This is a genomic window from Borreliella bissettiae DN127 (assembly GCF_000222305.1).
In the GTDB taxonomy this organism is placed as follows: Bacteria; Spirochaetota; Spirochaetia; order Borreliales; family Borreliaceae; genus Borreliella; species Borreliella carolinensis.
In genome coordinates this window covers 1-230,686 of record NC_015921.1, presented here as the reverse complement: position 1 = coordinate 230,686, position 230,686 = coordinate 1, and the positions used below count along the sequence as shown (strand labels likewise).

At 28.4% G+C, this 230,686-nt stretch carries 217 protein-coding genes, 5 tRNA genes, 1 other RNA gene and 1 pseudogene (1 of these 224 cut by a window edge); 137 read left to right on the top strand and 87 right to left on the bottom strand.

Annotated elements, in window-relative coordinates; all coding sequences use genetic code 11:
• Positions 1–354, bottom strand: the 5' portion of a protein-coding gene (locus BBIDN127_RS01110; protein ID WP_014023477.1) for a hypothetical protein. Its footprint begins 348 nt before the window's first position; only the first 354 of its 702 coding nucleotides appear in the window; the start codon lies at positions 352–354; the stop codon falls past the left edge of the window.
• A 129-nt stretch (positions 355–483) separates the two neighbouring features.
• Here BBIDN127_RS01110 and serS point away from each other — a divergent pair, with 129 nt between their 5' ends.
• A complete protein-coding gene (gene serS, locus BBIDN127_RS01105) occupies positions 484–1,761 on the top strand; it encodes a serine--tRNA ligase (protein ID WP_014023476.1) in 1,278 nt (425 codons plus the stop codon).
• On the opposite strand, the gene dusA is transcribed toward serS, so the two are convergent.
• Entirely contained in the window at positions 1,751–2,758 is a 1,008-nt protein-coding gene (dusA, locus tag BBIDN127_RS01100; protein WP_044054935.1) for a tRNA dihydrouridine(20/20a) synthase DusA, read from the bottom strand. The genes serS and dusA overlap by 11 nt on opposite strands.
• Positions 2,759–2,826: 68 nt before the next feature.
• Between dusA and BBIDN127_RS01095 the strand changes: the two genes are divergently transcribed.
• Genes BBIDN127_RS01095 through BBIDN127_RS01075 form a run of 5 tightly spaced genes read left to right on the top strand, consistent with a single transcriptional unit; the run spans position 2,827 to position 7,676 of the window.
• Complete coding sequence (locus BBIDN127_RS01095) at positions 2,827–3,108, top strand: hypothetical protein (protein WP_014023474.1); 282 nt, start codon at positions 2,827–2,829, stop codon at positions 3,106–3,108.
• A gap of 10 nt (positions 3,109–3,118) precedes the next feature.
• Positions 3,119–3,826, top strand: coding sequence for a 6-phosphogluconolactonase (pgl, locus tag BBIDN127_RS01090; RefSeq protein ID WP_014023473.1), 708 nt, complete (start codon positions 3,119–3,121; stop codon positions 3,824–3,826).
• On the top strand, positions 3,813–5,030 hold the full coding sequence (locus BBIDN127_RS01085) for a flagellar motor switch protein FliG (protein ID WP_014023472.1): 1,218 nt from the start codon (positions 3,813–3,815) through the stop codon (positions 5,028–5,030). The genes pgl and BBIDN127_RS01085 overlap by 14 nt, the downstream gene beginning before the upstream one ends.
• Positions 5,030–6,814, top strand: coding sequence for an alanine--tRNA ligase (locus tag BBIDN127_RS01080; protein WP_014023471.1), 1,785 nt, complete (start codon positions 5,030–5,032; stop codon positions 6,812–6,814). Before BBIDN127_RS01085 ends, BBIDN127_RS01080 begins: the two co-directional genes overlap by 1 nt.
• Positions 6,815–6,854: 40 nt before the next feature.
• On the top strand, positions 6,855–7,676 hold the full coding sequence (locus BBIDN127_RS01075; protein WP_014023470.1) for a ZIP family metal transporter: 822 nt from the start codon (positions 6,855–6,857) through the stop codon (positions 7,674–7,676).
• A gap of 2 nt (positions 7,677–7,678) precedes the next feature.
• Here BBIDN127_RS01075 and pstB read toward each other — a convergent pair whose 3' ends face one another.
• The 4 genes from pstB to BBIDN127_RS01055 all read right to left on the bottom strand — a co-directional run bounded on the left by pstB (position 7,679) and on the right by BBIDN127_RS01055 (position 11,843).
• A complete protein-coding gene (gene pstB, locus BBIDN127_RS01070; protein WP_014023469.1) occupies positions 7,679–8,461 on the bottom strand; it encodes a phosphate ABC transporter ATP-binding protein PstB in 783 nt (260 codons plus the stop codon).
• Positions 8,462–9,901, bottom strand: a complete 1,440-nt coding sequence (gene pstA / locus BBIDN127_RS01065) for a phosphate ABC transporter permease PstA (protein WP_014023468.1) — start codon at positions 9,899–9,901, stop codon at positions 8,462–8,464.
• Positions 9,902–10,005: 104 nt separating this feature from the next.
• Entirely contained in the window at positions 10,006–10,914 is a 909-nt protein-coding gene (pstC, locus tag BBIDN127_RS01060) for a phosphate ABC transporter permease subunit PstC (protein ID WP_014023467.1), read from the bottom strand.
• A gap of 89 nt (positions 10,915–11,003) precedes the next feature.
• Positions 11,004–11,843, bottom strand: a complete 840-nt coding sequence (locus tag BBIDN127_RS01055; RefSeq protein WP_014023466.1) for an extracellular solute-binding protein — start codon at positions 11,841–11,843, stop codon at positions 11,004–11,006.
• 165 nt (positions 11,844–12,008) lie between these two features.
• Between BBIDN127_RS01055 and efp the strand changes: the two genes are divergently transcribed.
• Both efp and BBIDN127_RS01045 read left to right on the top strand, forming a co-directional pair.
• Positions 12,009–12,587, top strand: coding sequence for an elongation factor P (efp, locus tag BBIDN127_RS01050; RefSeq protein WP_014023465.1), 579 nt, complete (start codon positions 12,009–12,011; stop codon positions 12,585–12,587).
• Positions 12,565–13,218 carry a hypothetical protein gene (locus BBIDN127_RS01045; RefSeq protein ID WP_014023464.1) on the top strand — a complete coding sequence of 218 codons (654 nt, stop codon included), beginning with the start codon at positions 12,565–12,567 and terminating at the stop codon, positions 13,216–13,218. Before efp ends, BBIDN127_RS01045 begins: the two co-directional genes overlap by 23 nt.
• A 10-nt stretch (positions 13,219–13,228) precedes the next feature.
• Here BBIDN127_RS01045 and BBIDN127_RS01040 read toward each other — a convergent pair.
• The 7 genes from BBIDN127_RS01040 to BBIDN127_RS01010 form a co-directional block, all read right to left on the bottom strand.
• Positions 13,229–13,302 (bottom strand) — tRNA-Ile (locus tag BBIDN127_RS01040).
• Positions 13,303–13,329: 27 nt separating this feature from the next.
• Positions 13,330–14,364 carry a hypothetical protein gene (locus BBIDN127_RS01035; protein WP_014023463.1) on the bottom strand — a complete coding sequence of 345 codons (1,035 nt, stop codon included), beginning with the start codon at positions 14,362–14,364 and terminating at the stop codon, positions 13,330–13,332.
• A gap of 18 nt (positions 14,365–14,382) precedes the next feature.
• Positions 14,383–16,218, bottom strand: coding sequence for a DNA mismatch repair endonuclease MutL (gene mutL / locus BBIDN127_RS01030; RefSeq protein WP_014023462.1), 1,836 nt, complete (start codon positions 16,216–16,218; stop codon positions 14,383–14,385).
• Positions 16,219–16,224: 6 nt separating this feature from the next.
• Positions 16,225–19,098: a tetratricopeptide repeat protein gene (locus BBIDN127_RS01025; RefSeq protein WP_014023461.1), complete on the bottom strand. Its 2,874-nt coding sequence runs from the start codon at positions 19,096–19,098 to the stop codon at positions 16,225–16,227.
• Positions 19,091–19,858 (bottom strand): tetratricopeptide repeat protein, encoded by a 768-nt coding sequence (locus tag BBIDN127_RS01020; RefSeq protein WP_014023460.1) that lies wholly within the window; start codon positions 19,856–19,858, stop codon positions 19,091–19,093. The genes BBIDN127_RS01025 and BBIDN127_RS01020 overlap by 8 nt, the downstream gene beginning before the upstream one ends.
• Before the next feature lie 26 nt (positions 19,859–19,884).
• Positions 19,885–21,630 carry a BB_0208 family protein gene (locus tag BBIDN127_RS01015; RefSeq protein WP_014023459.1) on the bottom strand — a complete coding sequence of 582 codons (1,746 nt, stop codon included), beginning with the start codon at positions 21,628–21,630 and terminating at the stop codon, positions 19,885–19,887.
• Positions 21,617–22,453 (bottom strand): UTP--glucose-1-phosphate uridylyltransferase, encoded by an 837-nt coding sequence (locus tag BBIDN127_RS01010; protein WP_014023458.1) that lies wholly within the window; start codon positions 22,451–22,453, stop codon positions 21,617–21,619. The genes BBIDN127_RS01015 and BBIDN127_RS01010 overlap by 14 nt, the downstream gene beginning before the upstream one ends.
• Before the next feature lie 52 nt (positions 22,454–22,505).
• On the opposite strand from BBIDN127_RS01010, the gene rsmD reads away from it, so the two are divergent.
• Positions 22,506–23,075 carry a 16S rRNA (guanine(966)-N(2))-methyltransferase RsmD gene (gene rsmD / locus BBIDN127_RS01005; RefSeq protein WP_044054933.1) on the top strand — a complete coding sequence of 190 codons (570 nt, stop codon included), beginning with the start codon at positions 22,506–22,508 and terminating at the stop codon, positions 23,073–23,075.
• A 3-nt stretch (positions 23,076–23,078) separates the two neighbouring features.
• On the opposite strand, the gene BBIDN127_RS01000 is transcribed toward rsmD, so the two are convergent.
• The 7 genes and pseudogenes from BBIDN127_RS01000 to BBIDN127_RS00970 all read right to left on the bottom strand — a co-directional run bounded on the left by BBIDN127_RS01000 (position 23,079) and on the right by BBIDN127_RS00970 (position 28,385).
• Positions 23,079–24,629 carry an HD-GYP domain-containing protein gene (locus tag BBIDN127_RS01000; protein ID WP_014023456.1) on the bottom strand — a complete coding sequence of 517 codons (1,551 nt, stop codon included), beginning with the start codon at positions 24,627–24,629 and terminating at the stop codon, positions 23,079–23,081.
• Positions 24,630–24,658: 29 nt separating this feature from the next.
• Positions 24,659–24,731: transfer RNA gene (locus BBIDN127_RS00995), tRNA-Phe, on the bottom strand.
• Positions 24,732–24,753: 22 nt separating this feature from the next.
• Positions 24,754–24,826: transfer RNA gene (locus BBIDN127_RS00990), tRNA-Phe, on the bottom strand.
• 207 nt (positions 24,827–25,033) lie between these two features.
• Positions 25,034–26,005, bottom strand: coding sequence for a protease modulator HflC (hflC, locus tag BBIDN127_RS00985; protein ID WP_014023455.1), 972 nt, complete (start codon positions 26,003–26,005; stop codon positions 25,034–25,036).
• Positions 26,006–26,941: an FtsH protease activity modulator HflK gene (hflK, locus tag BBIDN127_RS00980; protein WP_014023454.1), complete on the bottom strand. Its 936-nt coding sequence runs from the start codon at positions 26,939–26,941 to the stop codon at positions 26,006–26,008. It abuts the gene before it with no gap.
• 48 nt (positions 26,942–26,989) lie between these two features.
• A pseudogene (locus tag BBIDN127_RS00975) lies at positions 26,990–28,228 on the bottom strand (hemolysin family protein).
• A gap of 84 nt (positions 28,229–28,312) precedes the next feature.
• Positions 28,313–28,385, bottom strand: a tRNA-Cys gene (locus BBIDN127_RS00970).
• Between the two features lie 114 nt (positions 28,386–28,499).
• Here BBIDN127_RS00970 and BBIDN127_RS00965 point away from each other — a divergent pair.
• Together BBIDN127_RS00965 and BBIDN127_RS00960 are read left to right on the top strand one after the other, a co-directional pair.
• Positions 28,500–30,026 carry a UDP-N-acetylmuramoyl-L-alanyl-D-glutamate--2,6-diaminopimelate ligase gene (locus tag BBIDN127_RS00965; protein ID WP_014023452.1) on the top strand — a complete coding sequence of 509 codons (1,527 nt, stop codon included), beginning with the start codon at positions 28,500–28,502 and terminating at the stop codon, positions 30,024–30,026.
• Position 30,027: 1 nt separating this feature from the next.
• A complete protein-coding gene (locus BBIDN127_RS00960; RefSeq protein ID WP_014023451.1) occupies positions 30,028–31,113 on the top strand; it encodes a D-alanine--D-alanine ligase in 1,086 nt (361 codons plus the stop codon).
• A gap of 6 nt (positions 31,114–31,119) precedes the next feature.
• On the opposite strand, the gene BBIDN127_RS00955 is transcribed toward BBIDN127_RS00960, so the two are convergent.
• The 4 genes from BBIDN127_RS00955 to prfA are packed head-to-tail and all read right to left on the bottom strand — an operon-like array spanning position 31,120 to position 37,270.
• Complete coding sequence (locus BBIDN127_RS00955) at positions 31,120–33,384, bottom strand: hypothetical protein (protein WP_044054932.1); 2,265 nt, start codon at positions 33,382–33,384, stop codon at positions 31,120–31,122.
• Complete coding sequence (gene spoT / locus BBIDN127_RS00950) at positions 33,374–35,377, bottom strand: guanosine-3',5'-bis(diphosphate) 3'-pyrophosphohydrolase (protein ID WP_014023449.1); 2,004 nt, start codon at positions 35,375–35,377, stop codon at positions 33,374–33,376. Before spoT ends, BBIDN127_RS00955 begins: the two co-directional genes overlap by 11 nt.
• A complete protein-coding gene (prmC, locus tag BBIDN127_RS00945; protein ID WP_014023448.1) occupies positions 35,334–36,194 on the bottom strand; it encodes a peptide chain release factor N(5)-glutamine methyltransferase in 861 nt (286 codons plus the stop codon). The genes spoT and prmC overlap by 44 nt, the downstream gene beginning before the upstream one ends.
• A gap of 2 nt (positions 36,195–36,196) precedes the next feature.
• On the bottom strand, positions 36,197–37,270 hold the full coding sequence (gene prfA, locus BBIDN127_RS00940; RefSeq protein ID WP_014023447.1) for a peptide chain release factor 1: 1,074 nt from the start codon (positions 37,268–37,270) through the stop codon (positions 36,197–36,199).
• A gap of 336 nt (positions 37,271–37,606) precedes the next feature.
• On the opposite strand from prfA, the gene BBIDN127_RS00935 reads away from it, so the two are divergent.
• Positions 37,607–38,746 carry a tetratricopeptide repeat protein gene (locus BBIDN127_RS00935; protein WP_014023446.1) on the top strand — a complete coding sequence of 380 codons (1,140 nt, stop codon included), beginning with the start codon at positions 37,607–37,609 and terminating at the stop codon, positions 38,744–38,746.
• The gene (locus tag BBIDN127_RS00930; RefSeq protein WP_044054931.1) at positions 38,743–39,552 is read left to right on the top strand and encodes a TatD family hydrolase; all 810 of its coding nucleotides are present in this window, start codon (positions 38,743–38,745) and stop codon (positions 39,550–39,552) included. Before BBIDN127_RS00935 ends, BBIDN127_RS00930 begins: the two co-directional genes overlap by 4 nt.
• 12 nt (positions 39,553–39,564) lie before the next feature.
• On the opposite strand, the gene BBIDN127_RS00925 is transcribed toward BBIDN127_RS00930, so the two are convergent.
• Both BBIDN127_RS00925 and BBIDN127_RS00920 read right to left on the bottom strand, forming a co-directional pair.
• Complete coding sequence (locus BBIDN127_RS00925) at positions 39,565–40,305, bottom strand: hypothetical protein (protein WP_014023444.1); 741 nt, start codon at positions 40,303–40,305, stop codon at positions 39,565–39,567.
• A 1-nt stretch (position 40,306) separates the two neighbouring features.
• Positions 40,307–40,960: a hypothetical protein gene (locus BBIDN127_RS00920; RefSeq protein ID WP_014023443.1), complete on the bottom strand. Its 654-nt coding sequence runs from the start codon at positions 40,958–40,960 to the stop codon at positions 40,307–40,309.
• A gap of 204 nt (positions 40,961–41,164) precedes the next feature.
• Between BBIDN127_RS00920 and infC the strand changes: the two genes are divergently transcribed.
• The 6 genes from infC to tsaB all read left to right on the top strand — a co-directional run bounded on the left by infC (position 41,165) and on the right by tsaB (position 43,846).
• Positions 41,165–41,725 carry a translation initiation factor IF-3 gene (gene infC / locus BBIDN127_RS00915; protein ID WP_002556788.1) on the top strand — a complete coding sequence of 187 codons (561 nt, stop codon included), beginning with the start codon at positions 41,165–41,167 and terminating at the stop codon, positions 41,723–41,725.
• A 22-nt stretch (positions 41,726–41,747) separates the two neighbouring features.
• Entirely contained in the window at positions 41,748–41,948 is a 201-nt protein-coding gene (rpmI, locus tag BBIDN127_RS00910; protein WP_014023442.1) for a 50S ribosomal protein L35, read from the top strand.
• Between the two features lie 20 nt (positions 41,949–41,968).
• Entirely contained in the window at positions 41,969–42,316 is a 348-nt protein-coding gene (gene rplT, locus BBIDN127_RS00905; protein ID WP_014023441.1) for a 50S ribosomal protein L20, read from the top strand.
• Between the two features lie 213 nt (positions 42,317–42,529).
• Positions 42,530–42,790 carry a hypothetical protein gene (locus BBIDN127_RS00900; protein WP_014023440.1) on the top strand — a complete coding sequence of 87 codons (261 nt, stop codon included), beginning with the start codon at positions 42,530–42,532 and terminating at the stop codon, positions 42,788–42,790.
• Complete coding sequence (gene tsaE / locus BBIDN127_RS00895; RefSeq protein WP_014023439.1) at positions 42,787–43,200, top strand: tRNA (adenosine(37)-N6)-threonylcarbamoyltransferase complex ATPase subunit type 1 TsaE; 414 nt, start codon at positions 42,787–42,789, stop codon at positions 43,198–43,200. Before BBIDN127_RS00900 ends, tsaE begins: the two co-directional genes overlap by 4 nt.
• Positions 43,193–43,846: a tRNA (adenosine(37)-N6)-threonylcarbamoyltransferase complex dimerization subunit type 1 TsaB gene (gene tsaB / locus BBIDN127_RS00890; protein WP_014023438.1), complete on the top strand. Its 654-nt coding sequence runs from the start codon at positions 43,193–43,195 to the stop codon at positions 43,844–43,846. The genes tsaE and tsaB overlap by 8 nt, the downstream gene beginning before the upstream one ends.
• Here the strand turns inward: tsaB and csrA are convergent.
• Genes csrA through BBIDN127_RS00865 form a run of 5 tightly spaced genes read right to left on the bottom strand, consistent with a single transcriptional unit; the run spans position 43,830 to position 48,138 of the window.
• Positions 43,830–44,075, bottom strand: a complete 246-nt coding sequence (csrA, locus tag BBIDN127_RS00885) for a carbon storage regulator CsrA (RefSeq protein WP_014023437.1) — start codon at positions 44,073–44,075, stop codon at positions 43,830–43,832. The two genes, tsaB and csrA, sit on opposite strands and share 17 nt — an antisense overlap.
• Positions 44,076–44,077: 2 nt before the next feature.
• The gene (fliW, locus tag BBIDN127_RS00880) at positions 44,078–44,470 is read right to left on the bottom strand and encodes a flagellar assembly protein FliW (RefSeq protein WP_014023436.1); all 393 of its coding nucleotides are present in this window, start codon (positions 44,468–44,470) and stop codon (positions 44,078–44,080) included.
• 1 nt (position 44,471) lies between these two features.
• Positions 44,472–45,746 carry a flagellar hook-associated protein 3 gene (locus BBIDN127_RS00875; RefSeq protein ID WP_014023435.1) on the bottom strand — a complete coding sequence of 425 codons (1,275 nt, stop codon included), beginning with the start codon at positions 45,744–45,746 and terminating at the stop codon, positions 44,472–44,474.
• A gap of 2 nt (positions 45,747–45,748) precedes the next feature.
• On the bottom strand, positions 45,749–47,632 hold the full coding sequence (gene flgK / locus BBIDN127_RS00870; RefSeq protein WP_014023434.1) for a flagellar hook-associated protein FlgK: 1,884 nt from the start codon (positions 47,630–47,632) through the stop codon (positions 45,749–45,751).
• Between the two features lie 11 nt (positions 47,633–47,643).
• Entirely contained in the window at positions 47,644–48,138 is a 495-nt protein-coding gene (locus BBIDN127_RS00865; RefSeq protein WP_014023433.1) for a hypothetical protein, read from the bottom strand.
• Positions 48,139–48,221: 83 nt separating this feature from the next.
• Between BBIDN127_RS00865 and mnmE the strand changes: the two genes are divergently transcribed.
• Genes mnmE through BBIDN127_RS00815 form a run of 10 tightly spaced genes read left to right on the top strand, consistent with a single transcriptional unit; the run spans position 48,222 to position 59,492 of the window.
• Complete coding sequence (gene mnmE, locus BBIDN127_RS00860; protein ID WP_014023432.1) at positions 48,222–49,616, top strand: tRNA uridine-5-carboxymethylaminomethyl(34) synthesis GTPase MnmE; 1,395 nt, start codon at positions 48,222–48,224, stop codon at positions 49,614–49,616.
• Positions 49,617–49,618: 2 nt separating this feature from the next.
• Complete coding sequence (gene mnmG, locus BBIDN127_RS00855; RefSeq protein WP_014023431.1) at positions 49,619–51,484, top strand: tRNA uridine-5-carboxymethylaminomethyl(34) synthesis enzyme MnmG; 1,866 nt, start codon at positions 49,619–49,621, stop codon at positions 51,482–51,484.
• Positions 51,481–52,107 carry a 16S rRNA (guanine(527)-N(7))-methyltransferase RsmG gene (rsmG, locus tag BBIDN127_RS00850; protein ID WP_014023430.1) on the top strand — a complete coding sequence of 209 codons (627 nt, stop codon included), beginning with the start codon at positions 51,481–51,483 and terminating at the stop codon, positions 52,105–52,107. Before mnmG ends, rsmG begins: the two co-directional genes overlap by 4 nt.
• 56 nt (positions 52,108–52,163) lie before the next feature.
• Positions 52,164–53,156: an AAA family ATPase gene (locus BBIDN127_RS00845; RefSeq protein WP_044054930.1), complete on the top strand. Its 993-nt coding sequence runs from the start codon at positions 52,164–52,166 to the stop codon at positions 53,154–53,156.
• Positions 53,157–53,170: 14 nt separating this feature from the next.
• Positions 53,171–54,046, top strand: coding sequence for a DUF58 domain-containing protein (locus tag BBIDN127_RS00840; protein WP_014023428.1), 876 nt, complete (start codon positions 53,171–53,173; stop codon positions 54,044–54,046).
• 3 nt (positions 54,047–54,049) lie between these two features.
• The gene (locus BBIDN127_RS00835) at positions 54,050–54,955 is read left to right on the top strand and encodes a hypothetical protein (RefSeq protein WP_014023427.1); all 906 of its coding nucleotides are present in this window, start codon (positions 54,050–54,052) and stop codon (positions 54,953–54,955) included.
• Positions 54,942–55,943, top strand: coding sequence for a vWA domain-containing protein (locus tag BBIDN127_RS00830; RefSeq protein ID WP_014023426.1), 1,002 nt, complete (start codon positions 54,942–54,944; stop codon positions 55,941–55,943). The genes BBIDN127_RS00835 and BBIDN127_RS00830 overlap by 14 nt, the downstream gene beginning before the upstream one ends.
• On the top strand, positions 55,940–56,926 hold the full coding sequence (locus tag BBIDN127_RS00825) for a vWA domain-containing protein (protein WP_014023425.1): 987 nt from the start codon (positions 55,940–55,942) through the stop codon (positions 56,924–56,926). Before BBIDN127_RS00830 ends, BBIDN127_RS00825 begins: the two co-directional genes overlap by 4 nt.
• Positions 56,908–57,495, top strand: a complete 588-nt coding sequence (locus BBIDN127_RS00820; protein WP_044054929.1) for a tetratricopeptide repeat protein — start codon at positions 56,908–56,910, stop codon at positions 57,493–57,495. The genes BBIDN127_RS00825 and BBIDN127_RS00820 overlap by 19 nt, the downstream gene beginning before the upstream one ends.
• On the top strand, positions 57,489–59,492 hold the full coding sequence (locus BBIDN127_RS00815) for an SH3 domain-containing protein (RefSeq protein WP_014023423.1): 2,004 nt from the start codon (positions 57,489–57,491) through the stop codon (positions 59,490–59,492). Before BBIDN127_RS00820 ends, BBIDN127_RS00815 begins: the two co-directional genes overlap by 7 nt.
• 49 nt (positions 59,493–59,541) lie before the next feature.
• Here the strand turns inward: BBIDN127_RS00815 and infA are convergent, their stop codons facing one another.
• Positions 59,542–59,763, bottom strand: coding sequence for a translation initiation factor IF-1 (gene infA, locus BBIDN127_RS00810; RefSeq protein ID WP_006433515.1), 222 nt, complete (start codon positions 59,761–59,763; stop codon positions 59,542–59,544).
• A gap of 165 nt (positions 59,764–59,928) precedes the next feature.
• On the opposite strand from infA, the gene BBIDN127_RS00805 reads away from it, so the two are divergent.
• The gene (locus tag BBIDN127_RS00805; protein ID WP_014023422.1) at positions 59,929–60,306 is read left to right on the top strand and encodes a TraR/DksA family transcriptional regulator; all 378 of its coding nucleotides are present in this window, start codon (positions 59,929–59,931) and stop codon (positions 60,304–60,306) included.
• Positions 60,307–60,315: 9 nt separating this feature from the next.
• Here the strand turns inward: BBIDN127_RS00805 and BBIDN127_RS00800 are convergent, their stop codons facing one another.
• Positions 60,316–61,485: an OmpA family protein gene (locus tag BBIDN127_RS00800; protein ID WP_014023421.1), complete on the bottom strand. Its 1,170-nt coding sequence runs from the start codon at positions 61,483–61,485 to the stop codon at positions 60,316–60,318.
• A 140-nt stretch (positions 61,486–61,625) separates the two neighbouring features.
• Here BBIDN127_RS00800 and malQ point away from each other — a divergent pair, with 140 nt between their 5' ends.
• From malQ to BBIDN127_RS00780, 4 genes are all read left to right on the top strand, one after another.
• A complete protein-coding gene (gene malQ / locus BBIDN127_RS00795; RefSeq protein WP_014023420.1) occupies positions 61,626–63,146 on the top strand; it encodes a 4-alpha-glucanotransferase in 1,521 nt (506 codons plus the stop codon).
• A gap of 119 nt (positions 63,147–63,265) precedes the next feature.
• Entirely contained in the window at positions 63,266–65,110 is a 1,845-nt protein-coding gene (locus tag BBIDN127_RS00790; RefSeq protein WP_014023419.1) for a putative glycoside hydrolase, read from the top strand.
• Between the two features lie 27 nt (positions 65,111–65,137).
• Complete coding sequence (locus BBIDN127_RS00785; RefSeq protein ID WP_014023418.1) at positions 65,138–66,124, top strand: calcium/sodium antiporter; 987 nt, start codon at positions 65,138–65,140, stop codon at positions 66,122–66,124.
• Positions 66,125–66,203: 79 nt separating this feature from the next.
• Positions 66,204–67,952, top strand: coding sequence for a hypothetical protein (locus BBIDN127_RS00780; protein WP_014023417.1), 1,749 nt, complete (start codon positions 66,204–66,206; stop codon positions 67,950–67,952).
• 26 nt (positions 67,953–67,978) lie between these two features.
• Here BBIDN127_RS00780 and BBIDN127_RS07410 read toward each other — a convergent pair whose 3' ends face one another.
• Positions 67,979–68,146 (bottom strand): hypothetical protein, encoded by a 168-nt coding sequence (locus BBIDN127_RS07410; protein WP_002657037.1) that lies wholly within the window; start codon positions 68,144–68,146, stop codon positions 67,979–67,981.
• A gap of 76 nt (positions 68,147–68,222) precedes the next feature.
• Between BBIDN127_RS07410 and BBIDN127_RS00775 the strand changes: the two genes are divergently transcribed.
• A complete protein-coding gene (locus BBIDN127_RS00775; protein ID WP_014023416.1) occupies positions 68,223–69,824 on the top strand; it encodes a hypothetical protein in 1,602 nt (533 codons plus the stop codon).
• Here the strand turns inward: BBIDN127_RS00775 and alr are convergent.
• From alr to BBIDN127_RS00745, 6 genes are all read right to left on the bottom strand, one after another.
• Entirely contained in the window at positions 69,816–70,934 is a 1,119-nt protein-coding gene (alr, locus tag BBIDN127_RS00770) for an alanine racemase (RefSeq protein ID WP_094248954.1), read from the bottom strand. The two genes, BBIDN127_RS00775 and alr, sit on opposite strands and share 9 nt — an antisense overlap.
• Before the next feature lie 47 nt (positions 70,935–70,981).
• Positions 70,982–71,656, bottom strand: a complete 675-nt coding sequence (locus tag BBIDN127_RS00765; protein ID WP_014023414.1) for a S2/P23 family protein — start codon at positions 71,654–71,656, stop codon at positions 70,982–70,984.
• Positions 71,657–71,679: 23 nt separating this feature from the next.
• Positions 71,680–72,471, bottom strand: coding sequence for a S2/P23 family protein (locus tag BBIDN127_RS00760; protein ID WP_014023413.1), 792 nt, complete (start codon positions 72,469–72,471; stop codon positions 71,680–71,682).
• 158 nt (positions 72,472–72,629) lie between these two features.
• A complete protein-coding gene (locus BBIDN127_RS00755) occupies positions 72,630–73,046 on the bottom strand; it encodes a hypothetical protein (RefSeq protein WP_044054927.1) in 417 nt (138 codons plus the stop codon).
• 3 nt (positions 73,047–73,049) lie between these two features.
• The gene (locus tag BBIDN127_RS00750) at positions 73,050–73,478 is read right to left on the bottom strand and encodes a hypothetical protein (RefSeq protein WP_014023411.1); all 429 of its coding nucleotides are present in this window, start codon (positions 73,476–73,478) and stop codon (positions 73,050–73,052) included.
• Between the two features lie 28 nt (positions 73,479–73,506).
• On the bottom strand, positions 73,507–74,643 hold the full coding sequence (locus BBIDN127_RS00745; RefSeq protein WP_014023410.1) for an LIC_12708 family protein: 1,137 nt from the start codon (positions 74,641–74,643) through the stop codon (positions 73,507–73,509).
• A 61-nt stretch (positions 74,644–74,704) separates the two neighbouring features.
• Here BBIDN127_RS00745 and secA point away from each other — a divergent pair, with 61 nt between their 5' ends.
• Together secA and BBIDN127_RS00735 are read left to right on the top strand one after the other, a co-directional pair.
• Positions 74,705–77,404 carry a preprotein translocase subunit SecA gene (gene secA, locus BBIDN127_RS00740; RefSeq protein ID WP_014023409.1) on the top strand — a complete coding sequence of 900 codons (2,700 nt, stop codon included), beginning with the start codon at positions 74,705–74,707 and terminating at the stop codon, positions 77,402–77,404.
• Between the two features lie 15 nt (positions 77,405–77,419).
• Complete coding sequence (locus tag BBIDN127_RS00735) at positions 77,420–78,031, top strand: superoxide dismutase (RefSeq protein ID WP_014023408.1); 612 nt, start codon at positions 77,420–77,422, stop codon at positions 78,029–78,031.
• Between the two features lie 62 nt (positions 78,032–78,093).
• On the opposite strand, the gene nagB is transcribed toward BBIDN127_RS00735, so the two are convergent.
• Both nagB and nagA read right to left on the bottom strand, forming a co-directional pair.
• Positions 78,094–78,900, bottom strand: a complete 807-nt coding sequence (gene nagB / locus BBIDN127_RS00730) for a glucosamine-6-phosphate deaminase (RefSeq protein WP_014023407.1) — start codon at positions 78,898–78,900, stop codon at positions 78,094–78,096.
• A 26-nt stretch (positions 78,901–78,926) separates the two neighbouring features.
• Positions 78,927–80,132 (bottom strand): N-acetylglucosamine-6-phosphate deacetylase, encoded by a 1,206-nt coding sequence (nagA, locus tag BBIDN127_RS00725; protein ID WP_014023406.1) that lies wholly within the window; start codon positions 80,130–80,132, stop codon positions 78,927–78,929.
• A 176-nt stretch (positions 80,133–80,308) separates the two neighbouring features.
• Here nagA and fliD point away from each other — a divergent pair, with 176 nt between their 5' ends.
• The 5 genes from fliD (at position 80,309) to BBIDN127_RS00700 (ending at position 86,573) form a co-directional block, all read left to right on the top strand.
• Positions 80,309–82,306, top strand: coding sequence for a flagellar filament capping protein FliD (gene fliD / locus BBIDN127_RS00720; protein WP_044054926.1), 1,998 nt, complete (start codon positions 80,309–80,311; stop codon positions 82,304–82,306).
• 126 nt (positions 82,307–82,432) lie between these two features.
• Positions 82,433–83,443: a flagellin FlaB gene (gene flaB, locus BBIDN127_RS00715; protein WP_014023403.1), complete on the top strand. Its 1,011-nt coding sequence runs from the start codon at positions 82,433–82,435 to the stop codon at positions 83,441–83,443.
• A gap of 160 nt (positions 83,444–83,603) precedes the next feature.
• Positions 83,604–84,722, top strand: coding sequence for an ATP-binding cassette domain-containing protein (locus BBIDN127_RS00710; protein WP_014023402.1), 1,119 nt, complete (start codon positions 83,604–83,606; stop codon positions 84,720–84,722).
• A 6-nt stretch (positions 84,723–84,728) separates the two neighbouring features.
• Positions 84,729–85,628 carry an ABC transporter permease gene (locus BBIDN127_RS00705; RefSeq protein ID WP_014023401.1) on the top strand — a complete coding sequence of 300 codons (900 nt, stop codon included), beginning with the start codon at positions 84,729–84,731 and terminating at the stop codon, positions 85,626–85,628.
• 69 nt (positions 85,629–85,697) lie between these two features.
• The gene (locus BBIDN127_RS00700; protein WP_014023400.1) at positions 85,698–86,573 is read left to right on the top strand and encodes a glycine betaine ABC transporter substrate-binding protein; all 876 of its coding nucleotides are present in this window, start codon (positions 85,698–85,700) and stop codon (positions 86,571–86,573) included.
• On the opposite strand, the gene yidD is transcribed toward BBIDN127_RS00700, so the two are convergent.
• Complete coding sequence (gene yidD / locus BBIDN127_RS07975; protein WP_081462127.1) at positions 86,562–86,852, bottom strand: membrane protein insertion efficiency factor YidD; 291 nt, start codon at positions 86,850–86,852, stop codon at positions 86,562–86,564. The genes BBIDN127_RS00700 and yidD overlap by 12 nt on opposite strands.
• Positions 86,853–86,979: 127 nt before the next feature.
• Between yidD and BBIDN127_RS00690 the strand changes: the two genes are divergently transcribed.
• The 5 genes from BBIDN127_RS00690 to BBIDN127_RS00670 all read left to right on the top strand — a co-directional run bounded on the left by BBIDN127_RS00690 (position 86,980) and on the right by BBIDN127_RS00670 (position 95,016).
• A complete protein-coding gene (locus BBIDN127_RS00690; protein WP_044054925.1) occupies positions 86,980–88,215 on the top strand; it encodes a TolC family protein in 1,236 nt (411 codons plus the stop codon).
• Between the two features lie 11 nt (positions 88,216–88,226).
• Positions 88,227–89,174, top strand: coding sequence for an efflux RND transporter periplasmic adaptor subunit (locus tag BBIDN127_RS00685; protein WP_014023397.1), 948 nt, complete (start codon positions 88,227–88,229; stop codon positions 89,172–89,174).
• A gap of 18 nt (positions 89,175–89,192) precedes the next feature.
• Entirely contained in the window at positions 89,193–92,405 is a 3,213-nt protein-coding gene (locus BBIDN127_RS00680) for an efflux RND transporter permease subunit (protein ID WP_044054924.1), read from the top strand.
• A gap of 1 nt (position 92,406) precedes the next feature.
• A complete protein-coding gene (locus tag BBIDN127_RS00675) occupies positions 92,407–92,715 on the top strand; it encodes a PG0541 family transporter-associated protein (RefSeq protein ID WP_014023395.1) in 309 nt (102 codons plus the stop codon).
• A gap of 408 nt (positions 92,716–93,123) precedes the next feature.
• Entirely contained in the window at positions 93,124–95,016 is a 1,893-nt protein-coding gene (locus BBIDN127_RS00670; RefSeq protein ID WP_014023394.1) for an AMP-binding protein, read from the top strand.
• Positions 95,017–95,025: 9 nt separating this feature from the next.
• Here the strand turns inward: BBIDN127_RS00670 and BBIDN127_RS00665 are convergent, their stop codons facing one another.
• On the bottom strand, positions 95,026–96,915 hold the full coding sequence (locus BBIDN127_RS00665) for a penicillin-binding protein (RefSeq protein ID WP_014023393.1): 1,890 nt from the start codon (positions 96,913–96,915) through the stop codon (positions 95,026–95,028).
• Positions 96,916–97,047: 132 nt separating this feature from the next.
• Between BBIDN127_RS00665 and hisS the strand changes: the two genes are divergently transcribed.
• Positions 97,048–98,418: a histidine--tRNA ligase gene (hisS, locus tag BBIDN127_RS00660; RefSeq protein ID WP_014023392.1), complete on the top strand. Its 1,371-nt coding sequence runs from the start codon at positions 97,048–97,050 to the stop codon at positions 98,416–98,418.
• A gap of 45 nt (positions 98,419–98,463) precedes the next feature.
• On the opposite strand, the gene BBIDN127_RS00655 is transcribed toward hisS, so the two are convergent.
• Positions 98,464–99,591 carry a tetratricopeptide repeat protein gene (locus BBIDN127_RS00655; protein WP_014023391.1) on the bottom strand — a complete coding sequence of 376 codons (1,128 nt, stop codon included), beginning with the start codon at positions 99,589–99,591 and terminating at the stop codon, positions 98,464–98,466.
• Positions 99,592–99,777: 186 nt separating this feature from the next.
• Between BBIDN127_RS00655 and BBIDN127_RS00650 the strand changes: the two genes are divergently transcribed.
• The 16 genes from BBIDN127_RS00650 (at position 99,778) to rseP (ending at position 115,390) form a co-directional block, all read left to right on the top strand.
• Entirely contained in the window at positions 99,778–100,722 is a 945-nt protein-coding gene (locus BBIDN127_RS00650) for a tetratricopeptide repeat protein (RefSeq protein ID WP_044054923.1), read from the top strand.
• A 37-nt stretch (positions 100,723–100,759) separates the two neighbouring features.
• Positions 100,760–103,465 (top strand): transcription elongation factor GreA, encoded by a 2,706-nt coding sequence (gene greA, locus BBIDN127_RS00645; protein ID WP_014023389.1) that lies wholly within the window; start codon positions 100,760–100,762, stop codon positions 103,463–103,465.
• 13 nt (positions 103,466–103,478) lie between these two features.
• Positions 103,479–104,576, top strand: coding sequence for a recombinase RecA (recA, locus tag BBIDN127_RS00640; RefSeq protein ID WP_014023388.1), 1,098 nt, complete (start codon positions 103,479–103,481; stop codon positions 104,574–104,576).
• A 14-nt stretch (positions 104,577–104,590) separates the two neighbouring features.
• Positions 104,591–105,358 carry a hypothetical protein gene (locus tag BBIDN127_RS00635; RefSeq protein WP_014023387.1) on the top strand — a complete coding sequence of 256 codons (768 nt, stop codon included), beginning with the start codon at positions 104,591–104,593 and terminating at the stop codon, positions 105,356–105,358.
• A complete protein-coding gene (locus BBIDN127_RS00630) occupies positions 105,345–106,094 on the top strand; it encodes a pseudouridine synthase (protein WP_014023386.1) in 750 nt (249 codons plus the stop codon). Before BBIDN127_RS00635 ends, BBIDN127_RS00630 begins: the two co-directional genes overlap by 14 nt.
• Complete coding sequence (gene cmk, locus BBIDN127_RS00625) at positions 106,078–106,743, top strand: (d)CMP kinase (protein ID WP_014023385.1); 666 nt, start codon at positions 106,078–106,080, stop codon at positions 106,741–106,743. Before BBIDN127_RS00630 ends, cmk begins: the two co-directional genes overlap by 17 nt.
• Before the next feature lie 2 nt (positions 106,744–106,745).
• Positions 106,746–108,401 (top strand): 30S ribosomal protein S1, encoded by a 1,656-nt coding sequence (locus BBIDN127_RS00620; protein ID WP_014023384.1) that lies wholly within the window; start codon positions 106,746–106,748, stop codon positions 108,399–108,401.
• Positions 108,401–109,012, top strand: coding sequence for a tetratricopeptide repeat protein (locus BBIDN127_RS00615; RefSeq protein WP_014023383.1), 612 nt, complete (start codon positions 108,401–108,403; stop codon positions 109,010–109,012). Before BBIDN127_RS00620 ends, BBIDN127_RS00615 begins: the two co-directional genes overlap by 1 nt.
• Before the next feature lie 57 nt (positions 109,013–109,069).
• A complete protein-coding gene (locus tag BBIDN127_RS00610) occupies positions 109,070–109,792 on the top strand; it encodes a hypothetical protein (protein ID WP_014023382.1) in 723 nt (240 codons plus the stop codon).
• Positions 109,793–109,810: 18 nt separating this feature from the next.
• Entirely contained in the window at positions 109,811–110,089 is a 279-nt protein-coding gene (locus tag BBIDN127_RS00605) for a hypothetical protein (RefSeq protein WP_014023381.1), read from the top strand.
• A gap of 215 nt (positions 110,090–110,304) precedes the next feature.
• A complete protein-coding gene (gene rpsB, locus BBIDN127_RS00600) occupies positions 110,305–111,087 on the top strand; it encodes a 30S ribosomal protein S2 (protein WP_044054922.1) in 783 nt (260 codons plus the stop codon).
• 3 nt (positions 111,088–111,090) lie between these two features.
• The gene (tsf, locus tag BBIDN127_RS00595) at positions 111,091–111,930 is read left to right on the top strand and encodes a translation elongation factor Ts (RefSeq protein ID WP_014023379.1); all 840 of its coding nucleotides are present in this window, start codon (positions 111,091–111,093) and stop codon (positions 111,928–111,930) included.
• Between the two features lie 37 nt (positions 111,931–111,967).
• Entirely contained in the window at positions 111,968–112,522 is a 555-nt protein-coding gene (gene frr, locus BBIDN127_RS00590) for a ribosome recycling factor (RefSeq protein WP_014023378.1), read from the top strand.
• 4 nt (positions 112,523–112,526) lie between these two features.
• Complete coding sequence (gene uppS, locus BBIDN127_RS00585; RefSeq protein WP_014023377.1) at positions 112,527–113,219, top strand: polyprenyl diphosphate synthase; 693 nt, start codon at positions 112,527–112,529, stop codon at positions 113,217–113,219.
• Positions 113,209–114,072 carry a phosphatidate cytidylyltransferase gene (locus BBIDN127_RS00580; RefSeq protein ID WP_014023376.1) on the top strand — a complete coding sequence of 288 codons (864 nt, stop codon included), beginning with the start codon at positions 113,209–113,211 and terminating at the stop codon, positions 114,070–114,072. The genes uppS and BBIDN127_RS00580 overlap by 11 nt, the downstream gene beginning before the upstream one ends.
• Positions 114,073–114,091: 19 nt before the next feature.
• The gene (rseP, locus tag BBIDN127_RS00575; protein ID WP_014023375.1) at positions 114,092–115,390 is read left to right on the top strand and encodes an RIP metalloprotease RseP; all 1,299 of its coding nucleotides are present in this window, start codon (positions 114,092–114,094) and stop codon (positions 115,388–115,390) included.
• Between the two features lie 8 nt (positions 115,391–115,398).
• Here rseP and trhA read toward each other — a convergent pair whose 3' ends face one another.
• On the bottom strand, positions 115,399–116,100 hold the full coding sequence (trhA, locus tag BBIDN127_RS00570; RefSeq protein WP_014023374.1) for a PAQR family membrane homeostasis protein TrhA: 702 nt from the start codon (positions 116,098–116,100) through the stop codon (positions 115,399–115,401).
• 202 nt (positions 116,101–116,302) lie between these two features.
• Between trhA and BBIDN127_RS00565 the strand changes: the two genes are divergently transcribed.
• The 6 genes from BBIDN127_RS00565 to dnaB all read left to right on the top strand — a co-directional run bounded on the left by BBIDN127_RS00565 (position 116,303) and on the right by dnaB (position 121,233).
• The gene (locus BBIDN127_RS00565) at positions 116,303–117,997 is read left to right on the top strand and encodes a PTS transporter subunit EIIC (RefSeq protein ID WP_014023373.1); all 1,695 of its coding nucleotides are present in this window, start codon (positions 116,303–116,305) and stop codon (positions 117,995–117,997) included.
• 138 nt (positions 117,998–118,135) lie between these two features.
• Positions 118,136–118,555 (top strand): 30S ribosomal protein S6, encoded by a 420-nt coding sequence (gene rpsF, locus BBIDN127_RS00560; protein ID WP_014023372.1) that lies wholly within the window; start codon positions 118,136–118,138, stop codon positions 118,553–118,555.
• Between the two features lie 14 nt (positions 118,556–118,569).
• Positions 118,570–119,019 carry a single-stranded DNA-binding protein gene (locus BBIDN127_RS00555; RefSeq protein WP_014023371.1) on the top strand — a complete coding sequence of 150 codons (450 nt, stop codon included), beginning with the start codon at positions 118,570–118,572 and terminating at the stop codon, positions 119,017–119,019.
• Between the two features lie 14 nt (positions 119,020–119,033).
• Positions 119,034–119,324 (top strand): 30S ribosomal protein S18, encoded by a 291-nt coding sequence (rpsR, locus tag BBIDN127_RS00550; protein WP_014023370.1) that lies wholly within the window; start codon positions 119,034–119,036, stop codon positions 119,322–119,324.
• A 16-nt stretch (positions 119,325–119,340) separates the two neighbouring features.
• On the top strand, positions 119,341–119,841 hold the full coding sequence (gene rplI / locus BBIDN127_RS00545) for a 50S ribosomal protein L9 (protein WP_014023369.1): 501 nt from the start codon (positions 119,341–119,343) through the stop codon (positions 119,839–119,841).
• 24 nt (positions 119,842–119,865) lie between these two features.
• Positions 119,866–121,233, top strand: a complete 1,368-nt coding sequence (gene dnaB, locus BBIDN127_RS00540; protein WP_014023368.1) for a replicative DNA helicase — start codon at positions 119,866–119,868, stop codon at positions 121,231–121,233.
• Between the two features lie 3 nt (positions 121,234–121,236).
• Here the strand turns inward: dnaB and BBIDN127_RS00535 are convergent, their stop codons facing one another.
• The gene (locus tag BBIDN127_RS00535; RefSeq protein ID WP_014023367.1) at positions 121,237–122,601 is read right to left on the bottom strand and encodes a hypothetical protein; all 1,365 of its coding nucleotides are present in this window, start codon (positions 122,599–122,601) and stop codon (positions 121,237–121,239) included.
• 137 nt (positions 122,602–122,738) lie between these two features.
• Between BBIDN127_RS00535 and BBIDN127_RS00530 the strand changes: the two genes are divergently transcribed.
• From BBIDN127_RS00530 to BBIDN127_RS00500, 7 genes are all read left to right on the top strand, one after another.
• Complete coding sequence (locus BBIDN127_RS00530; protein WP_014023366.1) at positions 122,739–123,935, top strand: acetyl-CoA C-acyltransferase; 1,197 nt, start codon at positions 122,739–122,741, stop codon at positions 123,933–123,935.
• Positions 123,936–124,014: 79 nt separating this feature from the next.
• Positions 124,015–125,025 carry a peptidylprolyl isomerase gene (locus tag BBIDN127_RS00525; protein ID WP_014023365.1) on the top strand — a complete coding sequence of 337 codons (1,011 nt, stop codon included), beginning with the start codon at positions 124,015–124,017 and terminating at the stop codon, positions 125,023–125,025.
• A gap of 37 nt (positions 125,026–125,062) precedes the next feature.
• Positions 125,063–125,491, top strand: a complete 429-nt coding sequence (gene nusB, locus BBIDN127_RS00520) for a transcription antitermination factor NusB (RefSeq protein WP_014023364.1) — start codon at positions 125,063–125,065, stop codon at positions 125,489–125,491.
• Positions 125,478–127,145: a tetratricopeptide repeat protein gene (locus BBIDN127_RS00515; RefSeq protein ID WP_014023363.1), complete on the top strand. Its 1,668-nt coding sequence runs from the start codon at positions 125,478–125,480 to the stop codon at positions 127,143–127,145. The genes nusB and BBIDN127_RS00515 overlap by 14 nt, the downstream gene beginning before the upstream one ends.
• The gene (gene map / locus BBIDN127_RS00510) at positions 127,138–127,893 is read left to right on the top strand and encodes a type I methionyl aminopeptidase (RefSeq protein WP_014023362.1); all 756 of its coding nucleotides are present in this window, start codon (positions 127,138–127,140) and stop codon (positions 127,891–127,893) included. The genes BBIDN127_RS00515 and map overlap by 8 nt, the downstream gene beginning before the upstream one ends.
• 66 nt (positions 127,894–127,959) lie before the next feature.
• On the top strand, positions 127,960–129,384 hold the full coding sequence (gene htrA / locus BBIDN127_RS00505) for a DegQ family serine endoprotease HtrA (protein WP_014023361.1): 1,425 nt from the start codon (positions 127,960–127,962) through the stop codon (positions 129,382–129,384).
• A 140-nt stretch (positions 129,385–129,524) separates the two neighbouring features.
• Positions 129,525–130,118 (top strand): phosphoribosyltransferase, encoded by a 594-nt coding sequence (locus tag BBIDN127_RS00500; RefSeq protein WP_014023360.1) that lies wholly within the window; start codon positions 129,525–129,527, stop codon positions 130,116–130,118.
• Here the strand turns inward: BBIDN127_RS00500 and BBIDN127_RS00495 are convergent.
• The gene (locus BBIDN127_RS00495; RefSeq protein WP_014023359.1) at positions 130,115–130,588 is read right to left on the bottom strand and encodes a hypothetical protein; all 474 of its coding nucleotides are present in this window, start codon (positions 130,586–130,588) and stop codon (positions 130,115–130,117) included. The two genes, BBIDN127_RS00500 and BBIDN127_RS00495, sit on opposite strands and share 4 nt — an antisense overlap.
• 22 nt (positions 130,589–130,610) lie before the next feature.
• Entirely contained in the window at positions 130,611–131,999 is a 1,389-nt protein-coding gene (asnS, locus tag BBIDN127_RS00490; protein ID WP_014023358.1) for an asparagine--tRNA ligase, read from the bottom strand.
• Between the two features lie 163 nt (positions 132,000–132,162).
• Here asnS and murI point away from each other — a divergent pair, with 163 nt between their 5' ends.
• From murI to BBIDN127_RS00420, 14 genes are all read left to right on the top strand, one after another.
• On the top strand, positions 132,163–132,945 hold the full coding sequence (gene murI, locus BBIDN127_RS00485; RefSeq protein WP_014023357.1) for a glutamate racemase: 783 nt from the start codon (positions 132,163–132,165) through the stop codon (positions 132,943–132,945).
• Positions 132,942–133,865, top strand: a complete 924-nt coding sequence (gene rsgA / locus BBIDN127_RS00480; RefSeq protein ID WP_014023356.1) for a ribosome small subunit-dependent GTPase A — start codon at positions 132,942–132,944, stop codon at positions 133,863–133,865. Before murI ends, rsgA begins: the two co-directional genes overlap by 4 nt.
• Positions 133,855–136,197, top strand: coding sequence for an endonuclease MutS2 (locus BBIDN127_RS00475; RefSeq protein ID WP_014023355.1), 2,343 nt, complete (start codon positions 133,855–133,857; stop codon positions 136,195–136,197). The genes rsgA and BBIDN127_RS00475 overlap by 11 nt, the downstream gene beginning before the upstream one ends.
• 5 nt (positions 136,198–136,202) lie before the next feature.
• Positions 136,203–136,589, top strand: a complete 387-nt coding sequence (locus tag BBIDN127_RS00470) for a hypothetical protein (RefSeq protein ID WP_014023354.1) — start codon at positions 136,203–136,205, stop codon at positions 136,587–136,589.
• Between the two features lie 186 nt (positions 136,590–136,775).
• Entirely contained in the window at positions 136,776–137,375 is a 600-nt protein-coding gene (locus BBIDN127_RS00465) for a V-type ATP synthase subunit E (protein ID WP_014023353.1), read from the top strand.
• A gap of 9 nt (positions 137,376–137,384) precedes the next feature.
• Positions 137,385–137,930 (top strand): hypothetical protein, encoded by a 546-nt coding sequence (locus tag BBIDN127_RS00460; protein WP_014023352.1) that lies wholly within the window; start codon positions 137,385–137,387, stop codon positions 137,928–137,930.
• 13 nt (positions 137,931–137,943) lie between these two features.
• Positions 137,944–139,671 carry a V-type ATP synthase subunit A gene (locus BBIDN127_RS00455; protein ID WP_014023351.1) on the top strand — a complete coding sequence of 576 codons (1,728 nt, stop codon included), beginning with the start codon at positions 137,944–137,946 and terminating at the stop codon, positions 139,669–139,671.
• A 20-nt stretch (positions 139,672–139,691) separates the two neighbouring features.
• Positions 139,692–140,996, top strand: coding sequence for a V-type ATP synthase subunit B (locus tag BBIDN127_RS00450; protein WP_014023350.1), 1,305 nt, complete (start codon positions 139,692–139,694; stop codon positions 140,994–140,996).
• 2 nt (positions 140,997–140,998) lie between these two features.
• Entirely contained in the window at positions 140,999–141,607 is a 609-nt protein-coding gene (locus BBIDN127_RS00445) for a V-type ATP synthase subunit D (protein WP_014023349.1), read from the top strand.
• Positions 141,604–143,430, top strand: a complete 1,827-nt coding sequence (locus tag BBIDN127_RS00440; protein WP_014023348.1) for a V-type ATP synthase subunit I — start codon at positions 141,604–141,606, stop codon at positions 143,428–143,430. The genes BBIDN127_RS00445 and BBIDN127_RS00440 overlap by 4 nt, the downstream gene beginning before the upstream one ends.
• A gap of 16 nt (positions 143,431–143,446) precedes the next feature.
• Entirely contained in the window at positions 143,447–143,881 is a 435-nt protein-coding gene (locus BBIDN127_RS00435; RefSeq protein ID WP_004790144.1) for an ATP synthase subunit K, read from the top strand.
• A gap of 71 nt (positions 143,882–143,952) precedes the next feature.
• Positions 143,953–144,933 carry a hypothetical protein gene (locus tag BBIDN127_RS00430; RefSeq protein ID WP_014023347.1) on the top strand — a complete coding sequence of 327 codons (981 nt, stop codon included), beginning with the start codon at positions 143,953–143,955 and terminating at the stop codon, positions 144,931–144,933.
• 31 nt (positions 144,934–144,964) lie between these two features.
• Positions 144,965–146,764 carry a translation elongation factor 4 gene (lepA, locus tag BBIDN127_RS00425; RefSeq protein ID WP_081462126.1) on the top strand — a complete coding sequence of 600 codons (1,800 nt, stop codon included), beginning with the start codon at positions 144,965–144,967 and terminating at the stop codon, positions 146,762–146,764.
• A gap of 121 nt (positions 146,765–146,885) precedes the next feature.
• Positions 146,886–147,836, top strand: coding sequence for an L-lactate dehydrogenase (locus tag BBIDN127_RS00420; RefSeq protein ID WP_014023345.1), 951 nt, complete (start codon positions 146,886–146,888; stop codon positions 147,834–147,836).
• Between the two features lie 28 nt (positions 147,837–147,864).
• Here the strand turns inward: BBIDN127_RS00420 and BBIDN127_RS00415 are convergent, their stop codons facing one another.
• The 3 genes from BBIDN127_RS00415 to BBIDN127_RS00405 form a co-directional block, all read right to left on the bottom strand.
• The gene (locus tag BBIDN127_RS00415) at positions 147,865–149,397 is read right to left on the bottom strand and encodes a YifB family Mg chelatase-like AAA ATPase (RefSeq protein ID WP_014023344.1); all 1,533 of its coding nucleotides are present in this window, start codon (positions 149,395–149,397) and stop codon (positions 147,865–147,867) included.
• Positions 149,394–149,819 (bottom strand): iron-sulfur cluster assembly scaffold protein, encoded by a 426-nt coding sequence (locus BBIDN127_RS00410; protein WP_014023343.1) that lies wholly within the window; start codon positions 149,817–149,819, stop codon positions 149,394–149,396. Before BBIDN127_RS00410 ends, BBIDN127_RS00415 begins: the two co-directional genes overlap by 4 nt.
• Positions 149,820–149,937: 118 nt before the next feature.
• On the bottom strand, positions 149,938–151,206 hold the full coding sequence (locus tag BBIDN127_RS00405; RefSeq protein WP_014023342.1) for a cysteine desulfurase: 1,269 nt from the start codon (positions 151,204–151,206) through the stop codon (positions 149,938–149,940).
• A gap of 183 nt (positions 151,207–151,389) precedes the next feature.
• Between BBIDN127_RS00405 and BBIDN127_RS00400 the strand changes: the two genes are divergently transcribed.
• Both BBIDN127_RS00400 and BBIDN127_RS00395 read left to right on the top strand, forming a co-directional pair.
• Positions 151,390–151,710, top strand: coding sequence for a hypothetical protein (locus BBIDN127_RS00400; RefSeq protein WP_014023341.1), 321 nt, complete (start codon positions 151,390–151,392; stop codon positions 151,708–151,710).
• The gene (locus tag BBIDN127_RS00395; protein ID WP_044054921.1) at positions 151,703–152,998 is read left to right on the top strand and encodes a hypothetical protein; all 1,296 of its coding nucleotides are present in this window, start codon (positions 151,703–151,705) and stop codon (positions 152,996–152,998) included. Before BBIDN127_RS00400 ends, BBIDN127_RS00395 begins: the two co-directional genes overlap by 8 nt.
• 10 nt (positions 152,999–153,008) lie before the next feature.
• Here the strand turns inward: BBIDN127_RS00395 and BBIDN127_RS00390 are convergent, their stop codons facing one another.
• The 13 genes from BBIDN127_RS00390 to BBIDN127_RS00330 form a co-directional block, all read right to left on the bottom strand.
• Entirely contained in the window at positions 153,009–154,259 is a 1,251-nt protein-coding gene (locus BBIDN127_RS00390) for an ABC transporter permease (protein ID WP_014023339.1), read from the bottom strand.
• The gene (locus tag BBIDN127_RS00385; protein WP_014023338.1) at positions 154,256–154,936 is read right to left on the bottom strand and encodes an ABC transporter ATP-binding protein; all 681 of its coding nucleotides are present in this window, start codon (positions 154,934–154,936) and stop codon (positions 154,256–154,258) included. Before BBIDN127_RS00385 ends, BBIDN127_RS00390 begins: the two co-directional genes overlap by 4 nt.
• Before the next feature lie 4 nt (positions 154,937–154,940).
• Positions 154,941–156,191 carry an ABC transporter permease gene (locus BBIDN127_RS00380; protein ID WP_044054920.1) on the bottom strand — a complete coding sequence of 417 codons (1,251 nt, stop codon included), beginning with the start codon at positions 156,189–156,191 and terminating at the stop codon, positions 154,941–154,943.
• On the bottom strand, positions 156,192–157,220 hold the full coding sequence (locus BBIDN127_RS00375) for a hypothetical protein (protein ID WP_014023335.1): 1,029 nt from the start codon (positions 157,218–157,220) through the stop codon (positions 156,192–156,194).
• Complete coding sequence (ftsY, locus tag BBIDN127_RS00370; RefSeq protein WP_014023334.1) at positions 157,217–158,062, bottom strand: signal recognition particle-docking protein FtsY; 846 nt, start codon at positions 158,060–158,062, stop codon at positions 157,217–157,219. The genes BBIDN127_RS00375 and ftsY overlap by 4 nt, the downstream gene beginning before the upstream one ends.
• A 36-nt stretch (positions 158,063–158,098) precedes the next feature.
• Positions 158,099–159,508, bottom strand: coding sequence for a hypothetical protein (locus BBIDN127_RS00365; RefSeq protein WP_014023333.1), 1,410 nt, complete (start codon positions 159,506–159,508; stop codon positions 158,099–158,101).
• Positions 159,490–160,567, bottom strand: a protein-coding gene (gene prfB / locus BBIDN127_RS00360; RefSeq protein ID WP_144031424.1) for a peptide chain release factor 2 whose coding sequence is annotated in 2 segments (ribosomal slippage) — positions 159,490–160,509 and positions 160,511–160,567 — 1,077 coding nt in all. Because the reading frame shifts where the segments join, the coding sequence is not laid out codon by codon here. Before prfB ends, BBIDN127_RS00365 begins: the two co-directional genes overlap by 19 nt.
• A gap of 15 nt (positions 160,568–160,582) precedes the next feature.
• Positions 160,583–161,143 (bottom strand): hypothetical protein, encoded by a 561-nt coding sequence (locus BBIDN127_RS00355; protein ID WP_014023331.1) that lies wholly within the window; start codon positions 161,141–161,143, stop codon positions 160,583–160,585.
• A complete protein-coding gene (locus BBIDN127_RS00350; protein WP_014023330.1) occupies positions 161,140–163,458 on the bottom strand; it encodes an RnfABCDGE type electron transport complex subunit D in 2,319 nt (772 codons plus the stop codon). Before BBIDN127_RS00350 ends, BBIDN127_RS00355 begins: the two co-directional genes overlap by 4 nt.
• A gap of 7 nt (positions 163,459–163,465) precedes the next feature.
• Positions 163,466–164,938, bottom strand: coding sequence for a hypothetical protein (locus BBIDN127_RS00345; RefSeq protein ID WP_014023329.1), 1,473 nt, complete (start codon positions 164,936–164,938; stop codon positions 163,466–163,468).
• Between the two features lie 15 nt (positions 164,939–164,953).
• The gene (locus BBIDN127_RS00340; RefSeq protein ID WP_014023328.1) at positions 164,954–165,415 is read right to left on the bottom strand and encodes a divergent PAP2 family protein; all 462 of its coding nucleotides are present in this window, start codon (positions 165,413–165,415) and stop codon (positions 164,954–164,956) included.
• A 14-nt stretch (positions 165,416–165,429) separates the two neighbouring features.
• On the bottom strand, positions 165,430–166,668 hold the full coding sequence (locus BBIDN127_RS00335) for an aminopeptidase (protein WP_014023327.1): 1,239 nt from the start codon (positions 166,666–166,668) through the stop codon (positions 165,430–165,432).
• A 9-nt stretch (positions 166,669–166,677) separates the two neighbouring features.
• Entirely contained in the window at positions 166,678–167,559 is an 882-nt protein-coding gene (locus BBIDN127_RS00330; RefSeq protein WP_014023326.1) for a Cof-type HAD-IIB family hydrolase, read from the bottom strand.
• A 113-nt stretch (positions 167,560–167,672) separates the two neighbouring features.
• Between BBIDN127_RS00330 and BBIDN127_RS00325 the strand changes: the two genes are divergently transcribed.
• The 5 genes from BBIDN127_RS00325 to BBIDN127_RS00305 all read left to right on the top strand — a co-directional run bounded on the left by BBIDN127_RS00325 (position 167,673) and on the right by BBIDN127_RS00305 (position 172,674).
• Entirely contained in the window at positions 167,673–169,451 is a 1,779-nt protein-coding gene (locus tag BBIDN127_RS00325; protein WP_014023325.1) for an aminopeptidase P family protein, read from the top strand.
• A complete protein-coding gene (locus BBIDN127_RS00320; protein ID WP_044054918.1) occupies positions 169,448–170,137 on the top strand; it encodes a hypothetical protein in 690 nt (229 codons plus the stop codon). Before BBIDN127_RS00325 ends, BBIDN127_RS00320 begins: the two co-directional genes overlap by 4 nt.
• 33 nt (positions 170,138–170,170) lie before the next feature.
• A complete protein-coding gene (gene def, locus BBIDN127_RS00315) occupies positions 170,171–170,668 on the top strand; it encodes a peptide deformylase (RefSeq protein WP_014023323.1) in 498 nt (165 codons plus the stop codon).
• On the top strand, positions 170,665–171,603 hold the full coding sequence (gene fmt / locus BBIDN127_RS00310; RefSeq protein ID WP_014023322.1) for a methionyl-tRNA formyltransferase: 939 nt from the start codon (positions 170,665–170,667) through the stop codon (positions 171,601–171,603). The genes def and fmt overlap by 4 nt, the downstream gene beginning before the upstream one ends.
• A gap of 63 nt (positions 171,604–171,666) precedes the next feature.
• Positions 171,667–172,674, top strand: coding sequence for a PASTA domain-containing protein (locus BBIDN127_RS00305; RefSeq protein WP_044054917.1), 1,008 nt, complete (start codon positions 171,667–171,669; stop codon positions 172,672–172,674).
• Positions 172,675–172,723: 49 nt separating this feature from the next.
• Here BBIDN127_RS00305 and BBIDN127_RS00300 read toward each other — a convergent pair whose 3' ends face one another.
• Positions 172,724–173,440, bottom strand: a complete 717-nt coding sequence (locus BBIDN127_RS00300) for a 16S rRNA (uracil(1498)-N(3))-methyltransferase (RefSeq protein WP_014023320.1) — start codon at positions 173,438–173,440, stop codon at positions 172,724–172,726.
• 73 nt (positions 173,441–173,513) lie between these two features.
• Between BBIDN127_RS00300 and trxA the strand changes: the two genes are divergently transcribed.
• From trxA to secG, 8 genes are all read left to right on the top strand, one after another.
• Complete coding sequence (gene trxA / locus BBIDN127_RS00295) at positions 173,514–173,867, top strand: thioredoxin (RefSeq protein ID WP_014023319.1); 354 nt, start codon at positions 173,514–173,516, stop codon at positions 173,865–173,867.
• Between the two features lie 88 nt (positions 173,868–173,955).
• Positions 173,956–174,423, top strand: coding sequence for an rRNA maturation RNase YbeY (gene ybeY, locus BBIDN127_RS00290; RefSeq protein WP_014023318.1), 468 nt, complete (start codon positions 173,956–173,958; stop codon positions 174,421–174,423).
• Complete coding sequence (locus tag BBIDN127_RS00285) at positions 174,424–175,203, top strand: hemolysin family protein (RefSeq protein WP_014023317.1); 780 nt, start codon at positions 174,424–174,426, stop codon at positions 175,201–175,203.
• Positions 175,200–177,170 carry a tetratricopeptide repeat protein gene (locus BBIDN127_RS00280; RefSeq protein ID WP_014023316.1) on the top strand — a complete coding sequence of 657 codons (1,971 nt, stop codon included), beginning with the start codon at positions 175,200–175,202 and terminating at the stop codon, positions 177,168–177,170. Before BBIDN127_RS00285 ends, BBIDN127_RS00280 begins: the two co-directional genes overlap by 4 nt.
• A 72-nt stretch (positions 177,171–177,242) precedes the next feature.
• Positions 177,243–178,250, top strand: coding sequence for a type I glyceraldehyde-3-phosphate dehydrogenase (gene gap, locus BBIDN127_RS00275; RefSeq protein WP_014023315.1), 1,008 nt, complete (start codon positions 177,243–177,245; stop codon positions 178,248–178,250).
• A 19-nt stretch (positions 178,251–178,269) separates the two neighbouring features.
• Complete coding sequence (locus tag BBIDN127_RS00270) at positions 178,270–179,451, top strand: phosphoglycerate kinase (RefSeq protein ID WP_014023314.1); 1,182 nt, start codon at positions 178,270–178,272, stop codon at positions 179,449–179,451.
• Between the two features lies 1 nt (position 179,452).
• Complete coding sequence (tpiA, locus tag BBIDN127_RS00265; protein ID WP_014023313.1) at positions 179,453–180,214, top strand: triose-phosphate isomerase; 762 nt, start codon at positions 179,453–179,455, stop codon at positions 180,212–180,214.
• Positions 180,215–180,229: 15 nt separating this feature from the next.
• Positions 180,230–180,589: a preprotein translocase subunit SecG gene (secG, locus tag BBIDN127_RS00260; protein ID WP_014023312.1), complete on the top strand. Its 360-nt coding sequence runs from the start codon at positions 180,230–180,232 to the stop codon at positions 180,587–180,589.
• Positions 180,590–180,672: 83 nt separating this feature from the next.
• Here the strand turns inward: secG and ung are convergent, their stop codons facing one another.
• Positions 180,673–181,344, bottom strand: coding sequence for a uracil-DNA glycosylase (ung, locus tag BBIDN127_RS00255; RefSeq protein WP_014023311.1), 672 nt, complete (start codon positions 181,342–181,344; stop codon positions 180,673–180,675).
• Positions 181,345–181,425: 81 nt separating this feature from the next.
• On the opposite strand from ung, the gene BBIDN127_RS00250 reads away from it, so the two are divergent.
• On the top strand, positions 181,426–182,082 hold the full coding sequence (locus tag BBIDN127_RS00250; protein WP_014023310.1) for a TrmH family RNA methyltransferase: 657 nt from the start codon (positions 181,426–181,428) through the stop codon (positions 182,080–182,082).
• Here BBIDN127_RS00250 and BBIDN127_RS00245 read toward each other — a convergent pair.
• Together BBIDN127_RS00245 and BBIDN127_RS00240 are read right to left on the bottom strand one after the other, a co-directional pair.
• On the bottom strand, positions 182,079–182,768 hold the full coding sequence (locus tag BBIDN127_RS00245) for a queuosine precursor transporter (protein ID WP_044054991.1): 690 nt from the start codon (positions 182,766–182,768) through the stop codon (positions 182,079–182,081). The two genes, BBIDN127_RS00250 and BBIDN127_RS00245, sit on opposite strands and share 4 nt — an antisense overlap.
• A 40-nt stretch (positions 182,769–182,808) precedes the next feature.
• The gene (locus tag BBIDN127_RS00240) at positions 182,809–183,480 is read right to left on the bottom strand and encodes a queuosine precursor transporter (protein ID WP_014023308.1); all 672 of its coding nucleotides are present in this window, start codon (positions 183,478–183,480) and stop codon (positions 182,809–182,811) included.
• A 115-nt stretch (positions 183,481–183,595) separates the two neighbouring features.
• Between BBIDN127_RS00240 and ssrA the strand changes: the two genes are divergently transcribed.
• Positions 183,596–183,957, top strand: a transfer-messenger RNA (tmRNA) gene (gene ssrA, locus BBIDN127_RS07195).
• An 86-nt stretch (positions 183,958–184,043) separates the two neighbouring features.
• On the opposite strand, the gene BBIDN127_RS00235 is transcribed toward ssrA, so the two are convergent.
• Positions 184,044–184,115: transfer RNA gene (locus BBIDN127_RS00235), tRNA-Gly, on the bottom strand.
• Positions 184,116–184,265: 150 nt separating this feature from the next.
• On the opposite strand from BBIDN127_RS00235, the gene bpuR reads away from it, so the two are divergent.
• Positions 184,266–184,634, top strand: coding sequence for a transcriptional regulator BpuR (gene bpuR / locus BBIDN127_RS00230; RefSeq protein WP_014023306.1), 369 nt, complete (start codon positions 184,266–184,268; stop codon positions 184,632–184,634).
• A 20-nt stretch (positions 184,635–184,654) separates the two neighbouring features.
• On the opposite strand, the gene BBIDN127_RS00225 is transcribed toward bpuR, so the two are convergent.
• Positions 184,655–185,200: a ribonuclease HII gene (locus BBIDN127_RS00225; RefSeq protein ID WP_014023305.1), complete on the bottom strand. Its 546-nt coding sequence runs from the start codon at positions 185,198–185,200 to the stop codon at positions 184,655–184,657.
• Positions 185,201–185,291: 91 nt separating this feature from the next.
• Here BBIDN127_RS00225 and BBIDN127_RS00220 point away from each other — a divergent pair, with 91 nt between their 5' ends.
• The 4 genes from BBIDN127_RS00220 to phoU are packed head-to-tail and all read left to right on the top strand — an operon-like array spanning position 185,292 to position 189,882.
• The gene (locus BBIDN127_RS00220) at positions 185,292–187,739 is read left to right on the top strand and encodes a chromosome segregation SMC family protein (protein ID WP_014023304.1); all 2,448 of its coding nucleotides are present in this window, start codon (positions 185,292–185,294) and stop codon (positions 187,737–187,739) included.
• A 25-nt stretch (positions 187,740–187,764) separates the two neighbouring features.
• Positions 187,765–188,166 (top strand): hypothetical protein, encoded by a 402-nt coding sequence (locus BBIDN127_RS00215; RefSeq protein ID WP_014023303.1) that lies wholly within the window; start codon positions 187,765–187,767, stop codon positions 188,164–188,166.
• Positions 188,163–189,200, top strand: coding sequence for a hypothetical protein (locus BBIDN127_RS00210; RefSeq protein WP_014023302.1), 1,038 nt, complete (start codon positions 188,163–188,165; stop codon positions 189,198–189,200). The genes BBIDN127_RS00215 and BBIDN127_RS00210 overlap by 4 nt, the downstream gene beginning before the upstream one ends.
• A 10-nt stretch (positions 189,201–189,210) precedes the next feature.
• The gene (gene phoU / locus BBIDN127_RS00205) at positions 189,211–189,882 is read left to right on the top strand and encodes a phosphate signaling complex protein PhoU (RefSeq protein WP_014023301.1); all 672 of its coding nucleotides are present in this window, start codon (positions 189,211–189,213) and stop codon (positions 189,880–189,882) included.
• Between the two features lie 84 nt (positions 189,883–189,966).
• Here phoU and BBIDN127_RS00200 read toward each other — a convergent pair whose 3' ends face one another.
• Positions 189,967–190,818, bottom strand: coding sequence for a protein-glutamate O-methyltransferase (locus BBIDN127_RS00200; RefSeq protein WP_094248952.1), 852 nt, complete (start codon positions 190,816–190,818; stop codon positions 189,967–189,969).
• A gap of 192 nt (positions 190,819–191,010) precedes the next feature.
• Between BBIDN127_RS00200 and BBIDN127_RS00195 the strand changes: the two genes are divergently transcribed.
• The 6 genes from BBIDN127_RS00195 to BBIDN127_RS00170 all read left to right on the top strand — a co-directional run bounded on the left by BBIDN127_RS00195 (position 191,011) and on the right by BBIDN127_RS00170 (position 199,128).
• The gene (locus tag BBIDN127_RS00195) at positions 191,011–192,513 is read left to right on the top strand and encodes a peptidylprolyl isomerase (protein WP_014023299.1); all 1,503 of its coding nucleotides are present in this window, start codon (positions 191,011–191,013) and stop codon (positions 192,511–192,513) included.
• A 12-nt stretch (positions 192,514–192,525) separates the two neighbouring features.
• Positions 192,526–194,055: a pallilysin-related adhesin gene (locus BBIDN127_RS00190; protein ID WP_014023298.1), complete on the top strand. Its 1,530-nt coding sequence runs from the start codon at positions 192,526–192,528 to the stop codon at positions 194,053–194,055.
• A gap of 8 nt (positions 194,056–194,063) precedes the next feature.
• Entirely contained in the window at positions 194,064–194,813 is a 750-nt protein-coding gene (locus BBIDN127_RS00185) for a 1-acyl-sn-glycerol-3-phosphate acyltransferase (RefSeq protein ID WP_014023297.1), read from the top strand.
• Positions 194,814–194,840: 27 nt separating this feature from the next.
• Complete coding sequence (locus BBIDN127_RS00180) at positions 194,841–196,640, top strand: DNA topoisomerase IV subunit B (protein WP_014023296.1); 1,800 nt, start codon at positions 194,841–194,843, stop codon at positions 196,638–196,640.
• The gene (locus BBIDN127_RS00175; RefSeq protein ID WP_014023295.1) at positions 196,640–198,520 is read left to right on the top strand and encodes a DNA topoisomerase IV subunit A; all 1,881 of its coding nucleotides are present in this window, start codon (positions 196,640–196,642) and stop codon (positions 198,518–198,520) included. The genes BBIDN127_RS00180 and BBIDN127_RS00175 overlap by 1 nt, the downstream gene beginning before the upstream one ends.
• Positions 198,521–198,588: 68 nt before the next feature.
• Complete coding sequence (locus BBIDN127_RS00170) at positions 198,589–199,128, top strand: P13 family porin (protein ID WP_014023294.1); 540 nt, start codon at positions 198,589–198,591, stop codon at positions 199,126–199,128.
• Between the two features lie 68 nt (positions 199,129–199,196).
• Here the strand turns inward: BBIDN127_RS00170 and smpB are convergent, their stop codons facing one another.
• Both smpB and BBIDN127_RS00160 read right to left on the bottom strand, forming a co-directional pair.
• Positions 199,197–199,649: an SsrA-binding protein SmpB gene (smpB, locus tag BBIDN127_RS00165; RefSeq protein WP_014023293.1), complete on the bottom strand. Its 453-nt coding sequence runs from the start codon at positions 199,647–199,649 to the stop codon at positions 199,197–199,199.
• Positions 199,650–199,662: 13 nt separating this feature from the next.
• Entirely contained in the window at positions 199,663–201,135 is a 1,473-nt protein-coding gene (locus tag BBIDN127_RS00160; RefSeq protein WP_014023292.1) for an SUMF1/EgtB/PvdO family nonheme iron enzyme, read from the bottom strand.
• A gap of 70 nt (positions 201,136–201,205) precedes the next feature.
• Here BBIDN127_RS00160 and lepB (BBIDN127_RS00155) point away from each other — a divergent pair, with 70 nt between their 5' ends.
• The 3 genes from lepB (BBIDN127_RS00155) to BBIDN127_RS00145 are packed head-to-tail and all read left to right on the top strand — an operon-like array spanning position 201,206 to position 203,244.
• Positions 201,206–202,186, top strand: coding sequence for a signal peptidase I (gene lepB / locus BBIDN127_RS00155; RefSeq protein ID WP_014023291.1), 981 nt, complete (start codon positions 201,206–201,208; stop codon positions 202,184–202,186).
• A 1-nt stretch (position 202,187) separates the two neighbouring features.
• Positions 202,188–202,823, top strand: coding sequence for a signal peptidase I (lepB, locus tag BBIDN127_RS00150; protein WP_014023290.1), 636 nt, complete (start codon positions 202,188–202,190; stop codon positions 202,821–202,823).
• Positions 202,813–203,244, top strand: coding sequence for a DUF188 domain-containing protein (locus BBIDN127_RS00145; protein WP_014023289.1), 432 nt, complete (start codon positions 202,813–202,815; stop codon positions 203,242–203,244). Before lepB (BBIDN127_RS00150) ends, BBIDN127_RS00145 begins: the two co-directional genes overlap by 11 nt.
• Here the strand turns inward: BBIDN127_RS00145 and bamB are convergent.
• Positions 203,230–204,279, bottom strand: coding sequence for an outer membrane protein assembly factor BamB (gene bamB, locus BBIDN127_RS00140; RefSeq protein WP_014023288.1), 1,050 nt, complete (start codon positions 204,277–204,279; stop codon positions 203,230–203,232). The genes BBIDN127_RS00145 and bamB overlap by 15 nt on opposite strands.
• A gap of 7 nt (positions 204,280–204,286) precedes the next feature.
• The gene (locus tag BBIDN127_RS00135) at positions 204,287–204,925 is read right to left on the bottom strand and encodes a BB0027 family outer member beta-barrel protein (protein ID WP_014023287.1); all 639 of its coding nucleotides are present in this window, start codon (positions 204,923–204,925) and stop codon (positions 204,287–204,289) included.
• A gap of 149 nt (positions 204,926–205,074) precedes the next feature.
• Between BBIDN127_RS00135 and BBIDN127_RS00130 the strand changes: the two genes are divergently transcribed.
• Entirely contained in the window at positions 205,075–205,980 is a 906-nt protein-coding gene (locus BBIDN127_RS00130) for a bifunctional 5,10-methylenetetrahydrofolate dehydrogenase/5,10-methenyltetrahydrofolate cyclohydrolase (protein ID WP_014023286.1), read from the top strand.
• A complete protein-coding gene (locus BBIDN127_RS00125) occupies positions 205,981–206,712 on the top strand; it encodes a YebC/PmpR family DNA-binding transcriptional regulator (protein ID WP_014023285.1) in 732 nt (243 codons plus the stop codon).
• 6 nt (positions 206,713–206,718) lie between these two features.
• Here BBIDN127_RS00125 and BBIDN127_RS00120 read toward each other — a convergent pair whose 3' ends face one another.
• Complete coding sequence (locus tag BBIDN127_RS00120) at positions 206,719–207,861, bottom strand: PQQ-dependent sugar dehydrogenase (RefSeq protein ID WP_014023284.1); 1,143 nt, start codon at positions 207,859–207,861, stop codon at positions 206,719–206,721.
• 75 nt (positions 207,862–207,936) lie between these two features.
• Between BBIDN127_RS00120 and ruvA the strand changes: the two genes are divergently transcribed.
• The 6 genes from ruvA (at position 207,937) to BBIDN127_RS00090 (ending at position 213,877) form a co-directional block, all read left to right on the top strand.
• A complete protein-coding gene (gene ruvA / locus BBIDN127_RS00115) occupies positions 207,937–208,530 on the top strand; it encodes a Holliday junction branch migration protein RuvA (protein ID WP_014023283.1) in 594 nt (197 codons plus the stop codon).
• A 44-nt stretch (positions 208,531–208,574) separates the two neighbouring features.
• Positions 208,575–209,618: a Holliday junction branch migration DNA helicase RuvB gene (gene ruvB, locus BBIDN127_RS00110; RefSeq protein ID WP_014023282.1), complete on the top strand. Its 1,044-nt coding sequence runs from the start codon at positions 208,575–208,577 to the stop codon at positions 209,616–209,618.
• Complete coding sequence (gene queA, locus BBIDN127_RS00105; protein WP_014023281.1) at positions 209,593–210,633, top strand: tRNA preQ1(34) S-adenosylmethionine ribosyltransferase-isomerase QueA; 1,041 nt, start codon at positions 209,593–209,595, stop codon at positions 210,631–210,633. The genes ruvB and queA overlap by 26 nt, the downstream gene beginning before the upstream one ends.
• A 71-nt stretch (positions 210,634–210,704) precedes the next feature.
• The gene (locus tag BBIDN127_RS00100; RefSeq protein WP_014023280.1) at positions 210,705–212,372 is read left to right on the top strand and encodes a diphosphate--fructose-6-phosphate 1-phosphotransferase; all 1,668 of its coding nucleotides are present in this window, start codon (positions 210,705–210,707) and stop codon (positions 212,370–212,372) included.
• Between the two features lie 7 nt (positions 212,373–212,379).
• Positions 212,380–212,892 carry a hypothetical protein gene (locus BBIDN127_RS00095; protein ID WP_014023279.1) on the top strand — a complete coding sequence of 171 codons (513 nt, stop codon included), beginning with the start codon at positions 212,380–212,382 and terminating at the stop codon, positions 212,890–212,892.
• A 4-nt stretch (positions 212,893–212,896) separates the two neighbouring features.
• Complete coding sequence (locus BBIDN127_RS00090; protein ID WP_014023278.1) at positions 212,897–213,877, top strand: RluA family pseudouridine synthase; 981 nt, start codon at positions 212,897–212,899, stop codon at positions 213,875–213,877.
• On the opposite strand, the gene BBIDN127_RS00085 is transcribed toward BBIDN127_RS00090, so the two are convergent.
• Positions 213,874–214,839 carry a YitT family protein gene (locus tag BBIDN127_RS00085; RefSeq protein WP_014023277.1) on the bottom strand — a complete coding sequence of 322 codons (966 nt, stop codon included), beginning with the start codon at positions 214,837–214,839 and terminating at the stop codon, positions 213,874–213,876. The genes BBIDN127_RS00090 and BBIDN127_RS00085 overlap by 4 nt on opposite strands.
• Positions 214,840–214,965: 126 nt before the next feature.
• Here BBIDN127_RS00085 and BBIDN127_RS00080 point away from each other — a divergent pair, with 126 nt between their 5' ends.
• Together BBIDN127_RS00080 and udk are read left to right on the top strand one after the other, a co-directional pair.
• The gene (locus tag BBIDN127_RS00080) at positions 214,966–215,340 is read left to right on the top strand and encodes a rhodanese-like domain-containing protein (RefSeq protein WP_044054916.1); all 375 of its coding nucleotides are present in this window, start codon (positions 214,966–214,968) and stop codon (positions 215,338–215,340) included.
• Entirely contained in the window at positions 215,340–215,960 is a 621-nt protein-coding gene (udk, locus tag BBIDN127_RS00075) for a uridine kinase (RefSeq protein WP_014023275.1), read from the top strand. The genes BBIDN127_RS00080 and udk overlap by 1 nt, the downstream gene beginning before the upstream one ends.
• Here the strand turns inward: udk and priA are convergent.
• The 7 genes from priA to cdaA are packed head-to-tail and all read right to left on the bottom strand — an operon-like array spanning position 215,957 to position 222,261.
• A complete protein-coding gene (priA, locus tag BBIDN127_RS00070; protein WP_014023274.1) occupies positions 215,957–217,942 on the bottom strand; it encodes a replication restart helicase PriA in 1,986 nt (661 codons plus the stop codon). The two genes, udk and priA, sit on opposite strands and share 4 nt — an antisense overlap.
• A complete protein-coding gene (locus BBIDN127_RS00065; protein ID WP_014023273.1) occupies positions 217,935–218,534 on the bottom strand; it encodes a uracil-DNA glycosylase family protein in 600 nt (199 codons plus the stop codon). Before BBIDN127_RS00065 ends, priA begins: the two co-directional genes overlap by 8 nt.
• On the bottom strand, positions 218,527–219,267 hold the full coding sequence (truA, locus tag BBIDN127_RS00060; RefSeq protein WP_014023272.1) for a tRNA pseudouridine(38-40) synthase TruA: 741 nt from the start codon (positions 219,265–219,267) through the stop codon (positions 218,527–218,529). The genes BBIDN127_RS00065 and truA overlap by 8 nt, the downstream gene beginning before the upstream one ends.
• On the bottom strand, positions 219,268–220,107 hold the full coding sequence (locus BBIDN127_RS00055; protein WP_014023271.1) for a DUF2225 domain-containing protein: 840 nt from the start codon (positions 220,105–220,107) through the stop codon (positions 219,268–219,270).
• 3 nt (positions 220,108–220,110) lie between these two features.
• A complete protein-coding gene (gene acpS, locus BBIDN127_RS00050) occupies positions 220,111–220,485 on the bottom strand; it encodes a holo-ACP synthase (RefSeq protein WP_014023270.1) in 375 nt (124 codons plus the stop codon).
• Positions 220,482–221,486 carry a CdaR family protein gene (locus BBIDN127_RS00045; protein WP_014023269.1) on the bottom strand — a complete coding sequence of 335 codons (1,005 nt, stop codon included), beginning with the start codon at positions 221,484–221,486 and terminating at the stop codon, positions 220,482–220,484. The genes acpS and BBIDN127_RS00045 overlap by 4 nt, the downstream gene beginning before the upstream one ends.
• Positions 221,487–221,490: 4 nt before the next feature.
• Positions 221,491–222,261: a diadenylate cyclase CdaA gene (gene cdaA / locus BBIDN127_RS00040; RefSeq protein WP_014023268.1), complete on the bottom strand. Its 771-nt coding sequence runs from the start codon at positions 222,259–222,261 to the stop codon at positions 221,491–221,493.
• A 112-nt stretch (positions 222,262–222,373) separates the two neighbouring features.
• Here cdaA and BBIDN127_RS00035 point away from each other — a divergent pair, with 112 nt between their 5' ends.
• From BBIDN127_RS00035 to trpS, 3 genes are read left to right on the top strand one after another with little or no spacing between them, the layout of a single operon-like run.
• Complete coding sequence (locus BBIDN127_RS00035) at positions 222,374–223,231, top strand: HAD family hydrolase (protein ID WP_014023267.1); 858 nt, start codon at positions 222,374–222,376, stop codon at positions 223,229–223,231.
• A 60-nt stretch (positions 223,232–223,291) separates the two neighbouring features.
• Positions 223,292–224,377 carry an AI-2E family transporter gene (locus BBIDN127_RS00030; RefSeq protein ID WP_014023266.1) on the top strand — a complete coding sequence of 362 codons (1,086 nt, stop codon included), beginning with the start codon at positions 223,292–223,294 and terminating at the stop codon, positions 224,375–224,377.
• Positions 224,378–224,379: 2 nt separating this feature from the next.
• Positions 224,380–225,429 carry a tryptophan--tRNA ligase gene (trpS, locus tag BBIDN127_RS00025; RefSeq protein ID WP_014023265.1) on the top strand — a complete coding sequence of 350 codons (1,050 nt, stop codon included), beginning with the start codon at positions 224,380–224,382 and terminating at the stop codon, positions 225,427–225,429.
• A gap of 62 nt (positions 225,430–225,491) precedes the next feature.
• On the opposite strand, the gene BBIDN127_RS00020 is transcribed toward trpS, so the two are convergent.
• Positions 225,492–227,285: a phosphoglucomutase gene (locus tag BBIDN127_RS00020; RefSeq protein WP_014023264.1), complete on the bottom strand. Its 1,794-nt coding sequence runs from the start codon at positions 227,283–227,285 to the stop codon at positions 225,492–225,494.
• Positions 227,286–227,428: 143 nt separating this feature from the next.
• Between BBIDN127_RS00020 and BBIDN127_RS00015 the strand changes: the two genes are divergently transcribed.
• The gene (locus BBIDN127_RS00015; protein ID WP_014023263.1) at positions 227,429–228,895 is read left to right on the top strand and encodes a UTP--glucose-1-phosphate uridylyltransferase; all 1,467 of its coding nucleotides are present in this window, start codon (positions 227,429–227,431) and stop codon (positions 228,893–228,895) included.
• Positions 228,883–229,911 (top strand): glycoside hydrolase family 3 N-terminal domain-containing protein, encoded by a 1,029-nt coding sequence (locus BBIDN127_RS00010; RefSeq protein ID WP_014023262.1) that lies wholly within the window; start codon positions 228,883–228,885, stop codon positions 229,909–229,911. Before BBIDN127_RS00015 ends, BBIDN127_RS00010 begins: the two co-directional genes overlap by 13 nt.
• Positions 229,912–230,031: 120 nt before the next feature.
• Here BBIDN127_RS00010 and BBIDN127_RS00005 read toward each other — a convergent pair whose 3' ends face one another.
• Entirely contained in the window at positions 230,032–230,610 is a 579-nt protein-coding gene (locus BBIDN127_RS00005; RefSeq protein WP_014023261.1) for a hypothetical protein, read from the bottom strand.
• Positions 230,611–230,686 lie beyond the last annotated feature (76 nt).

The window sequence follows — 230,686 nt, the reverse complement described above, 5'->3', positions numbered from 1 at the left end:
AATTTCATAGTCTATTTTTAAGTTGAATTTTTTATTCTCAGGTTTAAGCTCTTTACTAACAATTTCAAGTCTTGCTACAATTTGGCTCACATATTCATTAAGCTCGGTATTTAATTCTTCAAGATTTCCTTTTTCTTTTCCCTCAATTATTAATTTAGGGATTCTAATATTGTATTCATAAAATTGTGATTCTTCTTTTGAGCTCATTGAAGTTATTATTAAAGAATTCATTTTATTGCTATTTAAGCCAATATCTTTAAAATTGATCTTGGTTGATTTTTTTGTACATCCGTTAAAAATCATTAATGTAGATATTAACATAAAAGTTGTTTTTATTGTTCTTAGACTTAGCATGCGATGATTTCTCCCTACAATATTTATTCTAATCCTGTTATAAGATATTATATAATAACCTTGATATGAATTAATATTATTTGTAATTTTGTTTAAAAATTTTACTTAAGATATATCTTAGGAGATAGGATGCTTGATCTGAAATTTATTAGAGATAACCTTGATCTTGTTAAGAGAAGTATTAAAGCAAGAGGCCTTGTTTTAGATATTGATAAGTTAATTTATCTTGATGATAAGAGAAAAAAAATAATTACCAAAATTGGTGAACTTAATGCAAAAAGAAATGAAAATTCTTCTAGAATGCGAGAAAATCCCGATGAGGTTTTAAAAATTTCTTTAATAGAAACCGGGAAGATTTTAAAAAAACAGCTTATTGATCTAGAAGAAGAGCTTGAAAGAGTATCTGTTGATTTTGACCTTGAAAATAAGCGGGTACCTAATATTTTGTCACCTGATGTGCCTATTGGTAGTAGCGAAGAAGATAATTTTGAAATAAAAAAAGTTGGAGTTGTTCCAAAGTTTGATTTTAAGCCAAAAGATCATTTAGAGCTTGGCAGAGATTTAGATCTTCTAGATTTTGACAGAGCACGTGAGATTAGCGGGAGTAAATTTTATTATCTTAAAAATGAAGCAGTTTTTTTAGAAATTGCTCTTATTAATTTCTCTTTAAATAAATTAAGAGAAAAAGGGTTTGATGTTTTTATTACCCCTGATGTTGCAAGAGAGTTTATAGTTGATGGAATTGGTTTTAATCCTCGTGGCAACGAAAGCAATATTTATAAGATTGAAGATACAGATAAATATCTTGTAGGCACTTCTGAAATTACGCTTGGTGGTTACTATTATAACAAAATAATAGATCTCACTTTGCCAATAAGAATGGCGGGGTTTTCGCATTGTTTTCGAAAAGAAGCCGGAGCATATGGGCAGCTTTCAAAAGGTCTTTACAGAGTTCATCAGTTTAGCAAGGTGGAGATGTTTTGTTTTTGCAAAGCAGAAGAATCTGGAGTTATCCATGATGAATTTTTGAGCATTCAAGAGCAAATTTTTACTGAGCTTGAAATTCCTTATAGGGTTTTAAATATTTGTTCTTTTGACCTTGGTTCTCCAGCTTATAAAAAATATGATATTGAGGCTTGGATGCCTGGAAGAGATGGAAAAGGTAGTTATGGGGAGGTTACCTCAACTTCAAATTGTACAGATTATCAGTCAAGAAGGCTTAAGATTAGATATAAAGATCAAGATGGGCAAAGTAAATTTGCACACATGGTAAATGGAACAGCAATAGCTACAACAAGGGTTATTATTTCCATACTTGAAAATTTTCAGGATCAAAAGGGAGGAGTTAGAATTCCTAAAAGTTTGGTTAAGTATACAGGCTTTGATTATATTCCTTTTAAGAATTAGAATTTAGTATTTTTTCTGGCAATGTTTCTATAGCTTTTAGCAATATCTCATGTTTTTTTAAGTTTTTCGGAAATGGTGCTGTTAAATTTTGTCTAAATTTTTTTGCTCCTTCTTTGGAAAATACTATTCCCATAAGATGCTTGAATAATACATTTATTGACAAATAATTTTCGTATTCTTTAATGTATTCTGCCATTTGCATCAATAAGTCTTTTCTTGTGAGAATTTCATCAGTTTCGTTTAAAAATTCTCTTGAGGCGTTTGCAATAAAGTATGGATTTTCAAATGCACTTCTCCCAATCATGACAGAATCAACAAAAGATAAGTGTTTTTTAATTTGCTCTGAGTTGTTGATTCCTCCATTTATTTCAATAAATAAATTTTTATTCTCTTTTTTCAGATTATATACAAATTCATGTCTTAATTTTGGAATATTCCTATTATTTTTAGGAGAAAATCCTTTTAATATTGCAATTCTTGCATGTACAATAAAATTTTTGATACCAAAATCTGAGATTATTTTGACAAAGCTTTTTACCTCAGAATAACTTTCATTTTTGTAATCACTAGGTAAAGGCCTTATACCCAATCTATGTTTAATTGAAATAGGCTTATTTGTATTTTCTTTCATCGTTTTTAAAATTTCACCTACTTGATTAACATTGCTCATTAGACAAGCTCCACAATTTGCATTTTGGATTTTTAGAGATGGGCATCCAACATTAAGATTGTATTCATCAAAATTGAAGTGTTTTTCAAGAATTTGAATAGCTTTAAGGGCATCATTTTTGGAGTTTGTTGCTATTTGAATTGCAATTGGAGAGTCTAAGGGGTTTTGCTTTACAATTTTTTTTACATCACCCATAATTATTGACTTTGCGGAAATCATTGGGGTGTATAATGTAACTTTTTTTGACAAAAGTCTTATTAAATATCTGAAATGCTCGTCTGTGATGTTTACCATTGGGGCTATTGATATTTTCCGATTTATTAACATTACATAATATGTTAGAATAAACGAGCCAATTTAACAATTATTTGTTCTTTTTTAGGGGGAATTGTTATATGCCTAGCGAAACCAAAGATTTATTTTTTTTAATACTTTTCCTGTCATCGTTAGTTATAATTTCTTACAGAATAAAAAAAGTTGGCATTAAAAATAGTAATTATATTGCGGTTAAGGGCATAGGCGGAAAAGAAATCCTTTTGGCATCTTTGATTTTGAATTTAGATTATGATTTGAATATTAATCCGGCTTATGTTCGCATTAAAGCAAATAATTTAAATTTATCCAAGATTAAAACTTTTTTATTAAATATTTATTATTATTTATATTATATGTATTAAGGGAAATTAAATGGAGTTTTTATATTCTGATGAAGAGAATTATTTAAAAGATAGATTTTTTGATTTTTTTAATATGAATGTAGATAAAGATAAATATACAAGTATTGGAATTTGTGGTGGCCGAAGTATAGTTAACTTTTTAAGTGTTTTTCTTGAACAAAATTTTTCTTTTAGAAGAGCACATTTTTTTTTAGTTGATGAACGGTGTGTTCCATTAGATGATGAGAATAGTAATTATAATCTTTTAAATAAGAAATTTTTTTCCAAAATGGTTGATAAAAATTTAATAAGCATTTCCAAATTTCATGCTTTTGTTTATAGCGAAATAGACGAAGCCACAGCTATTCATGATTATAATATTGAATTTAATTCTAGGTTTAATATTTTTGATTTTATTTTGATTTCTGTTGGCGAGGATGGCCACATAGCATCGCTTTTCCCTTCGAGAAAATTGTTGTTCTCAGAAGTAGAAGGTTATCAGTATGAATACAATTCTCCCAAGTTTCCTAGTAAAAGAATAAGCTTAACGCCTAAATCTTTGTTTAGTTCAAAAGCTGTTGTTTTGTTATTTATGGGCGATGGTAAAAAGCGTGCTTTAGAAAATTTTTTAGGCCCTAATAATTCTATTAATGAATGTCCAGCCAGACTTCTCAAAGAGCATCCCAATTTACTAGTTCTTACAAACATTAAAAGAGATGAAAGTTATGCAGGATCCTAGGCTTTCCAAGTATAAAAATGCTAAAAATTTAAGCAAAAAAACTGTTGAAGAAATTGATACTTTGAGTTTAAATAAAAATTTTTCCGATTCAGAGATTCAAGGCTCTATGCTTAGATCTTGGATAAGTCTTATTAAGGGTAATAAAAATAAAGCACCTGTTGAGCCTAAGTCCAACAATATTAATGATTTAAAGCCGGGGTTTATTCGAAAAGAGAGTAAGGTCACAAAGGTTGCAAAATATTTTTTGGCTATTGGGCTTGAAAAATCTGCAAAGATTATGTCTGAGCTTGATGATTCAGACATAATCTTGATTACCAGAGAAATTTCAAAGATTAGTTATATTGCTCCAGAAGAAAAAGAGCATATTATTAAAGAATTTGAAGATTTACTAAGAAATCAAAAAAGGTATGTTAAGGTTGATGATAACTTTGCTTATGAGTTATTAAATAAAACGCTGGGAAAATCTAAGGCAAAATCAATTTATAAAAAAGTTACTGGCAATGATATTTTTATTCCTTTTGATTATTTATCTCAAATTGAGCATGAACAACTTTGGGCATTAATTAAAGATGAGAATATTAAAACACTTGTTATATTATATAATTATTTAAATAAAGATCAAAAAAAGTATGTTTTTTCAATGCTAGAAGAAGAAGATAGAAGAAAATTTGTAAAAGATCTTGTCAAACCAAGGCAATTGAGCATGGAGACAATAGAGGCAATTTCAAATAAGCTTAAGGATAGATTTAAGATGCAGGGTAATCTTAAGACAGATAAACTTGATGGATCTAAGATTCTTGTTGATATTTTAAGCTATATGGATTCTAATGAAGAGAAAAATCTGCTTAATAATATTAATATGAGGGATTTAAATCCTGTTGTGGACAGCGAAATTAGAGAAAAAATATTTGATATCAATGTAATATTGAGAATCATGGACAATGATCTTCATAATATTTTAAGAGAGTTTACAGATAAAGAGATTGCAATTATTATTAAAGATAAAGCTGATGAGATTAGAGATAAAATGCTTTCAAATGTTTCAAAAAGGCGTAAAGAAATTATTTTAGATGAAGAAGCTTTTTTAGGAAAAATAAGTAAAAAAGATTTAAAAACTATGACAACAGTTTTTGTTAATTATATTAAAAATTTAACTTTAAAAGGCGATTTAATAATATATAGAAAAAATGAGGAATTTATTTAATGACACTTAATAAGTTGCGTAAAAAATATATTGATTTTTTTAAATCAAAAAACCATTTTGAAATAATGGGTAAATCATTAGTTCCTGAAAATGATCCTACAGTTCTTTTTAATACAGCCGGCATGCAGCCCCTTATCCCGTATCTTCTTGGAGAAGTGCATCCATCAGGAGATATGCTTGTTAATGTTCAAAAATGCCTAAGAACAGGCGACATTGATGAGGTTGGAGATTTAAGCCATTTAACTTTTTTTGAAATGCTTGGAAATTGGTCTCTTGGGGCTTATTTTAAAGAGTATTCTGTAAAGTGTAGTTTTGAATTTTTGACGTCTTCTGATTATTTAAATATTTCAAAAGATAGTCTTTATGTGAGTGTATTTGAAGGTGATCAAGAGATTCCGCGTGATACAGAGACTGCTAAAGTTTGGGAAAGCTTGGGTATTCCTAAAGATAGAATATATTATCTTTCTAAGGATCATAATTTTTGGGGTCCTGTTGGATCTAAAGGGCCTTGTGGGCCAGATACTGAAATATATGTGGATACTGGAAAGCCCAAGTGTTCTCTTGACTGTAATATTACATGTTCTTGTGGTAAGTATTTTGAAATTTGGAATAATGTTTTTATGCAATACAATAAAGACGAAAATGGTAATTACATAGAATTGGGTCGAAAATGTGTCGATACGGGAATGGGCCTTGAGAGAACAATTGCGTTCTTGCAAGGCAAATCTTCAGTTTATGATACAGATGCATTTATGCCCATAATAAAGAGAATAGAATATATTTCTGGTAAAATTTATGGGCAAAAAGAAGATGATGATAGATGTATTAGAATAATTTCTGATCACGTTAAAGCAGCTTGCTTTATTCTTGCTGATAGTTCTGTTGTTTTTCCATCCAATTTGGGTCAAGGGTATGTTTTAAGAAGACTAATAAGGCGATCTATAAGATATGCAAAGAAGCTTGGAATAAAATCCCATTTTTTAGCTGATCTTGTTGACGCTGTAGAAGCTATTTATAGATCTTTTTATAATGAACTAACAGAAAAAAAAGATTTTATCAAAAAGGAATTGAGCACAGAAGAAGAAAAGTTTTTTAAAACTTTATCTCAAGGAGAGCAAGAATTTATCAAAATAACAAGAAATTTGCCTTCTAAGACTATTCCTGGCGATATTGCTTTTAAACTATATGATACTTATGGTTTTCCATACGAAGTAACAGAAGAACTTGCCATTGAGCATGGTTTTAACATTGATAAGTTGGGTTTTTATGAGCATTTTAAAAAGCATCAAAAGACTTCAAAAAAAGGGGGTGACAAAGTCTTTAAGGGCGGGCTTGCCGATTATACTTATGAGACCACTAAGCTGCATACAGCGACTCATTTGCTGCATAAAGCACTTCAATTGGTACTAGGTGATCATGTTAGACAAAAAGGAAGCAATATTACTGCTGAGCGATTAAGGTTTGATTTTGTTCATTCTGAAAAGATGACAGATGATGAGATAAAAAAAGTTGAAGAGATTGTTAATTTACAGATAAAAAATTCTTTGTCTGTAAAAAAAATTATAATGAAATTAAGTGAGGCTAGGGAAAAAGGCGCTATGGCTCTTTTTGGAGAAAAATATGATAATTTGGTGAGCGTTTATGAGATAGACGGATTTTCACTTGAAGTTTGTGGAGGGCCTCATGTAGAGAATACTAATGAACTTGGCACTTTTAAAATACAAAAAGAACAATCCTCATCTTCAGGTATAAGAAGAATAAAAGCTATTTTGATTGATAAGTAAATTACTTATTATTTGTTGATTTATTTTAATAGGAGACTTTATGATAAAATCAATTTTAGATTATTTATTGACTTTGCATCCTGTATTATTAGGACTTTTGGGTTCTACTTTCACCTGGTTTACTACAGCTTTTGGAGCTGCAGCTGTTTTTTTCTTTAGGAAGGTAGATAATAAAATAATGGACGCTATGCTTGGTTTTTCAGCGGGCATTATGATAGCAGCCAGTTTTTTTTCACTTATTCAGCCTGCTATCGAGAGAGCTGAGGAGCTTGGATACATTACTTGGGTGCCGGCTGTTTTTGGGTTTCTTGTTGGAGCGTTTTTTATATATATTGTAGATGTATTTGTTCCAGATCTTGATAAACTTACTTTTATTGATGAAGACTTAACTAAGCACGGCAAGAAAGATTTTTTACTCTTTACTGCTGTTACTTTACATAATTTCCCAGAAGGATTAGCAGTTGGAGTTGCTTTTGGAGCCCTAGCGTCTAATCCAGATGTTCAAACTTTAGTTGGAGCCATGCTTCTTACGCTTGGTATTGGCATTCAAAATATCCCCGAAGGAGCAGCTATTTCTTTGCCTTTAAGAAGGGGTAATGTTGCTTTAGCAAAATGCTTTAACTATGGCCAAATGTCAGGATTGGTAGAAATTGTGGGAGGGCTTATGGGTGCTTATGCGGTTTATTCTTTTACCCGAATTTTACCCTTTGCTTTGGCTTTCTCTGCAGGAGCCATGATTTATGTATCAATTGAACAACTAATACCTGAAGCTAAGAGAAAAGACATTGACAATAAAGTGCCAAGTATATTTGGTGTTATTGGTTTTACATTAATGATGTTTCTTGATGTTTCATTAGGTTGAAATTATCCAAATTTTCCGCTGATATATTCTTCAGTTTTAGTATTTTTAGGATTGAAGAATAGTTCGTCAGTTGAGCTTTCTTCTTCAATGCATCCATTAAGGAAAAATGCGGTTCTGTCAGATATTCTTCCGGCTTGTTGCATATTGTGAGTTACAATGATTATTGTGTAACTTTCTTTTAAGTTTATTATTAGCTCTTCAATTTTGCCTGTTGATATTGGATCGAGAGCAGAGGTAGGTTCGTCCATTAGTATTACATTTGGTTCTATTGCAAGAGTTCTTGCAATGCAGAGTCTTTGTTGTTGACCCCCTGAGAGACTTAAGGCATTTGTATTAAGTTTGTCTTTGACCTCGTTCCAGAGTGCAGATTTTTTTAGTGATTGTTCTACGATTTCGTCTAGTTTTTTTTTATCTTTTGTTCCGTGAATTTTTGGGCCATAACTTATATTGTCATAGATAGACATTAAAAATGGGTTAGGGGTTTGGAATACCATTCCTATTTTTCTTCTAAGCTCCAAGATATCGAAATTATTTGAATAAATGTTTTTTCCTTCATATATTACATTTCCTTCTATTTTAATGCCCTCAACAAGGTCATTCATTCTGTTGAGAGTTCTTAAGAATGTTGATTTGCCACAGCCGGATGGACCTATTAAAGCAGTAATGCTATTTTTTAGTATTTTAATATTTATTTTGTTTAAAGCCTTAAAATCTGTATAAAATAGATTTAAATTTTCTGTTTCTATTATAACTTCATTTTTTGGTGTATCTTTTTCTTTTATCACTTATTTAATCCTATATAATTTGTTTATTAAAAATTTTGAAGTCAAATTTATTATGAGTACCATTATTACGAGTATTGAAGCTGTTCCAAATCCTTTGTCCAGATGTCCTTCTTGAAATAACATCAGTAAGTGTACAGTTAGTGTTCTTGATGGTTCATTTAAATTTGTTGCAAGCCCCAAGTTTGTTCCCATTGTAAAAAGTAATACGGCCGTTTCTCCCAAAGCTCTTCCTATTGCAAGAACTATTCCTGTTAGTATTCCAGGAATGGCTGCTGGAACCATAACTTTAATTATAGTTTCTGTGTTATTTGCCCCTAAGGCGAATGAAGCATATTTGTATGATTTTGGGATTGTTTTAAATGCTTCTTCGGTTGTTTTAACAATCATTGGCAATATCATTAGAGAGCTTGTAATTGCTCCTGAGAGTATTCCTATTCCAAAAATTGGCACAAAAAAAATCAGTCCAAAAAGTCCAAAAATTATTGCAGGAATTGAGGAAAGGATGTCAACGCTCATAGATAGTATTTTGTAAAATATTTTACTAGAAGTGTATTCGGCAAGCATTATGCCGGTTCCTATTCCAATGCATATTGAAATAACAGTTGTTAGCAGTATTACATAAAAAGTATTTAATATTAAATAAGAAATTCCGCCATATGCACCAGAATCTCTTGGAATAGATAATATGAAATTTAAATTCAAAGGACTGCTTTTATCAAAATAATGCATTTTAATAAAGGGTGCTTTAAGATTTTGAAAATAATGCCAAGGTACAATTGCTAGTGCGCCTTCTGTTTTCTCTATAGTTGATATTATATTTTCTTCTTGATCAAGATTATATTTTATTATTTTTAATTTAATATCCTTTGATATTAAATTAACCCATTTTTCTTTGCCTTTAATGAGTTTTTCAACTTCATCAATACCCAATGTATTGATTATTTCATTTTCATTTTTTGTTAAAGTTTTTTTACCTATTAGGACCGACATAGTTTTTATTTTGAAAGCTTTAATGTTGGGATATAATTTAAAGTCCAAGGATTCGAATTCTTTTTTTGTTAAATAGCTTACAGAGCCTGTTGTGCTATTTATAGTTTGAAGTATTTTTTTTGTAGATGGTTCGATTTTTATGTATCTTTTATTAAATACATTGTTTTTGATTAGTGTTTTTAGAATAGCTTTGTTAGATATGTTGTCAATTGAACTGGCAATAGGTATAATATCAATCCCTTGATCTGAAATGCTTCCCCAGTGTGAAATTTTATTATTATATATGTTGTAAATGTCTTCTATTGAAATTTTGTCTGTATTGATATTTTTATTAACAATAAAAACAATTTGTATTTCTTTGTTGTCTTCTGTTTTAAATGGCACAAAATTTTGAGCTTTGTTTAAAAATAAAGTTTGTTTTTTTTTAAAATAAGATAAAGAGTTGTACAATACATATGCTATTAGAAAAACTAATACAGCTGTTAAAAAATATGCAATAAAATTAATTAAAAAGAAATAGAACTTATTAATTAATTTATTTATTTGAGGTTTGGTCACTTTTTCTTTAACCCTTTATTTGAAGATAGTATAAAATTTTTGAGTAAATTTGTAATTATTGAAAATAGCAATAATACTAAAGCTGTAGAAAATAGAGCTTCTCTATGAACACCTGAGGCGTATCCCATGTCCATAGCAATATTTACGGTTAGCGTTCTAATGGGAGAAAATACGTTTTTTATAAAAAGAGGAGAGCCTCCTCCTACCATTAGTACTGCTACTGTTTCTCCAATAGCTCTTCCTATTGCCAATATTGTTCCTGCTAAAATACCTCGACTAGCCGATGGTATTATTATTTTATATATCGTTTGCCAGTCTGTTGCTGCTAATGCAAGAGATGCAAATTTATATGATTTGGGAACGGCTTTAAGCGATGAATAACAAACGCTAATTATTGTAGGAACTATCATTATGCTTAATATTAGTGATGAGCTTATTAAATTGTATCCCAAATTGTCTTCTCTTTGAAAAATGTTTTTTACTAAAGCTGCAATAAATGTGCTTCCAAAAAATCCGTAAACCACACTGGGGATTCCTGCCAAAAGCTCTATTACTGTTTGTAAAAATTTTCTATAAAATCCTTTCGCTTTTTCAAGTAAATATATTGCAAATCCCAATCCAATTGGTAAAGCAATTACAATAGAAAAAAGTGTAGTTAAAAAGGAATTAATAATGAATGCTAAGATACCATAAGATTTTTGAATATTGCTAGTAGGATCCCAATTTGTGCTAAATAAAAAGTTTAAAATTTTAATTTTGTTATTAATAAATGGCGTTATTCCGGTTTTTAATATGAACAAACCTAAAAACAATATTGATAGAAAGCTTATTACTGCAGATATAAGAATAAAAGATTTGAAAATAATTTCAATTATTTTTCTTTTTGTCTTTAAGCTTAGATGCATTTTTTAAAAGAATCCCTTAAAGCTCATGTCAGTGTTAAATTGTATTATTTGACTTAATATTAAGTCAAGTATTTTTCCCTTTAATTTAATTATGTTTTTATCCCTAAAAAACCTTGTTCTTCAACAATATCTTGTCCGGTTGAGCTTGTCATGAAATCAATAAATTGAGTTACGCTTTTATCTTCGTATTTGTTATTTGTAACTATTATTAAATTTCTCTTAATGGTATATTTATTGTTATTTATTGTTTCTTTTGTAGGATATGTACTATTGACAGAAAGAATATTTAAACCCTTTTCTATTGAATTTTTTGCGTATCCAAGACCTATATATCCTATTGAGTGCGGAGTAAGGCTTGTTTTTTCAATTACCTCTCCATTAGATTTTACAACTATTCCGTCTTGTCTAAATTGAGCTTCTTCGTGAGTTTTAAATATTTTATTAAGAAGTAGATCTTTTATAGATGAATAAGAACCAGAAGAAGAGTCTCGATTAATAAAGTTGATTTTAGCATCAGGGCCTCCTACTTGTTTCCAATTTTGAATTTCTCCGTTTAGTATTTTAGCTAGATTTTCTTCTGTAATATTTGTAATTTTTATTTCAGGGCTTGTAATGAAAATTAAAGCATCATAAGCGAATACAGTTTCTTTTGCTCCCTGTTCAATTTCTTCTTTTGTTAAATCTCTTGATGATATTGCTATTTTGTATATTTTGTTAAATAGTCCGTTTATGCCAACGCTACTTCCTTGTGCATCGTATGTTACTTTAGTATTATTATTTATTTTATTATATCTTAAAATCATTTCGTCTAGTATTGGGCTTACAGTTGTAGATCCCCCAATTGATACAATTTTTTCATTGTCTTGATTTTTACAGTTGTATAATAAACTTGTTGATAGCATAAAAATTAAGATAATAAATTTTTTCATCAAGTAAACTCCTTTGTTTAAGTATATAATATCATTAATTTAAAATAAGTCAATTGTAAATTAACTTTATTGATTAAGTTATAATTGAGGAATAATAGCAAATATTTTAATTTTTTGGTATAAATTACTACTAGATTTGTATGTTAAGTTTTGCGAGGTATTTAAATGGCAGTAGTGAAATCTAGCGAGATTGAAAAAGGTTCTTTTTTGCTTATCAAGGGGGTTCCTCATATTGTTCTTGAGAGAGAATTTTCAAAAACAGGTAGGGGAGGGGCAATAGTAAGGTTAAAGCTTAAAAACTTGAAAAACAAACTTGTCATTAGAGAAACTTTAAAAGGAGCAGATACTGCAGAAGCTATTGAAATTTATGAAGTTAGTGCCCAGTATTTATACAAAGATAAAGACGTTTTGGTTTTTATGGATTTAGAAACTTATGATCAAGTTAGCTTGGATTTAAAAGAAAGTGCTAATTTTCAAGATAAGGTACTTTTTTTGCAGGAGTCGGAAATCTATTCTCTTATAATGTTTGACAATGTGGTTATTGATATTAAGCTGGCTCCAAAGATTGCTTTTGAAGTTGTAGAGGTTGAGGCAGCTGTTAAGGGCGACACTGTAACAAATGCAATGAAAAATATTACTCTTAATACAGGACTTGTAGTAAAAGCTCCACTTTTTATTAACGTTGGAGATAGGATTTTAGTTAATTCTGAAACTAAAGAGTATGCAGAACGGATTAAAAGTTAAATTAATATTGTTTTTTTGTTGTTTTGCTTTTTCTTGTGAAATGAATTATCCGGAAATAAAAGAGCTTGATTATAAGATAAATTATTATTTTACTGAAAATCGTTTAGATTACTCCATGAGTTTTGATTTTGCAATTAAAGTTCTAAATCCAAAAGATGTTTTTAAATTATCAATAGAGAATAAGAACACTAATGAGTTTATTCAAGTGATTAATAATGATTATAGCTCTTTTTTTATTGATTCTAACCTTGGCAAGGATATTCTATATTGTAGGGATTTGAGGTTTAATTTTTTTGATAAAACTTTTGAAGATTTTACTTCATGCGTTCGTCTTTTTGATAAGGGCATGAGGGTGTACAATAAAGAGCTTGTTATTTCTCTGAGAATGTCAAAGTATGATTTAGATGATGTTCACAATTATGTATATAAGTCTAAAGATATGGCAATGTTAAACAAGTTAAGCAATTCTAAAGTATTTTTTGTTAAAACTTATAAAGACAAACTACATCCTATTTCTTCGGTTGCTAAAATTGATTCAATAGATACCCTAGAGATTGATAAAACATTTGATAATTATATAAGCTTTTATTATGTCGAAAAAAATTCAAATCTTTTTTTTAAGGTTAATTGAAAAGATCAAATGGGCCCACCAGGACTTGAACCTGGGACCTACCGATTATGAGTCGGGTGCTCTAACCAACTGAGCTATAGGCCCTTAGCTTTAATTTATTATATTTATTTTTTATTCATTGTCAAGTTCATTTTGAATAGCTTCTATTTTAGAAGTTAATGCATCTAATTTGTTATTAATTTTATTTTTTTCTTTTGCTAGGATTTGCATTTTTTGTTGAATATTTTTTATTTCTTCTTGTTTTGTTGTTTTTATTAAATCATTATTTAAGTTTAATATTTTTTGATTTATTTTTTCTATTTTTTGGATTATTGAGCTGATTGCAGTGTTTTTAGCTGTAATTTTATCTTTTTTTGTAGTTTCAATAAATTCTTCAGCAATTTTTTTTAAAATATTTTCTTTATTTTTTGTAATAGCATTGATTTCGTTTTTTATTTTATTCTTTTTATATATTTTTTCTTTTTTGCTTGTAGATATTATTTCTTTTATTTCTTCTTTTATGTTTTTTATATTTGTTTTGATTTCATTCATTATTTTAAATTCTTTAACAACTACATTGTTTAATTTTTTATTTAATGAAAATTCATTTATTATGCTTTCAAAGTTTTCATAAGGATAATATTTTGTGAATACCCGCTTTTCAAATTCTTTTGATATTTTATATACATTTATCATATGGATGATATTGTTTATTGCTGAGTTGACTTTAAGCATTATTTTTTGTAAATAATTTTTTGTTTTATGTTCACTTGCTAATTCTATTTTTTTATATTTTTCAAGTTTCAATTTAGAAAAATTCATATTGTATTTTGATATTAATTCTAAATTTTGAGGATAAATTTCGATTATTGTTTTAGCAATTTCTTTAAGGTTTTTTTTATATGATTTACTAGTAGATTTATATTCTTTTTTAAGAATATAAATCTTTTTGTTTAAATTTTTTAATATGTTTTCAGTTTCTTCTGATTTGCTTAAATTGCTTTTCATTTGATACAATTCTTTTTCTACTAATTTTAAATTGGGATAGTGGTTTAAATTTTTTAATTCTACTATATTATTATTTTTCAATATTTTTCCAAGTTCAATTAAACTTTTTTCTTTTTCTATCTTTAACAAGTTGATTTCTGATTTGATTTTTTTTATCATGGGAACTCTGATTTTATTTTATGCTCTGGCAACTTTTTTTTCAAGATCAAACTTAGATATTTTGTAATAAATTTTTCGTCCATGAGGACAATGTTTGATTTCTAGTTTAAAAAATTCATTTATTAAAAATTTACTAAATTCAATGCTTAATATGTCATTTGCTTTAACAGCCTTTCTGCAGGCAATAGTTGCATATAAGTCAGATTCAAGAGAATTTATTGTTCTGCTTCTTCTTGATTGAAAAAAGTTAATAAGAGTATTTTCATATTGACTACAAATATTAGGAATAGATTCAAGTTGATATTTTTTAGAGCCTATTTTAGATATTATAATGTCCAATTTTTTGTATTCTTCTATTTCGCTATTTATAATTTCTTCTATGTTTTTATCAACTACTGTGAATTCAATTGGTATTAGAAGCTTTTGAATAGTTTTTTTTGAATTTCTAAGTTTTTCATATATTATTTTTTCGTGAACTGCGTGTTGGTCTATGAAGTAAATTTCATTTATTTTTTCAACGATTAAAAATTCAGAGAATATTTGTCCAATATAGTTAAACTTTATTTCTTCTTTTTCATTTTTATTTGGCAGTTCTTCAAATTCTAAAAAGTTGTCAGAGAAAATGTTTTCAATGTTTTCCTTAAGTGTTGGTCTATTTTGTATAATTGAATTGTACCTTTTAAGGTCAATATTGCCTTGTGGTATGGTTTTGTCTAGTTCTTTTATATTATCTTCTTTTTCTAAATAGTTGTTTTGTGGTATATCATATGTGTTGAATTTATTAAAGTTTTCTGGTTCGTTTATCATTTCTATTAAATGATCATCTTCTGTTAATTGTCTTTTTATTATTATGTCTTGGTAGTTATTTATGTTTTTATCAAAAAAATTATTAATATTGTCAGATATTAGTTTAAATAAAAATGGAAGATTGTAAAATCTTACTTCTTTTTTTTGCGGGTGTACATTAAAGTCAATATATTCAGGGTTTATTTCTAAAAATAGATAACATATTGGAAAGTTGCCAGGAGAAAGTATTCTGCTGTGCCCATTAGTTATTGCCTCTAAGAGATCTTTTTGATCGATAGGTCTTCTATTGACAAATGTTTTAATATGTCTTTTACTTTTTTTAGAAAAGTTATCTGGTGCTAAAAATATTTCTATTTTTATATTGTCATGTTCTTTTTTTAAGACTCTAAATTTATTATTTTCTATTACATTTCCATATACATTTTGAACCCTGTCAATTAACGATTCTTTAAAGTAAATTTTTCTTAGCTTTTGATTTAAATTAATTTCGAAATTGATTTCGGGGTGTGTTATTATTTTTTCTTCTAAAACTTTTAGACACATTTTTGTTTCAATGGGTTCTTGCTTTAAGAATCTTTTCCTCGCTGGGAAGTTGTGAAATATTTTTGTGACATCTACTATTGTTCCGTTTATGGCAGGTTGTTTTTTAAAGCATTTTTCAATTCCATTTTCTATTTCTATTTGATAGCTTTCATTGCTAGTTGTTGAGCTTGTTATTGAAATGTTGGAGCAAATTGCAATACTAGAGAGAGCCTCTCCTCTAAATCCTAGAGTTTCTATTTTTCTTAAATCTTCTTCTGATGATATTTTTGAAGTAGTGTGTGGTAGATAACAGATTTTTAAGTCCTCTTTACTTATTCCGCTTCCATTATCTATTATTAAGATTTTGTGAATTCCTCCCTCTTCAAGAAAAACCTCAATTTTAGTAGCTCCAGAATCTATTGAATTGTCTAGTAATTCTCTTAATATTGAACACGGTCTGTCTATTGATTCTCCTGCTGCTATTTTTTGAACCAAGTATTTATCTAAGAATCTTATTTTGTTCATTGAAATTTATATTCCTATTATTTTTTTAATATTTTCATTTTTTTTGTAATTTGGAAATTTTTTTATAAGTTCTCTTAATGTTTGATCATTGTTATTTTCATTGTATTCTATTATTCCTAGTGCATGTAAGGCTTCTGGATTGTTTGGTTTTAATTTTGTATATTCTCTTAGAAGGTCTTTAGCTCTTGCATTATCATTAATTTCAATTAGGGTGGTTGCAAGATTATATTTTGCTTCAATATCTGAATTGGTTATCGCTTTTTCAAAAATTTCAATTGCTTTTTGATAATTTTTTTCTTTTTTGTAAAGTATTCCCAGATTGTTTAAGGCTAATTTATTATTTTTGTTTATTATCTTTTCAAGAGTTGAGATTGCTTGACTTTTATTTCCCGATTTTTCGTATGCTTTTGCTAGGTTTATATAGGCTGAAGTATTTTCGGGGTTTTTTTCAATTACCAGGTTGTAAAGTGATATAGCATTTTGGTAATTTCCTTTTTTAAGATTTATAGATGCTTTTAAATATAGATATTCACTTTTTTCTGGATTTAAATCGATGGCTTTGTTTATTATTTCAAGAGATTCTTCAAGTTTATTGTTTTCAAATTTTGATATTGACAGGTTGTAAATAGCAATTTCGTTAGGTTTTTTTGCATTGGCATTGAAAAAATTTAAATATTCTTCACTTTGTTTGAAGTTGCCCAAGTTGTTTGAGACTATTCCAGCTTTTAATGCATAATTGGGTTTTTTGTCGAGATTGTAGGCATTTTTAAAGCTTGCAAATGCTTGTTGCATATCGCCATTTTTTTCTTCTGCTATACCTTTTTGGTAGTAGGCAGTGTCATAATTTTTATCAATTTGTATTGCTTTCTCAAAAGATTCTATTGCTTTTTTGTTTTTATTAAGCATCATTAAAGCTATTCCTTTGTTATTATGTGCTTTTTTATGTTTTGGGTCGAGCTTTATTGTTTGATCAAATGATGCTATTGAGTTTTGATACTTTTTAAGCTTGAATCTAATGATTCCGAGTTTATAGTGATCTTCTTGGGTATTTGTGAGTTTGGTAATTTTTTCGTATGCATTTTCTGCTTTTAGCAAATCCCCATTGTTTTCATAAGCTTGAGCTAAAGTTTTAGAGGCATGGGCGTCATTAGGATTGTTTTTTAAGAATTCGTTTAGATCGTTAATTGCTTGTTGACGTGTTTTTTTGTTTTCAAGATCAACGGGTTTTATTGAATAAACCTTAGATTTAAGGTCCTCCAGGTATTGTATTTTATTAGCTTGAGCTAAAGTTTTAGAGGCATGGGTGTCATTAGGATTGTTTTTCAAGAATTCGTTTAGATCGTTAATTGCTTGTTGACGTGTTTTTTTGTTTTCAAGATCAACGGGCTTTATTGAATAAACCTTAGATTTAAGATCCTCCAGGTGTTGTATTTTATTAGCTTGAGCTAAAGTTTTAGAGGCATGGGTGTCATTAGGATTGTTTTTCAAGAATTCGTTTAGATCGTTAATTGCTTGTTGACGTGTTTTTTTGTTTTCAAGATCAACGGGTTTTATTGAATAAACCTTAGATTTAAGGTCCTCCAGGTATTGTATTTTATTAGCTTGAGCTAAAGTTTTAGAGGCATGGGTGTCATTAGGATTGTTTTTCAAGAATTCGTTTAGATCGTTAATTGCTTGTTGACGTGTTTTTTTGTTTTCAAGATCAACGGGTTTTATTGAATAAACCTTAGATTTAAGATCCTCTAAGCGCTGTGGTTTCTTGTTTTCTTTATTTAATTGAAAAATTTCTTTCTTGTAAGGTTCTTTTGGTACATTAATTAGATTTGGTTCAATGTCTTTTTTTATTAAGGTTAATAGTAAATTTGAAGCTTCTTTATTTTTTAAACTTTCAATCAACTCATTTACTTTTTGAAATTTGTTGCTTAGGCCTTTTTTAATTAATTCTTTTAATCTGTTTTTTCCAAGTGTGACTTTGCCAGTATTAATATTGTCTAATATTTCGTAGAGCTCTTTTTTTATTAAGTAATTATATGGCCTATGAATTTTCTCTATTATTGCTTGACTGGGTGGAGGAAGTTCACTTTCTTTTTGGGAGCTTGAAGGATTTTTTTTCAAAGTTGTAGCATTACTATTGTTTGAGTATTTTCTGTTGTCTGGAGTTTTTAAAATATGCTCTGAAGTTTGTTCTTTGGAAGAATTTGTGTTTTGCGTATCATTTTTTATTTTTTGAGAGCTGTTTAAAATATTTTCACTATTTGATTTTTCACTTAAGTTTTTTTTTAGTTTTTCCAAATTAAATAAATTTTTTTGATCATTAACACTTAATTTGGAATTTGGAGATTGTATTGGTTGATCTTCTTCTTTCGGGTTTGTATTTGGGTTTATTTTTTCTGGGATTTTGCTTTTTTTAAATTCAGATATGTCTTCATCTTCAATGCCAATATCATCGTTTCTGTCAGAGTAGTTTTCTGTTATTGTGCTGTCTTTGATGTATCTATTGTTAAATGCTATATCAAAATTTTCGTTTACATTTGTTTTTGTATTGTCTTGGCCTTTGATTTTGTCTAAGATTTGATTTGCAGAGTCTCTTTGTAATTCGTTTGATTCAAAAGGACTGCTGTTGGCAATTTCTGCTAGTGTATTTGTAAGCATTGTAATGTCTTCATTTTTGGGGTATTTATCTTGCAGAAGTTTTGCAACAGAATATGCTTTTTTATAGTTTCGATCTATTACGCTATTTTTAACTTCGTTTAGCATTATTTCTCGATTTTTGTCATTTAATTTGCTTTGATATATATAGTAACCAAAGCCCCCAAATGATAGGATAAGTAAGAAAATTAAAAGCAATAATACCGAAAAATTTGTATGTTTTTTATTCATCTATGTATAACTCCTCTTGCCAATTAAGTTTTTCTAGCTCAATTAAAGAATTTGTTTCTAGGTTATCTTTAAAACTATCTTTAAGTATTTGATTTTTATCTTCTTTCGCGTATACAATATGCTCGGTTCGTCCTTTTAGGCTTTTGTCAAGTTTTTCAAGATTAATTTTTTCATTTCTTAAATAACTTATTAAAAGTAAAATGCTGTCTTTTTTTTCTGTTTTTGACCTAAGGGTAATAAATTGCGAGTAGTCGTGGATAGCCATAGTATAAGAATCCCAAGCCTTTTGGTATTCTTTTTCTTTAGATGTTATTTTGCCTTGTTGAACATAGGCATTAGCTCTGTTTAGTAGTGCGCTGTCATAATTAGGCCTGCTTTTAATGGAATTAGAATAATATTTTATTGCTAAAGGATAGTAACCTTCTCCTCTGTTAAACATTATGTTGCCTAATTCATAATATAGTATGTAATCGATTTCACCCCCTACCGCAATTCCATCAAGCAATGCTCCTTCTGCTTCTGTTAGTTGGTTATTTTCTCTGTACGCTATTGATAAAAAGTAATAGCCTAGTTGTACTTTTGGATATTTTTTAATAGCATCGCTTAGGGTTTCGATTGCTTGAATATAATTTTTGTTTTTCATCTCTTCTTTGCCAATTCTAATTAGTCTTTGAGAATATGCCAGCTTTGAATTAAATATTAAAATTAAAAATACAATAAAGATCTTGCAATTTTTATTTAAAAATAAATAAATCCTCATTCTTTTCCCATTATACTTAATTTAGATTAAATGTCTTTAGATTTCATAAGTTCTTTTTTAAAATTTATTTTTTGCTTCAATTTTGTTTTGAAAAAAGAAATAAATTCTAATAAACTGTTTTTTTCATTAGATTTTATCTTTCTATTGCCTATAAATTCTACCAGATTCTCATAATATATTAAATAGCATATTGCAGGGAATAATTTTTTCTCATTTTCATCTTCCAGTGTTTCAATAAGATCAAATTTTATATTCTTGAGAATAATTTTTAAAATCCTTGATCTTGTTTTTAGTGATTTTATTAAAGTATATGATTTTTGGTAATCTAGTTGGTTGGAATTTATTTTTTGTATTTTTATTATTTTTTTAGGTATTGTAATTTTATTTTCGTCAAGGTAGAGTAGTATGTCAGATATAAATTTGAAATGCTTATTTCCAATATTTGGATAAAAAGATAGAAAATATACAAATATTTGATTTTGTATTTCAAAGGTTTTGGATTTGAAAAATTCTTTCATGAGTTGACAAAAAATTTTTTTATCCTTTTTGTCAGCATAAATATAGAATGCAATCCACCCATAAGTTTCTATATTATGAGAATTTTTTTTGACATAATGCATAATAATTTCTAAAAATGCGCTTTTAATGTATCTTTCTTCAAAGATTGAGCTTTCGTAGGGGTTGAAATTTGTTTTGTCAAAAGATATAAAAAAATCTTCTGTTTGAAATTTTGCAGTTATAATTTCTTTTATTTTTTCTTTTATGTTGATTAATTTGTGTTTTTCAATGTATTCAAGTGCATCTATGAAAGATTCCCAATTGTTAGATATTTTGTCTTTGAAAAACCAAGTTAAATATTTTTTTGTTATTGTTTTTTCAATTACATATAAATAACACTTTAATGTGTCTTGAAAATCCTTTGGAGCGTATTGAGTAAAATCACTGAAAAAGTAATTGAAGTTAATATTTTTATTCGAACCTTTATAAAAAATTTCATTAAGACTTAAAGTTTTTAGTGCGCGCAAGTAGTTTAAAATTTCATTGTATTTTAGTGCTAGAATTTCTTCTTCCAAGTATTTATAATGTTTTATTAAAATTTTAATAAAAATGTTTTTACTCAAACACCCAACCGGCCAATATGTAAGTATTAGCATTCTTTTTAATTTTATTAGTCTACTTTCTTTATTTGTTAAGCTTGATTTAAAAACTTTTTGATTTTCCGGTTTATATTTTAAATTTTTATTTAATATATTTAATATTTTATTTTTATTTTTGTTTCTTACGGCTACCAAAATGTCTATTGTTCGTTCTAGGTTGTCAATGTTAATATTGCTGGAAAAATTTAATATAATTTGTTTGTAAATGTCTTTTTTTTCTTGAGAATAATAAGGGTTATTTTGTATTTCAATCAGTTTTAAAAAGTTGCTAGATTTTAGTTTATATGTTGTTCCTAATTTTTTGGTGTTGAGATTGGCTTCTTTGCTTATTTGAGCGAAATTTTTGCTTCTTACTATTTCTAATATCCATTTTTTAATTATTTCATTTTGAGTTTTTTTGTAGTAGTATTCTTCAAGTGAAGCATTTAATTCATTTTTTTCTTTTTCGTAATCATTGCTAATTTTTATAAGTTCAATTATTTCAGATTTTTCTAATTTGTAAAGCTGGGAAGAAATACTATATTTTAAAACTTTTTCTTCTATGTATTTATTTATATACTTTTTTAATGTGGCAAGGGAATCATAAAATTCTGAATCTTTTTTAATCGTTTTCATTTATTCCTTTTTTTATAATTTCCATTAAATTTTTATCTTTTTGGGCAAAATTTATTATTGCCTCTAAATAACCTTCAAGAGTTCCTATGTCAATTCTTTTTCCTTCAATATTTTTATATAATACTTTTTTTTGATCCATTAGCTTTTTTAAAGCATAAATGTGGTAGTATTCACCTTTTTGGTGTAGTTTGAATCCTTCTTCTAAATGTTCAAAAAACTCATAATTGTACAAAAATCTCCCAATAGATGCTTTATTACTGGGTTCACTTCCAATTTTTGGTTTTTCAACAATGTTTTTTACATGAATTTCGTCTTTGTAGAGTTCTATTACACCATATTTATTTATATTTTCTGGATTTTCAATGATAGATATTATGCTCTTTCCAGTTTTTTCATAAAGATTGATCAATTGTAAGCTTAATGGTGGATTTCCAATGCAAAGATCATCAGGGTAAGCTACAATCACAGGCTCTCTATTTATCCAGGGTTTTGCATAAAGCAGTGCATTTCCTGTGCCTAGCATTTCTTTTTGCCTTATGAAGCTTATGTTAATTTTTTTGGTTTTAATCTTATCTAATTCATCTTTTTTATTTTCTTTTAAAAAAATATTTTCAAGTTCAATTTCTCTGTCAAAATAATCTTCAAGAACTTTTTTTCGTCTTGAACTTATTAATAAAATGTCTTTTATTCCTGAATCGATAAATTCTTGAATAATATAATCTATGGCTGGTTTGTTTAAAATTGGTAGCATTTCTTTTGGAATTGTTTTTGTTATTGGTAAAAATCTTGTACCATACCCAGCCGCCAGAATAATGCCTTTCATATTTCTCTCTCTTGAAATAAGATTATAGCAAAAATTTAATTTTATATATTCATTGTTTTTTAAAATTGTTTTAAAATTTTTATTTATGTATGTAAGTTCGGGTAAATATAAAGGTAGAAAAATTTTGTTTCCCAAGAATGGTTCTGTTCGTCCTGTGATGTCTCTTGTTAGAGAAGCCTTTTTTTCTATTATTTTCAAGGATATTGTTAACTCAAAAATTTTGGATGTTTTTGCAGGGACTGGTATAATGTCTATTGAAGCTCTTAGCAGAGGGGCCAGTCTTGCTCATCTTGTTGAATGTAATAGAAAAATTAAAAATACATTAGTTAAGAATTTTAGTTTTGTTGAGGAATTTTATAAATTCTTTTTTCAAAGTGCAGAGGATTTTTTGGGTAAAAAAGATCTTTTTTATGATTTTATTTATCTTGATCCCCCTTTTAATTATAAAAATAAGGTTAATTTGCTTGAGATTATTTTAAAAGGTAAAATTTTAAATGATAAAGTTAGTATCATTATGCATTATCCTTCTGGTGAAGATTTAAAGATAAATACGTCAAAATTTTCAATTTATAATTTAAAAAGGTATGGGGGATCAAAACTTATTTTTTTGAGAATATTGTAGGATTTATTTTTTCCCATAACTAAAGAGAATGAGTTGAATTTCATTCTTATTTAATTCTGGAATACTGTTTTTTATTACAAAATCGTCCACATTTTTTAACGGATTTTTTTTATAATTTCCGTTTCCATCTTTTATTAAAATTTCTTTGTTCTCAAGGTCCATTATTATTTCTTCTATTTTGTAAGTTTGGGTTTTTTTGTTTATTATAGATAAATTCGGTGTAATGCCCATTTTGTATTCAATAACAGCAGCTTGAAAAAGATTTTCATTATTATTTTTTTTATTTACATCTACTATTTGCCCATAATCAAAAGGCGCAAGTATTGTTAAAAAATTTTCTAGCATGTTAATGTCAAATTTTTTGTTTTTTGTTTGTTCGTTTGGTTCTTTTCTGCTCCAGTAGTATTTTCCACTATTTTCTATTAGGAATTTAACAGCCTCTAAGGGATTAGTGCTTTCTTTTATTATTATTGGATTTACCAATTCGTCGTAAGTATCTACTATGCAAAAAATTCTAACAAGTTCATGGATAAATTTGTTGATTTTTAGCTGTGGATGTCCGGTAGCATCAAGGTAGTCTTTTTGTCCATTGATTATCATTTTTGTAATAGCTGAAATATCTTCCCGCATTCTAAATAAATTTTTAGCAATGTTAATATTTTTTTCCAAGTGTTCTATTTTTAATTTGTGCTGTTCTTTAAAATTTTTGTCTTTAAGGCTTATTTTATTCCCTATATTTTCTAATATTGTTATATGCATTAATCCTATTGAGTGTAGTAGCGATCCAAGTGCGGCTTGTAGTATCATGTCTTCTGCATAAAAAAATTCTGTAAATTCGGTATATTCAGTTTTATCAAGAAAAAATTTTATAGTTGAACGAGGTGCATTTTTCAAAGACCTTATTTTGTTTAAATTTGCAATTGTAATTAGAAAGTAAATTGTTGTATCGACTGAATGTAATAGTATTGAATCACCTTCTGTTTTGACTTTTCCTTTAAAAAATTCATAATCTCTTCTAGCGGAATATAAATATAATTTTTTTAAAGTTTTTTTATCTTTAAGGTTTTCTTTTGTTCTAAGTTTTTGAACATCAAAATAATGATATATTTCTAATAAAATTTTTTGCAAAGATATTATTTTATGCCTTGGAAGTATTTTAAAGCTTCCCTCCAATATTTCTTTCCAATAAATTTGATTAGGCTCAGCCTCCATTAATGTATTTATTTTCATGAGTGGTTTTTTGCTCTTGGTAATAAATATTGGGTCGTCTTCTTTGAAAGGCTTATATACATCTTTTAGATTATCTATTAACTTTTCTCTTAAATAGTTAAGATCATCATTTAAAATTTTTTCATTTATTTTTTTTATCAGGTTTTCATATGATTCATCTTCTTCTTTTTTAATTACAGGAATGTATGGTGTATTTCCTTTAGAAAGTATTTTAATGATTTTTTCATTTACTCTTGTGCCAAGTTTTGATAAGTTTCCTATTCTTGCAAAAATTATGTCTTGTTCGTTTAGATCTTTTATTTGCTTTATTTCTTTAAGTATCACTTTGAGATCCTTTTAATCTTTTAAATAAATGTCGCCGAGGAGAATCGAACTCCTGACACAAGGATTTTCAGTCCTATGCTCTACCAACTGAGCTACAGCGACAATTGCAATTTAAATAAATGTATGCTGCCGAGGAGAATCGAACTCCTGACACAAGGATTTTCAGTCCTATGCTCTACCAACTGAGCTACAGCAGCATTTTTATTCTAGTACCTTAATTTTTTCATAAGTATATATGTTTGTCAACTCTTTTCTTAAATTTTAACTTTTGGATATATTGCTAAAAAAATGATTTATAGCTAGCTTTGGGGTTTTAAAATGAGCAATTCTAAAAATTTAATTTATATAATAACAGAATTTATATTTTACAGGTATTTAAAGAAAAAATTTATACTAATAAACTTTCAATTTCTTTTATGAAGATATTGAAAGAAATCCATATCTGTTGAGAAAATTTTTCTTTTATCTTTTAATACTGCTTTATAGCTTTCCAATGCTTGCCAGAATTTGTAAAATTCAACATTTTTGCCGTATGCATTTGAATAGATTTTTGCAGCTTCTCGATCCCCTTCGGCTTTTATTTTGGCAGCAGTGGCTTTTGCTTCGCTTAATATTTTTAGCTTTTCTTTTTCTATGCTTCCAAGAATTTCTGTTTTTTCAGCCAATCCTATGCTTCTTTGTTCTTCTGCGATTTGTTGTCTTTCTGAAATCATTCTGTTGTTTACAGATTCAATAAGGCTTGGATCATAAGTAACTTTTCTTATTAGTACGTCTACAATTTCAATTCCAATATCTTTAGTATTGTTGTTTGCTATATGAATTATTTCTTTTTCGATTATCTTTCTTCCTTTTGTTATTTTATAAATACCGTTAATTTTTGTTTCTTGTGGGGTGAGCACTCCATTAGACAAACGTTGAATAGGATCATTTGAGCTTCTTATAATTTCAAGCAAAGGATATTTTGCAATAACTCCTCTAACAGCAGGTTCAATTGCTGCGTCAATTCTAATGTAAGCTCTACTCATTGTTTTTATTGTTGTATAAAATTTATTTATGTCTGCAATTTTCCATCTAGCAGTTGTATCAATCCATATCAATTGTTTTTCTTCACCCCCTGTTGGGATTCTTTGGGGTTCTCCATCCCATCTAAGAATGATTTTGGGAAATATTTGTACATTTTCAATTAATGGGATTTTATATTTAAGTCCGGCTAAACTTTCGGTTCTTTGAATTTTTCCAAGTCGAGTGGTTATTGAAATTTCATTTTCTTTCAAAATATACATTGGTTGGAAAATAGACAAAATAGCCAAGCAAACTATTACTGTAAAGGTTATAATTTTTGCAGTAGATAATAAAAGATTTATTATAAATTTCATTTATTTTACCTCTTTAAATGGTAGAAAATTTTTGAAGTTTTTGTCAATTAATTCAATGTTATCTTTGTTTTCAAGTATTTCTTTCATGGTTTCATTGTAAAGTCTTTCTTTTGTAATGTCGGGATTTTTTAAGTAAGCGTCTAGTATGGCATTAAAAATTTCTGTATCTGCTAATGCATTGTTTATTCTGCTTTCTTTGTATCCTCTGGCTTCTTCAATAACCTTTAATGCTTCACCTTTAATTTTGGGAACTATTTGATTAAATTCTTTTTTTCCTTCGTTTATGTATTTATTTTTATCTTGAATGGCAATGTTTACATCTTCAAAGGCCTCGTAAACCTTTCCTTTTGGGGGCAGAGCATTTCTAATTTGTACTTGCACCACGTCAATTCCTAAATTATAATTGTCTATTATTTCATTCATAGAAGATTTTACACCTTCTGTTACTCCCACCCGGTTGTCATTTATTATTTCAAAAATAGTATTATCCCCAATCAATCTATTCATTGATGACTTTGCAATATCTTTAATTGTTGTCTCAGGATCTTCTACTTTAAACTTGAATGAATAAGGATCTCTTATTTTGTATTGTACTAGCCATTCAATGTTTATTATATTTAAATCTCCAGTAATAATCATGCTTTCGTCATTTACATTATCATTTTCTCTAATATCGCTTGGAGATATTAGAAATCCAAATTTAATTTCCTGGACTATTTTTACGGGTACGATAAATTTTTCTTCAATTAATGGAATCTTGACATGTATCCCAGAATCAAGAGTTCTGTTAAGCTTGCCAAGGCGAAGTACAATTGCTTCTTCTGATGGCCCTACTATGAATATGTTTGCAATAACTATTATTGATATTAGTATTAAAGTAATAATAATTATTAAATATTCGTAAGTTTTGTTAAAAATTTTTTTTATGTCAAACATTTGCTTCTCCTAATGTTTTAAATTGCTTTTAGTAAGCGAATTTTGTCACTACTTTTTGGATTTGATAAAAGTTATTGTTTCGATTTTATTATTCTGAATTTCCTTAATAAAATATTATCCATCATTTGTTTTTACGGTTTCGTTTTTTGTTGGTATTTTGTCAAGTAGGTCTATTAAGTATCCCCCAATTGTATTTGTATATTCTTTATGCTTAATAGATATTCCAATTGTCTCTTCAATCTCATCAAAAGTAGTTTCTCCAAGTATTGAGTAAGTATTGTCGTCAATTTGAGTAATCAGGGGCTTTTCCTCTTTAATGTCGTATTCGTCAGATATTGCTCCGAAAATTTTCTCTACAATGTCTTCTATTGTAAGTATTCCTGAAAAACCGCCATACTCGTCTATTACGATTGCCATTATTTTTTGTTTTTTTCTCATAATGTCTAGTATGTCTTTTATTCTTTTGTTTTGTTGTACAAATACAGCAGGCTTAATAAATTGAGAAACGTTTTTATTCATATCTTTTTTATTGACTTCTATGAGGTCTTTAGCTATTAAAATGCCAATTATCTGTTCTCTGCTTTGTCCTTTGTATATGGGAATTCTAGAGTATCCTTCTTCTTTGATCAATTTGATTACATCTTTTAATTTTGATGAGCTTGAGAGTGAAAAAACCTCTGTTCTGTGAGTCATGATCTCAGAAGCCCTTACTTGATCTATGTCTAACATTTTTTGCATAAATATTCTAGAGTCATTTTTTAAAATTCCTAAACTTCCGGCTAAAGAGAGCATATTTTTTATGCTCTCTTTAGTCATTTGATAGCTAGCCTTAACTTTAAAGAGATTTAATATTTTTTTTATTATTTTGTTTATTATATATATTAGTGGAGTAAATATAAAAATTAATGGTGTTAAAAAAAATGAAGTAGATAGGGCAATGATTTCATTGTTTAGAATTGCAATTTGTTTTGGAAGTATTTCTGCAAAAATTAGAACGATTATTGTTATTAGACCTGTTGATATTGCAAGTGCGCTGTTTCCGTATTTTTCAAGTACAAATTTTGTTGTGAGTGTACTTGCTATAATATTTGATATATTGTTGCCGATAAGGATAGTAGTAATTAATTTTGAAGGAGATTGAACCAAATTGTACACCGATATTCCCGATTTTCCTTTTTTTCTTATGTCTTGTATCTGAATTATGCTTAATGAAGTATAAGCTGTTTCAGATGCTGAAAAAATAGCAGATAATATTATAAATAGTAGTATTACGATTAATTCTAGCATATATGTATTATTTTAATTTATCTTTAATAAAAATGCTTTAAGTTATGCCCTTAAGTATAAAAATATTTTTGACTTGACCTTAAAAGGCGCTGACCGGAATCGAACCGGCGAATCAAAGTTTTGCAGACTTCTCCCTTAGCCACTTGGGTACAGCGCCTTGTAACATTGCTTAGTTTATTAAAAAAATAGAAAATTGTAAATATATTTTCTATTGAAGCATAATTTTGAATTTCTTAGCTATTTTTATTAGTTTTATGTAAAATTTTAATGTATGAATAAAAAACTTAATGAAGTTTTATTAAAGTTAGATCAAAATTTAATAAAATGTGTGAAAGGTTCTCTTGATTTAGAAATATCGGGAGTTACTTATAGTTCTAAATTGGTTTTGCCCAGGTTTGTGTTTTTTGCTCTTCCAGGAATTCATTTTGATGGGCATGATTTTATTGAAATCGCAATTCAAAAGGGCAGCAATGTTATTGTGTGTTCACGAGATGTGGATTTTTACAGTCCTAATGTTACTTATATCAAGGTAGATGATTATAACATAAGAAAATTTATGTCTAATTTTTCAAATATTTTTTATGATGAGCCTTCAAAAAAGTTAAAAGTTATTGGAGTTACTGGCACTGACGGGAAAAGTTCTGTTTGTTATTATATATATCTGCTTTTAAAAAAAAAGGGCGTTAAAGTAGGGTTTATATCGACGGTATTTTTTGATGATGGGAGTGGGAGCTTGATTAAAAATCCCTACAGACAATCAACTCCTGAGTCTACAGAAATACATTCATTTTTAAGTAACATGGTTAAAAATGAAGCTCAATATGCAATTCTTGAATCTACTTCTCATGGACTTGACCTTGAAACAGCAAGGCTTATCGATGTTAATTATTTTGCAGTTGTTTTTACCAATATTGGACATGAACATCTTGAATTTCATGGTACAATTCAAAATTATTTGAATGTCAAGCTGGGTCTTTTTCGGTCTGTTAGTGATGCTTCTGGTTTTGGAGTTATTAATTTTGATGACGTTTATTCTTCTGATTTTAAAAATGCTGTTAAGAAATCTTTTACTTATAGCTTAAAAAGTAGTAAGGCAGATTTTTTTGTCAGTTTTATTGATGAGAAAACTAATTCTACCAGGTTTGAATTTTATCACAAGGGGATTAAATATTTTGCTAATGTTAACCTGCTTGGGAGTTTTAATGTTGAGAATGTAATGGCTGCTCTTATTTTGGTTTCTCAAATTTTAAATAGCGATATTCAAGACATTGTTGATAAGCTTATTTGCATTAAAAGTCTTGATGGGCGCATGGATAGTGTTAACTTAGGTCAGAATTTTTCTGTAATAATTGATTATGCTCATACCCCCGGTGCTTTTTCTAAACTTTTTCCTATTTTTAAAAGATTCGCTGCCAATAGATTGATTTCTGTTTTTGGCTCTGCGGGAGAAAGAGATGTTGAAAAAAGATTTTTGCAAGGGCAAATTGCAGATATTTATTCTGATTTAATAGTACTTTGCGATGAAGATCCAAGAGGCGAGAATAGTATGTGTATAATTAAAGACATTGCAAAAGGAATTGTTAATAAAGTTGTAAATCAGGATTTATTTTTTATTCCTGATAGAAAGGGGGCTATTGAAAAAGCAATAAGTCTTGCAAAGGCAGGAGATTTGGTTGTGGCTTTGGGCAAAGGGCATGAAAGTTCAATAATTTATAAAAATAGAGAAGTTTTTTGGAATGAACAAGAGGTAGTTAAAAATGCTATTTTAAGTTTAAAAAAATCAGAAAAGGAGAAGTGATGTGAAGAAAAATCTTATGTTAATATTTGGTGGCGTTTCTTTTGAGCATGAAATTTCTTGCAAATCTGCTTATAGCATTTATTTAGCCCTTTTAGATCTAAATAAATACAATATTTATCCTGTTTATATTGATAAATGTACAGGTGTTTGGTATTTATTAGATTCTGTTTCTAATCCCCCAAAGCCCATCAATATAGATGTTTTACCCATTGTTAGTTTATTGCCAGGACTTGGAATTTTTTCAAATAACAAAAACCTTGAGATTGATGTTGTTTTTCCCGTTGTTCATGGAAGAACCGGTGAGGATGGTGCTATTCAGGGAGTTTTAAAAGTCATGGATATTCCTTGTGTTGGCGCTGGTATTATAGGGAGCGCTATTTCTAGCAATAAGTATTTTTGCAAACTTTTGCTTAAAAGTTTTGATATCCCGGTGGTGCCTTTTATTGGATTTAGACAACACGATTATTTTTTAGATAAAGAGGAAGTAAAAAGAAACATAAAGGAGGTTTTAGGATATCCTGTTATTGTTAAGCCTGCAGTATTGGGATCTTCAATTGGAATAAATGTAGCTTACAGTGAAAATCAGATTGAATCTTTTATTAAAGAGGCTTTAAAGTATGACCTTACCATTGTAATAGAGAAGTTTATTGAGGCTAGAGAGATCGAATGTTCTATTATTGGGAATGAAAAGATGAAAATATTTTCTCCCGGGGAAGTTGTTGTGCAAGATTTTATATTTTATGATTATGATGCTAAATATTCTGTTATGCCCGGAAATTCTATTATTTTTAATATTCCTGCACATCTTGAGACAAATCAGTTGTTAAGCATTAAAGAATATGCATTTCTTGCTTATAAGAATCTAGAACTCAGAGGTATGGCGAGAGTTGATTTTTTTGTTGAAAAAAAAACAGGAACTATTTATCTTAATGAAATAAACACTATTCCAGGATTTACCGATATATCTATGTTTGCTAAAATGTGTAGTCATGAAGGTCTTCAGTTTAAAGACCTAGTGGATAATTTAATCGATTATGCTTTTCAAAGTTACATTAATAGGAAAAAAAGGATTAATTTTGAAGATTAATTTAGATTAATTTAATTTTAAATTTTTTAGATTTTCAATTTCTTTATCGTCTTTTAGTTTGAAGTATTCAAGATTTTTATATTTTTCTGCTTTAGGCAATATTCCTGAATATTTTATTTTGTAAGAGTAATTTATTTTTATATTTTTTACTTCTGTATTGTTAGCTTTATTGTAAATTTTAACTTGATTTTTTTTAATATGAATATTTGCAAATGCTTCATATGCTATATCGTCTTGAGATTTGAGGGTAAATGCAATTGTTGTTTTTTTAGAGTTAATTTTTTTAAGTGAAAAAATAATTTTATTAGCTAATATTTTATAAGGAGTATTGCTTTGATAAATTATTAGTTTAGATGCGTTTTTAAAATGCAGCTCGATTTGATTTGCAAGTTTTTGAGTAACCAAATCGATACTATAAACAGCTCTTTCTGCTATATCTATTTTTTTAAAATCAATATTTATTAACTCATCATCAGCTTCAATGTTAGTTTTTAATGTTTTTTCGTTTGCTTGTAAAGTTAGGTTAAAGTCATTTGAAATTATTTGGATAGGATGTTTATTGCCTTTTGGATATTCAATTTTTATTTTATTTATTTTTTCTGGAAAGCTAACTGTTTGTTCTATTTGTATTGCATGCTCTTTTTTATCAATATTGCTAGATATTATGATTGCGGTTATTAAAAAAAAAGTTGCAAGACCAAGTTTTTCAGCTTTTTTTAAATTTTGTTTAATTTTTGGGAGTTTGGATTTTAAATGTTCTGAGATATTAATAAATATGGTAGAAAAAAGACAAATTGATATTAGATAGCTTAGTGTGAGCGTATTTTTGATTGATGTAGTATTTTGTATTAATGTTATTAATGCAAAATTGATTATCCAAATGATTAATACCATTATTTTTCGAATAATAGTATTTTTATTTGGTTTTATTAACAATAAAATGCTTTTTATGATAATTATTAAGATAAATTCTATTTTAACAAACATTAATATTATTAGTTCAATAATAGAGGTTGATATTGCTAGGTATTTAAGTTGTCTGTAATTTAAATATATTGTGAAATTATATGTAAAAAGAGACAAAAGATTATGTATGAGTAAAGTTGAAAAAAAAGTTATTAGATATTTGGGATTTGTTATGCTGTAAATCGCTGTGTTTTCATAGCCCGAGAATATTTTATTTGTAAGCAATAAAGATAAATAAGCGCTTAAAAATAAAGTAAAAAATAATCTTACTAATTTGTAGTAATTATTTTTTACTTTTTTCATAACTAGTCCAGCTTCTTTAAATTTTCTAATAAATACAATTATAATTAAGTTATAGCAAATGTAGATTAATGCTATTAAAGCAATTTCATTAATTATTATTTTTTTAAAAGGCGTATCAATTACAATATAGTGTATTTCATTGGTATTTTTACTTTTGTACTCACCGATCAATGTTTCTTCAATTGATTTGTAAATTTCAAAAATAGTATTTTTATTTCCAGTTAATATAGGGTTTAAATTATTGTTTATTATTAAAAGGGGTATAGATTCATCACGATATAGATTGTATAAAGTGTTTAATTTTTTTTCAGTTATTTTTGATGTATTAAAATCAAGTTTATTTTTTTCAAAGGTTTTTATAATGGCTTTTAAAAATCCCAAATTTGTTTTTGAATTTGTTATAAAAGATTCATTTTCTAAGTAAATTTTATTTTTTATTTTATTTTCGTTTAACATTAGGTATATTGTATTTGTATTTTTCCCTAAATACTTGTTGCTAAGTAAAATTCTGCTACTAATTATTGTATTTTCTTCTAAAGAATCATCCTCAACAAAAAAAAAATTTATGTTGTTTTCGGGGTTAGTATTTTTAAGTTTATGCAAAAGCTCAATTGCAATTCCAATTGCTAAATTATTTTTTAAATTATTTTGTATTTTAATTGGAACGATTATATTATAAGTATTTATGTTTTTCCCTTTGATTTTAGAATGTATTATTTTTTGTGAATACCCAATAAATCCAATTTCTTGTAAAGAATATTCCATATATTTAACTTCATTTGTATTAAAATATTTTTTTATATAATTAAAAGTATTTATTATTTTTTCTTGTCTTTCATTTAGTTGATGAATTTTTCTAATGTGTGTTTTTATTCTCTTTTCAGCTTCTATGTTTGTAGTTTTATTGCTTAAATTGAATATATTTTTTCCTGTTTTATTTGGCACAATGGTGGAGCCTGTTGAGCCAAGCAATAATAATGATAACAATATATTAATTATCATAATTTTTAATATCTTCTTCTATTTGCATTATTTGTAAGATATTTGGATTTTCTTTTAAAGCAGAAATAATTTTTGTTATATTTTTGGCATTTGATGATACTATTATATTTGTTATTCCATGACCATTGCCGCAGTCTTCTATTTTTTCGCTAATAAGTCTTACGTCGTTGAGTGTGAAAATGTTTTCAAGATAGCTAAATATCCCTTTAAGTTCTTTTAAGAGCAAGATAATGTGATGCACTTTCCGAGTTGGCGTTGCTTCCCACTCAACTTCAATCAATTGGGTTTTTTTATAAGATTTAAGCTTTTGACAATTTTCATTGTGCACTATTATTTCGTCTTTATGTATTATTCCAATAATATCTTCACCTGTTGTTGGGCTGCATTCAGGGTCTATTGCAATTCTTTTTATTTTGGTTTTGGTATAAGCTTTAAACAAGCTAAAAAGCTTTCTTTGCTCTTTATTTGCTCCAACAAGATACGCAATAATATTGTTATCTACAAAAATTGTGTTGTCATTTTTGTTAAGCCACGATCTAATTTTTGATCGAGCTTTTTTTGTTCGTACACTGTTTAGCCATATTACATCTGGTTTTGAATCTTTTGACGTGAATATTTCAACAATTTGTTCGTTTTTAAGTGGTTTTGTGATTGAGCTTATTTTTCCATTTATTTTTGCATAAAGAGCTTGATCTCCAATGTCTGTGTGGATTATGTATGCAAAATCAATTGAATTTGATCCAAAGGGAAGTTCTACTACTTCTCCTTCTGGGGTGTAAACATATATGAATGTATTTAACAACTCTTTGTGTATGTCATTCATTGAATATTGGCTTTTGTTTGCCGATTCTTGTTGCCATTTTTTTATTCGGTTTATAAATGAAAGATCGTCAGCTTTAAGTGTGATTTGTTCTTTGTATATCCAGTGGGCCGCAACCCCATAATTAGCAATTCTGTCCATTTCTTCTGTTCGAATTTGTATTTCAATAAGCTGGTTGTCCTCAGGTATTCTTACAGTAGTGTGTAGTGATTGATAGTTATTTTCTTTTGGACTTGCAATGTAGTCTTTAAGTCTTCCCGGAATTGGTTTCCACACTCGGTGAACAATTTCTAATATTTCATAACATTCTTTTTGTTTTTTGCAAATTATTCTTATTCCTAGAGTATCAAAAATTTGAGTAAGCTTATTTGTTCTTGTTTGCATTTTTCTAAATATTGAGTAAAAGTGTTTTGATCTTACTGTAATTTCTGCTTCAATTCCGCTTTTTTGAAGTTCTTTTTCTATTGATAATTTGCCTTTGTATAATTTTTTTTCTCTTTCTATTTTTGTTTCAGATAAAAAATTTTTTATTTCTTTATAATCTTTAGGATAAAGATGCTTAAATGAAAGATCCTCAAGATATGTTTTAAGAGATGATATTCCAAGGCGTTCTGCTATTGGAACATAAGTTGAAAGGCAATCTTTTGCAATCCTGTCTTGTCTGTTTTTAGGCAAATAAGAGAGTGTTGTCATATTATGAAGCTTGTCTGCCAGTTTTATTATTATTATTCTAATGTCATGTGTCATTGCAAAAAACATTTTTGAGATAGTATTAGCCTCTTTTATGCTTCTTGTTTTATTATGTAAATCATGAATTTTAGTTACGCCGTCGATTAGGCTTAAAATTTCCTCGTCAAATTCTTTTACTATTTCTTCTTTTTCGATGTTTGTATCTTCAAGTACGTCATGCAGCAGTCCAGCAATAGTTGCTTTAAAGTCTAGTTGAAATTTGGCAAGAAATAATGAAACCATTATTGGATGAATAATGTAAGGCTCTCCACTTTCTCTGTATTGACCATAGTGGAGTTGTTCTGCTATTTCTAAAGCTTTGAATATGCTTTTTCGTTCAAATTCATCTTTGTAAGTATTCTCAACAGTTTTTTTAAAAATATTTTTAGCTTTTTCAAGATCATTTATCTTTATCAAGTGTGCAATCTCGTATGCTTGTATCATCCCTTTGTCCTAATATTAGTGCTCTTGCTCTCTTTTCAAGATCGTAAATTGTTTTTAAATGTGAAAATCCTTTTTTGATTGCAAAATCTTTCAAACTTTTTATTTGCCAAGGAGCCGATTCTATTATTATGAGTCCATTTGGACTAAGCTTTTCTTTTGCTTGGCTTAATATTTTTCGAGAAATATTAAGCCCATCTTTCCCGAATCCCAAAAGAGCTTTTGTGGGCTCTTTTATTATTTTATTTTTTATTTCTAATTCTTCTTTGTTTAAATAAGGAGGATTTGTAATAATTATATCAAGCTTTCCCTTTATACATTTTAACAAATTAGAGTGAATTATTTCTACAAATTTTTCAAGTTTGAGCTTTTTTGTATTTTTTTCAACTATTTGTAAAGCTTTTGTTGAAATATCCGAGAGTATTACTTTTTCTTTCATGTAATAGGCGATAGAAAGCCCTATGCACCCACTACCGCAGCATAAGTCTAATATTTTTTTAAATCTATTTTGTTGAATTTGAATTAAGGCTTCTTCAGCTAAACATTCTGTATCAAATCTTGGGATTAATACATGCTTGTTTAGGTCAAATTCAATTCCCATAAATTCTTTTTTTTGAAGTATGTAGTGAATAGGAATACCTTTTTTAATTTTATCTATTTGATCAAAAAAAAGCTTTTGTTCTTTTTTTGTTAAGCTTTTTTTTATATTTGCAATTATTAATTCTTTTCTAGTTTTTAAAATTAATTCAAGTATTAGTAGCGCTTCTATTGTATCTAAATTTTTGCTTTTAGCATAATTTATAACTTCGCTTACATTCATTGCTAGATATTGCTGCTTTTTAATGTTTGTTCTTGAAGTTCTATCATCAAGGGATCAAGAAGTGGGTCAAGTTCTCCTTGCATAAATTCTTCTAATTTATAAAGAGTGATGTTTGCTCTATGATCCGTTATTCTATTTTGAGGAAAATTATAGGTCCTAATTCTTTCAGATCTATCTCCTGAGCCGACTTGTTGTTTTCTGTTGCTTGATCTTTGTTCTTGTTTTTTGGAATCTTCAAATTCATAAAGCCTTGCTCTTAATATTTTCATTGCTTGATCTTTGTTTTTATGTTGACTTCTTTCGTTTTGGCACTGTACAACAATTCCTGTTGGTAGATGTGTTATTCTGACTGCAGAATCAGTTGTGTTGACGTGTTGTCCACCAGCTCCAGACGATCTGTAAACATCAATTCTTAAATCTTTTTCATTGATATCAATTTCAGTTTCTTCAATATTGGGTAGCACCGCTACAGTAGCAGCCGAGGTTTGAAGCCTTCCGCTAGACTCTGTTATTGGGATTCTTTGCACTCTGTGAACACCGCTTTCGTATTTTAATTTTTTAAATACATCTTTTCCTTTAATTTCAAAGATTATTTCTTTAAATCCTCCAAGTTCTGTTTCATTGAAGTTTATGATTTCTGTTTTCCATTTTTTTTTCTCTGAATATTTTATATACATGCTATAAAGATTGTTTGCAAAAAGAGCAGCTTCTTCTCCGCCTGTTCCAGCCCTAATTTCAATTATTATGTTTTTGCTGTCATTTTCATCTTGAGGCAAAAGTAGTATTTTTATTTGCTGTTCAAGATCTTCTTTTTTTTTGTCTAGATCAATTAGTTCTTGTTTTATCAATTCTTTCATTTCTTGCTGATCTTCTTCTTCCAAGATGGTTTTGGTATCATTAATTTGACTTAGTATTTTCTCATATTCAATTTTTTTAGTATTTATTTTTTCTAAATATGTATATTCTTTTATTATCTTTGAATATTTTTTTTGATCTTTAATTAGATTTATATCTTGCAATTTTTCTTCTATCAACTTAATCTTACTTGTTGCTGAATTTAATTTTTCTAAAAGCATTATGATTTCTCCTGAAAGATAGTAATAGTTTATATTAATTTTAGGTTTTTTTGTTAGACTTTTTAATAAGTTTTGCGTTGATGTCTATGTTTATGTTTTATTTTAGTATTTTTTTCAAAACTGCTTTAATGAAATAAATAGAATAATCTTGATTAATAAAAATCAATTATATTTTTTCATGTTTTTTTATATAATGAATGTTATTAAGTTGGATATTAAAGTTAGATTAGGTTTTGTTGTATTTATATATAAATTGAGCTTTACGTATTATTATTTGTGGTGTGTTTGAGGTAGTTAAAGTTATATCTTTGATAAACCGATTTAAAAGGGGTATTTATGTTAAATGAAAAAATTTTGGATGCTTTAGAAGATCTCTCGAATATTTCTGATGATCAGCTTCTTGATGTCACTGAGAAATCAAAAAGAGGATATCAGTTGATCAAAGAAGAAAGGCTTTCTGAAGCAGAAAGTTTATTTTCTGATATCCTTGAAAAGGATAATGAGAATAATTATGCTCTTGTTGGGCTTGGAGACATTGAAAGGAAGAAGAATAATTACGACAAAGCAATAGTTTATTATCAAAAATGTCTTGTAAAGCATCCAAGCAATAATTATGCTCTTTTTGGACTTGGAGATTGTTACAGAAATTTAGATAATTATAAAAAAGCCACAGACATATGGGAAGAATATTTAAAATATGATCCTGAGAATATAACGGTTTTAACAAGAGTTGCGGCTTCTTACAGGAAGCTAAAAAATTTTCAAAAATCTAAGCAAACTTATCTTAAGGTAATGGAATTAATGCCTGAGAATGATTATGCGCTTGTAGGTATTGGCCATTTGTATTATGACTTTAAAGAATATAAAGAGGCTTTAAAGTATTGGCTTAAAATGTATGAATTAAATCAATCCAAAGTTGACGTTAGAGTATTAACTTCAATTGGCAATTGTTATCGCAAGCTAAGGGAATTTACCAGAGGAATTTATTTTTTTAAAAAAGCTTTAGAAATTTCACCTAGCAATTTTTATGCTGTTTTTGGACTTGCTGATTGTTATAGAGGGAATAAGGAGTACAAAGAGGCTTTAAAATATTGGCTTGATATTATTGAAAAAGATCCAAAAAATAATTTGGTTCTTACAAGAGTAGGAGATGCTTATCGCTATTTGAATGATTATGAAAATTCTCAAATTTATTATAAAAAGGCTCTTGATGTTGATTTTGATATGTTTGCCATACTTGGACTTGCTCTTATTCAAAAGGATCAGGGTAAATATGAAGAAGCATTAATAGCCATTAAAAGCTTAATTAAAAATAATCCTAAAAATTCGGCATTGTATGTTAATGCTGCTGAATGTTATGAAGCGTTGGGGCAGATTGAGAATGCCATTGATATTTTGTCAAGCTTTTTACATCTTGGTATGAAAAATATTATTGTTATTGACTACCTTGCAGCTCTTAGGAAAAAAATGGAATGATGGACTCTTTACTTGAAATTGAAAAATCTATTTTTTTTGATAAATTAATAGATACCCATGTTCATTTTTATGAATTAAAGAAAAGATCTTTGGACGTTAATTACATTATTAATGAATGTTTTAAAAACGGCTTTTCTTATTTTCTTGATGTCGGCTTGCATCCTAGTGATTTTAATGATAGAAAAGATCTTTTAAGTCCTTTTTCTAATGTGTTTTTAACGGCGGGTATTCATCCTTTAAATTTAAGTGATCACTTTAAAGATGATATTAAACAGCTTGAAAAAATTTTGATTAATGAAAATGTTGTTGCTGTTGGCGAGATTGGCCTTGATTATTTTAAAGCAGATAACAAGAAATTCCAAATTAAAGTTTTTGAAGAGCAATTATATTTGGCTTATAAATATAAAAAGCCAGTTATTTTGCATATAAGAGATGCCTATGATGATGTCTATAATATTGTAAGGTCTTTAAATTTTTTAAATAGGGGTATATTGCATTGTTATTCAGGAACTTATGAGCATGCTAAAAAATTTATTGATTTGGGATTTAAAGTTTCTTTTTCGGGTAATATAACTTTTAAAAATGCACAATCTTTAAGGATTCTTGTTGGCAAGTTAAATACCAACGATCTTTTAATAGAAACGGATAGTCCTTTTTTAGCTCCAGTACCATTGAGAGGTAAAATTAATTCACCTTTGTTTTTAGGATATGTATGTCTTGAGATTGCAAGGATTAAAAATTGCTCTGTTAATGATGTTGCTATTGCAGTATACAATAGTTTTAAAGATCTTTTATTGTTGCATTAAATTTAATCATTTTTATTGTTTGTAAATGCTAAATTCATATTGGAAGTTATTTTCAATGTCTTTTACTATTTTTATTAAATCAGGCTCTTTAAGAGTGATTATATATCGCAGCTTAATGATTTTTAAGTCTTTTCTTGTATTGCCAATTAATACAAATTTTATATTTTTGAAAAAGGGCGAATTTGATATTTTTTTTAAAATAATATTATTATCCCTTAAGGAGAATAATATTATTGTGTTTATTTGAGGAGTAATAAATGTTTGCATATAGGATATGTTTTTTTCGTTTATTAGGGTAATATTAGCATTTTTTTCTTTGCCCTTTTTTTCCAAGTATTCAAGGTCTTCGCTATTTAGAGATTTGTCTCTAAATATTAATGTTTTTTGCAAGTTTATTGATTTTTCGTTGAGCAGAAAATCAATAGATTTTTTTAGAGAAAATTTTATTTTTGATAGATAAAAAATTTTCTCTTTTAAAATTTCGTTATTTAGTATTTCATTATTTGATTTGTGCGTTAATAGTATTTTTTTTGTTGTTTTAAGCTTGTCTTTTGCAATTTCTAAATTTTTATCATTTATAAATAGTATTTCATTTTTTATGAATGGAGTTTTTTGAATTTCAAAAAAATATTCAGTTGCATCTGAGAAAATTATTGAATAATTAAATTGTTTTTCAGTAATGGAAGATTTTTTGCATCCTTGTGTTGAAATTGCTAAGAGCACCATTATAGCAAGTTTTTTTGGGACAGACATTTTATTTCCTAGTATACTTATTATTGATAGCTATAGATATTAAAACCAATCCAAGTATTATTAGTGCATAGATTCTCATATTGGTTAGAATTAATGTTTTTAAAATTGCAATAAATAATCCTAAAAATATAATAGGAGAAAGAATGATTTTGTATTCTTTTACCGAGTATTTTTGGCAGTTTTTAATTTTCTTTTCAAAGATTGTGGCTGAAAATATTAGCTCTATTGCATTAAGTATTGGCAATTCAATATATTCATAGATTCCAAAAATTTTGCTATTTAGAATTATTATTTCTAAGTTTTTAGAAAAAATTAGTCCAAATGTGAAATATATAAGAGTTGTTAATTTTTTTTTAAATAAAGAATTTTCATTTAGAGTAAAAAAAAATATAAATATTAATAGTGGGAATATATAGTAGTATAAATGTTCTTTGATAAATATTGAAATTCCCAGACTTATTCTTGATGTGTAATCTAATTCAAATGATCTGTATAGAATAAATTCCTGAGTTAAATAAAGGAAAGAAAACATTATTATTGCAAGAAATATTGCTAAAACATGGGCTTGGGTATTTTTTGTTTGACTTTGTCTTAACTTAATATCCATATAAATTTGTAATATTAGCGGTAGACTTATTAATAAAAATAAACTCATTGTAAGTACAATTCTACTTTTAAACGTTTTTTAAATCAATTGATTGATTAAAAACTTGTGTGATTTGGATATTTGTTTTATCAATGTTTTTAATTTTATTACTTTTTGTAAACATTATTCTTAGAATTTACTTTTTAGTGAATGTATAATAGAATTAAGTATTAATATTAATTATTAATTGATTTAGGAGTATATATTTTTTAAATGATAAATAGAAATGCCAATAGAGATAGGGATAGGTCCAGATCAAATGACAAGGAATTGAAAATTAATTACAGAATTAAGGCTCGTGAGGTAAGAGTTATTTTTGAAAATGGGACACAAGAAGTTTTATCGATTGAAGATGCTATTAAAAAAGCAAAGGAAGCTGGACTTGATTTGGTTGAGGTTTCTCCTAATGTATCTCCTCCGGTTTGTAAGATTATTGATTATGGGAAATATAAATTCCATCAAGAAAAGCGTCAAAAAGAGCAAAAGAAGAATCAAAAAGTAATTAAGCTTAAGGAAGTCAGAATGCAGCCCAAAATAGATGCTCATGACCTTGATTTTAAATCAAAAAACATTTTAGGTTTTCTAAAAGATGGAAATAAGGTTAAAGTTACAATAAGATTTAGAGGTCGTGAACTTGCTCACACATATTTAGGATATGGTATCTTGAATAGCATTCTTGAAAAAGTAGGGGATGTGAATTATGTTTTGGAATCTGCGGCTAAAATGGAAGGTAAAACAATGTTTTTGATTGTAGCACCTAAGTTTAAAAAATAAATATTAAATTAAAGGGGATGAAATGGCAAATAAAATGAAAACACGTAAAAGTGCAAAAAAAAGGTATTCTTTTACTGTAAATGGTAAAGTTAAGTATAAAAAACAAAATTTAAGGCATATTTTGACAAAAAAATCTTCTAAGCGCAAGAGAAATTTAAGAAAATCAGGCAATCTTTCTTCTTTTGAAGCTAAAAGAATTAAAACTTTATTACCTTATGGTTAAAATAATTTTAGGAGACAGATATGGCTAGAGCTAAAAACGGAACAGTGCACGTTGCAAGGCGTAAGAGAATTTTAAAAAAAACAAAAGGGTTTTGGGGTACAAAAAAGAGTAATTATAAAAAAGCTAAGGATACCTTAAGAAAGGGTATGATGTATGCTACAAGAGATAGAAAGGTTAGAAAAAGAGATTTTAGACGCTTGTGGATTTCAAGAATTTCGGCTGCTTTAAGTGATACTGGGGTTAATTATTCAAGATTTATTGAGGGTTTATTGAAGTCTAATATAAAAATTAATAGAAAAATTTTGTCTAATTTGGCGATTGAAGATGTTGAAGCTTTTAAAAAAATTGTTTTAGAAATAAGAAGATGAAAAATCAAAACTCCTGGGAGGTTTAATTTTAAGAATTAGAGTTATTTTTTTGCGACATCTCATAAAATTTAGGAATTTGAAGATTTTTAGTCAATGATAGCCAAAAGCAATTCAGAGGTTAAGAATAAAAATTCCGCCTTGAAAAATAGCGCTAAATAAAAATGTTCTTATGTTGGCTTTTTGGGAGTTTAATTTATTTTAAGGATTATTATTGTGCAGCTTATTTCTCTTAATAATATTGAAAAGCAAGAGAGCTTTATACACTATAGAAATGTATATTTTGCTGATGTTGTTTATAAGTATAATGACATCTTGGAAATCAAAAAAGTCAAATTTGTAATTGAGGCTACACCCTTAGGAAAAAAGCATGTAACTATTGATTTTATAGATTTTTTAAATTATCCTGTTTTAAAGCTAATGGTTGCAATTAAAAGGCATGTAATTGATTTGGAGTTTAAAGGTAAGCTTCCTTGATTTTAGAATTTAAATCAGAAAAAAAAATGATAAATTTTTCCAAATCTTTTTTTTATCCTTTACCAATTGGTAAAATATTTGCTTTAAGTGGTGATATGGGATCTGGAAAAACTAGTTTTTTAAAGGGACTTGCGCTTAACCTTGGAATTTCTTATTTTACAAGTCCAACTTATAATATTGTTAATGTTTATGATTTTGTAGATTTTAAATTCTATCATATTGATTTATATCGGGTGTTTTCTTTAGAAGAATTTGAGCTTGTTGGGGGATTAGAAATACTTATGGATCTTGACTCAATTATTGCTATTGAATGGCCACAAATTGCTTTGAGCATTGTTCCAAAAGACAGATTATTTTCTTTAACTTTTAAAATAGTCGATTCAGGCAGGGTTTTAGAATTTAATGATTAATACGCTTGCATTTGAATATTCATATAAAGCATTAATAGTTTATTTTAGAATTAATAATAAAAATTATTCATTGGTTAAACTTAAATCAAATTTTAATTTTAGTGTTCCAAAAATTTTCAATGATTTTATAATTAAAAATAATATAGATCTTAATCAAATTGAATTAATTATAAATTCTTGTGGTCCTGGTTCTTTTACTGGCCTTAGAATTAGTTTAAGTTTTGTCAAAGGTCTTGCTTTGGGTCTTTCTGTTCCTTTTGTCAATATTTCCACATTAGATGTTTTTGCAAATTTAGTTAAAAACAGTCCTAGTGTAATTGTATTAACTTTTACCGCAGGTAAATATTTTCTTGGGCATTATAAAAATTGCGAATTGATGGGGAAGATTTTGTGTTTTTCTAAGGAAGATTTGTTTTCTTATTTGAATCAGATTGATCCAAATTCAGTGCTTATTGGGAACAATCTTGAGAATGTTTCCAAAGAGTCCAATTATAAATTTAAAATCATTGAAAATTTAAGTTCGTTTGGAAAAATTTTGACAGAACTTGGGATAGCTAAATATTTAAAAAATTGCAAAAGTGATGATATTTTGTCAGGACCTCTTTACATAAGACAAAGTGATGCAGAGATTAATTTTCATTCTTGAAATAATGATTGAATAGGCTTTTAATTTTGCTTATATTATGCTTATCTTTTAGTAGTGATTTTTTATTTTCTTCTATAATAAATTCATAAATTTCAGATCTAAATATTTTAATGTTTTCAGGGGCTTTAATTGCTATTTTAACAGTATCCTTTTTTATCTCTAATATTAAAACTTCAATGTCAGAGTTTATTTTAATACTTTCATTTACTTTTCTTGACAATACCAGCATCTTTATTCCTTGAAAACTTTATGGTGCAGTGAGTAATTTTCATTTGTGCAGATAGCTTGTTTTCCAAGTAATTTTTTTTTGTTTATTATGATTGGTGCTTTTAGATTAGCTGTAATGTCTTTATAATCATTGACATGCATATTAATTATACATAGTATAACTTTTTCATCTTCTGCTTTTGCTTTAATATCTGACCAATCTTTTTCCTCGATACTTGGCAAGTATTCGCTTAAAAAATTAAAAGGAGATGTTACCAAAAAACTTACGTCTTTATTGATGGATTGCATGATAGAAAAAGGCTTATACTTAGAGTCTTTTATTATAAATTTTTTAATGTTTTCAAATCCAAGTATTCCTTCTGGAAAATCAAATTCTATACTTTTTTCATCGATCATTTTATTTTATAAAATCCAATAAAGTTGTTTGCATTATTTTAGCAGAGATTCCTATAGATACTTGATAAACTAAGCTTGCCATATTTAAATTAGTTATTGCTTTTGTTACATCAAGATCTGTGTATTGAACCATATCTTCTTTCATATCCGCAGCCTCTTTACTTATTCTTTCGTAGCTTCTATCAAGTCTATTTTCTTTTGCTCCAAGATCCGCAACGGATATAAGTAGTCTTTTTAAGCTCTCGTCAATTTCTGCTAGACTTCTGCTTCCAACAAGCTCTTCTTTGTTATTGTAAAGTGTGTCTCTAAGCTCAATAAGCGCATCGAAAATAGACCTGCTTCTTACCTCTGTGCTGCTAGAAAGGTTGTAAGGAGGCAGTTTGGTATCATTGTTTTTGGTAAGTATTCCAAGTGTTTGTAAAACATTTGAGTCTTTTTCTTCTGTTATCCAAATTTGGTGTGGAGTTGTAGTTTTAATAGACAATGAGTTTAAAACCGGATCAATGCTTGCTTCAACAGGTGCTGAAGATTCATTGATTTTTGCAACAATGTCAAGTGCAGTATCTCCGGCTGTTAGTCCTATCTCAACATTGTCAATATAAATTTTTGCATTTTCTTTTACGGCAAATCCATTAGTATTTATTGATGAGATAATATTTTGGTTTTGTAAGAAAAATATTACATTCCCAGGATAATTATTTGACATATGAATGTCATTGTATACCTCTGTTTTTTTTTCAGCTTGGTTGCCGTTGTATTCTACTTTGATTATTTGAGGGCCTGCGCCGTCTTTGCTTGTTTTGCTTATTTTGTTCTCTCTGGTTACTTTAAACGCTTCGCTATCAATTTTGGTCCCCGAGAATATGCTGTATCCATCAGGCCCCTTAGCGTTTGCTATTGCAACAACATCTTCAAGCAAAGCGTTTACTTCTTTTGATATCATTTTTTTGTCATCTGACTCATAAGTTCCGCTTGCTCCCTGAATTGCAATTTCTTTAGCTCGTGTTAAAATATTTGTAAGAGATTGTAAATATCCTTCTGTATACCTTAGTTTGCCCTTAGAAGTACTAATATTTTTTATGTATACATTAAGCTTAAATATGTCGTTATCTAGCCTTATTGCGTGAGTAACGCCTGTTGGATCGTTTCTTAGTTTTACAATCCTTTTGCCGCCTTTATATAAGTTTTCTAAAATTTTTGTAATTTTAGACTCTTGCTCTGCTGTAGAGGTTTTGAAATTTTCATATGTTAATGGATGACTTACTCTATTTATCATTCTTATACTCCCATTTTATTTATTACTGTGTCTATTAGTTCAACAGAAACAGTGATAAATTTACTTGCTGCAATAAATGCTTGTTGAAATTCGATCATGTTTGCAAGTTCTTCATCTTTGTTTACCCCAGAAATAGACATTCTTAGATCTGTTAAATCTTTTAATATTTGAGATTGGCTTTCTTTTGTGATTTCTGAAACTTGCCCTTTTATTGCTATATTTGATGCTGTATTTGCAAAGTAATCATTTAGTGTTAAATTTTTGCCAATCATAATTTGAGAATTTCCAAAAGAGGAGATTCTCAATGCTGCTTGGTTATCTCCAATAGATATTTCATTCGTTGGATTTTTAATTCCTGATGCTATTTTTGATGGATCTGAGTCTATTATGTCTGCAACTTTTATCCATGCTGCAGGATTTTTTAGAGGTGAGATTGAATAAGTTGATTTGGGTGCTAATTTGTCTGTTGTGTCAATATTTTTGTAATCATAGGCCCCCTCAGGTCCAGATGCATTTAATATTCCCGTATATTTTGTTAGAAATAATCCAGAATCTTCTATGTGTTTAATTTTAAATGTTATGTTTTCATCTTCTTGTTCTTTAACCGCTTTGATTTCAAGTTTACCTTCTGAGTTAATTCTTGCTGTAACTTGTGCGTTGGAATTATTTATTCTATTTATTACATCTTGAACTGTATCTGGAGCATTGTAAGTTATTTCTACAATTTCATTGCTATTTGTAGCCTCAAATTTAAGAGTTCCGTAAAATCCCAATTTTTCTTCTGGAAATATTTCGTTTGTGCTGTTAATTTTGAAAATATGAACGGAATCAAACTGGCCATTTCCGTTAGTATCATATCTGCCTCGATCATCAGTTAGTTTTAGTTCTTGAGAAAAAAAGCCCCTTCCATTTTTTTTGTCCATTCCGTGTCCTGCTTCATGTATTTCGTTAACAATCTCTATAATGTTGGCAGCCATATTATTTAGTTCACCGATTTCATTTTTAATCTCTTCATCTCTTATGTTAAGCAAAGATCCCAACTTTCCTGTTTTAAGGTAAGCTTTGTCATTATTTGCCCATAAAATGTTCCATCTAGTTCTGGTGGGCCCGTTTGTAGCTTCTAGTTTAAATTCATTTGCAATTGAACCTTGTACGAGGTGTCTTCCTTCTGAATGGATTAAAAATTCATTTGGATCTTGTTTGTTTTCAATTGACACACTTATTAAATTGCCTAATTTTTCAACCATTAAGTCTCTTGCATCCATTAAATCATTTGGATTGTCTTTCATTGCTTGGGACTTTGAAATTTGTTTATTAAGATTTGCAATGTTTCTAATGTAATTATTTGCCTCATCTGTTGTAATTTTTATTTCATCGTTTGCCATTATGTAAATTCTTTCAAGCGAATGGAATCTATTTCTTATTCCCTCGCAAAAAGATTTGCCTCTTTCCAGAATTATTTTTCTTTCTGCTAGGCCTTGTGGTTGATTTGCTAGGTCGTGCCAACTTTCCCAAAAATCATTTAATCTTTTTCTTATTGATTGATCCTCAGGTTCGTTATAAACATCTTCTAGCATTGATATAAACTTGTCTTGCGAATCCCAGTATCCTAGTCGGTGTGATTCTTCAATGATTCTTGTGTTAAGTAGTTCATCTTTTACTCTGTCTATAGACTGAACCACGATTCCCTGGCCCAATTGTCCTTGCTTTTTGGCTCTGTTTAATTGTGGAGCATAAAGAGGAATTTCGGTTTTCATTGTTACTCTTTGCCTTGAATATCCAGGTTTTGTAGCATTGGATAGATTGTGTCCAACTGTATTCATAGCATCTTTATGTGCAAATAAACTTCTTTTTCCAATTTCTATTCCTGAAAATGTTGAATCCACTCTAAACTCCTTTAAAGTTTTTTATTTATTAAAACGGAAGCTTCGTTTGAGCGTCCAAGTTTTGGCCCGTAAGGGTTTTTGTAAGTTACATTTTCTACGCTTTCTTGGATATCTTGAAATATTATTGCTAACATGTCAAGGGATGTGTTTACATAGTTTTGTATTATGTAATTTAAATTTTTGATATTCAGTATTCCAATTTTCAATTTGTGCAGATAGTCGTATATTTCTTGTTTGTAAATTGTAGTTAATTTTTCTACAGCTTCATAAGTTGACTTAAAGTTTTCATTTTTGGTGAATTTTTTCCAAATTTCGTCTCTTTTGCTTTCAATTTCTTTAAAACTTTCAAGTAATATTTTTGTTTTGTTTGAGACCTCTTTAAGCCCCATTTCATTTTTATTATCGATATTTTCTTTTATTTTTAAGTATGAATTATATATTTCTTCTACCAAGAGAAGTTCTTTTTTTAAAACTTCTTTTAGTTCAATTTCAAGTTTTGTTTTCATTTTTATAAAATTAATTATAAGCTATTATAAACATATTTACAAATCAATTTTGTCTTTTTTATTGTGTTATAATACATTAAGGTATGAGTAAGTTTTTTGAGAGAGATGATGATATTGTAGCTCTTGCAACTCCTTTTTTAAGTAGTGCTTTATGTGTTATTCGTAGCAGCGGCGCTTCTTCTATATCTAAATTTTCTAAAATCTTTTCAAATCCTTCAGCTCTCAATTCGGCATCTGGGAATACGATTCATTACGGTTATATATTAGATAATGAAAATGATTGCAAGGTAGATGAAGTTGTTGTTTGTTTGTATCGAGCACCAAAGAGCTTTACAGGGCAAGATGCTGTTGAAGTTATGGCGCATGGCTCTGTGATTGGGATTAAAAAGATTATAGATTTGTTTTTAAAAAGTGGGTTTAGAATGGCTGAGCCTGGTGAATTTACTTTACGGGCATTTCTTGCTAAGAAAATTGATCTTACAAAGGCAGAAGCAATTCATGAGATTATTTTTGCCAAGACTAATAAAACTTATTCTCTTGCAGTTAATAAACTTTCTGGTGCTTTGTTTGTTAAGATAGATACAATAAAAAAATGTATTTTAAATTTTCTATCGGCCGTTAGTGTTTATCTTGATTACGAGGTTGATGATCATGAGATTAGCATTCCTTTTAATTTAATTTTAAGTAGCAAAGCCGAACTTAAAAAATTAATTAACTCTTATAAGGTTTATGAAAAAATTGATCGCGGTGTTACTTTGGTTTTAGCAGGCTCTGTTAATGCTGGAAAGTCTTCGTTATTTAATTTGTTTCTCAAAAAAGATAGATCAATTGTCTCTTCATATCCAGGCACTACAAGAGATTATATTGAAGCAAGTTTTGAGCTTGATGGCATTTTATTTAATCTTTTTGATACAGCAGGACTCAGAGATGCTAATAATTTTGTTGAGAGATTAGGAATTGAAAAAAGTAATTCTTTAATAAAGGAAGCTTCTTTAGTGATTTATGTGATCGATGTTAGTTCAAATTTAACAAGAGATGATTTTTCATTTATTGATTCAAATAAATCTAATAGTAAAATATTGTTCGTTTTAAATAAGATAGATTTAAAGATAAATAAATCCATTGAAGAATTTGTTCGCTCAAAGGTTTTAAATTCTTCAAATTTAATAATGATTAGTACTAAAAATTTAGAAGGAATAGATATTCTTTATGACAAAATAAAGGCTTTAATCTCTTACGAGAGGGTGGAGATTGGACTTGATGATATAATAATATCGTCAAGTCGTCAGATGCAACTTTTAGAGAAAGCGTATGCTTTGATTTTAGATTTATTGAGTAAAATTGATCGCCAAGTAAGTTATGATATGTTGGCATTTGATGCTTATGAAATTATCAACTGTTTAGGGGAAATAACAGGAGAAGTTAGCAGTGAAGATGTTCTTGACAATATGTTTAAGAATTTTTGTTTGGGGAAATAAATATGGACTTTGACGCAATTGTTATTGGAGGGGGGCATGCAGGGATTGAAGCCGCTCTTGCTCTTTCAAGATTAAATTTTAAAACTTTAATGATTACTCAAAATTTAGACACAATAGGCAAGCTTTCTTGTAATCCTGCTATTGGTGGGCTTGCTAAGGGCAATATGGTTAGAGAAATTGATGCTCTTGGTGGTGAAATGGGCCGTATTATTGACTTTAGCATGATTCAGTTTAGAGTTTTAAACAAAAGTCGTGGTCCTGCAGTTCAAGCTCCGCGTGCTCAAGCTGATAAATTAATGTACCAAACCAAGGCCAAAGAAACTTTAGAACGTCAAGACAATCTTGATCTTTTCCAAGATACAGTTGTTGATTTTATTCTTAATTCTATGAGAAATGAAATTGAAGGTGTTGTTACAGAGAGAGGCAATAAGTTTAGATCAAGCGTTGTTGTGCTTACAACAGGGACGTTTCTTCGAGGTAAAATATTTATTGGGGAGTATAGAGCTGATATGGGCAGGCTTGCTGAATTTTCTGCTTATGGGCTTGATAAAACTTTGCTAAGCCTTGGATTTGAAATGGGCAGGCTTAAAACTGGTACTCCAGCAAGAATTCATAAAAAAAGTGTGGATTTTTCAAAGACCGAGGTTCAATTTGGAGATTCAGACATTATCCCCTTTTCTTTTTCAAATGGTAAGTTAGACAAATCTCAACTTTCATGTTATGTAACTTATACTAATAAAAAAACTCACGAAATAATTAGCAAGAATATGCATCTGTCACCCCTTTATTCTGGTGAGATTGTGGGAAATGGTCCAAGATATTGTCCTTCTATTGAGGATAAAATAGTAAAATTCAAAGATAGAGATAGGCATCAAATTTTTATTGAGCCTGAAGGGTTTAATACCGAAGAAATGTATCTTAATGGGCTTAGCTCTTCTTTGCCTGAAGATGTTCAGCAAAAATTGATTAACAGTATTGAAGGTCTTGAGCATGCTGTTATTACAAGGCCTGGTTATGCCGTTGAGTATGATTATATAAATCCAATTGAACTTTACCCAAATCTTGAGAGTAAAAGAGTCAAAGGACTTTTTATAGCAGGGCAGACCAACGGTTCTTCAGGATATGAAGAAGCGGCAGCTCAAGGGTTAATGGCTGGAATTAATGCTGCTCTTAAACTTCAAAATAAAAAGCCAATGATTTTAACAAGAACCAGTTCTTATATTGGAGTTCTTATTGACGATCTTGTTACCAAAGGCACTAAAGAACCTTACAGAATGTTTACCTCTAGAGCTGAGCACAGACTTAATTTAAGGCACGATACTAGCGACAAGCGTTTGATTAAGATTGGATATGATCTTGGGCTTGTTGATGAGGAGAGATATTCAAGATATCTTTTTAAAGAAAGGCGAGTTGAAGAGATAAAGGAGCTTTTAAAGCAAAGGCGTCTTAGCTTAAAAGATGTTGTTGATGAACAATTAAAAAAACATGTTAGTAAAGATTTTTACCATATTTTAAAAGATCCTTCTATTAGTTTGGATAATCTTATAAAGATTGATCCAAGTTTAAGTGATTCAAAAGTAATTTTGGAGCAGGTTGAATTAGATGTTAAATATGAAGGTTATATTAATAGACAAAAAGATTTGATTAAAAAACTTGATAATCTAGAATTTGTCAAACTTCCATTTGATTTTAATTATGAGATTATTGAAGGTCTTTCAAGGGAAGCCAGAGAGAAATTTTCCAAGGTTCAGCCAGCTACTCTTGCTCAAGCAAGTCGAATTCCTGGAATAAGAAGTACAGATATTACTGTTTTGTTAATATATTTTTCAAATCCTAAAAATAAGGTAGTTATAAATTTTTCTTTATGATAAGTGATATTGAATTTGCTTTGTCAGAACATAATTTGCAGTTTGTTTACAAAGATCTTGAGAAAATAAATTTATATATAAAGAGAATTTTGCTTTTAAATACAAGATTCAATTTAATTTCAAATAGTAATAGCAATTTTAGCTCTATTCTTAATTTACATGTTATAGATTCTCTTTTGGGATTGCCTACTGTTAAAGAGATTAATCCTTCTGAAATTCTTGACGTTGGAAGCGGTGCTGGATTTCCGGGTATTGTTTTGTCTATTTTTGATACTTCTAGGAAATATTATCTTTTAGAGAGAAGTAAAAAAAAGTCTACTTTTTTGAAAATGATGAAATTAGAACTTGATTTAGAAAATGTAAAAATTTTAGAATATGAAATTGAAAGAGAAAAAAAGAAGTATGAATTTATTACAATTAGAGCTTTTAGAAGTATGAATGAATATGCATTAATTTTAAAGAATCTTTTAAAGAGTGGGGGATTGATTATGGCATATAAGGGTAAATTTGATAGAATTAACCTTGAAGTCAATCAGATTAAAGATTTATTTAGCAAAATAGAAATAAAGTCTTTAAATTCAAAATTAAGAGTAGACAGAAATTTGGTTTTGCTTTACAGATAATATTATTATCGTTTTAGTTCAATTTATATTTTAGAGTTGTTTTGACTAGGAGTATTATGAAGAGTAGTTTTCAGATAGATTCGGAAGTAGAGAATGCGTTACATTTGATAAATAAATTTAGAAGAGAAGTTGCAAGCAGGGTTCTTGGTCAAAAAGAAATGATAGATGCTATTTTAATGGGTCTTTTAACAGATGGGCATGTTTTGCTTGAAGGGGTTCCGGGGCTTGCCAAGACTCTTGCAATTCAAACCGTATCTGATGTTCTTGATCTTGAATTTAAGCGCATACAGTTTACCCCAGATCTTTTACCATCCGACCTTACTGGTAATATGGTTTATAAAAGTGCTACAGGCACTTTTAAGGTTAGAAAAGGTCCAGTGTTTTCAAATGTTATTTTAGCAGATGAGATCAATAGGGCTCCTGCAAAAGTTCAGTCTGCTCTTCTTGAGGCTATGGGAGAAAGACAAGTTACTCTTGGAGACGAAACCCACAGACTCCCAGATCCGTTTTTTGTTCTTGCTACTCAAAATCCAATAGAGCAAGAGGGAACTTATAATTTGCCAGAATCCCAACTTGATAGATTTTTATTAAAAGTTAATGTTCATTATCCATCAGTGCAGGACGAAGTAAGGCTTTTGAAAATATTTTCAGTAGATGGGCGCCTTGAGAATATTAAAGTTGCAAAGGTGATGAATGCTTATTCTTTGGCTGATATTAAGAGAACGGTTGGTAGAGTAAAAGTTGATGATAAAATAATGCTTTATATTGTTACTTTAATCTCAGCATCTCGCGAGAGAGATAAAAAAACTTATCCGTTTGCCAAATATATTGAATTTGGCGCATCTCCCAGGGCTTCTCTTAGTTTATTAAAGTGTGCTCGAGTTAATGCTCTTTATGAGGGGCGAATATTTGTTCTGCCAGAAGATGTCAAAGCCGTTGCCCACAGCGTATTAAGGCACAGAATTACACCATCTTATGAGGCAGAGGTAGAGGAAATGAGCATTGATGATATTATTAGAATGCTTCTTTCTGCTGTAGCGCTTCCTTAGGGAATAATTTTGAAATGATGCAAGATAATGAGATAAGTAGTAGTACTAAAACTAGAATAAAAGCTTTAAAGTTCTTTTCAAGAAAAATGCTTTCAGAGCTTAATTTTGGTGGTTATCGTTCAATTTTTAAAGGTCTTGGTCTTGAATTTCATGAATTTAGGCCGTATGAAGATTCTGATGATGCTAGATTTATTGATTGGAATGTGAGCTCAAAAGCCGATAGCATTTTTTCAAAGGTTTTCAAAGAAGATAGGGGAATGAATCTTCATCTTCTTGTTGATAATTCACTTTCCATGAGCTTGGGAAACAAGGTAAATAAAAAGGATGTTCAAGATTTGTTGGTTTCCATTTTTGCGCATATGGCATTTTTTAATAATGATAAAATAGGAGTTACTTTTTTTTCAAGTGGAACAGACAAGTTTATACCCTCTAGCAAGGGTCATTCGCACTTGGGATTGATATTAAGTGAAACGGTTAATAGAAATCTTAAGCCGGGTAGCAGCTTGGCTTATATTTTTAAAAATACAGCAGAATATTATAAAAAAAGATCTTTAGTTATAATTATTTCTGATTTTAAGGCAAATGCTTATTTTAAATCTTTAAATGTTTTGAGCAAGAGACACAATGTTATTGCTATAAGAATTTCAGATTTTTTTGATGAAAATTTTCCTAAAATTGGGACTTTGATTTGTGAAGATATTGAAACTGGAGAAAATTTTTTAGTTTCAGGGTTTAGCAAATCAACATTAAGTGGTTATAAAAACTATTGGACGCTTGATAAAATAAAATGGAAAAAAGAATGTATTAAAAAAAATATTAATTTTATTGAGATTGATACTAAAGAAGATGTTTTTAAAAAACTTAAAATTCTTCTTAAAAAGGGACAATAGATTTTGAAGAGAGTTATTTCAAATCTTTTTCTTTTTTTAACCCTATCTTTGTATTCTTATGAAATAAAAAATGAAATATTTATGCCAACTCGTTATTATGTGGGTGATTCTGTTGATTTTAAAGTTTCATTAATTTTAAATAATGGTGAAGAGTTTTTTCCTGTAGATTTTAAAGATATTAATATTAAAGATGAATTTGTTGAAGTAAATTCGATTAGTTTTAATGACACAACAAATGAAATAATAGTTAATTTTGTTTCTTTTTATATTGGAAGCAGTTCTCTTCCTTCTATTTATATTGGGGATGTAATTAGTAGTGGCAAGAGAAACAAGATTATTCTAAAGAATATAAAAATTAATACAGATAAACTAGTATCTAATAATTCTGATTTTAAAATTAAAAATATAGAAGGCGTTTTATTTATTCCTGGGACAAGCACCTATTTATTTTTATTTATTCTTGTTTTGTTTTTGATTCCTTATTTGATTATTAAACTTTTAAAACTTTTAAATCGGCTTTTGATTTACTTGATAGTTAAGCACAGACTTAGAAAGCCTTACAAAGTATTGCAGAGGCAGTTTGTTATTTTATCTAAATACGTTAGAGAGGGCGGAGATCAGAGTGCATTTTATAATTTAATAAATTCTTCTTTAAGAGTTTATTTATCTAAGAAAACCGGCTTTGATTTTAATGCGATTACTACAACAGAAATTTCTGTAATTTTGCAAGATCTTAAGGTACCTTATGAGATTCGTTCAATTTTTATTAATACGTTAAGACTTTCTGATTTTAGTAAATTTAGTGGTGTTGATTTAGTATTTGATAGTTTGTCGTTTGTTTTAGAGGATTTAAGAACTGCAGCATCTAATTTTGAAGAATTTAATAGAGGTGCTAATGTTAACATTTAATGAGCCTTTATATTTGTTTTTATTAGTCATTTTTCCTTTAATAATTTATTTTAATCATTTTTTTAAAAATAGAGGGGGCAAGATAAAATTTCCAATATCGCTTTATGGTAATTTTAACTCTTTAAAACTTAAGGACTATAGATTAAATTTTATGTATTTTTTTACTTATTCTTTTTTATATTTAGCTGCAATGGTTATGGTGTTTGCTCTAGCAGGTCCTTCAGTTTCAAAAAAGAAATTGATACATCTTAGTGCTGGTGCTGACATTGTCATTGTTCTTGACATATCGCCTAGTATGGGGGCCGTTGAGTTTTCTTCTAAGAATAGACTTGAGTTTTCAAAAGAATTGATTAGAAGTTTTATTTCTCAACGCGAAAATGATAATATTGGTTTGGTAGCTTTTGCAAAAGATGCTTCAATAGTTGTGCCCATAACAACGGATAGGGAGTTTTTTAATAAAAAGTTAGATGATATTTATATCATGGATCTTGGCAATGGCTCTGCTTTAGGATTGGGCATTTCTATTGCGCTTTCTCATTTAAAGCATTCTGAGGCTCTTAAAAGATCAATAGTGGTTTTAACAGATGGGGTTGTTAATTCAGATGAGATTTATAAAGATCAAGTGATCAATCTTGCTCAAGGTTTAAATGTTAAGATTTATTCTATTGGCATTGGAAGTTCTGAGGAATTTAGTGTTGATTTCAAATTAAGATCTGGAAAATTTTATCAAGGAAGTCTTAAAGAGGTTTATGATCCTAGTATGCTTGTTGAGATTTCAAATAAAACGGGGGGGCTTTTTTATTCGGTTAATGATGATTTTTCTTTTCAATTTGCAATTCAAGATTTTTCAAAAAAGGAAAATTTAGAGAGAAAAATCAAAATAGCTGTGGACAATAAAGATATTTATAAAGAATTTTTAGTTTTAGCGCTTTGCTTATTACTTATTTATTTTATTTTTTCAAAAATTTTCTTAAAAGAGATACTATGAGTATAAATAATTTTAATGCTTTATACTTTTTTTTAATTTTATTGTTTATTTTTTTTGTATGTGTTTTTGATTTTAGACGAAATATTCCATTTTTTAAAACCTTAAGCTTTATGTATGGGGACAATTCCTATATTCAAAATTACTACATTAAAAAAGTTCTCATGTCAATGTTTTTTATTTTTAGCTTGATTTTTTTAATTTTATCCATTTTGGATATTTCTTGGGGACAAAAAGCTGTTGAGGATGAGAGAAGTAAATTGAGAATTTCTTTTATTTTTGATATTTCTCGTAGTATGTTAAGTGTGGATGAAGGTAAAATTATTAATAGGCTTGAGAGCGCTAAAAATATGATTAGTTTGATTTTAAGTAATTTTGAGAATGCAGAATATTCTCTTACTATTTTTAAAGGCAAGTCTATATTGGCTTTACCTTTTTCTAAGGATAAAAATAGTTTAAATAAGATGTTAAATTATATAGATCCTGATTTAATAAGCTCTCCTGGGAGTTTTTTAGGAGATGCTGTTTTTAGTGTAGTCTCCAATGTGCAGGATGACTCTTATTATAATTTTTTAGTTATTTTAACAGATGGTGATGATTGGGGAGAAAATAATTATTATAGGTTTTCTAAATTTGTCAATAATTTAAAGTTGGAAAGTTTTGTGGTTGGGATTGGCGGGAGTAATCCCGTTTTATTTAATCAAAATTTAAGCATTAAAGATAAAAATGGAAATCTTGTTAAAACCGGGTTAAATGAAGAAAATTTACTTCTTCTTGCCTCTTCTCTTAAGGGATCATATTATAACCTGTATTTAAAAGGGATTAACTTTGTTGTCAATGATATAAGAAATGGTATAATAAGAAGAACGTCAAACGACATTATACTTGTTGATGTGTCAAGATATAAAATTTTTTTGGTTATTTCATTGTTGTTTATTTTTATGTATTTATTTGTCAGGATGATAAAGTGGGACGAAACTTTTTAGCGGTTTTATATTCTTGCTTTTTGTGTTTAGGTTTTTTGTCTTGTTCAAATGTCAAGTCTATGTCTTTAATGGCTATTGGCAATTATGAATATGTTAGAGGAAATTATCAAAATGCAATTTCAAATTATTATAATCTTGTAGATGATAAAAAATATTCTGCTTGGGGATATTACAATCTTGGCGTTGTATATTATTCTTTAGGTGAGTATGAAAGTTCTCTTAGAATATTCTCTTATGCAAAGAAGACCGATGATGTTTTTTTAAATTTTAATGTCAATTATAACGAGGGAATAATATACTATAATCAAGGACTTTATCATAAGGCCGAGATGGCTTTTAAGGAAGCTTTAAAGATTAATCCTGGCAGTTATAATGCTAAATATAATCTTGAGCTTGCAATAATAAAAAAACGAACGGTGCGTGATAGTTTGAATTCTTTAAGTGTAGAAAAAAGTAAAAATTTTGTTGAAAGTAATGAAAATTTTTTAAGGTATATTGAAAATCTTGAGAGGGTTGTATGGTTGAGAAAAATAGACGAGAATTTAGTTGTTCCAAAAGAAGATTGGTAATATTTTTTATTTATTTTTTTTCAATCGCAAGACTTTATTCGCTTACGGGTATTGATTTTATTAAAAATATTAAAGTTTTAAAGGGTGATAAATTTATTCAGATTGTAAGGCTTAATAATCCTTTGCAAGATATTGACATAAGTTTGCTAAAAGTTGAAATAAACAAAGAAGTTCAATCCAATTCCAATGTTTTATCAATATCCAGAACAACAGATAATAACTTTTCTTTTATTGAGATTAAAGTTGAATATCTTTTTGAGAGTTTGGGATTTATTAAGATTCCCCCATTAAAAGTAATTTATAAGGGTGATTTTTATCTATCTTCAGAAGTTGAAGTTAGTGTGCTAAGAGCGGATGAAATAAATTCTTTTGGGCTGCCGGTTGATTTATATTGGGATCTTGATAAAAAAGAGGTTTATGAATATCAAAGCATTGGGCTTGTTTTGCGCTCAAATTGGCTTTCAGATAGCAATTCTAATGAAATGTCTGGATTTTTGCCTGCTATTAAGGATGCAATGGTTGAAAAGATGCCTATATTTGGGGATATTAAATATAGAACTTTTCATAATAAAGAAATTTTAGATGTACCTTTTTATAACTTTGTGCTAACTCCTCTTAAGGGTTCAAAAAATGTTTTGATTCCTAGTTTTTCTTTTAATATTGATTCTGGCCTTGTTAGAAATACCCCTGAGCTTTTATTAAAAGTTAAACCGATTCCCGGGGAAGTTAAATCTTTAGCGGTAGGAACGTTTAGAATTGATTATGAGACTCCGAATTATTCGATCATTAAGCAAGATATATTTACTATTTTAATAAAAATTACAGGTCAAGGGAATTTCCCACATTTTTACTTTCCAGAGATTGAAACTTATAATTCTAAAATTCTTAATCAAAAGAAAAATTATAATTTTAAGCCCTCTAAAAGCGGATACAAGGGTAGTATTTCTCAAATTTATACAGTTAAACCTGATACTAAAGGTAGTGTATTTTTAAATATTAGTGATTTTAATTATTTAAATCCCGATAATGATACAGTTTATACCCTTAAAGGGAAAAAATTGAAGTACGAATATTCAGGAGAGTTTAATAATATAAACAAAATACAAAATAATGTAGATTCTGAGTTTAAACTATTATCTTATGTTGATATTTTGAATTACAAAAATAAAACTTTTTTATTTTTTGTTTCATACTATTATTTATTTTTGATTCCAGGATTTTTATTATCTTTAGTCATTTTAATTAACTATAAAAAATTTTTTGTAGCATCAAGTTTTGGACTGGTTATTTTAATATTGGCTGTTGGTATTAGTTTAAATGCTGTAAATGATGGTTTATTGTCAGAGAAAAATATAAATGATTTGATTGAAAACTATAATACTAAAAATTATGATGCTGCGCTTATCAAGATTGATAATATTCTTAAAAAATATCCAAATTATTCAGGACTTTGGTTAAATAGAGCTCTTGTTTTAAGTAAAATGGATAGAGATTTTGATGCTATTTATTCAGCTTATAAGGCATTTTTGGCTGCTCCAAATAATGAAGCTTCTTACAAGGTTATTGATTTGATTGAAGCTAAAAATGGGGTTACAGATAATGTTCGTAACAATAGTTTTATTTTTTCTAATATTTTTTTTATTATTAGCTTATTTTTGATTAATTTTTTAATTGTGTCTATTTCTTATAAATTTTTGGCAAAAAATTTGAAAAAAATAGTTATATTTTTACTTTTTTCTGCGACTTGTTTTACTATATTTGAAACATATTATTTTTATTCTGAGCAACAATCTGAGGTAGGAATAATTAAAGGTGATTTAGTTTCTCTTTATAAAGTTCCTGACAATTTTTCAAGGAGTTGGAGATTTTTAAAAGGAAATGCAAGTGTTTATATTCTTGACAGCAAAGACGATTTTGTTCTTATTGAAACAAGTTATGGGCTTCAAGGCTGGATTCACAAGAATTTTGTTGTGTCCTTAAAAGATGATTTGATTTAAAAAATAAATAATATTTAAAACACTTGAAATTTTTTAAAAGGGTTTAATTTTATTTTTCCCTGTATACTATCCTACCTTTTGTAAGATCATAAGGAGATAGTTCAACTTTTACTTTATCACCAGGAACTATTTTTATGAAATGTTTTCGCATTTTGCCAGATAGATGGGCAAGTACAATGTGCTTGTTTTTAAGCTCTACTCTAAACATGGTATTTGGAAGGGATTCTTTTACAACTCCTTCAGTTTCAATGGCTTCTTCTTTAATATTCAAAGCAACCTCCATAATTTTCTCTAATAGGATAAATTTTACATGATTAAACATATCATTTCAATTATTCTTTTTAAGAATAAAAGCATTATTTTTTGTTTACATTATAAGAAATTGTGTATATAATTACACGAAGTTTTTTAAAAATGTAATTTATAGGGAGGTATCATGCAAAAAGCTATTTCTGAGCATGAGTTTATTGAAGAGATAAAAAAATTTCTCTCGGCTGAAAAAAGAGAGATATTAGATTCTATTAAGTCTGTAGAAAATAGCAAAAAAGAAATAATTAATAATGACATGTATCCAAAGGATGTTGTCGACATTGCTTTTGATAATATGGATGGAAATAATCTTGAAGCGTTGGGTTTTGTTGAAAAGAGGAAGTTAAATTTAATAAATCAAGCTCTTTATAGAATTTCTCAAAATTCTTATGGTAAGTGTTTGGCTTGTGAAAAAGAGATTGCTAGGGAGAGGCTTTTAGCTATTCCTTATGCTTTTTTATGTATTAGTTGTCAGACAAAAAAGGAAAAAAAGAGCAAAAGATGATATACTTTGCTAGTTATTTAATATTGTAATTTCTACTCGCCTATTTTTAGCCTTTAATGGGGAAGATTTAGGATATTTTGGTTTTTTAGATCCCCATCCTTTAAATAGTATTTGATCTTTATCTTTTACTTTCATTTTTATTAAATAATTTCCAATTGCACGAGCTCTTTTTTCAGAGAGCTCGCGCATCTCTTCTTCTAGTCCAAATTGTTCGGTATGTCCTTCTATTAGTATGTTATTTTTTTTAAATTTTTCAAGAAGTTTAGCTATAAGGTCAATTTTTTCATATTCTTTTTGTAGTATTTGAAATGAGTTGGGATAAAATTCAATGTCGAAGCTCAAATTAATTCCTTTATTGTTTTTTTCAATGTCAATAGTTTTTATTTTTTTTTCTCGGATGTAATTTTCAACTTCAGTTTCAATAAGATTATCATTTGGAAGTTCAATTGAAACTACTTTGCCAAGAGAGTTTCCAATCATTTTAAAATGTTGGTTGTTATTTTGATTTATTTCAAATATGTATTTATCGCTGTATTTATATGTATTTCCAATTTCATTATCAAAATAAATTTTTTGGTCTACTTTTTGATAGAAAGAGATGTTTTTTACATTATATTGTGATTCATAATTCGAAAGAATTATGTGGTAATGTTTGCCATTGTATTCTTCTTTGCCCTTATATTCGTAGTTAACATTAAATTTTACAATGAAATCTTTTATGCCTTTGTCTATTTTTGACGCTTCTATATATTCTTCTGCAGGATATGTCCATTTTTCATTTATTTTGATTGGTGTTTTTGGAAATCTTGGAATGCCTCTAACAGAGGGTCTTTTTTGATTTGCTCCTATTATATATTCTCCTTGCTTATTTATGCTGAAAGTTTCTTCAAATTCTTCATTTAATAGGTAAGGTTCATTAATATTTTCTCTTTTTAAGATTCTAAAAAAAGCTTTAATGTTTGCAAATTTTTCTTTTGTGTCTTTTATTTCACTTGAAATCTGAATATTGGTTGTAGAGCTTGAATTATAGTGGCCGTTGAAATATATTTTTTGATTGTCTGTGCCCTCTAATCTAAACTTTGAGCCTTTAATGTATTTAAATTCAAAGATTTCAGAAGAAAAAGCTAAGCTTTGAACTAAAAATAATAGCAACAATGACGTAGTCGCTTTGTTATTCATTAATAGATTTTATCATAAAAGTATTTAATTTCTAAATTTTTCTTAAAATTGCTATTTGATATGTTGTTCTGAGCTGATATTTATTATAATTTATAACACAGTGGGAATTTGTTTAAATTGTTAATTAATAGAGGTTTTATATGAATTATAAAAAAATAAGGATTAATTTAAACTTAAAAAGAAAAAGTGGTATTTTGCTTAACATAAGCTCTTTACCATCTAAATATGGCATTGGAGATTTAGGCAAAGGAGCTTATAAATTTATAGATTTTTTGTTTACATCTTCTCAAAGTTATTGGCAAATGTTTGCTTATTCTCCTATTGATTTTACAAGATCCCCCCCTTATTCAATTTTTTCGGCTTTTGCTGGCAATGTTTATTATATTGATTTAGAAGCCCTTGACAAATTTATAGATTCAGATTTGAGCCTTTTAAAGGAAAATGAGACTAGGTATTCAGATTTAAAAAAATTAAGTTTTAAAGATAAATTTCTAAAAGAAGCCGCTTTAAATTTTATTAATAGAGCTTCGGTTGATGAGGTTAGAAGCTTTGAGAAATTTAAAAAAAAGTCTTCTTATTGGCTTTTAGATTTTGCAAGTTTTGTTGCATTTAAAGAATATTTTTTTAAAGAATCAAAAAATGCTTTTAATGTTCTTTTTGATAGAGGAATTCTTAAAAGAAATGAAAAAGATTTATTTAAATTAAGAAATATTCTTTCAAAAGAGATTAAAGTGCAAGAGGTGTTGCAGTATTTCTTTTTTTCACAGTTTCAAGCTTTAAAGCGTTATGCAAATGATAAGGGGATTGAGCTAGTTATGAACGTACCTTTTTTTATAGCGTATGATTCTGCTGATGTTTGGGCACACCAAAAATATTTTAAGCTAAGATTTGATGCAAGCAAAGATAAGGTTGCAGGAATTTCCCCAGATTATTTTTTAGAACAAGAGCAAGTTTGGGATAGTGCAGCTTATAGCTGGAATGTTTTAAAGAAATTTAAGTATGAATGGTGGGCAAAAAGGATTGGGGGTTTAAGAAAATATGTAGATATAATTAAAATTGATCATTTTAGAGGTTTTGTTTCTACTTGGGAAGTTAGTGCGGGTGAGACTTATGCTTTTAATGGGCTGTGGGTGAAGTCACCAGGGAGAGATTTTTTCAATTTTATTTTAAATGAAATTAAAGATTTAAAAATTTGGGTTGAAGATTTTGAAAATGATCTTGAAGATGTTTCGAGGCTAAGAGATTTTTTTAATTTTCCAGGAATCAAAATAATGAAGCTTGCCTTTGATTTTGATTCAGGCAATCAGAATCTTCCTCATAATTATATTAAAAATTGTATAGTTTACACAGGAATTAGTGATAATGACACAATACGAGAATTTGTTGACTCTTTAGATGATTTGCATAAAAAGTACATTTTTGATTATTTAAATACAAATGAAAATTTTGTTGTTTGGGACATGATAAGAAGTGCTATGGGCAGTGTTTCTGATAACGTAATAGTGCCAATGCAAGATTATATTAGTTTAGGAGATAAATTTAGGGGGAATGTCCCAAAAAGTACTTTAGATAATTGTATTTTTAGATTATTAGAAAGTGATTTAGATACTGCCTTGAGTCAAAATATAAGTTTTATTACAAGGCTTTATGGCAGGGCTTAAGATTTTTAGGAGCAAAGTTGTTATAAAATTTAAGTATTTTTGAATTTAATTGAGATTCAATTGGTCAAATAAAATTCACTATTATTTAATATTTTTTGATTTGCAAGTATCATGTATTAATGTATATGAAAATTTTTATCTATTGGATAGTTATTTTCTTCTTTTTTGTTTTTAAAGTTTTTAGTATATATCCATTAACTGATGAAGAATTTTTTAAAAAATATAGTTTATTTTTTATTCATAAAGGATTTTTAAGTAAAAATGTTAATGGGAAAATAACCAAAGTTAAAGTGAGTGGTATAAATTCTAGGTGGGTTTACCCTTTCCAAAAGCTTGTTCCTAGTCGAATTACCTCTATTTATGAAGATGTTTATTCTTCAAATTCATTTTTGACTACAAGCGACAATCTTTATGTTTCTTATGATTATTCAAAAAATTTTAGAAAATTGGTGGGAATAGATAAATTTAATAGCGATGCGTATATTACATCAAGTGCCTTTTCTCAAGGAGAGTATAAGCGTATTGCTATTGGAACCGCGATTCATGGCATTTATCTTAGTGTTAATGGAGCTGTTAGTTTTAAAAATTTAAATCGTTTAATTCCACAGATTTATTTAGGTGCGGGGTATTACGATATTATTAGTGCTATTGAATTTTCAAAAGAAGAGATAAATAATTTATATGTTTCTTCTGGAGTTTATGGAGATATTTTTTTAATTAGTCAGAAAAGTGGATTTATTAAAAAAATTTCTTTTCCTTTTAAAAAGCAAATAATACGTATTTTAGACTTATCTAGCAAGAATGTAGAAAAAATTTTAGTGAGAACATATGACAATCATTTTTATTCTTATATTAATGGGCAATGGGTATTTATTGGAAAATTATCTTTGCAAGATCAAGATTTTTTTGAAAAATCACAAAGAATGCGGCTTGCTAAAAATAAAGGGTCTATTTATTTGACAGCATATACATTGCGTAATAAGAGGGCAGTTGATGAAAGATTTAAATTTATTAAAGATTCGGGTATGAATGCCGTTGTAATTGATTTTAAAGATGATAATGGTAATTTGACTTATTCTAGCAAGCTTTCTTTGCCCAATAAGTTGAAATCTGTTAAAAACTTTATTGATGTTTCTTATATTCTTAAAAAAGCCAAAGAGCTTGGAATTTATGTTATTGCTAGATGTGTTGTATTTAAAGATGCAAAATTGTATTATTACGATAATTTTAAACATGCTCTTTGGAATAAAAGAACCAACAAACCCTGGGCTCATTTTATTAAAAAAGTTGATTCTAGTGGGTTTGTTAAATATGTGCAAGTAGAGCATTGGGTAGATATTTTTTCTCCGGCTACTTGGGAGTACAATATTTCTATTGCAAAAGAAATTCAATCTTTTGGAGTTGACGAGATACAGTTTGATTATATTAGGTTTCCATCAGATGGGCCTGTGTCTCTTGCAATCTCAAGAATAAATAAGCGCGAAATGCAACCCGTTGATGCTCTTGAATCTTTTTTGATTATGGCAAGAGAACAGCTTTATGTACCTATTTCAGTTGATATTTATGGGTACAATGGCTGGTTTCCTACTAATAGTATTGGGCAAAATATTGCAATGTTATCAGATTATGTTGACGTTATATCTCCTATGTTTTATCCTTCGCATTATACTGATGATTTTTTGCCAAGCTCTTTTTATTATACAAAAAGAGCTTATAGGATTTATAAAGAGGGGAGTGATAGAGCGCTTGCTTTTTCTTTAGGTGGGGTTGTCATTAGGCCTTATGTTCAAGCTTTTTTATTAGGAAAAGAAAGATTGGTGGATGACGAGATTTATTTGAAGTATTTAAAGTTTCAGCTTAAAGGAGTCAAAGAGTCGTTTGGTAGTGGCTTTAGTCTTTGGAATGCATCTAATGTTTATTATATGATTAAAGGCAGCTTAAAAGAATATTTAGATTCTTTTTAATTGTTGTTTCTTACAAAGGAGATTCGTTTGGAACATGTAATTCAATTTTTTTACGTAGGATTTGGGATTTTTTTATTGTATCTTGGTGGTGATTTACTTTTGAAAAGTTCAGTTAGCATTGCTACTTATTTAAAAGTTCCAACACTTTTAATAGGAGTTACAATAGTATCTTTTTCAACAAGCGCCCCAGAGCTTTTTACAAGTTTGGTGGCAGCTTTTAAGGGAAAAAACGAAATTGTTGTTTCTAATGTTATTGGTAGCAATATTATTAATATGTTGCTTGCTCTGCCTTTAGCGGGATTCTTTTTAAATATTAAGGCAGATTTTAAAAGACTTAAGCTTTCTTTTATGTTTCTGTTTTTATTAATGTTTCTTCTTTTGTTGCTTTCATTTGATTTTAGATCTTACTCTTTTTTTGTAACACCTTATAATCGCTTTAGCTCACTTATTATCTTAATTTTGTTTTTATCCTATCTGTTGCTTTTTTATAAAGAAGAAAAAGCACATGCCAACTTGGAAAATTCTTTTCAAGAAGGTGTAAGCAATTTAAATCGGGGTTTAAACTTTATATTTTTTAGTTTGCTAAGTTTTATTATTAGTATGTATTTTCTTTATTTGGGATCGAAATTATTGGTTGATGGAGCCCTTTACATTGCCAACAATGTTTTTAATGTTAGTGAAAAGTTGATTGGAATTATGGTTGTAGCTTTTGGAACAAGTGTTCCCGAGCTTGTTGTATCTCTTTTTGCAATAATTAGAAAAGAAGCAGACATTGCATTTGGTAACATTATTGGTAGTAATATTTTTAATATTGGGTTTATTTTGGCTAGTAGTAGTTTTTTCAGACCCATTTTGTTGCAAGATATTTATCTTTTAGATTTTAGTATAATGGTATTTATAACTTTAGTTTTATTTTTAGTGGTTAAATTTAAAGGGGTTTTTAGCAGGAGCATTTCTTTAATTTTTTTGCTTTTATATCTTTTATATAATTTAATGTTATTTAACTTTTATTGATTATTTGTCTTAATTTTGATTTGTTAATATATTTTTAATGTAATATGCTTTATTATTTAAATGTGATATAAGGAACAATATGAAAAAATTGCCAGAAATTTTTTATATGAGTAGTAAAGAAGTGGATATTTTGATTTCTCAATTAGGAATATCTTCTGATACCCAAAAATTAATTTTGAAAACTATTCTTTCTTATAAAAAGGAAGCTATAGATTATTCTTCTTTTATAGAAGAGCATTCTGTAAGAATAAGAGGTTTAAAAGGAGAGCTTGATTTTTTATTTCGCAAACTTTATGAAGTTAAAAGAGGAATAGTTACTAATAAAATAGCAATCGACGGAGAATTTTTGCCAGACAGCATAATTTTGACCGATGAGGCCAGCTATGATTTTTATTATTATTCTATTGATGATTTATTTTTAAAAACTTATATAGGAATAGAGCTTTTTAGTTCTTTGCTTACTGTTAAGAATGTAGAATCTAGCTTGCTGGTTTTTCAAGATGAATTTATAACTATTTCAGATTCAAATATTAACTATAAATTTTTTGAAACAAAATCACAATTGAAGGAAATATTAGTTTGGAAATCATTGATAATTCCATCGAGCAGGGCTTTATATTTTATTGAGTTTGTTAAAAAAATATTTTTTAATATTGCTTCTAATAATGTTGTAAAAGATGTTTTCGTTAGAATAAAAGGATTAAAGCTTATTGATTATGAGAAAACTTTAGAAGAGGGCAAGAATATTATTGGTGCTATTTCCAAGATTCTCTCTGGCATAATTGAAATCAAGGATGAAGTTCTTGGCAAGAAAGGAATTATTTTCTCAAAAAATTATTTTGTTTTTTTGGAGTTTCTTAATCTTTTTATTAAAAATGAAAAAGACTTAGAAGAGCTTAAGACTATAGAAGCTATTAAAATTGATGAATCTTTAAAAGCAATTGAAAAGACTTTGGAGTTTAAAAAAGGCCCAATTGATACAGAAGAGTTTTCCAGTATTTTAAAAGTTTATTCTGAAGGGCTAAATGATCCTGAAAATTTCTTGTTAGTTGCTAATATGTACTTTTTTGAATCTAAAATTCATGATATTTTACCAAAAATATTTCAAGTAAAAGAAAATTTTTATTTGTACAAACCTTTTGCATATGAGTTTTTTCTAGAAGAATATGAAAAGGTTTTACAATTTCTTAATAGTGAATTGAAGGCTAATATATTTAAAATTCTTAGTTTTGGGGATGATCCTTCGTCTATTTTTACAGAAGAAGGCTTAGAAGAAGTTCTCAATAGATTAGTATCTAAATATATTATGAATGAGTATTGCTTAAAAAATAAAGTCAAGTTTCTTGACCTTATTGTTTCTCATTTTAGAAGAGTTTGCAAAACACAAAGTGTTCAGGTTCATCTTAAAGATTTGATTAAAGTTGAAGCAGCTAAATATTTTAAGAATAGTAATGAATTTTTGCCATTATATAAAATATATAAACTTGATTTGTATTCGATTTTGAATGCTGCTTATAAAGATTTAAGTTTCTTTAAAAGAATTGTTTTGCTTTTGACAGGCAAGCATCAAAGCTATAAAGAGGCTTTGTCCAGATTGGATTTTAGAGCTGGTTTGAATAAAAGCGGGAGTGGTCTTTTTGATCCAAACGAAAGAGTTAAAAGACAGTTGGAAAAAATTAGAAAACAAAGAGAAGAAATAAAAGAGCAGGTTAGAAATTCTTACCCCAAAAAGGGCACAGCACCTAAGCAAACAGCAAATAAGAGCTATACAAAGCAAGAGCAAGATGAAGCTTGGGTCAAATTTAGTGATAGGATACAAAAAAAATAGCGTTTATGAGTAAGTGGATTTATTTGTTAAAATAAATCCCTTGGTTTTCTTGCTGTATTTTTTGAAGTTTGACATTCTGCATAATGCTTTATTTTTCCATTTTCAAATTTTGATTTCATTATGATTTTTCCTCCCCATCGACTTATTAGTTCTTTTGAACCCACTCTTTGAGCGTTTTTAGAAATTTTAGCCATTTTAAAGCTCCTTTTGATAGATTTATTGTATAATAAAATCTATCAAAATAGGGTTGATTTATCAAGGAATTTATTCATGTTATTTATAATATTTTTTATTAGTGCTTCTCTTTTTTCAAAAGAAGTTTATTATAGGTTTGCAGATTATTCTGCTAATTACAGTATAGTGGGCAAATATGAGATTACAAAAGAAGAATCTGAGGAAGAGTACGGATATAAATTTACTTATGATCGCAATAATAATCTTATTTTGGTTGATTATATTGGCAAACTTAGCATTTTAATGCCTTCTTTTTTTAATGCAAGCCAAATTAAAATAGAAAGGTCTAAGCACAGTGAAAGACGCATATTTCTAAATAGGGGACTTGCTTTCAAAAATAATAATAGTGTTTATATTGAACACATAGAATATATGAGTGATGGCAGGATTAAAAATATTTTTAATTATAATAGATCTAATGAAATGGTTAGGGATAAATATGATGTTTCTTATTACCATTTTTTATACGATAATGAGAGAGAGTTTAGTGTTTACAGATTTAATGAATCAGGAATTCAAATCAAAGATTTAAATGGTGTATATTTTACAAAGATTAGCTATGATCATGCTAAATTTGTTAAAACGGTTTTGTATTACGATGAAAATGGTTATATTGTAAGATCAAAAAATGGTACTTGTGGGTTTAGATTAACTTATGATGCTAATCATAATCTTATTAAAGAGGAATATCTTGATAAATCAGTTCATGTTGTTCCAAATCCATTTTCTGTGGCTACTAAAATATATCATTATGATGTTGATGGAAAGGTTATTGAGATTTTAAATTATGATATTAATAACAATTTGACTCCTGATGAAAATAATGTAGCAATTTATCGTTATGAATATTATTTTAAAGATAAAGATTGCTATTACAAAGAATATAATTATGACAATAATAATAATTTAACAGTCAGTCAAAATGGATATGCCATGAAGAAGACTATTTTTTATATCCAAAATAATGAGAAAAGGGTAATAAACTACAGTAATAAGATCAATAAAAACTATAATAGAGATATTCCGACTGTTTATGAGGAAAAGTATGAAATAATGGATAATTTTAAAGGCATTGCTATTTATAGTTATAAATATGATGATAATTTTTATCTAATAGAAAATATTTTTTTTGATAAAAATTTTAATTTAATAGCTGATTTTAAAGGCGTGATGATTTACAGATACTCTTACGACAAAGAAGGATTTTTGATTGCTCAAGAACATTTTGGTGGTGATTTTGTTAATCCAATAGATGATTTTGAAGGAGTTTCAAAGTATAAATTTAGTTACGATTCTAATGGCAATATGATTTCAAAGAAAAATTATTCTAAGGATGGGGTTTTGGTTGCTGATTGTAATTTTGTTTTTGAGTATTTATATGAATATGATAAACAAAATAGGCTTATTTCTCAAAAAAATTTTGGCAGTTTGGGACAATTGCAAGACGATATTCATGGAGTTAGTGTTTATAAATATGAATACAATAAATTTGGCAAAATATCAAAGCAGTCAAATCATGGTCCGGATTTGAGATTAAGAGATGATGTTGGAGGATTTTCAATTTATAAATGGATTTATGATTCTAGAGGTAATTTAATAGATTTTCAAAAATTTGATTCTTTGGGCAATTTAATTTAAGTATTTTTTTTTCTCATATTTGCCTATATTGCATAGTAATTCATAATTACTTCTTTTGGAAAATTTGCTCATTTCATCTATGCTTAATTTTTCTGATACAATTTCTACTTTTGAACCCGTTTTAACTTTTAGGTCTTTAGGAATTTCTACTATTGTTAGATTCATGCAAACTTTTCCTCGTATTTTACATTTTTTATTGTTTATTAAAAAATAAAAATCGTTACTTATATTTTGAGGTATTCCATCAAAATATCCGATTGGAATAATTCCTATTTTTATATCTTCTTTGGCTTGAAATGTGCCTGAATATGAAATTTTTTCACCCTTTTTTACATTTTTGATAAATATTACTTTTGAAAATAAACTTAATACAGGCTTAAAATTTAAAGCAAGTTTTTTGTTTTTTGATGATGGACAATAGCCGTAAAGAATAAGGCCTGGTCTTATCATATTAAATTGTGAACTTAGTTTGTAATCGATAATGTGTCCCGAATTAGAAATATGGACAAATTTGGGATTAATATTTTTTTGTTTTAGTTTTTCTAAAAAAAATAAGAATTGTTCTATTTGTTTTTGTGTGGTTTTAAAGTCTTCTGTTGATGGGAGATGTGAGCAGACCCCTTCTAGTTCTAGAAATTTTGAATTTTGAATATACGTGGCTATTTCAAGGGCGCTATCTATTTTTATTCCATATCTGTTCATTCCAATATCAATTTTTAAGTGAACTTTTAATTTATTTTTTTGCAATGCACATTCTTTTTCTATTAAAAATAGATATTCAAAATCAGCAACAAATGGTACTAACTCAAGTTTAATTAAATTTTTAATTTCTTTTTTATCCACTTTAATGTAAATTAATATTTTTATATTTTTATCAATTTTTTTAAGTGTTTTAGCATCTTCAATATTAGAAAGTCCAAAATAATTTATTTTTTTTGATTTTAAAAATTTAAAGATGTTTATAAGTCCGTGACCATAAGCGTCACCTTTTAAAGTGGCCACTATTTCTTTATTGCCAATTTTATTTTTAATTAAATTTAAGTTATGTTCCAAATTATTCAAATTTATTATTATTGTTTTGTTGCTACTCATTGTTTTATTATTATATATTTATCTCTCTTAGAGAAGTAGAGATCTTTTTTTTATTAATTTATAGTTTATTCTATAATGGGTATTGGGAATTTTGTTATTTGGTTACTTTTAAAATGTAATCTCAATTTTTTTTGAAAATCATTATATATTTTAGGGTTAATTCTAATTTCATATTTTTTAGTTTCTTTATTTATATTATTTTCTACTGTTATCGCTGCTAAAATATAATACCAGTTGTTATCTTTGTAATATTCTGCAATTGTTTTTGAAAGAGATTCAGTTCTTAATGTGCCAAATGAATAAGCGTCTTTTGCAAGTTCTTTTTTTGATTGCTGTTTTCCACTAGTAAGACTACTTAGTCTATTAATAAAATTGCCTTTATCTGGACTTAAAAATTCTAATTTTGTGATTTTGTATTTCTTGGAAGCCTCGTTTGATAGGTCAAATGAAATAATAGCAGAAGATCCGATTTTTGAAAATACATTTATAAATGAATAACTAATTCCAACAAGTTCTTGTATAAGGTCTCCATTTAAATCTACTAATTCCATGTAGGGCTGGCTAATTGCGACATCAACAGATGCAAGTAAAAAACTTTGTTTTAGTTTTTTAATTTCTGTTTTTATATTTTCTTTTACAATATAATTTTCATTTTCGAAGATATTAATTTCGTTTTCAGAAAAAATATTTTTAGCTAGAGAAAGAATTATCACCGTTAAAATAAATTTTTTAATGCTCATAAGATATTTCCTTTTGTTTGTATTTATATGTCTTCAAATAAATCCCCAGCTATGTCTTTTAATATAGAATTTTCTTTTAGTACTTCTTTTAAAAATTCAATAATTAATTTTGAATTAAGGGAAATTTTATAAATTTTAGTTTCTTGAGTAAGTTTATTTTTGACAGTTAAATCTGCAAGCATATAATTCCATTGACCATTTTTATATGTTAATTTAAAAGCATTTTTAATCTCGTCACTCATCAATATTCCAAATGGGTATGCAGTAATATATCCTTCTTCTTGTGAATTTTCAACAGCTAAAAGGGAATTTTTAAGCTCTAGGTTGGAACCAGCTGTTACAAGTTTAATATCTTCGATTTCATATTCTTTATCTCCATTTTTAGTTGTTTCAAAAAGTATTAATAACGATGCGTAATTACTATATTCATCATCCATTTTTATAGGGGATATTATATAAGAATATCCAAATTTGTTTTTAAATTCTGGTATTTCTTTTCCATATTCATCCAAGATTGTCATTGCCTTTGTTTTTATCCAAGTTACGTCATGACTACCATTTATGATTGGTAATTTTTTATTTAAAATTTTACCCGATATTAAATGTAATTTTTCATCGCTTATTGGCTTTCCAGTGCCGCTTTCTTGCTCTACATATACGGATTGTGAATTTTTTAAATGTAATTTTTTATCACGTATTGGTTTGCCAGTACTGCTTTCTTGATATACAGATTGTGGTTTTTTAAAAAAAGCGCAACTAATCATTAACATGGGAAGTATTATTAGTTCCAAATGCTTATATGTTCTAAATATCATTATATCTTCTTCCTTTATACCATTTACGGCCTTTATTGGGCCGGTAATTAAAATTTAAATTAAATCATAGTAATAATATTGAATGATCATGTCAAAGTCAAGTTGCTTTTTAGTAGTTTTGTTGAAAATTGTATCTTTATTTTTAATCTTGCAACATCTTACAACAAGGGTATTTCTGCTGCTAAAAAATGAATTATTCCTATAATGATTGATATAATGCCAATTAACTGCTGATTGCCTTCAAGTATTGATTTGAATTTTCCATATTTTTTATTATTTTGAACCTCTGTTGGTAATTTTTGTTTTAAAAACAAGATAAATCCAATTAAAAATAAACTTATAGCTGGAATCAAATTTCCAATTATTGGCAATTTGTAGGGCCTGATTATTTCAAGGGCACTGGTTATTAAAAATAATAATCCAAAAATGCTTTTTACCTTTTTGTTATCGTTTATTAAATTTACAAAATCTTCAAAAATTTTGAAAAAGCTCATTCTTTCTATTAATATTGGAAATGCAAGTATTATTCCCCCTAAGATGTTAAGCAAAACAGACATGAAGTATATTTGTATCATATTTTATCCCCTAGGTTTTATTCTTTTACTATAAAAGACATTATTATTGCCATTACTCTTTAGTATTATACTTAATAAATTTTCATTTTGATAGATTATATTAGCATATGTTGTAAAGTTTTTACTGCTTATGTAAAACATATTGCTTTCAGTTAATTTGCTGTCTAGATAAATATCTAGCTTGGCTTTTCCTAAGCTTGAAGTTTTTTTTGTTTTTATATTTATTTTTAGTGATAATCTGTCTTTGTCTTGTTTATAGCTTATTATCATTTTGATATTATTTTTAGTGTTTTCGTGATTTTGAATTCTAGGAATTAGAAAAATTTTGAAAAATAAAAGAATTATAACAAAGATTATTCCAATAATGATATGTTTTTTCAATTTTTTTTGGTATTTAATTTCCAGTTGTTGATTGCAATTAATCTTTTTCATTGTATTGACAGATTCAGCCCTCTTATAATTATAATTTTAATAACGCATTTAAATTCCACCAGTAAACACTAACTCCAGTTTTTCCGCCATAAAGTATGCTAAGTATTCCATCTTTAGATAAACTCTCAGAGAGAAATATTAAATTTGAAGGCTCAATTAAAGCTATTTGTTCTTTAATTGAGCCTTTGTCGTCTAATTTCCATATTAAATTGTTAGATAAATTTTTCATGTTAGTAGATGCTATTATTTTGTCTTTTTGTATTTTTATAATGTTGATAAAGCTTTCTTGTTTATCATCTAGTAAGTTTTTAGGAAGAACGATTTTGCTTATAACTTCTAATTCTTTGGTTTTTTTTAAACTCATTTTATAGATATATTGATCTTTAATTTTAATTCCAAGATCGTTTATATTTTCGTTGTCACCAATGTTTTCATAGTAGGTAGTTTTTACGTAAAGAGTTTTTTTGTTAACTTCAAAAAAAACCTTGTCTATTGAAATATTGTATTTTGTCTTTTGATTGTCTATTGTTTCTAGCAGGTTTTTGTTGACGTAAATTTTATAAAGTGGAGAAAATTCTTTATTGTAAGAATATATTATATAGCCTTTGTTATATATTGATATTATTGCAATATTGCCATGCTCATCAACATTAACATCGTAAATTTGTGGGAATGGCATTCCGTTTAAACCTTCTTGCCCCAAAATTTCTACAGACGAGTTTTTGTTTAGTATTAGTATTCTCATGAAGTAGGCAATATTTTCTTTTTGATTGAATTTTGATTTTTTATTATTTAATTTGTCTGCAACAATAATAAAATCGTTTAGCGGGTATATTGCTTGAATTCCTTCAAAATTTATTTTTTTTATTTTTAAATCGGTGTTTGTTTTAAATATTCCATTTTGATATGTCTGTATTAGTTTTCCGTATGAGTTGAAAATCATTAATTTATTTGTTTTTATTTCTGCAATGTAAACTAGCCCATTATATGTTTTTATATCAAATTTTGAATTTGTAAATTTGTTATTCAGAGGCATTATTGCACCAGGAAGTGTTCCAAATGGTATTTTGAATTGTTCTTCTCCCAGTTCGTTTAAAGTTTTAGTATTACATGATATAATTGCAAAAAACAGGCTTAATGTAAGAGCTTTATAGTGTTTTTTCATATTTTTATATTATTATTTAAAATGACTTTAAGTCAATTATTTAGGAGAATTAATACCTACCATGTTAAAAGCAGTACTTGAGACAACTATTGGCTCAAAAAGTAAAAGAGATTTAAAAGATTATCTTCCAACTTTAAGAAATATTAATAAGCTTGAGCGTTGGGCATTATTGTTGGCAGATGAAGATTTTTCAAAGGAGACAGAAAAGCTTAAAGATGAATTAAAATCGGGTAATTCTTTAGATAATATTTTGGAGCGAGCTTTTACTCTGTCTAGAGAAGCTGCTAGAAGGCGCCTTAAAGAAAGGCCTTATGATGTGCAAATCATTGCTGGGCTTGCTCTTCACAAAGGCAAAATAATAGAGATGAAAACGGGAGAAGGAAAAACTCTCTCCTCAGTTCAAGCAGCGTATTTAAATAGTTTGACAGGAGATGGGGTTATTATTGTTACTGTTAATGACTATCTTGCAGAGCGTGATTCCAATTGGATGAAGCCGGTTTTTGATCTTTTGGGTGTTAGCGTGGGGGTTGTTCTATCTAATATGGATTATGAGCTAAGAAAGGCTCAGTATGCCAGAGACATTACTTATGTTACAAATAATGAACTTGGATTTGATTATCTAAGAGATAATATGCGTTATGATCTTAATGAAAAATCTTTAAGAAAGTTTAATTATTGTATTATTGATGAGATTGATTCTATTTTGATCGATGAGGCAAGAACCCCTTTGATTATTTCAGGGCCAACAGAGGGCAACACCAAGGCTTATCTTGAAGTTAATTCTCTTGTATCTTTTTTAAAAGAGTGCTCCAAGGATTCTAAAACCGGTGATTATCCTTTAGAAATAGATGACCTTGATGGTGATTATACTGTTGATGAAAAGGCCAAAAGAATTTCTTTTACTGCTAAAGGACTTAATAATCTTGAACAACTTTTAGTTTCTAAGGGTATTATTAGCGGGTCTATGTATACTGATTCAAATTTTAATTATGTTCATTATATGACTCAAGCTTTAAAAGCTCATTTGCTTTTTTTAAAAAACAGAGAGTATATTGTTGGTGATTCTGGTGTTGAGATTGTAGATGAATTTACCGGGAGAGTTTTAACAGGGCGAAGATATTCTGATGGACTTCATCAAGCTATTGAGGCTAAGGAAGGAGTTAGAGTTGCTAATGAAAATAAAACTATGGCAACTATTACTTTTCAAAATCTATTTAGAATGTTTAATAAAATTTCTGGTATGACAGGTACAGCCGATACAGAAGCTAAGGAATTTCATAAGATATATAATCTTGATGTAGTTGTAGTTCCAACAAATAGATTGTTAGCACGAATAGATGAGAATGATACTATTTATTATACGGAAGAATTTAAATTTAATGCGATTACAGATGAGGTTTATAAAACTTACAAAAAGGGTCAACCGGTTTTAGTAGGAACTGTTTCTATTGAAAAATCTGAGATTTTATCAGCCATGTTTAAAAGCAGGGGGATTAAGCATGAAGTTCTTAATGCAAAAAATCATTCTCGAGAGGCATTTATTATTGCTGAGGCTGGAGCAAAACATGCGGTTACAATAGCAACAAATATGGCTGGTCGTGGTACGGACATTAAACTTGGGGGCAATATTGAACACAGAGTTAGGAAAAAAATTGGAACTAATGTAAGCCTTGAAGAATTTCAAGAGGCTGTTAAAAATGAGAGAGAAAATTACCTAAAAGATTATAATGAGGTTAAAAGTCTTGGTGGGCTTTATGTTATTGGCAGTGAACGTCACGAGTCAAGGCGAATAGACAATCAGCTTCGTGGGCGTAGTGGAAGACAAGGTGATCCTGGGCGATCAAGATTTTATGTGTCGCTTGAGGATGATTTAATGCGTCTTTTTGCTGGGGACAACCTAAGATCATTAATGGGCAAGCTTGGAATGGCAACAGGAGAGCCTATTACGCATTCTCTTTTAACTAAATCTTTGATTAATGCTCAAAAACGAGTAGAAGACAGAAATTTTGAAATTAGAAAGCATTTGTTAGAGTATGACGATGTTATTACAAAGCAAAGAGATTTTATTTATGCTCAGAGAAACTCTATTCTTGAAGATATAGCTATTAAGGATCGTATTCTTGTTGCTTTGGAAGAATATCTTAGTTTTTTAATTGAAGGGACAAAAAGTAGTACAGTATCAAATATTTTTTTAAATGAAGTAAATTCAATTTTTGCTTATATGCTTGAAAGTCTTGGTTCTATTGAAAATATCAATTCTCTTGATTTAAAGGCTAAGTTAATGCAAATAGCAAGGGAAAATTTAGATGAAAAGGAAAATTTGATTGGTAGGGATCTTTTTAATGGATTTTTAAGATATGAATATTTGAAAAATATTGATTTTAAATTTCAAGAACATCTTGCAAATTTAGACTCTTTAAGAGAAGCTGTTTATTTAAGATCTTATGCTAATAAAAATCCAATTACAGAATACAAAGAAGAAGGATTTTCAATATTTAGCGAGCTTATTAAAGACATTAAAGTTTCTACCATAAGGCGTGTTCTTCAGTTAAAATTGGATAGCAATTCTTCCGATTTTAAGTTAACAAAGAAGTCTAGGAATGTTAAATCAATTCATAAAGAACTTTCTGGAATTGTTATTAATGAGAATAAAAGTGTTTCTAATGTTCAGGTGGTTAGAAGTTCTCCTAAAATAGGTAGAAATGAGTCTTGTTATTGTGGAAGTGGAAAGAAATATAAAAATTGTCACGGCAAAAGTTAAAACAGGAGGTTTTTTATGTTTAATCTGCCAGAACTTGGTTATGATTATGATGCTGTTGAGCCTTATATTGATGCCAAAACTATGGAAATTCACCATAGCAAGCACCATAATGGTTTTGTAATGAATTTGAATTCTATTTTGGAAAAAATGGATAAAATTCATTTAACAGATGTGTCAAATATATTAAAAAATATTCATGATTTCCCAGAAGAATTTCAAACTTTAATAAGAAATAATGCTGGGGGTTATTCTAACCATACTTTATATTTTAGAACTTTAAGGCCGGGAAACAAGGATAATCTTTTTGAAAAATTTAAAGACGATATTAATGCAGCTTTTGGAAGCCTAGATGTTCTTAAGGCTAATTTGAAAGATACCGCGATGAAAATTTTTGGAAGTGGTTGGGCATGGTTAGTATTGTGCCCTGATAGAGGGCTTAAAGTGATTTCAATGCCTAATCAGGATAGTCCTTTAATGAAGTCTTATAAACCAATTTTAGGTATTGATGTTTGGGAGCATGCTTATTATCTTAAATATCAAAATAGAAGAATTGAATATGTTGATGCATTTTTAAAGGCTTTAAATTGGGAAGAAGTTTCAAAAATTTACAATGAAGTTGATAATTAGCCCCTATTTTATAAAGATTTTCAATCTTATATTTAGTATTTTACTTTAAAAATTTAATTAGTTTATTTTAAGTCATTATTAAAGTTTTCTCTTTCTATATCATTAAAGTATTCTACTGTTCCGACTTTTAATTCGTAAGTTGCGTTTTTGTCAGATACTATAATTGCGTTTTTATGTAGTTGAAGCGCGCTAATTGTCCACATATGATTAATGCTTTTTTCAATGGCATGTTTTAGTGCTCTTGCTTTGCTGTGGCCGTTTACTATTATTAAAATTTCTTGTGAATCCATGATTGTTCCAACTCCAACAGTTAGCGCACTTTTAGGAACTTTGCTCAGATTGCCCTCAAAAAATCTTGAATTAGCAATGATTGTATCTTGGGTTAAGGTTTTAATTCTTGTTCTTGATGTTAGGGAGGAGCCGGGTTCGTTAAAAGCAATGTGACCATCAGGTCCAATTCCACCTACAAAAAGCATGATTCCCCCGAAAGATTTGATTTTTTTTTCATATTCTTCACATTCTTTTTCAAGATTTAAAGCATTTCCATTTAGTATATTTATGTTTTCTTTTTTAATATCAATGTGAGAAAAAAAATTTTTCCACATAAATGAATGGTAACTTTGAGGATGATTTTTTTCAATTCCTATATATTCATCCATGTTAAAAGTTATGACATTTTGAAATGAAATTTTTTTATCTTTATTTAATTCAATTAAATTCTTATACATGCCAATTGGAGAACTTCCCGTTGGAAGTCCAAGGATAAATGGTTTTTCTTTTGTTGGAGAAAATTCTTTAATTTTTTGTGCTACGTGATTGGCTGCCCATCTTGATATGTCTTCGTATGTAGGTCTGACTATTAATCTCATTTTGATCCCCTTAAAATGGTTTAAAGTTATAGATTGTTAAAAATTATTTTAGATTCTACCATTGTTAACTTTAGATTAAAATCCTTATCTAAGACATTGATGCTTGCATCATATCCGTGACATATTAATCCCTTTTTATCAATATTTAGGATTCTTGTTGGATTGTAGGAGCTTGCTTGAACAGCATCGCTTAAGCTGTATCCGAATTCTACTAAATTTTTAAGACCTTGTATCATTGTGAGTGTTGATCCGGCTATTGTGTTGCTTTTTACGCTATGGAATAATCCATCTTCTGCAATATAAACTTCATCTCCGTTTGCAATTAGTTTTCCACAAGTTTGACAATTTGGAGTAAGTCCGTCAGTTACAAGGACTATTTTACTTATATCTTTAAGCTTTCTAAGCATTAAAACTAATTTTGGATGAATATGGTAGCCATCTGCAATAATTTCGCAAGAAACATCGCCATGTATTAATACTGCTCCTATTGCATTTGGATTTCTGTGGTCAAGTTTTGACATTGCGTTGAAAAAATGGGTTGTGTGAAGTATTCCAACTTGAAATCCCTCTATCATATTTTCATATGTTGCGTTTGTATGTCCTGCTTGAAGGTTTATATTGTTTTCAAGGCAAAATATTGCAAGTTCTCTCATGCCTTTAAGCTCAGGAGCAACAGTCATTGTGCTTATGTGTGTTTTTCTTTTGCCGTTTGATCCCGTAAATACCCCGCCAGCTGCATCTATTAGTTTTTGCATAACTTTAATACTAGGTTCATGAAGATGAGAAACAGGGTGCGCTCCTTTTTTTTCAGGAGAAAAAAAAGGCCCTTCAAGGTGAAGTCCCAAAATTTTAGCTCCTTTTTCTTTACCTATTGCTGCTGTGCAAGCTTTTATTGCTTCAATCATTTCATCTATTGGTCTTGGATAAATAGTTGGCAAAAATCCTACTACACCGTATTGAGCTAAATGTTCTGACATTTTAAGTATTGATTCTGTTGAACATTGATCTGTCCCATAACCGTGAAATCCATGAATATGATTGTCATAAAGACCAGGAGTTATGTAATTGCCTTTTGCGTCAATCATCTGGTACTCTTCCAGATCCATTTTTTTAAGTCTATCAGATGTTACAATATCAAAAATTTTATTGTCTTTAATCAGAACTGCCGAATTATCCAGTTTATCATTTCCAGTTAAAACGGATTTTGAGTTAAATAAGCAAAAATTTGGCATTTTTATGCTCCTTTTAATTTATTTTACTATAAACATTAATTTTTTTTAAAGTTTTTACTTTTTATACTTTTTTATTTTAAATTGTTTGGATGCTTAAAAGTTTATGTTTTTTTATTACATATTGTATTTTATTTTCAATTTTATTAATGATATAATTTACCCCGGAGGGCGTTATTTTGGCATCAGGATTTTTTGTTCCTGGACTTGAGAGTAAATATAATACTAAAGAAATTCGTGAATCCATGCTTAAGTCCGATAAAGCTAAAATTGATACTTCTTTCAAAAAACTTGAATCTTTAGAACAAGAAAAAAGTGCTTGGCAGTTAATTAATAGAAAAATCTCTACTTTAAATTCTCTTGCAAAAGAAATTACATCGCTTAACAGTCCTTTTAATCTAATGTCGGGAAATTCTAGCAATAGCGAGGTTTTAACCTTGTCTACTAGATATGGATCTAAGAATGAGACTCACAAATTAATTGTTGATCAAATAGCATCAGCTGATGTGTTTTTGTCTGCAAATTTTGATCCTAAAAAAGTTACAATTCCAGAAGGAGATTATATATTTTTAGTTGGCAAGAAGGAAATTAATGTAAAAAGCAATGGTAACATTGATTTACTTGTAAGGGATATCAATAACAAGGGAAAGGGTTTTTTATCTGCAAAAATAGTAAAAAGCGATAAAAATGGAAACAGTCGTTTTGTTTTGCAATCCTTAAAGGAAGGCAAAGAAAACAAGCTTGTTATCAAAGGAGAGGGATTGTCTTTTGCTAAGCAAATTGGAATTTTGAGTGAACTTAAAACTAATTTTAATCCCAGTCTTTCAGATATTGCTGTAAATCAATCTAGCAGTAATAATAGACTTGCTTTTGAGAACAATAGTCTTGTTTTAAATCCGCTTTCAGAAGTATCAATTGAAATTCCTGAAGACATTGAAATTACATCTAGGAGTAAAATTAAATTTGAAGTTAAATATTTTGATACAGACCTAGAAGAGCCTGATAGTAAGATTATTTTTAATCCCGGAGGGGCTACATTTAAGGATGCAAAAGTTGACAGTGAAGATAGTGTAGTTGATCTTGGATCTGATTTAAAAACTCCTTTGGAAAAAAAATATATTCAAATGAATATGGTTAAAATAAGTAGCAAGGGAGGTTCTTTAGAGCTTCCTTTAATAAATATTTCAAATGATTTTGAAGAAGTTGAAGTTGATGTTGGAGCTCTTTCCAATCTGGAAGAAATAAATATTGAAAATAAAGCAAATAATAAAGTAATTGTTATTAGTAATATTGAAATTTTTGACCCCAAAAATAGAGATGGTTATTTGCCAATAAATGCTAAAAGTTTTGCTGAGAATGCAAAAATTAAATTTGATGGAGTAGATGTTGAGAGAGATTCAAATTTTATTAATGATTTGGTTCCAAATGTGACATTAAGTTTAAAAAAAGCCTCAAGCGATGTGGTTGAAGCTAAAGTTGAACCCGATTATGAAGGGATTAAGAGGGTTCTTTTGGATTTTATTGGTGCTTATAATGAGGTTCTTGCTGAGATTAATATTGTAAGCTCCAATGAAGATCAACCCAGCAATCAAAAGTCTAATATAGTTGAAGAGCTGACATATCTTAGTGATTCTCAAAAAGAAGAGGCTTATAAAAATTTAGGTATTCTAAGGTCTGAATTTTTATTGAAAAATCTTAAGTCCAGACTAGAGTCAATAATTTTTAAACCTTATGTTACTAGTGATCCTAATTTTTCAATAATTAATCAAATGGGAGTGTTTACTAATTCTATTTCTTCTTCTGGTGGACTTTCTAGATATTTAAGGCTTGATGAGAAAAAGTTTGATGAATCAATTCGTAATAATATTGATAATGTTAGAGAACTTTTTTTATTTGACCTTAATGGGGACAGAGTATATGATAATGGAATTGCTAAAATGCTAGGAGATTGTCTGTCGCCTCTTGTGGCTTCCGGAGGAGTTATTTATAATAAAATAAAAAATTACGACTTGAAAATTTTTAATCAAAAAAATAAAGTTGAAGATTATAAAAAGAAATACGAAGATAGAGAGAGAAAAGTGGAGGGTGATCTTAATACCTTAGATTTTACTGTTAAGCGTATGAAAGATCAGGAAAATACATTAAGAGCTTTTGATTTTAATCAAAGAAATAAATAATAACAATTATTTATAATGCTATTGCTGTCTGTGTTTCTTTTTTTTAAATTTTTGTGCTATTCTTTTTAACAGGCAAAAGGATTTGCCAAAAATAAATAATTAAATTTAATCATGGAGGAATGATATATGATTATAAATCATAATACATCAGCTATTAATGCTTCAAGAAATAATGGTATTAATGCTGCTAATCTTAGCAAAACTCAAGAAAAGCTTTCTAGTGGGTACAGAATTAATCGAGCTTCTGATGATGCTGCTGGTATGGGAGTTTCTGGTAAGATTAATGCTCAAATAAGAGGCTTGTCACAAGCTTCTAGAAACACTTCTAAAGCTATTAATTTTATTCAGACAACAGAAGGAAATTTGAATGAAGTAGAAAAAGTTTTAGTAAGAATGAAAGAATTGGCAGTTCAATCAGGTAACGGCACATATTCAGATGCAGACAGAGGTTCTATACAAATTGAAATAGAGCAACTTACAGACGAAATTAATAGAATTGCTGATCAAGCTCAATATAACCAAATGCACATGTTGTCAAACAAATCTGCTTCTCAAAATGTAAAAACAGCTGAAGAGCTTGGAATGCAGCCTGCAAAAATTAACACACCAGCATCACTTTCAGGGTCTCAGGCTTCTTGGACCTTAAGAGTTCATGTTGGAGCAAACCAAGATGAAGCTATTGCTGTAAATATTTATGCAGCTAATGTCGCAAATCTTTTCTCTGGTGAGGGAGCTCAAACTGCTCAGGCTGCACCTGTTCAAGAAGGTGTTCAGCAAGAAGGAGCTCAACAGCCAGCACCTGCTACAGCGCCTTCTCAGGGTGGAGTTAATTCTCCTGTTAATGTTACAACCACAGTTGATGCTAATACATCACTTGCTAAAATAGAAAATGCTATTAGAATGGTAAGTGATCAAAGAGCAAATTTGGGTGCTTTCCAAAATAGACTTGAATCTATAAAGAATAGTACTGAGTATGCAATTGAAAATCTAAAAGCATCTTATGCTCAAATAAAAGATGCTACAATGACAGATGAGGTTGTGGCAGCTACAACTAATAGCATTTTAACACAATCTGCAATGGCAATGATTGCTCAGGCTAATCAAGTTCCTCAATATGTTTTGTCATTGCTTAGATAAAATTCTAATTTAATTGGTATAATTGGTACAAATTTTTAACAAAAGATCCTTTAAAGGGGTCTTTTGTTTTTTATTTTGGGTCGGCAAAAATTTAATAATTTTAGTATAATTTATAATGATGTGTTATGAAGTATAATGCAGGCTTATTGAGGAGTTTGCTTTGAGTAGGGTTGCTGTTAAAATCAAAGATTGTTATAAAGTATTTTCGTATTATGTTGACAAAAAGCAGATAAGTCAAGCTATAAAAGATTATGAAGATGGCAAAGATAGAATGCAAATCTACAAAGAATCTTCTATTTTTATTGCAAATGCCAATATTAATCTTGATGTTTATGAAAATGAAATTTTAGTTATTATGGGTATGTCTGGTTGTGGCAAGTCTACTTTAGTCAGGTGTTTAAACGGTATCTATAAAATAGATTCAGGATCTATTTTGGTAAATAATATGGAAATGAATGCTATAAATCGCAAAGATCTTTCTAATTTAAGAAAAGATAAATTTGCAATGGTTTTTCAAAACTTTGGACTTTTCCCTCATATGAATGTATTGAGAAACGTTACTTATGGACTTGAAGTTAAACATGTTCCCAGGAAGATCAGAGAAGAGCGTGCTATTGAGGTATTAAATCTTGTGGGGCTTGAGGATTCAAAATACAAGTATATTAATGAACTTTCTGGGGGGATGAAGCAAAGAGTCGGAATAGCAAGAGCATTAGTGGTTAATCCAGATATTCTTTTAATGGATGAGGCTTTTTCGGCACTTGACCCTTTAATTAAAGGAGAAATGCAAGAAGAACTTTTAAGGCTGGTAGCTAAACTTAAAAAAACAGTTGTGTTTATTACTCACGATTTAATTGAAGCTTTTAAATTGGGACATAGAATTGCTTTTATGAGAGATGGAAAAATCATTCAAGTTGGCAAACCTTTAGAAATTTTAGCTAATCCTAGTACAGATTTTATATCTGATTTTATTAAAAATTTACCTGTTTTAAATATTTTAAAAATAAAAGATATTTTAAAAGATGATTTTGATTTAAACTCTGGTAGTGATAATGGTTTAAATGTTATTATCAAATGTCAAGGTGAAAATTTCAGTTTATATGACAAAGTTCTCAATAAAAGGTATGATAACCTTATATCTTTAAATTTAGATTTAAATGATGAGATAAAAAAAATTGTTGAATATTTGAATAAGCAAGATTATTTAATAATAAAAGAAAAAGGAACTATTGTTGGTTATGTTAGTTTAAATGAAATCTCTGATTTATTATCAAGATAGGAATTTATGAATAAAGATTTTTTTATATTAAAAATAGATAATTTTTTTGATTTTTTGGTTGATAATTTTTCAATTTCTGATGGGGTAGGTTTTTCTAAAAGTATAATTTTTTTATATGAAAATTTGAAAAATTTATTTCTTTTTGTTAATCCACTTATTTTTATTTTGACTGTATGTTTGCTAAGTTTTGTTTTCTTAAAAAAGAGATTAATATTTTTAATTTTACCCGGATTCTTTTTTATTTTGTATTTTAATCTTTGGGAAGCTTCAATGGATACAATAGCTATTATATTTGTCTCTGTATTAGTTTCTGTTATTTTGGGAATTCCTATAGGTATTTTGGGGGGATATTTCCCAAAGTTTTATGTTTTTTTAAAACCCATTCTAGATTTAATGCAAGCAATGCCCCCTTTTATTTACTTGATTCCCGCTATTCCTTTTTTTGGAATGGGTACAGCCTCTGCTATTTTTGCTACAATAGTTTTTGCTATGCCTCCTGTTATTAGATATACAAGGCTGGGAATTGTTCAAGTTTCAGATGAAGTAATAGAGGCAGCTAAGTCCTTTGGTAGTAGTAATTTACGCATTCTTTTTCAAGTTCAGCTTCCTCTTTCTCTTCAGAGTATAATTGAGGGTATTAATCAGTCAATAATGATGGCGATATCTATGATAGTAATTGCTGCAATGGTTGGATCTTCTGGTTTGGGCAGGACTGTAATTTACTCTATAGAAAGATTAAATTTTGGTGAGGGTTTAATATCTGGATTAGCAGTTGTTATTATAGCTATTATTTTAGATAGGATTATGCAGTCTATTTTTATTAAATTTAGCTATTTGAATACAGATCATTATAGTGGAAAGAGAGAGAATAAATTTAAAAGATTTTTAGAAATATATAATAAATAAATGGAGATTATTTTATGTCTAAATTGTTTATTGGGTTTTGGGGATTGCTTGATGAAATGGAGATTTTTTATGAATAAACTATTAATTATCTTTTGTATTTTTCTTACTTTTTTGTCTTGTGATGAAAAAAAGAGTTCAAAGAATTTGAAATCGGTAAAAATTGGATATGTGAATTGGGGCGGAGAAACAGCAGCTACAAATGTATTGAAGGTTGTTTTTGAAAAAATGGGTTATAATGCAGAAATATTTTCAGTTACTACATCTATAATGTATCAATACTTAGCATCTGGAAAGGTAGATGGCACGGTATCTTCCTGGGTCCCTACAGCCGATAAATTTTATTACGAAAAGCTGAAAACAAAATTTGTTGATCTTGGTGCAAATTATGAAGGAACCATTCAGGGTTTTGTAGTGCCAAGTTATGTGCCAATTTCTAGTATTAGTGAGCTTAAGGGTAAAGGTGCTAAGTTTAAAAACAAAATGATTGGCATAGATGCTGGTGCGGGAACTCAAATTGTTACAGAACAAACGCTTGATTATTATGGATTAAGTAAAGAATATGAGCTAGTTCCTTCAAGCGAGAGTGTTATGCTTGCAAGTTTAGATTCTTCAATAAAGAGAAACGAGTGGATTTTAGTTCCTTTGTGGAAGCCTCATTGGGCTTTTTCTAGGTATGATATTAAGTTTCTTGATGATCCTGATTTAATTATGGGGGGGGTTGAGAGCGTGCATACCCTTGTTAGGCTTGGTCTTGAAAATGATGATTTTGATGCATATTATGTTTTTGACCATTTTTATTGGAGTGATGATTTAATATTGCCTTTAATGGATAGAAATGATAAAGAGCCAGGCAAAGAGTATCGCAATGCAGTTGAATTTGTTGAAAAAAATAAAGAAGTTGTAAAGACGTGGGTTCCAGAAAAATATAAGACTTTATTTGATTAATCTTTTTTTAAATTCTTTTAAAGATTTTGGAATAGGTGTGTATTTAGGAATAAAATCGTTTCCCCCTTTAAATAATGCGTTACACCTTATTATTCTTAATGTCATTAATATTAAGGCCGTTAAAAAGTTGTATTTTTTAAGGCATTCAATTGAATATTTTGAGCAAGTGGGTTTGTATATGCATTGTAGTCCAAATATTTTAGATAAAGTATTTTGGTAAATTTTTATTAAAAAAATAAGAGTATAATTTAAGATAAATAAAATTTTGAAAATGTTCATACTTAGAATTGTATTATATTATAATAATTAATCAAATGAATTGAAAATATTAATTAAGTTCTATAACTTTAAAGTTTTGATTTTTATTATAAGGGGGTTTCAAATTAAAAAATTTTTTTTAATTTTTATGACCGTCTCTTTTTCTTTTGCTGAAATTATTCAAATATCACCCAAACAAGCTGTAAATATGGCCCTAGAAAATAGCTTGGACTCAGAAAATGCTCTGTATAAAGAAAATATAAAAAAACTTTATAAAAATAATGCGTGGAATGTTTTTGTTCCAAATGTTAACCTTAGCTCTACACTTAGTAGAAATTCTTCTGCTTTGGGTGAACTTGAGAGAGATTATTGGGGCCTTGGGTTTGGGGTTGGAATTAATCTTTCTTTGTCTCCTTCTGTTTTAAAGAGAATGCAGTTGGTTATGTTGGAGTATGAAAGCGCAAAAATAGAAAAAGAAAGCGCTGTTCGCAATATTAAGCTAAATGTTCTTAAGTCTTACAATCAATTGATAGCTTTAAAGGGTACTTTAAAAGTTTTTGAGAGTCAAATACAAAATAGCAAACTTAAATTTGAACAAGCTAGAATTGCTTATAATAATGGGCTAATATCAGAAATAGATTTTCTTGATGCGCAGCTTAAGTATAAAAAATCTCAACCAGATTTGGATGGTCAGATTATTAATTTTGAAAAATCAAAAGAAATTTTCAAATTATTAATAGGATTAGATCCGGATCAAGATTTTGAAATTATTGGAGAGTTGCCAGATGAGACAATAGATTTTTCTTTATTTAATGAAGAATTAAATTTTAATGAATCATTAGAGATTAAGGATTTGAATATACGATTAAAAATGACAGAACAGCTTATTGGTTCGTTTTGGCTGGATACTTATTTGCCAAGTCTTTCTTTGTCATTTTCTTATTCTCCTTATAAATCATTTCATGAAAATTCTAAAGGTTTTTCAACTGGATTTTTAGCATCTTTTAGTTTAAATTATGGGTTAACTGAAATGTTTCCATTTTCAAAGAGTTTTACAAAAATACAAGATAACAACTATCAGCTAAAAATACTACAAAACAATGTTGAAAGTAAAATTAGGAATTTAAAATCTAATATTGTTCAAAAAAGAAAGGATATTAGAAGATATAAAGCGATTCTTGATGCTTCTAAAATTAATGTAGAATTAGCGAATAAAAATTATCAAATGGCATTTAATGCTTTTAATTCCGGGGTCATGGATCTTTCTAAATTGAATGATATTGAGCTTGCTTATAAGCAGAGCGATTTGAAGTTCATTGAAGATAAATTAAATTATGCCAATTCTATACTTGAATATAAAAATTTAATAAATTCATTAGACTAAGAGGTATTTTGATGAATTTGATTTTTAATATTAATTTTTATTTAAAGAAGTATTTTTTAGTTTTATTCTTAGTCTTAGTTGCTTGTTCGGGTAAGAACAAGCTAGGCGACACCAATAAGGAGAAAGAAGATACTTATAGATTTCCAGTAATTGCTATGAAGGTTAAAAGGGGAATCTTGAGTGATTATTTGTCTTTAAATGGAGATGTAGATACAAAAGTTAAAGCAGGCATTTTTCCAGACGCTGTGGGCAAAATAACTTCTTTGGGAATAAAACTTGGAGTTTATGTTCAAAAGGGACAAATAGTTGCAACTCTTGATCCTTCAAGGCCCGGTTCTGTATATTTGAAAAGTCCTGTAAGAGCGCCAATCTCAGGATATATTTTAAATATTACAAAAAAAATTGGTGAAACAGTTAATCCTCAGTCCAACATAGCAGTGGTAGGAAGGATAGATACAAAGCAAATTTTAACTTATGTTTCTGAGAAATACATTTCAAATATTAAAGTTGGAAATGATGCTATTATTGAGGTTGGAGCTTATCCTAATGAAAAGTTTAAGGCCAGGGTTTCAGAAATATCTCCTATTTTAGATTCTAAAAGTCGAACTATCGAAGTATATCTTACGCCTATTGGTAGCAATTTAGATAAACTGATTATTGGTATGTTTTCTAAAATCAAACTTATTACTAAACGTTTTAGAAATGTAATTAAGATTCCAAGAGAGGCTGTTGTTGAGAGAGAGGGCAAGAAATTTGTATTTAAGCTTGATTTAGAGAGTAAAAGTGTTCAAATGTTACCCATTAAGACGCTTTTTGAAATAGATAACATTGTAGCTCTTTCGGGCGAGGTTGAAGAGGGTGATTTAATTGTAGTAGAAGGTATGTCTGCTCTTTCTAATGGAACTCTAATAAATTTGGTAGATACCAAAGAGGGTCTTTCAGCTGAAAGCAATATTTAATTTATTGGGGGATGTGTTATGTTGGTAAAGAGAATAGTTAGCAAGCCAATAACAATGTTGATTTTATTTTCATTGTTAATGATGATAAGTTTATATACTTTTTCAAGATTAAAAGTAGATCTTTTGCCAGGGATTGATATTCCCCAAATAAGTATTCATACTGTTTATCCTGGTGCTTCTCCTAGAGAAGTTGAAGAGAGTGTTTCTAGAGTTCTTGAGAGTGGCTTGAGTTCGGTAAAGAATTTGAAAAATATATATAGTATTTCTTCTAAAGAAAGTAGCACTGTTTCACTTGAATTTTATCATGGAACCGATTTAGATTTAGTTTTAAATGAAATTCGAGATGCTCTTGAATTGGTAAAGTCTTTACTGCCCAGTAAATCACAAACCCCTAGAATTTTTAGGTACAATCTTAAAAATATTCCTGTAATGGAAATTGTTATTAATTCTGTAAGGTCAGTTTCTGAGCTTAAAAGATATGCTGATGAGATCATCAAACCTGGGCTTGAAAGGCTTGATGGAGTTGCAGTTGTTACTGTTAATGGTGGGAGTAAAAAGCGCGTTTTAATTGAAGTTTCTCAAAACAGATTAGAGTCTTATGGGCTTTCTTTGTCAAGAATATCTTCAATTATAGCATCTCAAAATTTGGAACTTTCAGCCGGTAATATATTGGAAAACAACTTAGAATATTTGATTGAAGTTTCTGGAAAATTTAAATCAATTGAAGAGATAGGCAATGTGGTCATAGCTTATAAGATGCCTGACATTTCTTCTGGCATAAATTCATCTCCTATTGAAATAAAACTCAAAGATATTGCTAATATTAAAACCGATTTTGAAGATTTGTCAGAATATGTTGAGTATAATGGATTGCCTTCAATTTCTTTGTCGGTTCAAAAACGTAGTGATGCCAATTCTATTGCTGTTTCTAATGTTGTTATGGGTGAAATAGAAAAATTGAAATTATCTATGCCTAAAGATATGAGATTAGAGATTGCTTCTGATAGTACTAATTTTATTAAAGCGTCCATTTCAACGGTTGTAAATTCAGCCTATTTTGGGGCCATGCTTGCAATATTTGTTATTTTCTTCTTTTTAAGAAGTTTCAGGGCCACAATAATTATTGGAATTTCTATTCCAATAGCAATTGTTTTGACCTTTTGTTTAATGTATTTTGTAAATATTTCCCTTAATATTATGAGTCTTGCAGGCCTTGCGCTTGGGATTGGGATGGTTGTTGACTGTTCAATTGTTGTAATAGACAACATATACAAATATAGGCAAAAAGGAGCAAAGCTTATTTCATCTTCCATTCTTGGAGCCCAAGAGATGATGCTGCCTATTACATCTTCAACTTTTACTTCTATTTGTGTTTTTGGGCCATTTCTTATTTTCAAATCAGAACTTGGAGTATATGGAGATTTTTTTAAAGACTTTTCATTTACGATTGTTATTTCCTTGGGGGTTTCTCTTTTAGTTGCGATTTTTTTGGTTCCTGTTTTAGCAAGCCATTATGTCGGTTTGTACACAAGTTTTCAAAAAAATATTAAGAATGCTTTTATTAGGGAAATCGATGCTTTTTTTGCTAGTATTTATTATTTTTTAGAATTTTTGTATATCAATTTATTAAATATAGTTTTAAATCACAAATTGATTTTTGGGGTAATTGTTTTTTTTAGTTTTATTGGTAGTTTGCTTTTAGGATTATTGCTAGATGTGACAACTTTTGCTAGAGGCAAAGAGAACTCAATTGCTATTAATTTAAATTTTCCCCATAAAACTAATTTGGAATATGCAAAATTTTATTCTAATAGATTTTTAGAAATTGTAAAAAGTGAGGCTAAGGGATATAAAAGCATTATTGCTACTTTACATGCTGATAGAATAACTTTCAATGTATTGTTTCCTCTTAAGGAAGAATCAAGAGAGGAGTTAACCCAAAGCATAGATTACGATGCTATTAAATATAAAATTATGAATCGTATTGGGAATCTTTATCCCGAATTTAATATTGAGCCTTCCAGTGGTGGTGCTCTGGGCGGTGGAGATTCGATTAAAATTAAAATTTCGGCCAATGATTTCGAATATATAAAAGATTATGGAAAAATTTTAGTTTCCATGTTAAAAAAGGAAATTCCTGAACTTGTAAATCCAAGACTTAGTATAAGTGATTTTCAACTCCAAATTGGCGTTGAGATAGACAGAGCTTTAGCTTATAATTATGGCATTGATATGAATACCATTTTAAATGAGTTAAAGGCCAATATTAATGGTGTTGTTGCTGGGCAATATGTAGAGAATGGACTTAATTATGATATTGTTCTTAAGCTTGATAGAATGGATGTTAAAAATTTAAAAGATTTAGAAAAAATATTTATTACAAATTCATCTGGGGTTAAAATTCCTTTTTCATCAATAGCCACCTTTGAAAAAACCAATAAAGCCGAATCTATTTACAGAGAAAATCAAGCTTTAACTGTTTATCTTAATGCAGGTATTTCTCCAGATGATAATTTAACCCAAGTAACTGCAAAGGTTGTAGATTTTATTAATAATAAGGTGCCTCATAAAGAAGGCATAGTGCTTAAGGTTGAGGGGGAATATAATGAATTTTCAAATATTATGAATCAGTTTAAAATAATCATTATGATGGCTATTATTGTTGTGTTTGGCATTATGGCTTCTCAATTTGAATCTTTTTTAAAACCTTTTATTATTATTTTTACAATTCCTTTAACAGCAATAGGGGTTGTGCTTATACATTTTCTTGCAGGAGAAAAACTTTCTATTTTTGCTGCAATTGGTATGCTTATGCTTGTTGGTGTTGTGGTAAATACGGGAATTGTTCTTGTAGACTATACTGGTTTATTGATCAAGAGGGGATTTGGCCTAAGAGAAGCAATTATTGAATCTTGTCGTTCAAGGCTTAGACCAGTTTTAATGTCTTCTTTGACCTCAATAATAGGGCTTATTCCAATGGCATTTTCTAGCGGAAGTGGAAATGAGCTCTTAAAGCCAATTGCATTTACTTTTATTGGCGGAATGACAGCCAGCACATTTCTTACTTTGTTTTTTATTCCCATGCTTTTTGAAATTTTTTCCAACATTGTTTCAAGTTTTAAATCTAAGTTAAAAAGAGTGACGTCCAATGTAGATGTTGAAAAATCATTCAAAATTGATAATTCAGCTAAAAGTAGTTATGATAATTTATTTGAAGAAGATGGAGAATGATATGACTAAATTTTATAGATATAGGATTGAAATAGTTTCTAATTTATCTTTAGAGCTTGATGTTTTTGAATGTATAGAAAAAATAGAGCAAGAGTTGGGAGAACCTATATATTATTCTAAGATAGAAAATGTTTATGGAAAAGGCAAGAAGGGAGAAAAGCATGGTAATGGCGTTTGGCCTGAAGAAAATTTTATTTTGATTATTTATACATCCAATCAATCAATTGTTGATCGATTAAAGGATATTGTAGATGATTTGAATCTTTCTTATCCCACGGAAGGGATTAATTTTTTTGTTTTGAAAAATTAATTCTTAAGGTTAAAATTTTATTTGCTGTTTTGGGTAATAAAGAAGTAGTTAATGATTTTTTGAGGTTTTTAATACAGGCGACTAAATTCATGTTGATAGGTTTGTGGACATTTTATTTCAAATGGATAAATATTATTTTAAAGATTTTGAAAATTATATTTTTTGTATTTATGAAGAAAAAAATAAGGAAATTTCTTAGAAAGAGTGTCAGATTGTTTTAATTTTAGATTTTTAATTATTTTTTTATTAAATAATTTTTTTTAAAAATTTGTTTTGATTTTTTAGGTTTTTATTTTCATTGGCTTTCTGTATGCTTTTTACAGGATAAGTCTTTATAAATAATCTTTATGAATTTATGGTTAATAATGATATAATAAACCATGTTAACTTTGTTAAAAGGAGGATTATATGTCAATAGCAAAGGCATTCTTTGAAGTGGCTGATCAGCAAAAAGATAAAATTGCTCAAATATATAAAGTTAGCAATGGATATGTCCATGTTACTTATGGCGACTTAAAAAACAATGTTTTAAAGCTTGCTTCCTTTTTAAAGTCAATCAATGTTAAGCATCAAGATAAAATATTTATTTGCTCTGAGAATAGAGCCGAGTGGACCGTGATAGATTTTGCAATTTTATCTTTAGGTGTCGTTGATATTCCAAAGGGTTCTGATGTTACTCTTTTTGAAGCTGAAATTATTTTTAACTCCGTTCTTCCAAGTGTAGTTATTTTAGAAAATTTAAATCTTCTTGACATGTTTGTTCAAATTAAATTTACAGCAAAGCCAATATTTATTATTATTGAAAATTTAAGCCAAGAAGATAGGTTGAAATATAATGATTTTGAGATTTATACTTATAACGATTGTATTTTATTGGGAGACAACTTAAGAAAAAATTCAGAAATTATTGAGATTGCAAATAAAGTTGATTCTAATGATATGGCAACAATAATATATACTTCTGGAACAACAGGCCATCCAAAAGGGGTAATGCTCAGCCATGCCAATCTTCTTTATCAGGTTTCTAGTTTTAGTTTAATGGTTGATACGCAAGTGGGACAAATATTTATGTGCATTTTGCCAATTTGGCATTCCTTTCAAAGGTCTTTCTCTTACAATATTTTCCTCAAGGGTATGGTTTGTTTGTTTTCTACCATTGTTCCAAGGGCAATGCTTGATGATATTAAAAATATTAATCCCCATTATATTGCAGCTGTTCCTAGGCTTTGGATTGCAATAAGACAAAATATTTACAAAGAAGTTTCTAAAAAACCGTTTATTTCTAGAATGATTTTTCATTTTTTTGTAAAATCGGCATTTCTTAGTGATATTTGCTATAGGGTGGTAATGGGGCTTTATCCGGACAACGGGTTTAGTTTATTTTTCCCTATAAAGAAAATTTTGGGAATACTTGGATTAATCTGTTTATTCCCTTTTAAAGCTTTGGGAAATATTTTAATTTTTAATAAGATAAATAAAATCTTAGGCAATAATTTTGTTGTTGGGATTACTGGTGGCGGGAGTATGCCGTTGTCTGCTGCTAGATTTTTTAATTCAATTGGCATTGAGCTTGCTAATGCTTATGGATTGACAGAAACTTCACCCGGAGTGGCTTCTAATAAGCATAAAAAAGTGATTATTGGGACTTGTGGTAAAATTTTGCCTGGAACTGTTGCTGAGATTAGAGACGCCGATGGGAATAAACTTAAAAAGCCCGGAAAGGGAATTTTGTTTGTAAAAGGGCCTCAAGTAATGCTTGGATATTACAAGGATAAAGAAGCAACTTGTAGGATTATTGGTCCTGATGGGTTTTTAAACACAGGCGATATTGCAAAATTATCTAAGGATAATGTTGTTCAAATTATTGGTCGAGAAAAAGATACAATTGTTTTGAATAATGGAGAGAATGTTGAGCCTGCTCCAATTGAGATTAAGCTTGAAGAATCAGCATTAATAGAAAAAGCGGTTGTTGTGGGTCAAGATCAAAAATTCTTAGGCGCTCTTATTCTTCCAAATTTTGAAGAAATAAATAAATATTTAGAAAGTGTTGGGCAAAAAATTTTTGATGCTAATAATAGACGTCAAATTATTGCAAATAATATTGTTCTTAAGGCCATAAATGATGAAATAAAAAAATTAATCAATAAAACTAATGGATTTAAGCCTTTTGAGCAGATATTAAAGTTTACTCTTTTAGAAAAACCATTTGAAGTTGGCAAAGAAATGTCGATTAAAATGGACATTAAGCGAAGCTATATTTTAAATTTTTATAAGAATGAAATTAAAAATTTATTTATTTAATTAACCCAATTATTTTAAATACAGTTCAAGCTCTGCTATATCTTCTAATTTTGTATTGGGGGATATACTTTGCTTGTAAACAAATCCCTCCCCATTTATTTTTATTTTCATAGTATTTTCATAGTATTTTAGTATGTCTATTGCCTCTCTTTTGGAAAGGTTGATAAAATTTGGCAAGTATGTTTTATTTGTATAATTAGTTGCAGTTTTAGGAATTTTGATTTTTGATGGCATTTTAATTTTTTTATATGCTGTTGTATTTTGTTGGTGTTCAATAAATTCTATTATTTCTTTTGCCATTGGAGCTGCTATTCTTGTTCCGTATATTATTTTTTTTGGGTATCTGTATACAATATAAATAATATATTTTGGTTGTTCTGTGGGGTATATTGCCAATATAGAGGAAGTATAGTCTTCTTCTGAGTATTTGCCTGTTTTTCTATCAATAGCCTGAGATGTTCCGCTTTTTGCAGAAATGTCAAGATTTTTAATTTTAAGATTTGGAATTCCGCCTTTATTTACAACCTCTCTCATCATTTTTAAAACTTTTTGTGCTGAACTTTTGGATATTACTCTTCTTATTTCTTCTTTATCAAATTCTTTAATATTTTCTCCTTTATCGTTGTTTATTTTTTTTATTATTCTAGGTTTTAACATTATTCCATTATTGCCTAGTATGCTTGCGGCTTGTAATATTTGAACCGCTGACACCCCTATTTCTTGTCCAAATCCAATTGTAGCTTTGCTTCGTCCTGACCATTTTGAATAATGATTTAAAAGTCCTTTTGTTTCTCCGGGGAATGGAAATCCAACTTTTTCTCCAAATCCAAAATCTAAAAGTTTTTTGTAAAAGTATTCATTGCTAACTTTTTCAGTAATGTAAGCTATTCCAACATTTGATGAATAAATTAAAATCCCTGTAGAGTCGATATATTTATAGGGAGGATTTAATGTTTTGATTGTAATTTTTTCTCCCGATGGGAATTGTTTTTGATATATTCCATTGTCTAAAAATTTTTCTTCTAAACTTAATTTTCCACTTTCTAATATTATAGCAACTGTAAAAATTTTATTAATGCTCCCTGGCTCATAGGTTAGAGATGAAGAAAGGTTTTTTCGTATTTCTTCAGGATATTCAGAGTAAAAGTTTGCATCATATTGAGGAAATTGAACCATGGACAATATTTCTCCATTTTGGGAATTCATTACCAAAGTAATTAAACTTTCAGGATTATTTTCTTTAAAGTATTTTTTAGCTATTTTGCTAACACCTTGTTGTATATCCATGTCTATTGTTAAGTATATGTTGTTTGTTTCTAGCTCTTGATTTAAAAATTGTTGTTTGGTTTTATCTTTTCCTAATATGCTATTTAGAGAAAATTCAATACCCTCAAGGCCAAGATTATCTGTTCCTACAAAACCAGTAATGTTACTTGTGGCATGCCTAAAGGGATAAATTCTTGTATAATCAGGGTATAAAGCAATATTGGAAAGTCTACCTTCAGCTTGGATTCTTTTTATTAAATCTGATTCTTCTCTTTTTATTTTTCTTTTTATATATAAAAACCCTTTGTTGGAAGAAAGCTTTTCTTTTAAAATTCTTGAGTCAATTTGGAGTATTGCGCCAAGAGTTTCAGATGTGCTTACAATATTTTCTATTTTTTGAGGATTTGTTCCGATTGAGTAGGACTTTGAAGAGAATGCTATTGGTTTGCCATTTCTATCATAAATTGCCCCTCTTTTGGCAATATCATTTGACTTTAAAGGTATTATGTTGTCTGGGCTGTTATTGAAAGCCATTAGTGTGAAATATTTGTAAATAGTTAGCAAAGTTATGCCAAAGAAGATTGTTAATATTGTTTTTATTCGATACTTGTTGTTAAGTATTCTTTTGGTCATGAATTTTGGACCTCTTAAATTATTTTATGACTATATGAAATAAAAAATTATTCATTTTTTTTTGTATCTATATTATTATATGTTATTATATTCTGAAAAAGTAAATTACTATATAGCAGAGGGTATAATATAATGGATATTAAAACTTTAAAAGGCTTTAAAGATTATTTACCGAAAGATTCTTTGATTCGAATTCATATTGTTAGGCAGATATTTAGTGTTCTTAATTCTTATAATTTTGACTTAATAGATACTCCAGTTCTTGAATATTCAGATTTGCTTTTGAAAAAGGGTGGGGAGGAAACCGAAAAGCAAATTTATAGGTTTAAAGACAATGGAGGCAGAGATGTTTCCATGCGATTTGATTTAACCGTGCCTTTTGCCAGATTTGTTGCTACAAATATTTCTGCTTTAAAATTTCCTTTTAGACGCTCTCAATTTGGAAAAGTTTTCAGAGGAGAGAATTCTCAGAAAGGTAGATACAGAGAGTTTATGCAATTCGATTTTGATATAGTCGGAGAAGATAGTTTTAGGGGTGATGCTGAGATTCTTTCTGTTGTATATTATGGACTTGAAGAGATTTTTTTGAATTTTATCGAAGGCATTAATAAAAAATTTATTATTCATTATTCTCATCTTGGTATATTGAATTCTTTTTTTGAAAAATTAGGACTTAAAGAAAAATCTATTTTTATTTTAAGAAATATTGACAAAATAGACAAAATAGGAATTGACAAGGTTAAAGAAGCGCTGCTTCTTGAGATTGAAAAAGAAGCAGTAGATTCAATCTTAAGTTTAGTGAGCTTGCAAGGTACTTTTAAAGATAAAATACAAGCTTTAAAAAGTATTTTAGGCGATAATGAGTCTGTCAAGAGAGTAGAAGATGTTTTTCGGCATCTTAGTTTGTTAAAAATTCAAGATTCTTTTAACTTAAATCTTAAAATATCGCGTGGGCTTGATTATTATACAGGGATTGTTTTTGAATCTGAGGTGTTTGGCAGCAATATGGGCAGTGTTTGTAGTGGGGGAAGGTATGACAATTTAGTTTCTTCGTTCTCAAACTCTATTCAAAAAATTTCAGGAGTTGGCGGATCTTTTGGTGTTGACAGAATAAAGGATATAATTGATCTTGAAAAGTTTAGTTATATTAAAATATTTGTCACTAAGGCTAGATCTAAAGTTTTGATTGTAAATTTAGACAGTGCTTTGCAAAATTATTATTATGAACTTGCTACTAGGTTTAGAAATCATGATTATTCTAAGGTTAAAAATATTTCTTGTGAAGTCTATTTTAAAAATAAAAATGGTAAAAATATTAAAGAGCAAATAGAATATGCTTTAAGCAAAGAAATAAGATTTTTAATTTTTGTTGGTCAAGAAGAATATAAAGAAAATAAAATGAAAGTAAGAGATTTAACAAAAAAAGAAGAATTGTTGCTTTCTTTTGAAGAATCAATAAATCTTATCAAATGTAATGAAAAGTTACTGTGTACCCCTTTTTAATATTAAATGTTAATTTTTTTTAAAATTTTAGCAAAGATATTAGGATCAATTTGCATTTTTATCTATTTTTCTAATTGTTATTGCATTTAAGGTAAGTTTGTTCTTTTTATATTCTATTTGTCCAAGTATTTCAACATTATCTTTAAAATCAATATCAATATCAAAAGTTGTTTTTGTTGGGATAATTCCTGAGAGTACATTTTTGTTGTATCCTACGTAAAAGTCAAATTGAATTATGTTATCTTTTTTTTCAATATTATTTACTACTCCTTCCCATTTTACATATACGTTTGAATATATTGATGGATCTTTTTTAATATCTTTTAGGTTTAGATGTTCATTAAAGCTAATGAAATCTGGTCTTGAAATAAAACTTGCAAGATTTTTGGCTTTTAGTTTTATTGATTCTGATGCATTTGAATTTAATATTTTATTTATTTCTACTCTTGCAAAATTATCTTTTCCCTTTTTTAAATAAATTTTGATTTTTTCGAAAGAATTTTTAATTTCGTCGCTGGTTAGTATTAATATGAATTGGCCTTCTTCATTTTTTATTTTTTCTTTGTTATTTATTTTAATGTCATCAATGTAAGCAGCAATATTGTTTAAATTTTTGTTTATTTCTGCTTTTAGATTTGCGGATGTTGGTGTTTTTTGTTCATAAAAAATAAAATAGATTGCTAACATTGAAATAAATACAATTCCCCCTATGATAATTATTATGATTAACTTTGTTGAATTTTTATCGGGTATTGCTTTAATTGTTGGGAATAATTTTTCATATAGGTTGTTATTTTTAAAAAAGGCAGAGCCTTTAATGGGATTTTTTCGAATAATTTCAAGAGACAGCTCTGATCTATCTACTTCTTGATTTTCTTCTATCATTTTAAGCCATATCTGAATAGCTTTTTCTTCTTTGCCTTGACTTACTAAAAGTATAGCAATAGCTTGTTTTATATTTGGTTCGCTTGGATTTAGGGTGTAAGCTTTTTTAAGATATGTTTGAGCATTGCCAAGGTTTCCAATGCGAAGATAAGACATTCCTAAGACATAGTGATACAAATAGTAATTTTTGAATAAAAAAATTTCTTTTTCTAGGAGTTTTATTGCCTGTGAATATTTTTTTGAATTATAGTAATAAATAGACTTATTGATAATTTTATTAGGTTCCATATATCTACTAGAATTTGACCCCACAATTTTCTTTTTAATATTATAATATAAGATTTTATTTTAAAAGAATAATAAATGAAATATTGTTATTTTGCCCTAATTTCTTGTTTGACTAAAAATTGATAAATGATATAATTAAATGAAGTGTAACGGGGGTTTGTATATATTGTTTAAAATGGTGGGGATGTGTCATCAGAAAGAATCGTTGAATTGATCAAAGAGATTTATTTAGATTTTAGAAAAGGCAATTTCAAAGAAGCTTTAATAAAATCCGAAGAGGCTCATTCTCTTGATTTTGATAATATTGAAATTCTAACAGCTTTGAAAAGTTCTGTGTATTGGAATGGTCAGGTTGAAAGCCTTGATAGAATAGGGCAAGATTATGAAAAGGCAGAATTTTTAATACGAGAGTGGAATAATTTTGCAGGACGATATTTGAAAAAGATGGGTTGTAATTTTTTGCAAGGTCGCAATTCTATAAAATATTTTGTGTTTCAGACCTGTCTTTATATATATAAAAATATATACAAAATGCATCCAGAAAATTTGGACCTTTTAATAAAAATTGCTAAGTCTTATAAAGGCATGGGAAATTATGAGAGAGCAATTAATGTTTTTTTGCAAATATTAGGGGATTTTAAAGATAACTCAGATGTTGTTGCAGAGCTTGCTGATTCTTATGCGTTGGTTGATGAAATTAAAGAGGCTAAAGTCTTATTCAGAGAGGCTTTTTTTATTAATCCTCAAAAGATAGATATATATTCTCTTGAGTCTGATATGATTTTAAGATTAATAGATCTTATTAAGTCTGACAGAAATATTTCAGATGATCTTATAAAAGAATGGATTCCTGTTTATGGCTCTCTTAATGGTGTTTTTAATATCAAAAGAGAGTTAAGGCCTATAGAGCTTGGACAGCTAAAGCAGTCTGTTTACAGTTTGCGCAATGAACTTAAAGAAAAGTCTTATAGATCAATAAATGAAAGCATATTGCTTCCAAGGCTTATTAATAAATATTTTTGGCTTATTGATCATTATGTAAGGATAAAAGAAGATAGGGCACGTATTGATGAGATTTTGTTATACATAAAAGAAATAGACCTAGGTATTTATCAACAGTATGTAAATTAGTTGCTTGATGCTAAAAAATCGATATTAGGAGAGTTTGATGTCTAATATTACTACCATAGAGAAATTAGATAGTATTTTACAAGAAGATAAGTGGACAAGAATAGTTGTTAATAATTATTCTCTTGCCAAAATAAAAGAATTAGATGATTTAATAGACAATATAATTGATGAAGGCTTAACGGAAGATGTGCTTGATATTTGTGGCAGGCATTTAAAGGATGTTAAAAAAAGCATAGCAGGTCTTTATATTTCTGGAATGCTTATATATAGTAGGCGACCTTTAAATGATATGAACTTGCTTGCCGTTATTGATTTGTTTTCTCAAAATTTAAAATGGGCTCTTGTTGAGCATATATGCAATGAAATGCTTTTAATTTCTGAGAATAAGCACGCTCTTTATACTCTTGCAAAAATATATGCTCAGAACAATGAAAATGACAAGCTTCCAAGTATTTGGACTAGAATTGTTGAAGCAGATATTGATGACACTGTGTTTGTTAGACAGCTTGCTACTTATTATGAAACTATTGATTTGCAAAAATCAATTTTTTATTTTAGAAAAGCTATTTATCGTTTTATTGATAAAAAACAAATGTCAGGAATCAGAGAAGTATGGGCCAGGCTTATTCATTATGTTTCGGACGACTTTGATTCTTTTTTGCTTATTTTACAAAAAATTGAAAAAGATCTTGGGTTTAAAAAGGCTATAGTTCTTTATGAAGATTTATTTGATCATTATTCTTTGACTGATAATGTTGATGAGACAATAGAAATTTTAAAAGGTATTTTAAAGCTTGATAACAAAAATCATAAGGCAAGAGAAAATTTAGTTAAATTTTTAAGAGAAAGATATAAAGATGTTAAAAATATTGAGGATTATCTTATAAAGTCTGATATTGAAAACTTAGATAAAAATTTTGTTGATGTATATTTAGACTTTGAAAAATATTTGTTTTTTGCAAAGGGCAATTTTGTTTATCATCAGACTTGGTCTGTTGGAATAGTAAGGGATGTAAATGATAACGGCATTACGGTTGATTTTGTTTCTAAAAGAGGTCATTTTATTGGGTTTGATATGGCGATGTCGGCTTTGTCTCCTCTTAGCAGAGAAGATATTAGGGTATTAAAGGCTGTAACGCCTAAAGAGGAGCTTGCAGATAGAGTAAAAAAAGATATTGAGTGGGCTATAAAGGTTATTATAAAAAGCTATAAAGCTATTGATTTAAAGGGAATAAAAAAAGAGTTGGTTCCAAGCTTGATGACTCAAAGTTCGTGGAATTCATGGAGCTTGAGGGCAAAGCAAATTTTAAAGGATAATCCCCATTTTGTTATGGACTCTAGCAAGCTTGATTGTTATATATATAATGAGAGATCTTCCAATTTGAATGAAAAAATGTATGATAAATTCAAGATTGAGAAAGATTTTTATAAAAGATACGAGATATTTATAAACTATTGTAATGTTAAAGGAATTGTTAAGGATTTGCATATTGAAGAAGAGATGCTTAATTATTTTTTAATTTATGTTAACAATTTTACAAAGGTTGATCATCATGTTATAAGTTCTTACGTTATTCTTAAATCTTTAGGGAATTTTTCTGAAGAATTATCATCAAAAGTTAATATAGAAAAAAATGTTAATTTAGAGTCTCTTTTAAAGGAGTATTCAAAAGGAATAGTGGATCTTTTTGATTCAATTTTGAATGCAGAAATAAAAAAAGAATTGGTTGTTTTAATTAAAAAAGAACTTAGCAATTGGATTTTATATTACAAAGAACTTTTTCCTCATTCTGTTAATAAGAGATTGGTTGAATCACTTTACAAAGAAGATCCCAGAGAAGTGGAAAAATTATTTAATTATGTTATAAAAAATTATAAGATTTATAAAGATGCTTATATTTGGATTTTGAAGCACTATAAAACTTATTCTATAGAACTTAGTTATTCAGATTCAGATCTTTTATCTAATTTGATTAAAATTTTAACAGATAGTGTTATCAAAATTAATAATAAAAATAATTCTGTTGCAAGTAAAAGAATTTATAAAATGGTAATTAATCTTTTAGTTAAAGATGGATATCTTAAATCGGTTTTAGAAGTTGCAAGAGATGAGGAACTTGCAAAAAGAGTTTATATGACTTGTTTTTATGTAAAAGATTTCCCCCCAAAGGATCTTTTAGAGATTAAATCTATAATAAGGCAATTGTTTGATTCGGTTGAGTTTGAAGATGAAAAGATGCAGCTTGCAGGCGAGAAAATGGAGATTGGATTTTTAACCATATTAAGTTCTTTGAACAAAAAGCAAAAGGAGCTTAAACATTTAAAGGAAGTTGAAATTCCAGAAAATTCAAAAGAAATTGGAAAAGCTCGTGAACTTGGCGATTTAAAAGAAAATGCTGAATATCATTCTGCTAAGGAAAAACAACAGTTTTTGACAAAAAGATTAAACTCCTTAATGTTGGAAATAGAGAATGCAAAAGTTATAGATACTAAGGATCTTCAAAGTTCTGTTGTTGGTTTTGGGACTAAGGTTATCATTTTAAATGAAGCTACAGGTAAAGATGAATCTTATTTAATACTTGGACCTTGGGAATCAAACCCCGATAAAGGCATTATTTCATATAAATCGCCTTTTGGAGAAAATTTACTTGATTCTAAAGAGGGTGATAGTCTTAGTTTTGTTATAAATAATACTGATTTTAGATATTTTGTAAAGAAAATAGAACCCATAAAATTTAGCTAGGAAAAATTCAAGAATGTCAAAGTTAAAGGAAAAAAGGGAAAAAGCTGTTATTGACATAGAAAGAGCAAATAAAGAGGAAGCTGTTGAGCTTGCAAGAGTTCAAATAGAAAAAGCTTTTGGGAAGGGAAGTCTTATTAAGATGGGAGAATCTCCTGTCGGAAAAGGTATAAAGAGTATGTCAAGTGGATCTATTGTATTAGATGAGGCTCTTGGCATTGGTGGGTATCCTAGGGGGCGGGTAATAGAAATTTTTGGCCCCGAGTCGTCTGGTAAAACTACTTTGACTCTTCAAGCGATTGCTGAGGTGCAAAAAGAGGGCGGAATAGCTGCATTTATTGATGCTGAGCATGCTCTTGATCCTGTTTATGCAAAAGCTTTAGGAGTTAATGTTGCAGAACTTTGGCTTAGTCAGCCTGATACCGGAGAGCAGGCCCTTGAGATTGCTGAGCATTTAATCAGAAGTGGTGGTGTTGATTTGATTGTAGTTGATTCTGTAGCTGCTCTAACCCCTAAATTAGAGATAGATGGAGAAATGGGCGATTCTCAGATTGGCCTTCAAGCAAGACTAATGAGCAAGGCTCTTAGAAAGATTACTGGCATACTTTCTAAATCCAACACTTGCATTATGTTTATTAATCAAATAAGAATGAGGATTGGTATTATGTTTGGCAATCCAGAGACCACTACTGGCGGAAATGCTTTAAAGTTTTATGCATCTCTTAGGCTTGAGGTTCGAAAGATAGAACAAGTAACTAGATCAGGCTCAAGTGATGATGTTATTGGCAATAAGATTAGAGTTAAGATTGTGAAGAATAAGGTTGCTCCACCTTTTCGCAAAGTAGAATTGATAATTTATTTTGGGAAAGGTATTTCAAAAGAAGCTGGTATTTTAGATTTGGCTATTAAGCATAATTTAATACAAAAAGCAGGTTCTTGGTATTCATTAGGAGATAATAAGTTGGGACAAGGAAGAGAGAGTGTTATTGATTATCTTAGTAAAGAAGTAGCACTTGCAAATGATTTGGATAAGAGGCTTAGAGAAATAATTTTTAATAATTTTGATCAAAAGGATGATAACCTCATTGAATTTAAAGAAGATGAATCTGAGTAATATGGAAAATTTAAATGTCTGAATTGGATAGTTACTCTATCAGCCTTGATAATTTTACGGGCGGAATAGAGCTTTTTTTTGAATATGTTAGTATGAATAGACATATTCTTAAGACTTTGAGTTTAAATCAAATAATTGAACAATTTATAGTTGTTTCAGGTGACCTTAATATAAGCATTAGAGGATTAATCGATTTTTTTTATCTTGCTAATAATTTGTTTTATTGGAAAACTCAAATTTTATTTCCACTGAAGCCTGAATACAAAGATAAAGCTGATCGCAAAGTTATGCAAAGATTAATATGTTATAGCAAGAATAGAGAAAATAAAAAATTACAATTAAGTGAAACGAAGAATTTTAAATTTTATGACTCAAAAATGATTGAAAAATTTATTTCTGGCGGTAGTGAGAATTCTGTTAAAAATATTAATTTTATTGCTAATGATAATAATAAAAGGAAAAATTTGAAGAGAAAGTCTGACGCATTAAAGAAAAAAGTTATTAATAAAAATTTTTTGTGTGATAAAAAATTTAAACCCCTTTGCAATAAATATGAATTGAAAATTTTTGAAAAAAAGATGAAAATTATTTCTATTTTAAATAAAGAGAGTAGTGTAATTTTTGATTCTCTTTTAGATTTAAATGCCGATAATTATTCTTTTGAGAGATTTTCTTATTTTTTAGTATCTCTTGAGTGCAAAATGCTTAATATTATAAATTTAGGATATTTGAATCATAAATTAGTGTTGTATCGAGGTTGTAAAATTAATGATTGCACTTAAAACCCCCAGAGTTCATGTTTTTTTAGCTGAAAAGGGAGTAGGGTCAAGAAGATTTTGCGAGGAGCTGATAAAAAAGAGGCTTGTAAGAGTTAATAACGCTATTGCTAAGCTTGGAGATAAAGTGGCTTTAGGAGACAGAATAATTTATAAAAAACAGATTTTTGTTTTTAAAGATTTTCAAAGTAATAATAAAATTTATCTAGCTCTTAACAAGCCTAAAAATTACTTATGTTCCAATTTTGATGTTAATGGAAGAAAGTTAGCAATATCTTTGGTTCAACCTTTATTTAAAGAGCGTGTGTTTTCAATCGGTAGGCTTGATTTTAAAAGCTCTGGACTTTTATTATTTACCAATGATGGTAAATTTGCAAATGATATTATTCACCCAAGGCGAAAAGTTGAAAGAGAATATATTATTGAATCAAAAAAAGATATTGATGAAAATTTGCTTATTTCTTTTAAATCGGGTATAAAGGTAAAAAAAGAATTTTTTAAATTAAAATCTTATGAAATTTTAAATAAAAATTCTGCTAGATTGATTTTAGACGAAGGGAAAAATAGAGAAATAAGAAAAGTATTTTTGAGCAAAAATATTTTTTTAAAAAAAATTCATAGAATTAGAATTGGCAATATTAATTTGGATAGTTTAAAGGAAGGTCAAGTAAAAATTGTTCCTTTGTCTAAGATAAATAGTTTAAAATCCAAGCTGGAGAAATTAAATGATAATAGCAATTGATGGGCCTTCAGCATCAGGAAAAAGCTCAATTGCAAGAGAGCTTGGCGTAAGGCTGAACTATAAATTTATCAGTTCTGGGCATCTTTATAGGATAATAACTTTAATTGCTCAAAGATCTCTTATGAGTAGTAGTGATTTTATTAGTGAGGATAGTCTTTTAGATTTGATTCTTGAGAATGATATAAGTTTTAATAATTCCACCTTTTTGCTTAATGGAGAGAATGTTGAAAATCAAATTTTAAATGATAAGATTGATTTTCAAGTTTCTTTTTATTCTTCTTATGTTGGAATAAGAAACATTGTGAATAAAAAATTGAGAGAGGTTGTTAAATTTAGCGATGATAATTATATAATAGAAGGTAGAGATATTACTACTGTAGTTTTTCCAGAATCTGAATTTAAAATATATCTTGATGCTTCTGTTAAAGTTCGAGCTTTGAGGCGATATGAGCAAAGAAATGGGAATGAGACTTTAGAAGAATTAGAGCGCACTCTTAAAAGAAGAGATGATGTTGACAAGAAAAAACAATATGGTAAGTTAAAATTATCAAAAGGGGTTTTTTACCTTGATACAAGCTACAAAGGATTAGACGATGTGTGTAATATTATAATAAAAAAGTTTAATTTGAAAAAAGTAAGAGAGAGGTGAGAATGGAAAATCAAAAAGATTTACAAGAAAATTATTTGAAAGTACTTGAAAGAGTAGAACTTGGAAGTCGTGTTTCTGGGACGGTTGTTAATATTATGAAGGATTATGTTCTAGTAGATATTGGTTATAAATCGGAAGGCTTTATCAAGATTGAAGAATTTGAAAATGTTCCCAAAATTGGTGATAAACTTGAAGCAATCGTTGTAAGAATGGGCGGAGAATTGGGTCTTATTTTAAGTGTTGAAAAGCTTGATTCTTTAAATTTTCAAGATAAAGTATATGAATATATTCAAAATAAAAAAGTAATTAAAGGCAAAGTGTTGGTTGAACTTCCAAATGGTTATAAGATTCAAATTAATGAAAATGTTTCTGGCTTTATGCCTTTTTATTTAAGCTCTAAGTCTAAGGATGAGAAATTAAAAAGAGGTTCTGTTGTTGAATTTTATATCCTTGAAGCAAGCGAAGCGGACGGTTTGAGACTTATTCTTGATAGGCGCACTTTAGAAAAAGAAAGAGATCTCGCTAAAAGAATAGAGCTAGTAAGTTCTTACAATGAAGAAGATATTGTTGATGGTGTTGTTGAGCGTATTACAGAATATGGTGCTATTGTAAAAATTAAAAATTTTGTTACAGGAATTTTGCATAAAAGAAATATTGCCTTTAATCAAGTTGAAAATATTGAAGATTTTGTTAGAGTTGGTGATAAGCTAAAGTTGAAAATTATTAAGATAAACCCACAAACAGGCAAAATGGAATTGTCTCTTAAGGCTTTAAAAGCAAATCCTTGGGATTCTGTGGATGTTAAATATAAAATTGATAGCATTGTAAAAGGGAAAGTTGTAAAAATTTTGCCTTTTGGGGCCGTTATTGAGCTTGACAGCGAATTGTCAGGATTTTTGCATATAAGTAATTTTTCTTGGATAAGAGTAATAAAAAGCCCTCAAGAATTAATAAAACTTGGCCAGATTGTAGAAGTTAAGGTTTTAGAGATAGATAAAGAAAATAAAAAAATATCCCTAGGTATTAAACAGATCAATGAGAATCCCTGGGAGAGATTGACCGAGAAATATCCTATTGGGAGAGTTGTTCAAGGAGTTGTTACTAATATTACAAAAGCGGGCGCTTTTGTAAATATTGAAGAAGGTATAGATGCTTATGTTAGCAAGTTTGATATTTCTTGGCTTGAAGAGATTGATCCTGAAGAATATTTCAAGATAGGTGATTTAGTTAATGGCAAAGTGCTTGAAGTTGACAGACGAAAGAGAAGTGTTAGATTAGGAATTAAACAGCTAGAAGAAAGTCCTTGGGAAGATTTTTCTAAAAGCTATAAAAAAGGCGATGCTATTGAGGTTGAGATTGTAGAGAAAAAATCAAAAGGCTTTCAAGTAAGAGTTTATAATAAAATAATGGGATTTATTAGTAAAATTCAATTGGGGGATACAAAAGAATCTAGTTTAGAAACTTTCGAAAAATTAAATGTTGGAGACAAACTTAAAGTGGTAATAACAAGCATTGACTCTAAAGACAAATCGGTGCTGCTCTCTTACAGGGAGTATGAAAATCAAAGATCAAGAGAAGAGATTTCTTCTTATTTGTTTAAGGGCAATGATGAGGAATCTTATAAGCCATTTGAAAATTTGCTAAAGAGGGATGAATAATGGCTAAAAATAAGCTTTTATTTTTCTTTGTTGCTATTATTTTTGTGTTTGTATCTGTTATTGTTGTTTTTTATAATTCTTTAGGTAAAGATTATGTAAAGAGTGGCGGAGAAATAGTAGAAAATCTTGAAAAAGATTTAAATGATTATTTAAAAGAAAATGATACCAAAGAGAGAGAGAAAATATTTCTTAGGATAAAGGAACTTATTGCAAAAGAAAAAGAAATTTCATCTTATTTTATTTCAAGGTTTTATTTGGCCAGAGCTGTTTATTTCCAAAGCCAAGCACAGTATGATGAGGCTATTAAAGATTTAGATATTGTTATTAAGGCCAAAGGTGTTGAAAGTGAAATTGCTTTTCTTAATAAAGCTGCAGTTTATGAAAAAATGGGATTAAAAGAAGATGCTTTGTTAGTTTATGAAGATCTTATCAATAGTACTAGTTTGAATTTTTTAAAGATAAGAGCTCTTTTGAGTAAGGCAATATTGATTGAAGAAAAAGATAAAGATCTTGCTGTTAAAGTATATGAAGAGATTGTTAAGTTCCCGTATGAAAATAATTTGTATATAAATATAGCAAATAATAAAATTTTAGAACTTAAGCAAAATTAATTTGTATATTTTGGGGGAGGTTTTATAATTTTTGTTATCTTATATTTTGTATTTTGTATGGGGTTTTTTGGGTGTGGTCTTGACAATATTTTAATACTTCCTTCACCAGAAAAGGTTGACAATCGAATTTCAAGAGATTCTGTAGCTTTTTTTTTACCAGCAGGTTATTTTTCCAATCAAGCAGCTGGTAAATTAAGAGGTTTTGATATATATTACAAATTTTACCCGGAAGGTGCCAATTATCACATAAGCAGTTTTCAAAAAAGCGTAGAAAAAGATTTTGAGGCCTTAAAGGGTGTTTTTGACAATGTTAGTGAATTTAATAATAGAGGATTTTATAAAATAAATTTGAGTTCTACTGTTTATTCGGGTAAACCTGTTTTTAAATTAAATAAAGAATGGGTAGATAACAAGTTGCCTTTATATTTTGAAATAAATTTTGGGGAATTAAGAAAGGATGTTCCTGGTGAGGCTTTTATTATTGTGAGAAATGGAATTACTTCTTCATCTGTTATTCTTGAAAAGAAAAACATATATAGGTCCTATATTGACAAAGGAGAATATGTGGGTTTTTCAAAATCTATTAAAAAGTCCAATTTTTCAGACAAAGAAAAAAGGCCAATTGATCTAAAACATATAAATGAGGATTTTTTTACAAAAGATATTGCCCCTAAGTATAATTTGGCAATTTTTGTTATGGGTGTAGGCAGCATTGTTGATGATGCTTATAGCGTTCTTATTAATCTTGGAGATTTGTCAGGATTTAGTTTATCTGATTAGTTATTTTTAAGGGGGAGCATGATAGTATTTTTTTCTCATTTAATTTTAACAAACATTGTTATTTCTTTTTTGGTAAGCTTTTTTGTTATGTTTTTAAACATATTGAATTTTAAGTTTTTAGTAGTTTATTTAATAAGCTTTTTAGGTGGAATTATATTTCTGTTTTTTATTCCTTTTTTCTATTCTGATTATTATGAAAGGCAAATAGATTTTGTTATTTATTTATTTCCTATTTTGGGGTCAGTTATTTTAATAGGTTTGATTAAATTCTCTGAAAGAAATAAGAACGATTTGTAAAAAAATGATTTTTTCAAGAGTTGGATATTAACTTAGCTTTTAATATTTTTTTTATTAATATAATTTGTTGATAATTTTATTAAAGGGAATAGTGTTCATTTTTAATGAGGTGGACTTATTAATTGTATTGTTTTATTATATTCTTATAAAAGAAGGGATAATTTCCGCCGTGTGTTTTCATGGTGAGTAAAAGAGAAGGATAATAGGAGGTTGATTTGGCAATTGTTACGATGAAGAGCCTATTGGAGGCCGGAGTTCATTTTGGTCATCAAGTAAAAAGACTTGATCCTAGAATGAAAAGATTTATTTTTTCCGAGAGAAATGAAATACATATTTTAGATCTTCAAAAGACTTTACAGGGCATTAAAGATTCTTATGAACTTGTTCAAAGGGTAATAAAAGATGGTAAAAAGGTGCTTTTTGTTGGAACCAAAAAGCAAGCTAGCGAGATAATAGAACAAGAAGCAAGAAGAAGTGATATGCCATATGTGAACAATAGATGGCTTGGGGGCATGCTTTCCAATTTTAATACGATTAGAAAATCTGTTCAAAAATTAAAAAAGCTAGAAAAGATGGAAGTTGATGGAACTTTTGATATGATAAGTAAAAAAGAAATTTCACAACTTAATCGTGAAAAATCAAAACTAGCTAAAAATTTAACAGGTATCAAGGATATGGAAACACTTCCTGGTGCCATTTTTATCATTGATCCTAAGCGAGAACAGATAGCTATTAATGAAGCTAGAAAATTAAAAATCCCCATTATTTCTGTGGTTGATACGAATTGTAATCCAGATGTTATTGATTGTCCAATTCCTGGTAATGATGATGCGATTCGTTCTGTTGCTTTGTTTACCAAAATAATATCTGATGCTATTTTAGAAAGTGATAAAGAGGTTGGTATTCAGATAATTGAAAATTTAAATGAAGAAGATTTGATGAAAGAAATTGAAATTAAAAATGACAAAAGTGATTCTATTGAAGAAGGGGGAGAGTAATTTATGAGCATTATTAGTCCTCAAGATGTAAAAAAACTTCGAGAAGAAACCAATGCCGGTTTTGGAGATTGTAAAAAAGCTTTGTCTGCTGCTGGTGGAGACTTTGAATTGGCTAAAAAGAAACTTAGGGAAATGGGAATTGCATCTGCTGAGAAAAGACTTGATCGAGATGCAAAAGAAGGCAGAGTATTCTCATATTCAAATAATATTCATGCTGGGCTTTTACTTGTTTCTTGTGAAACAGACTTTGTTGCTTTAAATCATAATTTTGTTAATTTTGGAAATTCTTTGATTAAGGAATTGGTAGAAAGCGGAAGAGATTCTTTAACTACTTCTCAAGAGTTAGAGCTTAAAAATTTAGCAGCTACAATAAAAGAAAATATTCAGGTTAAAAAAATTTTTATTACCGAAATTCAATCTAATGAATTTGTAAAAATTTATTTGCATGGTGAACAATCCAAGATTGGTGTGTTAGTTAAATTAAAAGTAGATGATTTTTCTAAAACCGAAGATAAAATGTTTCAAAATTTTGCCATGGATTTGACTTTGCATGTGGCCGCTTTTGCTCCTGTTTATTTGAGAAATGATGATGTTTGTCCAAATTATATTAAAGAGCAAGAAGAGATATTTACCAAACAATTAGAATTTAGTGGTAAGCCAGAAAGTATAGTCAAAGGTATAGTTGCAGGAAAAATTAAAAAACATCTTGCTGAGATTTCTCTTCTTGAACAAAGTTTTGTAAAGAATGATAAAATTACTGTAAAGGAAATGCTTGAAGAGATTTCAAAATCAATTTCAAGCAAGATAGAAATAGTTGAGTTTAAGTATTTAAGAATAGGGTAGATAATGTACTGCTTTTTATCGGCAAGGAGTAGTTTATATGGAAGATTATAAGGCTTTTCTAGATGAAAAGATGAGCAAAGTTCTTTTATCACTTGATAATGAATATAAAACGTTAAGAACAGGTAGAATTAGTAGTAATATTTTTGATAAAATTTTTATTCAATACCATGGCCAAAGAACACCTATAACTCAGGTGTCAAGTATTAGAATTCCTGAAGCAAGGCTTGTTGTTATTCAACCTTGGGATAAAAGTATTTTAAATAAAATAGAGCAAGCTATACTTAATTCTGATCTTTCTATGAATCCCTCAAGTGATGGCTCAGTTATTAGAATTAAAGTTCCAACTTTAACTAGTGAAAGGCGGCAAGAGATTGTAAAGCATGCTAAAAAAATAGCAGAAGAGCATAAAATTTCAACTAGAAATATACGACAGGATTTAAACAATAAGGTTAAAAAGCAAGAAAAAGAATCGGAAATTACAGAGGACAGTTTAAAAAGAATTTTAGATGATATTCAGAAATCTACAGATATTTATATTAAAAAGATAGATTCTATTTTAGAATCTAAAATTCAAGAAATAATGGAAGCTTGAATCCATGAATAAAGGTTCTCTTCCAAGTCATGTTGGAATCATTATGGATGGCAATAGAAGGTGGGCTTTAAGTAAAGGATTGCCTTCTTTGGAGGGTTATAAAGAGGGTCTAAAAAGAGCAAAAGAAATAGTTAAGCATTCTTTAAGGATAGGCATTAAGCATTTATCCTTTTATGTATTTTCTACTGAGAATTGGAAAAGGGATGCTTGCGAGATAGAAAAATTGATGTTTTTAATTGCTAACTACTTGAGAGCTGAATTTGATTTTTACAAAAAAAATGGAATAAAAATAATAGTTTCAGGAGATGTTGAGTCTTTAAGCGAGGAAGTAAAAAGTTCTATAAAAGATTCTATTAGCTTTTCTAAAAATTTCAATAACCTTATTTTAAATTTGGCAATCAATTATGGGGGTCGTAATGAAATACTTAGAGCTGTTAAAAAATTTGTTTCAAGTGATTTTGATTTAGATTCTTTAAATGAAAATACTTTTTCCAGTTTTTTGGACAATCCAGAGCTTCCCGATCTTGATCTTTTAATACGTACAGGTGGAAATATTAGAATAAGTAATTTTTTCTTATGGAGGATTGCTTATTCTGAATTGATTTTTTCAAATGTTTTGTGGCCTGAATATTATGACAATAGATATAGTAAGGATTTGGAATATTTCCAATTTAGAAAAAGAAATTTTGGGAGATGATTTATTGAGTAAGATTAATAGATTTGCTTTTTTTGCAAGGTTGGGAACATTTCTATTTTTTGTTCCTTTGATTTTATTTTTAATATTTTTTGATTTTAAAAATTATTTGTTCCTTAATATTTTAATTTTTATATTTAGTGGTTTTGCGGCAAAAGAAGTTAATGATTTATTAAAATTAAAATTCAAATCGTCAGGACTTTCGAGCATATTATCTTTTTTTTTGGGGTTTGTTCCCCCAATTTTAACGTATATTCATTTTAATGTTTTTTATTTAGGTATGAATTTAATATATTACTTGGTTATAGCTTTAGTTTTTAGCAATTGGATTGTTAATTTGGTGTTTATTAAAGAACATGAGATTGGAAATTTTTTGTCTCAAGCATCGTCAATACTTTTTATACTTATATATCCCGGTGCATTAATGTCTTTTACAGTTTCTATTACAACTTTACCTAAGGCGCCATTTTTAATGTTAATACTTTTTGCTATGGTAAGTGGAAATGATACTTTTGCATATCTTTTTGGTTATTTTTTAGGGAAAAACAGTTATCGTCCTACTATTATTAGCCCAAATAAGACATTAATGGGGTTTTTGGGGGGCATTTTGTTTTCTGTGTTTACTGCTATATTTGCAGTGGTTTTTAGATTAATAAATTTAAGCTATGGAGAATCTATTATTTTGGGCATTTTGATTGGAGTTTTTACCATTATTGGCGACTTGTTTGAATCGGGATTAAAACGAAGTGCTGGAGTAAAAGATTCTGGGAAAATTGTTCCTGGTAGAGGTGGGGCTCTTGATTCTATTGACTCTTTTCTTTTGACAGGCCCGATATTTTATTTATACTTATCTTAGTGATTTTTGGAGGGAATTTATGTATATTCTTTTTAGTGTGCTGGCTCTTAGTTTTATAATATTTATTCATGAACTAGGGCACTTTTTATTTGCCAAACTTTTCAAAGTTAAGGTTGAAGTTTTTTCTGTGGGTATAGGCCCCAGCATATTAAAGTTTAAAATTAATAATACTGAGTATAGACTTTCTCCAATTCTTCTAGGAGGATATTGTAAACTTAAGGGATTTGATCACTTAGAAAAGGAACTTAAAGCAAATAAAGAATTAAAAGCAGATAAAGATTCTTTATTTGGAATTTCACATTTTAAAAAAATTTTAATATATTTTGCAGGCCCTTTATTTAATTTGATTTTTTCATTTGTTGTTTTCATTTTCATCAGTATGGCGGGCGTTATATATTTTGATTATTCTTCAAGGGTTAGTGTTTTAAATAAAGATTCTTTTTTAAAAGATAAATTTAGAGACGGTGATGTTATATTAAAGGTTAATAATAAAAAAATCGAATATTTTTCTGATTTAAGAAAAGTTATTCCTGAGGAAAAATCTACAGTTACATTTAATGTTTTAAGGGAAAAAGAAAATATTACTTTTAAAGAGACTGTTGGTTTGCAAGATTTTTTAAAAGAAATTGGCCCTTGGGTTGATCTTGTGATATCAGATGTGGTTTTAAATTCGCCCGCTAAGATTGCGGGAATGAAGTCTGGTGACGAAATAATTAGCATTGATAATATTCTTTTGAAAAATAAAATAGATTTAGATGATCTTCTTAAGAATTTAAATTCGGATGCTGTGGAGATTAAGTTTTCTAGAAATGGAGAGATTTTTTCTTCAAAATTAGTATTTCATGATAAAAATAAGATGATTGGCATATATTTTTCACCACCTTTAAAAAGGATAGTTAAAGTAGAAAATATTTCAAGTGCCATTAAAAATTCTTTTTTTAAGGTTGTAAATGCTTTGCAAGACATTTTGTATTCTATTTTTTTATTAATAACAAATTTTTTAAATACCTCTAAGAGTATATCAGGCCCTGTTGGAATTGTAGGCATTCTCTCTTCATCTTATTCTTTAGGACTATTGTATTGGATCAATAGCATTTCTTTCTTGAGCTTAATTCTTGCTGGCATGAATCTGTTTTTTATTGTAATACCTATTTTTGACGGGGGACAAATTTTTATCAGCTTTGTTGAGCTTTTACGTGGAAAAAGATTTAAGGCAAAAACCATTTATTCTTTTTATAGCTTTGGTATTTTTTTGGGGCTATTTCTTTTTGGCTTGGGTCTTTTTAACGATTTGAAAGATCTTTTTAATATATTTTAATATATTAATTAAAAATTAGAAATATATTTTAGCATAAGCCAAAAGTGAGATGCTGATGCGATTATTATTAATATATGAAATACATCATGCATTTTCATGTTAATTGTTGGATTGAATTTTTTACTTAATGCGTATACTATTCCGCCTATTGTATATACTATTCCACCAAAAACTAGCCAAAAAAATCCTTTTCCATTAAGGGCCTTGTAAATGGGTTTAATTTTAAAAAGGATGATCCACCCCATGATTATAAATATAGATCCATTAAACCATCCAGGGCTATTTGTAAATATTGCTTTAAAAATGATTCCAATTATAGCCATACTCCACACTATACATAAGATTATTATTCCTGATTTGTTTGGTACAAGAATCGCACATGCAGGAGTATATGTTCCTGCTATTAGGATAAATATAGAAATATGATCAAATTTTCTAAATATTTGTTTTATTTTACTTCCTTTTGGAAATATGTGGTAAAGAGTGCTCATTACATATAATAGGGTCATTGAAAATCCGTAAATAAAAAATACAAGTGCATGTAAATCTTTTTTCTTAAGAGTAGATATTGTAACAAGAATTGTTGTTCCAATAATAGACAAGATAATTCCAAAAAGATGCGATATTGAACTAAAAAGTTCATTTTTTGGTATTTTGCTTGTATTAACATCGCTTAACGAGTAATTTTTAAGTTTATTTTCTCTAGACACAACTTCACCTTCGTTTTATCATTTATTTATAAAAAATATATAATACATTACTTTAATTGTAAGTTTTTCACAAGATCAAAATTAAATCTTATTTGATTTATCTAATCTTATTATTAGGCTTGTTTGATAAGTAGGTTTTTTTTTGCAAAAAAAGCTTTATAATAAATAGTGTTTGCTGAAATTAGCATTGGAGAGGCTTAGCATGATTAATTTTATTAAAATAATTAACTTTTCAAGTTTGCAAAAATTTTCTAAAGCACTGAGAGTGCCTATTTCTATTTTACCAGTTTCATGTATATTGATTGGTATTGGATCTGTATTTTCAAATTCTTCTAGTATTGTTTATGTTGATAAGATTTTTATTCAAGATGTTTTAGGTTTAATGAAGGCTATAGGCAATGCTATTCTTTTCAATATGCCTTTAATTTTTTCTATTGGAATTTCTATTGGAGTTGCAAGAATGGGGCAGGGAACAGCGGCTTTGGGGGGTCTTATTGGTTATTTAACATTTAATATTACTGAAAATTATTTTATTGAGACTTTCTCAGGACTTGTTGAAGCAGAGGCAATGTCTTCTGTGGGGCGTATAAATTTTTTGGGTGTTCAAACTTTAAATACGGGAATTGCAGGTTCTTTGGCGGTAGGCCTTGTAGCTGGCTATTTGCATAACAAATTTTATAATATGAAGCTGCCCAAGCCTTTTATTTTTTTTTCAGAGTGCCATTTTGTGCCTATAGTAATAATATTGCCTTTTTGTGTTGTTTTGGCGATATTTTTTTGTTTGATTTGGTCAAGTTTTGACAAGTTGATTGCATCTTTAGGTGTGTTTGTTTTTAAGTTTGAATATTTTGGCAGTTTTCTTTATGGATTTTTAAATAGGCTTTTATTGCCTTTGGGATTGCATTCTATTTTATCTTTTCCTTTTGATTTTACTTCTTTGGGGGGAGTAGAGATAGTTAATGGCAATACTGTTAGGGGTCTTAAGAATATATTTTATGAGCAGTTGTTAGACCCATCACTTGTTAAATTTTCATCAGGTTTTGCCAAGATTAGCAGTGGATTTTATCTCTCTATTATGTTTGGACTGCCTGGAGCAGCATTAGGGGTTTACAAGGGCATTGTTCATGAAGATAAAAATAAGGTTTCAGCGCTTCTTTTGTCTGGGGCTTTGACAGCTTTTTTAACAGGAATAACTGAGCCTTTAGAATTTTTATTTATTTTTACAGCGCCTTTGCTTTATTTTGTTCATGCTGCTTATTCGGGTTTTGCATTGTTGCTTGCTAATTTTTTTGATGTTACTATTGGCAATACCTTTTCTACTGGATTTTTTGATTTTTTTATGTTTGGAATACTTCAAGGAAATTCTAAGACAAATTGGATTAGTATAGTGCCTTTAGGGGTAATATTTTTTGCTCTTTATTATTTTACTTTTAGTTGGCTTTATAGATATTTTGATTTTCAGATATTTGTTACAGACGATCCATTTTTTGAAGGACAAGAAGGCAAGCTAGAGAGCCTTGGGATTGCTCATCTTTTAATTCAGGGTCTTGGGGGATTTGATAATATTACAAAGCTTGATGTTTGTTCTACAAGATTGCATGTAGATGTTGTTAATACTGAGCTTGTTGATGATGATTTACTTAAAGAGGCTGGAGTTCTTAAGGTAGCGCTTGTTAATGGCAGGGTACAGCTTTTTTACGGAACTAATGTTTATTATATTAAAAAGGCTATTGATACTTATTCTCCAAAGAGTCTTTTTGAAGCCAGTGTTATGGTTGCAGTTGATAATGTAAAAAAAGGCTTTAAGACTTATATTGAAATGAAAGAAGACAAAAAACTTGAAAAGCAAGGCAAATCGGGAAAAACTTATAAGATTAGCGAATTAGAAGAAGATTAAGAATTAAGATTATTTTTTAGTTACCTTTTGTGTTATAAAAAGTTTTTATTGTTGAAAAAAATTGGTCTCTTTTATATACTAACTAAGTAGCCTTTGTTGCATATTTTGCAATGCGATAGACCATAAGGAGTTTTAGTAATGATTAAAAGATATGAGGCATGTTTTTTGTTTAAAAGTGAAGAAATTGAATATAAAGGTTCTTTAGAAGAGGTTAAAAAATCTTTAGAATTTTTTGGTGCAACCGAGATTGTTAGCAATTTTATTGGAGAGAGAGCCTTAGAATATCCCATTAAAAAGCAGGCTAGAGGTCGTTATGAAATAATAGAATTTAATATGGAATGTAATAACTTAAAAGAACTTGAATCAAAGCTTAAGTTAATTAAAAATTTGCTTAGGTATATGATTTTGGTTAAAATAGTTAGAAAGATTAATACTAAAAAAATCAAAAGAAGAAATTTTAGAGAATTTAGAGATAATGTTGACAAAGATAGCCTTAAAGGCGCCTCTAAAGTTGAAACAACAACAGGTTCTGAAAGTACAGATGTTCAAGAAAAATAAGAGGGTTTTAAAGAGTGGCTGATATTAATTCATTGGTATTGTCTGGTAGGCTTACGAAAGATTCTGAGCTTTCTTATACAGAAAGTGGCATGGCTGTTCTTAGGTTTTCTGTAGCTAATAATAGAAGAATGAAGAAAAATGATGAATGGATTGATTATCCACAATATTTTGATTGTGTTATTTTTTCAAAAAGAGCCGAAAGTCTCAACGATTATTTGAAAAAGGGCAAACAAGTTGTGGTAAGTGGATCTCTTAAATATGAAAGCTGGCAAGATAGGAATACTGGTGATAAGAGAAGTAAAGTAAATATATTTGTAGATAATTTGCAAATGTTTAGTTCAGGTTCTAATATTGTGCAAATGCAAGATTCAGATATTAATAGTTTGACAAATCATAAAAAAGAAGATGTAGTTAAGGATATTGATATTGTTGATGATAAATTTAACGAAGATATACCTTTTTAATGGAGTTTAAGTTTATGTATAAAGATAGAGATGCAAATCAAAGAGATTCAAGATTTGAAAATCAGCAGGATGGTTTTAAGAAAAATTCAAATTTCAGATTTTTTAAGAGAAAGTCATGTAAATTTTGTGATTCTGGCAAACATCCTGATTATAAGGATTTTGATTTTCTTAAAAAGTTTATTACCGAACAAGGTAAAATTTTACCCAAAAGAATTACTGGAACTTCTGCTAAGCATCAAAGGCGTTTGGCATTAGAAATTAAACGGGCAAGATATATGGCTTTGTTGCCTTTTGTGAAAAAATAATTATTTAGGGGTAATTATGAAAGTGATTTTAAAGGAAGATTTTATTAATCTTGGAAAAGAAGGAGATACTGTAGAGGTAAGAGATGGATTTGCAAGAAACTATTTGCTGCCCAAAGGTTTTGCAGTTTTTTCAAATAAACATAATATTGAGATTTTTAATCAAAAAAGAAGATCAATATTAAAAAAGCAAGAAACCAAAAGGCAAATGGCCAATGATTTGAAATCTAAGCTTGATCTTGTTAAATTAGAATTTTTCATGAAATCTAATGATTCTGGTAAATTGTTTCATAGTGTTAACAGTTTAAATATTGCTGATGAACTTTTAAAACTTGGCTTTGATATAGAGAGAAAAAAAATAGATATACATCATGGGACTTTAAAGGCTTTTGGAACTTATGATGTGACAATTAAGCTTTATGAGGGTATTAGTTCTATTATTAAAGTAGAGATAAAAAAAGAAAAAAAGCAAGAGAATGAAAAGTCTTTAAATAAAAAGTTAAATAAAACAGATGAGTAGGTTTGGAAAGAAAGGGTGTAGTTTGTGGCTTTAGCAGCTTTTTCAAATTCTGCACTTCTTTTTAATGATGGTGCAGAAAAAGCGGTAATTTCTAGTATATTTTATAATTCAGATAAATTAGAGCAGATTGCTTTTCATGTAAGAGCTGATGATTTTTACAATGAAACTCACAAGTTGATTTTCAAAGCAATGGTTTCGCTTTATGAAAAAAGGGAAAATATTGATCCTATTACTGTTTTTGAAGAAGTATCCAAGTACGTTTCAAAAAACCAACTTTTGATTAAAAAAGATTTAATTAATTTGCCAGATTATTTGGATTCTCTTTCAGTTTATTTGCCAACAGATAGAACTATAAATGTTTATGCAAAAATTGTAAAAGAGCAGAGTGTTCGCAGAAGTATTTTAAATGTTTCTAAAGAACTTAATGATTATATAAGTGATTCTACAAAATCTATTAATGAGATTGTTGAAGAGTCTCAACAAAAGATTCTTTCAATTGAGTTAGATTATTCTAGTAAAAACCTTTATCATGCTAAAGTTATTGCAGAACGTGTTCATAATGAGATATATGAGCGCAGTATGAAGAAAAAAGAAGCAAATTTTGGCATTCCAAGTGGCTTTAGAAAGGTCGACTCTCTTATTGGGGGATTTAGAAATAGTGATTTTATTATAGTTGGTGCTCGTCCTAGCATCGGTAAAACGGCATTTGCTTTAAATATTGCTTCTGCTATAGCATTGAGAAAAGAAGGAAAGAAAAAAGTAGGATTTTTTTCTCTTGAGATGACAGCAGATGCTTTAATAAAAAGAATAATATCTTCTCAATCTTGTATTGATAGCTTTAAAGTTCAAAATAGCATTTTATCTGGACAAGAGATAAAATCATTAAATGATATTGTAAATGAGATTAGTGATTCTGAGCTTTATATTGAAGATACTCCCAATATTAGTTTGCTAACTTTAGCAACTCAAGCTAGAAAACTTAAGAGATTTTATGGTATAGATATAATATTTGTTGATTATATCAGTTTGATTTCTTTTGAAACAAAAAATCTTCCAAGGCATGAACAAGTTGCTTCGATTAGTAAATCTCTCAAAGAGCTTGCTAGAGAGCTTGAAATTCCTATTGTTGCATTATCTCAGCTCACAAGAGATACAGAGGGGCGCGAACCTAATCTTGCCAGCCTAAGGGAATCAGGAGCATTGGAGCAAGATGCCGATATTGTAATTTTACTTCACAGGGATAAGGATTTTAAATTTGAGTCTTCTGCTGAGGTAGAGCCAATAGAAACTAAGGTTATTGTAGCAAAACATAGAAATGGTCCTACGGGTAGAGCAGATATATTATTTTTACCACACATTACTAAGTTTGTTAATAAAGACCATCAGTATTAGTTGTTATTTAACCACTAATCCAATTCCTAAATAATTAAAGTTAATAGAATGTTTTTCAAATTTTTTTTCATCTAAGCTATAAGCTATAGGAATATAACTAGCTTTTGAATATATTTTGAAAATATATTCAGTATTGCGGTATTTTAGCATTTTGAACAAAAATCCTAATTCATTTTCAATTCCAACTTGAAGAATATTTTTTATTCTTATTGGTCTGAAGATGCTTTTAATATCTTGGTTATTTTGATTATAGGCAAAAAATAATCCCGAAATTATGTAAGGATTGAATGTTTTTTGTGGTAAAAATTCATACATGATGCCTGATGATAATTGATTTGTAAAGCTATTAGTTTCATTATAATTAGTGTAATAATTTGTTGATATTGAAAAGTAATTGTTGATGTTTTCATTTATTTTATAAAATAATGAATTTCTTATTTTTAATGGAATCATAATGTCAAATCCAAAGTAAAAATTATTACTTACAACATTAAATTCATTATTTGATTCTGATATTTTTGTGTATTCTTCAGGTGTAATGATTATTCCAAATCCTCCAACGCTTAAGAAATTTTCTTTGGTTGAAAAATTTTTAATGTTTAAATTATTGGTTATGAAAAAATTTTTAGAGTAAAATTGATAATTTATTCCAATCCCTGTTTCTGCTTCTTGTATTTTTGAATATGTTTTAAGGCTTTTAATTTGGTTTTGAATTTGAGAGTAAAATTTTATATCAAATCCAATATTTTCATTTTTTAACGTAATTCCAATACTGTTTTTGATAAAATAATCTGCAAAATAAGATAAATCCATATAATTTTCTAAATTTAAAAAATTCATGTATGAGTAATTTAGAGCAAAGCTTAAAAATCCCCTATAATTATAGCTATCGTAGCTTTTTATACTTGGAATTGGGCGGCGTTGATTTAAAATGAGATGAATTATGTTTTGCATTAAGTACCCTCCCCAGTCTCCAAATAATAAGTTTTTAACCCCAATCCCCAAATCTATTTCTCCAAAATTTTTTCCATTAATTAGCAATAAGATTGGGAAATAATACATGAAACCTATTTCAATTAGGTCTGTTCTACTTATTAAAGATTTTGGTGAGTCTTTGTAGCCTCTATAAGTTAACATGTGTGCTTCTAAATTGATTATAAAATTGTATTTTGAGGCATAGGTAAAAATTAGAGATCCACTTCTCAAATCATCAAAAAAATCGCTTAATGAAAATCCGAATCCATCATTTAGCATTTCAAAATAATATTTGTCAATACCTTCATTTTTGTATTGAATTGCATAATTATAAGAATAAGCTTTTAAAGCAGAAATTATAAATATTATTAAAAACTTTTTTTTAAACCGCATTTTAAAATTATAGCATTTTAGTTTATTTATTAAATAATTCAGATTAAATAGTTTATTTTTATTAAATAAACTTAGTTTTTATAGTGATTATTGTATTGTATAATTCAATAGAGTTTGCTAAGACTTTAGGAGCAGTTGTGATAAAAAAGGTAGCTATTATTGATGGACTTAGGACCCCTAATTTCAAGTTTGGAGGTTCTTTTAGGGGTTTGAACATTATTGATGAATCTTCAAAAATTGTTAAAGCTTTACTTGAAAGAAATAAGTTATGTGAAGTGGATGAGGTTATTATTGGCAATGTAATATCTGCAGGACTTGGTCAAAATATTGCAAGACAAATTGCCTTAAAGTCTGGTTTGGGCGATGCTGTGCCCGCATTTAGCGTTAATAAAGTTTGTGGTTCTGGCCTTAAGGCTTTGGAGCTTGCATTTAATTCTATTGCTCTTGGGGACAATGATATTGTTCTAGCTGGAGGGGTAGAAGATCTAACCAATTCTCCTTATTTATTACCCAGAAAGATTAGATTTGATGGCCTTAAATTTGGTAATTTTGGACTTGAAGATTCAATCCAAAAAGATGCTTTAATAGATTCTCTAAATTTTATTTCTATGGGGCTTACTGCAGAAAATCTCTCAGAAAAATATAAAATAACAAGGGAAATGCAAGATGCATTTGCATTTAATTCTCATGAAAAGGCATTAAAGGCAAGAAAACTTGGATATTTTGAAGATGAAATTTATCCCTTGACTGTTTTTGACAGGAAGACCAACTCTAGCCGGATTGTCTCAAGTGATGAGGAAATAAGAGATAATTTAACTTTAAATAAGCTAGCATCTCTTAATCCTGTTTTTAAAGAATCGGGTACAGTAACTGCCGGAAATTCCTCTAGTTTAAATGATGGAGCTTGTTTTTTAATTTTAGCAAGCGAGGAAAGAGTAAAAAGCTTAGGGATAAGCCCATTAGCTTATATTGGGGGATTTAAAAGCGTTGGTCTTGATCCACTTTATATGGGTTTTGGAGCTTATATGGCTATTGAAGGCATTATTAATAAATTAAGTTTAAACCCTAGCGAAATAGATTTGATTGAGGTTAATGAAGCGTTTGCAGCTCAAGCATTAAGCATTGAAAAGGCCTTGTTTAATAAATATAATATAACCAGTAATATTATTAATGTAAATGGCGGTGCTATTGCTTTGGGGCATCCATTTGCGGTTAGTGGTTCAAGAATTTTATTAACACTTTCTCGATCTATGAAAATGAAGAATAAAACAAAAGGAATAGTATCTATTTGTATTGGTGGTGGACAAGGAATTTCTAGTTTTTTGTATAGATGAAAATGTTTTATTAACTAGATTTAAATGTAAAATTTTGTTAAATTAGTGGGTAAGTGATTCGTTAATAAGAGGTTATGTTATGAAGAGTTTTTTATTTTGGGTAATATTGGGAACTGTGGGGATTAACTCTTTTGCTCAAAATACTCCTGTTGCTATTATTAATTTACATAAGAGTGAAATTATTACTAAAACCGGGTTTGATTCTAAGGTTGATATATTTAAAAAGACTCAAGGTAGAGACTTAACTGCTGCTGAGAAAAAGCAAGTTTTGCAAGTTTTAATAGCAGATGTTCTTTTTAGCCAAGAGGCTTCAAAACAAGGAATTAAAATTTCAGATGATGAGGTTATGCAAACAATTAGAACTCAATTTGGGCTTGTGAATTTTACTGATGAGCAAATCAAGCAGATGATAGAAAAACAAGGTACAAATTGGGGCGAGCTTTTGTCTTCAATGAAAAGATCTCTGTCTTCCCAAAAACTTGTTTTAAAGCAAGCTCAGCCAAAGTTTTCTGAAATCAAAACCCCTAGTGAGAAAGAAATTGTTGAGTATTATGAGGCTAATAAAACTAAATTTGTAAATCCGGATATTTCAAGAGTTAGTCATGTATTTTTTTCTACTAAAGATAAAAAAAGATCAGATGTTTTAGATCAAGCAAAAAATATTTTAAGCCAAATAAGATCAAAAAAAATTACTTTTGAAGAAGCTGTAAGAAAATATTCAAATGACGAGTCTTCTAAGGCTAAAAATGGCGATCTTGGGTTTTTATCAAGGGGTGATCAAGGCGCTCAAAATCTTCTTGGAGCCGATTTTGTGAAAGAGGTTTTTAATTTTAATAAGGGTGATATATCTTCGCCAATTGCTTCAAAGGAAGGGTTTCATATTATTAAGGTTACAGAAAAATATGCTCAGAGATTTTTAGGGTTGAATGATAAAGTGTCTCCTACTGCAGATTTGATTGTCAAAGATGCAATAAGAAATAATATGATTAATGTTCAACAACAGCAAATTGTTGTTCAAGTGCAGCAAGATATGTATGGTAAGCTTAACAAGTCTGCAAATATACAAATCTTGGATTCTAGTCTAAAATAAAACATATTTTTATTTATATAATTTTATTATGGATTTAATGCATGAAATTAGAGTTTTAGCTTTTCAAAAGATTTATAGCGTTGATATTAATCAAAGTGCAATGGATGATATTTTTGATATTTTTAATATTGAGGATAAAGGATTGGACATAGAAAATGAATCTATTAAATCGTTTTATTCTTCTTTAGTAAATGGTACTTTTAATAATTTAGAGCATATTGATAGTTTGATTGGGGATATTTCTTTGAATTGGTCTTTAGATCGTATGGATAAGGTTGATCTTGCAATACTTAGAATGAGCGTTTATTCTTTGAAGTTCCAAAATTTTAAAAATTCAAAACGTGCTGTAATTGATGAGGCAATTTTGATTGCCAAGAAATATGGCAGTAAAAACTCTTACAAGTTTATAAATGGTATACTTGATGCTTTACTTAAAAATATGGAGAGTTGTATTGAAAAAAAATAAAACTTTAGTGTTCATTTTATTATTCTTATTATCGGTTTTTTTAGGGGGTTTTTATTTATATTTTGATCCCAATATTTTATACTTTTTAAAAGGTGAGAAAGATTTTAGCAAGCTTATTATGGGGATTGATTTTTATATTGATAAAAAAAAATTCACTGATGCTAAAAAAGCAATGCTATTTTCATCATATTATGCTAATACTGAATTTAAATGGCTAGCTCTTGTTAAAAGAGCTAAGCTTTGGGCTTTAAATACAGGTGATTATCATCTTATGGGGGAGATAGTAAATCTTGGTGTTAAAGTTTTGCCGGGAAATTTGAAGTTAAGAGCTTTGGAAGTTTATTCTAAACTTAAAATTGGGCTTTTAAAAGACGCTTATAGAATTGCAAATCAATATCTTTTAAATAGCGAAGAATATCAAGGGCTTTGTGATGAAGTCTTTATTAAAAATTTAAGTGTAGATAATGGGGTTTTAGATTTTAACAAATTTATTGATAAAATCTATAAAGAAAAGGATGTTCGTATTTTTGAAGAGATAGGTTTAAATCTTAAAAATAATGCATTTTTAATAAATGCAATGCTTTTGTATATAGAGAAAAAAAACATAGATGCCGCTAAGCGTATACTTTTCAAAATTAAAGAAGACAAAAATTTTTTGAAAGAGCTTGCATATATTTCGTATAATCTTAATGATTTGGATTTTACAATTTCCAATCTTAAGTCCATTAAAAATGAAGAAGACCCCACTTTGCTTTTTTTGCTTGCTGATGCTTATTTCAAAAAAGGAGATATTAAGAATGCTAAAAATGAATATTTAAAGCTTTATACAAAATTTCCTAATTACAATGTTCTTGTTTATTTAAATCTTGCACTTATAGCTAATAGTGAGAATGATCATAAAAGAGCAATTTCTTATTTAAATAAGGCTAATGAGGTGTTTAAAGATAATAAGATAATAAATTATTATTTAGCAAACATATACTTTAGAATTAAAAATTATTTTAAAGCTAATGAAATTATAGCTAATTACAAGGAAGATCCGTTATTTTTTAAACTTTATTTTGCATTAAATTATGCAAATTCTAAGTATGAGGCGAAAAAATCTTATTTGTGGCGACTATTTTATAAGACTGAATACAATTCTAGTATTGCACAATTTTTGGCTTGGAATTTGCTGCTTTATTCAGATTTAAAGGACCTGGATTTATTTTTTAGAATTTATAATTTTTCTGAAAATAAACAGGATTGGTATGATTTTTATAAATTTTATTATTATTTTCTTAAGAGAGATTTTATTAGTTCAAAAAAGATAATTTTTGACAATAAATCTCAAAAATATATGTTTGGAATTTATTATAATCTTGGAGTTTTAAGCTTTTCTGAAAAAGATTATAAAGAAGCGGAAAAATATTTTAATAAAGGAATATCTTTATTGCCTAGTAGTTTTTATGATAAAGATTCTAGCACTAACCATGAACGTGAGCTTGTATCAAAAATCTACCTAAAACAGGGAATTAATTATCTTTATTTGGGAAAAATGGAAAAAGGCAAAGAGTCCATTTTGGCTTCTTATTCTTTTTACGAAACTGATGAAGGAAGGCTTTATAAAAATATGATAGATACACTCAGAGAAAGGAAGTTGAATTTTGACTAAACTAAGATTGAAATCTAAAGATGAGATTAAAAAAATAAAAGCTTCAGCAAACTTGCTGGCGCTTACTTTGTTAGAAGTTGAGAGAAATATTGTTCCTGGTATTAGTACTAAGGAGCTTGATTTGATAGCCTATGATTTTATTATTAAAAATCGAGCTAAGCCTGCTTTTAAGGGATATCGTGGGTTTAAGGGCACTATTTGCGCATCTGTTAATGAAGAGGTTATTCACGGCATTCCCGGAAAAAGAAAATTAGCTGTTGGGGATATTGTTAGTATTGATTGTGGAGTTATTCTTGATGGGTTTTATAGTGATATGGCAAAAACTTTTAAAGTGGGGAATGTAGATCCTGGTATTGACAAGCTTTTAGAAGTTACAAATGCTTCTCTTTACAAAGGTATTGCTGAAATGAAAGTGGGAAATAGAATTTTAGATATATCAAAAGCAATAGAAGGTTATATAAAGCCCTTTGGTTTTGGAATAGTTAGAGAATATACAGGTCATGGTGTTGGATTTCAACTTCACGAAGAACCAAGTGTTCCAAATTATTATGCACCTTTTTTTAAAAATATTAGAATTCAAGAGGGTATGGTTTTGGCTATTGAGCCTATGGTAAACTTAAAGGGGCACGAGGTTTCAATAAAAAGTGATGGTTGGACTGTTTTTGCATCTGATCTTAGTTGTTCTGCACATTTTGAACATACTGTTGCTGTTGTTGATGGATTGCCTTTAATTTTAAGTGAAGTTTAAATTTCAAATTAATCAAATATTTAAATATTTTTTGTAAAATCGAGTAATTATGTGGAGGTTATAAAAGTGGAAAAAAAGTTTTTTTCTGGATTTCTTCTTAGTTTTTTGGCTTTGGGTATTGGGTTTTTTATTGGAATGCATTATTTAGATTCTAATAGAAGCAACATTGTTTTTGCAGAAGAAAAGGACAATACAGTACGAGCCTTGCAAGATTCTTTTAGAGAAGTTTCCAAGAAAATTTTACCATCATCTGTAGAAGTTCATGCAACAGGTGTAATCAAGCAGAGTTTTCCTATTCCATTTTTCTTTTTTGATATGCCAGAATTTGATTCTGAGAGAAAGAGCAATTGGGCAGGGTCTGGAGTAATAATTGGTAGAGATTCTCAAAAAAAATCATTATTTTATGTGGTTACAAATAGTCATGTAGTAGATAAGGCAACCGAACTTGAGGTTGTATCTTATGATAAGAAAAAGCACAAGGCTAAGTTAATTGGCAAAGATGAAAAAAAAGATATTGCTCTTATTAGCTTTGAAAGTGACGACGCAACTATTAAAGTAGCTGATCTTGGAGATAGTGATAAGCTTGAAATAGGCGATTGGGTTATGGCAGTAGGCAGTCCTTTTCAATTTAGTTTTACAGTTACAGCAGGTATTGTAAGTGGTTTGCAGCGTTCTGCAAATCCTAATTTGCAATCAAGGAATTTATTTATTCAAACCGATGCTGCAATCAACAGAGGTAATTCAGGTGGTCCTCTTGTAAATATAAAAGGTGAGGTTATTGGAATTAATGCTTGGATAGCTTCAAATTCTGGTGGAAATATTGGTTTAGGTTTTGCAATTCCTGTTAACAATATTAAAAGTACTGTAGATTTTTTCCTTAAAGGTAAAAAAATTGAATCGGCTTGGCTTGGAATTTCTTTTTATCCGTTAAAGACAAGAGATTCTGAGGTGCTAAAAAGCTTGGGGGTTGAAAGTAATGATGTTTCAGCTGCAATTATTGCTTCTCTTTATCCAGGTTCACCTGCTGTTAAGTCAGGACTTAGGGCAGGAGATATTATTGTGAAGGTTAATGGGGTGTCCATGAGTGTTTTCCAAGATGTTACATCATATATTAGCGATTTTTATGCGGGCGAGAAAGTAAATGTAGAAATTTTAAGAGGTAATATCAAAAAAAATATTGAGATTGTTCTTGCTGTTAGACCTAAGGATAAAGAGCTTTCTTCTTCAAAGATGCTTCCTGGTTTTGTTGTGTATCCATTAGTTGAGGATATTAAAGCTCAGCTTAATTTAAGAAATTGGATTAAAGGTGTTGTTGTTGATTATATTGATAAAAATTTAGCACCAAATATTAAGATGAAGTCAGGAGATGTAATTCTTTCTGTAAATTCAAAAAGTGTTTCTAATTTAAGAGAATTTTATGATGCTCTTGGGGTTGGAAAAAATACTTATAAAATTTTAAGAGGAAATGATTCTTTTAAAATTTCATTTTAGTAAGTTTTAGTTTTGGGTTAAGAGTTGATCTTAACCCTTTTTTGTTTTATGCAATTATTATGCGTTAGTTTGCATTAAAATATTTTGATTAAATAAATTTTATTGTTATTAGAAAAGAATAAAAGGGATAAGTTTTAATTATGAAGAAATATGTTTCTTATGAAGAGATAAGAATTAATGGATTTAAGTTGGCTTATAAAATTTATAAAGATGGATTTATTCCAGATATTATGTATGTTTCTTTGAGAGGAGGAGCCTATCTTGGCAATATTATTAGCGAATTTTTTAAATTTGTAAAAGTAGATAAACCCCTTTTATATGCTGCTGTTGTTGCTAGATCTTATGATATTTTTAATGAGCAAAAAAAGATAATGATAGATGGTTGGACTTATGATCCAAAATATTTAAGGGCAGGCGATAAAGTTTTATTTGTTGATGACATTTTTGATACGGGGCGTACTATTGTTTATTTGAGAAATGAAGTTTTAAAAAAGGGCATAGAGAGTAAAAATGTTAAAATAGCAGTTTACGATTATAAGGATCATGGATTTGTAGATTATATTCCTGATTATTATGTTAATAAATATTCTAATCAAGAAGAATTAAATACTTGGATTCATTATGGAAATCATGAGCTGACAGGATTAAATGAAAATGAATATAAGAATAGTTTTAAATGTATAGATGATGAACTTAATGAGGTTTTAAGATTTTTGGCAAAAAATAAATCTTAATTATTGTCCTCTATATATTCTATTAAAGTGTATCCCTTTGTTTTTAGCATTTTAATAATTATTCCTAGATTATCTTTTAATATTGGGCCGATTAGCATATGAGTTTTTTCGGTTTTAACTGGGAATTTATTATTATTTTTAATTTCTTGAAAGTTATCACCTTTATAGCTAGGATAAACTTTAACATAGTTAGTTGTTGTAAGGTTTACAGCATTTGCAGTTTTTTGATTTATATTTTTGTCTAAATTTCTGTTGGGGTAATTAATTTTTTTTGATTTTTGTATGTATATATTGGAATTTATATTTTTTTCACTATTTGGATCTCTTTTTAAAATTGAATTTTTTTTTATTTTTGTTTCTACATTTGAAAATAATTCCAATTTATTGTTTAATTTTTCATCTTTTACTGAAAATAATCTTGTTACAAAAAGAAAGAGTAGCATTAATTTGTAAAGTTTTGTTAATTTCATCTTTTTGTTTCCTTTAGGTTGATTAAAAATAAAGATTTTTAGGGGTTCTTGGGAATGGTATTGAATCTCTTATATTAGATATTCCTGTTGAGTATTGCACCAATCTTTCAAGTCCAAGTCCAAAACCAGAATGAGGAGTCGAGCCAAATCTCCTTAGGTCAAGATACCAGTTTAGATTTTCAATGTTTAGGTTTAATTCTTTTATTCTATTTTCTAATTTTTGCAGGTCATCTTCTCTTTCGCTTCCCCCTATAATCTCTCCAATTCTTGGAACAAGTATGTCCATTGCTTTAACAGTTTTGTTGTCTTTATTTGCTTTCATGTAAAATGCTTTGAAATTTTTTGGATAATCAATGACCACTACTGGTTTTTTAAAAGTTTCTTCTGTTAAGTATCTTTCATGATCTGTTTGCAAATCTATTCCCCAGCAGGGCCTTGTTTCAAAATTTTTTTTTGAATTTTCAAGAATTTCAATTGCTTTAGTATAGGTAATAACCTCAAAATTTGAATTTATTACATTTTCTAGTTTTTTAATTAAGCCTTTTTCAATATAATTTTCCAAAAAATCCATATCTTGTGAGCATTCGTTTAAAATTGAACTTAAAAGATATTTCAAAAGATCTTCTGCTAGTGTAATATTGTCGGCAAGCTTATAAAAAGCCATTTCTGGTTCTATCATCCAAAATTCTGAAGCGTGGCGTGTGGTGTTAGAATTTTCTGCTCGAAATGTTGGGCCGAATGTATATATTTTAGATAAAGCCATCGCGTATGCTTCCCCGTGCAATTGCCCGGTGACAGAGAGAAAAGCTTCTTTTCCAAAAAAATCGTCTTTAAAATCAATATTGTTAAGTGCATTGTTTGGTTTATTAAATTTTAGTGTGGAAACCCTAAACATTTCTCCGGCACCTTCTCCATCATTTGATGTAATTATTGGTGTATTAATATAAAAAAAACCATTTTTTTGGAAATATTCATGAATTTTGTATGAAATTTTATTTCTTACCCTAGCAATAGCCCCAAATGTGTTGGTTCGTATTCTTAAATGAGGTATTTCTCTTAAAAATTCAAAAGAATGTCTTTTCTTTTGCAATGGGTAAGTTTCTGGGTCTGTTTCTCCGATTACGTTAAAATTATGTGTTTTTATTTCATAATTTTGACCTTTTGCGGGGCTTTCCACTAATAGGCCTGTTAACGATATGCTTGCTCCGGTTGTTAATTTTTTTAGATCTTTTTCACTAAATTGATTTTCTTCTTCATTTATTACAGCTTGAATTCCTTTAAGTGTTGAGCCGTCATTAATTTCTATAAATCCAATCTTACCATTACTTCTTTTTGTTCTAATCCAGCCGTTTATTGTAATATTGCTGTTTAAAATTGGCTTTTTTAAAATATCTTTAATGCTTGTAAACATTTTATTTATCACCCTAAATATTTATTAATATTGCTAAATCAATTTTATTATAACTTAAAACTTTTTTTAAAAAAAACATTTAACAATTTTTATTATTTTAATTCTTGATATTAACTTTGTTAATATTTATACTTTATTTTTTAGGGGTGATTATTATTTTGTAATGAAAAATTTCAAGAAAGTAATAATTGTTTTTGATTCAGGAATAGGGGGACTTTCTTATTTTAAATATATTAAAAGTAAAATAGGGGGATTTCAATATGTTTATATTGCCGATAATAAAAACTTTCCTTATGGAGAAAAAAGTCCTGAATATCTTTTAGAAGCAGTTTTGTTGTTAACTAAAAAACTTCAAAAAATCTATAATATTGGCGCATTAATTTTAGCTTGCAATACAATTTCTGTTAGTGTACACAATAAATTGAATTTTGTTTTTCCGGTAGTTTATACTTTGCCAGAGATAAGTTCAGTTTCAGATCTTGCTTTAAAAAGGGTTCTTTTGATTGCAACAAATACTACCCTTGAAAGCAAATTTGTTAAGGATCAAGTAAATATACACAATGATTTGCTTGTAAAATCTGCTGGGGAGCTTGTTAATTTTGTTGAATATGGAAAGAGGTACAAAAAAGATGCTCTTAGATGTTTGGAAGATTTAAAATTTGAAGTTGTAAATACTGGTAGAGAAATTGTTTTTCTTGGATGCACGCATTATTTGCATCTTAAGGCAATGATAGAAGATTTTTTAAAAATTCCTGTTTACGAGAATCGTGAATTAGTGGTACAAAATCTTATTAGATCAATGAATTTTTCTGAACATAAGGGTAATTATTATAAAAATGATGTTGATTTTGTAGATGAGTTTTATTTGACCGAAAATAAAAATTTAACTTTTTATCAAAATTTTTGCAAAAAATATAATCTCCGCTTTAAAGGAATGATAGTTTGAATTATCTTGAATTTGAAGTTATTTGGGGAGTGAATAATATATACTCTATTTTAGAGCTTAGCAGTAAGTTAATTTATGAAGGAATTTTTAAGGGTAAAGTATTAGAAACAGGTTGCAAGGAGTATAGTCCTTTAGTTCCAGGGGATATAGTCTTGGGGTATATTTATGGTTCTCGCAAGGTGTATATTGATAAGCGAGTAAATAGGAAAAATATTCTTTGGCGTTACAACAAGAAAGCAGATCTTAGGCAGACAATTGTTTCTAATATTGATAATGTTTTGATTGTAAGTTCTGCTAATTTCCCCGAGATGAAAAATTTTTTTATTGACAGAGTTCTTGTTGTTGCAGAAGAGCAAAATATTGTTCCTGTTATTGTAATTAATAAAATTGACAAAGGAATAAGTCAAAGGGCGCAAGAATTTTCTGAAATTTATGAAAATCTAGGATACAAAGTTTTAAAAACTTCTGTTAAAACTTCTGAGGGCATTAAAGAAGTGAAAGAGGTTTTGAAAAATTCAAGAACTTCTTTTATTGGCCAGTCTGGTGTTGGTAAATCTTCTTTGATAAATTTAATTGATTCAAGGGCTTCTCAATCGGTAAATGAAATTTCACATAAATATTCCAGGGGAAAGCATACCACCGTTTATTCGATATCATTTCATTCTGAGAGTGGAATAATAGTTGATACTCCAGGAATAAAGGAGTTTGGAATTGAAACATTGCCTTTTGAGAGTCTTAAGTATTATTTTAAAGAGTTTGAAAATTTTGCTAGTTTTTGCAAATATAAATCTTGTTTGCATGTTAGCGAACCTTGTTGTTCTGTTACAAGTTCTTTAGGCAATGGTATTTCTAAACTTAGATACGAAAGCTATTTAAAGATTTTGTCAGAGCTTAAAAATTATAAAAATTATGCAAGATAAGCAAGATAAATATTTAAAAAATATCGATTTTTATGAAATTTTATCTTTAGTATCTAAGTACGTTTCTAATCCAGACACTGTTGATTTACTAAGGAATCAAAAAATATTAAAAACAAGAGAAAGTTTAGAGAAAATGTTCTCCTTTGTAAGTCTGATTAGAATGCTTTTTGAGAGTTATAAAGGATATCCAAACTCTTTTATAAATGGTTTAAAATATCTTATTTCATTATTATCAAAAGAAAATTCAAGAGTTTCTATTGAAAATTTGAAAGATATTGTAGTGTTTTTAGATGAGATTTTAAGAATAAATTTATTTTTGCATAAAAATAGTGATATCAAGCATCTTAATGTTCAAATTTTATCTGATTTATTATTTTTAAACCCAGAACTAAAAAATTTGCTTAATGAATTGAAAGAACATATAGATGTTGATTCTCTTGAATTGAAAAGTGGTGTTGTAAAAGAATATGATTCGATTGAATTTGAAATTAAAAATTTAAATAGGCGAGTTGAAAATCAGATAAAAAGAATAATTAGTCTGAATGCAGAATATTTGACTTCTAATTTTGTTTATTATAAATCAAATAAATATACCCTTGCTCTTAAGTCTAATTTTAAAGGTAAAATTAAGGGCAATATTATTTCTATTTCATCATCAGGTGAAACATTTTATATTGAACCAAATGATATTTTAAACGATAACAATAGGTTAAATTATTTGAGTTTAGAAAAAGAAAGAATAATTTTAAAAATTTTACAAAATCTTTCTGCTAAAGTTCATAACGACATTGTTCTTTTAAATAATCTTTATAATAATTTTTTGTATTATGATTCTTTAAAAGCACGAGCGATTTATGGAATCAAAACTAAAGGGATATTCCCTGAGATTTCAAATATATTAAATATTTTTGATGCACATCATCCTTTGTTAAAGGATCCAAAGGCAATAACTTTTACTCCTTCTGAGAACCGTGTTGTAATTATTACTGGCCCTAATGCTGGTGGGAAAACAGTAACTTTAAAGACAATTGGACTACTTAGCGCAATGTTTCAATTTGGAATTCCTATTACTGTTGGTGAGTCTAGTACTTTCAAAATTTTTGATAACATTTTTATTGACATTGGTGATGAGCAGTCAATTTCTAATTCTCTTTCAACTTTTTCAAGCCATATGAGTAATATTTCTTATATTTTAAAACATACTACAAAAAATAGCCTTGTAATATTTGATGAATTTTGCTCAGGGACGGACATTGATCAAGGTCAGGCGCTTGCTATTTCAATTCTTGAATATTTAATCAATATTAATCCTTATGTTTTAATATCAACGCATTATAATGCTCTTAAATATTTTGCATATACCCATAAGGGTGTTATTAATGCCTCTATGCGGATGGATTTAGAAACGATGCAGCCCAATTATAATTTAATTTTTTCCATTCCTGGTGAAAGTTATGCGTTTAATGTTGCTAGTAGGGCTTTGATTGACAGGAGTATAGTAGTTCGTGCTAATGAAATTTATTCATCTCAAAAAACAGAAATTAATGAAATTTTAGAAAAATTAATAGAAAAAGAAAAAGATTTGCTTTTAATTAAAGAAAATATGAATAAGAAATTAATCCAAATAGAATTGCGAGAAAAAGAGATAGAAAATTTTCATCAAGATCTTTTATTAAAGGAAAAAAATATTGAGACAGAGCTTTTAAATGAGCAGAATGAATTTTTAAAAAATTCAAGAAAAGTTTTAGAAAATTTGGTTAGAGAGATAAAAGAGGGCAATATTAATGTTGCAAAGAATAAAGCTTTTATATCAGATTTGAAAAAAAATGTAGACCTTAAGTTAAATAAAGTAAATTCTCTTAACAATAAGAGAAATATGGCTGCAAATTTTAAAATAGGAGACAGGGTTAAGATACTTAATTCTAATGCAAAAGGGAAAATAGTTGAGATTTCAAAAAAGAAGATTACTGTTAATGTAGGTGCTTTTAATGTTAGTGTTTCTAGCTCAGAGATATCTTTGGAAAACTTTAAAGAAAAAAAAGAGGATGGTAAAAATTTTAACTTTTCAATTGATTATGATAAGGAGAATTTATTAAGTCTTACCGTTGATATTAGGGGCATGAGAGCCGTTGATGCTCTAGACTTTTTGAATAAGAAAATAGATAATATTATATTAAATGGCATTAATAAATTTGAGATCATTCATGGAAAAGGTGAGGGGCATCTTATGAGAGAAGTTCACAATTTGCTAAAGGAATTGAAGTTTGTTAGAAAATATTATTTTGCTCACCCTAGTGATGGCGGGTCTGGAAAAACTATAGTTGAGATTTAATTTAGGTGAATATATCAAAATTTAATGAATTTGAAAATGTATTGTTTCACATTTGCCTTGATGTTGATTTTGTGCTTGAGAATGAATTTGGCAATTCTTATGATATTCACCCCAACAGGCCGTTTAGGGGCAAGGCCGCGAATGGTCTTTTGGATGGTCTTTTTAGCGTTACAACAACTTTTACGTCGGGTTATGGATCTAAGTTTGGAAGAGGTTATTTGATTATTATTGAGATATTAACTTTAAATTTTGTTGATAGTGAATTTTGGGATAAGATAAATAAAAGGGGTATTGAAATCTTTAGAGAAGGACTTAAAAATAAATTTCCAAGCAAAAATCTTGATATAGTGCTTGATGGCAATGTTTATAAAATTATTGGGCCATTTTTTTAATGGTTGTATTATTTCTAATAATTGAGAATAAATATATTCATCAAAGAAATATTATTGCGTCAATTTGATATATTTTTTAATATTGTAAAATTTTTGATATTAAAAATTTATTGTATGCTTTTGAAAAGCTTTGCTTGCTAATAGGTGTTAAGTTATTATTTTTATGTTGTATGATAAGGAGTTTTAATGCAATTTGAAGTAAAGGATCTGATAAATAAAATTAAAAAAGATGGGCTTGAAGAAGCTGAGCGAGTATCTAGTGATATTATTTTGAAGGCTAAAAGAGAGGCAGAAGAAATAGTTGCTAGAGCAGAAGAAGCCGCTAGAGTATTAAAGGTAAAATCAGAAAAAGAAGCCAATGATTATAAATCTCATGCTCTTGAAGCTTCTCGTCAGGCCATCAGGGATTTAATTATTGGCGTTGAAAAGAATCTTAAATCTCTTTTTGAAAATGCTTTAAAAGATAATGTATCAGAAGTTTTTAGTGATAATAATTTCTTAGCAGAGCTTATAATTAAAATAACAGATTCATGGGCCAAGGGAGAAAAATTAGTTATTCAATTAAATGAATCTGATTTTTCTAGTTTAGAGCAGATATTAAAACTAAAGCTTGGCAATAAACTTAAGGAAGGAATGGAGCTTAGACCTTTCAGAGGCATAAGCAAAGGTTTTAAGATTCAAAAAAAGAATATTAGTTTGCATTATGATTTTTCAGCTGAAACTATTGCAGGCATTCTTTTTGATTATCTTAATCCAAGATTTAAGGAAGTTATAAAAGTGGTCTAGGAGACTTTTGTGTTGGATTCATATTATTATGTTTTATCTTCTTTGCCTTATATTGATTTAAAATCTTTGAAAAATTATAGTGTTTCAGATTTTTTGAATAATGTCGAAATTTCTTTAAGTAAAAAGGACTTTGATTTTTTAAAAGGGTTGTTAGAATTTAAGGTAGATAGGGGTAAGTCAAAAGTTATTGATCTTTTCTTTGATTTTGAAGATGCAATAAGATATACACTTGCGGTTTTAAGGGCAGAAAAATTGGGGTTGTCTAAGGATTTCTATTTAGAATCTACTTACTTTTCAAGTTACTATCTGAGTATTTTGAAAAATATCTGTTTGAAAGAAAATCCTTTTGAAATAGAATTAAGTTTTGATCTTCTTAAGTGGCAATTTTTAACTGATCTTGAGGTTGGGCATGAATTTGATTTTGAGAAATTAATAATTTACTTTTTAAAGCTAAGGTTATTTTTAAGGCATAATTTATTTAAAGAAAAATTGGGTATTCAAAATTTTGACAATATTTGTAAAAATTTAATTGATAAAACTAATGAAAAAGTTTAGAAAAGGAATTTAAATGAATACAAAAGGAAAAGTCGTTGGAGTTAATGGAAACTTGGTTACTATTGAGGTAGAAGGTTCAGTTTCTATGAATGAAGTTTTATTTGTAAAGACCGCTGGTAGAAATTTAAAAGCCGAAGTAATTCGTGTTAGAGGCAATGAAGTTGATGCACAAGTTTTTGAATTGACAAAAGGCATATCTGTTGGGGATCTAGTTGAATTTACAGACAAGCTTTTAACAGTTGAACTTGGGCCAGGTCTTTTAACTCAAGTGTATGACGGGCTTCAAAATCCTTTGCCCGAATTGGCTATTCAATGTGGATTTTTTTTAGAAAGGGGAGTATATTTAAGGCCCTTGAATAAAGATAAAAAGTGGAATTTTAAAAGAACCTCCAAGGTTGGAGACATCGTTATTGCGGGAGATTTTTTAGGTTTTGTGATTGAGGGAACTGTTCACCACCAAATAATGATTCCATTTTATAAAAGAGATTCTTATAAAATTGTGGAGATTGTAAATGATGGTGACTATTCGATTGATGAGCAAATTGCTGTAATTGAAGATGATTCTGGCATGAAGCATAGCATTACAATGTCTTTTCATTGGCCTGTTAAAATTCCTATTACTAATTATAAAGAACGACTTATTCCTAGTGAGCCTATGTTGACTCAAACGAGGATTATAGATACATTTTTTCCAGTTGCCAAGGGTGGAACTTTTTGCATTCCGGGACCTTTTGGGGCTGGAAAAACGGTTCTTCAACAGGTTACAAGTCGAAATGCTGATGTTGATGTGGTGATTATTGCAGCTTGTGGTGAGCGAGCAGGAGAAGTGGTAGAAACTCTTAAGGAATTCCCTGAGTTAATGGATCCAAAAACAGGTAAATCTTTAATGGATAGGACTTGTATTATTTGTAATACATCTTCAATGCCAGTTGCAGCCAGGGAAGCTTCTGTTTATACTGCTATTACTATTGGTGAGTATTACAGGCAAATGGGACTTGATATTCTTCTTTTGGCAGATTCAACTTCAAGATGGGCGCAAGCTATGAGAGAAATGTCTGGTCGTCTTGAAGAAATTCCAGGTGAAGAGGCTTTTCCGGCATATCTTGAATCTATTATTGCTTCCTTTTATGAAAGGGCAGGCATTGTAGTTCTTAATAATGGCGATATTGGATCTGTAACAGTTGGTGGTTCTGTAAGCCCTGCTGGTGGTAATTTTGAAGAGCCAGTTACTCAAGCAACTTTAAAGGTTGTAGGAGCATTTCACGGACTTACAAGAGAAAGGTCTGATGCTAGGAAATTTCCAGCAATTAGCCCTCTTGAATCTTGGAGCAAATATAAAGGTGTTATTGATTCTGAAAAGACGGAATATGCAAGATCTTTTTTGGTAAAAGGCAACGAAATCAATCAGATGATGAAAGTTGTTGGGGAGGAGGGCATAAGTAACGAGGATTTTTTAATTTATTTGAAATCGGAACTTCTTGATGCATGCTATTTACAACAAAATTCATTTGATTCTGTTGATGCTGCTGTAAATTCAGAGCGTCAAAATTATATGTTTGATATAGTTTATAACATTCTTAAAGCCAACTTTGAGTTTTCTGATAAACTTCAAGCAAGAGATTTTATAAATGAATTAAGGCAAAATCTTTTAGACATGAATCTTTCTTCTTTTAAAGATTATAAGTTTAATAAATTGGAGTATGCTTTGAATGAATTGATAAATTTTAAAAAGGTAATTTAGGGGTTTGGAGAAATACATATATGAAAAGAGTCTATAGTAAAATAGAGTCTATAGCAGGCAATGTAATAACTGTTACAGCTCAAGGCATTAAGTATGGTGAGCTTGCTATTGTGAAAGCAAAAGATACAAGTTCTCTAGCCGAAGTGATTAAGCTTGATCGAGAAAAAGTTTCTCTTCAGGTTTATGGTGGCACAAGAGGTGTTTCCACGTCAGACGAGATAAAGTTTTTGGGCCATTCAATGCAGGTTTCATTTTCTGATAATTTGTTGGGCAGAATTTTTGATGGTTCTGGAAATCCTAGAGACGGAGGTCCTACTCTTGATGATAGTTTGATTGAAATTGGGGGGCCTTCTGCAAATCCTACAAAACGGATTGTTCCTAGAAATATGATAAGAACGGGGCTTCCAATGATAGATGTTTTTAACACTCTTGTTGAATCTCAAAAATTACCAATTTTTTCTGTTTCTGGGGAGCCTTATAATGAGCTGCTTGTGAGAATTGCACTTCAAGCAGAAGTTGATTTAATAATTCTTGGCGGAATGGGGCTTAAGAATGATGATTATTTAACTTTTAAAGATTCCTTAGAAAAAGGTGGCGCTTTAAGTAGGGCAATTTTTTTTGTTCATACCGCTAATGATTCTGTTGTTGAATCTTTAACCGTTCCTGATATTTCGCTTTCTGTTGCTGAGAAGTTTGCCCTTAAAGGTAAAAAAGTTTTGGTGCTTCTTACAGATATGACAAATTTTGCTGATGCGATGAAAGAAATATCTATTACAATGGAACAAGTACCTTCTAATAGAGGTTATCCCGGAGATTTATATTCTCAGCTTGCATATCGTTATGAGAAAGCTATTGATTTTGAAGGTGCAGGATCGATTACAATACTTGCGGTTACAACAATGCCGGGTGATGATGTTACTCATCCTGTTCCTGATAACACCGGGTATATTACAGAAGGACAGTATTATTTAAAGGGCGGGAGGATAGAGCCTTTTGGATCGCTTTCAAGACTTAAGCAAATGGTAAATAGTAGAACTAGAGACGATCATAGGACTATAATGGATTCAATGATCAAGCTTTATGCATCTTCAAAAGAGTCTGTAGAAAAAAAGGCTATGGGATTTAATATGACCAAGTGGGATGAAAAATTGCTCAAGTATAGCAATATGTTTGAAAGCAAGATGATGGATTTGTCTGTTAATATTCCACTAGAAGAGGCTTTAGATTTGGGCTGGGAGATTCTTGCTAGTTGTTTTAGTCCAAAAGAAACGGGAATAAAAACAGACCTTATTGAAAAGTATTGGCCTAAAAAAGAGACTTATTGATTATGTCTAAAATTAAATTAACCAAAAATGATCTTAAAAAGCAAAAAGATGAACTTAAAATGTTTAAGAGATATTTACCTACTTTGCAGCTTAAAAAGCAACAGCTTTATATGGAAATTGTTAAAATTGAGAATTCTTGTAGAATTAAAAAACTTGAGCAACAAAAACTTAAGGAGAGTATTTCTAATTGGATTTCTCTTTTTAGCGAAAAATTTCCTTTTGAGAGTTGGATTCAAGTAAAAACAGTAGTCCAAAAGTCTTTAAATATTGCAGGGGTTGCAATTCCTATATTCGATTCTATTGAATATGAAGAGATAAGGCATGACTTACTTTTTACCCCTTATTGGGTAGATAAAGGGATTGAAATTCTTAAAATTGTGATTCAAATTGATGTAGAACTTAGAATTTTAAAAAAACAGATTGATTTGCTTTTAAAAGAGTTTCGAGTAACATCTCAGAGGGTTAATTTATTTGAGAAAGTTATGATACCAACAGCTAAGGCTAATATAAAAAAAATTAATATATATCTTGGAGATCAGCAAACCGCGGCTGTTGTAAGAGGTAAAATTGCTAAATCTAGTTTGATAAAAAAAAATAGGAACAGCTTATGATTGTAAAAATGAAAAAAGTTTTACTTTTGACTTTATCAAAATATAAAAAAGAATCATTAGAGATTTTAAGAGACTTTGGAGCAGTTCACATTAATTCTTGCAGCAAGAATTCAGAGTCTTTGCAAAAAAGCATTGATAATAGGCGAATTTTAACACAAGCTTTTTCTCTGCTTAGAGAAGATGGAGGCGTTAAAGCTTTAAAATCTTCTAATGGAAATTTTTTAGATATTGCAAAAAGCATAGTCAATTTAGGTAATGAAATTAAAGAATTTCAAGACATTAAACGATCTTTATTGCATGAAAGGAATTTGATTTCTGTTTGGGGAAATTTTTCTTTAGAGAATATTGACAAATTGAAAGAGTCTAACATTTATATTCAATTTTTTAAAATTCAAAAAAGTGAATATAAAAATTTATTAAGAGACCCTAATGTTAATGTGTTTTTGATTAAAAACGTAAAAAACACTTCTTATTTTGTGAGTGTTGGTGAGTTTGAGCAAAAAATTGAAATTGCTGATGAGTTTAAGTTTAATTATGATCTTAATTATATTAATAATAAATTAAAGGTTGTTGATGAGATTTTAGATCAAAAATTGACTCAAATTTCTCTTTTTAATAAATATATTGATATTTTAAGAGATGAGATAAAAAATTACGATCAAATAGTAGAGTTTGAGCAAGTTTTAGCTGATATGCAAACCGATTTTGAGGATTTTTCGTATATTACAGGATTTGTTCCAGCTGAAAGTCAAGAATCTCTTAAAAGCGCAGTTTTAAAAGCAGGTTTTGCGGTGCAATTTGCAGATCCTGAAGAAAATGATATTATTCCAACTTATATAAAAAGAAAAGGAATTGCCAATTTGGCTGCACCTATTTTTAATATTTTAGAGACAATTCCTGGGTATAAAGAAAGGGATATAAGTTTTATCTTTATGTTATTTTTCTTTGTGTTTTTTGGTATGATCATAGGTGATGCGGCTTATGGAGTGATATTTTTTTTGATAGGAATTTTGCTTAGTTTGAGTTTTCTTTTTAAGGGCAAGCCCTTAACGCCAGTTCATGGGTTAATATTTTATCTAAGTGTATCATCGATACTTTATGGCGCCATGACTGGGACTTGGTTTGGTAGTCCTTTAATTCTTGAAATGTTTCCTATTTTAAATTCATTTAAAGTTAGTTATTTGACAGAGAAAAATAGTGTACAAAATATTATCTTTATTTGTTTTTCAATAGGAGTTTTGCAAATTTCATTAGCGCATGCTTGGAATTTTTTAAGACAAGTAAAAGAAAAGCCTTATATTCATTCAATTGCACAGATTGGTTGGCTTATGTGTATATTTGGACTTTATTATCTTGTTTTGAATTTAATACTAAGTCAATCTCGATTTCCCATGCATAATGCTGTTTATAATGTAATATATTTTGGTGTTGTACTTGTATTTGTTTTTAGTAAGCAAGATGGCTCAAATTTTTTCAAGTGTATATTGAAAAGTTTTGGGGGTATTATAGAGCAGTTTTTAACCACTGTTTCGGGGTTTGCAGATATAATATCTTATATTAGACTTTTTGCAGTTGGGCTTGCAGGACTTTCAATCTCAGCAAGTTTTAATACTATGTCAATACCTTTGTTAAAATCTTCTAATATTGGTTTTGTAGTAGTTGGAATTATTGTTATACTTTTTGGGCATGTTTTAAATATAATGTTATCTTTGCTTTCAGTAATTGTTCATGGAGTAAGGCTTAATATGCTTGAATTTTCAAACCATTTAGGGCAAGAATGGAGTGGATATGCTTATAAGCCTTTTAGAAAAATGAAAAAATAAATAAAAAGGAGTACTTATGGATATAGGTTTAATAGGAGTTAATTCAGCTTTAACAATCTCAGCAATAGGTTCTGCGTTGGGCATGGGGGCAGCAGGTAGTGCTGCTATTGGAGCATGGAAGAGATGCTATATGCAAGGAAAGCCAGCACCATTTTTATTGATCGTTTTTGTTTCAGCACCATTAACCCAAATAATATATGGATATATTTTGATGAACACATTATATGAGGTAATGATGCAGACAAATCCATGGTTGTTGCTTGGAGCTGGTCTTGGTGGTGGGTTTGCTATTGCTGTTTCTGGATTTGCTCAAGGTAAAGCAGCAGCAGGCGCTTGTGATGCATTTTCTGAGACCGGGAAAGGATTTGCTACATATCTATTAGTTTTAGGATTAATTGAATCTGTTGCTCTTTTTGTAATGGTATTCTTAATGATATTTAAGTTTGTTTAATTTTGATTTATTATTTCTTTTAATATTAAATTTTCTCGTAATTTATGAGTTAATTTAATATATTTATTATTATGAGAAATGTGGTTTTATTGTTTTTTGCTTTGCCTTTTTCTATTTTTTCGAATTCTTCAAGTAATAAAAATTTTCCGTATTGGATTTTACTTGAAAAAGGCAGGCAATTTCTTTATTCTAAATCTGAATTTAGTAAATCTAATCTTACACAGGCTATTAATTATTTGCAGGAAGCTTTGCTTAGAAAGGGCGTTTATCCTGAAGCCAGTTATTATTTGTCAGTAGCTTATGGTATGTCTGGCAATGCTATTCTTGAAAAATTAAACCTTTACAAGTCTTTTGAAGACAAAGATTATTTACTAGATGAATCTTTTGAAAAAAAAATACTTTTTTCTTTAGCTAAAATGGCTGAACTTGAGAATAATTATGTTGATACGATAGATTATTTGAATGACATATTAAACAAGTTTTCAACTAAAAAAGATTATTACAGTTATCATGATTATTCTCAGGGCGAAAGTAGTATGTCAAATAATGAATTTAATGTTTCATTTTATTTAACTTCTTATTTAAAACAAGTAAGAGGAGCTTTTGGTATTGATTTTACTTTTAATCTTTACAGATTTAAAAACTACAATGTTATTGATACTCATCAATTATTGTCAAAAGTTTATTTGCGCTTAAAAGCTTATGAACTTTCAATTACTCATGGACTTATAGCCGCAGTAGGAATTTTAACAAGAATGTATGATTATGTTTGTTATTATGAACCTGTGTATCAGTTTAGAAATTTAAGGTCTTTTGTTCAAAAAATTAATGAGTATAAGGCAATAAAAAATGCTTTTGAATCTACAGATTTTTGGGAAATAGTTTATAATGTTGCTGCTGCTACTTATGCATATTCTAATGGCGATTATAAATTTAGAGCAATAGATACTTGGAAATTAATAGTAGATCTTGCACCAGGATTTTCTCCTTATATTGCGAAATCAAGAAGTCAAATTAAAAATTCTGTATATTTTAAAAAAAATAATTTTTAAATCTTGACTTGTAGTTCAGGGGGGGAATAGTATTAGTATTCGTAAGAAAAACTTTTGCATTATTGCACACATTGATCATGGTAAATCTACATTAGCTGATCGATTTATTCAAAAGGCTAAAATAATATCCGATCGTGATTTTAAAAGTCAAATGCTTGACAGTATGGATATTGAGCGAGAAAGAGGAATTACAATAAAAAGTCAGGCAGTAACAATTACTTATAAAAGCAATGACGGTGATTTTTATGAGTTAAATTTTGTAGATACCCCAGGCCATGTTGATTTTTCTTATGAAGTCTCAAGAGCAATTTCATCTTGTGAAGGTGCTCTTTTATTAATTGACGCAAGTCAGGGAATACAAGCTCAAACAGTTTCTAATTTTTATATGGCTTTTGAGCATGATTTAGAAATTATTCCTGTTATTAATAAGATAGACCTTCCGAATGCTAATGTTGATTTTGTAAAAAAGCAAATAAAAAATGATTTAGGATTAAATGAAGAAATTGCTATTTTGATTTCTGCTAAGAATGGAATAGGAATTGATGATTTGCTTGAAGCTATTTGTAAGTACGTGCCATCTCCTAAAGGAAGTGTTAAGGCCCCATTAAGAGCATTAATTTTTGATTCACATTATGATTCTTATAGGGGGGTTGTTGTTCATTTTAGGATTTTTGAAGGACAAATCAAAACAGGCGATAAGATTAGGTTAATGCATACTAATAGCGAGCATTTAATTGAAGAGATTGGAATTTTTAAAATATCACTTGAAAGAAAAGATAATCTAGAAGCAGGAGATGTTGGATATTTTATTGCAGGAATAAAAAATATATCAGATGTGAAGATTGGAGATACAGTAACCCTTTGTGATTTTCCCGCATTATCTCCTCTTGAGGGATTTAAAGAAGTTAAGCCTGTAGTATTCTCTTCGGTGTATCCGGTTGATGCCAATCAATATGATGATCTTTTAAAGGCAATGGATAGATTAAAGCTTAATGATGCGTCGTTAACATTTGAAAAAGATTCATCATCGGCGCTTGGGCATGGTTTTAAATGCGGATTTCTTGGTCTTTTGCATTTAGAAGTTATTCAAGAGCGCATTGAGCGCGAATTTAATTTAAATGTGATATTGACTTCTCCTTCTGTTAGATACAAAATAATCCCTAAAAAGGGAGAGCCTTATTTTATTGAAACCCCTGAGCAATTTCCTGGAAATGAAGCTATTGAAAGCGTTCTTGAGCCTTATATTAAGGCTAATATTATTGTCCCTACAGAATTTTTGGGGAATATTATGAGTGTATGTTTATTAAAAAGAGGAGTGCAGACAAACTTGATTTATCTTGATACTAAGCGTGTTGAACTTATTTATAAAATGCCCCTTTCTGAAATCCTTTTTGATTTTTATGACAAGATTAAATCTGTAAGTCGCGGATATGCTTCTTTTGATTATGAACTTTTAGATTATGAATATACAGATTTAGTAAGATTAGATATATTAGTCAATGGAGATAGAGTTGATGCACTATCTCAATTGGTTTTTAAAGATATTGCCAGAACCAAGGCTATTGGGATTTGTAAAAAATTGAAAGATGAAATAGCAAGGCAACAGTTTAGAATAGCTATTCAAGGCGCTATTGGCTCTAATGTTATTGCTCGAGAGACAATCTCTCCCGTTAGAAAAGATGTTACTGCCAAGTGTTATGGTGGTGATATTACTCGCAAGAGGAAACTTTTAGAAAAGCAAAAAGAAGGTAAAAAGCGAATGAAGATGGTGGGAAATGTTGAAATTCCACAAAGTGCTTTTCTCGCGGTTCTAAAATCCAATGATAATTAAATTTGTTTTTAATTTTTAAAGTCATGTGATTGGCAAAGCCCTTGAAAATGGGATAGAATATTTTTATCATTACTTATTTAAAATTAGTTGTATGTAGTTTTAAATTTATATGGAGTAATTTATGCTTAAGTCTAATAAAGTTGTTCTTATTGGAGCTGGCGGAGTGGGTTCAAGCTTTGCTTATGCTTTGACAATAGACAATTCGCTTGTACATGAATTTGTGATTATCGATGTTAATGAAAATAAAGCAAAAGGTGAGGTCATGGACCTTAATCATGGCCAAATGTTTTTAAAGAAGAATATTAATGTATTGTTTGGAACTTACAAAGATTGTGCTAATGCAGATATTGTTGTAATTACAGCAGGGCTTAATCAAAAACCTGGTGAAACAAGACTTGATTTGGTTGATAAAAATTCTAAAATTTTTAAAGATATTGTAACTAATGTTGTATCTAGTGGTTTTGATGGTATTTTTGTAGTTGCAAGTAATCCTGTAGACATTATGACTTATGTTACAATGAAATATTCCAAATTTCCTATTCATAGGGTTATTGGTACTGGCACCATTCTTGATACTTCAAGACTTAGATATTTTTTAAGTGATCGTTTTAATGTAAACACTCAAAATATACATTCATATATTATGGGTGAGCATGGTGACAGTTCTTTTGCTACTTGGGATGAAACAAAAATAGCAATGAAACCTTTATCAGAATATCTTGCTGAAGGCAAAATAACCGAACCTGAGCTTGATGAAATTCATAAAAAGGTTGTGAATGCTGCTTATGAGGTGATTAAGCTTAAGGGGGCAACCTATTATGCTATTGGACTTGGTATTAAGAATATTGTAAATGCAATAATCGGAGATCAGAATATTATTTTGCCAATATCTTCTTATATCGATGGTCAGTATGGGGGATTAGTTAAAGATATTTATATTGGAGCACCTGCCATAGTTTGCAAAGAAGGAGTCAAAGAAGTTTTAAACTTTAAGATAAGCCCTAAAGAGCTTGAGAGGTTTAACAGTTCTGCTAATCAGCTTAAAAGCTATATCGATAAAATAGAATTTTAGTATAAAGACCCCTAAATATTGGGGGTTTTCATTTTTCAAGCATATTTTCTCCGTTTTTTCTGTGTTCAATTGCTTCAAGTAAGGCTTCTCTTGAAATGTTTTTTTCTTCCTTTAAATCGGAGATTGTTCTTGCAATTTTTAGTATTGAATGTGTTGCTCTTGAAGATATGTTGAGTTTGTTTAGAATGTAAATCAAATCATTTTTTAAGATTGCACTTAATTCGCAAAATTTTTCGATGTGATCGGCATTAAGATCGGAATTTTTATTTATGTTTGCAAAATTTTCGTATCTTATATTTTGAATATTTCTTGCTTTTATTATTCTTTTTTTTATTTCGCTTGAACTTTCGCTTGTTTCGCTGAATAATTTTTCATTATTAATTGCTCTTGTTGGAACTCTAATATCAATTCTATCAAGCATTGCCGCTCCAAGTTTTTTCCAATAATTTGAAATTTCTTGTTGTGAGCAAAAACAGTCTGTATTTTTTTTCCCAAGATTTCCACAAGGACAAAGATTCATTGCAAGTATTAGTTGGAAATTGGCAGGGTATTTGAATAATTTAGAACTTGCCCTTGAGATTGAAATTGATTTGTCTTCAATAGGTTCGCGCAAAGATTGTAAGATAGATTTTTTAAATTCCAAAGCCTCATCTAGAAATAATATTCCGTTGTGGGCAAGAGACACTTCTCCAGGCAAAGGATTAGGGCCCCCTCCGATTATTCCCTCTTTACTGGCAGTATGGTGAGGATTTCTAAAGGGTCTTTGTTTTATTATCTTGCTGTCTATTAATTTCCCCGATATTGACCATATTCTATTTGTTTCTATAAGCTCTTTGTTTGTAAGTGGAGGAAGAATAGATTGGGCGCATTTAATGCTAAGTGTTTTTCCGCTTCCAGGTGGACCAAATAGCATGATGTTATGTCCACCGGCAATTGCTATTTCAATTGCTCTTTTTGCTCTTTGTTGTCCTTTTATATTCTTAAAGTCGTAATCTAAAATAGAATCTTCTTCAATTTTTGATTGTTTGGTATTTGTTCTTGGAGGAAGTATATTGCCGTTTAATTGTTCTATGATTTTTATAGTTTCTTTTAAATCTTTAACACCCCAAATATTCAAGCCATCTATTAGGCGGGCTTCTTCTAAATTTTCAAAAGGAACTATTGCAAATTTTATTTCCTTCTCTTTGGCAAGAGCAATTGCTGGTAAAACTGCTTTTATTGATCTTATTTTGCCATCTAATTGTAATTCTCCCAATATTAAGATTTCTAAATTTTTATTATCTTTGCTTTCTTGGATTTTAATAATGCTAATAGCAATTGAAAGGTCAAAAGCTGTTCCAAGCTTTTTAATTCCGGCTGGTGCAAGATTTATTAATATTCTATCTTTAGGAAAATTAAAATTTGAATTCTTGATAGCTGATTTTACTCTTTCTCTTGATTCTTTAATTTCACTCCCAGCAAGTCCTACAATATCAATTCCAGAAATTCCTTTTTTTATGTCTATTTCAATCTCAATTAGTTCTCCTTCATATCCGATTGATGAGTGTGAATAGATTTTCATCTAATAGCTCTCCTTAAAGGCTTGTAGTTTTCCAAACTATCTTTTAATGATTTGTATGGCAGTAAAAAACAGTCTTTTCTATTTGTATTTGTAAATACGTCAAAAATTCTTAAACTTGTGTCAATTTCATCTAGATTTTTAAAATCATTGTTTATCACTTTTTGCACGAAATTTAGGATTTCGAGTTTTGGTTTGTTATTGCACAATTTATTTAAAGCGTTGGCGCTTGCAAGTAAAACTATGCATCCAGATGCATGATGTTTTAAATTAAATTGTCCATTATTTGTTTCTATTATTTGGAATAAAATTTTATCTCCACATTTAGATTGATGCTTGAAATTCTGGGTTGTTTCTACTTTTATTACGTAATTATTTACTTTACTAAGCCTTATTAATTCTTTTTTAGTTTTTTCAGTGAGCATAATTTAATTTTATTTTCTTTGATTTATTAAATCAATAATAAAAGATGGTCCTAAAATTAAAGTTAATCAAAAATCAAATTTTTGATTAACTTTGTTAAGATCTTTATTTTATAAATTTTTATGAAAGCTCTTTTATTACTTTTTTTAATCCCAATATAAAATTATCAATTTCTTCTTGAGTATTATAAAAATAAAAGCTAATTCTTAAAAGATGGTTTTTATTTAAATTTTCTGGGAAAAATGCTACATATGAACAAGTTTTTCCGGCTCTGGTTGCTATTCCCATTGTATCTAGATAGGTTTCAATATCGTGGGAGTGAATATTTTTTACTGTAAATGATATTATTGAATTTCTTTTAAGATTTGTATTTAATATAAATTCAACTTCATCAAGCTCTTGTAATTTTTTTACCCCATATTCGATTAACTGCTGATCATGCTCTAAAATAAAATCCATAGAAATATTATTGATATATTTTATTGCCTCTTCAAGCCCGACAATTCCTGCAATATTTGGGGTTCCTGATTCAAATTTATTAGGAGCATCAGATGATTTGAATTTAATTTTTTCATTTTCTATAAATATTTCTTCTACAGTATTTCCTCCCAATTTTGAGCTATGAAGTTTTTCAGCCATATTATTTGAAATGTATAAAATTCCTATCCCTGTTGGAGCAAGCATTTTATGTCCAGAAAATACCAAAAAATCACAGTCAATTTTTTTAACATCTATTTTTATATGGGGTGCCATTTGTGCAGCATCTATAAAAAGACATATATTGTATTTTTTTGCGATTTTTCCAATAGATTCCAAATCATTAATGGTTCCTAAGGTATTATTTATTCCTGAAATACTAATTAGTTTTGTTTTTTCTGTAATAAGTTTTTCAATTTCTTCAGGGGTAATAATTCCCATTTCATTGAACTTGGCTAATTTAATTGTTAAATTAGCCAAACTTGCAAGATTTACCCAAGGAAGCAAATTACTGTTATGCTCAAGAGTTGTAAGAATAATTTCATCTTTTTTTTTAAAGTATTTTGAGTAAAAAAATGAGCTTGCAATAGTATTGATTCCATCAGTAGTTCCAGAGGTGAATATTATATTTTTTGCAGATTCTGCATTAATGAAATTTTTCACAAGTTCTCTTGTTTTTTCTATCTTTATGCTCGATTGAATTGCAAATTTGTGCCCGCTTCTGTGCACATTTGCGTTGTAATTTTCATAATATTCAACGTTAGAATAAATTACGTTTTTGGGCTTTTGAGAAGTTGCTGCATTGTCAAAATAAATTATATGCTTATTGTCAAACTTTTTATTTAAAATAGGAAAATCTTTTCTTAAAAATTTAACCTTTTCGACATTGCTTTTTATTTGTTTGAAATCCATAATCCTTATAAGTTCCTTTGTATTAATTTTTAGCCTTTAATTATTATATCATTATTTTTTCCTTCACAAAAAAAGTTTAAAATGATTATTAATTAATAATCATTTTTTTTTAAATTCAAATTTATTTTTTTGTATAAATTTTGTTTATTGGTTATGTTTTTTGATTATGATATACTCGTTTATATGAAAGAAGTAATTTATAGGTTTGAAAAAGCCGAAGATTATAAATTAGTTCCTGTTAATAATATTTATGGGAATGTAACTAATACAGGAGAGATTTTTTGTGATCTTGTTTTTGAGTCCACAGAGATTTCTGAAGAGATTGCTTACACAAAAACTAAAGAAGGTGTTTTAGAAGAGGTTTCAAAAGAGCTTAAAAGTGGAGAAGAGGGGAAAATAGTATTAATCAACTCTTTTATAGGAATTTCTATTACAAAGACTACTGCTAGAAATATTGCTTATTGGCTTTTGAAAAAAGTTGATGAATTAGAAGACAATGAATAGTAAAACATCCGAAGATAGAATTAAGATTTATTTGTCAAAACTTAGGAAGTATAAAAACAAAATTTTAAGCACAAAGAGTATTAAAAATATTATTGAAGTATCAGATATTTCTGATAATGATATTGAAAATATAGGACTCCATTTTAAAAGGTCTTATGCGAGAGCAAAAAGATTTTTTGATATAGGCAAGATAGATATTGCTTTTAGAGAGCTTGAATCTATCTATTTTTATTCTCTTCACGACAAATCAATGTTTAGTTTATTTTTTTTTCTTTTTAAAGAAATTGCTGATAGGGTAAATACTAAAGAATCTAAAAAAAAAATGATTCATTTGACTTTGCAAGCAAAAGAATTCGGAATAAGAGATGATTTAGATTTAATCGACTATTATGAATTTAAGAAATCTAAGAACAGAATGTTAATTTTAGCTATAAGTTCTATTTTAATATTTTGTATTTCTTTGATTACTTACAGATCTTTTCAGAGTTTTATGGGTATGAATGGGAATGGTAAAATGGCTTTAAAAGAAAAATTTGCTCCTTCTTTCACATCGCAAGGTCTTCCCCCTATTACTATGGCTACTGATTTAGTAGTTGAAGCTGTTAATCTTATTTCTAGTCCCAAAGAGTTCTATTACATAGAACTAGAGGATGCTAAAGTTTTGGTGTTTGAAGATGCGCATTTGTATCAGCTTAAGGCGGGGGTTGTCTCAACAACGTATCCTGTTAAAAAGATTTCCTACAGAGTTACAGTTTACGATGATCTTGGCAAATCTGTGTTGAATCAGGTTTTTTCTAAAGAAAGTGATTTTTTTGCAAAATGGGGCAAAGATGTTTATATTCCAATTGATGTTATATCAAGTATACCAAGAGCTATCGATGTTAATCCTAAAAAAATAGTATTAGATATTATTGACATTGATTTTTTTGAAAATGTTGATGATAAAATTGGCGTAAATCTTGACTCAGATTCTTTTATATTAAAATTTAAATATATTGGAAATTATTTTCAAAAGTCTTTTGGGATTTATAAGGCAAATACTGTGATAGAAGTTTTCAATTCTTCAAAAGATATTATTAAAAATTTGGAGATTGAAATTGGTTATATTGATAAGGAGGGTAGGATCATTAGGTCTTTGCGACGCAAATTAATCTCTTCTGCTAATTCTTTTTTAAAATCTAAATCCAAGCAGAGTTTCACAATTAGTACGATTTTCCCAAATGAGATTTATCCTACAATTGAAAAGGATTTTTCTTCTATTAAAATTTATAATGTTATGATTAAATAGAGCTTTAAAACTATCTTAAGATTTCTTTTTCTTTTAGATTTGAGACAATGTTAAGCGGAATCAGTGTAGTCAAAATGTTTATCAACATATAAAGGCCAAGAAGTGTTAAGCTAAAGCCTAAGCTTAAATGTATTTGAAATTCAGATACGTAATATTCTGAGTTTAATATTTCAGAATTTTCTTCTCCAAATATTTTTAAAAAAAAATTTAAAACATTATCAACAAAGTTTATTAAATAAGATATTTTAAGTGTTAAATAATTTCCAATTATTATTCCAATTCCACAAAAGGTGGTGCTTAATGTGAGCGATATCAAAAGAAATATTATTTTTATGTTTAAATTATTCATTCCAATTGATTTTAGTATTGCAATTTTCTTTTTATTTTCAAAAATAAGCATTGAAAGGGACGAAGATATATTGATGCTTGCAAATATTATAATCAAAGCCATAATGAATATTAAAAGTTTTTTACTTATATCTAGATTATTGTATTTATTTGAGTAAAGTTCATAGAATGTTTTTATTTGGAATTCTTGAAATTCGGTTTCTAAATTCTGTTTTAAGATTTCATTGTTTTTTATGGAATTGGAATTTGTTTTAAGTCCAAGTATGCTTTTTGAAAATTTTTTTGACATTAAATTTTCGTTTTCAAAAGAAATCAACACCAAATTATTATCGATATCTTTTAATCCGGTTTCAATTATTCCCGAGATATTAAATTTTTTTATTCTGGGCATTATTTTGTTGTTTTTTGTATTTGGAATCAAAACATCAATTTTTTCATTAAGATTTAAATTAAGTTTATTTTTTATTTGATTTGAAATGAGTATAGAATTCTTTTTTAAATTTTTAGTACCTTTTATTAATTTTATTGATTTGTTTTCTAATATGAATTTATTTTCTATTGCTCTTATTAATACACCTTGTTTTTTATTATTTCCAATAATTCCATAAGTTCTTTTCTCAAAAAAATAATTCAAATCTTTGTAATTATAATTTTTTTTAAGAGAGCTTAATCTGTCTTTTAGATAATAAGTTATATTTGTATCGTTGTATTCTATTTGCATTGAAAATCCTTCACTTTCAATATATTTATTAATAGTAGAAGTCATAATGTTGCTAGACATATAGTAAACGATAATTAATGGGATCATTACTAAACTTAATGATATTCCAGAGCCTATTAAAGCTATTTTATTTGTTGAATTTTTAAAAATTAAATACGCAATTTTTATAATTTCTGGTAGCTTTAGTATCATATTTTTTTTAATGTCCTATCTTTGAATTCGTATTTTGAATCTGCTTTGTTTGCAAATTGCGGATTGTGACTAACTAGTATTAATGTTTTTTTAAAATTTTTTGCTGTATTGATAAGTAGATTTTCTACAGTTTTAGCTGTGCTTAAGTCTAAATTTCCCGTAGGTTCATCGCACAATATTATATTCGGTTCATTGATTAGTGCTCTAGCAATAGCAACTCTTTGTGCTTCGCCCCCTGAGAGCTCTGAAGGATAATGATTTGCTCTGTGTTCTATTTTTAATATTTTCATGAGATCGAAAGCTTTTTTATTTATTGTTTCTTTTGTTTCTTGGCCCGAGATAATTTGGGGTAAGATTATATTTTCAATTACACTAAATTCATTTATTAAATTATAATTTTGGAATATCAAACCTATTTCTTTGTTTTTGTACAAACTTAGTGTTTTTTCATTTGCATTTTTCAAAAATATTCCACACGATATTATTTCTCCAGAATCTATTTTGTCAATTCCTGAAATCATGTTAAAAAGAGTTGATTTTCCACAGCCACTTTTTCCTTGGATTGAAATAAATTCACCTTTTTTTACGGTTAAGTTTAAATTTTCTATTACTTGAATTTTTGTTTTATTTTTTTTATATGCTTTACAAAGATTTTTTATAATTAATACATTGTCCATTTTACTACCCATTAATAGTTTCAATGTTTTTTTGACTTCCAATTTTTTTTGTTGCTTTCACGCTTGAATAAATTGTAGAAAAGCATGCAAAGCAGAAAGTAAATGCCAAATCGCTTAAAAATAACTTAGGAGTAATTATATTTTTTACTATTTGTATTTTAATTCCATCTATTTTTAAAGCCAATATTTGATTTAAAAAATTTATTAAAGTGTTTATCAGATTGTCAATTATTTTTAAAATTTCATTTATATTTAAGGAAATTGAAATGCCAAGCACCAAGCCAAGAAATCCCCCTACAGTGCAGATTATTATTGAGTGAATAAAAAAAATTTGCTTTATTTTTTTTATTCTAAGTCCCATGGCTAATAGTATTAAAATAGCTTTATTTTTGTTTATTATTATTCTTTTTTGAAGATAATATGCATTAACGGCAATAATAATGAAAATGCTTGCTAAAATAATTAGCATCGTATTTCGTTCTATTTTCAATATTTTATAGAATTCTTTATTGTATTCATTCCAGGTTTTTGTTTTAATTTTCGGATTAATAGCCTTGATCTTTGCAATTAATTTATTACTTGGATTTAAATTTTTTGTTTTTACTTGGTAATTAATGCTAGAATTATGTAAAATTTTATTTTTAATGAAATAGTCTATATTCATGAAAATTAAAGTTTCATTTATTTTTGCATAATTACTTTTAAAAATCGATTTTATTTTAAAGCTTTTTATATCATTTTCTAGTGATATAAGTGTTTTTATTTCATCGGTTATTATTAATTCTAGCAGGTCATTTTCGAATAGGTTGAAATTGTGGGAGAGTACATTTCCAATGATTATTTCATTGTCTTTAAGATCTAGATCATCTTTTTTAAGTCCTGTAAATGAAATAAAATTTTGGTCTTGTTTGAGATCTTTAATATCAACGGCAATGATATTTAAAATAGTTGGATAATAATAATTTTGAATTCCAATGCCTTGTGTTTCGTATATTTTATTTATATGTTTTATTCCCTTAATCTTTTTAATTTCTTTGATTTCTTCTTGAGTAAGTTCATTTTCTATTTTTAAGTTTCCACTTTCCACATTTGTAATGCTGAGAAAAAAATCATTTTGAAAACCATTCATGATTGATATTGTTAGGATAATTATTATTTCACCTAAGGCAATGCTTAATATTATTACAATTGTAAGGGCTAGGCTATTTTTTTCTTCTAGTATTAATTTTTTAAGCAAAAAATTTCTTATACCCATTTAATTTATTCCTACTGGTTTTTTTTCGGTGACTTTTCCGTTCTTGTGTTTTACCCTAAGAGCAGGTTTTTTATTGTAGTAAATTTCTTCTTCATATTCATTATCATTGTGGTATTCGGTTTTTAGATAAATTATATCGTTCTCATAAATTTTTTTGCTTTTTAATTGATTGTCTTTGTTATATTCGTATTCAATTTTAGTATTGGTGTATTGGTCTTTATCCTTTTCTTTAGTGTTTTGAAAAATTATCAGATCAGATTCGTTGTATTGAAAATCATTTATTTTTATAAGTTCATTATTTTTATATGTTTCTTCTTTAATCAGATTGTTTGTCTTGTAGGTAGATATGATTTTTGTATTCTCTTCTTCAAAGGTATTTACCATTTCTCCTTCATCTAGATATTGGTTTTTTTCTTTGGATTTTATTTTATTATTAACAATTATTGTACTGTTTGAATTTCTTTTTTTGTCATCATATTTTATCACTTTTGTTGTTGCTTTTTTGATGTCAAAGTATGTAGATTTTATGTCCCCATTAATTCCATAGTTCCAAATTTGAAAATTTGATCCCGTTATTTTTAGTAATTTGCCATTTTCATCTTTAGAATAATATATTAATTTTGGGTTTTGGTGTATTGTTTTTAAATTTTTAGATATTAAGTTCCCGTTTTCATAAAAGTAATTTGCTGTTTCAAGAATTTTTCCTTTGTTGTCATATTCAATTTCTTGTATTTTGTTATTTAAATTGTCGTAAACCTCTTCGGTTTTTTTTGTATCTTTTGTATCATAGTATGTAATTTTTTTTGTGTTTTCTGTGATTTGAATTGTTTTGTATTTTATTAAGTTATTTTCTTTGTATAAGTAGAGCTTTTCGGTATCATCAATAGAATAATATTCAATGTAAAAACCTGTTTTTGGTTTTTCGTTTAATTTTTGATATTTATTGAAAAATGCATCAGATGCAAAATAGCTTTTTGCATAAATAATTTGTGGTATAAATAGAAGAAGTATTAATTGTTGTTTTTTCATAGTAATTTATTAAGATATTCATTAATATCAAATTCTTTAATATCTTTTAGTTTTTCTCCAAATGTAGTAAAGTATATGGGCTTTTCAATAATTTTAGAAATATTTATTATTGTGCCTGCTCTTGAAGATGAATCAAGTTTCGTGATTATTATTCCGTCTATTTCTATTGCTTTATTAAAAATTTCTGCTTGGCTATTTGCATTTTTTCCGATAGTAGAATCTATTACAAGTATTTTTTGGTAATTGATGTTAGTGTTTTTTATTTGCTTTAATATTACATTGTTTATTTTTTGAAGCTCTTTTATTAAATTTTCTTTATTTTGCAATCTTCCGGCTGTGTCAATAATTAGTGCATCGTAATTTTTAAGCTTGGCGCTTGAAATGCTGTCGAATATTACAGCTGATGGATCGCTTCCTTGGTTTTGAGATATTACTTTGATCCCGATTTGTTTTCCATAAATTTTCATTTGTTCAATTGCAGCTGCTCTGAATGTATCGGCGGCCGATATTAAAATATTTTTGCCTTCATTTTTTAATTTATTTGCAAGCTTTGCTATGCTTGATGTTTTTCCAATTCCATTTATACCAACTATTAGCAAAATGTTTAGTTTGTTATTTTCTAGAGTAAATTTTTTTGTGTTAATATAATTACTTAAAAGTTCTTTTAGTTTTTCAATAATGGTTTTTTCAGTTTTATTTTTTTCTTTTGTTAATTTATTTATTATTTCTATTACAATTTCATTATTAATGTCTGACTCTAATAAAATGTCTTCTAGATTTTCAATAATATTTTCTTGTTGTTTGTTTTTAAATAAATTTTTTATTTTTTCTAAAATGCCCAAAAGTTTGTTCTCCTATTTTATTTCAGATTATTAAGGCTATTCTCCCATATTTGCTTCTTTAATATATTCTACTAAATGAGTTATTAATGAGATAAAGCTGCCAATAGTTAAAGTGATGCCCGCTCCAAATAAAAATGTTGCAGTCATTTGTTCTGCTTTTGCCATATAAACATCCCCTGCTGTTAATCTTTTGTTAATAAAGTGATTGCCTGTTATCGTGTAAAGTTTCTCTGAATTGTTAAGTAATGTTCCTGCGAAAATGGTTCCTATTGTGCTTAATGTAAAAACAGCCAAATTAACATAAAATTTATCTCTTGTGTCGATAAGTCTATTTTTGTTAGTTTTTATCATTTCTATTTCTACTTGATCTTCTTCTTTATTTATTAACTTGAATTTATCTTTATACCCTTTAGATTTAAGCAAAATGATATCTTGATTTTCGGGTTTTTCAATTTCAATTGGGGTTTCACCCATAAATATGCCTTTTTTAAAAACTTTAGATTGTATATTGCTCGTAATTGATACTTTTTTAGAGGTTGTTCTTTTTAAATCAATATTTAATATTATTGAATCTGCATTTTTTACCATTCTTTTAATAGAGTAGTTTTCAAAATTTGTACTTGTGATTTGTATTTCAATTTCTTTGTTTGGGAGTTTAGAAATGTCAAAAATATTATCGTAATAGATTCCTTTTGAAACAAATTTTTCATTTATATAGATTTTTGCATCTGGGTTATTTTTTACGTTAATGTTGATTTTTAAAAATTCTCTACCCAATATTTCTTTAAAGCTGTGTTTTGTTATTTGATCTGCAATATCATTAACGGAAGATGATGTTTTAAATACTGCTTTTTTAGTATCAATTTTCTCAGGAGTGATGTTGCTAATTTCTAGTAAATAATAATTTTCTATTTTTTTCAGGTCAATATAGTTAATAAAAAATAATTTTTCTCTTATAAAAAATTCTTTATTTAAATTTGATATATTTGTTTGTTCTTCGATTTTTTTATGTTTTACTTTTAGTTTGTTTAAATTGTTAAAATATTCTTCAAATTTTTTTTGTTTACTATTAATATTTTGAATATCTTTTTTAAGATCATCAATTTTGGTTTTGGTGCTATGCTTTTCTTTTGCGGTTATTATGTTTTGAAGTTTTTTTTTGTCCATTTCTTTTTTTAATTTGCTAATTTCAAGCTCTGTTTTTATTATATCTTGGTTTATATAAATGTCTTTAATTATGTTCTTGTCATCATTGTTTACTATATGTTCTGTTATTTTATCATAGATTTTGTCCAATTGTTTTTCAATTCCTTTTTTAAGATCAATATTTTCTTTTTTTGTATTAACGATATAGGAAAAGTTGTACTCAATATTACTTTGAGAATGTATTTTGCATATTGCAAAGACTAGCAATGGTATTACTAGCTTTAGTTTAAGTTTTTCCATTTTAGATACTCTTCTATGAAATTGTCTATATTGCCGTCCATAACTGAAGTGGTGTTTGAATTTTCAAATTTTGTTCTGTGATCTTTTACCAAATTGTAAGGTTGGAATACGTAAGATCTTATTTGGTTGCCCCAAGAAATTTCTTTTTTTGTGTCTTGCTTGGATTTATTTTTTTCTTCTTCTTTTCTCTTATAGTATTCGTAAAGTTTTGATTTTAAAACTTTCATTGCCAAGTCTTTGTTTTTGTGTTGGCTCCTATCGCTTTGAGATTGAGTTACTATTCCTGTTTCAATGTGAGTTATTCTTACAGCAGAGGATGTTTTGTTGACGTGTTGTCCTCCAGCTCCCGAGGCTCTGTATGTATCAATTCTTATGTCTTCTGGTTTGATTATTATTTCTATTTTGTCATCAATAACAGGGTCAACAAATACGGATGCAAAAGAGGTGTGTCTTTTTTTAGCAGCATCAAAAGGAGAAATTCTTATAAGACGATGTATTCCGACTTCACTTTTTAATAGCCCATAAGCATATTCCCCTTTGATTTCTATTGTAACAGATTTAATTCCACCTTCTGCTTCAAGTAAATCAATAAGTTCTGTTTTGTATTTTTTCCTCTCGGCGTATCTTGAATACATTCTGTAAAGCATTGCAACCCAGTCACATGCTTCAGTGCCTCCAGCTCCAGAATGAATAGTTAAAAAAGCATTGTTTGCGTCAAGCTCTTCTTTGAAGTAAGAAATTGTGAGTAAATCTTTGTATTGTTTTTCAAGTGCATTAAATTCGATTTCCAAGCTGTTAGTGTCTTTTTCATTTTCAACAATTTCACACAAATCGCTTAAGTCTTTTATTTTATTTATTAGCTCTTCCCACGGAACAATTTTGTTTTTCAAAATACTTTGAGCCTTAATTACTTCTTGAGCTCTTTTAGGATCATTCCAAAAATTTTTTTGGTTTATTTCTTTTTCATATTTTTCGATTTTAGATTGAATTTCATTTTTGTCAAAGCTTCCCCCAAATGTCTTCGGCCTGTTTAAACAATGTATTTATTTTTTCTTTCATTTTTATTTCTCGCTATTATTGATTGTATATTAATATAATTATATTTGGAATTAAAGATATAATAAACATTATAAAAAAATATATTGGTTCGTTTTCCAATATATTGATTTTAGGGTTTTTGTCAAAGTTTTTTTTTACCGATGTTATTGAGATTAAAGCGATTAGTATTCCAAGTGCAGATAGAATAAGTATTTCTAATCCTTCAAAAAATCCGTTGTTCTTATCAAGCGCAAAGAATGTTATTGCAATTAAGCTGCTATTTGAAAGCATGAAATCGTTTGAATAATTTGATTTTTTGTTATAAACAATAAATATATCATTTAATGCTTTAAATGATAATATCAACACGTAAATTAAAATTACATAAAAAATTGGCATTAAGAACAGTAAATTATTCTTTGTAAACAGTTTGTAAAGATAAAACGATATTGAATATATTAATAAAGAAGTAATTGTTATTATGACGTATCTTTTTATTAAGGCTACATTGTTTTTTATTTTTATGTCCTCAAGTCCAACAAAGTGTATTAAAGTTAAATTGTTAATAATCAAGTATGTAATTAAATTACTGGTCATAATTTTATTATATCCTTTTCATTTTCAAGAGGATTTTTGAGTGCTTTTTCTTTATTTGTTTTTAAAATATGCATTATTTTTTTAATTTTTAAGGTTAAGCTATACTTTTTTGTTAAGTTTGAGCTTATTTGTAAGATAAAAATAGATATTATGATCGACAAAGTTTCAAAAGGAATATGACTTAATGTAAAGAAATATATAAATGCCAATATTGATCCATAGAGTATTTGCTCAAATTTAAAGTGTGGCGTTATTTGCAATTCTGTTGCCATTGTAAATATTAACAGCATTGGGATTGGAGAAATAAGCAGTGTTAGCATATCGGAGCTGATGTGGCTTAGCATTCCTATATTATGTGCTGTATATGAGATTACCATCAGGCTTATATAAAATGATAATGGTATTAATTTGTTTATTATATATTTGCCAACTATTAACAAGAGTCCAAAATAAAGCAAAAGAGGAGATATTTTTTTTTCGTTGTTAACTCCCAAAAAACTTTCAATATGAAATCTTGTTACAATTATATTAAAAACAGAAAAAATGTTTTGATTTACAAAGTTTTCAATTGCATCTATTTTTTTGTTTTCATATCTTGTTAAGGTATTTAAACTTTTTAAATTTTTTGTGTTTGGATGTTTTTCAATTATTTCATTCCAGGTTGGAATTATTGAATTTGAATTTTTAATTTCCTCTTGATAGGTTTGCTTAAAACTTACTGGGAAATTTAATACAAAAAACATAAAAGAAATTAATATGGGGTTTGCTAAAAATGCTGATAGTCTGAAAAAGTAAAAGAATACTAAAAAAGTAAATAATAAGGAGGTTATTTTTAGTGTAATTTCTAAATCCAAAGGCAATATAATGCTCATCATTAAGGCGGCGTAAACAAAAAAAGACAAGCATTTGTAATTAATTTTTAGCATTATTGGTATATAGACTACTACACTAATAAATATTAACAGTAAAGTGTCTGTCATGAATTTTGTGTTATTTAAGAAAGAAAATATCAGGCTAGGTGATAGTGATAGTATAATAGCAAAGTATATGTCTTTTAAATTGTTTTCGGTGTATACTACCTCATTTATTAGACTTTCATTTAGAATTTTGCCTTTAATTTCTTTTTGAACCTTATGTATTTCTTCTTCAACTTCTTTTTCTGTATAATTAAATATTTTTAATTTGCTGTTATTATTAATTTTTTCATTCTTTAAGAATGAAAAAATAATATTTTCCATTTGCAATGGCGAAAAACTGGACATAAAAAATGCTTTAATTTTGTCATATATTGACTTTTTCTTTAATATGGTGAGGCTATAAATATCTCTTGTTATTGGTATGTTTAATGTATTGATTCTTATTTTATTTGCTGGGTTGTTTAAAAAAATTTCATATTTTTTTGTATCAATTTTTTCATTTATTAGCTGACTGAAAGAAGTTCCAATTTTTACTTTCAGTATTCTGCTTTTTATTTTTTTATTTCCATTTATAGCTACAAATTTTTCTTTATAAGGATTGTTATTTTTTATGACAAGGTTTGCATTGTATAGATCTTCAATATTTGCTAATAAAATATTATTGTGGGGGTTTATATCGTCTTTTGTATTTTTATTGTTGTATAAAAAGTGCATTATCATTTCGTGATTTGTATAAGGATATGCATTTTCTAAAGATTTAATTTTTATTTTTCTGTTTTTAAAAATACTCAATTTTTCGAATTCTTTTTTAAGTTTTTCTTTATTTGATATTATTATTATTTCTTTGAATTTAAATATTTTGTCGATTATTTGGAATCCTGAAAAAATTTCTTCTAATTTTTCTGCCATCAGTGCTTCTGAAATGTTTGTAAGTATATCTTTCCCATTGGTTAATAAAATCATTTTGTCTATTTTTTTGCATTTGTTTATGAATTGAAATAAAGAATTTTCGTTAAACCAAGGAATTCCCAGTTGAATTAATTTTTCCAGGATCTTTTCTCTTGAGGTCCCCTCTTCAATTGGTTTTTTTTCGGTTTTTATTTTTCCTTGAAATTTGATTAATGCTGATTTTAATTTTTTTCCATCTGGAAAGTTGGCTGTGTATATTTTCTCTACTATTCCAGATATTGGAGAGTATGTGTATAGCTCTATGTTTGAGTTTTTAGATAAAATTTGATTTTCTTCTATTTTTTGTTTTTCAATTATGTATATTATGGATTTTGAATTTTCTGTTTCAAGGGGTATTAGGGCATATTCAGGTATTTGAATTTCATTAATGTTTATCTCGTATTTATTGTATTTTTTAAAAATTGCTTTTACTTTTTCTAAGTCTAGCATTAGCTATTTATCCTTGAATATATTTTTTATAGGTTTTTTCATTTATGTTTAAAAGAATTGTAAATCTTATTGCTTTAAATAGGAATAGTAATACAAAGAAGGGTAAAGAGGAGAAGAAAAGTATTTTGTAATTTTTTTTATCTGTGTTTATATTATTCTTGTTTTCTTTATATATTAGGATTGGATTTTTATTTTTTAAAAACAGACTTGCAAGATCTTTTTTAAGAATTTCATCAATAAATGATTTGTCTACTTCGTAAACAGTTTTAGGATTAATTTCTATCTTGCCGTTTTTGATTTCAAAGTAATTTTCTTTTATATCTTTAGGAATTTTTCCATATTTAGCAGTAAGATTGTATCTTAGTTCATTTTGATAGAGAATGTGGGACAGGTATCCTATAATATTGGGTATGTCTTTGTTGTATCCTAGCATTATATAAATATTGTTAGGATTTAAATAATCAAAGTAATTTAATTTTTTACTGTAAAGGTAATTAATGTTTTTATAAGAATTTAGCATATAGCTTGAATAAGCAAAAGGAATTAATGAGAGTGTAAATAGCAGTAGATGTATTGCTATTTTTGACTTTAAAGTTTTTTTCCTTTCTATTTTTCTCTCTTTAATTTCGATTGGAAATAAAAATGCATCTTTAAAATTGCTTTCTGTTTTGACCCAGCTGAAAATTAAAAAAATGCAAAGAGTTGGTATTGCAACAAATGCAATAAAAGTGGGGTCAATATTTATAGCAAAAAAGGTTGTGATTGTAATGAAATATAGGGTTGTGAATATAAATAAAAATAATAAGTGTTTTATTTTTGTCATTAGTGTTAAAAAATTTATTTCTTTTAAATATATTTTATTATAATTTTTGTTAAAATTGCTGATTATTGAAAATAGCAAATAAGAGAGAACTGTAAATGGATAAAAGTACATTATTTCTTTACTTATTATAAAAATAAGAGATGAAATTAATAGAAAAATTAAAGTAAATATAGAGTTTGTTGGGTCTAAAAAAATTAATAAAATTATTATGATTAGAAATATTATGCCTGAAAGAAAATTAATTTTTGTTTTGTGGTCAAGAGAATGCATTTCGGCATTAATGTTGAGTTCTTTTTTTAGGTTTTTAAAATTTATGGTTTTGAACCTGTTTTCAACATAAAGAAGTTTTTTATGTTCTATATTGAAAAGATTGGGGAGTTTTTTTAAAAATATACTTTTTCTCAGGTCAAGATTGTTAAGTTTGTTTATCTCATTTATTGTGATTTTTTTATTTTCGGGGAAGTCTAAAATGTCAATTTTTGTTGTGTATTCTGAGATTGTTTTGTATCCTAGTGAATTTATATATTCATTGGCAGTTTTTAGATCATTTTCATTTTCGAAGTATAAAGGTTTGTAGTCTCCAAATTGAGCTACATTGCAGGAAGTGATAAGTGGTATTGTTGTAATTAAATATAAAAAACCTAAAAAAAGCACCATTTATTTTTTCCTATGCTAAAAATAGCACACAATATATGCAGAGGCTATTCCTATTATTATGCCCGTTAGAACTTCTTTCTTTTTATGCCCCTTGACCACTTTTATTTTTGTTGTGTCAATTTTTATTTCTTTTTTTAATTTTTCTGATAATGCATTCAAATATTCTGCTTGAACTCCAGACATGTATCTTACGCCGAAAGAATCTCTTATTGTAATGAGGGCAAATGCAAGAGCTATTATAAAATTTGTATTTATTCCTTCAGTTAGTGCAATTGAGGTTGAAAGAGCGGTAACTGTTGATGAATGACTGCTTGGCATGCCCCCCGTTTCTAGAAAAATTTTTTTTAAAAGATGTGCGGGAGTTAGTTTTAACTTTCTTGTTTTTGCGGTTTGAATGCCGTATTTAATCACTTGAGCAGAAATTCCTGATACAAGACAAGATAAAAAAAGATCATTGGTAAGTAATGCCCTTATCATTATTAAGCCTCCTTTTATATTGCGAATTTGCCAGCTTTTATGATTGTGTACTCTTTTCCATTTTTGTCCACGCCAATGACATTCAGGTCATCGCTTCCAATCATTAAATCTGTGTGTATTAATGAAACATTGCATCCATAATTTAGTTTATCGGTATCAGTCTTTAAATCTTCTTCATTGCTTAAACAAGACGGATATGCAGCTCCTAGTGCTATGTGGCAACTTGCATTCTCATCATATAATGTGCTGTAAAAAATAAGATTGCTTTGATATATAGGGGAGCTGCTATCAACTAATGCTACTTCTCCTATATATTTTGCTTGAATGTCGCTTTCAATGTGGGATTTTAGTATTTCTTTTTCTTTCTCGCTATTACATCCAAAGTCAACGACTTTTCCATTTTCGAATTTTAGCCATATTCCAGATATTAGCGTTTCAAGAACCATAACAGGGCGGGTGGCGTACACAATGCCTTTTGTTTTTTTATAATTTGGAGTTGTAAAAACCTCTTCTGTTGGCATATTGGCATTGAATTCTATTTCTGTTCCTTTGACCTTTTCGCTTCCGCCTGTCCATAGGGAAGTTTCAAGCAGATATACTTCCAAGTTTGTTTTTTCATTTTTAAAAATTACCTTTTCTAGATTAAGTTCATTTAATGTTTTGCATCTTTTGTGAAGCTTTTCCCCATGGGATTCCCAATTTTTTATTGGATCTTCTCTATCAAGTAGTAATATTTTCTTTTGTATTTTGAAAAATTCTTCTAAAGTTTGACCTCCTTCTTTTTTATTTAAAACTTTGGAAGCCCATTTTGGGCCTGGCGCACAAACAACGCACCAAGCTATTTCGTTACTCATTATTGCTTGCGATAAAGTTTTGCTTGCCAGATTTAAGGCTTTTTGATAAATTGACATTTTTTGACCAATGTTTTCTCTCAAGTCTTCAAAATTTTCTGTATCATCGACGTTTATTCTTGCCCATTTATCTTGAACCATTTCTTCTAAAAAGCTCTTTTCGGCATTTGGAATAAATTCTAAGTTTTCTTCTTGTGAGAATTTTAATCTTGATTTTAAAATATCAATGTCTTTAATATTTAGCTTGACATACTTAGCCCCATGTTCATAAGCTTTTTTTGCTAATATTTTCAAAAAATTATAATTGTCGATTGAACCTTGAATTAAAACACATTGATTTTTTTGTAAATTAATTCCCTTTAAAATTATAAGCTCTGCGTATTTTATTAAATCTTTCTCCATTTATTCCTCCTAAATAGGTTCTTCTAAGACATTCTCATTGATGTAGTTTGCAACGGCTTCTTCATCATTTGTTCCTATTACTTCTAAGTAAGAAAGCATTGCTTTTAATCTATAATTTGCATTTCCCATTATTAATCCCTTTTTTACATTTTCTAGCATATCAGTATCATTAAATCCATCTCCAAAAGCTATGGTTTCGCTTAAATCAATATTTATAGTTTTAAGAACTTCTTTTAATGCATTTCCTTTAGAGACTTTGTGATCTACAATTTCTAGTGAATTTGGAGTAGAAAGGTATGCATTTATTTCTCCTTTATATTTCTCTAAAATCATTGCTTCATATTCTATTAGGCTTTCTTCTCCGCCAGCCAATATTATTTTTGCAACATTTTCAAAATTTTCAAGCTTGCTAAAGTCTTTAATTTCTTGAATTTTATTGAGTGAACTTACTATTTCATGTTTGAAGATATTGGATTTTTTTTGCAATTTTTTGCATTGATCAATTGCAATTTTAGTTTTTATGTCAATATTTAATTGGTCGTCGTTTTGATCTGCTTTATGTAAAAAATGAGGTATATGACTAAATTTCTCGTCTCTTAAATTTAAAATTTTCTTTACCACCTCAGCAGATAAATTATGACTTTTTATTAATTTCCAGTCTTGATTGTAAACTTTTGCTCCGTTTAATGTGATGAAAAATGAAACTTGCAGTTGATTTATTTTTTTTGTAATTTGAATGATTTCATTTTTACTCCTTCCTGTTGCAATTATGAATTTCTTTTTTTCTTTTGTTAATTTTTTAATTACAAGTTCTGTAAAGGCTCCAATATAGCTTTTTGACAGTAAAAGAGTGCCATCAAGATCAGAAGCAACCGCTTTAATATTTTTCATGTTTTATCCTCTAGGAGTTAATTTCAAGCTAAATTATATCAAATAAAAAATTTTTTTTAAATTGATAATTATTTGGTATACTAGTATTAGTAGGTTGTATAAAGGGGATTTTTTTGGATATTAATAAAAGAATAGCTTTGCTTAGAGATCATATGAGGGATAATGGAGTTGATGCTTATTTGGTAGCAGGCTATGATCCTCATTTTAGTGAATATTCTCATGAAAGGTATAGCACTCGTAAGTTTATTACAGGTTTTTCCGGTAGCTTTGGTATGGTAATCGTAACATTATCCAAAGCTGTTCTTTTTACGGATGGTAGATATTTTTTACAGGCCGAGCAAGAACTTAAGGGAACTGAGGTTGTATTAATAAAGCTTGGAGTAAAAGGATCTCCTGATATTTTTACGTATATAAATTTAAATCTTCAAGGATCAAAACTTGGCATTTATTCAGATGAGATTAGTATAAAGTTTTATAAAGAGTTGTCTGAAAAATGTAAAAATACACATATCAGGGCTTTAAATCAAGATCTAATTGATTTAATTTGGAAATCTAGGCCCCAGCTTGAGTTTAGCCGTGTATTTGAATTGGCTGATGCTCAGAAGAATAATAAAAGAGTTGAAAAAATCAAATCTATTTATTTGATCTTAAAAAAGAATTTATCAGATTTTTATGTTATTACTGCTCTTGATGAGATTGCTTGGATATTGAATTTAAGAGGAGCAGATGTTGAAGAATCGGCGTTGTTTTATTCGTTTCTTTTAATATCTAGAAATAAAGATCGAAAGAATGTTCTTTTTGTTGATATAAAAAAACTTGATTCAAGCGTTAAAGAAGCACTTGAAATGGAAAATTTTGAAATAGAGCCTTACAGTAATTTTTACTGTTTTTTGGATAAAATAAAGCATGAAGGTAAATTTTTTGTTTCATTTTATGCTAATGTTAGGGTTTTAAAAGTTCTTGGTGAGGCTAATATCATTTTAGCAGAGAGTATTGTAAGCAGTCTTAAGGCATTAAAAACCGATTATGAACTTCTTAAGATGAAAGAGGCGCATATTATTGATGCTATTGCATTGATTAAATTTTTGCGTAAATTTAAAAGTCTTAGCAAGGTTGAATTGGCCGAATTAGATGAAATAGATATTGCCGATATGCTTTTGCATTTTAGGAAATTGAATAAAGATTTTTTTAGTTCTAGCTTTGATTCAATAGTTGGTTTTAGAGAAAATGGAGCTCTTCCGCATTATAAGCCCAAAAGAGGTAAAAAAATAAATACCAACGGCCTTCTTTTGATTGATTCTGGGGGTTCATATTTTGGACTTGGTACAACAGACGTTACAAGAGTTTTTTTAATAGGTGATGCTTATGATGAAGAAAAGCGCGATTATACTTTGGTTCTTAAGGCTTTCATTAACCTTTCTTCTTTAAAGTTCCCATATGGATCTTCCGGAGCTTTTCTTGATGGAATTTGTAGATTGCCGCTTTTAAAAAATGAATTGAATTTTATTCATGGCACTGGGCATGGTGTTGGGTTTTTCCTCAATGTTCATGAACTTCCAGTTTCAATTAGTCCTAGTTCCAGTTATCATTTTAAAGGATCTGAGGTGGTTTCAATTGAGCCTGGTCTTTATCGAACATTTAGTCACGGAATAAGAATTGAGAATTTAGTTTTTGTAAAGCAAGCTTTTACAAATGACTTTGGATCTTTCCTAGAGTTTGAGAATTTAACTCTTGTTCCTTTTGAAAAAGAATTGATAGTAAAAGAAATGCTCTCAGAAGATGAGTTAAATTACATTAATGATTATCATGAATGTGTGTTTTCAACCTTAAAAGAGCACTTTGATGATGAAAGAGAGTTGGAATTTTTAGCAAAGCTAACAAGTAAAATATGAGATTTATAATTGTATTTTTAATAATTTTAAATCAAGGATTTTCAAATTTGTTTTCTTTGCCCCCTGAAGATATTGTTTTTGAAAGTTCTTATGAGATTGCAATTAAAAAAGCTCAAAAATTAGGTAAAAATGTTTTAATTTTGGTTGGCATAGATATTAAAGAAAATTTAATAAAAGATTTTTTAAATTCTTTTGCAAATGATGAAATTATTCACAGGGTGTATAGAAAAAGTGTTTTTTTAGTTATTGATAAAGATAATGAAATTTTTAATAAAATCAATTTACAAAAAAGTCCAACTATTTTTTTTGTTGACTCTGAGAATGAGCAAATAAAGGCAGCTTATGTGGGTGCTGTTTTAAGCAGTGTTCAATTTGATAAGGATTTTTTAAGCTATGTTATGGGAGCTATAAAATCAACAAGTGTTTTAAAAAAGCAAAAAGATTATGAAATTAATACTGCTGATGAGAGAACCTTTTTTTATAAAACATTAAAAGGTGATTGGCGATTAAAGTTTAATGGCAAAGACAGAAAGCTTGTTCTTTTTGATACAGATCTTAAAGAATTTTTAGTTTTTAAAGATATTAATGAAAACAAGCTTTATGCTATTCCCAAGTCCAGGATTGGCAATATTTATTTTTCATTATTGGGAAATGAGGAGTGGAAGTTTTTTGGAAAAATAAAATAAATGTCTTTTTTGTTTGAAGGGGGATGAGTTTTTATGAAAATGGTATTTTATCCTAATGATTTGCTTCGTGTTAAGACAAAACAAATCAATAATATTGACGATAAGATTAGAGATTATGCTAAAAAGATGATAGAATTGATGGATATTAGCGGTGGAGTTGGACTTGCTGCTCCTCAGGTAGGCCTTGATTTGTCGCTTTTTGTAGTTAGAGAGAATAAAATGGCAAAGCCTTTGATTTTTATTAATCCTTCAATCATAGAAACTTCTTATGAGCTTAGCTCTTACAAAGAAGGGTGTTTAAGCATACCAGGGGTTTATTATGATGTAATGAGACCTAAGGCTGTTGTGGTAAATTTTCATGACGAGAATGGAAAATCTTTTACTATAGAAAATTCTAATTTTTTGGCAAGAATTATTCAGCACGAAATGGATCATTTAAATGGAGTTCTTTTTATTGATTATTACGAAGAAAAGTTAAAAAATAAATTGTTAAAGCCTTATATGAGAGAAAGAGGGCTTAAGGCAAAATGAAAATATTTTTTGTAAGCTCTTCTTCTATTGCTTTAGAAGTTTTCAAAGAGATTGTAAAGCATTATGAAGTGGTGGGGGTTTTGACTTTGCCTGATAAACCTAAGGGTAGAGGGCAAAAGTTAAGCCAAAGTGTAATAAAGGCAGAGGCTATTGCTAGGAATATTAAAGTTCTTGATCCCTTAATTCTTGATGATAATGTATTAAATTTAGTTAAAGATTTAAATCCAGATTTAATGTTAGTTTTTTCTTATGGTAAAATCTTTAAAAAAGAATTTTTAGATCTTTTTCCAAAGGGGTGCATTAATGTTCATCCTTCTCTTTTGCCCAAATATAGAGGTGTTTCTCCGATACAATCTGCAATTTTAAATGGTGATTGTGTTAGCGGCATTACTATTCAGCGTATGGCTTTAGAAATGGATAGTGGCAATATTTTAGTGCAAAAAAATTTTAAAATAAGATCTTATGATACAAGTTGTGATATTTCAAAACTTGTATCAAGTCTCAGTCCAAGTCTTGTACTAGAAGCTTTGGAAAAAATTAGTAAGGGGTTTTTGGGAATTCCTCAAAAATCAAACGAAGCTACTTTTTGTTCTTTTTTTAAAAAAGAATCTGGATTTATAAATTTTAATTTAAGTGCATTTGAGATTAAAAACAAAATTAATGCGTGTAATCCTTGGCCACTTGTAAGAGCTAGGCTTAATGATAGCGACATTATTTTTCATCGCGCTGATTTTTTGGAGGTAGATTTATATAAGGAGAGAAAAGTAGGAGAAATTGTTGATTTTAATCCCGAAAAAGGATTATTTGTTAATACCGGGAAAGGGATTCTTTTGCTTTTAGAAGTTCAAAAACCTGGAAGAAAGGTTTTGGATTTTAAGTCTTTTTATAATGGAAGTAGGCAGCTAATAGGACAAGTGTTTTCTTTAATAGAATAGGGGGGATATATTAGTTTTAATAATAATGACAATCTAGAAAATAAATTTTTTAATGAAGAGGAATTGTTTAAAAATAAATTAGATCTGACTCAGAGTGATAAAAATTGCAATAATGAAATGTTGATTTTGCCCAAAACCACAATTAAGGCATTGCTTTTAGTTATTTTTGGATCTTTAATTGTTTCTTTTGCAATTTTCTTTATGGTTTTAGAAAATAACGAGATTACAGTCGTTCCAAATCTTTATTCTCTTACTATTGAGGATGCTGTTGTTGAATTGCAGAGAAAAGAGTTGATTCCGTACATTGAATTTAAATTTTCTTCAAGCGCTCTTGATAAGGGGAAAGTAATAGATCAGGGTCCAAAACCAGGAACTGTTTTAAGACATAGCAATAAGGTTATAATTTTCATTAGCAAAGGGGCTATAATAAATAGAGTTGATAATTTTATTGGTAAAAACATTGATGATGTTATTATCAATTTAAATGCTAATTCTTTTGATAATTCTAAATTACTTTACCATATTGGAAATCCCCTTGAGGTTGAGAGCGAATTGCCAAAAGGCATAATAATTAGCCAAAATCCATCACCGGGCAGTCAAATATCAAGTTTAACGGATCTTCAATTTTTAATTAGTAAGGGTAAAGATCGTTTGGAAAAACATGTTAAAAATTATATTGGAATTTATTATAAAGATGCGATTGCTTCTCTTTTAAATGATAGCATTAGCTTTGACATTGATTTGGCAAATACCAACGATTTTGGAAATATTATTTTTCAGTCTATTCCACCCGGAACTAAAATAAATGAGCCAGATAAAATTTTAATTACTATTGCAAAGCCCAAGGTTGACAATAAAATTGTTTTTGGAATTTTGACTTATAAATTAAGGCATCATCCATCTTATGTTGATATATCTGTTAGGTTAAAAGGCTTGGATGGTAAAAATTCTTTAATGTATTCTTTTAAGTCAAAAGGAGGATTGATTAAGTTGCCCTATGAGGTTCAAAAAGGTTCTACAATTGAGCTTTATATTTATGATAAGCTGATCAATCAAACAGTTGTTAATTAATTTTGCTTAAATGGATTGACTTAAAACGATAAAAAAATCCAACAGAAAATCACATATTAATTAGTTTTGATGCTGCAATAATAGATGCAGCAATTGTGACTGTTTCTGTTCTTAGGATATTTGAAGATATGCTGTGAGAGGAAAAATTATTTTGCGCTATTAATTGTTTTTCTTTTTCCGTAAATCCTCTTTCAGGTCCCACAATGATGGCCGCATTGTTTATTTGTTCTATATCAATTAAATTTTTTTCACTATTTTTTTCAAGCAATATTTTTATTTCAAAATTTTCTTGTTTAATATATTTAAGGCTATCTTTCAAATTTTTCATAATTTTTATTTTTGGTAAGTACGTTACTCCCCCTTGCATTGCTCCGGCTATTAAATGTTTTTCGCAGTCATTGTTTTTAAAGATTTTAGAATTTAAGTATGATTTTTCGGTAAGCTCAGTGTTAAAAAAAATTATTTCGCATATTCCAATGCTAGCAAGTTCTTTTATGATTCTTTTGGCAACGATTGGTCTTATCATTCCAATTAGTACATTTAATTTTTTAAGTTTATTAGACTCATCTATTTTAAAGATTTTCTTGAAAAATAGTTTTTTATCTTTTTTGTAAATGCAATGGTAAATGTTTTTCTCTCCAAGAATACCAAATTTAAATTTGTCGTTATCTTTTAATTTTAAGATTTTAACAAGATGTTCTGCCCTAGTATCATTTAGTGGAATTCCTGTTTTAAATTCACTAAAAGTTATTAACATTAGATTCATTTCTTATAATTCCTTATTATTAATATTGTATTTGTGATATAATTTTAAGTCGATAGGGGGGCATGTAAAATATATGGCTATTTCTTTAACCAAAGAAGATTTTGTTGTTAAAGTTTTTGATTATAAAAACAATAAAGAGTGGAATTTTAGAGGCGATAGGCCTGCAATAATTGATTTTTATGCTAATTGGTGTGGTCCATGTAAAATGCTTTCTCCGATTTTTGAAAAACTTTCTAAAAAGTATGAGAATAGTATTGATTTTTACAAAGTAGATACAGACAAAGAGCAAGATATTTCTTTTGCGCTTGGAGTACAAAGTCTTCCAACTATTCTTTTTATTCCTCTTGATGGTAAGCCAAAGGTTTCTGTTGGCTTTTTGCAAGAAGATGCTTTTGAAAACATAATTAAGGATTTTTTTGGTTTTTAGTTTGCAAAATAAAATAAAATAATTTAATTGCTATAGCAATTAATCATATTTATAAGTTATATATGGATTATTCTAAGGTATATTTAATTTGTCCAAATCTGATTTGAATTTATTGGTAAAAAATATTAAATTTGAACATCTTAGTGTTTTTTATGATTTTATTGTATCTGTTTTGAATGCTCTTTCTATTGTCGATTTTGAACTTTCAGTGATTCTTTGTGATAATGTTTATATACAAGAATTGAACAAGAAATTTAGAAACAAGAACGAGCCAACCGATGTTCTCTCTTTTAATTATAATGAACATAATGAACTTAACGAAGATTTGGTTGATGGTATAAATTATAAAATACAAGGAGATCTTGTCATATCTTTTGAATATTTAAAATTTAGCGCGCAAGAGTTTAATGTTGAAATTTATGAAGAACTTCAACGTGTCACTATTCATGGGATTTTGCATTTAATGGGATATAAACATGAAACCAATGATTTTCAAAAGGAAGGTATGTTGATTCTTCAAGAAAATATCTTAAGAGAAAATAAAAGGGTATTTTAGATGTTGGGATTTTTTAATTTTAAAAACAAAAAGAAGAAAAAAGGAAGCCCAGAAAATGATCTTGAAGATAAGTCGAATATTGGAACTTCTTTGATAAAAAATTTCAATGCTCTTAAAGAGACTATTGTAAAAGAGATTATGGTTCCTAGGATAGGAGTTATATTTGTTGATTATGCTAAGAGCAAGGATGAGCTTTTAAAGGTTGTAACATCTAGTAGTCATTCAAGATTTCCTGTGTATCATGGCACCATTGACAATATTGTTGGGATAATTCATACAAGAGACATACTATTGCATATGTGTAAGAAAGATTTCTACGAAATAGATTTAAAAGATATTATGCGAAAGGTTATGTTTGTCCCCGAAAGCAAAAAAACAGACTCTCTTTTAAAAGAATTTCAAGAAAATCATGTTCACATTGCAATTGTAGTTGATGAGTATGGTGGAGTTTCCGGGCTTGTAACTCTTGAGGATATTCTTGAAGAGATAGTAGGAGACATTCAAGATGAATTTGACAATGAACTTGATGAGATAGTTCGCCTTGATGATGGGTCTTATCTTTGTGATGCAAGAATTTTAATAGAGGATTTAAATGAGAAACTTAATTTAAATTTGCCAAATGGAGACTTTGATACTCTTGGAGGTTTTGTTTATGATCTTTTTGGGAGGATTCCTTTGAAAAATGAAAAGGTGGAATATAACAATTTGGTTTTTTCGATTAAAAATATGCATCAAAGAAATATTAAGGTTATAAAGATTTCCGAAAAGGAAGGTTTATGAATTTTAATCGGTTTTTAATGTTATTCCTTTTTAATTTTAGTATCCTATTAGGAAGTGACACTACAGCATTAGGACATTATCAAAAGGCCCATGAGTATTATTTATCTAAAAGGTATTATGATGCTATTGATGAACTTGTTGAGGCTATAAAAATTAATCCCAATTATTATGAAGCTTATAAATTTATTGCATCAATTTACTATTCTCTTAAGATATATACTCAAGCACAATTTTTTATAGAGAAAGCCTCTAAAATGTCTAACGAGGACACTGAGTATAAAATTCTTTATGCAAATATATTATTAAAAAACAATAAAATTGATCAAGCAAAAAAAATCTATTCTGAGGTTTTAGTTAAACAGAGGAATAATATTGATGCTTTGGTTGGACTTGCTTCAATTTTTGAAAAAAATGGATTATTTATAGCCGCTGCTAATTATTATTTATCTATTCTTGATTATAGTCAAAATAATTATAGTGCTTTTGAGCATCTTATTGATATTTATCAAAGGCTGGGAATGCATGACAAGATTAGGCATTTGATAAATAAAGTCAGGGTAAATTTTTTATCTTTTCCAGATTTTCATAAAAGAGTAGCTGAATTTTACATTGGCATTAATAATTTGGGGCTTGCTGAAAAGTATGCTTTAAATTATTTAGCTTTAATTGAAAGCTCTTACAAAGATTTCGGAGTTGTTGATGCATATCGATTGCTTGCGCTTGTTTATTTGCATGAATTTAAATATGAGGATGCAATAGAGGCATTGAAGAAAGCTATTTTGGTTAATAAAGATTCTGATGAGCTTTATTATTTATTGGGATATTCTTATTTAAAATTTGGAGATATTGAAAAGGCCATTTTAAATTTGGAGCGAGCTAAAAATCTTAAAAAAGATTTAGAATTTTATAATATTGCTCTTGAGGAAAGTTTTTTTGCATCTAATTTTAGAAATTTTTTGAAAAATAATTCCAATGCTAAAATTTCTAAGCATTATGAAAATGAGGGGCTTAAAGCTTTTAAGTCTTTAAATTTAAACAAAGCATTGTTTAATGCAAAGAGTGCTGTTGATATTTGGCCTGATAATGATAGTGCTAGGTTTTTGCTTTCAAAAATATACAAGCTTATGAATTTAGATATCATGGCTTATGAGCAGCTTTTTTATTTGGCAAAACAGAGAAATTCTACTGATTCTAGAATTTTAGATTTTTATGACGTTGTGTCTTTTGATGTTAGAAAGTCTTTATTTTATAAATATGGATATAAAAGCATTGCTGATTTTAATAAGCTTTACGATGACAGAGTGGTTTATAAAATGGCTATTTTTACTCAAAGTGAAAATAAGTTTTTTGGGGCAAATGATTTGATATTAAGATACGCTGAAAGGGTGCTTGAACGTAATTTAAATATGGAAATAGTTAACTATAATTTTGATTACAATAAAAATAGAGACTATTTGATTAATAATTTTTCCGAAGGATTTTCTTATTCAAGAAATAATAATTTGGATTTATTTTTAATTTTTGATTTTAAGGCAGATATTTTGAAAAATACAGCTACTTTGCTAGTGAATGTTTTTTCAGGCAAAACAGGGATTAAGGTTGTTTCTTTCTCTTATGATGTGGGGGGTATTAATTATTTAAGCAATGCTTTAAATTCTTTTTCAAAAGATTTTCATGATTATTTGCCCAAGAAAGGAAAGATTCTTCAAATTAAAAATGATGATGCTCTTATTGATCTTGGTCAAGTAAACGGGGTTGTAAAGGGCGATGTTTTTTTGATTCTTAAAGAGGGTGCTTTAAACAGCGATACTAGAGATTCTGGTTTTATTGTTTACAAAAAATCAGATATTTTAGGAGAGATTTTAATTGAGGATATAAGTGATTATATTTCTAAAGGCGCTATAAAATCTTCTACCTTTTTAAAGGATTATATTCAAGAAGGAGCCACTGTGCTTATAAAAAGATAGTTTGACACTTGTTATTAATTTGTGATTTAATAATTCTAGTAAGAATAAAATCAAAAAATTGGAGGATTTTGTATGAAATTGGCTATTAATGGCTTTGGGCGTATTGGTAGAAACGTTTTTAAGATTGCTTTTGAAAGAGGCATTGATATTGTGGCAATAAATGATTTAACAGATCCTAAAACTCTTGCACATCTTTTAAAGTATGATTCGACTTTTGGAGTATATAATAAAAAAGTTGAGGCAAGAGATGGTGCTATTGTTGTAGATGGAAGAGAAATAAAAATTATTGCTGAGAGAGATCCAAAAAATCTTCCTTGGGCAAAGCTTGGAATTGATGTTGTAATTGAGGCAACAGGTGTTTTTTCATCAGCAACTAGCGATAAAGGGGGATATCTTGACCATGTAAATCATGCTGGGGCTAAGAAAGTTATTTTAACGGTTCCTGCTAAAGACGAGATTAAAACAATAGTTCTTGGTGTAAATGATCACGATATTAATTCTGATTTAAAGGCTGTATCAAATGCTTCATGTACAACCAATTGCTTGGCTCCTCTTGCAAAAGTACTTCATGAATCATTTGGAATTGAACAAGGACTTATGACAACTGTTCATGCTTATACTAATGATCAAAGAATTTTGGATCTTCCTCATTCTGATCTTAGACGAGCAAGAGCTGCTGCACTTTCTATTATTCCAACTTCAACTGGTGCTGCAAAAGCAGTTGGACTTGTTTTGCCTGAACTTAAGGGTAAGTTGAATGGGACTTCAATGAGAGTGCCTGTGCCAACAGGTTCAATTGTTGATCTTACAGTTCAACTCAAGAAAAAAGATGTTACAAAAGAAGAGATTAATTCTGCCCTCAAGAAGGCATCAGAAACTCCTGAGCTTAAAGGTATTTTGGGGTATACGGAAGATCCAATTGTATCTTCAGATATAAAGGGGAATTCTCATTCTTCTATTGTTGATGGTCTTGAGACAATGGTTCTTGAAAATGGATTTGCAAAGGTGTTGTCATGGTATGACAATGAGTTTGGATATTCTACAAGAGTGGTTGATCTTGCTCAAAAACTTTTAAAATAAGTAGGCTTAAGGTAATAAAATGTCAATAAAAACAGTAAAAGACTTTAGTAGCTTTGCTGGCAAGCGAGCTTTAGTAAGATGTGATTTTAATGTTCCCCTAAAAGAGGGGAGCATTAGCGATGATACTAGAATTAAGGCTGCATTATCCACAATAGAGTATCTAAAAGAAAGAGGAGCTAGGATTGTACTTGTAAGTCATTTGGGCAGACCAGAGGGAAAGAAAAATCCTAAATATTCTCTTAAACCCGTTGCTAATAGATTATCAGAGCTTTTAGGCCAAGATGTCAAAATGTTTTCTGATTGTATTGGAAGTGAAATTGTAAATAGTACTTTGCAAATGAAGGATGGGGATGTTGTATTGCTTGAAAATGTAAGGTTTTATGCAGAAGAAGAGAAAAACGATAAAAATTTTGCAAAAAAACTTTCTGAAAATGGAGATGTTTTTGTAAATGATGCCTTTGGTGCAGCTCATAGAGCCCATGCTTCAACTGTAGGAGTTTCTGATTATTTGCCATCTGTTGGTGGATTTTTAATGGAAAAAGAAGATAAATTTCTTGGCGGAGTATTGAAGAATCCTGAAAGGCCATTTGTTTCAATTATTGGCGGTTCTAAGGTTTCTTCAAAGATTGCGGTACTGGAATCGCTTTTGTCAAAGTCAAATGTAGTTGTGATTGGTGGCGGAATGGCGTATACTTTTTTACATTCCGAAGGATATTCTATAGGCAAATCTCTTTTAGAGAATGAATATATTGATATAGCTTCTTCTTTTTTAAAGAAAGCAAAAGAGTTGGGTGTTAAAGTAATTTTACCGCTTGATCATATTGTAGCTAGTGATTTTGATAAAAATTCAACCCCTGAGTACATTGATTCATTTAATATTCCTGAAAACAAGATTGGCATGGATATTGGAGCCAATACTTTAAAAGAAATTGAAAAGGTTATAAAAACTGCCAAAACCATAATTTGGAATGGCCCTCTTGGTGTATTTGAATTTGATTTATTTTCAAGAGGAACTGCCAAGGTTGCCGAAATGGTAGCATCTTGCTCAGGTTTAACTGTTGTTGGTGGTGGAGATTCTGTTGCGGCTGTTAATAAATTTAATTTATCTGATAAGATTACTCATGTTTCAACAGGTGGTGGTGCATCGCTTGAATATCTTGAAGGAAGAATTTTACCGGGTATTAAGGTTTTGGAGAATTAAAATGAGAAAAACATTTTTAGCGGGAAATTGGAAAATGCATTATACAAGTTCAGAAGCTTCTGTTGTTGCAAAAAAAATTGCAGCTGAGGTTAAGACCTTAAAAGATGATGTTGTAATAATGATAACTCCTCCATTTACGGCTTTATCTAAGGTTTCAGAATGTATTAAGGGTAGCAATATTCTTCTTGGCGCTCAGAATATGTCTTATATGGAAAGCGGAGCAAGGACAAGCGAAATTTCTCCTTCAATGCTTTTGGAATTTGGAGTAGAATATGTTATACTTGGTCATTCTGAATGTAGGTTGTATTTAGCAGAAACAGATGAAATAATAAATAAAAAGATTCTTGCGGGACTTAAGCATCCTTTTAAATACTTAATTCTTTGTGTTGGGGAAACTCTTGATGAAAGAGACTCTGGAAAAACTTTAGAGGTTGTTTTAAATCAGGTTAAAAAAGGGTTAAATTGTGTTTCTGAATCAGATATTAAAAGGATAATTTTAGCTTATGAACCTGTTTGGGCAATTGGAACGGGTAAAACCGCAACTAAAGAGGAAGCAGAAGAGGTTCATAAGGCAATTAGGCTTGAGATTATGAGACTTTATTCAAAGTCAGCTTCAGACGATATTATAATTCAGTATGGAGGTTCTGTTAATTCAAGCAATGTAAAAGAGCTTATGAATGAGCCTAATATTGATGGTGCGTTAATAGGTGGAGCATCTTTAAAGGCGGAATCTTTTTTATCTATAATTAATAATGTTCTTTAGTTAAAGAGGTTTGTTTTGGATTTAGTTAGATTTTTTATTTTTATAATTTTTGTTATTGTTTCAATTTTTATTATCCTTTTAGTTTTGATTCAAGATGAGCAGGGTGATGGAATAGGCGGTGTTTTTGGGGGCGGTAGTTCTTCTATTTTTGGGGCAAAGTCTTCAAGTGTTGCTGTAAAAATTACTGGATTTTTTATAGCACTCTTTTTTATCTTTGTGGTTTTGTTATCTTTCCTAAATACCAGAAGAGCAGATAATAGCTTTTTAAATGATATAAAGACTGAAAACAAGAACAGTTCAACTTTCTGGGATGATGAGAATAATGAATCAGATACTAATAATGAAATTAAAGAAAACAATTTGAAAGAAAAATAATTTAAATTGGTTACTGTTACGCTTGCTGTGAGTATGTTTACGCATAGTTTTGTAAAGAGATTTTTAAATAACCATTATTAATTTTATTGAAAGTTTATTATATTTTTATTGTGTTTTTTTAAATAATTTAAAGCGCTGCTAAAATGATTTGATCCTAAAAATCCATTATTTGCTGAATATGGAGATGGATGACTTGTTTCAAGAATTAGATGCTTTGTTGGGTCAATTAGTCCTTTTTTACTTCTTGCTAAATTGCCCCAAAGCATAAACACAATGTTTTCCAAATTTTTAGAAATTATTTTTATTACTTCATCTGTAAAAATTTCCCACCCAATGGCTTTGTGAGAAGAGGGTTTGCTTTCTTCGACCGTTAAGATTGTATTTAATAGAAATACTCCCTGAATTGCCCATCTTTTTAAATCTCCGTTTGGGATGGTTTTTATTTTTAAACTTTTTTCTATTTCTTTAAATATGTTTTGCAAAGACGGTGGAATTTTGATTTTTGAATCTACAGAAAAAGCAAGTCCATTTGCCTGGTTTTTCCCATGATATGGATCTTGTCCAATTATTACCACTTTTATGTCTTTAAATGGTAAAGAATCAAAAGCATTGAATATAAGTTTTGGGGGAGGAAATATTTTTCCATTTTTTGTTTTATATTCATGTTTTATAAATCTTACAAGTTTTTTAAAGTATTCTTTGTTAAATTCATTATTTAAAACTTCTTTCCAAGATTCTTCAATTTTTACTTTCATTTTTGTATTATATAAGAAATAGTTTGTAATTTGAAATATATTAAAGAACATATTTATTATTTTTAAAATTTAATTTTTATTATGGATGATGATGTATTAAAAAGAATAGATGTTTTGTCTAGATTTATTACAGATGAAAAAAAAGCTAAGATTGAGAAAGTATTAAGTATTCGCACTAATTATTTAACATTTGTGCTAGAAGACATTTGTCAATCTCAAAATGCAAGTGCTACTATTAGAACGGGCGAAATTTTAGGACTCAGTGGTGTTCATGTTATTGATAAGAATAATAAACATACTTTAAATCCAGATGTTACTTTAGGATCTTCACAATGGATAAATTTAAATAAGTATAAAAATTCTAAGTTTACAATTGATAAGTTGAGGTCTGATGGATATAGCATAGTGGCCACATCTTTGAATGAACAATCAATAAATCTTGAAAATTTTACAATTAACAATAAAATGGCGGTGTTTTTTGGAACAGAATTAACAGGGCTTAGTGCAGAAGTATTGCGTGCTGCTGATTTATATGTAAAAATACCTATGTATGGATTTACTCAAAGTTATAATATTTCTGTAGCTGTTGCTATAGTTATGTATTCTTTATTGACTTGTTTAAGAAAAAGTAACATTAATTACTTGTTAAGCGAAGCTGAAAAATCAAATTTGAGATTAAAATATTATAGACAAGTTGTTAAAAATTATCAATTTATTGAAAATCTTATTAATTCTTAAACCTCTTTTATTTTTTTCCAAGAATTTAGAAATAGGTAGAAAATGGTATCGATAGCAATTATTATTAATGTAATAATTAGAGAGCCTTTTGTAAGTTCGATATTTTTTGTTTCAGGGTAGAATTTGAGTATTGTATTTATAGATATTGAAACTAGCAAATTAGCCAGATATCCAGAAATTAGTCTTGATAAAGGATGAATTATCCATAAGGATTTTATTTTTATTTGCTTAAAATAATTATATAGCAAGATGTTTATATATTGGGAAAGAAAAAACACATACGTTCCAATTAATATTGTTAAAATGTATGTAAGGTTATTAAACAGTATTTTAAAATGAATATCTGAGGTATCTAATTTATTATGATTGAATAATATCATAAAATTAATCATAATTGTAAAAGTTATATTTAACAAAAGGCTTAATATCACAGAATTTGTTGCTTCTTTTTTGCTGTATTTTTCTACCATTAAGTTTAAAGAGAATGATGCCGATAAAAAAGTAATGCCTGATAAATTTAAGGACATTCCAAATGTTTTTAAATTTCTTAATATTATAATATTTGACATTGTTGAAATAATTGCATTGAAACAAAAAAGTCCGGATTTTCCGAAAAATCGGTAAAGAATTCCCAATGTTATATATGTAAATAGAAATATCCCTATCCACAAGCTTAAATCAAACATATCTTTATTCATGACATTTAATTGTATCAAATTAATTGTCCTAGATAAAGTTTTTATATTTTGCAAAATATATAAAAGGCGTTCCCAAAATTCCTGCTAAACCTTTAATTAGATATGTGGAAATTACTATGTCTAAGAAAGCTTGCTTTGGAAATACTTTAAAATATGTTGCTATGCCTACAAAAATTGTTGTATCTATTAAGCCACTTATTAATGTTGATCCATTGGTTCTGACAAATAAAAACTTAGGGAATTTTTTTTTAATAAACTGATATAGATATACGTCGTTTAATTGGGATACTAGGTATGCAACAAGAGAGGCTAATAGCAAAGCTGGTATTGAAGAGAAAATGTTTTCTAAACTTTTAAAATTTTCTTGAGTTCTATTTGATATAAAGTGAATTTGTGCATTTGTTAATACTGCAAAGACAATAAAGCTAATAAATCCAATATAAACGGCTTTTTTTGAAGTTTTTTCTCCATAAAATTCTGAGAGAATGTCTGTTGCAATGTATGATGATGCATAAATAATGTTGCCCAATGTAGCATTAATTCCAAATATTGTAATTTGTTTTAAAACTTGAATGTTTGCTATAATAATTGCTACTGCAACCCACGCAAATAATCCGTTTTTTTTAAAAAAAAGGGATACAATAATTAAAAATGAATAAGTAGTAAGTAGCATAAAAAACCATAAAATTTCATTAAACATAAAATCACCTTTTACTAATATCGGATTTGCTAATATTATAAAATTTTAGCTTACTTTTTTCAAATAAGGTAGTATTGTTGTTTTCTTAAAATTATGCTATAGTGGCCCTATATGAGGGGATGTTTTGGATTTGACTAAAAATGCTAATATTGTAAGTTGCAGGCAGAGGGAATCTCTTAAAACTTCTAAAATAAATGCAAAAAATAATAACTTTACAAGCTCAAATCTTGTAATGGCTGCTTAAGTTAGCAGAGGGTTTTGTTGAATTTGGCTTTGAGGTTCACTTATACCCTTTTTGACATCGAAGCTTGCTTAAAAATGTTTTCAAGTTGATTTTTAGGGACTTTTATACTTGAGAGCAATTTGGTGGTTTGCTAGTATTTCCAAACCATATTGCTTAATAAAATACTAGATAAGCTTGTAGAAGCTTATCGTATTGTTTTTAGGACGCGGGTTCAATTCCCGCCATCTCCATTTATTTTATTTCTTTGATTATCCTTTGAATATAATTCTTAAGCTTTAAAAGCATTACTAAATTTAGGAAATGTGAAAACAGTATTTAAAGCGTCCTATCGGAATCGAACCGACATCATTAGCTTGGAAGGCTAAGGTAATAGCCATTATACGAAGGACGCAATACAATAATTTACTTATATAAAAAAAATCAATTTATGTCAATAAGATTTATTGTAATGTTATTTTTGGCTAGCAATTTTTTTTTTAAATAAGTACAATTAATTTAACTTAAATGTAGTCAAGTACAAAAACTTGTGTGGAGGAAATTGATGGGAGAGAGAGGGGAAGTATACTCTGAGAAACTATTTACAGAGTCTGAGAGAACTTATTTTTTTAATGTCAAGGAAAATAGAAAAGGAGATTATTTTTTAAATATTGTGGAGAGTAAAAGAAGTTCAAGTGGAGATTTTGAAAGACATTCTATTTTTGTATATGAAGAGAATATAAGTGAGTTTGAATCCAATTTGCTTAAGGCAATAGCGGTTATTAAGCAGAAAGTATCCGCAGAACCCGGTGGTTCTTCTGCAAGGCATAATAAAGGGTATGGTGAATATGGAGAGAGATCTAAATTAGACGATTCTAGATTTGATAAGAAATCTCATTTATCAGGCGGTCGATTTAAAAAGAAGGATTATTAAATTTTATTATTTTTATTTTTTTAAATTAGTTTAAAATTTTTTCTATGAAGGCTTAAAACCCCATATTTCTTTATTGCATTTTTATGTTCTTTTGTGGGGTATCCTTTGTTTTTTTTGAGGAAATATAATGGATAAAATTTATCGTATTCATCCATTAGTTTGTCTCTTTTAACTTTAGCAATAATTGAAGCGGCTTTTATTTCATCTATTATTGAATCCCCTTTAATTATTGCTTTAACATTTTTTGCTGTTATTTTGGGAACAAATTTGCCATCTACAAGTACTAAGCTGCAATTTAATTTTAGGTTTTCATATGCAGTTTGCATTGCAAGTAGGGATGCGTTGTGAATATTTATTTTTTCTATTATTATATTTGAAATTTCAGCAAATGCATAATATGAGTTTTCAAGTATTAATGATGATAGGTACTCTCTTTTTTCTTTTTTTAGTTTTTTAGAATCATCTAATTCTTTTATAAAGTTAGGTTTTTTTTTGAAAACTACAGCAGCACTTAGAATAGGGCCAAAAATACAGCCCCTTCCAACTTCATCTATTCCGCAAATCATAATTGACCTTTTTTTAAAATATTTTTATTTATTATAATATGAAATTGTAGATTTATCAGTAATTGGTTTTTAATTTTAATTAGGAGTTAGTTTGGTTTTAAAAAAAATAGTGCTCTTAGGGTTTAAATCTTTTTTAAATAGACAAGAGTTTGAAATAGGTGAAAATTTGAGTTTTATTGTGGGCCCTAATGGATGTGGGAAGAGCAATCTTATTGATGCTGTGCGTTTTTGTATGGGAGAAGATAATTTAAAATTTTTAAGGGTTGATGATATTTCTGATTTAATTTCAGTTTCAAAATTAGGAAAATCAAATTTTGCAGAAATAACCCTTTTTTTTAGCAACATTAACTCTGAAAAAGCGACTTTAAAGGAATTTGAAGGTGATTTTTATATTCGCAGGCGTCTTTATAAGGACGGATCAAGTGAATATTATTTTAATAATAAAGTTTTGAATTTTCAAGATTATAATAGACTTTTGAACAGGTTTAAGTTTAAAAAATCACCTTATATGTTTATAACTCAAGGCAAGGTTGAAGACATTTCTTTGGAAAGAAATGTAAATCTCAAATCTTTAATTGAACAGGCAAGTGGAATAGATGTTTTAAAAATTGAACAAGAAGAGGCCTTAAAAAATTTTAAGCAATCTAATCAAAATTTATCATCTTTGTTGTCCTTGCAAGAAAATTTAAGGCAAAAGTACGATAACATAAAAAATGCTTACTTTTTGAGAAAAAAACATCAAGATTTAAGTCAAAAATTAGAAGCTTTAGAAAAAACAATAATATTAAAAAAGCTTTTCAATATTAATTTTGATCTTAATGTCTTAAAAAGCGAATTGAATTTAGACGGGTTGAGTAAATTTTTGTCTTCTAGTTTTAAGGAAAAGTTAGAATTTTATTCATTTAGAGAAAAAAATGTTATTAATAATATTCAAGAATTAGAAAAGGATCTTGAGTTTATGAAGTCTAAAATTCTTGGGTTAGAGATTAAAATTCAAAAATTAGAACAAGAAAAGACGTTAAAGATGAATTTGGAAGATAAGTTTGTCAAGAGCAAATCTGAGGCCGAAGAGAAAAAAAATTCCATAAATAAAAATTTATATCAATTAAATAGTTTGCTTAAAGAAAAGAAAAATGATTTTTTTTCTTTAAGTGACGAGATTAATAGGTATACTAAAAGTTTCTTTGAACTCGTTGATCTAATTGTATCTGTATTAAGGAGTGCCAAATCAGAAGAGTTTATTTTATTAAAAGAGAATATATTAGACTCTCTTAAACTTTTTGAAGAATCATTGAGTATAAAATATATTAAAGAGATTAGAGTAAATTTAATCAAGTATATAAGCAAAGATGAGAATCTTTTGGCTTTATTGAGGGATAAAATTGAGCCTATTTTCGATCAAAATGTTAATTTGAAAAAATTTTTGCTAGAAAAAAATGCTTTAAAATCAAATTTTGCCAAGGAGATAGCAAATATCGAGAAATTAATTGAAGAAAAGACCCTTCAATTAAATGATGTATTAGGTGAGCTTGAATATATAGAGCTTTCTAAATTTAAAAATTTGGATGAAATCAAACTTATAGATGGTAATTTAGAATTTTTATTTGAATCTAAGAATAGCCTTGACGAAGAGCTTAAAAATTTGCATTTAAAGCTCGAGAATTTAAATTTAGAAAAGAGCGATATTCAACTTAATTTAAGTAATCTTATTGGTGTTTCAAAATTCAGTAGTGAATCTTTTGAGGAGAAAAATTTTAGCTCTTTAAGGTTTTTGAATGATTTTAAAAAAACTAATTATTATGAATATATAAAAAAACAGACAGAATACGAATTTCTTTTAAATTCTAATGCAAGCATTAAGAGTGAAATAGAAAATTTCAATATTTCTAATCAAATATCTGATAAATTTGATTTACAAGAAGATCTTGCAACCAGAGAGTTATTGCGCAAAGAAATAGATGCAATCAAGCTGGGTGATTATGTATTTTTCAATATTGATAAAGAATTTGATGAAACTAAAGATCGTTTTGAAAAAATAAGTTTACAAGTAGAAGATTTGAAGCTTGCAAAATATTCATTACAAAAGCTCCAAAAAAAAATAAAAAATGAGATTTATAAAAAATTTAGAGAATCATTTGATGAGATTAATAAAAATTTTTCTTATTTTTTTAAAAAAATTTTTAAAGGAAGTGCCAATCTTTTTTATAATGAAAATACCGATAATGTTGAGATTAGAATAAATTTTTCAAACAAGTTTATCAAAAACAATAATATGCTTTCAGGAGGTGAGAATACTTTGGTTAGTATGGCTTTTTTATTTGCACTTTATTATTATTCTCCTGCTTGTTTTTGCATGCTTGATGAAATTGATGCGGCTCTTGATTTTGAGAATAGCAAAAAACTTTCTTTACTTTTAAAAGAATTGGGGAAAAAAATTCAACTTTTAGTGATAACCCATAATGCATATGTTTCTGAGGGTGGTGAAAATTTGATAGGTATTACACTTGATAATGGTGAAAGCAGGGTGTTTAATATATAATTAAGTTAGATTCAAGGAAATTAACATGCAATATAGAAAGTTTAGTTTTAGAAAATATTTTTTAATTTTAATATTTTTAATTTTTGTTGTTTCGGGCATTACTTATTTCTATGCAACACAAATGTTAGAAAAATCTCACAAATCTGCCGAAGACAATTTAGATGCTAAAGTTAAATTGGTTGATATGGAAGATTTTTATTTTGATTTAAATGAATGTCTAAATATGGATGATTTTTTTATTCCAAGGCCTGATTTTTTAAATGAAAATTTAAATAAGAATTTAGTTGTTGATGGGTTGATTAAAAATAAATTTCTTGATGAGAATTTTTTCAAGGATCTTTGGATTAAAAAGGAAAATTTATTTAACGTTGATATTGAGAAGGAGAATGAAAAATTAATAGATAAGATTTTAGAAATTTCCAAATGATTAAAAGATATTTGATTTATATAAGTTTGCTATTTATTGTTTTTGAAGTTTGCTCTAAGCCGGCTTTTATAAGTCAAGGTGATTCATACGAGCTTGATTTTAGTAGTAGAGAGGTAGATATTAATGTAAATACCAATTCAAAGTTTAATCTTTCTTTTAAAGATGAGTCTTGGATTTATATTAAAAGCATTGAAAATGAAGCTTTTATTAAGTTAATTGGAGAATCTTATGATAACGGTGCTGTTTTTACTTTTCAAACTTTTAAAAAAGAAGGCAAGATTAAATTGGTTTTCAGTTATCAAAATGTTAAAGATTCAAGTGAATTTAATAAAATAATTATCTTGAAAATTACAAAGAAATTTGAAGTTGCAAGTCCACATGGCGGTGACAGCTCTAACAAGGATAAGAACGTTGAAAGTTATAATAGTCTTGAACCTGGAAAGGACAGTATTAATGCAATAACCGCTAAAGAGGTTATTGCCAGGGCTTTGAATTTATCTTACATAAATGATTATAAGGGAGCAATAGATTTGCTTAATAAGTATAATTTTAATGACGATAAATATATTTTGTTGAAGGCGGAAATTTATTATAAAAATAGAGATTATTTAAAGTCTTATGAGAATTATTTGAAATTGAAGAACAGATGCTTTCAAAGCATTGTTTTTAATCTAATTAAGCTTGGTATAGAATTAAATATTAAAGAAGAGGTTTTGGAGAACGCCAGATATTTAGTTGAAAAGAATGTAGATTTTTCTGAGAGTATTTATCTTGAAATCTTTGAATTCTTAGTAACAAGGGGAGAGCATGAGTTTGCTTTAAATTTTAGCTCTCTTTACTTTCCTAAGTATATTAATTCAAACTTTTCAGACAAATATAGTTATTTGTTGGGAAAGCTTTATGAGTCTGAGAGCAAGTATAAAGATTTTTTAAAGGCCTTGTATTACTATAAATTGGTTATTGATAATTACCCTTTTAGTTATTATTATCAGAGAGCCAAGATAAGATATTTGTTTTTAAAGCGGTTTTTTTAGGAGATATGATATGATAAGGAGAAAGCTTACTAAACAACTTGAAATAATAAAAGATTATCTTTGGGATATGAAAGAATGTGTGCTTAAGATTATTGATGATTCTTTAATAGCCTTAGAATCTAAAGATAAAAGTTTAGCTAAAAAAATAATCAATGAAGATGAAAAAATAATAGATGATTATCAGTATGATATTGAAGATTTGTGTGGAAGAATAATTGCTACTGAGCATCCTGTTGCTACAGAGCTTAGAGAAATTTTAGCAATTATTAAAATAATAAGTTCTCTTGAAAGGATTGCAGATCATGCCACTAAGATTGTAAAGGTTGTTCTTCTGCTTGAATCAGATTTGGATGATTTTGATTTTCTTAATCTGTATTTTAAACCTTTAAGAGAAATGGCCGATACAGCTAAAGAAATGTTGTCTGATATTTTTGACGCATATTTTGATGGAGATTTTACCAAAATATTAAAGATAGTTAAGTATGACAATATAATAGATAAATTATTTTCAAAGCAGAAAAGTATTGTTATTGATGCAATGAAAAAAAATCCTGAAAATTTGGATTATCTTTTAAATATTTTATTTTTGAATAGTTTTTTAGAAAGAGTAGGCGACCATGTAGCAACAATTGGTGAATTGCTCTATTTTATTAGAATAGGTGAAAAAGTAAACCTAACTTAGCAGTATTGTTTTTAGATCTTTTAGTTAAATAAATTTTACATAACATAATAGAAAATTTATAAAAAGAATTAATGCTCATAAGCATTAATTCTTTTTATAGGTGGCAGGCATTATGTATTCAAGATTTTTGTTCCCCCTGATTGTTTCTGAATGTCCAATTAAAAGATAAGAATCCTTTTTAAGATAGGAGTAGAATTTATTGGCAAGATTGTTTCTAGTTTTTTCATCAAAATAGATCATGACATTTCTGCAAAATATTAGGTCAAATTTTTTGCTAAATGGAAATTTCTCATCCATTAAATTTAATTTTTTAAAGTAAACCATTTTTTTTAAAATTTCTTTAACTTGAAATTTATCATCTTGAAGTTGATTTAAATATTTAGTTTTTAAATATTTGGGCAAATTTATTATACGATCTTCAGGATAAATTCCTTCACTAGCTTCATTTAGGACGCTAATTGAAATGTCTGTTGCTAAGATTTTGACCTTGAAATTTACTTTATTATGTTCCATGTATTCTTTTAGTATCATTGCAATTGTATAAGGCTCTTCACCGCTTGAGCAGCCTGCTGACCATATTCTAATTTCTGAGTTTTCTGAGTTTAATATTTTTTCAGTAAGTTTGGGTAATATTTTATTGTTTAAAAAATCAAAATGCTTAGATTCTCTGAAAAAATAGGTATGATTTGTTGATATTTTGTCTACCAATTCGATTAATTGAATATTTCCAGTGCTTTTTTCTAAAAAGTTGATGTATTCAGTAAAATTTTTAAAACCTTTAACTTTCAAAAGGGATGATAATCTGCTTTCAATTAGTAGCTTTTTTTTTTCGCTGAGATTGATTCCAAAATTGTTGTAAACTATTTTTATTAATCTTAAAAGTTCATCCTTAGTTATATTTATATTAAGGTTGAATTTGTTTTGATTCATATTCATATACTTTTGATTTCATTCTCCTTTTTTATCCAGAGAGATTCGTTTTTATATTAGAAATGCAAAAATTTTTTAGTTCTATAATTAAGCGTATAGCTTAAGTTAGATATTTCAATTGCAATAATTTTTCAATTGTGATAATTTAATAGTTAAATTATTAGTATATTAGCATGCTTGTTTATTAAGGGTTGTTTTATGCGAAAAAGAAGTAAAAAAGTCAAAAATGATTTACTTGAGCTTGAATCTAAAGAAAAAAAAGTTGGTATGTGGGGTATTTTTGCTCTTATTTTAATTGTTTTCGGATTTATTATTGCGCCTTTACTTCCAGGGATATTTGATAATGCTCATTCATCTGGTTTAAAATTTGGTTCTTATAAAGGTCAACCTATTTACTATAAAAAAGATAGTAAGTTTGCCAAATATGTTAATTATTATTCAAATCTTTATTCTAGATTGCAGGGCAATGCTAAAAATATTAATACAGATTATAATGCCTGGTATTTGGCATTTATGAAATATGTTGAAGATGTTGCTTTTTTAGACTTAGTAAAAAAATATAATTTTTACATTTCTAAGGAAACGCTGAATAAAAATTTACTTAAATCTCCGGAATATTTAGACCCCAGTGGAAATTTCAGTTCTAAAAGATATAATAAAACTTCTGATTATCAAAAAGTTAAAATTTATGATGATATGGTAGAAAATATGTTGTTTTCTAATGTGAAAATTTTTTTAAATAGTAATTTGATATTTCCCAATTCTCTTTTTGATCTGATTAAAGATATGAGTACTGTAGAAAGGCATATTTCATATCTTTCTCTTTCCTATCAGGATTTTTCTGATAAAGAGGCAATATCTTATGCTGAGAAAAATTTAAATTTATTCAAATGTTTATCACTTGCGTCTATTCGTTTTAAAAATATGAATGATGCTCGGAATGCTTATGATAAGCTATTAAACAAAACGCCATTTGAAGAGCTTGCTAAGCTTTATTCAGATGATATAGCTAATTTCAAGGGCGTTGTTTCTTTGGATAAATATTATTTTGATTTAGATCTTAATGTTGAAAAGAAAGAAGATCTAAATTCCATTTTTTCTTTAAGAGAAGGTGAATTTAGCAAGCCTATTAAGATTAAAAATAAAAATGAATATCAAATATATAAGGCATTTGGCAATATTCATGATTTTGATAAAAATTCAGATCGTGATATTAGTTCTGTTAAAAATTACATTGAAACTTATGAACCAGGCGTTATTGAAGGGTATTTGGAAAATAAGTTAAATGATTTTCTTGGTGATATTAAATTCAGCAGTTTAAGCCAAGTTCTTGAAAAATATCAGCTTAGCTTAAAAAAAGAAGTTGTTAATTTGTCTTATAATGTTAACATTTACCCCAATACTTTAAAAGAGTTGGTTGAGTTTAATAATAGCAAGTCTTTTTATGATATTATTTTTGGATTAAAAGAAAATTCTTGGTCTAAGCCTTTTGTGGCAAATAAAAAAGTTTATTTATTTTTTCTCAATTCAGCCAAAAAAAGATCTAATCGACTCAAAGAAGAGATCAAAAATGAAAAACTTCTTGACAATTTTAACATTGCAAATAGTGGCTTGATTACAGATTTTTTGCTAAATAAAAAAGATTTTGTTAATAATTTTAATGAGTCGTTTTTTGCCTTGCAAAACTTTAGCCAAAATTAAGAAATGAATATTATGACAAAGGTTTTGGTTGTTAGTGTAATTGCTCTGATTAAAGATAAAGCGTTAATTCGGTTTTATAATTATTTTTATCAATTTTTGTTTTTATTCTTTTTTTTTGCATTTTTTGCTTGTTCTAAGGTAAGTAAAGATTTTATTGTTTTTAACAAAGATGTAAAATCTTCTTCTAAAGTCGACAATCCAAATTCTAATGCTTTAGAAGTTAATAAAATGGAAGATTTTTTTGGAGATATTATAGATTTAAAAGGTTATAAGATTCTTGCAGTTCAGCAGGAAAATTTAAATTTAGATGTGTATTTTGAACAGGTAGTTTTAGCTCAAAATTTTTCAAATCTTAATGCATATTTGTTTATTATTGGCTTTGATCCTAAAGTTAAAGTTGGAACGATTCTTTTTAAAACTCAAATAGATATTGATCCAAAAAATTCTTATAACATGTATCTTGAAGATATTACAGGCGATTATGATTTTAATATAGTTGTTCAGGGATTTTTAAAAGATAAATCTGTTTTGTATGTTTTTCAAAAATCTGTTTTAAATGATGTCTCTTCTTATAGGCCTATCTTTTTTGACAAAGTTAATGGCACTGTTCTTATCAATAAGTATGCAAGATCTTCGGCTTATGAAGAAAACAAATCAAGAGAAAGCTATCCTATTTCTTTAGAAAAGTATGAAAAAGTGGGGGAAGATTTAATAATCAGCAAGATTGAAAAATATGAATATTCTCATACTCAGGGCAAGTATTATCTTTCTTCTGTGAGTGAAAAAGTTGGTAAAATTGATAATAATATTTATAAAACTTTAAAAAATTTAAGCAAAGATGAAGTTTATAGATTTTTGCATGGGGTTTGGTATGATGTTCATGATTATAATAAAAAGCACGGTAGAGATATTGAAAAAGTTTTATTTTTGTCTTTTGAAAGACAATCAAGTGAGATTAATCTTTTTAGAAAAAATTCTCAAGAAGTTGCAAAGATTGAATATATTTCAAAACCCGCTTACAACACGCTTAATGTTAGTGCAAAGTCCCTTTTTTCGGATTTGATAGTTTACAACTTTTGGATAAAAATTGTAGATAAAGAAAACATTGAAATCAAAATTGACACTAGTACAAATTCTTATGATAATAGTGGATTTTCGGGAGCATTTAAGAGATTTGATGAGAATGTCTTAAATGTTAAAAAAAAGGCCAATGATATTTATTTTATTCCTAGTGGGAATTATGTGTATAAGGACAAAATTTACGACTTTTCTTATCCCCATTTAACTTATATTGATGAGAATAAAATTTATTATGGTATTTTTAATATTTTCCCTTTAAAAAATAATTTTGTTCTTGAATATGAGATTGACATGGGTAGTTACAAGCTTATTGAATCTTTTTTTCTTGAGCATAGCGAAAGAGTTGTTCAAAAGCAGAAATTTTCTACAATCATTTTAAATCCTATTAAAATTTTAAAAGATGATGTAAGCTTAGTTAAAGGGCAAAAATTAAAGCTTGAACGAATAGAAAAAATAGGATAATAGTTTTTATGAAAATATTGAGAAGTATTATAACTTATTTTAATGTTTTATTGTTTTTCTTGATTTTAATTTTTTTTTTATTTCCTGTTTACTTGGTTTGTAAAATTTTTCTACTTGAGCGTTATGTTGTTAGACTTAGTTTCATTATGATGCGGGCTTGCATTAAGATTGGTTTATGGCTTGCTGGAATTAAAATTATTGTTACGGGATCTGAGAATATTCCTAAAAAAAGCAATTTAGTAATAATGGGAAATCATATTGCGGCTATGGATCCTTTAATTTTTATTTGCACTTTTGCCTGTCCATTTGTAATATTGGCAAAACATTCTTTGCTTAGGATTCCTTTTGTGAATATTGTTTTAATTGTTATGGGTGTTATTTTTGTTAATAGAAAGAGCATAAGATCTGCTGCTGCTGCTGAGGCTAAGGCAATAAAGTTTATGAGAGAAGGCAGATCTATTGGAATTTTCCCTGAAGGCACTAGAAATAGGGGGGGGGATACTAAGGTTTTTAAAAAAGGTGCAATTAAGATGGCATTAAAGACAGGAACATCAATTCTTCCTGTTACTCTTTATAATACTAATAACTTTTTTATTAAAAATATTATTTTTAATTCTGGACTATCTGTTTATATTCATGTCCATCCTTTGATAGATATTTTAAAATTAAATGAATATGAAAAAGAGAACCTCGCTAGTATTATTAGAGATCAAATAGTTAAAAAGCTTGAAACTATTAAAAAAGCTTTAAACCATTAAAATTTAATTTATAAAGCAAGGATTTAGATGAAGACTCAAAATTATGATGAAAGTAAAATAATTACTCTATCTTCTCTTGAACATATTAGATTAAGATCTGGTATGTATATTGGACGCTTGGGAGATGGCTCTAATATTGATGATGGTATTTATGTTTTAATTAAAGAGATAATAGACAATTCAATTGATGAGTTTATTATGGGTTATGGAAATGAAATTTTTATAAAAAAAGAAGATAATCTTATTTCTATTAGGGATTATGGGAGAGGAATTCCTCTTGGAAAAGTTATTGAGAGTGTTTCAGTTATTAACACTGGAGCTAAGTATAATGATGATGTTTTTCAATTTTCTGTAGGGCTTAATGGGGTTGGAACTAAGGCAGTTAATGCCCTAAGTTCAAAATTTTTAGTAAGATCAACAAGAAATGGCAAATCTTTTGAAGCTTTGTTTTCTAAGGGAAAATTATTGGAATCTAGAGAAATAAAATCTTCTGATAAAGATGGTACTTATGTTGAGTTTTTAGCAGATTCAGAAATATTTGGAAAATATTCTTATAGTGAAGATTTTCTCAAGAGGAGATTTTTCCATTATGCTTGTTTGAATAAGGGACTTATAATAAACTATAATGATCAAATTTTTGAATCTAAGAATGGTCTTTTAGATTTTTTGAATTCAGAAATTAAAAGTGATGATTTGCTTTATGATATTGTTTATTATTCTAGTAAAACTTTAGAATTTGCTTTTTCTCATACAAATAATTATGGAGAGACTTATTTTTCATTTGTTAATGGGCAATATACCAACGATGGAGGCACCCATCAGACTGGTTTTAGAGAAGGTTTTGTAAGGGCTATTAACGATTTTCTTAAAAAAACATATTCTTCAACGGATATTAGGGAAGGGCTTGTTGCAACTCTTTCTGTTAAAATTAAAGATCCAATATTTGAAAGTCAAACTAAGAATAAGCTTGGAAATATTGAAACTAGAGGCAATGTTGCAAAGGAAGTGCAGAAGATAATTTCTGAAATTTTATATAAAGATAAAATACTTGCAAAATTGATTGAGAAAAAAGTAGTTGATAATGAGCGACTCAGAAAAGAATTAAGTAGTGTAAGAAAAGAGGCAAGAGAAAGAGCAAAAAAAATATCTTTTAAAATTCCTAAACTTAAGGATTGTAAATTTCATTTTAATGACAGCAGCAAGCAGTCAGAACAAACCATGATCTTTTTAACAGAAGGGGACTCTGCAACAGGCTCAATGGTGTCTTGCAGAGATGTTTATACTCAGGCCATATTTTCTCTTAGGGGCAAACCTCAAAATATGTTTGAAAAGAATAAATCTGAAATATACAAAAATGAAGAGCTTTATAATATGATGGTAGCTCTTGGCATTGAAGAATCAATTGAAAATTTAAGGTACAATAAGGTTGTAATAGCAACCGATGCAGATTTTGATGGATTTCATATTAGAAATTTGTTGTTAACTTTTTTCTTGACTTTTTTTGAGGATTTAATTTTAAATGGGCATATGTATATTTTAGAAACTCCTCTTTTTAGGGTTAGGAACAAAAAAATCACGATTTATTGTTATTCTGAGGAAGAAAAGCAAAAAGCTATTCTAGAGCTTAAAGGGGGATGTGAAGTAACAAGGTTTAAAGGCCTTGGTGAAATTTCTCCAAATGAATTTAAAGGTTTTATTGATATTAATAGCATTAAGCTTACAAAGGTGGACCTTTTTAATATTAGAGAAATAAAAGAGAAATTGGGTTTTTATATGGGCCAAAATACCCCTGAGAGGCGGAATTTTATTATGGAGAATTTGATTTAATGGATATTAGAACTGTACTTAAAGATAATTTTTTGCAATATTCATCTTATGTTATTAAAGATCGTGCTATTGCTAGTGTTGTTGATGGGTTTAAACCAGTTCAAAGGAGAATTATACATTCTCTTTTTGAAATGCACGATGGCAACTTTCATAAAGTTGCAAATGTTGTTGGTAATACAATGAAATACCATCCTCATGGCGATACATCAATTTATGAATCTCTTGTTAATATTGCTAACAAGGATTTATTTATTGAAAAGCAGGGCAATTTTGGAAATTTATTTACGGGGGATCCCGCTTCTGCTTCTAGATATATTGAGTGTAGATTAACCCCTTTGGCTTTTGATGTTCTTTACAGCAAAGAGATAACAATTTATGAATCTTCTTATGATGGAAGAAATAATGAACCTTTGCTTTATCCTGCCAAAATCCCTGTTATTTTAATTCAGGGAAGTGAGGGGATTGCTGTTGGAATGGCAGCTAAAATATTGCCTCATAATTTTAATGAGATTTTAAATGCAGTAAAGAGCGAGCTTCTTGGAGAGAGTTACGATATTTATCCTGATTTTCCAACGGGAGGAATAGTTGATGTTAATGAATATGCTGATGGTAACGGTAAAGTTTTAGTTAGAGCTAAAATTGAAACCGTAGATGAAAAAACAATTGTAATAAGGGAATTGCCTTTTGGTGAGACTACTGAGAGTTTGATATCTTCGATTGAGAGAGCAATTAGAAAAAATTATATTAAAGTTTCAAGCATTAATGACTTTACTGCTGAAAATGTTGCCATAGAGCTGTCTTTGCCTCGTGGTGTTTATGCAAGTGAAGTTATTGAAAAGTTGTATCATTATACAAATTGTCAGATATCAATTTCTGTTAATTTATTGTTGCTTAGTGAGAGATATCCCGTTGTTTATACCATTAAAGATCTTATCAAGTTTCATGCAGCGCATCTTCAAAAAGTTTTAAAAATGGAACTTGAATTGCAAAAAAACAAGATTCTTGAAAAAATATTTTATAAAACACTAGAGCAAATTTTTATTGAAAAAAAGATTTATAAACTTCTTGAAACAATTTCTAAAGAAGAAAATATTGTAAATATAATATTGTCAGAGGTTTTAAGGTACAAAGAATCTTTTTCAAGGGAAGTTTTAAAAGAAGATGTTGAAAATTTGCTTAAAATTCCAATTAGAAAAATAAGTCTTTTTGATATTGATAAGAATTCCAAGGATATTAAAATTTTAAATAAAGAATTAAAAAGTATAAATAGCAATATTTCTTCAATAAGAGGGTATTCAATAAACTTTATTGATTTATTACTTGCAAAGTATTCTAAAGAGCATCAAAGAAAGACTAAAATTTCTTTAATTAAATCAAAGAATGTAAAAGAAATAGCTACAAAGAATATGAAAGTTTATTTAAACTTGGCAGAAGGTTTTGTAGGAACTAGCCTTTTTGATGGTGAATTTATTGGGAATGCTAGTTATTATGATAAAATATTGGTTTTTAGAGAAAATAGTTATGTTCTTAAAAATATTGAAGATAAGATATTTATAGATAAAAAGAATGTGTGTGCTTTAGTTTATGATATAAATAATTCAAAAGAGCAAATATTTTCAATAATTTATCTTAACAGGCTTGATAATTTTTATTATGTTAAAAGGTTTAAAATAGATAAATTTATTACAGATAAAGTTTATGAATTTTTAGGCGAAAATGATGAATTTGTCGATTTTTCATTGAGTCCCAAATTTGTAGAATTTTTGACAAATAAAGACATTGTTAAAAGAATTGAAATTGATAATTTTATGGTCAAATCAAGAAGCTCCATTGGGAAGCGAATTTCAAGTAACAATTTGAAAAAAGTTAAATTTAAATAATTTAAAAAACCTTTTTTAAATTTCATTAATATGCTACCATAGTACCAGTTTTAATAAAGGGGTTTTTTATGAATAAATTTTTAATTTTTGTTTTGGCAACCTTTTGTGCTTTTTCTAGCTTTGCTCAAGCTAATGATTCTAAAAGTGATGCGTTTGGTATGAGTGCTGGAGAAAAACTTTTGGTTTATGAAACTAGCAAGCAAGATCCTATTGTACCATTTTTATTGAACCTTTTCTTAGGGTTTGGAATAGGCTCCTTTGCTCAAGGAGATATTCTTGGAGGTTCTCTTATTCTTGGATTTGATGCGGTTGGTATAGGACTTATACTTGCGGGAGCTTATTTGGATATCAAAGCTCTTGATAATAATGCTAAAAAAGCTGCTTTCCAATGGACTTGGGGTAAGGGAGTTATGTTAGCGGGTGTGGTTACTATGGCTGTGACAAGATTGACAGAAATTATTCTTCCATTTACATTTGCTAATAGTTATAATAGGAAGCTAAAAAATAGTCTTAATATAGCTTTGGGAGGATTTGAGCCTAGTTTTGATATTGCGATGAGTCAAGCAAGTGCTCTTGGGTTTGAACTTTCTTTCAAAAAAAGCTATTAATTTATTTATTATAAAAATGAGTGATTGCAATTCTTTATTGTGATTGCTCATTATAATTAAAAGAGCTTTTATTTATATTTTATTTCTCTACTAAGATCTTTTTTTATGCTTTTTTGTTTTAGTATTTCTCTTTTGTCATACAATTTTTTTCCTTTACATATTCCAACTTCTACTTTGATTAATGATTTTTTTAAATAGAAACTAATAGGAATTAAAGTATATCCCTCTTTTTCTTTAAAATTTTTTAGCCTTTGTAATTCCTTTTTTTTGATTAAAAGTTTTCTGGGTCTTAATTCATCATGATTGAAGATATTTCCTTCTTTATATTTTGATACATGCAAGTTTTCAAGCCACAATTCTTCTTTTTTTATGCTTGCAAAGCTATTGTTAAATGATAATTTTTTTGCCTTTATTGATTTTACCTCGGTTCCTTTTAGTACTATTCCACAACTGATTTTTTCTTCAATAAAGTAATTAAATTTCGCTTTTTTGTTTTCAAGAATCAAAGTGTTTGTGTTCAAAAATCCATTCCTTTTATTCCTTTGATACAATCAACCTAAAACCAATATTTGGAGAACTCCAATTTTTCAAAAAAGAAGCTTTAGTTGATGGATTGAGTAAATTATTATTTTGATGAGAGTATGTTCTAATTTCTGTTATCAATGAGTGAAAATTCGAATTTTCGTTATAAAAATTTTTTTCATTTTTGAATATTGCAATATCATTAAAAGATGAATTTTGCATTAAATTCCAAAATCCAACTTTTTGTGATATTTCATTAATATTTAATGGGTTTTTGTTTGGTTCTTTTTGGTATAATTCCCATTCTTGTGATATAGGCAGTCTTGCTTTAAATCCCTCAGGAAGTTTTTTAGAGTACCAGTTGGCGTATTCTATTGCTGAGAAATAAGATATTCCTGTGATAGCTTCATTTAAGCCTATTTGATGAAAATTTTTAAGATAATTTTCATCTACAAGTTGTTCTTTAATTAAATTTTCTTTATTATTTAATGCCCATTTTGGATTTTCTTTTAAAAAATCTTGATACTCGTATTTTGTAACATTTTGTTCTTGAATAAGAAATTCTTTTATACTATAGGTAGATTTTAGTGAAATATTTTTTAAATCTAATGAATCTAATTCATAATTTTGGATTTTTTCTATTTTATTTGAATTTATTTTTTTAAATCCAGGCAATTTTATATTGATTTTTTCATTTTTAGAAATTAATTGAATATTTTCATTGTCTAGGGTTTTGGCTAATGTTTTAACCCAAGGCTCATTTTTTGTTAGCATTTTTAAATCTTTATCTAAATTTTCTAAAAACCAAAAGATGGCTCTATTTTCTAAATCAAAATTTGTCTTCAAAGAGTTCCATATTTCTTCTTGATTGTTATTGTTTTGGTCTATTGAATATATGACTTTATATGAATCTAGAAAATCTTTAAACATTTCGATTGAATTTAAGTAAGGTATGGAATTTTTTAGAAAATTTTTAATGTATTTAGGATGTTCTTTTAGCTCACTAGATATTAATGAAAATACGGGAATTAGTTTTGTATTTTCATTAGGATTTTTTATTTTAACCATTATAGAGAGTTCTTTTTGTCTTTGTTTAATGATCTTTTCAGGATCAACTAGTTCTAAATTTATTTGCAAACTGTAGTTTCCAAAAAATTTGTTGTGAATTTTTATCTTTTGTTCGTAGGTTTTAAATCCCATCCTTTTTGCTCTAATAATTCCTTCAGTGGCATTTATATATTTGTTAAGTGGAGTTCTGCCGATATATTTTTCGTTTAAATATATGTAAGTGTTTGCAATATTGGAATTTATTTTTAAATATGCTCCTGGATTTTTAAACTTAGGTATAATTATTAAAATTGATATTAAACTTAAAAGCAATATTATTGTTGTAAGAAATACGTAAACCTTGGGCGCTATTCCTATAATTGGCTTTAATTTAACTTCAAAAAGTTCAATATTTGAATTCTCGTCAACCTCTTTCATCTTTTAAAGTATAGAAAAGTATTTAAATAAGTGTCAATATTTTGTATGATTTAATTCTTGAGGTTAGATTATGTATTTAAGAAGATTGGATAAATTTGCATCTTTTTTGGTACACATTGTTGAGAAATATTTGACATACAGAAAAAGAAAGAAATATTTTTGTAAATTAAGAGCCAAGAAACGAGGGTTTTTGCTTAACTTTTTGTTTGATTTTATAGCAGCAGCAATTTTTGTATTGGTAATAAATCAATATTTTGTTCAAGCTTATAAAATACCATCAGGGTCAATGGAAAATACTCTTCAAATAGGGGATTTTTTATTTGTAGATAAATTTTCTTATGGCCCTGAGCTTTTACCAGGATTATTTAAGATTAATGGTTTTAAAGTCCCAGAGGAATCCGATATTATTATTTTTGAAAATCCGGAGTATAAATCAAAGGGTGTTTTTTTTGACATCTTTCAAAGAATACTTTACATGTTAACGTTGTCTTTTATTGATCTTGATAGAGATGAATATGGCAATCCTAATGTTAGATTTCTTGTGAAAAGGGGTGTGTTTACAGACGGTAAAATTGTTAGATTTAATAGTGGCAAAGCTTATATTAAAAGAGAAGGCGAGGAAAATTTTATTTTAGAAGATTCTTATTGGGATTTGGTTGATAAAAATTTTAAAATTAAAAAAATTGTGGCAAATGAGGACTATGGGATTTATGGTGATTTTGCTATGTTTATTGCTTTGAGCCAGTTAAATATAAATTTAAGTAGCACTCCCGATTTTTCATTTTTTGATGTTAGAATGATTGATAGGTTTGAGTTTGAAAGGTTAGAATATAAATATTTATCTGCTTTTATGCCTTATGTTGATTATTATATAGAAAAAGCAATAATAAGAGATTGTGGAATTTATGTTCCTTATGGATATGTTTTGCCAATTGGAGACAACAGAGACAATTCTCATGATGGTCGATTTTTTGGAGTAATCAATAAGAATAAAGTGCTTGGAAGAACCTTGATAATATATCTTCCATTTTCTAGGGTAGGATTTATTTAAAATGGCTCCATATTTAACTTTCGAACAAAGGCTTTTGAGGAAAAAGCAAAGAAAATTTTTTTTAAAATGTGTTGTAGCATTTTTAATTTTAAATTTTTTTTTCACAAAGTTTGTTTTGCAAATTTTTATGGTTAAAAGTAATGAAATGTTGCCAACAATAACAAAAAATGCTAGTTTATTTTTTGTAGCAACACATATAACTTCTTTTTTTATTCCTTTAAAAATGAATGATATTGTTCTTTATGAGGATTTTAGGCTAAGTAATAATTTTTTATTAACTTTAATAAAAGATTTCTTTTTTTTAAATAAAATTTTTAAAAGAGCAAGCTATAAAGTGTCAAGAATAGCAGCTGTTCAGGGTGATTCTGTGTATGTTAGAGGTTTAAATGTTTTGGTAAATAAAAAGGATACAAATTTTTTTTATTTGAATGGCAATTTGGTTAGCTATTATAAGTTGAATAATTTTTTTAATACAGACGAAGTGGTTAAGTGTTTTACTTTAAAAAAAAATGAATTTTTTTTACTAAATGACAATTTAAATGTTTTAAATGATTCTAGAATATTTGGACCTATTAATAAAAATGCCATTGTTTCTTTTTTGGCCTTTAAGGTAGTGGGCTATAAGATTGTTAAATAAAATTTTTGTTGATGCTGATTCTTGTAGTTTTAAAATAATAAAATTTTTACAAAAATTTATATTACACAATAAATCAGAACTTATTGTAGTTTCTAATAAATTTTTAAGTTTGGAAAAAACAGAAAATGTTGTTTTGGAAGTGGTAGATAATGTTGATTCATTTATTTTGAATTTAGCAGATAGGCATAGCCTTGTGATTACTCGAGATATTTTTTTTGCCAAACTCCTTTTAGATATTGAGGCCAAGGTTATGAATGATGAGGGTCGAATTTTTGATATGAATAATATAAATTATTTATATTTTAGATCTAAGATTAATTTCAATTTGAAAATTAAGATTAAAAAATATTATGATGGAGATTTTAATAAATCTAGATATGAGAAATTTATAAAGAATTTTTATTCTTTATTCTTTAGTTAATTTTCTGTTTTCTAATTTCCACAAACCCTTGCCTTGGGTTAATATGTAAATCGTGTTGCTTGATACAGGAATAATATCATTAAGGCCCGTTTTGCTTAGCTGAGATCCGTTATAAGCTCCAGGTTCTACTGATTTTGAGGGTGCTTGTAGAGCAAAAATCCCGTCTTTATTTTTTGTAAATTCTGCAAATCCATTATTACTTCCGATTAATATTGCATCATTAAATTCTCTTGCAAAGTAGCCGCTAAATTCGCCTACTTCGTCTTGATTAAATATTGGTGTTGTGTAATTATTTGCACTTGAGTACACTTTAAATTTTGTATCTAAATTATTATAACCCCCAGTCATTACTAAAATTTCAGAAGAACCCCTAATGCTTGTTTTAATGATAGGCATTATTTCCTTGGCTTGTTGATAGTCTATGTTTGCATATGTATTGTTATTCATTTGCCATATTTTAAGTGAATTTCCCGTAATTAATTGATCTTCATTTGATATTTGATAAAACTTGTCATTTTTAGTAGCTTGTGATGGCGTTTTGTCAGCTCCTTGTAGATCAAAAATTTTCTCACGATTATTTTTGTCTATAGCTAAAATATATGCGTTTTTTACGCCATCTCTTCCCACAGATTTTAAGAATTTATATGCTTTTAGTGGTTTTTTAAATTTTAATGTCCAATCTTTTCCATTTAGCTCGCAAACTTCTAGTTCTTCTTGTTTGTTTTGCGCTAAAAGATAGGTTTTCCCAGATATATTTACAATGTCGTTTATAAACTCATAAGAATTGCTCAAATCAATTTTTTCAATCTTGCCCTTTTCTTTTTTAAATAAATTCATGGCTGCAATGTAGAGAGTTTCCCCTACTAGAGAAATTCCTCTTGGACTTGAGCTGCCTAAAATATTGTATTCATGGTTTATTTTTTGCAAATTTCCTAATTGGGAAAATATAGATTCGCTTGAGCATGCTAGTAGTAAAAATATTAATAGGTTTAAAATTAATCTTTTTTTAAAATAGTTTTCATATTTTTGTTTCATTTTTATCCTACAATTTATTTACATTTACTGTAACTGATAATGATATAAGTGCAAAATGCGCCATTTTAGCAGAATTTCCAAACTCAAACATCATCCACCAAGATGCTGTTGCTCCGAAAGCCCATTTATAGTTAAAGTTCCATAAAATTCCAGATCCAAAAGAGACTGTAGGAAGTGTATCAAAAGTTCTTAAATTTGTAATATTATTGTTTCTATCTCCATATGTGTTAAGAGAAAATCCTACATTTGTGAAAACTGGAATTTGAAATAATTCTCCTATATCAAATATATAATTTAATGAAAATGTAATAGGCACGCTATAAAAAATTTTACCCACACTTGAATCTGGATTTAATATGTTAAAAGAATGGTTAATATCAAAGTTAAACATATATCTTAGTTCAAGTCCAATTGCCAAATTGTTTAAAATATGGTACTGGTATTTTATTGCTCCAATACCTCCCGGATATAAATTGGTGGGATAAGCTTTTGATAAGTCGTTGTAAAAAACAGGAATTCCAACACTTAAATCTATTCCTAAAGTGGAGTTTGTATGCCTATCAATATTGACTGCGGCCGTAATTTTTTTTATGTTTACACCAATTAGCAAGACTGTAATTAGTGTTATAAAAAGATCCTTTCTCATTATTCTCCATTCTTTTAAAATTATTATCCTTGTTTATTATAGTTGAAAATAAATTTAATTACAATTTGAAATTTGGTTGTTTGGCTTTCCTTATATTGACAATCTAAGTATAATATTAAGGTAATCTTGTTAGGTTTAAGGGGTATATTTTGAATACTGTGTTTAATGGGAAAGATTTTGCGAATAAGTATTATTTAATGCTTAAAGAATTCTTAAAGCAGCATGACCTGAGAGATAAAATTGCATTAAAAGTTATTTTAGCAAATGATGAGCCTGCAAGCAAGCTTTATGTTTCAATCAAAAGTCGAGTTGCAAAAGAGATTGGCTTGAATGTTGAAGTAATTAAATTCCCTACAAACTCTCTTCAAAGCGATATTTTACAAGTAATTGATAGAGAAAATAAAAATTTAAGTACAGACGGAATTATTGTTCAATTACCCCTTTTGAAAGACATGGATTTAAATTCTATTTTAAATGGCATAGTTTCTTCAAAAGATGTTGATGGTTTATCTTTTGTTAATTTGGGAAAAATGATTTTGGGCGATAAAAAAGGATTTATTCCTTGTACAGCTCTTGCCGTATTAAAGATTTTGCGAGATGAGGGGATAAAAACATCGGGGAAAACGGTTGTTGTGGTTGGCAGAAGTCCTCTTGTAGGAAGGCCTATTTCAATATTGCTCTCATCAAAACCTTATGATGCAACTGTTATTGCTTGTCACAGCAAGAGTATTTATTTAGATGTTTATTTAAGACAGGCAGATATTGTTATTTCTGCTGTTGGTAAGCCCAAGTTGATAGATAAAAGTATGTTGTGCGGAAAACCTTATGTGATTGATATTGGTATTTCTGAAATTGAGACTGATAACGGAAAAATTCTCTCAGGCGATACAGATTTTGACAATATTAAAGAGTGCGTTAAGTTTATTACTCCTGTTAAGGGAGGAATAGGGCCTGTTACGGTTCTTATGTTAATGTTTAATACAATTAAAGCTCATTTGATTAATAATAAGATGTTTGACGTTTTAAATCGGTTGGAAAAATTGGTGGAGGTGTAAATGTCTGGTCACAGTAAATGGTCAACAATAAAGAGAAAAAAAGGTGCTCTTGATGCAAAGCGCAATAAAATTTTTACAAAGCTAATAAGAGAAATAACTATTGCAGCTAAAATAGGGGGTGGGGATATTGAATCTAATCCGAGGCTAAGGGTAGCTATTAATAAGGCCAAGGTTGCCAATATGCCAAAAGATAATATTGAGAAGGCAATAAAAAAGGGTATTGGCGGTAATGAAGGGGTTGAATATTTTGAAATAACTTATGAGGCTTATGCTCCTTATGGGGTTGCTTTAATGATTAAATGCTTAACAGATAATAAAAATAGAACTTCTAGCGATGTAAAAAGTGTTCTTTCAAAAGGTGGAGGATCTCTTGGTACCCCAGGTTCAGTCTCATATATGTTTTACAGAAAGGGTCTTATTGTTTACAGTTTAGAAAAATATCGTGAAGATGAAATAATGGAATTTGCATTAGAAGTTGGTGTTGAAGATATTTTGGTTTCAAACAATGAGGCGGAAGTTATAACAAGTCCTGATGATTTTGACAAAGTTTTATCTTTTTTAAAAACTAAATTTAAAGAAGAGGTGGCAGAGATAGCTTTAATTCCTGAAAATAAAATTTCTTTAAACAAAGAGCAAGTAGAAAAAATAATTCTTCTTGTTGAAAAGCTTGAAGATTTTGATGATGTTCAGGAAGTAATTCATAATTTAGAGATTCCAGAAGAATTAAGTTAGTTTTATTTAAATCTTTTCGTAGTAGACTCTGTATATTTTATTTCCAAAATCATCTGTAAAAAGAATTGAACCATCGTAATATGTGATGATATCAACAGGGCGTCCAAATTTAGAGTTATCAGGCTTCAAAAACCCATATAAAAAAGTTTTGTAATTTTTTGCTGTTCTATTTTTAAAATCAATGTCTAGTGTAGTTATTTTGTAGCCAACAGGAGAAGATCTGTTCCACGAGCCGTGTTCTGCTATGAATAATTTATTTATATATTCTTTTGGAAAGTTATTCCCTTGGTAAAAGTGTATTCCAAGTGGGGCTACATGTGCGGGAAGTTCGTAAATAGATGGACTAAACTTAGTGTTTTTGGGTGCCTTGTTATAAAAACTGTAATTTTTTTGATTTTTCCCAAACAAATAGGGGAATCCAAAATGTTCTTTGTATTCGGCTACTACGTTTATTTCGTCCGGAGGAATGTCGTCTCCTAATCCGTCTTGGCCATTGTCGCTAAAATATATTTCATTGCTAATTGGATGAAAATCAAACCCAACTGAGTTTCTCACTCCAAAAGCCACTATTTCTTCTTTTTTTGTTTTTAAATCGATGCTAAGGATTATTGATTCTTTTTTTGGAGGAATTTTAGCATTATGTTGGGATCCTATGTTTACTATTAATTTGTTATTTTTGGGATCCGCTTTAATGTAACGTCCCGCGTGCATTTTAGTATTATTTTTTGGTAAAAGTGAAAAAATTTGCATTTTCCATGTATATTCTTTATTTGATTTTATGCTTTTATTAATTTCTTCTTTTACATTTTCAACTACATATATTTTATCGACAGAAGATATATAGAGTTTATTATCCCAATAGGCAATACCAATAGGTTTTTGCAGGGTTTTTGCTATGGTATAAATTTTTTTATTTTTTGTTACAAGGTATGCAAAATTGCTCCCAGATCCTATGAATATATTTCCATCTTGATCGCTTGTGATTCCTCTGGGTTTTTCAATTGTATTGTTTAAGAAAATTTCGACTTTAAATCCATTGGGAACTTTTAGTGTGCTTGTTGTTTCTTCTGCTGCCACCATAGTTATAGATAAGATTAAAAAAATAGCTGTAATGAATTGAAAATAGTTATTTGGAAATTTATTTTTCATTTAGTGTCCTTTTTTACTTAAGGCTTTTGCTTTAAATTGGATGTTTCTGTGTAATATAATTTATAATTTAATTATATGATAAATAAGATTCATGGTAAAGTTATAGAAAAAAAAGAATATAGTTTGGTTTTAATGACCACTGTTTTTGAATTTGAACTTTTAGCTAGTGCATTTTGCCTTGCTAATTTTAATTTGTCAGAGAAAGTTGAGCTATTTACTTATCTGTATACGAGAGAAAATGAATTAAAACTTTTTGGATTTTTGAATTCAGATGAAAGAGAGATCTTTAAGGGTCTTATTGGAGTAAGCGGAATAGGGCCAAAGGCCGCTTTAAGGGTGTTATCCAATATAAGGTATAATGAGTTTAAAGAGGCTATTGATAGAGAAGATGTTGAGCTTGTTTCTAAAATCAAAGGCATTGGCAAAAAAATGGCTGGTAAAATGTTTTTACATCTTCAAGGTAAGCTTTTGATTAATAGCGAGCTTGAATCTACTAGCCTTTTTAGATTTAAAGAATTAGAAGAATCAATTGTTAGCATGGGATTTGATAGAAAAATTGTTAATAGCAAGATTAGAGAGGCTTTCAATTTAGCTGAATTTTCAAATTTAAAAGATTCTGAAAAGGAGCAGTTTTTATTTAAGGAGGTTTTAAGAAGAATATCAAGTTAATTGTTGGTTTTTTATAGAGAAAAAATAGTTTTTAAGGGGTATTTATGAAAGAAGAAAATGATATAAGTTTTTTAAACTCTAATGAAAATTATTTATATGATAAGAGTGAAAATGAGCTTAGGCCTAAAGTTTTTGAAGATTTTAAAGGTCAGGTTAATGTTAAAGAAACCCTTAGTATTTTTATAAAAGCTTCTAAAGAAAGAGATGAGGCCTTAGATCATGTGTTTTTAAGTGGTCCACCAGGTCTTGGGAAAACTACTCTTGCAAGTATTATTGCCTTTGAGATGAATGCTTCGATTAAAATTACCTCAGCTCCGGCTTTTGACAAGCCCAAGGATATTATTGGTATTTTAACAGGGCTTGATGAGAAGAGTGTTTTATTTATTGATGAAATACATAGACTCAGACCAATAATAGAAGAAATGCTTTGTATTGCCATGGAAGATTATGAGCTGGACTGGGTAATAGGGCAAGGCGCTAATGCAAGAACTGTTCGAATGCCACTTCCAAAATTCACATTGATTGGAGCTACTACTAAACCGGGAAAAGTAACATCTCCACTTTATGCGAGATTTGGAATTACTGCAAGATTTGAACTTTACAGCGAAATAGAGCTTGTTGAGATAATAAAGAGAAATTCTATTATTTTAAATATTGAAATAGAAGAGGATGCCGCTTTTCTTCTTGCAAGAAGTTCAAGAGGGACTCCTCGAATAGCAAATAGATTGCTAAGGAGAATAAGAGATATTGCCCAAGTAACCGGAAGCTTGGTTATTACAAGTGACATTGTTTCAATTGGGCTTGAAATGCTTAGAATTGATGGAGAAGGCCTTGATGAGCAAGATAGAAATATTTTAAGAAGCTTAATATTGAAATTTAATGGGGGACCCGTAGGTGTTGATACTTTAGCTATTTCTGTAGGAGAAACAGCTGATTCTCTTGAAGACTTTTATGAGCCTTATTTAATTATGAAAGGATTTATCAGCAGAACTCACAGAGGTCGTAAAGCTACTGAGTTTGCGTATCTTCACTTAAACTTAGAAATGAAAGAGGATAGTCTTAATGAAAACCAAAGAGTTTCATTTTAATTTGCCCTATTCTTTAATAGCTCAATATCCAAGTGAAAAAAGAGGATCTTCAAGACTAATGGTACTGGATCCTAAATTGCAAAAAATTTACCATGAAGATTCTGTAAGCAATATTTTAAAATATATAAATAGCGACACTTTTATTATTTTTAATAATTCAAAAGTTAGAAAATCAAGAATGTATGCAGAATCGGAGATGGGCAGTAATGTTGAGGTTTTAATTTTGGATAGAATTGACACCAGTTCGTTTACTGCGCTTATTTCTAAGTCTAAAAAGCAAATTGTTGGAAATCTTTACAAATTCCCTGAGGGATTAATAGGTGAAATTTTGTCAAAAAATAGTAGTGAGATTGTTTTAAAATTTGATGTTGATGTTGGAGAAGATTATTTTGAAAAACATGGTTTTGTTCCCATCCCCCCTTATATTAAAAGAGATTATGAGAAAATGGATGAAGATCGGTATCAAACTGTTTATTCCAAATATGTTGGCTCTGCAGCTTCTGCTACTGCAGGGTTGCATTTCAGCAAGGATTTGTTTTCTGCTTTTGAAAAGAATAATATTGAATATGATTTTATCACTCTTCATGTGGGGCTTGGCACTTTTCTTCCCGTAAGATCAAAAAAGGTCGAAGAACACAATATGCATTTTGAAACTTTTTTAATAAAAGATTGTGTGGCTAATAGATTACAAAATGCGAAATTTCTTGGTAAAAAAATTTTATCAATTGGTACTACAACTCTTAGGGCTTTAGAGTCATCTTATGATAATAAGCTTAAGAAGTTTAAAACAGGTCAGCAAAGTACAAATCTTTTTATTTACCCCGGAAAGAACTACTGTTTTAAGTTTGTCGACATGCTTTTTACCAATTTCCATACACCACAATCTACTCTTTTGATGTTGGTCTCTTCATTTGCAGGTAAAGATTTTGTGTTTAGTTCTTATGAAGAAGCTATAAATACAGGTTATAAATTTTTTTCCTATGGTGATGCTATGTTAGTTTTAAATCGTATATAGATATTAATTGTGAATTATTTTAATATTTAAGTTAAGTTAAGGCTTAACTTAAATCATTAGGAGGAAAATGTATGAATACTTCTCTTTTTAATCAAGAAAGACAAAAGTATGTTCCTAAATTGCCAAGCATTTTAAAAAAAGATTTTAGTAATATTAGTTTGGTTTATGGAGAAAAAACTGAAGCAGTTCAAGATAGACAGGCTTTAAAAGAATTTTTTAAGAATACTTATGGGTTGCCAATTGTAAGTTTTACCGATGGAAACTCCAATTTATCTTTTTCAAAAGCTTTAAATATTGGAATTATTCTTTCTGGAGGGCCTGCTCCTGGGGGGCATAATGTTATATCTGGTGTTTTTGATGCAATAAAAAAATTTAATCCAAATTCAAAGATTTTTGGGTTTAAAGGGGGCCCTTTGGGCCTGTTGGAAAATGATAAAATTGAACTTACTGAAAGCTTAGTAAATTCTTATAGAAATACTGGGGGTTTTGATATTGTATCTTCTGGGAGAACAAAAATAGAAACCGAAGAACATTACAGCAAAGCTCTATTTGTTGCCAAAGAAAACAATCTTAGTGCAATTATTATTATTGGTGGTGATGATTCGAATACCAATGCTGCTATTCTTGCTGAGTATTTCAAAAAGAAAGGAGAGAATATTCAAGTTATTGGAGTTCCAAAGACAATTGATGCTGATCTTAAAAATGATCATATTGAAATTTCATTTGGGTTTGATTCTGCTACAAAAATTTATTCTGAGTTGATAGGTAATTTATATAGAGATGCTATGTCGACTAAAAAATATTGGCATTTTGTCAAACTTATGGGTAGGAGTGCATCTCATGTTGCTTTAGAATGTGCCTTAAAAACTCATCCAAACATTTGCATTGTGTCTGAAGAGGTTTTGGCTAAAAAGAAAACTTTGTCTGAGATTGTTGATGAAATGGTGTCTGTTATCTTAAAGAGATCTTTAAATGGGGATAATTTTGGAATAGTTATAGTTCCTGAAGGTCTGATTGAGTTTATTCCAGAAGTTAAGTCTTTAATGGTTGAATTATGTGATATTTTTGATCAAAATGAAGGTGAGTTTAAAGGGCTTAATGTTAAAGGGATGAAAGAAGTTTTCGTTTCCAAGCTTAGTGATTATATGAAGAGAGTTTATTTGTCTTTGCCTTTGTTTATTCAATTTGAACTTGTAAATTCAATTTTAGAAAGAGATCCTCATGGGAATTTTAATGTTTCAAGAGTTCCTACTGAAAAATTGTTTATTGAAATGGTTCAATCAAGATTAAATGAACTGAAAAAAAGTGGAGAATATAAGGGAAGTTTTATCCCAGTTGATCATTTCTTTGGCTATGAAGGTAGAAGCGCTTTTCCTTCTAATTTTGATAGTGATTATTGTTATAGCTTGGGATATAATGCTGTTGTTCTTATTTTAAATGGTCTTACAGGCTATATGTCTTGTATAAAAAATTTAAATTTAAAACCAACAGATTGGATTGCAGGAGGAGTGCCTCTAACAATGTTGATGAACATGGAAGAGAGGTATGGAGAGAAAAAGCCTGTTATAAAAAAAGCTCTAGTTGATTTAGAAGGAAGGCCATTTAAAGAGTTTGTTAAAAATCGTGATAAGTGGGCTTTGAATAATTTGTATTCATGTCCAGGCCCTGTGCAGTATTTTGGTTCTTCTGAGATTGTTGATGAAATAACTGAGACTTTAAAGTTAGAATTATCAAAGTAGAAAGTTTATGCTTGTTAGAAGCTTGTTGTTACTTTTTAGTGTTTTGAATGTTTATTCAAATTCACTTGATTATTTCAAGCCAAATTTTAATTATTTAAAGTGGAGTATTGCTAAAAGTTTGCCATTGCAAGACAAATCGACTTCCAGTGGCAATTTTATTTCTCATAAAAAAAATAATAACATGTCTGTTGCTGATAATGACGATTCTTTTCTTTATAAAAATATTCAAGAGAATAAAGCTTTAAATCTTGAAAATGATCTTGAGTCAAAATCAGCAAAAGATTTGTTTAGGTTTTCAGCTATTAGTATTGGATCTTTCCCAATAGTGTTATTTTTGAGCTTGTTTTTTTTTGATGTGGGTTACTATTTCTATAGCGGAATGAATGCAAATTACGCTCCATATCCTTTTTCAAATGGTCCTAATTTTTCAAAAGATGAGATTTATAAAAAATTTATTGTTTCAGCTTCCATTGGGGCAATAGTTGCATTAACCATTGCTTTAATTGATTATTTTCTTTAATGATATGATAAGGCTTAAGAGAGAATTTACCGTTAAAGAAGATGCTTTAAGACTGGATCTTTACCTATCAAGTAATTTGGAGGTTCTTACAAGAAGTCAGATCAAAAGAAGAAATGTAGAAGCGTTTAAAAAGAGTAATGGGAAATTTTTAAAAATAAAATTGTCCAAACCTGTTTTCAAAGACGATGAAATACTGATTGAATTTGATGAGGAGAGTAGTCAAATTGACTGTCTTAGGCCGAGTAATATCCCTATTTCTATAATTTATGAAGATTCTAATGTTATTGTTTTGAATAAACCCCAAGGAATTTTGAGTCATCCTGGAATATCGCATTGGGATGATACTGTTGTGAATTTTCTTTTATATCATATAAAAAGCTTGAAAATTGATTTTAATGAAGAAAAAATTAGACCTGGAATTGTTCATAGATTAGACAAAGATACTTCTGGAGTGCTAATTTGTGCAAAAAATATTAGCACCTTAAGATTTTTAGCTCAGCAGTTTAAGGATAAAATGACAAATAAAGTTTATATTGCAATTGTTAAGGGTAATTTTAATAGTTTTTTTGGAAGTATTGAGTCTTTTATAGATAGAGATAAATACAATAGGAAAAGATTTAGTGTTTCTAAAGATAGAGGTAAAAAGGCATTAACAGAATATAAATTGTTGCTCAATTTTGGAGGATATTCTCTTTTAGCTTTAAAGCCTAGAACCGGCCGCACTCATCAATTGAGAGTTCATATGAAATATCTTAATTTTCCAATATTGGGAGATGAGGTTTATGGCAGAGCAGATGGCAGTTTAAAAAAAATCACCCTAATGCTTCATTCTTATAAGCTTGAAATTGATATTGGAAACAAATCTTTTGAGAAATTCATTTCTGAATTTCCCAAAAGATTTGTTATTTTTTTGTCAAATTTTTACAAGAGCGATGAATTGAATTTGATTATTGATAATTTGGTTCTCTTTTTAAGAGATTTTTAATTTAAAATTTCTTGTTTTGGTGAGATTGGGTCAGTTATTATTTTGCCCCCAGTGATTTCATTAGTGTTAATAACAGTAATGAAACAATTCGGATCAACTTTTTGTGATATATACTTAATTCTTGATAAACGCATTATTGGAACTACTATAAATACTATAGTTTTTTCTGTTCCTGCCCAAGCTCCTTTCCCGTCTATTAATGTAGCGGCTAATTTTAACTTGTTTGTAAGAAGATAAGCAATTTCTTTTCCTTTATCCGAAATGATTAATATTGCTTTTTGATTGCCAAATCCAGTGCTTGTTTTGTCTGTCATGATGGATGTTACAAATGATGCTATTAGGGTATAAAGTGCGATTTCAATATTAAAGAAAAAGGTTGCAAGCATTAATACTGCTAGATTGACAATGAAGTTTGTTGTTCCAATACTAATTGAGTATTTTTCTTTAATAATCATAGCAATTATATCTGATCCCCCCGAAGATCCTTTACCTTTAAATACTAGTCCAAGTCCAAGCCCAGAAATAAGTCCAGCTAATATTGATACAAGCATCATATCGTTAAGATGTATTTTATTTTGTAAAAACTGGGAGTAGTTTATAATAATAGAATATAATCCCATTGAAATCCAACTTTGAATTATAAATGTTATGTTTAAGAATTTTATTCCAATAAGAAATAATGGTATGTTTAATGCAAATATTGTCCATCCCAAATTGAAGCTTAACAGGTAATGTAGCATTAATGAAATACCCCCAATCCCCCCACTAAGAAGCCCATGAGGAATGTACAAAACATTGGTGGAAATTGCCATTAGTGCGGATCCTAAAGTTATTTGTATTGTGCTATCAAATATTAATTTGGGATTTTTAGTTATAGTCTTTATTTTTTTTATTAGTATTATGAATAATAGTTTGAGTTTTTTTTTAATCCTACGATAACGTATCTTTTTTTTCTTTTTCATCTTAATGCGAGCTACTTTTAAGCTACAAGCTAGTAATTTACTTGAATTCTATATTAATTTTGCAAAAAAAACAATTTTATTCACTTTTTTTATTTTTTTTGATATTATGTTCATAAAACTATGGCGATGAATTATGCGAGATTTGCAGTATTAATAGTTCTGCTTTTTTTTTATATTTGGTTTTTTATTATCCTTAGGATGAAAAGAGCCAATATGTTTTTGTTGGAAAAAATCCAAAATGGAGCAAAAATTTTGGATATTCGATCTCCCAAAGAATATAGTAAGTCTCATTATTTAAAATCAATTAACATTCCTTTTAATAATTTATTTGCTAAAAAGGATAAATTAGGTGATTTTGAGTCCCAAATAATTGTTTATGGTAAAAGTTTTAATAAGTCCTACGAGGCTAAAAAAGTTTTAAAAAGCATGGGATTTAAGAATGTGTTTGTGGCTGGTACTTTGAAAGACATGCCACAAGCGAAAAAAAAAGAAGTTGGTTGATGGCGAAGATTATTGGGATATCTGGTGGTTCTGGAAGCGGAAAAAGTACAGTTGTAAGCAAGATTAGTGAGTTTATTCCAGAATTTGTCCTTATTTCTCAAGATAATTACTATAAGAGTGTGGGTGACTATGAAAATGAATTTTCTAATGTAAATTTTGATCATCCTGATGCTTTTGATAATAATTTGTTTTACGAACATTTAAAAAATTTAAAAAAAAATAGTCCAATAGATATGCCCCTTTACGATTTTATTAATCATAAAAGACAGCTTAAAACGGTTTTAGTTGTTCCAACTCCTGTTGTTATTGTTGAGGGTATTATGATTTTTGTTGAAGAGAGAGTAAGAAATTTAATAGATCTTAAAATATATATTGACACCCCAAATGATATTAGATTTATTAGGCGTTTAAGAAGAGATATTTCCAAAAGAGGGCGTACTGTAGAGTCGGTGATTGATCAGTATTTGAACACCACTAGATGGGGTTATTATAGGTTTATTGAGCCTACCAAAGAATATGCGGATCTTATTATTCCAGAGGGAGGTCACAATGATAAAGCTTTATACGTGCTTTCAACGTTTCTTAAGTCTTTAAGTAAAGAAGGCCTGGATTTTACCTAAATCAATGATATTGGATAATAATCTATTTCAATGTAAACAGTATTTGTCATTTTTACCTTTTCTTTTGTCTTGTTAACTAGTTTTTCAAGCAGGCTGTAGGATTTTGACAAGTATATTATATTGTATCTGTAATTGTTAGATATTTTTTTCATAATAGCTTCTGATGGGCCTAAGTGTTCAATTCCTTCTTGCAAAAATTCTTTAGATTTTTCAAAAAATTCCCAACATTTTTGTTTAACAGATTCTTCATTTTTGCTTCTAAATATTATTCTAATAATTTTGTTAAACGGAGGATAGTTCAGTTTTTTTCTTATATCTAGTTCTTGTTCGTAAAATTGTTCATATTGGTTCTTATAAGCATATTTTATGGCGTAATAATTGGGATTTTTTGTTTGTATAATAATTGTGTTGTCATTTTTGAATCTTGCGGCTCTTCCCATAATTTGTGAGAGTGTTGTAAAAATTCTTTCGCTACTTCTAAAATCAGGTAGTCCCATTCCAATGTCTGCGTTGATTATACCTAGTGTTTTAATATTTTCAAAATTGAATCCTTTTGCAATGATTTGTGTTCCGATAAGTATGTCTATCTCTTTATTTTCAAACTTATTTATTGAATTTATATTTTCTATTTTTGTAATATCAGAATCGATTCTTGCAATTTTTGCATTTGGTAAAAATTTTTTTAATTCTTTTTCAACAAGTTGAATTCCATAAGTTTTGTATTTAATATCTCTTGATTCGCATTGAGGACAATGGCTTGCTTTTTTTGTTTTATAGCTACAATAGTGGCATAAAAGTTTGTTTTCTTTTTTGTGGTAAATCAAGCCAAACGAGCAATTTGGACAACAAATTGTGTGCCCGCATTCGTTGCATTCGAGATTTTTTAAATATCCCCTTTTATTAATGAAAATTAAAGATTGTCTTTTTTCATTTAAACTTTTTTGTATACTGTATAACAGCTCTGATGAAATTGTGCTAAATTCTTTTTTCATGTTTATTATTTTTATATCTTTTATTTTACTTTTAGAGTATTTGTTTTGCATTATTATTTTTTTTATTTGGTTATTTTTCATTGCATAGTATGCTTCAAGAGAAGGTGTTGCGCTTCCCATTATAAATTTTGCATTAAATTTTTTTTGCAAAAAAAATGATATGTGTCTTGAGTGAAATTTTGGAGTATTTTCAGATTTGTATGTGGTTTCGTGTTCTTCGTCCATAATTATTAATTTTAATTTAGTAAAAGGCAGCATTAAAGCACTTTTAATGCCAACGACAACCAGGCTTTCTCCATTTTTGACTTTGTTCCATATTAAATTTTTATTAGAATTTGAAACTTTAGAGTTATATTCATAAATTTTATGGTGCATATTTAATGCATATTTTATTCTTTTTATTATTTGATATCCTAATGATATTTCAGGAATTAAAAAAAGTACCTGTTGTTCTAGTGCTAAATAGTATTCACACAATTTGATAAATATTTCAGTTTTTCCAGATCCAGGTATTCCAAAAAGGTAAAAAACATTAGTTGTTTCTGACTCTATAATTTCTTTGTAAATATTTTGTTGTTCACTGTTTAGCTGAAGACACTTTTTATGGTCTGGATGCTTCTCATTTATTGAAGGGAATGTTTGGGGATTTTTAGATTTTGAATTTTTAGGTAACCCAAAGAATAAAGTTTCTCCAAATCCCGAAAATGTTTTTTTACTAATCCAATGTGCTAAATTAATGTTATGTTCTGTTATTAGTTTAGTTGTATCTATTATTTTGATGATTTCTTTTATTTTGAATTCAAATTTTTCTTTGAATTCGTCTTCAAAATATTTTTTAATAATTATTCCAATTTTATTGGATCCATTGAAATTAACCATTACTCTTATTCCAATATCTAGATTCAGGTTAAATTTGTAAAAAAAAAGTTTATTTAAAGGAATATTTATTGCAATTTCATAGTAATAAGTTGAATGACAATGCTCAACCATATTTTATTATGCCTTTTATTATTTTTAAATCTTGCCATATTTCTTTTTTTAATTCTGGATTTTTTATTTGATTTGTAGGAAGATATGTAAAAACTAATGGAATACCTTTAAATCTTAGCTCTATTCCTCTTACAATTTGAATTCTTAACGGTTGATTTAAGAAAAAATCTATTTCTTCGCAAGATAAAATTGCTTTAGGATTTTTGTTGCTTATTTCTAAGTTAAGTGATTCAATAGTATCTATTATTTTATAATTGTATATGTTTATGCTTTTGCACCATTTTGTGATAATATCCCTTGAGGTTTCGTTGAGGTAGTTTTTGTTTACATATATTATGATGTGATCGTTGATATTTTTTTTTTGCATGCTATTATTTAGCAATATTTTTGTTGAATTTTTGTTTTCTAAAGGGAATTTTGTGGATTCTTTGCTATTTTCGTTTTTTTGATAAGTTTTAGTGTTTTTAGCTTTTTCTATTTTTTGTTTAATTTCATTGTTTATTTCTTCAAAATTTTCTGTAATTTTGCCTTCTATATTATTTGTCAATATTTTAAGTAAAAAAAGTTTTTTAGTTAAAATGCTATTATCCATAGTAAACCCTGTCTAAAAATAAAGCATTTGCAGGCGCAGTTGTTCTTGCAAGGTTTCTATTTTTAGATTTTAGTATTGTTTCAAAAGTAGAAATTGATTCGTTTTTTATTTCGATGTCCAGCATTGTGCCTATTATTGACCTTACCATTTTCCATAAAAAGGAAGATCCTATTATTTCAAAAATAATATATTTTCCTCTTTTTTTAAATTTGGCAAAATGTATATGTCTAAATTTAGATTTGCTTTTATCTTTTATGCATGAAAATGTGGTAAAATCATGGTTTCCAATCAATGTTTTAGCCATTTGGTTTAAATTGCTTATATTTAGTTTTTTACTTACATGGTGAGCTTGATAGCCTTCCCAGGGATAGTAGTTGTCGCTATTTAGTATATAATAACTGTATTTTCTTTTTTGGGCGCTAAAACGCGGATGAAATGAATTTTTCACATACTTGAGCTTTAGTATTTTTATACCGGTTTTTAATAATATTGCATTTAAAGCTTTTTTTAGATTGTTGAGCTTAATATTAATATCCATATCAAAAGTTATGATTTGTCTTTTTGCATGAACGCCCTTATCTGTTCTTCCGGATGAATGAATTTTTACTTTTTTTTTGTTGATTTTCATTAGAGCTTTTTCAATTTCTCCTTGAATTGTGGACTTTGTTGGTTGTATTTGAAATCCATGGTATATAGAGCCGTCGTAAGCGATTTCAGCTAATATTTTTTTCATTTATTTGAGATTTTTCATTTCCTTTGATATTTTAAAGTAAACTTCTTTGATCTTATCTATAAGTATTGAAGGTTTTTCTTTTGAAGATTTACCCATGCCTGCTATTTTAGAAAGAGTGGTTTTTATGTCGTTTAATTGTTTGTATCTGTATTCTTTATTGTCTTTATTTCCATAAAAGTATTCTAAAAGACCTGATAAATATAGTACGCTGTCATAGCCATAATTTTTATCTGTATCTGGGCCAAATATGGTTGATGCGCTAACAGGTTCTGAATTGTCTTTATCTTTTTCAATAACTAGTTTATAAAGATAAGCAGCTTTGTGATAAAATATTTTTTGAAGATAATTATAGTTTTTATTTGGTTCTTCTTTTTCAAGGTCTTCAAATGTCCAAGCGGCTCTTATTGCCGATTTTGCTTGATTTAATGTGGGGTTATGATTCTTTTCTAGATGCTCATAACATAGCATGGCAAGAATATAGCTTGCAGCTCCTTCTTTTAATGTCCTAGGTTTGCTGAAGTTGATCATGTTTTCAAAAATCGCATTTATTTTTTTTCTTTCGTATTTTTTATTTTGTAAAATTTCTTTCTTGTTTTTAGGGATTGAATTAAATTCGCTTGGGAATGCCGCAAAGTAGCATTTTGGGCATACTGTTACAGAATATATCCTAGGATAAATGTTGCCATATTTGTCGTTTTTTATATACTCTCTTTTTAGATCAATTTTTAACTCTCCAGCTATTAACCTACTACTTCCGGTCAAAAATTCTTCTTTTTGAAATTTAAAAGAGCATACAGGACATTCAATTTTTTCTTTTGTAAAATATGATATTTTTTTCATGAATTAATTTTCTACTATTACAAATGCAATAGCGTACTCCTTTTCATGGGATATTGTTAGGTATAGCTTTAAATTCATTTTTATTGCAAATTTTTCAACTTCATTATGTAAACAAAATTCTGCATTTCCTTTTAAAGATTTTATTACCTCAATATCTTTAAGGGTATAATTTATTTTATATTGCAAAAGCGGGCTTAATGCTTTAATTAAAGATTCTTTAGCTGCAAATTTTCCAGCTAAACTTTCTATAATGCTGCCCCCTTTTAATTTAAAATTTTCAATTTCTTTATGTGTAAAAAACCTCTCCATTTTTTTTTTATTTTCTAAAAAATTTTTAAATCTTGCTACTTTTATTATATCACATCCTATTGACTTCATGGTTTGATCTCTGAGCTTTCAATTATTTCCAGTTTTATTTTTTTAGGTTCATAATCATATATTTCTGTTTCATTGATATTCTCTTTAAGAATTATATTTGTAGCAATGTTATAAATTCCGGGAGTTTTTATATTTGCCAAATCAAAAGCAAGACTTATATTTTGATTGTTTATATGAGCTTTAATTTGTTTTTCAGAAAGTCTTGTTTTTAATTTTACGAACATTTTGTTTTCTAGGTTTATTATTTTTTCTCTATCTTTAATTTCAAGGCCATTTTTAAGATTATTAAAAATAAGATTAGGAGATTTAATTGTTGTGTTTGAATATTTTTTGTTTAAATAAATATTGACTACTACATGACTTTTTTCAAACATAACTAGAGGATTTGGTGGAACTACTTCAAGATAATCTGATACAAATAGGGTTCTTGTGTCAAACTCTTTTACGTTGGTTTGAATAGTATTTATTTTTTTGAGTTCTTGTTCAGGCCCATATACTAATAAATTCTCGGGCAATATATTGTATTTTGCAATAAAATATTCTCCTTTGCCATCTTTTTCTATAAGTTTAAACTTGGGCTCTATTTTGACTAATTTAGAGATTTTGTTATCAAGATTTAGCAACACATTTGTTTTTGAAAGCTTATATTCTGCAATGTGTATTGAGTTAAGATTTTTTATTTTTATTGGTAGCTTATAGTTCCCGGGAATCTTTATGTTTGATGCTTCAATAAATAATATTATTTTATTAATGTCAAGGTATTTTAAGTCATCTTTATTGACTTTTATTGTAATCTTGACTTTGCTAAAGTCTGGCATTTTCCCAAGAGTTATTTGATCATTCAAGATAATTTTGAATTCTTTTTCAGTTGTTATTGACTCTATTTTATTGAAATTAAATGCTACAAACATTAGAATAGCTATTAAAATGGAGATGGCTTTGTTTTGCCAATCATCAAATAGTAATTTTATTATATTTATTATTTTTTTGCCGATTTTCATTATTTTACTCTATTAGCTCGAGATTTAACTTATTTCTAATTTCACTTAAGCTTAAATTGTATTCCAACTTTGCATTGATTGTAATAGAAATAGACCCAGTTTCTTCGGAGGTTATTATTGTTATTGCATCAGAATTTTCAGAAATTCCAAGTCCTGCTCTATGTCTTGTTCCAAATGCCTTGCTAATAGAATCAACATTAGATAATGGTAAAAATGAGCCTGCATATTTTAATTTATTTTTACTAATTATTACAGCTCCGTCGTGAAGAGGAGTTTCGCGTTCAAATAGTGATATCAACAGTTCGCTAGATATTAGTGCATCAATTTTAGTCCCTTTGTTTATTATTTGTTCCAACTGTATTTTTTTTTCAATGCATATTAGGCTGCCAGATTTGTTTTCAGATAGGTGTTTGACTGCTTTTAGGATTTCAGAAATAACTTTTAAAGTTTCTTCTTTTTTATTTGAAAGTTTAAAGGCCAAATTGAAATTTCCAATTTGCATTATTATTTTTTTTATTTCTTGATTAAAAAGTATGACTATTGCTATTGGTAATATATTGGCTATATAATTCAGCAGCCAACTAATAGTATATAGATTTAAATAATATGAGATAATTCCTATAGAGATTATGATTAACATTCCTTTTAATAGATTTGTAGAATAAGAATTGATTACGTTTTTATATATGTAGTATACTAGAATACTGATTAAGCTTAGATCTAAAATTCTTGAAAAAGTATCTTTTATTTGATTTAAATCATTTATGTCTATCATAAATTTTCTACTCAATGTGAAAACACTGTACTTATTAACCTATATTAGTATAATATAAAATATATAAATAAGCATAGTTTGTGATTATTTAAGTTAAATTGTTTTTTAATTTATGAATGAAAGAGAAAATATTATAGCTTTAATATTTGATTTTGATAATACTCTTATTTATGGTAATATGCAGCAAGTGCTGTTTGATGAGTATTGTATTGATTCTTGTTCCTTTTGGAAAGAAGTTGAAGGCTTAGAGTATGTTTATAGGCAAAATGGTTATAATATAATTTCTAGTGAAATGATATATTTATCCCATTTTTTAACCTACGTAAGGGAGGGGGTTTTTAAAAGTCTTGATAATAGAGCATTATTTGATTTGGGCGCTAAGTTAAGATTTTTTGAGGGGGTTATTGGTTTATTTGATGAGATATCTGAAATAAATAAGAAATTGGAAGGTAATAATTCGCAGGTTAAAATTTACATTGTTTCAAGTGGGTTTAGACAAATGATTTTGGGAAGCAAAATTGCGCCTTATGTGAGCAAAGTGTGGGCATGTGAGTTTATAGATTCTTATTTGATGCCTTTTTACGAACGAAGAGATGATAAATTTTCTAAAAATAAGATTTTAAGCAGCGTTTGCTATTTTGTAGATCATACAATCAAAACCAGAGTTATTTTTGAAATCAATAAAGGATCTTATGAGAAGATTAATGAGAGAGTCCCAAAGAGCAAAAGACAAATTCCTTTTAAAAATATATTTTACATTGCAGATGGATTTAGCGATATTCCAGCATTTGAAATCTTAAATAATATTTTGAAACATTGTAGAAATACTTTAACAGTGTATCATGGAAATGATAAGAATGCAAAAAAATTGTTTTATGAGAATAGAGTGGGAGATTTTGCTGAGGCCAATTATAGCAAAGGCACTAAATTGTATAATTGGATAATGGAGAAAATTTGCTTGAGTGTATAATTTATTCAACTTACTTTTGTTTAGTTGATAAAAGCAGCAAAAAAACTAAAAGAGGGGAATATGCTTAAAGATTTAAATACAAATCAAGGTTTAAAGCCTTGGAGAGTGGAATCTGTTTTTTATTGTATTGTTATAGTTTTAATATTTATTGGGGCTTTTAAAATAGCAGAAGCCGTATTTAAACCTTTGGCTATTTCCATAGTGTTGGGATTTTTGATGTATCCCGTTTATACTTTTTTAGCAAGATTTAAAGTTCCAAAATTTTTAATAGTTTTTATTATATTTTTCTTATTATTTTCTTTTTCTTATTTGATTTTTAGTTTTGTTTATTACAGCGTTACTGTTCTAATGAAGCAATTGCCTTATTATCAAAATCAATTAGCATTTATTATGAAAGATGTGCTTAGTCGCTATAAAGTTGATAGTTCTGTTATTAATGATATGAATTTTTCTGGTTATATTTATCCATTTCTAACAAGAGTTTACAATGAGATTATTGGATTTACAAGTAGCTTAGTAGTAGTCTTTTTGTTGTTGTATTTTTTGCTTTCAGAAATACATGTTTTTGAAAAGAAACTTGATAAAGCTTTTAAAAAACCGGTATCTACTAGATTTATTGGGGCTCTAGATACCATTAATAATCAAATTGGCAAATATTTGGGGATAAAAATTCTTGTGAGCTGCTTAACAGGCATTTTAGTATTTATTGGATTAACCTTATTTGGTCAAGATTTTCCTCTTGTTTGGGCGGTTCTTTCTTTTGTTTTCAATTTTATTCCCAGCATTGGTTCTATATTAGCTGTGTTTTTTATTGTAATAACATCTTTAATTCAATTTTATCCAAATTTAAACATAGTGCTTTATATTTTTATATATAATACTTCTGTTCAAATGTTGATTGGAAATATTCTTGAGCCAAAATTGCAGGGAAAAAGACTTGATATTTCACCATTTTTGCTCTTATGTTTTTTGTTTTTTTGGGGATGGCTTTGGGGTATAGTGGGTCTTTTAATATCTTATCCTTTTACTGTGATTGTAAAGGTAATAGTTGATAATGTGAGTTGGCTTAAGTCTTTTTCTGTATTTTTAGGTGGTTCTGAGATTTTAAGTAATGTTAGCATTTCGGGTAAAGATAAGGAGATTTGATTTTGAAAAGAAAGGTTATGCTTACAGGAGATAGACCTACTGGTGCTCTTCATTTAGGGCACTATGTGGGATCTGTAGTAAATCGATTGAAATTTCAAGAAGAGTATGAAACATATTTTATTATAGCCGATTTACATACTTTGACTACAAAGCCCGACTTGAAGAGCATCAACACAATACCTTTTAATGTTAGGGAAATGGTTTTGGATTATCTTGCTTGTGGAATTAACCCCGATAAGGTTAGTATATATTTGCAATCAGCCATACCCGAGCTTTTTGAGCTCCATTTAATATTTTCAATGATTGTTACTGTTGCGCGCTTACAAAGAATTCCAAGTATAAAAGACATGAGCATTGCGGCCGGACTTAAAGATATTCCTTATGGCCTTTTGGGATATCCTGTTCTTATGAGCGCAGATATTTTAATGACAAAAGCAAATTTAGTTCCCGTTGGGCGTGATAATGAATCTCATATTGAATTTGCAAGAGAACTTGCAAGAAGGTTTAACCATTTGTATAAAAATAATTTTTTCCCAATACCCGAATCTGTTTTCACAGATTCTTGTCCTTTGGTGGGTATTTATGGCAAGAATAAAATGAGCAAGAGTCTTAATAATGCAATTTTTTTAAACGATAATGAAAATTTATTAGAAAAAAAAATTATGTCCATGTATACAGATCCAAATAGAATAAGGGCAGATATTCCTGGTAATGTTGAAGGTAATCCCGTTTTTATTTATCACGGAATTTTTAATAGTAATCATGAAGAAGTTGAAGATCTTAAAAATAGGTATAAGAAAGGTAAAGTAGGCGATGTTGAGGTTAAGAAAAAATTGTTTTTGGCTTTGAATAGCTTTTTAAAACCAATAAGGGATAAAAGAAGTTTTTATGAAGCCAAAAAAAAAGATTACATTGATGAAATTATTTTTGATGGCACTAGCAAGGCAAGGTTTGTTGCAAATAAAGTAGTAAAAGATGTTAAGGACTTAATAGGACTTTCAAAAACTTGGAATGGAATAAAATATAGTGTTGAGAAAAAAAATAAAAAATGAAAATTATTGATTTTATGCTAGACTTATATTAGTGATTAACTTGTTATTTAAATCAAACAATATTAATTATTAGGTAGGTTTGCCTTTTTTATTAATCTTTTGTTAAATTCTAGTAGTTTGAACAAAATGTGTCTTTTTGCATAAATAACTTCGCTGAGCACTCTTGTTACTGGTTCTGTTTTTGACATTCTCATCCATAAGGTTGCAACAATTTCTTTGTCAGTTTTTAGCAATACCTTTAATCCTCCCGAAGAATCTCCAGTTCTAATCTTAGATTGTCTTTTGCCTTCATAGTTAATGATTTCATAATCAACTACTGATAATTCTTGAAATAACTTATTTCTTTTTATCTCTTTAATCAATAGATTTTCATAATTGCTTTTTAAAATTTCTTGATTTTCTATTTTTAGATTTGTTAAATTGGCTTTCTTGGATGATACTATTACATTGCTATAAAAATTTGTTGTATTTAAAATATCTTTTAAGTCGTACTTTTCTTTATAGTAATTTTTAGACAACTTACACCATATTTGGTAAAGTTCTTTCATTTTTAATAATTTTACGATACTAAGTAAAGTAGTAATTGGGTCTCTTACCCTTGAGGGGTGAATTATGCAGCCCCCATTTGAGCCCTCTCCTGAGATTTTTACAACCAGTCCCTGAGCTCTTAAATCATCTGCCATTTCTGTTAGATTAGCCTCTCCAACCTCTACTCTATAAACTTTGGCGTTAAAAAAATTTGCAATTTTTTCAATATTTAGAGATGTTGCATCATTGGTTACTATTGCTACATTATTTTTTATCCCTATGTAATGAAGATAGCTAAGCTCTGAAATTACTACAAGTGCAAATATTTTTTGCGCTTCGATGATATTTGCAGTGTTTGTGGCTTTGTCTATAAACACTAGATTGCCCCTATCTCCATCACAATCTGGCACATATCCTAGTTCAAAAGAATTGTCTTGTATATATTTATTTTGTAGCAGCTTTTTGCATTCGTTTAAAGATTTTCCTTCAGGAATAATATTGTGCTTAAAAATACCTATTTCGTCATTATATAATTTTACTTTCAATCCTAAAGATTCTAGCAATTCTTTATCTATTGAATTGATTCTGGAGCTTCCGTTCATTTCTGCGATTATCCCAATTGGATTTTTTAGTATTCTTTTTTCTAAAATTTCGATATTTTTATTGTTAATATCGTTTTCATATGCTATTTCATGTATTAATGATTTATATCTTTTATAAGATTGGTTTTTATTTTTTCTTTCTAATTTTATTATTTTATTATAATTCTCTAAATGAGAGTTATCTTCATCAAATTTGTTTAGAGTGTTAATTAAATGGTTTATTAGCTTTTCATTTTGGCTATTGTTTTTAATTTGTTTTATTATTTCATTAGCTTTTGCGGAATTTAGTACGCCACCATCGTTTAACCCTATTTTTATCCCATTATATCCTGTTGGATTATGGCTTGCAGATATGTAAATAAAGCCCTTTGAATCTTTGTTGTTTTTCATATAAGCTAAAATTTCAGTTATTGGAAGTATTCCAAAAAACTTAATCTTTTCTTTGTTTGTTATTAATATTTTTATTGTTATTTCTGCAATAATTTTGCCAGTTGGTCTTGAGTCTAATCCTAATCCAATGTAGGGTCTGGGTTCATTTTTAAAATAATTTGATATTGTGAAGATTATTAGCGCTATTAGCACTTTATCTTCATTGTTTATTTCATTTTCTGTTGAATCTTCATTTTTTGATTTTGCAAAAATTTTTCTAAATCCTGAAGGAGAAAGTATCATCTTATCAAAAGCTTTTTTAAAATTTTTCATGTTAAGTGAATATTGTTTAAGCATGTCAATTTCTTCTCATTGATATTCCAGCCATATTATTGCTATAATTAACAATTAATAATATGGTCACTTATATTATTATACTTAAAAAATTAGTTTTTTGCTTATATTAATAAGCTTTTCTTTAAGGGTTTTGGTTTTAACTGATGAATGTTAAAGTTGATAAAATTTTTTCTGAAATGATACTTGAAAAACTTAATTCTGGTGAGATAGGGATTAATAATTTTGAATCCATTAAATATTTTCCTTATGATAACCATGAAAATATTTTAAATATTTCGGATAAAATTTTGAGGTTTAAGTTTCACAAAGGTTTGGTTGAAGATAATTTTAAAAAATATTTTCATGATTTTTCTAAATTATTGTGCTCAGAAGAAGGTGATTGTTATATTTTTTCTTCTTGTGATCTTGAAAATTTAGGACTAATGCTTTTCCCATACCTGTCTTTTGGAATTTTAAATGGAGGCTCTGCAACAAGTTATTTTGATTTAGCTAAAAATAGGGCGTTAAATGAAGATTTATATGTGCTATATGAATCTAAAATACTTGAATTTAAAGAAAAATTTGAAAAATTTCCAAAGGGGATAACGCCAGCATATATTAACAAAGATGGTAGTTTGGGATTTTCATTTTTGGCTTTAAAAATTAGACACCTTTTAATGGTTGCTAAAAGATATGAATCTTTTTATGGCAAAATGATTAAGCCCTCAATATTTCAAATGACTAGTTGTAAAACGAATGAATTTATTTCAAAATTTTTGGATGATTTATTTGTAGATGATTTGATTAAAAGTGTAAATTTTTGTTCTCTTAAAAAAGAAGATATTTTTACAGCCGTTCAGCCCTTAGTTTATTGTTATGAAAAACCGAATAGCTCTAATTATAAATATTTTACTCTCAAAGATAATAAAAATGCTAATTCTATTTTGGCTTTGCCTGCCGGTCATGGTCAAAATTTTAAAATTTTAAAAGATATTTATTTAAAACTTTATGAATCTGGGAAAAGATTTATATACATTGGCAATGTTGACAATATGGGTTTTACAATTAATTTGAAGGCTCTTGCTGTAATGGCTTTGACCAATTATTCTTCTGGATTTGAATTTAGTTTTAAAAGCAAGGCAGATTTTAAGGGGGGCATATTGGCAGTAAACGGTGAAAATCGTTTAACTTGTGTTGATATTGGCGGGGGGATTTCTTCAGAAATTGTGCAAGATTTTGAAAATAAGGGTAATAGGTTGTTATTTAATTGTGCAACCGGGCTTTTTAATTTAGAGTATTTGATAAAAAATATTGATGAAATAATAGAAAAAATGCCCATTAGAATTATAGAGCAAGATAAAGAAATCGGTAAATATATTTCGGTTGAGCAAATAACATGGGAAGTGTTAAAATTAATGGAAAATCCATTAATTTTAACGGTTGATAGAAATAGAAGATTTCTTCCTGCAAAGTTATTTATTGACATGTTGCTTAATAGCAATCTTGAAGATAGATGTGGATATTGTTATAAGAAGGGGGTTGATAATTCTGCTAAGAATTTTAGCGCTCTTTATGATTTGTTATCAGAAGATTATGGTTTGCTTTGTGGGTTAGATAAATGGACTTTTTGAAAGCTTTATTTTTTTCATTTTTTAGCTTTTTTTGTTTAAATTTATTTGCAATAGAATCTTTGCCAGAAATAGATTATGAATATTTCAACAAGGATAAATCAGATCTTGTAGATTTTATAAAATTTTTAGGTGAATTAGATTTTCAAGCTCTTTTAAAAGATAGAAACTTATTTATTGGGATTAGAAATTTAACAAATTTCAAGAATGTCCAAGATCTTAATATCGATGATATTAATAGAATAAAAAAGATTAATCCGATTGGTATAATTTTATTTAGAGAAAATTTAAAAGATGCTGAGCAGACAAGGGGATTGATTAGGACAATAAAGAGTCATATTGGGCATGATATTTTTATTGCTATTGATGAAGAGGGAGGGATAGTTAGTAGAGCTGGTGAAAATAAAAAAATGGGGGTTTATAATTTTCCGGCCATGGAGCGCGTGGGGGGCGTTAAAGATTTGCATCTTATTTATAAAATTGGTGAAGTTCTTGCTAAACAATTACGTAGACTGGGCATTAATTTGAATATGGCTCCAGTTGCTGACATTAAATTTGCACCGCATACCCCTTTGCTAAATAGGACATTCGGAGGATATTCCGCTTATAATATTGGACTTATGGTAGAAGCTTTTATTGATGGAATGCAGAATCATGGAGTATTTTCAGCAATCAAGCATTTTCCTGGATTAGGAGGAACAACTACAGATACACATAAATATTTAGCGTTTTTGCCTTATAGTAAAAGCTTTTTAATGTTAAATAATTTTGTTCCATTTGTTTTTGGTAGAGCTGCTAAATTTATTATGATTGGTCATGTGAATGTTCCTAAAATTTCCAAAGATATAACCAGCATGTCTAAAAGTATTGTTAATATTATAAGGGAAAATTTAAATATTACTAGTATTATGATGACAGATTCTTATGATATGGGAGCAATTACAAGAAGTTTTTCTAATATTGAAAATGCTATTAAAAAATCTTTAAGTTCGGGTGTAAATATAGTTCTTGTTCCTTAACAAAATTATTTTAAAGATTTGTTTTTGGGCTTTGGCAACTTGCTGATTTTAAATAACTTATATAATTTCTTGTCTTGTTAGAAATTTTTAAAAAAATATGAAAAAGGTGTGTAAAATTTTTTATGTTATAAATATAGAAATTCCTAGATCTAAAAGAATAAATTCTTTAAAAGAAGTTGATATTTTATAGTAAATGCTATAATTATTAGGTATAAAATCAATTTCAAATTTGAAAGTAATTATTGGAAGGATTGGATAGAGAAATGCATTAGTTGTTTTTCCTAAAAATATGGTGGTTCTTAGAGTTAAATCGATTTGGGTTCCAATGAAGAATTTTATAGTAAGTGTATCGGCCAAAATTGAATATTTAGCAATGTAAATAGTGAAAGCTAAATTGAAATATGTATTTGAAATAAAATCTTTATTTATTGGGATAGTAAAAAAATTTATGGGGCTGAATTGTATTTCAATCCATTCATTATAAGATGTTAATATTCCCATAAAGGCAATGTATTTATAGTTTTCATTATAAAAGATAGGATTTATATAATTATGGTAAATTATGCCCATTTTTATTTTTTTTTGCATTATATTCTCGTTGGGAATTACCCAACGAGAATTTGTTAATTTATTTTGAAAGCAAAATAAATTAACACTATTTATTATTAAAAAGATCGATAAAATAGCACTATATTGCATTAGTAGATGCCTTTATATATTAATTATTATATACAAAGCAATAGGTTTTTGCCAGTTTTGAGTTTTTAACCTTTTA

What these genes read in the sequence shown, in the direction of transcription:
- serS (WP_014023476.1), top strand. Translation starts at nt 484, where the DNA reads ATGCTTGATCTGAAATTTATTAGAGATAACCTTGATCTTGTTAAGAGA.
- dusA (WP_044054935.1), bottom strand. Translation starts at nt 2,758, where the DNA reads ATGTTAATAAATCGGAAAATATCAATAGCCCCAATGGTAAACATCACA.
- BBIDN127_RS01095 (WP_014023474.1), top strand. Translation starts at nt 2,827, where the DNA reads ATGCCTAGCGAAACCAAAGATTTATTTTTTTTAATACTTTTCCTGTCA.
- pgl (WP_014023473.1), top strand. Translation starts at nt 3,119, where the DNA reads ATGGAGTTTTTATATTCTGATGAAGAGAATTATTTAAAAGATAGATTT.
- BBIDN127_RS01085 (WP_014023472.1), top strand. Translation starts at nt 3,813, where the DNA reads ATGCAGGATCCTAGGCTTTCCAAGTATAAAAATGCTAAAAATTTAAGC.
- BBIDN127_RS01080 (WP_014023471.1), top strand. Translation starts at nt 5,030, where the DNA reads ATGACACTTAATAAGTTGCGTAAAAAATATATTGATTTTTTTAAATCA.
- BBIDN127_RS01075 (WP_014023470.1), top strand. Translation starts at nt 6,855, where the DNA reads ATGATAAAATCAATTTTAGATTATTTATTGACTTTGCATCCTGTATTA.
- pstC (WP_014023467.1), bottom strand. Translation starts at nt 10,914, where the DNA reads ATGCATCTAAGCTTAAAGACAAAAAGAAAAATAATTGAAATTATTTTC.
- BBIDN127_RS01055 (WP_014023466.1), bottom strand. Translation starts at nt 11,843, where the DNA reads ATGAAAAAATTTATTATCTTAATTTTTATGCTATCAACAAGTTTATTA.
- efp (WP_014023465.1), top strand. Translation starts at nt 12,009, where the DNA reads ATGGCAGTAGTGAAATCTAGCGAGATTGAAAAAGGTTCTTTTTTGCTT.
- BBIDN127_RS01045 (WP_014023464.1), top strand. Translation starts at nt 12,565, where the DNA reads ATGCAGAACGGATTAAAAGTTAAATTAATATTGTTTTTTTGTTGTTTT.
- BBIDN127_RS01035 (WP_014023463.1), bottom strand. Translation starts at nt 14,364, where the DNA reads ATGATAAAAAAAATCAAATCAGAAATCAACTTGTTAAAGATAGAAAAA.
- mutL (WP_014023462.1), bottom strand. Translation starts at nt 16,218, where the DNA reads ATGAACAAAATAAGATTCTTAGATAAATACTTGGTTCAAAAAATAGCA.
- BBIDN127_RS01025 (WP_014023461.1), bottom strand. Translation starts at nt 19,098, where the DNA reads ATGAATAAAAAACATACAAATTTTTCGGTATTATTGCTTTTAATTTTC.
- BBIDN127_RS01020 (WP_014023460.1), bottom strand. Translation starts at nt 19,858, where the DNA reads ATGAGGATTTATTTATTTTTAAATAAAAATTGCAAGATCTTTATTGTA.
- BBIDN127_RS01015 (WP_014023459.1), bottom strand. Translation starts at nt 21,630, where the DNA reads ATGAAAACGATTAAAAAAGATTCAGAATTTTATGATTCCCTTGCCACA.
- BBIDN127_RS01010 (WP_014023458.1), bottom strand. Translation starts at nt 22,453, where the DNA reads ATGAAAGGCATTATTCTGGCGGCTGGGTATGGTACAAGATTTTTACCA.
- hflC (WP_014023455.1), bottom strand. Translation starts at nt 26,005, where the DNA reads ATGAAATTTATAATAAATCTTTTATTATCTACTGCAAAAATTATAACC.
- hflK (WP_014023454.1), bottom strand. Translation starts at nt 26,941, where the DNA reads ATGTTTGACATAAAAAAAATTTTTAACAAAACTTACGAATATTTAATA.
- BBIDN127_RS00965 (WP_014023452.1), top strand. Translation starts at nt 28,500, where the DNA reads ATGAATAAAAAACTTAATGAAGTTTTATTAAAGTTAGATCAAAATTTA.
- BBIDN127_RS00955 (WP_044054932.1), bottom strand. Translation starts at nt 33,384, where the DNA reads ATGATAATTAATATATTGTTATCATTATTATTGCTTGGCTCAACAGGC.
- spoT (WP_014023449.1), bottom strand. Translation starts at nt 35,377, where the DNA reads ATGATACAAGCATACGAGATTGCACACTTGATAAAGATAAATGATCTT.
- prmC (WP_014023448.1), bottom strand. Translation starts at nt 36,194, where the DNA reads ATGAATGTAAGCGAAGTTATAAATTATGCTAAAAGCAAAAATTTAGAT.
- prfA (WP_014023447.1), bottom strand. Translation starts at nt 37,270, where the DNA reads ATGCTTTTAGAAAAATTAAATTCAGCAACAAGTAAGATTAAGTTGATA.
- BBIDN127_RS00935 (WP_014023446.1), top strand. Translation starts at nt 37,607, where the DNA reads ATGTTAAATGAAAAAATTTTGGATGCTTTAGAAGATCTCTCGAATATT.
- BBIDN127_RS00930 (WP_044054931.1), top strand. Translation starts at nt 38,743, where the DNA reads ATGATGGACTCTTTACTTGAAATTGAAAAATCTATTTTTTTTGATAAA.
- BBIDN127_RS00925 (WP_014023444.1), bottom strand. Translation starts at nt 40,305, where the DNA reads ATGTCTGTCCCAAAAAAACTTGCTATAATGGTGCTCTTAGCAATTTCA.
- BBIDN127_RS00920 (WP_014023443.1), bottom strand. Translation starts at nt 40,960, where the DNA reads ATGAGTTTATTTTTATTAATAAGTCTACCGCTAATATTACAAATTTAT.
- infC (WP_002556788.1), top strand. Translation starts at nt 41,165, where the DNA reads ATGATAAATAGAAATGCCAATAGAGATAGGGATAGGTCCAGATCAAAT.
- rpmI (WP_014023442.1), top strand. Translation starts at nt 41,748, where the DNA reads ATGGCAAATAAAATGAAAACACGTAAAAGTGCAAAAAAAAGGTATTCT.
- rplT (WP_014023441.1), top strand. Translation starts at nt 41,969, where the DNA reads ATGGCTAGAGCTAAAAACGGAACAGTGCACGTTGCAAGGCGTAAGAGA.
- tsaB (WP_014023438.1), top strand. Translation starts at nt 43,193, where the DNA reads ATGATTAATACGCTTGCATTTGAATATTCATATAAAGCATTAATAGTT.
- csrA (WP_014023437.1), bottom strand. Translation starts at nt 44,075, where the DNA reads ATGCTGGTATTGTCAAGAAAAGTAAATGAAAGTATTAAAATAAACTCT.
- fliW (WP_014023436.1), bottom strand. Translation starts at nt 44,470, where the DNA reads ATGATCGATGAAAAAAGTATAGAATTTGATTTTCCAGAAGGAATACTT.
- BBIDN127_RS00875 (WP_014023435.1), bottom strand. Translation starts at nt 45,746, where the DNA reads ATGATAAATAGAGTAAGTCATCCATTAACATATGAAAATTTCAAAACC.
- BBIDN127_RS00865 (WP_014023433.1), bottom strand. Translation starts at nt 48,138, where the DNA reads ATGAAAACAAAACTTGAAATTGAACTAAAAGAAGTTTTAAAAAAAGAA.
- mnmE (WP_014023432.1), top strand. Translation starts at nt 48,222, where the DNA reads ATGAGTAAGTTTTTTGAGAGAGATGATGATATTGTAGCTCTTGCAACT.
- mnmG (WP_014023431.1), top strand. Translation starts at nt 49,619, where the DNA reads ATGGACTTTGACGCAATTGTTATTGGAGGGGGGCATGCAGGGATTGAA.
- rsmG (WP_014023430.1), top strand. Translation starts at nt 51,481, where the DNA reads ATGATAAGTGATATTGAATTTGCTTTGTCAGAACATAATTTGCAGTTT.
- BBIDN127_RS00845 (WP_044054930.1), top strand. Translation starts at nt 52,164, where the DNA reads ATGAAGAGTAGTTTTCAGATAGATTCGGAAGTAGAGAATGCGTTACAT.
- BBIDN127_RS00840 (WP_014023428.1), top strand. Translation starts at nt 53,171, where the DNA reads ATGATGCAAGATAATGAGATAAGTAGTAGTACTAAAACTAGAATAAAA.
- BBIDN127_RS00830 (WP_014023426.1), top strand. Translation starts at nt 54,942, where the DNA reads ATGTTAACATTTAATGAGCCTTTATATTTGTTTTTATTAGTCATTTTT.
- BBIDN127_RS00825 (WP_014023425.1), top strand. Translation starts at nt 55,940, where the DNA reads ATGAGTATAAATAATTTTAATGCTTTATACTTTTTTTTAATTTTATTG.
- BBIDN127_RS00805 (WP_014023422.1), top strand. Translation starts at nt 59,929, where the DNA reads ATGCAAAAAGCTATTTCTGAGCATGAGTTTATTGAAGAGATAAAAAAA.
- BBIDN127_RS00800 (WP_014023421.1), bottom strand. Translation starts at nt 61,485, where the DNA reads ATGAATAACAAAGCGACTACGTCATTGTTGCTATTATTTTTAGTTCAA.
- malQ (WP_014023420.1), top strand. Translation starts at nt 61,626, where the DNA reads ATGAATTATAAAAAAATAAGGATTAATTTAAACTTAAAAAGAAAAAGT.
- BBIDN127_RS00790 (WP_014023419.1), top strand. Translation starts at nt 63,266, where the DNA reads ATGTATATGAAAATTTTTATCTATTGGATAGTTATTTTCTTCTTTTTT.
- BBIDN127_RS00780 (WP_014023417.1), top strand. Translation starts at nt 66,204, where the DNA reads ATGAAAAAATTGCCAGAAATTTTTTATATGAGTAGTAAAGAAGTGGAT.
- BBIDN127_RS07410 (WP_002657037.1), bottom strand. Translation starts at nt 68,146, where the DNA reads ATGGCTAAAATTTCTAAAAACGCTCAAAGAGTGGGTTCAAAAGAACTA.
- BBIDN127_RS00775 (WP_014023416.1), top strand. Translation starts at nt 68,223, where the DNA reads ATGTTATTTATAATATTTTTTATTAGTGCTTCTCTTTTTTCAAAAGAA.
- BBIDN127_RS00765 (WP_014023414.1), bottom strand. Translation starts at nt 71,656, where the DNA reads ATGAGCATTAAAAAATTTATTTTAACGGTGATAATTCTTTCTCTAGCT.
- BBIDN127_RS00760 (WP_014023413.1), bottom strand. Translation starts at nt 72,471, where the DNA reads ATGATATTTAGAACATATAAGCATTTGGAACTAATAATACTTCCCATG.
- BBIDN127_RS00755 (WP_044054927.1), bottom strand. Translation starts at nt 73,046, where the DNA reads ATGATACAAATATACTTCATGTCTGTTTTGCTTAACATCTTAGGGGGA.
- BBIDN127_RS00750 (WP_014023411.1), bottom strand. Translation starts at nt 73,478, where the DNA reads ATGAAAAAGATTAATTGCAATCAACAACTGGAAATTAAATACCAAAAA.
- BBIDN127_RS00745 (WP_014023410.1), bottom strand. Translation starts at nt 74,643, where the DNA reads ATGAAAAAACACTATAAAGCTCTTACATTAAGCCTGTTTTTTGCAATT.
- secA (WP_014023409.1), top strand. Translation starts at nt 74,705, where the DNA reads ATGTTAAAAGCAGTACTTGAGACAACTATTGGCTCAAAAAGTAAAAGA.
- BBIDN127_RS00735 (WP_014023408.1), top strand. Translation starts at nt 77,420, where the DNA reads ATGTTTAATCTGCCAGAACTTGGTTATGATTATGATGCTGTTGAGCCT.
- nagB (WP_014023407.1), bottom strand. Translation starts at nt 78,900, where the DNA reads ATGAGATTAATAGTCAGACCTACATACGAAGACATATCAAGATGGGCA.
- nagA (WP_014023406.1), bottom strand. Translation starts at nt 80,132, where the DNA reads ATGCCAAATTTTTGCTTATTTAACTCAAAATCCGTTTTAACTGGAAAT.
- flaB (WP_014023403.1), top strand. Translation starts at nt 82,433, where the DNA reads ATGATTATAAATCATAATACATCAGCTATTAATGCTTCAAGAAATAAT.
- BBIDN127_RS00705 (WP_014023401.1), top strand. Translation starts at nt 84,729, where the DNA reads ATGAATAAAGATTTTTTTATATTAAAAATAGATAATTTTTTTGATTTT.
- BBIDN127_RS00700 (WP_014023400.1), top strand. Translation starts at nt 85,698, where the DNA reads ATGAATAAACTATTAATTATCTTTTGTATTTTTCTTACTTTTTTGTCT.
- yidD (WP_081462127.1), bottom strand. Translation starts at nt 86,852, where the DNA reads ATGAACATTTTCAAAATTTTATTTATCTTAAATTATACTCTTATTTTT.
- BBIDN127_RS00690 (WP_044054925.1), top strand. Translation starts at nt 86,980, where the DNA reads ATGACCGTCTCTTTTTCTTTTGCTGAAATTATTCAAATATCACCCAAA.
- BBIDN127_RS00685 (WP_014023397.1), top strand. Translation starts at nt 88,227, where the DNA reads ATGAATTTGATTTTTAATATTAATTTTTATTTAAAGAAGTATTTTTTA.
- BBIDN127_RS00680 (WP_044054924.1), top strand. Translation starts at nt 89,193, where the DNA reads ATGTTGGTAAAGAGAATAGTTAGCAAGCCAATAACAATGTTGATTTTA.
- BBIDN127_RS00675 (WP_014023395.1), top strand. Translation starts at nt 92,407, where the DNA reads ATGACTAAATTTTATAGATATAGGATTGAAATAGTTTCTAATTTATCT.
- BBIDN127_RS00670 (WP_014023394.1), top strand. Translation starts at nt 93,124, where the DNA reads ATGTCAATAGCAAAGGCATTCTTTGAAGTGGCTGATCAGCAAAAAGAT.
- BBIDN127_RS00665 (WP_014023393.1), bottom strand. Translation starts at nt 96,915, where the DNA reads ATGACCAAAAGAATACTTAACAACAAGTATCGAATAAAAACAATATTA.
- hisS (WP_014023392.1), top strand. Translation starts at nt 97,048, where the DNA reads ATGGATATTAAAACTTTAAAAGGCTTTAAAGATTATTTACCGAAAGAT.
- BBIDN127_RS00655 (WP_014023391.1), bottom strand. Translation starts at nt 99,591, where the DNA reads ATGGAACCTAATAAAATTATCAATAAGTCTATTTATTACTATAATTCA.
- greA (WP_014023389.1), top strand. Translation starts at nt 100,760, where the DNA reads ATGTCTAATATTACTACCATAGAGAAATTAGATAGTATTTTACAAGAA.
- recA (WP_014023388.1), top strand. Translation starts at nt 103,479, where the DNA reads ATGTCAAAGTTAAAGGAAAAAAGGGAAAAAGCTGTTATTGACATAGAA.
- BBIDN127_RS00635 (WP_014023387.1), top strand. Translation starts at nt 104,591, where the DNA reads ATGTCTGAATTGGATAGTTACTCTATCAGCCTTGATAATTTTACGGGC.
- BBIDN127_RS00630 (WP_014023386.1), top strand. Translation starts at nt 105,345, where the DNA reads ATGATTGCACTTAAAACCCCCAGAGTTCATGTTTTTTTAGCTGAAAAG.
- cmk (WP_014023385.1), top strand. Translation starts at nt 106,078, where the DNA reads ATGATAATAGCAATTGATGGGCCTTCAGCATCAGGAAAAAGCTCAATT.
- BBIDN127_RS00620 (WP_014023384.1), top strand. Translation starts at nt 106,746, where the DNA reads ATGGAAAATCAAAAAGATTTACAAGAAAATTATTTGAAAGTACTTGAA.
- BBIDN127_RS00615 (WP_014023383.1), top strand. Translation starts at nt 108,401, where the DNA reads ATGGCTAAAAATAAGCTTTTATTTTTCTTTGTTGCTATTATTTTTGTG.
- BBIDN127_RS00610 (WP_014023382.1), top strand. Translation starts at nt 109,070, where the DNA reads ATGGGGTTTTTTGGGTGTGGTCTTGACAATATTTTAATACTTCCTTCA.
- BBIDN127_RS00605 (WP_014023381.1), top strand. Translation starts at nt 109,811, where the DNA reads ATGATAGTATTTTTTTCTCATTTAATTTTAACAAACATTGTTATTTCT.
- tsf (WP_014023379.1), top strand. Translation starts at nt 111,091, where the DNA reads ATGAGCATTATTAGTCCTCAAGATGTAAAAAAACTTCGAGAAGAAACC.
- frr (WP_014023378.1), top strand. Translation starts at nt 111,968, where the DNA reads ATGGAAGATTATAAGGCTTTTCTAGATGAAAAGATGAGCAAAGTTCTT.
- uppS (WP_014023377.1), top strand. Translation starts at nt 112,527, where the DNA reads ATGAATAAAGGTTCTCTTCCAAGTCATGTTGGAATCATTATGGATGGC.
- rseP (WP_014023375.1), top strand. Translation starts at nt 114,092, where the DNA reads ATGTATATTCTTTTTAGTGTGCTGGCTCTTAGTTTTATAATATTTATT.
- BBIDN127_RS00565 (WP_014023373.1), top strand. Translation starts at nt 116,303, where the DNA reads ATGATTAATTTTATTAAAATAATTAACTTTTCAAGTTTGCAAAAATTT.
- rpsF (WP_014023372.1), top strand. Translation starts at nt 118,136, where the DNA reads ATGATTAAAAGATATGAGGCATGTTTTTTGTTTAAAAGTGAAGAAATT.
- rpsR (WP_014023370.1), top strand. Translation starts at nt 119,034, where the DNA reads ATGTATAAAGATAGAGATGCAAATCAAAGAGATTCAAGATTTGAAAAT.
- rplI (WP_014023369.1), top strand. Translation starts at nt 119,341, where the DNA reads ATGAAAGTGATTTTAAAGGAAGATTTTATTAATCTTGGAAAAGAAGGA.
- BBIDN127_RS00535 (WP_014023367.1), bottom strand. Translation starts at nt 122,601, where the DNA reads ATGCGGTTTAAAAAAAAGTTTTTAATAATATTTATAATTTCTGCTTTA.
- BBIDN127_RS00525 (WP_014023365.1), top strand. Translation starts at nt 124,015, where the DNA reads ATGAAGAGTTTTTTATTTTGGGTAATATTGGGAACTGTGGGGATTAAC.
- nusB (WP_014023364.1), top strand. Translation starts at nt 125,063, where the DNA reads ATGCATGAAATTAGAGTTTTAGCTTTTCAAAAGATTTATAGCGTTGAT.
- BBIDN127_RS00500 (WP_014023360.1), top strand. Translation starts at nt 129,525, where the DNA reads ATGAAGAAATATGTTTCTTATGAAGAGATAAGAATTAATGGATTTAAG.
- BBIDN127_RS00495 (WP_014023359.1), bottom strand. Translation starts at nt 130,588, where the DNA reads ATGAAATTAACAAAACTTTACAAATTAATGCTACTCTTTCTTTTTGTA.
- asnS (WP_014023358.1), bottom strand. Translation starts at nt 131,999, where the DNA reads ATGTTTACAAGCATTAAAGATATTTTAAAAAAGCCAATTTTAAACAGC.
- murI (WP_014023357.1), top strand. Translation starts at nt 132,163, where the DNA reads ATGAAAAATTTCAAGAAAGTAATAATTGTTTTTGATTCAGGAATAGGG.
- BBIDN127_RS00475 (WP_014023355.1), top strand. Translation starts at nt 133,855, where the DNA reads ATGCAAGATAAGCAAGATAAATATTTAAAAAATATCGATTTTTATGAA.
- BBIDN127_RS00465 (WP_014023353.1), top strand. Translation starts at nt 136,776, where the DNA reads ATGCAATTTGAAGTAAAGGATCTGATAAATAAAATTAAAAAAGATGGG.
- BBIDN127_RS00455 (WP_014023351.1), top strand. Translation starts at nt 137,944, where the DNA reads ATGAATACAAAAGGAAAAGTCGTTGGAGTTAATGGAAACTTGGTTACT.
- BBIDN127_RS00450 (WP_014023350.1), top strand. Translation starts at nt 139,692, where the DNA reads ATGAAAAGAGTCTATAGTAAAATAGAGTCTATAGCAGGCAATGTAATA.
- BBIDN127_RS00445 (WP_014023349.1), top strand. Translation starts at nt 140,999, where the DNA reads ATGTCTAAAATTAAATTAACCAAAAATGATCTTAAAAAGCAAAAAGAT.
- BBIDN127_RS00440 (WP_014023348.1), top strand. Translation starts at nt 141,604, where the DNA reads ATGATTGTAAAAATGAAAAAAGTTTTACTTTTGACTTTATCAAAATAT.
- BBIDN127_RS00435 (WP_004790144.1), top strand. Translation starts at nt 143,447, where the DNA reads ATGGATATAGGTTTAATAGGAGTTAATTCAGCTTTAACAATCTCAGCA.
- BBIDN127_RS00430 (WP_014023347.1), top strand. Translation starts at nt 143,953, where the DNA reads ATGAGAAATGTGGTTTTATTGTTTTTTGCTTTGCCTTTTTCTATTTTT.
- BBIDN127_RS00420 (WP_014023345.1), top strand. Translation starts at nt 146,886, where the DNA reads ATGCTTAAGTCTAATAAAGTTGTTCTTATTGGAGCTGGCGGAGTGGGT.
- BBIDN127_RS00415 (WP_014023344.1), bottom strand. Translation starts at nt 149,397, where the DNA reads ATGAAAATCTATTCACACTCATCAATCGGATATGAAGGAGAACTAATT.
- BBIDN127_RS00410 (WP_014023343.1), bottom strand. Translation starts at nt 149,819, where the DNA reads ATGCTCACTGAAAAAACTAAAAAAGAATTAATAAGGCTTAGTAAAGTA.
- BBIDN127_RS00405 (WP_014023342.1), bottom strand. Translation starts at nt 151,206, where the DNA reads ATGGATTTCAAACAAATAAAAAGCAATGTCGAAAAGGTTAAATTTTTA.
- BBIDN127_RS00400 (WP_014023341.1), top strand. Translation starts at nt 151,390, where the DNA reads ATGAAAGAAGTAATTTATAGGTTTGAAAAAGCCGAAGATTATAAATTA.
- BBIDN127_RS00395 (WP_044054921.1), top strand. Translation starts at nt 151,703, where the DNA reads ATGAATAGTAAAACATCCGAAGATAGAATTAAGATTTATTTGTCAAAA.
- BBIDN127_RS00390 (WP_014023339.1), bottom strand. Translation starts at nt 154,259, where the DNA reads ATGATACTAAAGCTACCAGAAATTATAAAAATTGCGTATTTAATTTTT.
- BBIDN127_RS00385 (WP_014023338.1), bottom strand. Translation starts at nt 154,936, where the DNA reads ATGGACAATGTATTAATTATAAAAAATCTTTGTAAAGCATATAAAAAA.
- BBIDN127_RS00380 (WP_044054920.1), bottom strand. Translation starts at nt 156,191, where the DNA reads ATGGGTATAAGAAATTTTTTGCTTAAAAAATTAATACTAGAAGAAAAA.
- BBIDN127_RS00375 (WP_014023335.1), bottom strand. Translation starts at nt 157,220, where the DNA reads ATGAAAAAACAACAATTAATACTTCTTCTATTTATACCACAAATTATT.
- BBIDN127_RS00365 (WP_014023333.1), bottom strand. Translation starts at nt 159,508, where the DNA reads ATGGAAAAACTTAAACTAAAGCTAGTAATACCATTGCTAGTCTTTGCA.
- BBIDN127_RS00355 (WP_014023331.1), bottom strand. Translation starts at nt 161,143, where the DNA reads ATGACCAGTAATTTAATTACATACTTGATTATTAACAATTTAACTTTA.
- BBIDN127_RS00350 (WP_014023330.1), bottom strand. Translation starts at nt 163,458, where the DNA reads ATGCTAGACTTAGAAAAAGTAAAAGCAATTTTTAAAAAATACAATAAA.
- BBIDN127_RS00345 (WP_014023329.1), bottom strand. Translation starts at nt 164,938, where the DNA reads ATGGTGCTTTTTTTAGGTTTTTTATATTTAATTACAACAATACCACTT.
- BBIDN127_RS00340 (WP_014023328.1), bottom strand. Translation starts at nt 165,415, where the DNA reads ATGATAAGGGCATTACTTACCAATGATCTTTTTTTATCTTGTCTTGTA.
- BBIDN127_RS00335 (WP_014023327.1), bottom strand. Translation starts at nt 166,668, where the DNA reads ATGGAGAAAGATTTAATAAAATACGCAGAGCTTATAATTTTAAAGGGA.
- BBIDN127_RS00330 (WP_014023326.1), bottom strand. Translation starts at nt 167,559, where the DNA reads ATGAAAAATATTAAAGCGGTTGCTTCTGATCTTGATGGCACTCTTTTA.
- BBIDN127_RS00320 (WP_044054918.1), top strand. Translation starts at nt 169,448, where the DNA reads ATGAGATTTATAATTGTATTTTTAATAATTTTAAATCAAGGATTTTCA.
- def (WP_014023323.1), top strand. Translation starts at nt 170,171, where the DNA reads ATGAAAATGGTATTTTATCCTAATGATTTGCTTCGTGTTAAGACAAAA.
- fmt (WP_014023322.1), top strand. Translation starts at nt 170,665, where the DNA reads ATGAAAATATTTTTTGTAAGCTCTTCTTCTATTGCTTTAGAAGTTTTC.
- BBIDN127_RS00300 (WP_014023320.1), bottom strand. Translation starts at nt 173,440, where the DNA reads ATGAATCTAATGTTAATAACTTTTAGTGAATTTAAAACAGGAATTCCA.
- trxA (WP_014023319.1), top strand. Translation starts at nt 173,514, where the DNA reads ATGGCTATTTCTTTAACCAAAGAAGATTTTGTTGTTAAAGTTTTTGAT.
- BBIDN127_RS00285 (WP_014023317.1), top strand. Translation starts at nt 174,424, where the DNA reads ATGTTGGGATTTTTTAATTTTAAAAACAAAAAGAAGAAAAAAGGAAGC.
- BBIDN127_RS00280 (WP_014023316.1), top strand. Translation starts at nt 175,200, where the DNA reads ATGAATTTTAATCGGTTTTTAATGTTATTCCTTTTTAATTTTAGTATC.
- gap (WP_014023315.1), top strand. Translation starts at nt 177,243, where the DNA reads ATGAAATTGGCTATTAATGGCTTTGGGCGTATTGGTAGAAACGTTTTT.
- BBIDN127_RS00270 (WP_014023314.1), top strand. Translation starts at nt 178,270, where the DNA reads ATGTCAATAAAAACAGTAAAAGACTTTAGTAGCTTTGCTGGCAAGCGA.
- tpiA (WP_014023313.1), top strand. Translation starts at nt 179,453, where the DNA reads ATGAGAAAAACATTTTTAGCGGGAAATTGGAAAATGCATTATACAAGT.
- ung (WP_014023311.1), bottom strand. Translation starts at nt 181,344, where the DNA reads ATGAAAGTAAAAATTGAAGAATCTTGGAAAGAAGTTTTAAATAATGAA.
- BBIDN127_RS00250 (WP_014023310.1), top strand. Translation starts at nt 181,426, where the DNA reads ATGGATGATGATGTATTAAAAAGAATAGATGTTTTGTCTAGATTTATT.
- BBIDN127_RS00245 (WP_044054991.1), bottom strand. Translation starts at nt 182,768, where the DNA reads ATGTTTGATTTAAGCTTGTGGATAGGGATATTTCTATTTACATATATA.
- BBIDN127_RS00240 (WP_014023308.1), bottom strand. Translation starts at nt 183,480, where the DNA reads ATGTTTAATGAAATTTTATGGTTTTTTATGCTACTTACTACTTATTCA.
- bpuR (WP_014023306.1), top strand. Translation starts at nt 184,266, where the DNA reads ATGGGAGAGAGAGGGGAAGTATACTCTGAGAAACTATTTACAGAGTCT.
- BBIDN127_RS00225 (WP_014023305.1), bottom strand. Translation starts at nt 185,200, where the DNA reads ATGATTTGCGGAATAGATGAAGTTGGAAGGGGCTGTATTTTTGGCCCT.
- BBIDN127_RS00215 (WP_014023303.1), top strand. Translation starts at nt 187,765, where the DNA reads ATGCAATATAGAAAGTTTAGTTTTAGAAAATATTTTTTAATTTTAATA.
- BBIDN127_RS00210 (WP_014023302.1), top strand. Translation starts at nt 188,163, where the DNA reads ATGATTAAAAGATATTTGATTTATATAAGTTTGCTATTTATTGTTTTT.
- phoU (WP_014023301.1), top strand. Translation starts at nt 189,211, where the DNA reads ATGATAAGGAGAAAGCTTACTAAACAACTTGAAATAATAAAAGATTAT.
- BBIDN127_RS00200 (WP_094248952.1), bottom strand. Translation starts at nt 190,818, where the DNA reads ATGAATATGAATCAAAACAAATTCAACCTTAATATAAATATAACTAAG.
- BBIDN127_RS00195 (WP_014023299.1), top strand. Translation starts at nt 191,011, where the DNA reads ATGCGAAAAAGAAGTAAAAAAGTCAAAAATGATTTACTTGAGCTTGAA.
- BBIDN127_RS00190 (WP_014023298.1), top strand. Translation starts at nt 192,526, where the DNA reads ATGACAAAGGTTTTGGTTGTTAGTGTAATTGCTCTGATTAAAGATAAA.
- BBIDN127_RS00185 (WP_014023297.1), top strand. Translation starts at nt 194,064, where the DNA reads ATGAAAATATTGAGAAGTATTATAACTTATTTTAATGTTTTATTGTTT.
- BBIDN127_RS00180 (WP_014023296.1), top strand. Translation starts at nt 194,841, where the DNA reads ATGAAGACTCAAAATTATGATGAAAGTAAAATAATTACTCTATCTTCT.
- BBIDN127_RS00175 (WP_014023295.1), top strand. Translation starts at nt 196,640, where the DNA reads ATGGATATTAGAACTGTACTTAAAGATAATTTTTTGCAATATTCATCT.
- BBIDN127_RS00170 (WP_014023294.1), top strand. Translation starts at nt 198,589, where the DNA reads ATGAATAAATTTTTAATTTTTGTTTTGGCAACCTTTTGTGCTTTTTCT.
- BBIDN127_RS00160 (WP_014023292.1), bottom strand. Translation starts at nt 201,135, where the DNA reads ATGAAAGAGGTTGACGAGAATTCAAATATTGAACTTTTTGAAGTTAAA.
- lepB (WP_014023291.1), top strand. Translation starts at nt 201,206, where the DNA reads ATGTATTTAAGAAGATTGGATAAATTTGCATCTTTTTTGGTACACATT.
- lepB (WP_014023290.1), top strand. Translation starts at nt 202,188, where the DNA reads ATGGCTCCATATTTAACTTTCGAACAAAGGCTTTTGAGGAAAAAGCAA.
- bamB (WP_014023288.1), bottom strand. Translation starts at nt 204,279, where the DNA reads ATGAAACAAAAATATGAAAACTATTTTAAAAAAAGATTAATTTTAAAC.
- BBIDN127_RS00135 (WP_014023287.1), bottom strand. Translation starts at nt 204,925, where the DNA reads ATGAGAAAGGATCTTTTTATAACACTAATTACAGTCTTGCTAATTGGT.
- BBIDN127_RS00125 (WP_014023285.1), top strand. Translation starts at nt 205,981, where the DNA reads ATGTCTGGTCACAGTAAATGGTCAACAATAAAGAGAAAAAAAGGTGCT.
- BBIDN127_RS00120 (WP_014023284.1), bottom strand. Translation starts at nt 207,861, where the DNA reads ATGAAAAATAAATTTCCAAATAACTATTTTCAATTCATTACAGCTATT.
- ruvA (WP_014023283.1), top strand. Translation starts at nt 207,937, where the DNA reads ATGATAAATAAGATTCATGGTAAAGTTATAGAAAAAAAAGAATATAGT.
- ruvB (WP_014023282.1), top strand. Translation starts at nt 208,575, where the DNA reads ATGAAAGAAGAAAATGATATAAGTTTTTTAAACTCTAATGAAAATTAT.
- queA (WP_014023281.1), top strand. Translation starts at nt 209,593, where the DNA reads ATGAAAACCAAAGAGTTTCATTTTAATTTGCCCTATTCTTTAATAGCT.
- BBIDN127_RS00100 (WP_014023280.1), top strand. Translation starts at nt 210,705, where the DNA reads ATGAATACTTCTCTTTTTAATCAAGAAAGACAAAAGTATGTTCCTAAA.
- BBIDN127_RS00095 (WP_014023279.1), top strand. Translation starts at nt 212,380, where the DNA reads ATGCTTGTTAGAAGCTTGTTGTTACTTTTTAGTGTTTTGAATGTTTAT.
- BBIDN127_RS00090 (WP_014023278.1), top strand. Translation starts at nt 212,897, where the DNA reads ATGATAAGGCTTAAGAGAGAATTTACCGTTAAAGAAGATGCTTTAAGA.
- BBIDN127_RS00085 (WP_014023277.1), bottom strand. Translation starts at nt 214,839, where the DNA reads ATGAAAAAGAAAAAAAAGATACGTTATCGTAGGATTAAAAAAAAACTC.
- BBIDN127_RS00080 (WP_044054916.1), top strand. Translation starts at nt 214,966, where the DNA reads ATGAATTATGCGAGATTTGCAGTATTAATAGTTCTGCTTTTTTTTTAT.
- udk (WP_014023275.1), top strand. Translation starts at nt 215,340, where the DNA reads ATGGCGAAGATTATTGGGATATCTGGTGGTTCTGGAAGCGGAAAAAGT.
- priA (WP_014023274.1), bottom strand. Translation starts at nt 217,942, where the DNA reads ATGGTTGAGCATTGTCATTCAACTTATTACTATGAAATTGCAATAAAT.
- BBIDN127_RS00065 (WP_014023273.1), bottom strand. Translation starts at nt 218,534, where the DNA reads ATGGATAATAGCATTTTAACTAAAAAACTTTTTTTACTTAAAATATTG.
- truA (WP_014023272.1), bottom strand. Translation starts at nt 219,267, where the DNA reads ATGAAAAAAATATTAGCTGAAATCGCTTACGACGGCTCTATATACCAT.
- BBIDN127_RS00055 (WP_014023271.1), bottom strand. Translation starts at nt 220,107, where the DNA reads ATGAAAAAAATATCATATTTTACAAAAGAAAAAATTGAATGTCCTGTA.
- acpS (WP_014023270.1), bottom strand. Translation starts at nt 220,485, where the DNA reads ATGAAGTCAATAGGATGTGATATAATAAAAGTAGCAAGATTTAAAAAT.
- BBIDN127_RS00045 (WP_014023269.1), bottom strand. Translation starts at nt 221,486, where the DNA reads ATGAAAATCGGCAAAAAAATAATAAATATAATAAAATTACTATTTGAT.
- cdaA (WP_014023268.1), bottom strand. Translation starts at nt 222,261, where the DNA reads ATGATAGACATAAATGATTTAAATCAAATAAAAGATACTTTTTCAAGA.
- BBIDN127_RS00035 (WP_014023267.1), top strand. Translation starts at nt 222,374, where the DNA reads ATGAATGAAAGAGAAAATATTATAGCTTTAATATTTGATTTTGATAAT.
- BBIDN127_RS00030 (WP_014023266.1), top strand. Translation starts at nt 223,292, where the DNA reads ATGCTTAAAGATTTAAATACAAATCAAGGTTTAAAGCCTTGGAGAGTG.
- BBIDN127_RS00020 (WP_014023264.1), bottom strand. Translation starts at nt 227,285, where the DNA reads ATGCTTAAACAATATTCACTTAACATGAAAAATTTTAAAAAAGCTTTT.
- BBIDN127_RS00015 (WP_014023263.1), top strand. Translation starts at nt 227,429, where the DNA reads ATGAATGTTAAAGTTGATAAAATTTTTTCTGAAATGATACTTGAAAAA.
- BBIDN127_RS00010 (WP_014023262.1), top strand. Translation starts at nt 228,883, where the DNA reads ATGGACTTTTTGAAAGCTTTATTTTTTTCATTTTTTAGCTTTTTTTGT.
- BBIDN127_RS00005 (WP_014023261.1), bottom strand. Translation starts at nt 230,610, where the DNA reads ATGCAATATAGTGCTATTTTATCGATCTTTTTAATAATAAATAGTGTT.